The organism is Streptococcus mitis B6, assembly GCF_000027165.1.
Lineage (GTDB): Bacteria > Bacillota > Bacilli > Lactobacillales > Streptococcaceae > Streptococcus > Streptococcus mitis_AR.
In genome coordinates this window covers 230,687-457,388 of record NC_013853.1, presented here as the reverse complement: position 1 = coordinate 457,388, position 226,702 = coordinate 230,687, and the positions used below count along the sequence as shown (strand labels likewise).

Annotated in this window: 242 protein-coding genes, 27 tRNA genes, 6 rRNA genes and 5 pseudogenes (1 of these 280 only partly in view); 35 read left to right on the top strand and 245 right to left on the bottom strand. The window is 41.1% G+C overall.

Features of this window, described 5'->3' with window-relative positions; all coding sequences use genetic code 11:
• From SMI_RS02580 to rlmD, 19 genes are all read right to left on the bottom strand, one after another.
• A tRNA-Met gene (locus SMI_RS02580) sits at positions 1 to 74 on the bottom strand.
• A gap of 10 nt (positions 75 to 84) precedes the next feature.
• Positions 85 to 174 (bottom strand) — tRNA-Ser (locus SMI_RS02575).
• Between the two features lie 12 nt (positions 175 to 186).
• Positions 187 to 260, bottom strand: a tRNA-Ile gene (locus SMI_RS02570).
• A gap of 13 nt (positions 261 to 273) precedes the next feature.
• A tRNA-Met gene (locus SMI_RS02565) sits at positions 274 to 347 on the bottom strand.
• A gap of 5 nt (positions 348 to 352) precedes the next feature.
• Positions 353 to 426, bottom strand: a tRNA-Pro gene (locus SMI_RS02560).
• Between the two features lie 15 nt (positions 427 to 441).
• Positions 442 to 515, bottom strand: a tRNA-Arg gene (locus tag SMI_RS02555).
• A gap of 11 nt (positions 516 to 526) precedes the next feature.
• Positions 527 to 612, bottom strand: a tRNA-Leu gene (locus SMI_RS02550).
• Between the two features lie 7 nt (positions 613 to 619).
• Positions 620 to 691 (bottom strand) — tRNA-Gly (locus SMI_RS02545).
• A 22-nt stretch (positions 692 to 713) separates the two neighbouring features.
• A tRNA-Thr gene (locus tag SMI_RS02540) sits at positions 714 to 786 on the bottom strand.
• 18 nt (positions 787 to 804) lie between these two features.
• Positions 805 to 886 (bottom strand) — tRNA-Leu (locus tag SMI_RS02535).
• Between the two features lie 5 nt (positions 887 to 891).
• A tRNA-Lys gene (locus SMI_RS02530) sits at positions 892 to 964 on the bottom strand.
• Between the two features lie 23 nt (positions 965 to 987).
• A tRNA-Asp gene (locus SMI_RS02525) sits at positions 988 to 1,060 on the bottom strand.
• 2 nt (positions 1,061 to 1,062) lie between these two features.
• Positions 1,063 to 1,135 (bottom strand) — tRNA-Val (locus SMI_RS02520).
• A 4-nt stretch (positions 1,136 to 1,139) separates the two neighbouring features.
• Positions 1,140 to 1,255: ribosomal RNA gene (rrf, locus tag SMI_RS02515) — 5S ribosomal RNA — on the bottom strand.
• A gap of 77 nt (positions 1,256 to 1,332) precedes the next feature.
• Positions 1,333 to 4,234: ribosomal RNA gene (locus tag SMI_RS02510) — 23S ribosomal RNA — on the bottom strand.
• Positions 4,235 to 4,359: 125 nt separating this feature from the next.
• Positions 4,360 to 4,432, bottom strand: a tRNA-Ala gene (locus tag SMI_RS02505).
• Positions 4,433 to 4,483: 51 nt separating this feature from the next.
• Positions 4,484 to 6,029: ribosomal RNA gene (locus SMI_RS02500) — 16S ribosomal RNA — on the bottom strand.
• Together the 16S, 23S and 5S rRNA genes with 15 tRNA genes alongside form the textbook arrangement of a ribosomal RNA operon.
• Positions 6,030 to 6,270: 241 nt before the next feature.
• Positions 6,271 to 6,342: transfer RNA gene (locus SMI_RS02495), tRNA-Glu, on the bottom strand.
• A gap of 46 nt (positions 6,343 to 6,388) precedes the next feature.
• Complete coding sequence (gene rlmD / locus SMI_RS02490; protein ID WP_001050279.1) at positions 6,389 to 7,756, bottom strand: 23S rRNA (uracil(1939)-C(5))-methyltransferase RlmD; 1,368 nt, start codon at positions 7,754 to 7,756, stop codon at positions 6,389 to 6,391.
• Between the two features lie 37 nt (positions 7,757 to 7,793).
• Between rlmD and recX the strand changes: the two genes are divergently transcribed.
• Entirely contained in the window at positions 7,794 to 8,570 is a 777-nt protein-coding gene (gene recX / locus SMI_RS02485) for a recombination regulator RecX (protein ID WP_000705110.1), read from the top strand.
• 88 nt (positions 8,571 to 8,658) lie between these two features.
• Positions 8,659 to 9,192: a DUF402 domain-containing protein gene (locus SMI_RS02480; protein WP_000775316.1), complete on the top strand. Its 534-nt coding sequence runs from the start codon at positions 8,659 to 8,661 to the stop codon at positions 9,190 to 9,192.
• Between the two features lie 357 nt (positions 9,193 to 9,549).
• Here SMI_RS02480 and SMI_RS02475 read toward each other — a convergent pair whose 3' ends face one another.
• The 6 genes from SMI_RS02475 to SMI_RS02450 form a co-directional block, all read right to left on the bottom strand.
• Positions 9,550 to 10,407, bottom strand: coding sequence for an Rgg/GadR/MutR family transcriptional regulator (locus SMI_RS02475; protein ID WP_000800707.1), 858 nt, complete (start codon positions 10,405 to 10,407; stop codon positions 9,550 to 9,552).
• A 12-nt stretch (positions 10,408 to 10,419) separates the two neighbouring features.
• Positions 10,420 to 11,193 (bottom strand): class I SAM-dependent methyltransferase, encoded by a 774-nt coding sequence (locus SMI_RS02470; RefSeq protein ID WP_000566050.1) that lies wholly within the window; start codon positions 11,191 to 11,193, stop codon positions 10,420 to 10,422.
• 399 nt (positions 11,194 to 11,592) lie between these two features.
• Positions 11,593 to 12,360 carry an epoxyqueuosine reductase QueH gene (locus SMI_RS02465; protein ID WP_000567572.1) on the bottom strand — a complete coding sequence of 256 codons (768 nt, stop codon included), beginning with the start codon at positions 12,358 to 12,360 and terminating at the stop codon, positions 11,593 to 11,595.
• Between the two features lie 137 nt (positions 12,361 to 12,497).
• Positions 12,498 to 14,120, bottom strand: a complete 1,623-nt coding sequence (gene groL, locus SMI_RS02460) for a chaperonin GroEL (protein ID WP_000031562.1) — start codon at positions 14,118 to 14,120, stop codon at positions 12,498 to 12,500.
• 15 nt (positions 14,121 to 14,135) lie between these two features.
• On the bottom strand, positions 14,136 to 14,420 hold the full coding sequence (gene groES, locus SMI_RS02455; RefSeq protein ID WP_000917323.1) for a co-chaperone GroES: 285 nt from the start codon (positions 14,418 to 14,420) through the stop codon (positions 14,136 to 14,138).
• Between the two features lie 155 nt (positions 14,421 to 14,575).
• A complete protein-coding gene (locus SMI_RS02450) occupies positions 14,576 to 14,953 on the bottom strand; it encodes a single-stranded DNA-binding protein (protein WP_000580360.1) in 378 nt (125 codons plus the stop codon).
• A 421-nt stretch (positions 14,954 to 15,374) separates the two neighbouring features.
• On the opposite strand from SMI_RS02450, the gene SMI_RS02445 reads away from it, so the two are divergent.
• Entirely contained in the window at positions 15,375 to 17,060 is a 1,686-nt protein-coding gene (locus SMI_RS02445; protein ID WP_000276229.1) for an IS1182-like element ISSmi2 family transposase, read from the top strand.
• Between the two features lie 158 nt (positions 17,061 to 17,218).
• On the opposite strand, the gene SMI_RS02440 is transcribed toward SMI_RS02445, so the two are convergent.
• The 28 genes from SMI_RS02440 to SMI_RS02305 all read right to left on the bottom strand — a co-directional run bounded on the left by SMI_RS02440 (position 17,219) and on the right by SMI_RS02305 (position 35,218).
• Positions 17,219 to 18,175 carry an N-acetylmuramoyl-L-alanine amidase family protein gene (locus tag SMI_RS02440; RefSeq protein WP_000350519.1) on the bottom strand — a complete coding sequence of 319 codons (957 nt, stop codon included), beginning with the start codon at positions 18,173 to 18,175 and terminating at the stop codon, positions 17,219 to 17,221.
• On the bottom strand, positions 18,175 to 18,510 hold the full coding sequence (locus SMI_RS02435) for a phage holin (RefSeq protein WP_000191484.1): 336 nt from the start codon (positions 18,508 to 18,510) through the stop codon (positions 18,175 to 18,177). The genes SMI_RS02440 and SMI_RS02435 overlap by 1 nt, the downstream gene beginning before the upstream one ends.
• A gap of 13 nt (positions 18,511 to 18,523) precedes the next feature.
• Positions 18,524 to 19,156, bottom strand: coding sequence for a hypothetical protein (locus SMI_RS02430; RefSeq protein WP_000178822.1), 633 nt, complete (start codon positions 19,154 to 19,156; stop codon positions 18,524 to 18,526).
• Entirely contained in the window at positions 19,156 to 19,419 is a 264-nt protein-coding gene (locus SMI_RS02425; protein WP_231840214.1) for a hypothetical protein, read from the bottom strand. The genes SMI_RS02430 and SMI_RS02425 overlap by 1 nt, the downstream gene beginning before the upstream one ends.
• A 60-nt stretch (positions 19,420 to 19,479) precedes the next feature.
• Positions 19,480 to 19,944 carry a hypothetical protein gene (locus SMI_RS02420; RefSeq protein WP_231840213.1) on the bottom strand — a complete coding sequence of 155 codons (465 nt, stop codon included), beginning with the start codon at positions 19,942 to 19,944 and terminating at the stop codon, positions 19,480 to 19,482.
• A gap of 35 nt (positions 19,945 to 19,979) precedes the next feature.
• Positions 19,980 to 20,258 (bottom strand): DUF7365 family protein, encoded by a 279-nt coding sequence (locus SMI_RS02415; protein ID WP_000807223.1) that lies wholly within the window; start codon positions 20,256 to 20,258, stop codon positions 19,980 to 19,982.
• Positions 20,259 to 20,269: 11 nt separating this feature from the next.
• The gene (locus SMI_RS02410; RefSeq protein WP_000397492.1) at positions 20,270 to 21,001 is read right to left on the bottom strand and encodes a hypothetical protein; all 732 of its coding nucleotides are present in this window, start codon (positions 20,999 to 21,001) and stop codon (positions 20,270 to 20,272) included.
• A gap of 3 nt (positions 21,002 to 21,004) precedes the next feature.
• Positions 21,005 to 21,436: a hypothetical protein gene (locus SMI_RS02405; protein WP_000235460.1), complete on the bottom strand. Its 432-nt coding sequence runs from the start codon at positions 21,434 to 21,436 to the stop codon at positions 21,005 to 21,007.
• An 8-nt stretch (positions 21,437 to 21,444) separates the two neighbouring features.
• The gene (locus SMI_RS02400) at positions 21,445 to 21,843 is read right to left on the bottom strand and encodes a phage upper tail fiber protein (RefSeq protein WP_000268494.1); all 399 of its coding nucleotides are present in this window, start codon (positions 21,841 to 21,843) and stop codon (positions 21,445 to 21,447) included.
• A 1-nt stretch (position 21,844) separates the two neighbouring features.
• Positions 21,845 to 22,993 (bottom strand): tail fiber protein, encoded by a 1,149-nt coding sequence (locus SMI_RS02395; RefSeq protein WP_012972458.1) that lies wholly within the window; start codon positions 22,991 to 22,993, stop codon positions 21,845 to 21,847.
• Positions 22,994 to 23,003: 10 nt separating this feature from the next.
• Positions 23,004 to 23,522, bottom strand: a complete 519-nt coding sequence (locus tag SMI_RS02390; protein WP_000084596.1) for a DUF2313 domain-containing protein — start codon at positions 23,520 to 23,522, stop codon at positions 23,004 to 23,006.
• Entirely contained in the window at positions 23,509 to 24,564 is a 1,056-nt protein-coding gene (locus tag SMI_RS02385; protein WP_000598577.1) for a baseplate J/gp47 family protein, read from the bottom strand. Before SMI_RS02385 ends, SMI_RS02390 begins: the two co-directional genes overlap by 14 nt.
• Positions 24,561 to 24,959, bottom strand: a complete 399-nt coding sequence (locus tag SMI_RS02380; protein WP_000106741.1) for a DUF2634 domain-containing protein — start codon at positions 24,957 to 24,959, stop codon at positions 24,561 to 24,563. The genes SMI_RS02385 and SMI_RS02380 overlap by 4 nt, the downstream gene beginning before the upstream one ends.
• On the bottom strand, positions 24,956 to 25,252 hold the full coding sequence (locus tag SMI_RS02375; RefSeq protein ID WP_000451988.1) for a DUF2577 family protein: 297 nt from the start codon (positions 25,250 to 25,252) through the stop codon (positions 24,956 to 24,958). Before SMI_RS02375 ends, SMI_RS02380 begins: the two co-directional genes overlap by 4 nt.
• Positions 25,253 to 26,218 (bottom strand): XkdQ/YqbQ family protein, encoded by a 966-nt coding sequence (locus tag SMI_RS02370; RefSeq protein ID WP_000983379.1) that lies wholly within the window; start codon positions 26,216 to 26,218, stop codon positions 25,253 to 25,255.
• The gene (locus SMI_RS02365; protein WP_000469518.1) at positions 26,215 to 26,877 is read right to left on the bottom strand and encodes a LysM peptidoglycan-binding domain-containing protein; all 663 of its coding nucleotides are present in this window, start codon (positions 26,875 to 26,877) and stop codon (positions 26,215 to 26,217) included. Before SMI_RS02365 ends, SMI_RS02370 begins: the two co-directional genes overlap by 4 nt.
• A gap of 14 nt (positions 26,878 to 26,891) precedes the next feature.
• On the bottom strand, positions 26,892 to 29,339 hold the full coding sequence (locus SMI_RS02360) for a tape measure protein (RefSeq protein ID WP_164925509.1): 2,448 nt from the start codon (positions 29,337 to 29,339) through the stop codon (positions 26,892 to 26,894).
• 168 nt (positions 29,340 to 29,507) lie between these two features.
• Positions 29,508 to 29,909 (bottom strand): phage tail assembly chaperone, encoded by a 402-nt coding sequence (locus SMI_RS02355; protein WP_061439172.1) that lies wholly within the window; start codon positions 29,907 to 29,909, stop codon positions 29,508 to 29,510.
• An 18-nt stretch (positions 29,910 to 29,927) separates the two neighbouring features.
• Positions 29,928 to 30,392, bottom strand: a complete 465-nt coding sequence (locus SMI_RS02350) for a phage tail tube protein (RefSeq protein WP_000996593.1) — start codon at positions 30,390 to 30,392, stop codon at positions 29,928 to 29,930.
• An 18-nt stretch (positions 30,393 to 30,410) separates the two neighbouring features.
• Positions 30,411 to 31,694 carry a phage tail sheath subtilisin-like domain-containing protein gene (locus SMI_RS02345; protein ID WP_000090007.1) on the bottom strand — a complete coding sequence of 428 codons (1,284 nt, stop codon included), beginning with the start codon at positions 31,692 to 31,694 and terminating at the stop codon, positions 30,411 to 30,413.
• On the bottom strand, positions 31,694 to 31,894 hold the full coding sequence (locus SMI_RS02340) for a hypothetical protein (protein WP_000425197.1): 201 nt from the start codon (positions 31,892 to 31,894) through the stop codon (positions 31,694 to 31,696). The genes SMI_RS02345 and SMI_RS02340 overlap by 1 nt, the downstream gene beginning before the upstream one ends.
• The gene (locus SMI_RS02335) at positions 31,881 to 32,303 is read right to left on the bottom strand and encodes a phage tail terminator family protein (protein WP_000386589.1); all 423 of its coding nucleotides are present in this window, start codon (positions 32,301 to 32,303) and stop codon (positions 31,881 to 31,883) included. Before SMI_RS02335 ends, SMI_RS02340 begins: the two co-directional genes overlap by 14 nt.
• Entirely contained in the window at positions 32,293 to 32,721 is a 429-nt protein-coding gene (locus SMI_RS02330) for an HK97 gp10 family phage protein (protein WP_000017386.1), read from the bottom strand. The genes SMI_RS02335 and SMI_RS02330 overlap by 11 nt, the downstream gene beginning before the upstream one ends.
• Positions 32,708 to 33,064 carry a hypothetical protein gene (locus SMI_RS02325; protein ID WP_001024431.1) on the bottom strand — a complete coding sequence of 119 codons (357 nt, stop codon included), beginning with the start codon at positions 33,062 to 33,064 and terminating at the stop codon, positions 32,708 to 32,710. Before SMI_RS02325 ends, SMI_RS02330 begins: the two co-directional genes overlap by 14 nt.
• A gap of 1 nt (position 33,065) precedes the next feature.
• Entirely contained in the window at positions 33,066 to 33,419 is a 354-nt protein-coding gene (locus tag SMI_RS02320) for a hypothetical protein (RefSeq protein WP_000415586.1), read from the bottom strand.
• Positions 33,420 to 33,436: 17 nt separating this feature from the next.
• Entirely contained in the window at positions 33,437 to 33,697 is a 261-nt protein-coding gene (locus tag SMI_RS02315) for a hypothetical protein (protein WP_000958638.1), read from the bottom strand.
• Positions 33,698 to 33,711: 14 nt separating this feature from the next.
• A complete protein-coding gene (locus SMI_RS02310) occupies positions 33,712 to 34,626 on the bottom strand; it encodes a hypothetical protein (RefSeq protein ID WP_001111858.1) in 915 nt (304 codons plus the stop codon).
• Between the two features lie 25 nt (positions 34,627 to 34,651).
• Positions 34,652 to 35,218 (bottom strand): phage scaffolding protein, encoded by a 567-nt coding sequence (locus SMI_RS02305; protein WP_001080210.1) that lies wholly within the window; start codon positions 35,216 to 35,218, stop codon positions 34,652 to 34,654.
• A gap of 139 nt (positions 35,219 to 35,357) precedes the next feature.
• Here SMI_RS02305 and SMI_RS02300 point away from each other — a divergent pair, with 139 nt between their 5' ends.
• Positions 35,358 to 35,564, top strand: coding sequence for a hypothetical protein (locus SMI_RS02300; RefSeq protein ID WP_000747923.1), 207 nt, complete (start codon positions 35,358 to 35,360; stop codon positions 35,562 to 35,564).
• A gap of 374 nt (positions 35,565 to 35,938) precedes the next feature.
• Here the strand turns inward: SMI_RS02300 and SMI_RS02295 are convergent, their stop codons facing one another.
• The 8 genes from SMI_RS02295 to SMI_RS02260 all read right to left on the bottom strand — a co-directional run bounded on the left by SMI_RS02295 (position 35,939) and on the right by SMI_RS02260 (position 42,305).
• On the bottom strand, positions 35,939 to 36,217 hold the full coding sequence (locus SMI_RS02295; RefSeq protein ID WP_000877351.1) for a hypothetical protein: 279 nt from the start codon (positions 36,215 to 36,217) through the stop codon (positions 35,939 to 35,941).
• Positions 36,218 to 36,259: 42 nt separating this feature from the next.
• Positions 36,260 to 36,592 carry a hypothetical protein gene (locus tag SMI_RS02290; RefSeq protein WP_000853282.1) on the bottom strand — a complete coding sequence of 111 codons (333 nt, stop codon included), beginning with the start codon at positions 36,590 to 36,592 and terminating at the stop codon, positions 36,260 to 36,262.
• Positions 36,589 to 38,349: a minor capsid protein gene (locus SMI_RS02285; RefSeq protein WP_000206122.1), complete on the bottom strand. Its 1,761-nt coding sequence runs from the start codon at positions 38,347 to 38,349 to the stop codon at positions 36,589 to 36,591. The genes SMI_RS02290 and SMI_RS02285 overlap by 4 nt, the downstream gene beginning before the upstream one ends.
• Positions 38,318 to 39,742, bottom strand: coding sequence for a phage portal protein (locus SMI_RS02280; protein ID WP_164925508.1), 1,425 nt, complete (start codon positions 39,740 to 39,742; stop codon positions 38,318 to 38,320). The genes SMI_RS02285 and SMI_RS02280 overlap by 32 nt, the downstream gene beginning before the upstream one ends.
• Positions 39,743 to 39,756: 14 nt before the next feature.
• On the bottom strand, positions 39,757 to 41,013 hold the full coding sequence (locus SMI_RS02275; RefSeq protein ID WP_000830192.1) for a PBSX family phage terminase large subunit: 1,257 nt from the start codon (positions 41,011 to 41,013) through the stop codon (positions 39,757 to 39,759).
• Positions 41,003 to 41,488 (bottom strand): terminase small subunit, encoded by a 486-nt coding sequence (locus SMI_RS02270; RefSeq protein WP_000266181.1) that lies wholly within the window; start codon positions 41,486 to 41,488, stop codon positions 41,003 to 41,005. The genes SMI_RS02275 and SMI_RS02270 overlap by 11 nt, the downstream gene beginning before the upstream one ends.
• A 46-nt stretch (positions 41,489 to 41,534) precedes the next feature.
• A tRNA-OTHER gene (locus tag SMI_RS02265) sits at positions 41,535 to 41,613 on the bottom strand.
• A 245-nt stretch (positions 41,614 to 41,858) separates the two neighbouring features.
• Positions 41,859 to 42,305 carry an ArpU family phage packaging/lysis transcriptional regulator gene (locus tag SMI_RS02260; RefSeq protein WP_001237895.1) on the bottom strand — a complete coding sequence of 149 codons (447 nt, stop codon included), beginning with the start codon at positions 42,303 to 42,305 and terminating at the stop codon, positions 41,859 to 41,861.
• A gap of 130 nt (positions 42,306 to 42,435) precedes the next feature.
• On the opposite strand from SMI_RS02260, the gene mazE reads away from it, so the two are divergent.
• Both mazE and SMI_RS02250 read left to right on the top strand, forming a co-directional pair.
• Positions 42,436 to 42,651: a type II toxin-antitoxin system PemI/MazE family antitoxin gene (mazE, locus tag SMI_RS02255; protein WP_001098944.1), complete on the top strand. Its 216-nt coding sequence runs from the start codon at positions 42,436 to 42,438 to the stop codon at positions 42,649 to 42,651.
• A complete protein-coding gene (locus SMI_RS02250) occupies positions 42,635 to 42,988 on the top strand; it encodes a type II toxin-antitoxin system PemK/MazF family toxin (protein WP_000125656.1) in 354 nt (117 codons plus the stop codon). The genes mazE and SMI_RS02250 overlap by 17 nt, the downstream gene beginning before the upstream one ends.
• 20 nt (positions 42,989 to 43,008) lie before the next feature.
• On the opposite strand, the gene SMI_RS02245 is transcribed toward SMI_RS02250, so the two are convergent.
• The 23 genes from SMI_RS02245 to SMI_RS10540 form a co-directional block, all read right to left on the bottom strand.
• Positions 43,009 to 43,233: a DUF3310 domain-containing protein gene (locus SMI_RS02245; protein ID WP_000131521.1), complete on the bottom strand. Its 225-nt coding sequence runs from the start codon at positions 43,231 to 43,233 to the stop codon at positions 43,009 to 43,011.
• Between the two features lie 12 nt (positions 43,234 to 43,245).
• A complete protein-coding gene (locus tag SMI_RS02240) occupies positions 43,246 to 43,524 on the bottom strand; it encodes a hypothetical protein (protein WP_000733001.1) in 279 nt (92 codons plus the stop codon).
• A 1-nt stretch (position 43,525) separates the two neighbouring features.
• Positions 43,526 to 44,014 (bottom strand): MazG-like family protein, encoded by a 489-nt coding sequence (locus SMI_RS02235; RefSeq protein ID WP_001092015.1) that lies wholly within the window; start codon positions 44,012 to 44,014, stop codon positions 43,526 to 43,528.
• On the bottom strand, positions 44,011 to 45,153 hold the full coding sequence (locus tag SMI_RS02230; protein ID WP_000670048.1) for a DNA cytosine methyltransferase: 1,143 nt from the start codon (positions 45,151 to 45,153) through the stop codon (positions 44,011 to 44,013). Before SMI_RS02230 ends, SMI_RS02235 begins: the two co-directional genes overlap by 4 nt.
• Positions 45,150 to 45,410 (bottom strand): DUF1372 family protein, encoded by a 261-nt coding sequence (locus SMI_RS02225; protein ID WP_000819324.1) that lies wholly within the window; start codon positions 45,408 to 45,410, stop codon positions 45,150 to 45,152. The genes SMI_RS02230 and SMI_RS02225 overlap by 4 nt, the downstream gene beginning before the upstream one ends.
• On the bottom strand, positions 45,407 to 45,682 hold the full coding sequence (locus SMI_RS02220) for a hypothetical protein (protein WP_000367272.1): 276 nt from the start codon (positions 45,680 to 45,682) through the stop codon (positions 45,407 to 45,409). The genes SMI_RS02225 and SMI_RS02220 overlap by 4 nt, the downstream gene beginning before the upstream one ends.
• Positions 45,683 to 45,694: 12 nt before the next feature.
• Positions 45,695 to 46,030 (bottom strand): hypothetical protein, encoded by a 336-nt coding sequence (locus SMI_RS02215; RefSeq protein ID WP_000429371.1) that lies wholly within the window; start codon positions 46,028 to 46,030, stop codon positions 45,695 to 45,697.
• The gene (locus tag SMI_RS02210) at positions 46,031 to 46,372 is read right to left on the bottom strand and encodes a hypothetical protein (protein ID WP_000183521.1); all 342 of its coding nucleotides are present in this window, start codon (positions 46,370 to 46,372) and stop codon (positions 46,031 to 46,033) included. It lies immediately after the preceding gene.
• A gap of 2 nt (positions 46,373 to 46,374) precedes the next feature.
• Positions 46,375 to 46,887: a DUF1642 domain-containing protein gene (locus SMI_RS02205; protein WP_001064589.1), complete on the bottom strand. Its 513-nt coding sequence runs from the start codon at positions 46,885 to 46,887 to the stop codon at positions 46,375 to 46,377.
• On the bottom strand, positions 46,884 to 47,069 hold the full coding sequence (locus tag SMI_RS02200) for a hypothetical protein (RefSeq protein WP_001105093.1): 186 nt from the start codon (positions 47,067 to 47,069) through the stop codon (positions 46,884 to 46,886). Before SMI_RS02200 ends, SMI_RS02205 begins: the two co-directional genes overlap by 4 nt.
• Entirely contained in the window at positions 47,059 to 47,223 is a 165-nt protein-coding gene (locus SMI_RS10545) for a hypothetical protein (protein WP_000580653.1), read from the bottom strand. The genes SMI_RS02200 and SMI_RS10545 overlap by 11 nt, the downstream gene beginning before the upstream one ends.
• 81 nt (positions 47,224 to 47,304) lie before the next feature.
• A complete protein-coding gene (locus tag SMI_RS02195; RefSeq protein ID WP_000834374.1) occupies positions 47,305 to 47,613 on the bottom strand; it encodes a VRR-NUC domain-containing protein in 309 nt (102 codons plus the stop codon).
• A gap of 252 nt (positions 47,614 to 47,865) precedes the next feature.
• A complete protein-coding gene (locus tag SMI_RS02190) occupies positions 47,866 to 49,470 on the bottom strand; it encodes a DNA primase family protein (RefSeq protein WP_012972454.1) in 1,605 nt (534 codons plus the stop codon).
• Positions 49,406 to 50,203, bottom strand: coding sequence for a bifunctional DNA primase/polymerase (locus SMI_RS02185; protein ID WP_000232980.1), 798 nt, complete (start codon positions 50,201 to 50,203; stop codon positions 49,406 to 49,408). Before SMI_RS02185 ends, SMI_RS02190 begins: the two co-directional genes overlap by 65 nt.
• A gap of 3 nt (positions 50,204 to 50,206) precedes the next feature.
• Positions 50,207 to 50,689 carry a DUF669 domain-containing protein gene (locus SMI_RS02180; RefSeq protein WP_001173389.1) on the bottom strand — a complete coding sequence of 161 codons (483 nt, stop codon included), beginning with the start codon at positions 50,687 to 50,689 and terminating at the stop codon, positions 50,207 to 50,209.
• Between the two features lie 5 nt (positions 50,690 to 50,694).
• On the bottom strand, positions 50,695 to 52,104 hold the full coding sequence (locus SMI_RS02175; RefSeq protein ID WP_012972453.1) for a DEAD/DEAH box helicase: 1,410 nt from the start codon (positions 52,102 to 52,104) through the stop codon (positions 50,695 to 50,697).
• Entirely contained in the window at positions 52,061 to 52,762 is a 702-nt protein-coding gene (locus tag SMI_RS02170; protein WP_000704952.1) for an AAA family ATPase, read from the bottom strand. Before SMI_RS02170 ends, SMI_RS02175 begins: the two co-directional genes overlap by 44 nt.
• The gene (locus tag SMI_RS02165) at positions 52,759 to 53,232 is read right to left on the bottom strand and encodes a siphovirus Gp157 family protein (protein ID WP_000157809.1); all 474 of its coding nucleotides are present in this window, start codon (positions 53,230 to 53,232) and stop codon (positions 52,759 to 52,761) included. The genes SMI_RS02170 and SMI_RS02165 overlap by 4 nt, the downstream gene beginning before the upstream one ends.
• On the bottom strand, positions 53,232 to 53,573 hold the full coding sequence (locus SMI_RS02160; RefSeq protein ID WP_000189403.1) for a hypothetical protein: 342 nt from the start codon (positions 53,571 to 53,573) through the stop codon (positions 53,232 to 53,234). Before SMI_RS02160 ends, SMI_RS02165 begins: the two co-directional genes overlap by 1 nt.
• 306 nt (positions 53,574 to 53,879) lie before the next feature.
• On the bottom strand, positions 53,880 to 54,206 hold the full coding sequence (locus SMI_RS02155) for a hypothetical protein (RefSeq protein ID WP_000462833.1): 327 nt from the start codon (positions 54,204 to 54,206) through the stop codon (positions 53,880 to 53,882).
• A complete protein-coding gene (locus SMI_RS02150) occupies positions 54,199 to 54,381 on the bottom strand; it encodes a hypothetical protein (protein WP_001050935.1) in 183 nt (60 codons plus the stop codon). The genes SMI_RS02155 and SMI_RS02150 overlap by 8 nt, the downstream gene beginning before the upstream one ends.
• Positions 54,378 to 54,503: a hypothetical protein gene (locus tag SMI_RS10915; protein WP_000869367.1), complete on the bottom strand. Its 126-nt coding sequence runs from the start codon at positions 54,501 to 54,503 to the stop codon at positions 54,378 to 54,380. The genes SMI_RS02150 and SMI_RS10915 overlap by 4 nt, the downstream gene beginning before the upstream one ends.
• A gap of 92 nt (positions 54,504 to 54,595) precedes the next feature.
• Positions 54,596 to 54,757, bottom strand: coding sequence for a hypothetical protein (locus SMI_RS10540; RefSeq protein WP_001247369.1), 162 nt, complete (start codon positions 54,755 to 54,757; stop codon positions 54,596 to 54,598).
• Between the two features lie 48 nt (positions 54,758 to 54,805).
• Here SMI_RS10540 and SMI_RS02145 point away from each other — a divergent pair, with 48 nt between their 5' ends.
• Positions 54,806 to 55,282, top strand: a complete 477-nt coding sequence (locus tag SMI_RS02145; RefSeq protein WP_000492049.1) for a hypothetical protein — start codon at positions 54,806 to 54,808, stop codon at positions 55,280 to 55,282.
• A 56-nt stretch (positions 55,283 to 55,338) separates the two neighbouring features.
• Here SMI_RS02145 and SMI_RS02140 read toward each other — a convergent pair whose 3' ends face one another.
• Positions 55,339 to 55,698: a hypothetical protein gene (locus SMI_RS02140; protein ID WP_000656669.1), complete on the bottom strand. Its 360-nt coding sequence runs from the start codon at positions 55,696 to 55,698 to the stop codon at positions 55,339 to 55,341.
• A 59-nt stretch (positions 55,699 to 55,757) separates the two neighbouring features.
• Between SMI_RS02140 and SMI_RS02135 the strand changes: the two genes are divergently transcribed.
• Positions 55,758 to 55,994, top strand: a complete 237-nt coding sequence (locus SMI_RS02135; protein WP_164925507.1) for a hypothetical protein — start codon at positions 55,758 to 55,760, stop codon at positions 55,992 to 55,994.
• A gap of 235 nt (positions 55,995 to 56,229) precedes the next feature.
• Here SMI_RS02135 and SMI_RS02130 read toward each other — a convergent pair whose 3' ends face one another.
• The gene (locus SMI_RS02130; RefSeq protein ID WP_000388578.1) at positions 56,230 to 56,442 is read right to left on the bottom strand and encodes a helix-turn-helix domain-containing protein; all 213 of its coding nucleotides are present in this window, start codon (positions 56,440 to 56,442) and stop codon (positions 56,230 to 56,232) included.
• Between the two features lie 162 nt (positions 56,443 to 56,604).
• Between SMI_RS02130 and SMI_RS02125 the strand changes: the two genes are divergently transcribed.
• The 3 genes from SMI_RS02125 (at position 56,605) to SMI_RS02115 (ending at position 59,164) form a co-directional block, all read left to right on the top strand.
• Complete coding sequence (locus tag SMI_RS02125) at positions 56,605 to 57,345, top strand: helix-turn-helix domain-containing protein (RefSeq protein WP_000580488.1); 741 nt, start codon at positions 56,605 to 56,607, stop codon at positions 57,343 to 57,345.
• A gap of 23 nt (positions 57,346 to 57,368) precedes the next feature.
• Positions 57,369 to 57,626 carry a DUF4177 domain-containing protein gene (locus SMI_RS02120; protein WP_000525227.1) on the top strand — a complete coding sequence of 86 codons (258 nt, stop codon included), beginning with the start codon at positions 57,369 to 57,371 and terminating at the stop codon, positions 57,624 to 57,626.
• Between the two features lie 116 nt (positions 57,627 to 57,742).
• Positions 57,743 to 59,164: a recombinase family protein gene (locus SMI_RS02115; protein WP_001244955.1), complete on the top strand. Its 1,422-nt coding sequence runs from the start codon at positions 57,743 to 57,745 to the stop codon at positions 59,162 to 59,164.
• 134 nt (positions 59,165 to 59,298) lie between these two features.
• On the opposite strand, the gene SMI_RS02110 is transcribed toward SMI_RS02115, so the two are convergent.
• From SMI_RS02110 to rpoE, 7 genes and pseudogenes are all read right to left on the bottom strand, one after another.
• Positions 59,299 to 60,060, bottom strand: a complete 762-nt coding sequence (locus SMI_RS02110) for an SDR family NAD(P)-dependent oxidoreductase (RefSeq protein WP_001107784.1) — start codon at positions 60,058 to 60,060, stop codon at positions 59,299 to 59,301.
• 42 nt (positions 60,061 to 60,102) lie between these two features.
• Positions 60,103 to 60,729: a YtpR family tRNA-binding protein gene (gene ytpR / locus SMI_RS02105; protein WP_000578290.1), complete on the bottom strand. Its 627-nt coding sequence runs from the start codon at positions 60,727 to 60,729 to the stop codon at positions 60,103 to 60,105.
• Between the two features lie 15 nt (positions 60,730 to 60,744).
• The gene (locus SMI_RS02100; RefSeq protein ID WP_000615777.1) at positions 60,745 to 61,062 is read right to left on the bottom strand and encodes a thioredoxin family protein; all 318 of its coding nucleotides are present in this window, start codon (positions 61,060 to 61,062) and stop codon (positions 60,745 to 60,747) included.
• Positions 61,059 to 61,358 carry a DUF4651 domain-containing protein gene (locus SMI_RS02095; RefSeq protein WP_001013971.1) on the bottom strand — a complete coding sequence of 100 codons (300 nt, stop codon included), beginning with the start codon at positions 61,356 to 61,358 and terminating at the stop codon, positions 61,059 to 61,061. The genes SMI_RS02100 and SMI_RS02095 overlap by 4 nt, the downstream gene beginning before the upstream one ends.
• A 90-nt stretch (positions 61,359 to 61,448) precedes the next feature.
• Positions 61,449 to 62,523 (bottom strand): annotated as a pseudogene (locus SMI_RS02090) (N-acetylmuramoyl-L-alanine amidase family protein).
• A 118-nt stretch (positions 62,524 to 62,641) separates the two neighbouring features.
• Positions 62,642 to 64,249 (bottom strand): CTP synthase, encoded by a 1,608-nt coding sequence (locus tag SMI_RS02085; RefSeq protein WP_000105231.1) that lies wholly within the window; start codon positions 64,247 to 64,249, stop codon positions 62,642 to 62,644.
• Between the two features lie 235 nt (positions 64,250 to 64,484).
• A complete protein-coding gene (rpoE, locus tag SMI_RS02080; protein WP_000418423.1) occupies positions 64,485 to 65,072 on the bottom strand; it encodes a DNA-directed RNA polymerase subunit delta in 588 nt (195 codons plus the stop codon).
• Positions 65,073 to 65,298: 226 nt separating this feature from the next.
• On the opposite strand from rpoE, the gene SMI_RS02075 reads away from it, so the two are divergent.
• A complete protein-coding gene (locus SMI_RS02075) occupies positions 65,299 to 66,465 on the top strand; it encodes an IS30-like element ISSmi1 family transposase (RefSeq protein ID WP_000163003.1) in 1,167 nt (388 codons plus the stop codon).
• Positions 66,466 to 67,033: 568 nt separating this feature from the next.
• Here the strand turns inward: SMI_RS02075 and SMI_RS02065 are convergent.
• The 35 genes from SMI_RS02065 to SMI_RS01895 all read right to left on the bottom strand — a co-directional run bounded on the left by SMI_RS02065 (position 67,034) and on the right by SMI_RS01895 (position 98,000).
• Positions 67,034 to 68,179, bottom strand: coding sequence for an FtsX-like permease family protein (locus SMI_RS02065; RefSeq protein ID WP_000493179.1), 1,146 nt, complete (start codon positions 68,177 to 68,179; stop codon positions 67,034 to 67,036).
• 3 nt (positions 68,180 to 68,182) lie between these two features.
• A complete protein-coding gene (locus tag SMI_RS02060; protein WP_000615312.1) occupies positions 68,183 to 68,863 on the bottom strand; it encodes an ABC transporter ATP-binding protein in 681 nt (226 codons plus the stop codon).
• Entirely contained in the window at positions 68,860 to 69,435 is a 576-nt protein-coding gene (locus SMI_RS02055) for a TetR/AcrR family transcriptional regulator (RefSeq protein ID WP_001134795.1), read from the bottom strand. Before SMI_RS02055 ends, SMI_RS02060 begins: the two co-directional genes overlap by 4 nt.
• A gap of 117 nt (positions 69,436 to 69,552) precedes the next feature.
• Entirely contained in the window at positions 69,553 to 69,714 is a 162-nt protein-coding gene (locus tag SMI_RS02050) for a hypothetical protein (protein ID WP_164925495.1), read from the bottom strand.
• 36 nt (positions 69,715 to 69,750) lie between these two features.
• Complete coding sequence (locus SMI_RS02045) at positions 69,751 to 72,429, bottom strand: TOTE conflict system archaeo-eukaryotic primase domain-containing protein (protein ID WP_000260080.1); 2,679 nt, start codon at positions 72,427 to 72,429, stop codon at positions 69,751 to 69,753.
• Between the two features lie 239 nt (positions 72,430 to 72,668).
• Positions 72,669 to 73,463, bottom strand: a complete 795-nt coding sequence (locus tag SMI_RS02040) for a Fic/DOC family protein (protein WP_001183260.1) — start codon at positions 73,461 to 73,463, stop codon at positions 72,669 to 72,671.
• 123 nt (positions 73,464 to 73,586) lie between these two features.
• Complete coding sequence (locus SMI_RS02035; protein ID WP_164925541.1) at positions 73,587 to 73,754, bottom strand: DNA cytosine methyltransferase; 168 nt, start codon at positions 73,752 to 73,754, stop codon at positions 73,587 to 73,589.
• 57 nt (positions 73,755 to 73,811) lie between these two features.
• On the bottom strand, positions 73,812 to 74,621 hold the full coding sequence (locus tag SMI_RS02030; protein ID WP_001243417.1) for a hypothetical protein: 810 nt from the start codon (positions 74,619 to 74,621) through the stop codon (positions 73,812 to 73,814).
• Positions 74,622 to 74,627: 6 nt separating this feature from the next.
• Positions 74,628 to 76,694, bottom strand: coding sequence for an ATP-binding protein (locus SMI_RS02025; protein ID WP_001291423.1), 2,067 nt, complete (start codon positions 76,692 to 76,694; stop codon positions 74,628 to 74,630).
• 12 nt (positions 76,695 to 76,706) lie between these two features.
• A complete protein-coding gene (locus SMI_RS02020; RefSeq protein WP_000573847.1) occupies positions 76,707 to 77,870 on the bottom strand; it encodes a DNA cytosine methyltransferase in 1,164 nt (387 codons plus the stop codon).
• Positions 77,871 to 77,944: 74 nt separating this feature from the next.
• Positions 77,945 to 80,596 carry a valine--tRNA ligase gene (locus SMI_RS02015; RefSeq protein ID WP_000032177.1) on the bottom strand — a complete coding sequence of 884 codons (2,652 nt, stop codon included), beginning with the start codon at positions 80,594 to 80,596 and terminating at the stop codon, positions 77,945 to 77,947.
• Complete coding sequence (locus SMI_RS02010) at positions 80,589 to 81,167, bottom strand: AAA family ATPase (RefSeq protein ID WP_000550037.1); 579 nt, start codon at positions 81,165 to 81,167, stop codon at positions 80,589 to 80,591. The genes SMI_RS02015 and SMI_RS02010 overlap by 8 nt, the downstream gene beginning before the upstream one ends.
• Positions 81,167 to 81,727 (bottom strand): GNAT family N-acetyltransferase, encoded by a 561-nt coding sequence (locus SMI_RS02005; protein ID WP_000196170.1) that lies wholly within the window; start codon positions 81,725 to 81,727, stop codon positions 81,167 to 81,169. The genes SMI_RS02010 and SMI_RS02005 overlap by 1 nt, the downstream gene beginning before the upstream one ends.
• The gene (locus SMI_RS02000; protein ID WP_000813807.1) at positions 81,714 to 82,292 is read right to left on the bottom strand and encodes a flavin reductase family protein; all 579 of its coding nucleotides are present in this window, start codon (positions 82,290 to 82,292) and stop codon (positions 81,714 to 81,716) included. The genes SMI_RS02005 and SMI_RS02000 overlap by 14 nt, the downstream gene beginning before the upstream one ends.
• Before the next feature lie 283 nt (positions 82,293 to 82,575).
• Positions 82,576 to 82,971 carry a helix-hairpin-helix domain-containing protein gene (locus SMI_RS01995; protein ID WP_000038635.1) on the bottom strand — a complete coding sequence of 132 codons (396 nt, stop codon included), beginning with the start codon at positions 82,969 to 82,971 and terminating at the stop codon, positions 82,576 to 82,578.
• 95 nt (positions 82,972 to 83,066) lie between these two features.
• Positions 83,067 to 83,321 (bottom strand): DUF1912 family protein, encoded by a 255-nt coding sequence (locus tag SMI_RS01990; RefSeq protein ID WP_000119707.1) that lies wholly within the window; start codon positions 83,319 to 83,321, stop codon positions 83,067 to 83,069.
• 9 nt (positions 83,322 to 83,330) lie between these two features.
• Positions 83,331 to 84,665 (bottom strand): DUF438 domain-containing protein, encoded by a 1,335-nt coding sequence (locus SMI_RS01985; RefSeq protein WP_000227369.1) that lies wholly within the window; start codon positions 84,663 to 84,665, stop codon positions 83,331 to 83,333.
• The gene (locus tag SMI_RS01980; RefSeq protein ID WP_000368739.1) at positions 84,665 to 84,898 is read right to left on the bottom strand and encodes a DUF1858 domain-containing protein; all 234 of its coding nucleotides are present in this window, start codon (positions 84,896 to 84,898) and stop codon (positions 84,665 to 84,667) included. Before SMI_RS01980 ends, SMI_RS01985 begins: the two co-directional genes overlap by 1 nt.
• A 265-nt stretch (positions 84,899 to 85,163) precedes the next feature.
• Positions 85,164 to 85,346 carry a hypothetical protein gene (locus SMI_RS01975; RefSeq protein WP_000522941.1) on the bottom strand — a complete coding sequence of 61 codons (183 nt, stop codon included), beginning with the start codon at positions 85,344 to 85,346 and terminating at the stop codon, positions 85,164 to 85,166.
• A 215-nt stretch (positions 85,347 to 85,561) separates the two neighbouring features.
• Complete coding sequence (gene rbfA, locus SMI_RS01970; RefSeq protein ID WP_001273595.1) at positions 85,562 to 85,912, bottom strand: 30S ribosome-binding factor RbfA; 351 nt, start codon at positions 85,910 to 85,912, stop codon at positions 85,562 to 85,564.
• A 251-nt stretch (positions 85,913 to 86,163) separates the two neighbouring features.
• A complete protein-coding gene (gene infB / locus SMI_RS01965; protein WP_000039230.1) occupies positions 86,164 to 88,965 on the bottom strand; it encodes a translation initiation factor IF-2 in 2,802 nt (933 codons plus the stop codon).
• A 16-nt stretch (positions 88,966 to 88,981) separates the two neighbouring features.
• Positions 88,982 to 89,281 (bottom strand): YlxQ-related RNA-binding protein, encoded by a 300-nt coding sequence (locus tag SMI_RS01960; RefSeq protein ID WP_001041387.1) that lies wholly within the window; start codon positions 89,279 to 89,281, stop codon positions 88,982 to 88,984.
• Complete coding sequence (gene rnpM / locus SMI_RS01955; RefSeq protein WP_000857562.1) at positions 89,274 to 89,567, bottom strand: RNase P modulator RnpM; 294 nt, start codon at positions 89,565 to 89,567, stop codon at positions 89,274 to 89,276. Before rnpM ends, SMI_RS01960 begins: the two co-directional genes overlap by 8 nt.
• 21 nt (positions 89,568 to 89,588) lie before the next feature.
• On the bottom strand, positions 89,589 to 90,725 hold the full coding sequence (nusA, locus tag SMI_RS01950; protein WP_000032286.1) for a transcription termination factor NusA: 1,137 nt from the start codon (positions 90,723 to 90,725) through the stop codon (positions 89,589 to 89,591).
• 43 nt (positions 90,726 to 90,768) lie between these two features.
• Positions 90,769 to 91,248, bottom strand: coding sequence for a ribosome maturation factor RimP (gene rimP, locus SMI_RS01945; protein ID WP_012972449.1), 480 nt, complete (start codon positions 91,246 to 91,248; stop codon positions 90,769 to 90,771).
• A gap of 125 nt (positions 91,249 to 91,373) precedes the next feature.
• Positions 91,374 to 92,009 carry a tRNA (guanosine(46)-N7)-methyltransferase TrmB gene (trmB, locus tag SMI_RS01940; RefSeq protein WP_001266098.1) on the bottom strand — a complete coding sequence of 212 codons (636 nt, stop codon included), beginning with the start codon at positions 92,007 to 92,009 and terminating at the stop codon, positions 91,374 to 91,376.
• The gene (gene ccrZ, locus SMI_RS01935) at positions 92,006 to 92,800 is read right to left on the bottom strand and encodes a cell cycle regulator CcrZ (RefSeq protein ID WP_000363007.1); all 795 of its coding nucleotides are present in this window, start codon (positions 92,798 to 92,800) and stop codon (positions 92,006 to 92,008) included. The genes trmB and ccrZ overlap by 4 nt, the downstream gene beginning before the upstream one ends.
• A 160-nt stretch (positions 92,801 to 92,960) precedes the next feature.
• Positions 92,961 to 93,572, bottom strand: a complete 612-nt coding sequence (locus SMI_RS01930; RefSeq protein WP_001218006.1) for a CPBP family intramembrane glutamic endopeptidase — start codon at positions 93,570 to 93,572, stop codon at positions 92,961 to 92,963.
• Positions 93,573 to 93,601: 29 nt separating this feature from the next.
• Positions 93,602 to 93,850, bottom strand: coding sequence for an immunity protein BlpZ (gene blpZ / locus SMI_RS01925; protein ID WP_000276503.1), 249 nt, complete (start codon positions 93,848 to 93,850; stop codon positions 93,602 to 93,604).
• 36 nt (positions 93,851 to 93,886) lie between these two features.
• A complete protein-coding gene (locus SMI_RS01920; protein ID WP_000877392.1) occupies positions 93,887 to 94,270 on the bottom strand; it encodes a hypothetical protein in 384 nt (127 codons plus the stop codon).
• A gap of 83 nt (positions 94,271 to 94,353) precedes the next feature.
• Positions 94,354 to 94,758: a hypothetical protein gene (locus SMI_RS01915; protein WP_000846938.1), complete on the bottom strand. Its 405-nt coding sequence runs from the start codon at positions 94,756 to 94,758 to the stop codon at positions 94,354 to 94,356.
• Positions 94,759 to 95,131: 373 nt separating this feature from the next.
• Positions 95,132 to 95,488, bottom strand: coding sequence for a hypothetical protein (locus SMI_RS01910; RefSeq protein ID WP_001036313.1), 357 nt, complete (start codon positions 95,486 to 95,488; stop codon positions 95,132 to 95,134).
• A 68-nt stretch (positions 95,489 to 95,556) separates the two neighbouring features.
• Positions 95,557 to 96,906 carry a sensor histidine kinase gene (locus tag SMI_RS01905; protein WP_001017633.1) on the bottom strand — a complete coding sequence of 450 codons (1,350 nt, stop codon included), beginning with the start codon at positions 96,904 to 96,906 and terminating at the stop codon, positions 95,557 to 95,559.
• Positions 96,907 to 96,919: 13 nt separating this feature from the next.
• A complete protein-coding gene (locus SMI_RS01900) occupies positions 96,920 to 97,657 on the bottom strand; it encodes a response regulator transcription factor (RefSeq protein WP_001219152.1) in 738 nt (245 codons plus the stop codon).
• 4 nt (positions 97,658 to 97,661) lie between these two features.
• Positions 97,662 to 98,000: a LytTR family DNA-binding domain-containing protein gene (locus SMI_RS01895; protein ID WP_000682130.1), complete on the bottom strand. Its 339-nt coding sequence runs from the start codon at positions 97,998 to 98,000 to the stop codon at positions 97,662 to 97,664.
• Between the two features lie 382 nt (positions 98,001 to 98,382).
• Here SMI_RS01895 and SMI_RS01890 point away from each other — a divergent pair, with 382 nt between their 5' ends.
• A complete protein-coding gene (locus tag SMI_RS01890) occupies positions 98,383 to 98,712 on the top strand; it encodes a hypothetical protein (RefSeq protein WP_000132581.1) in 330 nt (109 codons plus the stop codon).
• A 61-nt stretch (positions 98,713 to 98,773) separates the two neighbouring features.
• On the opposite strand, the gene SMI_RS01885 is transcribed toward SMI_RS01890, so the two are convergent.
• Together SMI_RS01885 and SMI_RS01880 are read right to left on the bottom strand one after the other, a co-directional pair.
• Positions 98,774 to 99,823 (bottom strand): ABC transporter permease, encoded by a 1,050-nt coding sequence (locus SMI_RS01885; RefSeq protein WP_000653796.1) that lies wholly within the window; start codon positions 99,821 to 99,823, stop codon positions 98,774 to 98,776.
• The gene (locus SMI_RS01880; protein ID WP_000889954.1) at positions 99,820 to 100,551 is read right to left on the bottom strand and encodes an ABC transporter ATP-binding protein; all 732 of its coding nucleotides are present in this window, start codon (positions 100,549 to 100,551) and stop codon (positions 99,820 to 99,822) included. Before SMI_RS01880 ends, SMI_RS01885 begins: the two co-directional genes overlap by 4 nt.
• A 67-nt stretch (positions 100,552 to 100,618) precedes the next feature.
• Between SMI_RS01880 and SMI_RS01875 the strand changes: the two genes are divergently transcribed.
• Both SMI_RS01875 and SMI_RS01870 read left to right on the top strand, forming a co-directional pair.
• Positions 100,619 to 101,029 carry an HIT family protein gene (locus tag SMI_RS01875; protein ID WP_001278316.1) on the top strand — a complete coding sequence of 137 codons (411 nt, stop codon included), beginning with the start codon at positions 100,619 to 100,621 and terminating at the stop codon, positions 101,027 to 101,029.
• 9 nt (positions 101,030 to 101,038) lie between these two features.
• A complete protein-coding gene (locus SMI_RS01870) occupies positions 101,039 to 101,326 on the top strand; it encodes a hypothetical protein (protein WP_000777756.1) in 288 nt (95 codons plus the stop codon).
• Here SMI_RS01870 and SMI_RS01865 read toward each other — a convergent pair.
• The 15 genes and pseudogenes from SMI_RS01865 to SMI_RS11020 form a co-directional block, all read right to left on the bottom strand.
• Positions 101,320 to 102,999, bottom strand: coding sequence for an IS1182-like element ISSmi2 family transposase (locus tag SMI_RS01865; protein WP_000276231.1), 1,680 nt, complete (start codon positions 102,997 to 102,999; stop codon positions 101,320 to 101,322). The genes SMI_RS01870 and SMI_RS01865 overlap by 7 nt on opposite strands.
• A gap of 131 nt (positions 103,000 to 103,130) precedes the next feature.
• On the bottom strand, positions 103,131 to 104,270 hold the full coding sequence (gene dnaJ, locus SMI_RS01860) for a molecular chaperone DnaJ (protein WP_012972447.1): 1,140 nt from the start codon (positions 104,268 to 104,270) through the stop codon (positions 103,131 to 103,133).
• A gap of 199 nt (positions 104,271 to 104,469) precedes the next feature.
• A pseudogene (locus tag SMI_RS01855) lies at positions 104,470 to 104,965 on the bottom strand (DJ-1/PfpI family protein).
• A 247-nt stretch (positions 104,966 to 105,212) separates the two neighbouring features.
• The gene (gene dnaK, locus SMI_RS01850) at positions 105,213 to 107,036 is read right to left on the bottom strand and encodes a molecular chaperone DnaK (RefSeq protein WP_000034682.1); all 1,824 of its coding nucleotides are present in this window, start codon (positions 107,034 to 107,036) and stop codon (positions 105,213 to 105,215) included.
• 252 nt (positions 107,037 to 107,288) lie between these two features.
• Entirely contained in the window at positions 107,289 to 107,813 is a 525-nt protein-coding gene (grpE, locus tag SMI_RS01845; protein WP_000046026.1) for a nucleotide exchange factor GrpE, read from the bottom strand.
• 26 nt (positions 107,814 to 107,839) lie between these two features.
• Complete coding sequence (hrcA, locus tag SMI_RS01840) at positions 107,840 to 108,874, bottom strand: heat-inducible transcriptional repressor HrcA (protein ID WP_000255759.1); 1,035 nt, start codon at positions 108,872 to 108,874, stop codon at positions 107,840 to 107,842.
• Positions 108,875 to 109,037: 163 nt separating this feature from the next.
• A complete protein-coding gene (locus SMI_RS01835; protein WP_000608738.1) occupies positions 109,038 to 109,547 on the bottom strand; it encodes a DUF2812 domain-containing protein in 510 nt (169 codons plus the stop codon).
• A gap of 34 nt (positions 109,548 to 109,581) precedes the next feature.
• On the bottom strand, positions 109,582 to 110,157 hold the full coding sequence (locus SMI_RS01830) for a DUF2812 domain-containing protein (RefSeq protein WP_000412258.1): 576 nt from the start codon (positions 110,155 to 110,157) through the stop codon (positions 109,582 to 109,584).
• The gene (locus tag SMI_RS01825) at positions 110,157 to 110,477 is read right to left on the bottom strand and encodes a PadR family transcriptional regulator (RefSeq protein ID WP_045612791.1); all 321 of its coding nucleotides are present in this window, start codon (positions 110,475 to 110,477) and stop codon (positions 110,157 to 110,159) included. The genes SMI_RS01830 and SMI_RS01825 overlap by 1 nt, the downstream gene beginning before the upstream one ends.
• A 125-nt stretch (positions 110,478 to 110,602) precedes the next feature.
• Positions 110,603 to 111,949, bottom strand: a complete 1,347-nt coding sequence (gene glnA / locus SMI_RS01820; protein WP_001122880.1) for a type I glutamate--ammonia ligase — start codon at positions 111,947 to 111,949, stop codon at positions 110,603 to 110,605.
• A 36-nt stretch (positions 111,950 to 111,985) separates the two neighbouring features.
• Positions 111,986 to 112,342: a transcriptional repressor GlnR gene (glnR, locus tag SMI_RS01815; protein ID WP_000659548.1), complete on the bottom strand. Its 357-nt coding sequence runs from the start codon at positions 112,340 to 112,342 to the stop codon at positions 111,986 to 111,988.
• A 76-nt stretch (positions 112,343 to 112,418) separates the two neighbouring features.
• Complete coding sequence (locus tag SMI_RS01810; protein WP_000119916.1) at positions 112,419 to 112,946, bottom strand: FUSC family protein; 528 nt, start codon at positions 112,944 to 112,946, stop codon at positions 112,419 to 112,421.
• Between the two features lie 135 nt (positions 112,947 to 113,081).
• Positions 113,082 to 114,278: a phosphoglycerate kinase gene (locus SMI_RS01805; protein WP_001096743.1), complete on the bottom strand. Its 1,197-nt coding sequence runs from the start codon at positions 114,276 to 114,278 to the stop codon at positions 113,082 to 113,084.
• A gap of 89 nt (positions 114,279 to 114,367) precedes the next feature.
• Positions 114,368 to 119,359, bottom strand: coding sequence for an endo-beta-N-acetylglucosaminidase (locus tag SMI_RS01800; protein WP_419991998.1), 4,992 nt, complete (start codon positions 119,357 to 119,359; stop codon positions 114,368 to 114,370).
• Positions 119,360 to 119,578: 219 nt separating this feature from the next.
• Positions 119,579 to 119,641 (bottom strand): annotated as a pseudogene (locus SMI_RS11020) (YSIRK-type signal peptide-containing protein); the annotation flags it as partial.
• Positions 119,642 to 119,944: 303 nt separating this feature from the next.
• On the opposite strand from SMI_RS11020, the gene SMI_RS01795 reads away from it, so the two are divergent.
• A complete protein-coding gene (locus SMI_RS01795) occupies positions 119,945 to 121,576 on the top strand; it encodes a Na/Pi cotransporter family protein (RefSeq protein WP_000026653.1) in 1,632 nt (543 codons plus the stop codon).
• A 208-nt stretch (positions 121,577 to 121,784) separates the two neighbouring features.
• Here the strand turns inward: SMI_RS01795 and SMI_RS01790 are convergent, their stop codons facing one another.
• Together SMI_RS01790 and pepA are read right to left on the bottom strand one after the other, a co-directional pair.
• Positions 121,785 to 122,081 (bottom strand): bacteriocin immunity protein, encoded by a 297-nt coding sequence (locus tag SMI_RS01790; protein ID WP_000230159.1) that lies wholly within the window; start codon positions 122,079 to 122,081, stop codon positions 121,785 to 121,787.
• A 21-nt stretch (positions 122,082 to 122,102) separates the two neighbouring features.
• Positions 122,103 to 123,167 (bottom strand): glutamyl aminopeptidase, encoded by a 1,065-nt coding sequence (gene pepA / locus SMI_RS01785; RefSeq protein ID WP_000209168.1) that lies wholly within the window; start codon positions 123,165 to 123,167, stop codon positions 122,103 to 122,105.
• A 296-nt stretch (positions 123,168 to 123,463) separates the two neighbouring features.
• Here pepA and galE point away from each other — a divergent pair, with 296 nt between their 5' ends.
• Positions 123,464 to 124,462 (top strand): UDP-glucose 4-epimerase GalE, encoded by a 999-nt coding sequence (gene galE, locus SMI_RS01780; RefSeq protein WP_000167827.1) that lies wholly within the window; start codon positions 123,464 to 123,466, stop codon positions 124,460 to 124,462.
• A 127-nt stretch (positions 124,463 to 124,589) separates the two neighbouring features.
• Here galE and SMI_RS10715 read toward each other — a convergent pair whose 3' ends face one another.
• The 20 genes and pseudogenes from SMI_RS10715 to SMI_RS01680 form a co-directional block, all read right to left on the bottom strand.
• Entirely contained in the window at positions 124,590 to 124,748 is a 159-nt protein-coding gene (locus tag SMI_RS10715; RefSeq protein WP_231840211.1) for a chlorohydrolase, read from the bottom strand.
• Positions 124,749 to 124,754: 6 nt separating this feature from the next.
• Positions 124,755 to 124,991, bottom strand: a complete 237-nt coding sequence (gene yidD / locus SMI_RS01770; RefSeq protein ID WP_012972444.1) for a membrane protein insertion efficiency factor YidD — start codon at positions 124,989 to 124,991, stop codon at positions 124,755 to 124,757.
• Positions 124,991 to 125,713 carry a pseudouridine synthase gene (locus SMI_RS01765; protein WP_001222228.1) on the bottom strand — a complete coding sequence of 241 codons (723 nt, stop codon included), beginning with the start codon at positions 125,711 to 125,713 and terminating at the stop codon, positions 124,991 to 124,993. The genes yidD and SMI_RS01765 overlap by 1 nt, the downstream gene beginning before the upstream one ends.
• Positions 125,700 to 126,269 (bottom strand): SMC-Scp complex subunit ScpB, encoded by a 570-nt coding sequence (gene scpB, locus SMI_RS01760; RefSeq protein ID WP_000105299.1) that lies wholly within the window; start codon positions 126,267 to 126,269, stop codon positions 125,700 to 125,702. Before scpB ends, SMI_RS01765 begins: the two co-directional genes overlap by 14 nt.
• Positions 126,270 to 126,287: 18 nt before the next feature.
• Positions 126,288 to 127,016, bottom strand: coding sequence for a segregation/condensation protein A (locus SMI_RS01755; protein ID WP_000351881.1), 729 nt, complete (start codon positions 127,014 to 127,016; stop codon positions 126,288 to 126,290).
• On the bottom strand, positions 127,016 to 127,750 hold the full coding sequence (gene xerD, locus SMI_RS01750) for a site-specific tyrosine recombinase XerD (protein ID WP_343287556.1): 735 nt from the start codon (positions 127,748 to 127,750) through the stop codon (positions 127,016 to 127,018). Before xerD ends, SMI_RS01755 begins: the two co-directional genes overlap by 1 nt.
• A complete protein-coding gene (gene cbpB / locus SMI_RS01745; RefSeq protein WP_000560712.1) occupies positions 127,747 to 128,208 on the bottom strand; it encodes a cyclic-di-AMP-binding protein CbpB in 462 nt (153 codons plus the stop codon). Before cbpB ends, xerD begins: the two co-directional genes overlap by 4 nt.
• Positions 128,205 to 128,726, bottom strand: a complete 522-nt coding sequence (locus SMI_RS01740) for a metallophosphoesterase (RefSeq protein ID WP_001118952.1) — start codon at positions 128,724 to 128,726, stop codon at positions 128,205 to 128,207. Before SMI_RS01740 ends, cbpB begins: the two co-directional genes overlap by 4 nt.
• Positions 128,702 to 129,673: a nucleoside-triphosphate diphosphatase gene (locus tag SMI_RS01735; protein ID WP_000182421.1), complete on the bottom strand. Its 972-nt coding sequence runs from the start codon at positions 129,671 to 129,673 to the stop codon at positions 128,702 to 128,704. The genes SMI_RS01740 and SMI_RS01735 overlap by 25 nt, the downstream gene beginning before the upstream one ends.
• Positions 129,670 to 130,464: a glutamate racemase gene (racE, locus tag SMI_RS01730; RefSeq protein ID WP_000370370.1), complete on the bottom strand. Its 795-nt coding sequence runs from the start codon at positions 130,462 to 130,464 to the stop codon at positions 129,670 to 129,672. Before racE ends, SMI_RS01735 begins: the two co-directional genes overlap by 4 nt.
• 203 nt (positions 130,465 to 130,667) lie before the next feature.
• Positions 130,668 to 130,916 (bottom strand): YneF family protein, encoded by a 249-nt coding sequence (locus tag SMI_RS01725; protein ID WP_000364990.1) that lies wholly within the window; start codon positions 130,914 to 130,916, stop codon positions 130,668 to 130,670.
• A gap of 141 nt (positions 130,917 to 131,057) precedes the next feature.
• Positions 131,058 to 131,207 (bottom strand): annotated as a pseudogene (locus SMI_RS01720) (alpha,alpha-phosphotrehalase); the annotation flags it as partial.
• Between the two features lie 20 nt (positions 131,208 to 131,227).
• Entirely contained in the window at positions 131,228 to 132,031 is an 804-nt protein-coding gene (locus SMI_RS01715) for an ABC transporter ATP-binding protein (RefSeq protein ID WP_000157662.1), read from the bottom strand.
• Between the two features lie 12 nt (positions 132,032 to 132,043).
• Positions 132,044 to 132,937, bottom strand: a complete 894-nt coding sequence (locus SMI_RS01710) for an ABC transporter permease (RefSeq protein ID WP_001012080.1) — start codon at positions 132,935 to 132,937, stop codon at positions 132,044 to 132,046.
• Positions 132,938 to 132,948: 11 nt separating this feature from the next.
• Complete coding sequence (locus SMI_RS01705) at positions 132,949 to 133,926, bottom strand: ABC transporter substrate-binding protein (protein WP_000869841.1); 978 nt, start codon at positions 133,924 to 133,926, stop codon at positions 132,949 to 132,951.
• A gap of 453 nt (positions 133,927 to 134,379) precedes the next feature.
• The gene (locus SMI_RS01700) at positions 134,380 to 135,306 is read right to left on the bottom strand and encodes an ATP-binding cassette domain-containing protein (RefSeq protein WP_001291304.1); all 927 of its coding nucleotides are present in this window, start codon (positions 135,304 to 135,306) and stop codon (positions 134,380 to 134,382) included.
• Positions 135,307 to 135,316: 10 nt separating this feature from the next.
• The gene (locus SMI_RS01695; protein ID WP_000159549.1) at positions 135,317 to 136,384 is read right to left on the bottom strand and encodes an ABC transporter ATP-binding protein; all 1,068 of its coding nucleotides are present in this window, start codon (positions 136,382 to 136,384) and stop codon (positions 135,317 to 135,319) included.
• A gap of 8 nt (positions 136,385 to 136,392) precedes the next feature.
• Positions 136,393 to 137,319, bottom strand: coding sequence for an oligopeptide ABC transporter permease OppC (gene oppC / locus SMI_RS01690; protein WP_000103704.1), 927 nt, complete (start codon positions 137,317 to 137,319; stop codon positions 136,393 to 136,395).
• Entirely contained in the window at positions 137,319 to 138,815 is a 1,497-nt protein-coding gene (locus SMI_RS01685; RefSeq protein WP_000759913.1) for an ABC transporter permease, read from the bottom strand. The genes oppC and SMI_RS01685 overlap by 1 nt, the downstream gene beginning before the upstream one ends.
• A 66-nt stretch (positions 138,816 to 138,881) precedes the next feature.
• Positions 138,882 to 140,861 carry a peptide ABC transporter substrate-binding protein gene (locus SMI_RS01680; protein ID WP_000749702.1) on the bottom strand — a complete coding sequence of 660 codons (1,980 nt, stop codon included), beginning with the start codon at positions 140,859 to 140,861 and terminating at the stop codon, positions 138,882 to 138,884.
• A 167-nt stretch (positions 140,862 to 141,028) separates the two neighbouring features.
• Between SMI_RS01680 and SMI_RS01675 the strand changes: the two genes are divergently transcribed.
• Positions 141,029 to 141,099 (top strand) — tRNA-Cys (locus tag SMI_RS01675).
• Between the two features lie 298 nt (positions 141,100 to 141,397).
• Here the strand turns inward: SMI_RS01675 and SMI_RS01670 are convergent.
• From SMI_RS01670 to SMI_RS01620, 11 genes are all read right to left on the bottom strand, one after another.
• Positions 141,398 to 142,729: a hemolysin family protein gene (locus SMI_RS01670; protein WP_000390035.1), complete on the bottom strand. Its 1,332-nt coding sequence runs from the start codon at positions 142,727 to 142,729 to the stop codon at positions 141,398 to 141,400.
• 261 nt (positions 142,730 to 142,990) lie between these two features.
• Positions 142,991 to 143,821 carry a DNA-entry nuclease EndA gene (gene endA / locus SMI_RS01665; RefSeq protein ID WP_001036774.1) on the bottom strand — a complete coding sequence of 277 codons (831 nt, stop codon included), beginning with the start codon at positions 143,819 to 143,821 and terminating at the stop codon, positions 142,991 to 142,993.
• A gap of 38 nt (positions 143,822 to 143,859) precedes the next feature.
• Positions 143,860 to 144,048, bottom strand: a complete 189-nt coding sequence (locus SMI_RS01660; RefSeq protein WP_164925506.1) for a DNA-directed RNA polymerase subunit beta — start codon at positions 144,046 to 144,048, stop codon at positions 143,860 to 143,862.
• Positions 144,041 to 145,324 carry a UDP-N-acetylglucosamine 1-carboxyvinyltransferase gene (murA, locus tag SMI_RS01655; protein ID WP_000411895.1) on the bottom strand — a complete coding sequence of 428 codons (1,284 nt, stop codon included), beginning with the start codon at positions 145,322 to 145,324 and terminating at the stop codon, positions 144,041 to 144,043. The genes SMI_RS01660 and murA overlap by 8 nt, the downstream gene beginning before the upstream one ends.
• Positions 145,325 to 145,346: 22 nt before the next feature.
• Entirely contained in the window at positions 145,347 to 145,577 is a 231-nt protein-coding gene (locus SMI_RS01650) for a DUF1146 family protein (protein WP_000250385.1), read from the bottom strand.
• Between the two features lie 57 nt (positions 145,578 to 145,634).
• The gene (locus SMI_RS01645; RefSeq protein WP_012972442.1) at positions 145,635 to 146,672 is read right to left on the bottom strand and encodes a SepM family pheromone-processing serine protease; all 1,038 of its coding nucleotides are present in this window, start codon (positions 146,670 to 146,672) and stop codon (positions 145,635 to 145,637) included.
• Positions 146,656 to 147,144, bottom strand: coding sequence for a pantetheine-phosphate adenylyltransferase (gene coaD / locus SMI_RS01640; RefSeq protein ID WP_001280758.1), 489 nt, complete (start codon positions 147,142 to 147,144; stop codon positions 146,656 to 146,658). Before coaD ends, SMI_RS01645 begins: the two co-directional genes overlap by 17 nt.
• Positions 147,134 to 147,673, bottom strand: coding sequence for a 16S rRNA (guanine(966)-N(2))-methyltransferase RsmD (gene rsmD, locus SMI_RS01635; protein WP_000706956.1), 540 nt, complete (start codon positions 147,671 to 147,673; stop codon positions 147,134 to 147,136). Before rsmD ends, coaD begins: the two co-directional genes overlap by 11 nt.
• A 64-nt stretch (positions 147,674 to 147,737) precedes the next feature.
• Positions 147,738 to 148,730, bottom strand: coding sequence for an aspartate--ammonia ligase (gene asnA / locus SMI_RS01630; RefSeq protein WP_000747996.1), 993 nt, complete (start codon positions 148,728 to 148,730; stop codon positions 147,738 to 147,740).
• A 110-nt stretch (positions 148,731 to 148,840) separates the two neighbouring features.
• Positions 148,841 to 149,524: a Bax inhibitor-1/YccA family protein gene (locus SMI_RS01625; protein WP_001109987.1), complete on the bottom strand. Its 684-nt coding sequence runs from the start codon at positions 149,522 to 149,524 to the stop codon at positions 148,841 to 148,843.
• A gap of 54 nt (positions 149,525 to 149,578) precedes the next feature.
• Positions 149,579 to 150,319 (bottom strand): TrmH family RNA methyltransferase, encoded by a 741-nt coding sequence (locus SMI_RS01620; protein ID WP_000152675.1) that lies wholly within the window; start codon positions 150,317 to 150,319, stop codon positions 149,579 to 149,581.
• A gap of 33 nt (positions 150,320 to 150,352) precedes the next feature.
• On the opposite strand from SMI_RS01620, the pseudogene SMI_RS01615 reads away from it, so the two are divergent.
• Positions 150,353 to 150,633, top strand: a pseudogene (locus SMI_RS01615) (acylphosphatase).
• Between the two features lie 77 nt (positions 150,634 to 150,710).
• Positions 150,711 to 151,637: a membrane protein insertase YidC gene (gene yidC, locus SMI_RS01610; RefSeq protein WP_000835951.1), complete on the top strand. Its 927-nt coding sequence runs from the start codon at positions 150,711 to 150,713 to the stop codon at positions 151,635 to 151,637.
• A gap of 310 nt (positions 151,638 to 151,947) precedes the next feature.
• Here the strand turns inward: yidC and SMI_RS01605 are convergent, their stop codons facing one another.
• From SMI_RS01605 to purR, 8 genes are all read right to left on the bottom strand, one after another.
• A complete protein-coding gene (locus SMI_RS01605; protein ID WP_000532637.1) occupies positions 151,948 to 152,892 on the bottom strand; it encodes a sensor histidine kinase in 945 nt (314 codons plus the stop codon).
• A complete protein-coding gene (locus SMI_RS01600) occupies positions 152,862 to 153,548 on the bottom strand; it encodes a response regulator transcription factor (protein ID WP_000323578.1) in 687 nt (228 codons plus the stop codon). The genes SMI_RS01605 and SMI_RS01600 overlap by 31 nt, the downstream gene beginning before the upstream one ends.
• A gap of 61 nt (positions 153,549 to 153,609) precedes the next feature.
• Positions 153,610 to 154,329, bottom strand: coding sequence for an ABC transporter permease (locus SMI_RS01595; protein WP_000663013.1), 720 nt, complete (start codon positions 154,327 to 154,329; stop codon positions 153,610 to 153,612).
• A gap of 1 nt (position 154,330) precedes the next feature.
• Positions 154,331 to 155,116, bottom strand: a complete 786-nt coding sequence (locus SMI_RS01590; protein WP_001185220.1) for an ABC transporter permease — start codon at positions 155,114 to 155,116, stop codon at positions 154,331 to 154,333.
• A gap of 1 nt (position 155,117) precedes the next feature.
• A complete protein-coding gene (locus tag SMI_RS01585; RefSeq protein WP_000438100.1) occupies positions 155,118 to 155,828 on the bottom strand; it encodes an ABC transporter ATP-binding protein in 711 nt (236 codons plus the stop codon).
• A gap of 272 nt (positions 155,829 to 156,100) precedes the next feature.
• The gene (pflA, locus tag SMI_RS01580; protein ID WP_001288273.1) at positions 156,101 to 156,895 is read right to left on the bottom strand and encodes a pyruvate formate-lyase-activating protein; all 795 of its coding nucleotides are present in this window, start codon (positions 156,893 to 156,895) and stop codon (positions 156,101 to 156,103) included.
• Between the two features lie 125 nt (positions 156,896 to 157,020).
• On the bottom strand, positions 157,021 to 158,271 hold the full coding sequence (locus SMI_RS01575; protein ID WP_000856534.1) for a diaminopimelate decarboxylase: 1,251 nt from the start codon (positions 158,269 to 158,271) through the stop codon (positions 157,021 to 157,023).
• A gap of 66 nt (positions 158,272 to 158,337) precedes the next feature.
• Positions 158,338 to 159,165, bottom strand: a complete 828-nt coding sequence (gene purR / locus SMI_RS01570) for a pur operon repressor (RefSeq protein ID WP_012972441.1) — start codon at positions 159,163 to 159,165, stop codon at positions 158,338 to 158,340.
• Between the two features lie 209 nt (positions 159,166 to 159,374).
• On the opposite strand from purR, the gene SMI_RS01565 reads away from it, so the two are divergent.
• Positions 159,375 to 160,541 (top strand): IS30-like element ISSmi1 family transposase, encoded by a 1,167-nt coding sequence (locus SMI_RS01565; RefSeq protein ID WP_000163008.1) that lies wholly within the window; start codon positions 159,375 to 159,377, stop codon positions 160,539 to 160,541.
• Between the two features lie 285 nt (positions 160,542 to 160,826).
• Here SMI_RS01565 and SMI_RS01560 read toward each other — a convergent pair whose 3' ends face one another.
• The 8 genes from SMI_RS01560 to SMI_RS01525 all read right to left on the bottom strand — a co-directional run bounded on the left by SMI_RS01560 (position 160,827) and on the right by SMI_RS01525 (position 167,464).
• Positions 160,827 to 161,768: a 3'-5' exoribonuclease YhaM family protein gene (locus SMI_RS01560; RefSeq protein ID WP_000703195.1), complete on the bottom strand. Its 942-nt coding sequence runs from the start codon at positions 161,766 to 161,768 to the stop codon at positions 160,827 to 160,829.
• Entirely contained in the window at positions 161,758 to 163,014 is a 1,257-nt protein-coding gene (gene rmuC, locus SMI_RS01555; RefSeq protein WP_000444605.1) for a DNA recombination protein RmuC, read from the bottom strand. Before rmuC ends, SMI_RS01560 begins: the two co-directional genes overlap by 11 nt.
• Position 163,015: 1 nt before the next feature.
• Positions 163,016 to 163,678, bottom strand: coding sequence for a thiamine diphosphokinase (locus SMI_RS01550; RefSeq protein WP_000006115.1), 663 nt, complete (start codon positions 163,676 to 163,678; stop codon positions 163,016 to 163,018).
• On the bottom strand, positions 163,641 to 164,297 hold the full coding sequence (gene rpe / locus SMI_RS01545) for a ribulose-phosphate 3-epimerase (RefSeq protein ID WP_000084984.1): 657 nt from the start codon (positions 164,295 to 164,297) through the stop codon (positions 163,641 to 163,643). The genes SMI_RS01550 and rpe overlap by 38 nt, the downstream gene beginning before the upstream one ends.
• A 10-nt stretch (positions 164,298 to 164,307) precedes the next feature.
• Positions 164,308 to 165,186, bottom strand: coding sequence for a ribosome small subunit-dependent GTPase A (gene rsgA / locus SMI_RS01540; protein ID WP_012972439.1), 879 nt, complete (start codon positions 165,184 to 165,186; stop codon positions 164,308 to 164,310).
• A 1-nt stretch (position 165,187) separates the two neighbouring features.
• On the bottom strand, positions 165,188 to 166,060 hold the full coding sequence (gene rsmA, locus SMI_RS01535; RefSeq protein WP_001216839.1) for a 16S rRNA (adenine(1518)-N(6)/adenine(1519)-N(6))-dimethyltransferase RsmA: 873 nt from the start codon (positions 166,058 to 166,060) through the stop codon (positions 165,188 to 165,190).
• Between the two features lie 64 nt (positions 166,061 to 166,124).
• Positions 166,125 to 166,691, bottom strand: a complete 567-nt coding sequence (gene rnmV, locus SMI_RS01530) for a ribonuclease M5 (protein ID WP_000660021.1) — start codon at positions 166,689 to 166,691, stop codon at positions 166,125 to 166,127.
• A gap of 2 nt (positions 166,692 to 166,693) precedes the next feature.
• Positions 166,694 to 167,464, bottom strand: a complete 771-nt coding sequence (locus SMI_RS01525) for a TatD family hydrolase (protein ID WP_000575604.1) — start codon at positions 167,462 to 167,464, stop codon at positions 166,694 to 166,696.
• A 154-nt stretch (positions 167,465 to 167,618) separates the two neighbouring features.
• On the opposite strand from SMI_RS01525, the gene SMI_RS01520 reads away from it, so the two are divergent.
• On the top strand, positions 167,619 to 169,463 hold the full coding sequence (locus tag SMI_RS01520; RefSeq protein WP_000494369.1) for an APC family permease: 1,845 nt from the start codon (positions 167,619 to 167,621) through the stop codon (positions 169,461 to 169,463).
• 91 nt (positions 169,464 to 169,554) lie between these two features.
• Here the strand turns inward: SMI_RS01520 and SMI_RS01515 are convergent, their stop codons facing one another.
• The 4 genes from SMI_RS01515 to SMI_RS01500 all read right to left on the bottom strand — a co-directional run bounded on the left by SMI_RS01515 (position 169,555) and on the right by SMI_RS01500 (position 173,609).
• On the bottom strand, positions 169,555 to 171,519 hold the full coding sequence (locus SMI_RS01515) for a peptide ABC transporter substrate-binding protein (protein WP_000748903.1): 1,965 nt from the start codon (positions 171,517 to 171,519) through the stop codon (positions 169,555 to 169,557).
• A gap of 138 nt (positions 171,520 to 171,657) precedes the next feature.
• A complete protein-coding gene (gene rpmH, locus SMI_RS01510; protein ID WP_000831905.1) occupies positions 171,658 to 171,792 on the bottom strand; it encodes a 50S ribosomal protein L34 in 135 nt (44 codons plus the stop codon).
• A gap of 144 nt (positions 171,793 to 171,936) precedes the next feature.
• Positions 171,937 to 173,151 (bottom strand): pyridoxal phosphate-dependent aminotransferase, encoded by a 1,215-nt coding sequence (locus tag SMI_RS01505; RefSeq protein WP_000666463.1) that lies wholly within the window; start codon positions 173,149 to 173,151, stop codon positions 171,937 to 171,939.
• Between the two features lie 155 nt (positions 173,152 to 173,306).
• Complete coding sequence (locus tag SMI_RS01500) at positions 173,307 to 173,609, bottom strand: hypothetical protein (RefSeq protein WP_164925505.1); 303 nt, start codon at positions 173,607 to 173,609, stop codon at positions 173,307 to 173,309.
• Between the two features lie 160 nt (positions 173,610 to 173,769).
• Between SMI_RS01500 and SMI_RS01495 the strand changes: the two genes are divergently transcribed.
• On the top strand, positions 173,770 to 174,222 hold the full coding sequence (locus SMI_RS01495; protein ID WP_000079151.1) for a universal stress protein: 453 nt from the start codon (positions 173,770 to 173,772) through the stop codon (positions 174,220 to 174,222).
• Between the two features lie 58 nt (positions 174,223 to 174,280).
• On the opposite strand, the gene SMI_RS10910 is transcribed toward SMI_RS01495, so the two are convergent.
• Both SMI_RS10910 and SMI_RS01490 read right to left on the bottom strand, forming a co-directional pair.
• On the bottom strand, positions 174,281 to 174,403 hold the full coding sequence (locus SMI_RS10910) for a hypothetical protein (RefSeq protein WP_000693002.1): 123 nt from the start codon (positions 174,401 to 174,403) through the stop codon (positions 174,281 to 174,283).
• The gene (locus tag SMI_RS01490) at positions 174,400 to 175,791 is read right to left on the bottom strand and encodes a Cof-type HAD-IIB family hydrolase (protein WP_000452107.1); all 1,392 of its coding nucleotides are present in this window, start codon (positions 175,789 to 175,791) and stop codon (positions 174,400 to 174,402) included. Before SMI_RS01490 ends, SMI_RS10910 begins: the two co-directional genes overlap by 4 nt.
• A 65-nt stretch (positions 175,792 to 175,856) precedes the next feature.
• Between SMI_RS01490 and SMI_RS01485 the strand changes: the two genes are divergently transcribed.
• Complete coding sequence (locus SMI_RS01485; RefSeq protein ID WP_001124787.1) at positions 175,857 to 176,819, top strand: asparaginase; 963 nt, start codon at positions 175,857 to 175,859, stop codon at positions 176,817 to 176,819.
• A 53-nt stretch (positions 176,820 to 176,872) separates the two neighbouring features.
• On the opposite strand, the gene ccpA is transcribed toward SMI_RS01485, so the two are convergent.
• A complete protein-coding gene (gene ccpA / locus SMI_RS01480) occupies positions 176,873 to 177,883 on the bottom strand; it encodes a catabolite control protein A (protein WP_001090627.1) in 1,011 nt (336 codons plus the stop codon).
• A 236-nt stretch (positions 177,884 to 178,119) separates the two neighbouring features.
• Here ccpA and SMI_RS01475 point away from each other — a divergent pair, with 236 nt between their 5' ends.
• Positions 178,120 to 178,437, top strand: coding sequence for a DUF960 domain-containing protein (locus tag SMI_RS01475; protein ID WP_000886035.1), 318 nt, complete (start codon positions 178,120 to 178,122; stop codon positions 178,435 to 178,437).
• Positions 178,438 to 178,481: 44 nt separating this feature from the next.
• On the opposite strand, the gene folK is transcribed toward SMI_RS01475, so the two are convergent.
• The 6 genes from folK to SMI_RS01445 all read right to left on the bottom strand — a co-directional run bounded on the left by folK (position 178,482) and on the right by SMI_RS01445 (position 184,670).
• Positions 178,482 to 179,294 (bottom strand): 2-amino-4-hydroxy-6-hydroxymethyldihydropteridine diphosphokinase, encoded by an 813-nt coding sequence (gene folK / locus SMI_RS01470; RefSeq protein WP_000372490.1) that lies wholly within the window; start codon positions 179,292 to 179,294, stop codon positions 178,482 to 178,484.
• Between the two features lie 157 nt (positions 179,295 to 179,451).
• Complete coding sequence (gene folE, locus SMI_RS01465; RefSeq protein WP_000380923.1) at positions 179,452 to 180,006, bottom strand: GTP cyclohydrolase I FolE; 555 nt, start codon at positions 180,004 to 180,006, stop codon at positions 179,452 to 179,454.
• Positions 179,987 to 181,309, bottom strand: a complete 1,323-nt coding sequence (locus tag SMI_RS01460) for a bifunctional folylpolyglutamate synthase/dihydrofolate synthase (protein WP_000657452.1) — start codon at positions 181,307 to 181,309, stop codon at positions 179,987 to 179,989. The genes folE and SMI_RS01460 overlap by 20 nt, the downstream gene beginning before the upstream one ends.
• Position 181,310: 1 nt before the next feature.
• Positions 181,311 to 182,291 carry a dihydropteroate synthase gene (gene folP / locus SMI_RS01455; RefSeq protein WP_000240961.1) on the bottom strand — a complete coding sequence of 327 codons (981 nt, stop codon included), beginning with the start codon at positions 182,289 to 182,291 and terminating at the stop codon, positions 181,311 to 181,313.
• A gap of 200 nt (positions 182,292 to 182,491) precedes the next feature.
• Positions 182,492 to 183,199: a CPBP family intramembrane glutamic endopeptidase gene (locus tag SMI_RS01450; RefSeq protein ID WP_000391627.1), complete on the bottom strand. Its 708-nt coding sequence runs from the start codon at positions 183,197 to 183,199 to the stop codon at positions 182,492 to 182,494.
• A 52-nt stretch (positions 183,200 to 183,251) separates the two neighbouring features.
• A complete protein-coding gene (locus SMI_RS01445; RefSeq protein WP_000359256.1) occupies positions 183,252 to 184,670 on the bottom strand; it encodes an NCS2 family permease in 1,419 nt (472 codons plus the stop codon).
• Between the two features lie 189 nt (positions 184,671 to 184,859).
• Between SMI_RS01445 and SMI_RS01440 the strand changes: the two genes are divergently transcribed.
• The 6 genes from SMI_RS01440 to SMI_RS01415 all read left to right on the top strand — a co-directional run bounded on the left by SMI_RS01440 (position 184,860) and on the right by SMI_RS01415 (position 190,161).
• Positions 184,860 to 185,672, top strand: a complete 813-nt coding sequence (locus SMI_RS01440; protein WP_000162342.1) for a Cof-type HAD-IIB family hydrolase — start codon at positions 184,860 to 184,862, stop codon at positions 185,670 to 185,672.
• A gap of 16 nt (positions 185,673 to 185,688) precedes the next feature.
• Positions 185,689 to 185,880: a hypothetical protein gene (locus tag SMI_RS10710; protein ID WP_231840210.1), complete on the top strand. Its 192-nt coding sequence runs from the start codon at positions 185,689 to 185,691 to the stop codon at positions 185,878 to 185,880.
• Between the two features lie 214 nt (positions 185,881 to 186,094).
• The gene (gene adhP / locus SMI_RS01430; RefSeq protein ID WP_000649180.1) at positions 186,095 to 187,114 is read left to right on the top strand and encodes an alcohol dehydrogenase AdhP; all 1,020 of its coding nucleotides are present in this window, start codon (positions 186,095 to 186,097) and stop codon (positions 187,112 to 187,114) included.
• A gap of 244 nt (positions 187,115 to 187,358) precedes the next feature.
• The gene (locus tag SMI_RS01425) at positions 187,359 to 188,348 is read left to right on the top strand and encodes a PTS sugar transporter subunit IIB (protein ID WP_000021971.1); all 990 of its coding nucleotides are present in this window, start codon (positions 187,359 to 187,361) and stop codon (positions 188,346 to 188,348) included.
• Positions 188,349 to 188,422: 74 nt separating this feature from the next.
• Positions 188,423 to 189,235, top strand: coding sequence for a PTS mannose/fructose/sorbose transporter subunit IIC (locus SMI_RS01420; RefSeq protein ID WP_001280328.1), 813 nt, complete (start codon positions 188,423 to 188,425; stop codon positions 189,233 to 189,235).
• A 14-nt stretch (positions 189,236 to 189,249) separates the two neighbouring features.
• The gene (locus SMI_RS01415; protein WP_000136858.1) at positions 189,250 to 190,161 is read left to right on the top strand and encodes a PTS system mannose/fructose/sorbose family transporter subunit IID; all 912 of its coding nucleotides are present in this window, start codon (positions 189,250 to 189,252) and stop codon (positions 190,159 to 190,161) included.
• A gap of 234 nt (positions 190,162 to 190,395) precedes the next feature.
• Here SMI_RS01415 and SMI_RS10705 read toward each other — a convergent pair whose 3' ends face one another.
• The 14 genes from SMI_RS10705 to rpsL all read right to left on the bottom strand — a co-directional run bounded on the left by SMI_RS10705 (position 190,396) and on the right by rpsL (position 206,746).
• Positions 190,396 to 191,088, bottom strand: coding sequence for a leucine-rich repeat domain-containing protein (locus tag SMI_RS10705; protein ID WP_001035601.1), 693 nt, complete (start codon positions 191,086 to 191,088; stop codon positions 190,396 to 190,398).
• 374 nt (positions 191,089 to 191,462) lie between these two features.
• A complete protein-coding gene (locus SMI_RS01405) occupies positions 191,463 to 191,708 on the bottom strand; it encodes a hypothetical protein (RefSeq protein WP_004238875.1) in 246 nt (81 codons plus the stop codon).
• Positions 191,709 to 191,874: 166 nt separating this feature from the next.
• Positions 191,875 to 192,453, bottom strand: coding sequence for a DUF4230 domain-containing protein (locus tag SMI_RS01400; protein ID WP_000493216.1), 579 nt, complete (start codon positions 192,451 to 192,453; stop codon positions 191,875 to 191,877).
• 261 nt (positions 192,454 to 192,714) lie between these two features.
• The gene (locus tag SMI_RS01395) at positions 192,715 to 194,031 is read right to left on the bottom strand and encodes an ISL3 family transposase (protein WP_001059647.1); all 1,317 of its coding nucleotides are present in this window, start codon (positions 194,029 to 194,031) and stop codon (positions 192,715 to 192,717) included.
• Between the two features lie 141 nt (positions 194,032 to 194,172).
• A complete protein-coding gene (gene pepC / locus SMI_RS01390) occupies positions 194,173 to 195,504 on the bottom strand; it encodes an aminopeptidase C (protein WP_000991650.1) in 1,332 nt (443 codons plus the stop codon).
• A gap of 110 nt (positions 195,505 to 195,614) precedes the next feature.
• Positions 195,615 to 196,337, bottom strand: a complete 723-nt coding sequence (locus tag SMI_RS01385; RefSeq protein WP_001234916.1) for a pseudouridine synthase — start codon at positions 196,335 to 196,337, stop codon at positions 195,615 to 195,617.
• A 223-nt stretch (positions 196,338 to 196,560) separates the two neighbouring features.
• On the bottom strand, positions 196,561 to 196,791 hold the full coding sequence (locus tag SMI_RS01380; RefSeq protein WP_000901572.1) for a GlsB/YeaQ/YmgE family stress response membrane protein: 231 nt from the start codon (positions 196,789 to 196,791) through the stop codon (positions 196,561 to 196,563).
• Between the two features lie 9 nt (positions 196,792 to 196,800).
• Positions 196,801 to 198,042 carry an aminopeptidase gene (locus tag SMI_RS01375; protein ID WP_000243934.1) on the bottom strand — a complete coding sequence of 414 codons (1,242 nt, stop codon included), beginning with the start codon at positions 198,040 to 198,042 and terminating at the stop codon, positions 196,801 to 196,803.
• Between the two features lie 193 nt (positions 198,043 to 198,235).
• Positions 198,236 to 198,514 carry a type II toxin-antitoxin system YafQ family toxin gene (locus SMI_RS01370; RefSeq protein WP_000916506.1) on the bottom strand — a complete coding sequence of 93 codons (279 nt, stop codon included), beginning with the start codon at positions 198,512 to 198,514 and terminating at the stop codon, positions 198,236 to 198,238.
• Positions 198,507 to 198,770 carry a type II toxin-antitoxin system RelB/DinJ family antitoxin gene (locus SMI_RS01365; RefSeq protein ID WP_000047862.1) on the bottom strand — a complete coding sequence of 88 codons (264 nt, stop codon included), beginning with the start codon at positions 198,768 to 198,770 and terminating at the stop codon, positions 198,507 to 198,509. Before SMI_RS01365 ends, SMI_RS01370 begins: the two co-directional genes overlap by 8 nt.
• Before the next feature lie 101 nt (positions 198,771 to 198,871).
• Positions 198,872 to 203,263 (bottom strand): PolC-type DNA polymerase III, encoded by a 4,392-nt coding sequence (locus SMI_RS01360; protein ID WP_000071439.1) that lies wholly within the window; start codon positions 203,261 to 203,263, stop codon positions 198,872 to 198,874.
• Positions 203,264 to 203,366: 103 nt separating this feature from the next.
• On the bottom strand, positions 203,367 to 205,448 hold the full coding sequence (gene fusA, locus SMI_RS01355; protein WP_000090357.1) for an elongation factor G: 2,082 nt from the start codon (positions 205,446 to 205,448) through the stop codon (positions 203,367 to 203,369).
• A 394-nt stretch (positions 205,449 to 205,842) separates the two neighbouring features.
• On the bottom strand, positions 205,843 to 206,313 hold the full coding sequence (gene rpsG / locus SMI_RS01350) for a 30S ribosomal protein S7 (protein ID WP_000087873.1): 471 nt from the start codon (positions 206,311 to 206,313) through the stop codon (positions 205,843 to 205,845).
• A 19-nt stretch (positions 206,314 to 206,332) separates the two neighbouring features.
• The gene (rpsL, locus tag SMI_RS01345) at positions 206,333 to 206,746 is read right to left on the bottom strand and encodes a 30S ribosomal protein S12 (protein WP_001142335.1); all 414 of its coding nucleotides are present in this window, start codon (positions 206,744 to 206,746) and stop codon (positions 206,333 to 206,335) included.
• 308 nt (positions 206,747 to 207,054) lie between these two features.
• Between rpsL and SMI_RS01340 the strand changes: the two genes are divergently transcribed.
• Positions 207,055 to 208,221, top strand: a complete 1,167-nt coding sequence (locus tag SMI_RS01340) for an IS30-like element ISSmi1 family transposase (protein ID WP_000163009.1) — start codon at positions 207,055 to 207,057, stop codon at positions 208,219 to 208,221.
• 547 nt (positions 208,222 to 208,768) lie between these two features.
• Here the strand turns inward: SMI_RS01340 and SMI_RS01335 are convergent.
• The 19 genes from SMI_RS01335 to SMI_RS01245 form a co-directional block, all read right to left on the bottom strand.
• Entirely contained in the window at positions 208,769 to 209,368 is a 600-nt protein-coding gene (locus SMI_RS01335; RefSeq protein WP_000772075.1) for a response regulator transcription factor, read from the bottom strand.
• 1 nt (position 209,369) lies between these two features.
• Entirely contained in the window at positions 209,370 to 210,467 is a 1,098-nt protein-coding gene (locus tag SMI_RS01330) for a sensor histidine kinase (protein ID WP_000893535.1), read from the bottom strand.
• On the bottom strand, positions 210,467 to 211,204 hold the full coding sequence (locus tag SMI_RS01325; protein ID WP_012972436.1) for an ABC transporter permease: 738 nt from the start codon (positions 211,202 to 211,204) through the stop codon (positions 210,467 to 210,469). Before SMI_RS01325 ends, SMI_RS01330 begins: the two co-directional genes overlap by 1 nt.
• Before the next feature lies 1 nt (position 211,205).
• Positions 211,206 to 212,090, bottom strand: a complete 885-nt coding sequence (locus tag SMI_RS01320) for an ABC transporter ATP-binding protein (protein WP_001055974.1) — start codon at positions 212,088 to 212,090, stop codon at positions 211,206 to 211,208.
• Positions 212,077 to 212,271 (bottom strand): hypothetical protein, encoded by a 195-nt coding sequence (locus SMI_RS01315; RefSeq protein WP_000708869.1) that lies wholly within the window; start codon positions 212,269 to 212,271, stop codon positions 212,077 to 212,079. Before SMI_RS01315 ends, SMI_RS01320 begins: the two co-directional genes overlap by 14 nt.
• Positions 212,268 to 212,474: a hypothetical protein gene (locus tag SMI_RS01310; RefSeq protein WP_025170907.1), complete on the bottom strand. Its 207-nt coding sequence runs from the start codon at positions 212,472 to 212,474 to the stop codon at positions 212,268 to 212,270. Before SMI_RS01310 ends, SMI_RS01315 begins: the two co-directional genes overlap by 4 nt.
• A 491-nt stretch (positions 212,475 to 212,965) precedes the next feature.
• Positions 212,966 to 213,039: transfer RNA gene (locus SMI_RS01305), tRNA-Pro, on the bottom strand.
• 15 nt (positions 213,040 to 213,054) lie between these two features.
• Positions 213,055 to 213,128: transfer RNA gene (locus tag SMI_RS01300), tRNA-Arg, on the bottom strand.
• Between the two features lie 11 nt (positions 213,129 to 213,139).
• Positions 213,140 to 213,225: transfer RNA gene (locus SMI_RS01295), tRNA-Leu, on the bottom strand.
• Between the two features lie 7 nt (positions 213,226 to 213,232).
• A tRNA-Gly gene (locus SMI_RS01290) sits at positions 213,233 to 213,304 on the bottom strand.
• A 22-nt stretch (positions 213,305 to 213,326) separates the two neighbouring features.
• Positions 213,327 to 213,399: transfer RNA gene (locus SMI_RS01285), tRNA-Thr, on the bottom strand.
• An 18-nt stretch (positions 213,400 to 213,417) separates the two neighbouring features.
• Positions 213,418 to 213,499: transfer RNA gene (locus SMI_RS01280), tRNA-Leu, on the bottom strand.
• Positions 213,500 to 213,504: 5 nt separating this feature from the next.
• Positions 213,505 to 213,577 (bottom strand) — tRNA-Lys (locus SMI_RS01275).
• 23 nt (positions 213,578 to 213,600) lie between these two features.
• Positions 213,601 to 213,673: transfer RNA gene (locus SMI_RS01270), tRNA-Asp, on the bottom strand.
• Between the two features lie 2 nt (positions 213,674 to 213,675).
• A tRNA-Val gene (locus tag SMI_RS01265) sits at positions 213,676 to 213,748 on the bottom strand.
• Between the two features lie 4 nt (positions 213,749 to 213,752).
• Positions 213,753 to 213,868, bottom strand: a 5S ribosomal RNA gene (rrf, locus tag SMI_RS01260).
• 77 nt (positions 213,869 to 213,945) lie between these two features.
• A 23S ribosomal RNA gene (locus SMI_RS01255) occupies positions 213,946 to 216,847 on the bottom strand.
• A gap of 125 nt (positions 216,848 to 216,972) precedes the next feature.
• Positions 216,973 to 217,045 (bottom strand) — tRNA-Ala (locus tag SMI_RS01250).
• A gap of 51 nt (positions 217,046 to 217,096) precedes the next feature.
• A 16S ribosomal RNA gene (locus tag SMI_RS01245) occupies positions 217,097 to 218,642 on the bottom strand.
• Positions 218,643 to 218,968: 326 nt separating this feature from the next.
• Here SMI_RS01245 and SMI_RS01240 point away from each other — a divergent pair.
• Positions 218,969 to 220,135, top strand: coding sequence for an IS30-like element ISSmi1 family transposase (locus SMI_RS01240; protein ID WP_000163009.1), 1,167 nt, complete (start codon positions 218,969 to 218,971; stop codon positions 220,133 to 220,135).
• A gap of 294 nt (positions 220,136 to 220,429) precedes the next feature.
• Here the strand turns inward: SMI_RS01240 and SMI_RS01235 are convergent, their stop codons facing one another.
• The 4 genes from SMI_RS01235 to rpmG form a co-directional block, all read right to left on the bottom strand.
• Entirely contained in the window at positions 220,430 to 220,909 is a 480-nt protein-coding gene (locus SMI_RS01235; protein ID WP_000471943.1) for a transcriptional regulator, read from the bottom strand.
• 119 nt (positions 220,910 to 221,028) lie between these two features.
• Positions 221,029 to 221,565: a transcription termination/antitermination protein NusG gene (nusG, locus tag SMI_RS01230; RefSeq protein ID WP_000376727.1), complete on the bottom strand. Its 537-nt coding sequence runs from the start codon at positions 221,563 to 221,565 to the stop codon at positions 221,029 to 221,031.
• A gap of 54 nt (positions 221,566 to 221,619) precedes the next feature.
• The gene (gene secE, locus SMI_RS01225) at positions 221,620 to 221,796 is read right to left on the bottom strand and encodes a preprotein translocase subunit SecE (RefSeq protein WP_001210991.1); all 177 of its coding nucleotides are present in this window, start codon (positions 221,794 to 221,796) and stop codon (positions 221,620 to 221,622) included.
• 9 nt (positions 221,797 to 221,805) lie between these two features.
• A complete protein-coding gene (gene rpmG / locus SMI_RS01220) occupies positions 221,806 to 221,958 on the bottom strand; it encodes a 50S ribosomal protein L33 (protein WP_012972434.1) in 153 nt (50 codons plus the stop codon).
• 179 nt (positions 221,959 to 222,137) lie between these two features.
• Here rpmG and SMI_RS01215 point away from each other — a divergent pair, with 179 nt between their 5' ends.
• Positions 222,138 to 223,304: an IS30-like element ISSmi1 family transposase gene (locus SMI_RS01215; protein ID WP_000163009.1), complete on the top strand. Its 1,167-nt coding sequence runs from the start codon at positions 222,138 to 222,140 to the stop codon at positions 223,302 to 223,304.
• Between the two features lie 257 nt (positions 223,305 to 223,561).
• Here the strand turns inward: SMI_RS01215 and pbp2a are convergent, their stop codons facing one another.
• Entirely contained in the window at positions 223,562 to 225,763 is a 2,202-nt protein-coding gene (pbp2a, locus tag SMI_RS01210) for a penicillin-binding protein PBP2A (RefSeq protein ID WP_000762648.1), read from the bottom strand.
• 86 nt (positions 225,764 to 225,849) lie between these two features.
• Between pbp2a and SMI_RS01205 the strand changes: the two genes are divergently transcribed.
• Positions 225,850 to 226,702 carry the 5' portion of an RluA family pseudouridine synthase gene (locus SMI_RS01205; RefSeq protein WP_012972433.1) on the top strand. 23 nt of this gene lie beyond the right edge of the window, so 853 of the gene's 876 nt are visible here — the first part of the coding sequence; the start codon lies at positions 225,850 to 225,852; its stop codon lies off the right edge, out of view.

Sequence of the window (226,702 nt, the reverse complement as noted above, 5' to 3'; positions counted from 1 at the left end):
TTGCGGGAGCAGGATTTGAACCTACGACCTTCGGGTTATGAGCCCGACGAGCTACCGAGCTGCTCCATCCCGCGTTAATACAAAAGGAGGATGTGGGATTCGAACCCACGCACGCTTTTACACGCCTGACGGTTTTCAAGACCGTTCCCTTCAGCCGGACTTGGGTAATCCTCCATACTATTCAAATGGACCTTGTAGGACTTGAACCTACGACCACTCGGTTATGAGCCGAGAGCTCTAACCAGCTGAGCTAAAGGTCCAACAAGATCATTATAGCGGCGAAGGGGATCGAACCCCCGACCTCCCGGGTATGAACCGGACGCTCTAGCCAGCTGAGCTACACCGCCATATATCGGGAAGACAGGATTCGAACCTGCGACACCTTGGTCCCAAACCAAGTACTCTACCAAGCTGAGCTACTTCCCGAGTTAAATAGAAAAATGCACCCTAGAGGAGTCGAACCTCTAACCGCCTGATTCGTAGTCAGGTACTCTATCCAGTTGAGCTAAGGATGCTCTTTATATTATGCCGAGGACCGGAATCGAACCGGTACGATCGTTACCAATCGCAGGATTTTAAGTCCTGTGCGTCTGCCAGTTCCGCCACCCCGGCCTCTCTAAGCGAACGACGGGATTCGAACCCGCGACCCCCACCTTGGCAAGGTGGTGTTCTACCACTGAACTACGTTCGCACTGTTTTCTTCTATCTAAAAATGCCGGCTACATGACTTGAACACGCGACCCTCTGATTACAAATCAGATGCTCTACCAACTGAGCTAAGCCGGCTCATTTATTATATCTTAATGCGGGTTAAGGGACTTGAACCCCCACGCCGTTAAGCGCCAGATCCTAAATCTGGTGCGTCTGCCAATTCCGCCAAACCCGCATATATGACCCGTACTGGGCTCGAACCAGTGACCCATTGATTAAAAGTCAATTGCTCTACCAACTGAGCTAACGAGTCAAAAATAACTTACGTTATTCTTACGGTCCCGACGGGAATCGAACCCGCGATCTTCGCCGTGACAGGGCGACGTGATAACCGCTACACTACGGGACCTATGGGAGTTAACGGGATCGAACCGCTGACCCTCTGCTTGTAAGGCAGATGCTCTCCCAGCTGAGCTAAACTCCCTAGAGCTAAGCGACTTCCATATCTCACAGGGGGCAACCCCCAACTACTTCCGGCGTTCTAGGGCTTAACTTCTGTGTTCGGCATGGGTACAGGTGTATCTCCTAGGCTATCGTCACTTAACTCTGAGTAATACCTACTCAAAATTGAATATCTATTCAAATCAAGAAAAACCGTTCGCTTTCATATTCTCAGTTACTTTGGATAAGTCCTCGAGCTATTAGTATTAGTCCGCTACATGTGTCGCCACACTTCCACTTCTAACCTATCTACCTGATCATCTCTCAGGGCTCTTACTGATATAAAATCATGGGAAATCTCATCTTGAGGTGGGTTTCACACTTAGATGCTTTCAGCGTTTATCCCTTCCCTACATAGCTACCCAGCGATGCCTTTGGCAAGACAACTGGTACACCAGCGGTAAGTCCACTCTGGTCCTCTCGTACTAGGAGCAGATCCTCTCAAATTTCCTACGCCCGCGACGGATAGGGACCGAACTGTCTCACGACGTTCTGAACCCAGCTCGCGTGCCGCTTTAATGGGCGAACAGCCCAACCCTTGGGACCGACTACAGCCCCAGGATGCGACGAGCCGACATCGAGGTGCCAAACCTCCCCGTCGATGTGAACTCTTGGGGGAGATAAGCCTGTTATCCCCAGGGTAGCTTTTATCCGTTGAGCGATGGCCCTTCCATACGGAACCACCGGATCACTAAGCCCGACTTTCGTCCCTGCTCGAGTTGTAGCTCTCGCAGTCAAGCTCCCTTATACCTTTACACTCTGCGAATGATTTCCAACCATTCTGAGGGAACCTTTGGGCGCCTCCGTTACCTTTTAGGAGGCGACCGCCCCAGTCAAACTGCCCGTCAGACACTGTCTCCGATAGGGATCACCTATCCGGGTTAGAGTGGCCATAACACAAGGGTAGTATCCCAACAACGTCTCCTTCGAAACTGGCGTCCCGATCTCTTAGACTCCTACCTATCCTGTACATGTGGTACAGACACTCAATATCAAACTGCAGTAAAGCTCCATGGGGTCTTTCCGTCCTGTCGCGGGTAACCTGCATCTTCACAGGTACTAAAATTTCACCGAGTCTCTCGTTGAGACAGTGCCCAAATCATTACGCCTTTCGTGCGGGTCGGAACTTACCCGACAAGGAATTTCGCTACCTTAGGACCGTTATAGTTACGGCCGCCGTTTACTGGGGCTTCAATTCATACCTTCGCTTACGCTAAGCACTCCTCTTAACCTTCCAGCACCGGGCAGGCGTCACCCCCTATACATCATCTTACGATTTAGCAGAGAGCTGTGTTTTTGATAAACAGTTGCTTGGGCCTATTCACTGCGGCTGACTTAAAGTCAGCACCCCTTCTCCCGAAGTTACGGGGTCATTTTGCCGAGTTCCTTAACGAGAGTTCTCTCGCTCACCTGAGGCTACTCGCCTCGACTACCTGTGTCGGTTTGCGGTACGGGTAGAGTATGTTTAAACGCTAGAAGCTTTTCTTGGCAGTGTGACATCACTAACTTCGCTACTAAACTTCGCTCCCCATCACAGCTCAATGTTATAGAACTAAGCATTTGACTCAGTTCACACCTCACTGCTTAGACAGACACTTCCAATCGTCTGCTTTAGTTAGCCTACTGCGTCCCTCCATCACTACATACTCTAGTACAGGAATATCAACCTGTTGTCCATCGGATACACCTTTCGGTCTCTCCTTAGGTCCCGACTAACCCAGGGCGGACGAGCCTTCCCCTGGAAACCTTAGTCTTACGGTGGACAGGATTCTCACCTGTCTTTCGCTACTCATACCGGCATTCTCACTTCTATGCATTCCAGCACTCCTCACGGTATACCTTCATCACACATAGAACGCTCTCCTACCATACCTATAAAGGTATCCACAGCTTCGGTAAATTGTTTTAGCCCCGGTACATTTTCGGCGCAGGGTCACTCGACTAGTGAGCTATTACGCACTCTTTGAATGAATAGCTGCTTCTAAGCTAACATCCTAGTTGTCTGTGCAACCCCACATCCTTTTCCACTTAACAATTATTTTGGGACCTTAGCTGGTGGTCTGGGCTGTTTCCCTTTCGACTACGGATCTTAGCACTCGCAGTCTGACTGCCGACCATAATTCATTGGCATTCGGAGTTTATCTGAGATTGGTAATCCGGGATGGACCCCTCACCCAAACAGTGCTCTACCTCCAAGAATCTCTAATGTCGACGCTAGCCCTAAAGCTATTTCGGAGAGAACCAGCTATCTCCAAGTTCGTTTGGAATTTCTCCGCTACCCACAAGTCATCCAAGCACTTTTCAACGTGCCCTGGTTCGGTCCTCCAGTGCGTCTTACCGCACCTTCAACCTGCTCATGGGTAGGTCACATGGTTTCGGGTCTACGTCATGATACTAAGGCGCCCTATTCAGACTCGGTTTCCCTACGGCTCCGTCTCTTCAACTTAACCTCGCATCATAACGTAACTCGCCGGTTCATTCTACAAAAGGCACGCTCTCACCCATTAACGGGCTCGAACTTGTTGTAGGCACACGGTTTCAGGTTCTATTTCACTCCCCTCCCGGGGTGCTTTTCACCTTTCCCTCACGGTACTGGTTCACTATCGGTCACTAGGGAGTATTTAGGGTTGGGAGATGGTCCTCCCAGATTCCGACGGGATTTCACGTGTCCCGCCGTACTCAGGATACTGCTAGGTACAAAGACTATTTTAAATACGAGGCTATTACTCTCTTTGGCTGATCTTCCCAAATCATTCTTCTATAATCTTTGAGTCCACATTGCAGTCCTACAACCCCGAAGAGTAAACTCTTCGGTTTGCCCTCCTGCCGTTTCGCTCGCCGCTACTAAGGCAATCGCTTTTGCTTTCTCTTCCTGCAGCTACTTAGATGTTTCAGTTCACTGCGTCTTCCTCCTCACATCCTTAACAGATGCGGGTAACAGGTAGTACCTGTTGGGTTCCCCCATTCGGAAATCCCTGGATCATCGCTTACTTACAGCTACCCAAGGCATATCGTCGTTTGTCACGTCCTTCTTCGGCTCCTAGTGCCAAGGCATCCACCGTGCGCCCTTATTAACTTAACCTTATTTTTCTGACCTTTCAGTCATAAACTCTTATTAATACTACAGCGTTTTCGGTTTATTTTCTTGTTACTATTTGATATAGATATTCAATTTTCAATGTGCATTACTTGGTGATCTCTCACCAATGGAGCCTAGCGGGATCGAACCGCTGACCTCCTGCGTGCAAAGCAGGCGCTCTCCCAGCTGAGCTAAGGCCCCACAAGACCTCTCAAGACTAAACAAGACCAATGCGCAGTTCCTTTTCCTTAGAAAGGAGGTGATCCAGCCGCACCTTCCGATACGGCTACCTTGTTACGACTTCACCCCAATCATCTATCCCACCTTAGGCGGCTGGCTCCTTACGGTTACCTCACCGACTTCGGGTGTTACAAACTCTCGTGGTGTGACGGGCGGTGTGTACAAGGCCCGGGAACGTATTCACCGCGGCGTGCTGATCCGCGATTACTAGCGATTCCGACTTCATGTAGGCGAGTTGCAGCCTACAATCCGAACTGAGACTGGCTTTAAGAGATTAGCTTGCCGTCACCGGCTTGCGACTCGTTGTACCAGCCATTGTAGCACGTGTGTAGCCCAGGTCATAAGGGGCATGATGATTTGACGTCATCCCCACCTTCCTCCGGTTTATTACCGGCAGTCTCGCTAGAGTGCCCAACTAAATGATGGCAACTAACAATAGGGGTTGCGCTCGTTGCGGGACTTAACCCAACATCTCACGACACGAGCTGACGACAACCATGCACCACCTGTCACCTCTGTCCCGAAGGAAAACTCTATCTCTAGAGCGGTCAGAGGGATGTCAAGACCTGGTAAGGTTCTTCGCGTTGCTTCGAATTAAACCACATGCTCCACCGCTTGTGCGGGCCCCCGTCAATTCCTTTGAGTTTCAACCTTGCGGTCGTACTCCCCAGGCGGAGTGCTTAATGCGTTAGCTGCGGCACTAAACCCCGGAAAGGGTCTAACACCTAGCACTCATCGTTTACGGCGTGGACTACCAGGGTATCTAATCCTGTTTGCTCCCCACGCTTTCGAGCCTCAGCGTCAGTTACAAGCCAGAGAGCCGCTTTCGCCACCGGTGTTCCTCCATATATCTACGCATTTCACCGCTACACATGGAATTCCACTCTCCCCTCTTGCACTCAAGTTAAACAGTTTCCAAAGCGTACTATGGTTAAGCCACAGCCTTTAACTTCAGACTTATCTAACCGCCTGCGCTCGCTTTACGCCCAATAAATCCGGACAACGCTCGGGACCTACGTATTACCGCGGCTGCTGGCACGTAGTTAGCCGTCCCTTTCTGGTAAGATACCGTCACAGTGTGAACTTTCCACTCTCACACTCGTTCTTCTCTTACAACAGAGCTTTACGATCCGAAAACCTTCTTCACTCACGCGGCGTTGCTCGGTCAGACTTCCGTCCATTGCCGAAGATTCCCTACTGCTGCCTCCCGTAGGAGTCTGGGCCGTGTCTCAGTCCCAGTGTGGCCGATCACCCTCTCAGGTCGGCTATGTATCGTCGCCTTGGTGAGCCGTTACCCCACCAACTAGCTAATACAACGCAGGTCCATCTGGTAGTGATGCAATTGCACCTTTTAAGCAAATGTCATGCAACATCTACTCTTATGCGGTATTAGCTATCGTTTCCAATAGTTATCCCCCGCTACCAGGCAGGTTACCTACGCGTTACTCACCCGTTCGCAACTCATCCAGAGAAGCAAGCTCCTCCTTCAGCGTTCTACTTGCATGTATTAGGCACGCCGCCAGCGTTCGTCCTGAGCCAGGATCAAACTCTCATTAAAAGTTTGAGTTCTCACTCATTTCTGTCACTGACAGATTTATTGTTTTTTCATTGTTCAGTACTACAACCTTAGTTGTAGTGCCCTGCACATTGGTTCGTCTTGTTCAGTTTTCAAAGGTCTTTGTCACTTACTTCTCTCAAGTGACAACTATATTAGTATATCACAGTCGCTTTCGCTTGTCAACACTTTTTTGAAACTTTTTTGAACTTTTTTCATCAAGTGTTCCATCCGCAACATACCATAGTCCGTACGGGATTCGAACCCGTGTTACCGCCGTGAAAAGGCGGTGTCTTAACCCCTTGACCAACGGACCAGAGTTGTTTTCAACTCTTACTATTATACTGGCTTTTCTAACTTTGTCAACACTTTTTTGAAACTTTTTTAATTAACTTTACAACAGCTTCAGTTCGAGCGGTGTGTGGAAACATATCGACCGACTGAATATAATGGATATCGTAGACTTCTACTAACCTCACCAAATCACGAGCCAAGGTCGAAACATTACAAGAAATATAAACCATTTTTTCTGGTACATAAGTAAGAATAGTGTCTAATAACTTATCATCCAGACCAGTACGTGGTGGGTCTACAATCAGAGCATCTGCTCGGTAGCCTTCTTTATACCAGCGAGGAATAATCTCTTCCGCTGTTCCAACTTCGTAATGTGTGTTGTCAAATCCCATTCTTTTAGCATTTCGCTTGGCATCTTCAATAGCTTCTGGAATAATATCCATACCTCTGAGTGTTTTTACTTTCTTTGCAAAGGCAAATCCAATCGTTCCAACTCCACAATAAGCGTCAATCAAATGGTCTTCTTTATTAACATCCAAGGCTTTTACCGCCTCATTATAAAGAACTTCTGTTTGTTCAGGATTTAGTTGATAGAAAGCTCGAGGAGATAGTGAAAATTCATAATCGAGTACACCTTCTTGAATACTCTCTTCTCCCCAGATAATCTCTGTCTTTTCACCATAAATCTCACTGGTTTTGGCTGTATTTGTATTCACAGCTACTGTCACAACTTCTGGAAAATCTTTAACTAAGTCTTTCACTAGTTGGGTTAAATTAAGCTGACGATTTGTAACAATAATAATCTGAACCTGTCCAGTCTTTCTTGCTCGTCGAACCATTATAGTTCTAACACCTAGAACTTTTCTCTCATCGGTGATTGGAATCTGGTGATAAGTAAGCAATTCTGCTAGGCGATTAGCAATCACTTGGGTTTCCTTATCTTGTACTAGGCAGTCTTTCAACTCTACCAAATAATGAGAGTTTTGTGCATACAGACCTGCCTTGACCTGATTTTTAAATTTTCGAGTCTGAAATTGTAACTTAGCACGGTAATACTTTGGTTCCTGCATTCCAATAGTTGGACGAATTTCATAGTTTTCATACCCTGCAGGGGCAAATTTTTTTAGCGCTTGATGAAGTAAGTCCGTCTTGAACTCTAGCTGCTTATCATAATGCAGGTGCATGATTTGGCAACCTCCACACTCATTGTAAATAGTACAAGCTGGCACAACACGGAATTTAGACTTCTTGTTGACCTTCAGTAATTTTGCCTCAACAAAGTTACGTTTAATAGAAGTAATCTGACAATAGATATCTTCTCCTTTGAGAGCACCGGGTACAAAGACTAAGGTTTTTTGATAAAAGCCGATTCCCTCACCATTAATTCCCATGCGCTTGATTTTTAATGGTATTTTTTGTTTCACTTTCAGATTCATACCCCTATCTTATCACATTTTGAGTTATAATAGAACTATGAAAATCACAAAACTTGAAAAGAAAAAAAGACTCTATCTGATGGAGCTTGATAATGGAGACAAATGCTATATTACTGAAGATACAATTGTTCGTTTTATGTTATCAAGAGATAAGGTTATAAGCCAAGAAGAATTGAAAAAGATTCAGGACTTTGCCCAATTTTCTTATGGTAAAAATCTGGCCCTCTACCACCTATCCTTTAAAGCTCGCACTGAAAAAGAAGTCAGAGAATATCTGAAAAAATACGATATTGATGAAAACATCGTTTCTCAAGTCATTATTAATCTTAAAGAAGATAAGTGGATTAATGATGGCCAGTACGCTTATGCTATCATCAATGCCAATCAACTTTCAGGAGACAAGGGACCTTATGTACTGACTCAGAAACTAACACAAAAGGGGATCTCAAAATCCACTATAGAAGAGATAGTGAAAGAATTTGATTTTTCGGAAGTTGCTCAACGTGTAGCTAATAAACTATTGAAAAAATATGAGGGAAAGCTTCCTGCTCGTGCTTTGCAGGATAAGATTATACAAAATCTGACCAACAAGGGGTTTTCCTATTCTGATGCTAAAAGTGCCTTTGACCAGTTGGATAGTCAAGTTGACCAAGAAACGACTCAGGAACTCATCTTCAAGGAACTTGACAAGCAATATGCTAAGTATGCTCGCAAATATGAAGGATACGAACTTAAACAGCGTTTAACCCAAGTTTTAGCACGAAAGGGCTACGATTTTTCGGATATAGCAAGCGCTCTCAGAGAATATCTTTAATATTTTCATGTAAAATTCACAGATTTTAGGTAATTTTATGGTACAATAGTAAACGATAAACTTATAAATTGTAGAAAGTTGGTTAGTTATGAAGCTTCCAAAAGAAGGCGACTTTATTACAATTCAAAGTTATAAGCATGATGGGAGTCTCCACCGAACCTGGCGGGACACCATGGTACTAAAAACAACAGAAAACGCCATTATTGGTGTCAACGATCATACACTGGTTACCGAAAGTGATGGTCGTCGTTGGGTCACTCGAGAACCGGCTATTGTTTACTTTCACAAGAAATATTGGTTTAATATCATTGCCATGATTCGTGATAACGGAATTTCCTACTATTGCAATATGGCTAGCCCCTACTATCTGGATGAAGAAGCACTGAAGTATATTGATTACGATTTGGATGTTAAAATTTTTACAGATGGGGAAAAACGTCTCTTGGACGTTGAGGAGTATGAGCGTCACAAACGCAAAATGAATTATTCTGATGACTTGGACTATATTTTAAAAGAACATGTCAAAATTCTTGTTGATTGGATTAACAATGGACGTGGTCCTTTCTCAGAAGCCTATGTAAACATTTGGTACAAGCGCTATGTAGAACTAAAGAATCGGTAAAGTTGTCAAAGGTCAGGAACAAAATCCTGACCTTGTTTTTTTGGTAGTGTAAAATAAATTGTGTAAACACAAAAAGGAATAAATCCATTATAGCAGAGTTACAACACCTTACTAGAAAGAGATTTATGCCGAATTCGTAAAATATATAAAACAAATAGATATACTGTTATTTTTTAATGTCTTTATTCCTTGTAAGTTTACAACAAACTTATATCGCTTAATACAAAAATACGGAGATGATTAGTATAAAAACACAGGTCAACTTCGTATAAAATAATTTATTTTTTGTATTTCCACCTAGCATCAATCATTTAGTACAACATTTTAAAAACAATATCTCGACCGAGAAAATGCTATTTAATCTACCAGCTCATTTAATCGTTTTTGAAAATATAAAGCAATACTTTTAGATTCAATAAACTCAAAATATTTTATGACATTGTTCATTTGTTTAATTCCAGATTCTTTAGATTCAGTCAGATATATTTTATATCCTTCTACAAATTTGAATGTAGATTTTTCAAAAACTTTTGTGTCATCTTTTAATAATTTTTTTAATTTCATTTCAAAGTAGTCTGCATATATTAGATGTGAATTTTCAAGGCAACAGAACCAAAAATTTAAACAAGCTGACACAACTAAATTTCTATTCTTGCCGATTTTTTCGTAATAATGTGTACGCTCTAGTATTTCTTTTCCGACCATGTAAATATAATCTATTTCAAAAAGATGATATAAATTACCAATCAGCGTTATCTCATAGGACTCCCATCGTTCCTTCTGGAATAAATAGTCATACACTAAATTTAGATCATCTCTACTAACTACATGATTACAATCTATCTGATTTAATAATCCCTGAACCATAATTGTATTTATTTTATGAGTTTTTTCCCCACTCTTCTCAAAAAGTTTTTGTTGCTCATTTTTTATTTCCTCCAATCCTTTAGTATTCAAACTATAAAAATTTGGAGATAAATTAACCAAAAAATCATCAAACTCCGATCTTTTATAATTTTCTAGGTAATTACAAAAATTCTCTATCGAAACATTGATATTTGATAATAATTCAAAAAACGTTGAAAGAGAAATTTCATTTTCTCCCCTTTCAAACCTAGAGAGTTGAGATTTTGATATAGAATCAGCTGCAGCATACTCTAAAGAATATCCGTTTAATTTTCTAAAATATCGAAAAGCTTCTCCGTAATTTTTCACACTTTCATTCCCTTAACTTTCTTTTCGAGCGATAAACATACCATATTCTTTAGGAATAATCAACATACCATTATTAAACTCACTTTCCAATCTTTTACGTATTATTTCCTCTTCCAGTGAACCTATTCCTGAAATTCCTTTAAACGATTGGATGTATTTAACCAGGTCATCTATACTAGTCACCTGTAACTCATCATCATAGAGTAATGTATCGACAGTGTTAAAATACCTACTCAGGTACCTTTTACCATTTTGTAAAGTAAACGTTTTATTTTCTAAATCTTGATTAACCTCATCTTTAAATAAATTTGCCAAATAATTTACAACTCCATTTTCGCCAAATGTAGCACAGTAAAAAATGCCTTCGGTTTTTAATACCCTATTCACCTCAGAGAGAGCTTTAGGAATATCATTCACATGATGTAGAAGCATATTAGCAATAACAATATCAAACGTTACATTCTCAAAAGAAATCTTTTGAATATCCATTATCTCATAGTTAACATTGTCTCTATTTCCAATTACTGACTTCGTTGTTTTTACCATATCTTTAGAAAAATCTGTAACAACCAACTGCTTCATTTTATCTATAGAATCACTATTACTTTTCCAAAGTTCTCCTGTACCACATCCCAATTCTAGAACCTTTACTTCATCAGTGATTTGGTAGTTAGAAAATATCCAATTATTGAATCCCAATTTATTTTTTGAATACTTCTTATGCAATTCTACTCGAATATCAAGATTATCATGACTTTTATATTGTTCAATTACTTTATCAATCATTTTAAATGACCTCCACTCTATAATTTGACATTATATCACAAGAATAAAGATAGTGTTAAATAAGTTGTATAAATGCAAAAAAGGAATATTCCGTTATAGCAGAGTTGTAACACATTTCTATAAAGAAATTTATTCCTACGACTCAGTTTGGCATGCTTAACTTCCTAACTCAAAAACAAAGCATCGATTAATTTATCCGTTCTTCTTTTGAAACAGATTTGAACTGATAATTGCTCGTTTTAATTTAAAAAGCTCGTTTGAGCAAAACTTCATTTTTTTAAGAGTCCAAGGCTTGTTGAAGACTCACAATCCTTGGACTAGAAATTCAAAGATTGGTCCAACAATTTCTGTCTATCGCTTTTCTACTAGCAAAAAACCTACCTTGAGGCAAGTTTTCATTTATATATCTAATTTTGTAACTGTAAATTTGATATGGGAATAGTCTTTTTCAACATCCTTATCCAGTAGAAACGCAGTAGCGTCCTTCTTAACTTGAACCAGGTCAATATTCTGGGCTTGGGCTGCATAGACACATCCACAATAACATTGACGGTAGATGTCATACTCTTCACACATCTCTACTGAACGTTTGTAGCCTTGATTTTTCTTGAAATCGCTGGGAAGATAGTGGGTTGTGTAAATTTTTTGCACATCGATTCCGATGCTGTTAATGGTTTGAGAATTCTTATGAGGACTGATGGTCAAGGCTGAGCCAAAGTAGTCAAAACCTAAATCCATAGCCACTTGCGCTGTCTTATCTAGTCGGTAGTCAAAGCAAACCTTACAACGGTCGCCACCTTCTGGCTCTTCTTCCATTCCTCTGACTAATTTACGGTATTCATTTGGTTCGTAGGGAGCTTCTAGGTACTGAACCGTATTTCCAGTTCGCTCATTGAAATCACTGACAAACTTTTTAGTCACATAGGCACGCTTATGGTATTCTGCCTTGGGATGGATATTAGAATTGGCAAAATAGATGGTCACATCTGCATACTTAGTCAAATATTCTAGTGTATAAGTACTGCAAGGGGCACAGCAAACATGCATGAGAATGGTTGGCCGTTGCTCATTTTTCTCCCATACTTGTACCATCTTCTGCATGACACGGTCATAATTAATCTTCTGATTGGGGTTCATCTTGCTCAGAATTTCTTCTACATCGATCATGTTCTTCTCCTTTTTCTAGTCTTATTTTATCATATAAGTTAGGAGAGCTCAAATCTATTTAGAAGTGAATAGCATAAAAAGGAGGGATAGGCATTCCCTCCTTTTATGTTTTTTATAAGTTGTTTTCTATAGAAAGCTTACATCATCCCACCCATCATGCTTGGATCCATTGCTGGAGCTGGGGCTACTGGTTCTGGTTTATTGGCTACAACTGCTTCCGTAGTCAAAATCAAGCTAGCTACAGAGGCTGCATTTTGTAGGGCTGAACGACTTACTTTAACTGGATCGATGATTCCTTGATCAATCATGTTAACCCATTCGCCAGTTGCTGCATTGAAGCCTGTACCAACTTCAGCATTTTTCAAACGATCGATAACAATAGAACCTTCGAATCCTGCATTGTGGGCAATTTGACGGACTGGTTCTTCCAAGGCACGGAGAACAATATTGCGACCTGTTGCTTCATCTCCTGTCAATTCCAAATTAGCCACGGTTGGAATGACATTGACAAGAGCTGTTCCACCACCTGCAACGATACCTTCTTCAACAGCTGCACGAGTAGCGTTGAGGGCATCTTCAATGCGGAGTTTCATTTCTTTCAACTCAGTTTCAGTTGCCGCTCCGACCTTGATGACTGCAACACCACCTGACAATTTTGCTAAGCGTTCTTGCAATTTTTCACGGTCAAATTCAGATGTTGTAGTTTCGATTTGTGACTTGATAACAGCAACACGATGAGAAATCGCTTCAGGATTTCCAGCACCTTCTACGATAACCGTGCTATCTTTGTCCACAGTTACTCTCGCTGCTTGACCAAGAGCTTCAATTGTCGCATCTTTCAACTCAAGACCTAGGTCTTCTGTGATAACTGTTCCGCCTGTCAAGATGGCAATGTCTTCGAGCATAGCTTTGCGACGATCGCCAAATCCAGGTGCCTTAACTGCTACTACGTTGAAGGTTCCACGAATCTTATTCAAAACAAGAGTTGGAAGAGCTTCGCCATCCACATCATCCGCAATAATCAAGAGTGGACGATTGCTTTGGAGAATGCTTTCTAGAAGTGGCAAGATTTCTTGGATATTTGAAATCTTCTTATCAGTAATTAAAATATATGGATTTTCAAGGTCAGCCACCATTTTTTCGCTATCTGTCACCATGTACTGTGAAAGGTAACCACGGTCAAACTGCATACCTTCTACAACTTCAAGCTCTGTTTCCATACCACGTGATTCTTCAATGGTGATGACTCCGTCTTTACCAACTTTTTCCATGGCTTCAGAGATGTACTCACCGACTTTTTCAGAACGAGAAGATACGGCAGCAACCTGAGCGATAGCTTCTTTGTTGGCAACAGGGATGGCATTATTTTTCAAGGCTTCTACTGCTGCGGCAACTGCTGCTTCAATCCCACGACGAATTCCGATTGGATTTGCGCCTGCTGTGACGTTCTTGATTCCTTCGCGGACGATTGCTTGGGTCAAAACAGTTGCAGTTGTAGTCCCGTCACCTGCGATATCATTTGTTTTTGAAGCTACTTCTGATACCAATTTGGCACCCATATTTTCAAAATGGTCTTCCAATTCGATTTCTTTAGCAATAGTCACACCGTCATTGGTAATCAATGGAGAACCAAATGATTTTTCAAGAACAACGTTACGACCTTTAGGTCCCAAGGTTACTTTAACGGTATCAGCTAGGATATCAACACCACGAACCATAGCCGAACGAGCATCAGATGAAAATTTAATTTCTTTTGACATACTTACTTTCTCCTTCTATTCTTCAATGATAGCCAAGATGTTAGCTTCGCCTACGATGATGTACTTTTCATCGCCATCTTTGACATCAAGACCTGCGTGAGCTTCAACTAAGACACGGTCTCCAGCTTTAACACTTGGAGCAACCAAGTCACCGTTCAAGGTACGAACACCTTGTCCAGTAGCCACAACTTGAGCTGTTTTGGTTTTTTCTTGGGCTGAACCTGCTAGGACAAAACCTCCAACAGTTTGTTCTTTTTCTTCGATTTTCAAGACCACACGGTCTCCTAATGGTTTCAACATCTGTTTTCCTCCATGATGAACTACATATTATTAGCACTCTTTATAGATGAGTGCTAATTTATAGTTCTATTGTATCACTTGGTCAGAAATAGTCAAGAAAAAAGTCTGACTTTGGCAAGATAAAAAGCCTGAGAGCAACTCAGACTTTTCAATGTTTAAAATGGCAATTCTTCCTCTTCCAAAACCAAATCTGCCAAATCCTGCCCTACATTATTTTCACGCATGGCACGTTGGGCACGACTTTCCAAGAGTTGGAATCCTGTAACAAGTACTTCGTTCACGTAGTTCATTTGACCATTTTTCTCAAAACGACGGGTACGCAATTCCCCATCAACGGAAATGAGACTACCTTTAGTTGCGTAGCTGGCCAATGTTTCTGCTAGTCTGCCCCATAGGACCATATTGACAAAATCTGCTTCGCGTTCCCCGTTTTGGTCTTTGTAACGACGGTTGACTGCAATAGTCGCGCGCGCTACTGACTTGTCATTGTTGGTTTTATGCAATTCTGGTGTAGACGTCAAACGCCCAATCATGATAAGTTAGACTTAAATACATATTATTAACAAAACACTGTTTTTGACAATAATACCCTGCCATTCCTCCTCCCTATTCTTCAAGTAAGCGTTTTTTTGAACAATAGGATTGAGATTTTGGTTTCTAATTGTTCAAAATGCGTGTTTTTGCAAAATAGAAATACAAGCTCTAATTTTGTTGACGTCAACAAAACTGGCAACCAAGCGCTTTATAAAGCTAATTGTTGACTTCAACAATCCAATTTCAGAGCAAACAAAAAAACCGCAAGCCTGAGCCTGCGGTAGAAAGAACAATTGAGGCTGGGCAAAAACTCGCTTCTAACTATTAAAAAAACGAGCATTTCCGTAGTTGGAGATGCTCGTTTTCTTATGTCATGGTTTATAATTAAAATAACAACAAAACAATTAGAAAGCCATGACAATGTATAAAGATTATAACACAAATCAGTTAAGTTTGGAAGTAAATCTTGCCTACGATATTCCATCAAATCACGAAGCAAGAATGATTAGCCTCTTTGTAGACAGTATCCCTAGTCAAGTTCTATTGGAAGAGACCTCTCACACTGGTCGCCCTGCCTTTCATCCAGCCATGCTCATGAAGATGACCCTGTTCGCTTACGCTCGTCAAGTGTTCTCTGGACGTAAAATCGTTCAAATGAACTCAGAAGTCATTCCCATGAAATGGTTGAGCCAAGATACCTATGTTAGCTATAAAACGATTAATAACTTCCGCTCCAGTAAACATGCCAACAACCTAATCAAAACTGCTTTTATTTACTTCACTTTACTCATGCGTGAGAATGGGATGATTGAGGATGATGCCTTGTTCATTGATGGAACAAAACTAGAAGCTGATGCCAACCTCTATTCTTTCACTTGGAAAAGAGCTATTGACAAATATGAAGCAGCCTTGAATGGGAAAATTTCCCAGCTCTATGACCAGCTGATTCAAGAAGGAGTAAATCTCGCCTTATCTAAAGAAGAACGGGAAACCAGTCAGGGTTTGGAGGAGCTACTAGAAAAAACGGAGGCTACCTTAGTTGAAATAGAACAAGCTATTGAAGAAGAGCCTAAAGTGATAAAGGGTGGGTCTGCCAATAGACAAAAACGCCGTCGGATAAAGAAAATCCGTAAGCAATTAAAGGATGATTTCCTTCCTCGTAAACAGCGATATGAAGAAGCTAGAAAAATTTTAGAAGACCGCAACTCTTTCTCAAAAACGGATCATGATGCCACCTTTATGCGAATGAAGGAAGACCATATGCAAAATGGGCAACTGAAACCTGGTTATAATGTCCAAGCGGCTACCAATGGTCAGTATGTCCTTGATTTTGATATCTTTCCAAATCCAACAGACACTCGCACTCTGAAACCTTTCCTCCAATCGATTCAAACCCTAGACTTATTCAACTATATCGTAGCAGATGCTGGTTATGGTAGCGAAGAAAATTATCGTTTTATCATTGATGAATTGGAAAAAATACCGCTTATTCCCTACACCATGTATCAGAAGGAATTGACTAAAAAGTACCAGACGAGCACAGATAATCCAATGAACTGGGAATATCTTGAGGACACGGACCAGTTTATAAAGCCCGACGGCGTAGTTTATTCTTTTAAGAACTACTCTAGTCGAACTGACAAGTATGGCTTTCAACGTGATTTCAAGATTTATGAGGCTGATAAAGTTCAAGACACTCCAGAGTTAGAACAGTTGGCTAAAACAGATAGTGGAAACCAGAAACAAATCCATTATAATCCAACTTGGAATTACTTTAAGGAACTCCTTAAGCAAACATTACATAGTGAAGAAGGCTCTCGAATCTATGCCAAACGGAAAATCGATGTTGAACCCGTTTTTGGTAGATTGAAGAGTGTTTTTGGCGTGCGCAGAGTGCATGTCAGAGGGAAACAAGCTGTCTCAACAGAAATAGGATTCATCTTTATGAGCATGAATCTCACCAAGTTGGCCAAGAATCTAGCCTCTAAAACATCCACTATTCAAAAACCACACAGTATTTCTTTCAGCTTGATTGGATTCAAGACTGGAATCACTGTGTGGTTTTATTTAGAAGCTAGTTTTTGCCCAGCCTCTTTATTTTTTTGAAATTTTAAATAAAAAAGGAGCATTTAAGCTCCCTCCTTTGAAATAACGGACACTTGGCTGGTCGGTGTATCCAGCATCTTAGATACCTTTTTCAAGGTGCGGCAGGAACCTTTCTGCCCTCAAGTGTCTTTTGATATCTCACAACTATTGTATCACATTTATTTAGTAGTAATCAAGCCTTCTGGCTCTACTGTGAACTCTGGCTTGTCTGCCATTGTTCCGTCTGGTTGGATGTAGTACCAGCCTTTCTTATCGGCTGACTGTACGAAAGCATTTGATACCATGTTGCCATTCTGACGGTCAAGATAGTACCAAGTATCTTTGTACTTAACCCAGCCAGTCTTCATGGCACCCTCTACGTCGAAATAGTACCACTTCTCAGCGATTTTCTTCCAGCCTGTGGCCATTTCGCCTGATTGATCAAACCAGTACCAATTGCCGTCTGAGTGCTTCTTCCAGCGGTCTGCAAGCATATAGCCTGAGCCGTCGAAGTAATACCAAGTGCCGTTGACTTTTTCAAACTTATCTTTTGGATAAGATCCGTCTTCTTTAACGTACCAGTAGCCAGTATCGTTTTTCTGCCAGCCTGTTTCAGCTCCTAGCCCGTTCTCAATATCTCGCTTAAATTGTTCACGGCTAACGCCCCATTTCGCAAGATAAGGATACGGGTCAATGTGGTCGCTACGGTTATCCGGCTGGTTATTTGTACAGTATTCATGCGTCTTGATACCTGCCAAGTCGTCTGTATCAAGAGTCTTCGGCAAGCCTGCTTCATCTGCTAGGTTTCGAAGCAATTCGATATAAAGGCGGTAGTCTTCCATGAACTCTTCTTTATTTGAATGACTTTCAATCAATTCAACTGCTGCATAAGTTTCAGCATTCCAACCGCCCCCAACGTCCCACATTCCCTTGTTTACAGGGCCTACTTGCATGACACGACCATTCCCAACAACATGAGAAAAGAACCCAAGTTCAGGGTCCTTTCTGTAGTGGTAGTCCGCCTCGTTCTGAGCGGTTGAGTTTCGGTTACCTGTTGAGTGGGCGTGAACCTGACGGAAAGGCTCAAACCCAACAATCGGCAAGTCCGTACGTAGTCTACTTGTATCAATATCCATTACTCTTGTCCTTTCCAAGCGTCGTTCATCTGCTTCACAGCAGACTCTACAAAAGTGTCTAAATCTTTGTCGGTCATGCTGATGTTGTATTTTGTAAGCTCAGCTCGGACTTTATCACGAGCTTGCTCCAGCTTTTCATCACCTTTAAATCCAGTCTCTTGAGCTACCTGCTCCACGGCATGAACTGCATTTTTAGCTAGGATTTCAGCGATTTTTACAGCTTTCTCTCCACCTTTGCGCAAAAGGTAGTCTTTCACTGCTTTTACGATACTGCCTGTTGCCACTGCTAAAAAGCCTGTCGCAAAAGCGATAATAAATTCATTAAATTGTGTCATATGTTTTTCCTTTCTAGCGCCTTACTGCGCCTAAACTTTCAACGGTTTTAGCGTCCCAGATGCCGAATTGATACATCACACGGATGACGTTTTTTTGATTATTCCATTTCCATGATGCAAGATTTCCTTGTTCTGATAATCTTGCGTTGGTCCAATCATAATCATCTGCTGATTTTATAGGATTCAATACTTTGATTCCATTACCCCAATAATCGAAATTCGCTTTTTTCCAAACTTCAAGATTTATCATAGCAAGCGAAGTTCTTAGGATAGCGTTTGGGAAATCCCAACCAGGAGCATTTGTATCCCACGGTTTGAATTTATCCTTACCTAAAATAACAGGGTTTCCTCCAACATCTAGACCGCATCCGTTATCAAACCAAGCGATTGGAGGGGTGCTATTTAAGTCGATAGTATAAGCCATCGGCGCACGTCTTGGTGCAGGTTTCACAAGAGCCAGTTGCTCTTGCAAGACCTTGTTTTGCTTGACCAATTCTTCAACTTGATGCTTCAAAATTTGGTATTCTGATTTCCCTTCGATGTAATCTTTCGCTTCAAGATCTGCTTTACTTGTGTAATCCGTTTCGAATCGTTTCACATCACGCCCAACTGTTTGGGCGAATTCCTCAAAATTGCTCATAGTCATCATGCTTTCGCTGCGTTATAGGTTGCGACCAGGTCAAGGTTTGCAAACTCGTCAATACGACGGCCGAGATCAGCCAATTTTTGAACGACTGCGCCCTCAGTATCGCCACTCATACCTGCGATCATTGTAGCAATCTCTTTCAGTGTGTCAAGATTTTCAGGAACACCGTCACCTAAAATCTCAGCCTTAACTGCTGTTTTTGCCTGCTCAATAGCTTGCATTAAAGTAGCGTTGTCAATCTTTGTATTGATCAACTGCATCATTGCCTTGTTATCCGCTCCTAATGCAGAAGCGAATGCAATTAATTTACTTGTATCCATGTTTTACACCTTTCCTAAATTATAGTACATGAGCAGATCTGGAATTTCCTGACATGCTCCACCTTCGCTTGCAGTTTTCCCTGCAAGCTGCTTTTTAACTTCTTTTTCGATGTCTAACTCCTTCAAAGTGTAGACTTCTTCCGTAACCAATTCCTTGTCTGAGTCTTCAATTTCAATATAAGTATCTCTATCGCTTGGGAAGATATACCCTCCAACCGAGATTTCCACCCGGTATTTTCCGCTTGGTAGAATACTATCTAAATTAAAATTGACAGAATGGCTAGTGACGGGAGCAGTTGTCTTCCACCTGCGTAGTCCTTTTGTTAGAGTAACAACCGCTTCTTGCCCCTCAAACGAGGTCATGACACGGTAATTTTCATCTAACAATTCAAATCCAAAAGTAGAAGACAAATCCCCTTGCTTAATAAGGTCGCCACCATCAATTCGAGCCAAATTGGTTGTATTCACTCTGTGGTTGTTACAACCCATTCTGAACCTCTTTCTTAGCTTTTGCTTTGAATCAACGTTTTCAACTCTCTCACATCTTCACCTAGCGATTTAACTTGTTCCGCAAGAACTAAGATAGCCTTGTTTTGTTCATCGTGGTTATCTAGTCGTTTGTTTGCAGATCTTTTAAATTCGTTCAGATTCTCGATGTCCTTCTCTAAAACCGTGAGACGGTTCTCTTGTTTGGTAGCTCGGTCTTTCATCGAGAAATAAAGGCCAATAACAGGAATCAAAGAGAGGAAAATCTGTACAATTAAACGTTCAAATTCTGCCATAGTCACCTCCATTATTGGTTAGGTGTAACTGTTGTAGCAGAAGGCTCTGTTGCTGTAGGAGTTACGGTAGCTGTTGTAGAAACTGCAGCTGTTGGTGCGACAGTTGTAGGCTTATTTTGTTCTTTAGGCTCGTACTTCCATGCTGCGCCATATCCATCACGTTCAAGACGTCCATTACGAATAAAGTCGCTTGCAGGCTCTCCATTATAAGTAAATTCACGGTTAAGTTGTACTAGAACCCTCTTACCTTCACCATCCAACTCAACGTGCTCTGGGTCTTCGATGGTAATCAAATCACCTGGCATATAGTGTTTACCTACTTCAGCTGATTGAATTAAATCAACTAAAACTTTATAAGCTGTTCCGTACTGAAGCAATTTTTCTGTTATCAACGTTAAAACTAATGCGTAGCTAACTTTGCCGTAGTGGTCGCTTTCAGTCTTGTTCTGCTTAACTTCTTGATCTGTAGCCGTCTGTTTCGCTTCAGTCTGAGCTAATTTCTGTTCAGCCTGCTCCAATTTAGCTTGTGTTTCTTGCAGTTTAGCTTGCGCTTGCACAATCGCACTTGTTGGGTCTAACTCAGTTCGTAGAATCTCTTTGACTGCTTCAATGAGTGTTTCATCCGTATCACCCAAACGGTCACCCTCTAACTCACGAGTGAAAAAAGTCAACGGCTTGTCACATTGAATAGAGACTTCCGTCTTGCCAACTCTAAAAAATTTATTTACTAATACAAATTCCATGTTTTATACTTCCTTCTTTTTATAAATTGTAATATCTTTCTCTATATTTGTTCCACCACCAAACCAACGAGTCTTAATCCATTCTTGATCTGCAGATGATTGAAATCTCATTTTGAATGTACGACTGTATTTTGTAATATTAACTTGATTAATTTGATATGGTTCAAATATAATTTTCCTGCCGTCCACATTAATTAAAAATTGATTCGTTTCTTGGCTCACAAATCTCCAAAATTCATCATTTTTAAACCCAGAAACCACGTATCCACGATACGCAACTGGAATTCCGACCAATACGGATCCTGAAGCTATCTCTGCCGCTATATGAATGACACCAATTTCTTGAAATAATGCTTTCTGCCACACTAATTTACTTCCAACATATCGCTTTACAATCTCATGCCCTCCGACATAGATTCCTTCTCTTGTAGCCATAGCATCACCTACTCATACACATCATAGATTGTGTTGGGTTCTTTGGTTCGGACTGCTTCATATTGCGCTTTAGACCCATACCAATACTTCATTTGCTGGTTTCCGTTTTGGTTAATCAGCTTGTGGGCTACAGTTTCAGACGGTAAGCTAGGGATGTTCAAGGCCAATCTATTGACTCGTAGAACACCCGAGCTATCGACTGTAAGCGTTGAGTTATCCGGTCTGACAACTCCGTTTGAACCAGCTGTTGCTGTTGTGGGAGTTGGACTCACTCCGTTTTTAAAAGTCTGCACAGACACTTTTTTCAACCCACGTCCATCATGAATCATGATGTTGTCCGAGTTATTGACCTGATTAGCCTGTGGCAAATCAGTTACTTTCCGTGTCTGTGTACTAATTACTGCCATATTATACCTCCATTCTATATTTCCAATCGGCGACAATTACACGACCATTTTCATCCGCAAGTAGGGTATGTTCTGTACCATCTTCTGTACGAATCGGAGCAGTGAAGTCGTTCTGTAAGAACATATACTCGATAGCATTTAGTCTATCTTCGTGCTCCTGGAACTCACGCTTCAAAGCCTCTACAGACTCATAGCTTGCTTGTCTGATGTTATCTACGTCACCAAGCCCAACCTGTTGCTTAGTGACATTATGCGGATTGTTGTGATTAGTAGCGTGAGCATTGAACTCCTGCTTACTAGCCTGTTCCACATTCGTCACATTTTCCAAACCTACCTGCGCCTTTGTGACGCTATGAGGGTTATTATGATTGTCTAAGTGATGTTGAAAATCAGACTTACTGGCTTGCTCAACATTCGTAACATTCCCTAGTCCCACTTGTTGCTTAGTGACACCGTGTGGGTTATTTTTGTTTTGGATGTGAGCAGTAAGGTCTGCTTGATTCGCTTTATTTGTTGTTTGGTTGCCGATAATCGCTTCAAGGCCGTCGATGTCTGCAACCTTGTGCCTGTGGCTTGAATCGGCTTTCCCATTCCAGCGTGTCCGCTCTTGGTCAGAAACGTGACGGGCAGTGTCTCCAATATGATTATCGATATTGGTTTGTAGCTTTCTTTCTGTCTCCTTCAGTTCAGGAACAGTCGCATAGACCAAGTCAGTCGCATTGTATTGAATGGTAATCTGACTATTCTTGCTGATAGTTGTATTGAAATCGTAATCTCGATACACATATGCAGATGTTTTGGGAGGAATCACATCCCCCTGTTCTGCCCAAGTGTACATGTACATGAACTCTTCATGATTCCCACATTTTGCAAACACACCGATTTCATTGACAATCATTTCACGCTCAATCCGTGAATTATCTAACCGAGCTGTAAGACGAATCGTATCCGAAATATCAGTAGATAAAGACTGCGTAACTTGCAAAGAATGAACTATTTGAGCTACATCATTCTTCTTGCCTCCGTCTGTCTGATGTCGGCCACTACCCAAAGCAATACGAGTAAAGACCAATGGTTCTTGATTTTGAATTGCTAGGGCCGTTTCGCTGATTGCTTTATCAGTCACAATAGGCTGGATAAAATATCCCATTTATTTTCTCCTATTCAAATCGAACTGAACGAATGTCTCTGAATGTGTGAGCGCCAACATAAATTGCGTTCATCATTGGCGCTTCAACTGAGAATTGGATTCCTAAGTGAGCAGGAATCAATTCACGCACATACTTTAAAAAACGGTTCAAATATCCAGTCGGCAGTTCTCCTAAAAATCGGATATGTACCGCTGAACCCTTGACCGTTACTAAGTTATTGACATTCGTAAAGCTCTTTGTAATTTTTTGTAAACTCACTGAGTTGATTTTAATTTTGGAAGAAATTAAAGTGATTAGATACCGCCTTCGTTCTTCCAAATCAATTGTTTTCGGTTTTACCTGAAGGGCCTTTTCCCAACGGGTAATCCAGTCTTCCGTCGCTTCTGGCAACAACATCAACCGTCTGGTATCAAAGATTAAGTCTGTAATCAATTCCAGCTCTGGAATCTCAGTTTCAAACAAATCGTTGATGGTTGGATCTAAGACCTCTGGCAAAGCCGATAACATACGATATCTAACTTGTGACATTAATGGTTACCTCCGCTAGCTTCGGAAGCATGTTGGTAGAAAGCTCAATACTTTGTTCCCTGTCATTCAACAAAATACGGTCCACATCTCGAACCCCATTAATTCTGTCAATGATTGTGGCAACTTTATAGTTTCGAACCTCTTTCTCTTCAAATGCTTCTTCACGTAAGTATTTAATGAGTTGAACTTTCGCCTCATTCTTGATTGTTTCAATATCTACATCTTCATCAATCTTAATCGTTGCGGTAATACGCACGTCGTAGCCACTTACAGACTGCACAGTCACATAAGCACCAATCGGAGCTACGCCTAAACCGTGGCCACTTGGTTCAGGGTCTAAGTAATTCTTGAACTTATTTACAAGTTCCGAACTAGCTTCGTTACCGTCAGCATCCGTAATAGATACACGTACTGTATTTTCACCCTTCCAAAGTGGCTCTACCAAGGCCGAACCAACACCAACGAACTCACTGGCCCATTTCTTGTATTGGGCAATGTTCCCGTTTAAGGTCGGTGTTTTCAGATACTCAATGGTCCGTTTACGGAGTTGTTTATCCGTCTCTTCGTCTTCGCCTACGACGATAACGGAGCCGATTTCTGCTCCTTTAAAATCGCTCAATACATCAATGTTGATGAGTTGACCTCTTACATAGTTGGGAGCATTTCCGACTTGTTCAGCTACTACGCTATACTCGAATCCAGAGCGACGTTCCAAGACACGGAAATTGTACTCACTATTAACCACGCTGAAACGGGTTCCGAGTGGGATTTCCTGTTTGAATTGAACCAATCGAACTGATGCCGTAGCTGGCAATCGTTCAACTCCGAATTGCCTACACAAACGAGTTAGGAAGATTCCTGTACTCGTATCTAAAAAGTTGATTTCCTCATACGATTTTAAGACCGTATACTGAATGGCAACTTCTCGAGCTGCAGGCGCAACTAAATTGTACAAGACAGATCCTTGTCTTTTGTCATACTTATCATCAAACAAGGCCAGCATATCCTCTAAAATTTCTGGATATGTTTTTACCTTTATCATCGTTTCACCTCCAAATCCATTTCAAATGTTCCAAAATCACTATCAACCATGAACTGCACATAAAACTCATCTTTCTTTACCTTGGTAGAAAAAGAATGAGCCTCATGAATCCTGTCATCTTCATACAAGGCTTCTTTTATGCGCCGTGCGATATCCATTTGGGCATAGTCCATATCCCCACCAAATAAAGCATCTAACTCTACACCGTACCGATGGTCATAAATCGTATAGATGAACCGTTCAGTTGTCAGCATGCGTCTGATTGATTGCTTCAGAGCATGAATGCCATCTGTTTCTAGCAAGATATTGGTTTCATCTAGTGTTAAGCTAGGTTGTTTCTTAGCTTCTACAACATTTTTAGCGATGTTTAAAAAGTTTGTTTTAGGAGTACTCATTCATCAGACCCCCCTTTCACTTTGCGCTTGTAGTGGAAAATTTTCTTGTACAAGACATAATAAAACCCTCCACCATCTTGCCTGATGAGATGAAGGGTTTGCCCAACGTATTCAGGATCCAATGTTTCATCGGTCCATGTGACAGCAAGCATAGAATCATCTAAAATCAACTCATTGGTCAATTGGATTTTGAGGGGAGAAACCGATAAAACTACACCAGTTGTTATCTTGGCAAACTGACGATTTTCAATGAAATTACTGATTAGTTTCTTTAGATTTTCTATTACTTCCATCTACTCACTTCCTGCCATAAATAATTTAATTTCCATCGTGTGCTTTTCATCGCTAAAAGAATGAGTTGCCTCTTCAATGACATACCACCCTTTCTTCTCAATATCCTTAACATCCACATAGACTGCATGACCTGCTAAAAAGTCAATACTTCCAATATCAGCTTTCAGACTGAACGTTTCTTTGGGACGGTTTTTCATCTTCAAGAGCATTTCGCCCCATTGCTTAATTTGCCCCTCAGTTGCTTTCTCATCCACTTTTTTCATGTACTGGAGTTTTCCCCAAGCGCCGATATTGTAGCTGTCCTGATAGATGTAGACCTCTCTCTTTTTGGTTTCTTTATTCTCTTGTATCAAGCGGACAATATTAGCACTATCCTCAATCGAACCTTCAAACTCAAAGCTAGACATAAAGGATTCATTTCCGATAATATACTGGATTGGTAAGTTTTTCGGAGTTGTTAGTGTCAACTCTCCGAACTTGTCATACAAAACCAGCAATTCTCCACTTTGCACCAAGGTCTCGTCCATGGCTTCTTGGATAATATCCAGAGCCTTCTTATCTTCCTTCAACTGAGGGGATAAGGTCACGGCTGGGGCTTTTAGTTCCCCAATCTTCAAGTCAAAATCTCCTGCGATTGCCGAGACGATTTGATTGACGTTTTTATCCCTGGCAACAAAATTGATATTTCGTAGCAAATACTTTATCTGGTCATGGAAGGTCAAGGTTGTTTTGGTGTCTTTTTCGTACTTGATTTTCGTCAAATAACCAAAGAATACCTCTTTATCATCTAGCTTGAAAGCGAGTGGAGAACCATATTCAAAGGCTATTTTTGTAGAGTTGTACAAGCTAATCTCCACACTCCAAGCCGACCCTTTTCTAGTTGTCTTGAACTCAACTTTTTCAGACACAGTTGCCAAATCCCATGTATCTCCAGTTTTATTGTTCTGATAGAATAATTGCATCATGGTATCACAAACTCCTGTCCAGGATAAATCCAATGAGGGTCTTTGATTTTGTCTTTGTTGGCTTCGTAAATTTCAGTATATCGGCTACCGTCTCCGTAAAAGGTCTGAGCAATCCCCCACAGTGTATCACCGCTCACAACCGTATGGCTTTTTTGAGCAGGCTTCTCTGTTGTGGGACTACGTTCTTCAGTAGCTTTTGCTTGAGGTTTCTTTTTCATAGCCTCAAGCGCTTGCTTATCTTTGATGGTGACCTTCCGTGGTTTGTGAGAACGATATTGTAAGAACTTAATCTTATAAATTAGGTCATTTTCATACCCTGTCTTGGTAGAGACATCGAACTGTTCCACTAGAAATTTACCGTTAATAGCAGAACCAAAAGCACCCCCAATCATTAATTGAATAGGAGTGCCTTCAGTCTTAAATTTACGAATTGAAGAGACAAAGGATTCTGGAGAGACACGGCTATTCCGTTGGTAGTTTCCATCGTATCTTCCACTAGGAATAAAGGATTCAAACTCAATCGATTGAAGCTCTGGATTTCCGACAAGCGGAACGTTACCAGTATCGATGATAGCGACTGTTTCGATTCCTTGTTTGTCCTCCAGTTTGATTTCTTCTGGATTCACTGGCAATTTAATGCCTTCAATAAATATAAACATCTGCTACCTCCTTCCTAGTAAGCCATAAGACCGTCAGCGCCGTTATTCAAAGCGTCTACAATCGTTGCATTCAAATCATCCAATACGTTAGCATACTGGCCAGCGTTGTTAATAGAGTCAATGTTGGTGACAATCTCTGGTTTCAAGGTAATAAAGTTCTGTTGCCACTTCATTGTCGCAACGTCCTTAATTAACTTGATGTATTCATCGTCCAGTTTGATTTCATCTTTAATCTTGCCAACTTCATCTAATTTACCACCAGTAGGGTTGTGCCCACCGCCACCGCCGCCTTGTCCTCCATCGCCTTGTCCAGGGGCTGAGTTTGCTGGGCTGAGTTCATAAGGTGTAGTGCCTTGGTCACCCAAGAAATTGTTTCCTGCGCCATTGCTATCGCCAGCTCCTTTGAAGAAACCACCGACAGCCTTATCGATCCCTTGACCGAATTTATAACCGTTATTAAAGGCCTCACCGACGCTACCAAATTCAAGATAGCCCAGTTGTGGAGTGTCAAGGTGTGGAGTTTCTAAACTAGCTTTGTATTGTTTAAGACCATCTGCCAAATGCAGACCTTCAAAGGTTTTCTTGACAGGTTTTTCCATGCTATCAATGGCGTTCGCAATATCACCGGCAAAGTTCGTCCGACCAAGAGAAACCGTTCCAACAGCGCTTAGATTTAGACCGAACCCATTTAAGAAGCCAATCATTTTATTAAAGCCACCAAGAACAGAGTTAATCATGCCCTCGACTGCACCGATAACACTATTGACCATGCTATCTACAAATCCTGCAATAGCGACAGCCATATCACGGCCACCTTGAGCTATATCATACCAAGCGCTTTGAACTTGGAAAGACATCTCGTTCCATAAGTTAACAGCACCGGTAACAAACCAGTCTATAAAGTCTAAAATACCTATCAAAATAGTTAAGATAGCCTGATAGAGAAACATCCAGAATGCTATTGAAGTATTGACAAGGAAGAATACTCCTTGCAATATCATATTAATTACCCCAATAGCTACATTGACGATGCCAATAAGTATATTCCAAATTATCATGCCAAGGGCAAATATCGCTCCCATGATGATTCCTGTAGCTGATACGGCTGCACCAGTAAGATTGTTAAACCATGCGACCAAGGCATAGAAGAGACCGATAAGGATAATGACTGCCATGACAATCAACATGATTGGGTTCATTGCCATCACTGCATTAAACCCAGCCATTGCTGTTTTAGCCACGTTGGTAGCGATACTAAATAGTTTAGTGGCGATTTCCGCTGCGTTCATTGCGACTATATAAGTTCCTATAGCAATTGCTACAGCAATAATAATCGGTTGAATGACAGACCAGTTATCGATGACAAATTGAGCAATAGGGGCTAACATATTCAAAACAGCCCCAATCATATCCATAGCAAAGATAACCGCTTGAACGACATATTGAAGCACCGTGGCTACAATCTGGGCAAATTGTTGGAAGGCGGACGAATTCACTATCTGATTAATCTTAATCGATATTGGCTCAAGCGCCTTGGTCACAAAGTTCAGGAAGTTCTGCCATGCCCTGCCCCATGTCATTGGCATGTTGCGGAATTGTTGATCAATCGCATCACTTGCTTCCAGCATGGCAGTTTTGACAATATCAGCCGTAATCTTCCCTTCTGCCCCAAGTTTTTTAACCTCACCACGGCTAACGCCTAGCTTATTGGCGATAGCTTGGATTAAGGCTGGTGAAGTCTCGGCTAGAGAACGCAACTCATCACCCTGCAACTTACCACTAGCCATAGCCTGAGTAAGCTGAAGCATGGCGCTTTTTTGTTCTTCAATACTTGCGCCACCGACTACAAAGGATTTGTTCATGGTTTCCAAAAAAGCAATTGTTTCGCCGTTGTTTTGGAAAACATCGCCAGCTTGCATCCGCATCTTAGCGACACCGTTTGCCATGGTTGTATAGGCCGAGCCTGTACGTTGTGCGGATGTATAGATAGACTTTTGTAGTTCCTCTGTCGTCTGCATTCCATCTCGAATCATATCTAAACGAGCGTGCATATTGGCATACTCGTCTGACATGCCTATAGCTTGTTTGGTAATTACACCGACTGCAATACCAGCTAAAGCGGTCTTCAACAAGCCTTTCAAAGATACTAACCTACTTAGTTTGTTAGAAGCATTATTAGAGGCATTCCCTAAATCTCTTAGAGCCAGTTCTTCTTTTTTGAGCCCTGCAGCTGCTAGAGTTGCACTGCTGACAAACCTACCGTTGACATCAACGACTCGCCCAGCTTTATTGACAAAATATTGACCAGAATCACCAGCTTTTTTCATAGCGGACTCTTGAGCCTTCATAGCTTTATCTATGCCAGAGCCTGCATTTTTGACACGCTCCATAGTCGCATAGATTTTATTTAAAGTGCCTGTGACTCTATCGGTCAAAGACATGGTTGTTTGTATATTTGCCAATAGAATCACCTCACTTCTTCATTGCTTTTTTACGTTGTTTCGCCTCTTCATGCATGACTGCAGCGAAAAAGGCTTTTTCTTCTACATCCATATTCACAAATTCACTAGGGCGAATGTAATAGTTTACGAGGGCGAAGTAGGCAAGTTGTGCCTCCGCGTCCTCTTTTATTAGTTTTTTGCCTCGTCAACCTTGTCTTGGAATGTTTGGTTGATACCGCTGAGTTCGGTCACAGCTTCCAAAATCAAGGCGCTTTCGCCCCAATTGAACATGGTACCGAATAACTCAGAAGCTCCCATTGTTCCATAAGAATCTTGCAATTCTTTATCGTTAAGGTCAGGAACCACGATAGACGCAATACAGATTTCACGGTTATACTTAACACCGTCAAAGACACGCTCTTGGCGTCCATTGCGACCAGGTTTATTGACAAAGCAACGGTCATTGATTAAGTCCGCTTCACGAGCGCTCAACACTCGAATTTTAACTGGTTCCTCAAAAGAAGGAAGCAAGACATCCTTAGTCTCTTCCCCTTTTTTATTTTGTTTCAAAAACGCTTTTAATCCACTCACCACTATTTCCTCCTTGTGTTAGTATGTAATTTCTTGGAATTCTGATAAGATATCAAAATCTTGGAATGTGAAGTCCGTTTCTTCGTCAATGACCTCATCTGCTGACCCATCTAGTTTAAAGATAAGTGATTCTTTGAATAGAACACCTTTCAAGACGATGGTATAGCGACCTGCACGAGATGAACGGTCTTCATTGGTACACTTGATATCAATACGAGGCAAAATACCTTGCTTGACATAATTTAAAGCCATCGCCTTTAGTTCTGGGCGGTGGTAGTACATCTTCAATGAACCTGTACCTTCTGCACCGACAATCTTACCACCCTTCATACGAGAGTTCAGAGGGGTCACGTCAGCTTTTGTGTATTCAATTTTTGCTTCTAGAGAGATAAGCTCTGCTAGTTCGTACTGCTTGTCATTGATTGTAAAGAAGACCGTTCCTTCTTTAGCAGACAAAGCATCTAATTGACTCATAATAGCCATTAGCTAGTTTCTCCTTTCTTAATCACAGATAACCGTCATGTACAAGATTTCCATAGCGTCTGTCAAGACAACTGGCAAGTTTACCACGACGGATTCTTTGGTGATACCTTGTGAAATCTCAATATCTTTCGCCTTGTACTCCAAAGCCTGCTTTTGAGCAAGTGGGTCAAGAACCATTGTGATGATTCGCTGTTTAAACAACTCACGACCATTCACGTTGTTTGGTACTTTACCGATGAAGTAGTTCTCAAAGATATATTTGACATTGGTATTGATATTATCCATAGTGCGGACAAGTTTGTTCTTACCAAAGATACGACTGTGTTCTGCCGTATAGCTAGTAAATGAGTTCACATCTGACAAGATAATAACTTTTTCATTTCGATAAGCAAAGATAAGCTGACCTTTATTGATGAGCTTTTCAGCCTCTGCTTCGTTCTTACGCTCACAGTCGATAGCGCCTGGATAAGACTTGAATGTATTGGATTGCAAGCCAGCCCCTGCATACTTACCAGCTACGAAGTAAACACAATCCTTAGCGCTTAGTTTCGTACCATCGCTTAATGTAACCCCGTTACCGACTGATACAACACCTTCATCGTCAGCATCCGTGTAATCATTCAAGACTGCAATGACTGAACGACCAGCGTCACGCCATTTCTTGATATGAGCCGTAACAAGTGCTTTCGTTGCACTTTCATCTGTACCCAGAGCCAAGACACGGAAGTCTTGAGTATCGAGTGCATTTAGGAAATCTTCAACCTCTGAATTGGTTGTAGCTCCATCAGTACCACCTTCAAGCAAGATTGTTTTATCTTCTGTTGTTAAAGTGCCCGTTACATTCACATAGTCATTCTTAAATGGCAAGGCTGTGATGATTTGTTTATCAACTTCTTTTCCAAAGAAAACAGTAGTCACTTCAAAGCCAGTCTCAACTTGTTTCTTGAAGATAACATGAATATGGTTACCAGCTAATCCTTTGTATTTAGCTGTAACGACCATATCGCTTTCTGTTTTCGTTGCCTGTACCCCAGTGTTGTTCACACCATTGTAGACAAGGACTTTACCAGTCCCTTTCAAGGCTTCACGAATCGGAAGAAGTTCATCAATCGGTTTACCAAATAGGCGACGGAAGTTGCTTGTACCGTCAACAAGGGTAAAAGCACCAGGCTCTCCCCAAGATCCAGCAATCATAACTGCTGCAATCGTATTATCTTCCAAAGGAATAATCACATCATCTCTTGATACGAAATTGATGTAGGCCTTTGGAACTCGTTTATTCTGTACTGTCCATTGTGCCATTAGTTAGCCACACCCTTTCTCCAGTCTTCTAAAATGCCTCTTACTTCTGCTAGTGAGTATGACTGGTCATCTCCCAGCAAAATGTTTAACAAAGTTGCATCATCTTCAAAATGCTTTAGTAGTGCCTCTTTACCAAATTTATCTTCAGTGGTTGGGTCCACTGGTTCGGTTACATAACCTACTTCTTCAATCATTTCCATGAGAAGTTTCACCTATCCTTTCTAATATTTGCATTCTTGGTTCCTCTTCAACCCATCGAACGTATCGAGTGATTGTAAATGTGCATATCAAGTCATTGGCATTGTATTCCACCTTCAAATCATTGATAGGGTACTTGTCCCCTAAATAACGAAAGGAAGGCGAATGAAACACCATCTCAATCTTTTCAAACTTTTGGTATAAGTCTGTTGTTTTTTCGGTGTAGTAATGCAGCAAGACAATAAAAACCTGCTTATCGTTTTGGTTTGCCAACCGCTTCCGAGTCACAGGTTTCACATCTACAATAAAACAAGGTGTTTTCAATCCTTGCTGGATTTGTTCGTCATACACCTTGCACCCAAACACATCTTTGAGTTGCTTGATGACGAGTGGTCTAATACTATAATCCACCTAATTCCTCCTTTAGCCTCTCTTCAATTTGTTGCGTAATTTGTGGGATTTTCTGTTTAATCTGTTCTTCTGTCAGTCTCATCATGAAGCGCCCTTCTACCCAAGGATTGACCAAGCGCTTGCCGATTGCAGGGACATAACGCCCCACTTGTTGACGGTGTCCACTTTCGACGAAAGAAGCATACTCCATAGGGTTAAATGCGATAACCTCGTACACGTTTCCGTTTTTGGTCACTTCTATCTTCCAGGATTGATTGAGCTTACCTGTTAGGCCCTTTGGTGTTCGCTCCTTAACCTCTTTCAAAAAGGCTAGGCCGATATCTTTAGAGGCCTGCATAAACTCAGAATCAATGATTGCCTGAGCTCGTTCAAGTCGTTTCAAGAACTCTTGAACATCACTATCATCATAACCACTCATGTCGTCTTACCACAATTTCTTGATGCGTGACATAGACCATCGGGTCTTCACTAGTCAGGTACTGAACACCATCCACGACCAATTTACTACCAGCTTTGATAGCAAATTTAGGCGAACAGAAAATCTTGTGCTCTGTCTTTAGTTGGTGCGCTTCGTTCTGCTCAGTATTCACTAAGTTACGAACAGAGACACGACAGGGGACCTTCTTATAGATTTCTTTGAACTCTACAAAATCAGCTCCGTTTGGTTTCGTACCCTCGACAGTAGCAAATACATCCATCTTTTTATCATAGGTCCATTCAATACTTGGTGTTGCCTGAGATAAGACATCATTGATATTCATCCTACCACCTCAACTTTCTGAACCGCTGTAGCTGACTGGTAAAGTCCAGCAAGACACTTTCGGCCCGTCTAGCAAGATCTGACTTAGCCAATTCGACACGAGTATCTCCAACGGAGATATTCTTGCCTTGGACAGCTTGGTCAGGATTACAAACAACGTAAACCATCTGAATAGCCACAAATCTCAATTCTAAAGGAAAATCCTCACGATTACAGTAGTTAAGAATGTTCTGCATGACTTCATCGACCACTAACTCTTCTGGATAGCCTGAATAACGTTGTTCGTACAAGTCAATCAAGGCTTGCCTAGCATCTTCGTTATGCTTTTGAATTTCTTCCGATGTTCTCTTCTCCATCAGCAGAACCTCTCTTTCTACTTATCGTCCTTAGCGGATTTTTTAGCTAATTTATCAAGCTCTGCTAGAGCATTATCGCGTTCAGCTAGAGCTTGGTCACGTTCAGCAACTACTGCTCTGTACTCTTGAATAGTGTAAGTGCGTCCACCAGTAGCTGGTTCTACCACTACATACTCACCGTCACGAACTTCGACCACATCATAACCATCTTCCAAGAAGGTTACTTTTTCTAGTTCGTCGATATTCAATACACGATTATCTTTTTTTACTGTTAACATTTTCTATCCTCCTTTTAAGGTGCGACGACAAATGCTAGACCTTCGTGCTTAGTTTTGAATAGCAATACATCATCGTAAGATTGTTCATAGTACAAGTAGTTACCGCTTGAAGAAGCACTTGGTGCGTCAAGTCCTACAAATTCATATTTTTGTGGTGCTGCCATACATGGAATATGGATCAAGAAGAAATGGATTTGTTTAGCAGTTGGGTCAACCTTAGCTCCATTTGTGAAGTTGTACAAGGTCTTCATACGGTCAGATGGAATAGATGGCTCAATCGTCACATCGTCCAAACGACCAATAGAACGGTCAATCACTGTACCTTGACCGTGAATATTAACAGTGCGACCAAACTGTTTGATGTTCTTGATCATACGTTTAACAGCTGGCGTACAGAAAATAACACGACCTTCTGCTGGTACTCCAGCTTCATCCATTTGTTCCATCAGCTCATCGAATGTTGCGAGGAAGTTTTCCTCAGTCAAATTCAATGACTTAATTTGTTTGCTTTCTGTATCAAGTTCTTTCTTACGAGAGAACAATTTAGATACCATGAATTTATCCATTTCTGGGACTTTTTCAGTATCGTTGAATGTTTTAGTGATGTTAGCAATGGAAGTAACATAATTAGTTTCATCAACATCTGACGGGTCTACTAGTGTTGACCAGTAACGCTCATTAGTCAATGTGTATGTTTCCCATTGATTTTCATAGTTAGCGTCAATGCTAGTAATTGTGCGACGTGTACGGTCTTTACGTCCTTCCTTAATCAAAAGACGTGGTACTTTCACTTCTTTAGCGCCTGTGAACTTCAAAAGTGTATTGGATGGAGAGTTCCAAAGTTTTTGAGTGAATAACAGTCCGTTTTCACTATAGCGGGTTTGCAAGCCTTGTTGGTAAGCCTGTGCATAGTTTAATGTTGCTGGCATATCTGTTCCTCTTTTCTATTTTTGATTATAAATCCGACGTGAACGCATTAACCATCTGCGTTGTCAGGTCGTTAGCAACTGTTCCTTCTTGTGTTGCCCCTTGTGGCTTAGCACCAGCGATATGTGGTTCTACAGCTTTTTCTGGAGCAAATAAAAAGCCTTTAGATTCCTTCAAAGCCGTCAACTGTTCATCTAATCCAGTCACCGCTCCGTTGTCACCTAATCCCAATTTAGACTTATCTAGTAGACTAGACACGATTCCAGCGTCATGAACCTTACCGCTCAAGTGCATTTCAATAGCATGATCTAGTTGCATTGTCTTGAGTTGTTGTTCATGTTCCTTCTGTTGTGTCTTGTACTTGCTGTCCAAGTCTGAGTATTTTTGTTGTAGGTCAGCATTGCCCTCAGCGTCTTGTTTGAGCTGTTTCATGTCCTTATCACGCTCTCTCAACTGGTCTTGCAAGCCCTTAGCATTATCTTCTGCAGCAGACACCTTCGCTTGTAAGTCCTGTGTTGATTTCCCGTGTTCGGTCATAACTGCTTCAACTTGTTCTTCAGTCAATCCTAACTGTTCCAAAAATTTACGATTCATTTCTTTTCCTCCTGTACGTTTGTTTAACGTGGCAACGACCACGACATTTTGGTAAAGTAAAAAAGCCTTTTAACGCCATGCCTAGGGCGATTGTTTATAATCTTTCCTAGTTGTATAATAGACAAAAGGAGGTGAGATTATGAAAAAATCTGAATTGGAAACTTTAATTTCTAACAAAAGCCAAGAAATCTTCAATCAAATGGCTAAAGAAATAAAAGAAAATTATATTGATAATCCTGATAAGTCAAAATCCGATGAATTTACTTATCTCCAGCTAGGTTATCCAATTGAAGTTTCCAAACGTCTAATATATAGCGTATTGTCAGAAGTTCTTACTATCGATTAGTTCATTAATTGAATTATGTAAGTCTCTGATTTTTCGCTGTTCTTCTATGTGTAGCACTAGCTTTGTTGTAATGACGGTTACAGCAATTGTTAGTGCTATTTTTGTATACATCCTCAAGGTAATACCTCCAACATATAAATTTAACCGTACGGGATTCCATACGGTTAGAGCATAAGAAAACCGCCTCGATTTCGATGCGGTTAGGTTATTTATTTTTCAATTGTTTCAGTTTCTTTCTGTATTCAATTCCGACCTTTAGAGTTGAAATGACTGTTGAAATCACTTCAAATAATTTAATTATTGCGAACAAAATTAACGCAAAAAATATAATCCAACCTAATAAAATTGATACCCAATCCCAAATAAACATGTCTTTACTCCTCTACTTTTTCGTATGTTTCTTTAAAGATGTCAGGTTTGCATGGATAAAATTCACCTTGCACGCCTTTGATGATATAATCGCCTGTTTTTGCGACCATGACACCCTCAAGTGTTTTAATCTCACACCATGCTGGATTTTTATTCCACTTGCCACTATCGTGAATGATAATCTCGTTTCTTGTCACTGCGTCCCAGAACCAATCTTCTTCAATCAAACAACGTTCATTAAGTTGAACTGCCTCAATGATCACTGGTTTTTTACGGTATTTCATTTCTCGCTCCTTTCTAAGCATAAGAAAAGCACTTAGATTTCTCTAGGTGCTTGTTGATAGATATTCTTCATATTCTTTACGTGCATAGTCAGGCATCTTTCTCTTTGCTCTGACGATAAATTCATCAAGTGGAGTATCGTTGTTTGACCTACTAGAATTATAGAAATCACTCCTAAAACGATGAATCCATCTTTTAGAGCGCTCACTTGTAAAAACTGGTGGATAATCTTTAGAAAATTCCTCCAATATTTGCGGATGGTTTTTTTCTAAGAATGCTTGACTAAAGAAAATTGCGTTCCCTAAAAAAGCAACCTGTTCATCTGTCGCTTTTTTCAATGGCTCAAACAAGATATGTTCTAAATATTTTGTTTTCAATCCACTACCTCCACTTCAATAATTCTTCGTTTAGTGTCAAAAGCCATCTCTTGCACCGTTTCAGAGAGAATCTTAAACCTTGTATTTGGTTTAATTATGAACTCTTTTTCGTTGGCGTAATTACTCAATTCACCGATATACGCACCAACAGATTGACCTTTCTTTATGAGTATATTTAATTGAATTTCAACATCTCCGCCTCCAAACTCCTCTATAACTGCCTTATCAAGACTAGTACTCATAAATCCTTTATCAATCACTAGTGTTTTACCGACAGCATTTACTAAAAAATCGTCTTCTAATTGATTGAATAATCGATAAGTTTTAAAAGTTTTTTCTGCTTTATATGTTGAAATAGCTGAAATAATATGCTCAGATTTCTTCTCAATATCATTATACCACTTTTTAGTCTCATCGCTTAATTTTTGTGAGCTTCCACCTGTGATTTTATCTAGAAATCCTTGTTTTCCTTCTCTCAATACATGATTGTAATCCTCGTACATCGCTGTTGTATATTCATGGATAGAGTCCACTTCATAACTAGATAGATTTTTCAACCACTTTTGATAAGATTTTTGCTTTCTGAAGAAGTCGTCTATTTCATTCGGTTCTAGGTCGGACACAACCTCAGAAGCCTTAACACCTCTAAGGACAGCTTCCCCTTCACGCTCCCATCCTGCAAAGATTTCGTCCAGAGAACGTTTCTCTTTTGCCATTTTCACAGGGGCGTTATTTAGTAATATATCGAGATATGGACTAATCTGTTCTGCTTCTTCGGTCCTCTCAGTCTTATCAGTCTTATCAGTCTTGCCTTTCTTATCAGACTTAACTGCAGGCCTGATAGTAGAACGGCAACGGACATGGAATGGCGGTGCGGTTCGACCTGGTTCATATTCCTTAACAGAATAAACCTCGTGATTTTCTCGCCTGCAAATCTCACTTGTACGACTGTCTAATACCGCTACGATTTCGTAGTGGTCGCCACCTAATTCCTTGATAGTATCTAGCGTAGCGAGGTTATTATAAAAGGTCGTCTCAGTCCTGACAAGCGTATCAGCTCGATGATAGGCGACCCCTGTACGTTCAGAAAGAGCTCTAGCCATTCTATCAATAGACCAGCCACCTGTTAGTCCTTTGTTCAAGACATCACTGATAGATTTATAAACAGCTGCATCATGTCCCCACACATTTGTTGAGAATGTTTTACCACTCCAATTACTAGCCATCTTATGCTTAACTGCATCGACATTTAATATTGGTTTCTCTATGATTCCAAAATGAGCCAAGTTCTTAGCTTGATGGATTTTACCCTTGATGTAGACGTCACTCAGAGCCTCTGTGACCCTGTCATGTATGCCCTCTGGCTTTCCGTATAGCTCAGCCGTCAGACGCTCAATTTCGGCAAGCAAAGCCTCCTTGCGACTGATACGATGGCGGTAGCTCAATGCGTCCAACAAAGGTGTCGGTGTGTCAGGATTCAAGGCCATCTCACGGAACCTTTCAAGGGTTACATGCTTAAACTCTCTACGCTCTTTATCCGTCAGATATTGCTTAGCCTCTGCATGGGTCATTTTGTTGTCAACAGCATATCTAGCATAGAACTTCTCAATCTCAGAAACTAGCTGGTGTTTATAGTCTGCTAAAGATTGGCCAATCTGGGCCATATACCTATCAGCAACTATCTGAGCGTTTTGTTCCTGTTGTAAAGCACGCTCAGTCCAATACTCATCTATCTTTTTCTTGTTCTCGGTCGTCATGATCTTCATCTACCTTTTTGAAATTGGTCTGAGAGTATGGTTCTTGTCCTTGTTCCTGTTGTTCTTTCAATCGTTTCTCAACCTCTGGTTGATACCATGGATGTTGTTCACGAATGCTTAGGTCGTCTAAGATACCGATTGAGTTCACACAATCTTGAATGGCTTCAGACTCATTTGAAATGATGTCACGGTTAAATACATAAGTAAATTTAGATGGATCAAACGCTACTCCTTTATTAGCTGCATACTGTTCTACGAACCAAAGAAATTGCTTGATACCTTTTTGAAACTCGTTTTCTAGCTCATTACAGTCCAAATCAAGGTCTGTATAGCGCCATTTAAGAGCTTGGCCACTTGCATTGCCTAGATTATCATCTTGGGTATCAATGGCTCGAGCAGCCTCATACAAGAACTTACGAGAGCGTTCGATATCTGCTTCAACTCCACTGGTATCATTGTCTGCTTGCAGGGTATCTACACCACCATCACTAGAAACTTTGATAGAGCGGAACTTATTCAGATTATTCATGAACTCGCCCAAGTCTGCGCCTTGATAGTTTTTCAAAACATAAATCAGCTTCGGCATATCTGCCAACATATCTGCGTTAGTAGACATTTGAAGTTGAATATTATCAATCAAAGACTTGGTTTGGACTAAAAGACCGTCCTCATACTCGTTGTAGCGGAATGGAATCAGAGGGACTTTCTCCCAAGTATAAGGGATTCGTGTACCGTCTGCGTTAACATAATAAAAATTCCCCTTTGTCTCCTTAGACAGTGGATTAAGTTCAAGGCGTGAACCTGTCCAGATATAATCTGTAATTCCTTGTTCATCGTAGTATTCTACAAAGGTTTTAGTCTTCTTCATTCCGCTTTCATAAACTGCCTGTTTGTAGACACGTACAAAGGCAGATAATTCCAAATGACGCTCGTCTTTCCAAAAAGGGATAATCTGTTCACTTGGGATTTTAAACAAGCGTAGACGGCCATTCTCGTCGTAATAAGGCAAGCCATAAGCTATCCCTTTCATCACTGCTTCCTTACCGAGTGACTTAATCGTAGATAAAAGGTCCTCGTCAAACACGCTGTCTAAAAAGTCTTGTGATTTTTCTCCTTCAAGCGAGATTGTCGGTTGTTTAGAAAATAAATACCCGACCTTCTGGTCTACCAACTTCTTAAACAAACCTAATTCAATCCTTGAGTTCGTCCGCCAATCCACATCTACCTTCTTATTTCGAATATCCGTGCGATTTCGATAATAGTTGTAAGCTTCTTTCATTGTGCTTACTTTCTCAGAATTCTGGTGTTCTTTTATCTCAATCTCTAGTATTTCATTTTGGGTTGTATTCTTAATCAACAACCGCTTAATTAACCATTTAAACCAATTACTCAACATTTCTCCTTCTTCTACCAGAATGATATTCCTGGCTGTCTCATATCGTCTTCAAACGCATATCTAGTAGCGTCGATTGTGTGGTCATTTACTTCTTCTAGCTTGGGTTTGGGATTTCCATCACGGTCAACTGCATAGTCGGCACTTTCGAACTCTCTTGCGATATTCGGCGTGCGTTCTGGATCTATCACAATCGCATCCAAATCATCCAACCAGCGCTCTCCATACTCACGACTATCAGGACCTTTCTTAGCACCTTGAACAAGCGGAATATTCAGCTGCAGTTTTAATTCATCAATCGACTTAGGTTCTGCGCTATCACAGGTTATCATCTGAGATTGATAGCCTTTCTCACGGATTCTTTCAGCCAATTCACGGTTGCTAATCTTCACGCCATAAATCTCATCGATAGCGTAGATAACTCGTTTCTTCTTGTCGTAATGCCATCTTACAAAGGCCAGAGGGTCGTTGGCGTAACCAAAGTCGTTACCTTGTCGAATGTTATCAAACCTTGCTATCTCCTCGTCTGTAATCTTGCGGAATACCAGATTTTCAAACGGTGCTACACCCGAACCGATAGCCTCACCCAAATACTCCCAACGGTAACGCTTCTCTGAACGCTCTCTCGTAGCCTCTGCTTCTTCTATGAATGCTTGGGATATATATGGGTTATCTAAGTAAGTCGAATGGTGTACGTGGGTGTTAGGAGGCTGTATGACACTCTCATACTTCTTATTCACCCAAGACTGTTTTCTTTTTGGAGGATTGTAAGAGTAAAAGAATTTATAAAAAAGACCATCATCCAATTCTCCACGAAGAAGGGAGTTGGTGATTGTCTTTACTTCATCTTCAGTTTTGAACTCAGCAAGCTCTTCAATCCAGCCGATTGCGAATGGAAAACGGCTGTCTTTCAAGGACTTAATACGCTCTGGATCTTGTGCACCACGGAAGATAATATAATTTCCTCTTGGGATATAGGTTATCTTCAAAGGGGACTTATTAATCTTAAATAAATGACTAACCCCTTGCTCACTAATCGCCCATTTCAATTGCTCATAGACCGATTGTTCTAAGGTATTATCCGTCTTACGAATACACACGGCATTGACTGGATAGCGCATAATCAGTTGAATGATAGTGTGTCCGAGGTCGCTTGACTTACCAGAACCACGCCCACCCTTTTCAACCACATGTAAGATTTTAGGGTCTAACGCTGCACGCCACATAGAGTAAAAAGCCTTTGGGATAAACTCACTCATTCTACGCTTCATTGCTAACTCCTATATCATCAACGAATTGAACAGCCGAAGACATCTCGATTTCTTTTCTCTCTAAATATGCTCCATTCACTTTGAATATATGATCTAGAGAGCGTTGCCTTTCTTCAATTGTCGGAGTAAATTCATAAGTCGTTTCTGATACCTCTACACCTTCAACGGTCTTTACAGTTTTTTTAGAATACCTTTGTTGAGTTTCCCCTCTAGCAATACTAGCAGAGATTGCCAAGGCTTCTGCGATTGACATCGAACGTTCGTCAAAAAGTTCTTCAGTACGTTTTTTAATGTATTCAGAAATCTCAACATTTTTCAACAATCTTTGCCCTATGCTATATGCCGTTTTCTCTGAGTAACCCACCTTAATAGCGGATTGTGTTGCGTTTCTGCTGATGATGTACTCATCTGCGAATCGTCTTTGTCTTTCATTCAATTTTTCATCACCACCTTTCGACAAAATAAAAAGCCACACGATGTGTGACCTTTTTAAGACCTCTCTCTGCGAATTGAAATCGCAATTGGAACGACAGGACTCGAACCTGCCTACGTTTCAGACCCTTTATAGTCATATCGCTCCACCAACTGAGCTACGTTCCAACTGCAAGGCGACTACAACCTTGCGTGTTAATTAGAAATAAAATTTCTGATTTATTTTTTTGTAGTCTTTAACGGCGATGCCCGGAATCGAACCAAGGGAAACATAGGAGAGAAACCACTTGCCTGTCACCGCCAAAACGAGACCGAAGCCTCGTAAAAATATAATAAAGTATAAAGGAGACGTCAATTGACCTATCACTTGACAATACTATTTTACCATGTAAAATAAGCCATTTCCTAGCAATTTACTTGCAAATATCTCCCAAAAATTTACGAAAGACAATCAGCTTACCTTTTCGATAGGCTTCCGCAAATTCCAAAGCACCTCTGCTAAGCATGCGGTAGAACTCACTTTCAGAATAGCCTAAGTCCATATAGATAGCCTTGTCTGATAATTGGATTTTCATATCCATGTACTTCTTTGCGATAACCTGCCGAACGTATGGATCTATAATGCAGTTGACTGCTCTCTCAATCTCCAAAACCTCTGCCTCTGCATCCACATGGTCGATAACCATATTCTCAGTAGCTGTGTTCTTACCAGTAAATGTCTTTGGTTCAAATGAGTAGGTCGTTGTGATCTTAGGCAAATACTCAGCGCCTGCCATTCGGACATACGAGCGATAACTCTCTAGAACATCATAGACATTTCTCTTGGTGAATTGCACGTCAACCTTTTTTAATAACCTCACAACATAGCTCCTTTATGATATAATATTTTTATCGGATATATCACAAAGGAGTCAGCCTGTGCTGGCTTTTTTCTTGCCTTACTCCCTTTTTAGGTGTATACTGTATGTATACAAAATAAAGGAGAAACAAATGAATACTGTTAAAACTCGTAAGGTGGGGAACTCTGTCACTGTGACCATCCCAAAAACACTCAACGTTCCAGAGGGGCAGGAGATGTTTGTCTACAAGGGTGTAGATAATGTCATTGTCTTAGCTCCAAAAATTCCAGACCCATTTAGTGGTGACGCGGACCTACACATGGAAGATGACTTCGAGGGGGTAAAATTCCTTGACAGCGAAATATGATTACATCCCAGAAAAACAGGACATCATCTGGATTGACTTTGACCCATCTGTTGGACGTGAGATTCAGAAACGCCGTCCTGCTATTGTCGTCTCGCGTAGAGAATATGCGGAGCGGACGGGATTTGTTGCTGTATGCCCTATTACACACGGTCAAAGCAGACTCGAAGAGCAAGGCCTGCTCGTTCCTGTGCGTTCCAATAAGGTAGATGGCTCTGTCAATCCACTCCAACTCTATACTTTTGACTTTAGAGAGCGCAAGGCTCAAAAAATCACAACCATGGATACAACCAGTTTTCAGAAGGTTGTCCAACTCTACAATTTCATCTTCGAAGCCTAGTCCTTATGGATTGGGCTTTTTTAGTCATGCTCCATCTCCTCAATCAACCAGTCAAGGTTCTTACGTGCTTTCTTCAGGTCTTCGATACCATTCTTTTCTTTGTATCGAAGTAAATACTCGACCGCACTGCACCAGCGATGCGCTTCCATTTCTGACTTGCCTTTGATGAAATTTCTCGTAACATCCTTCACTTCTAGACCATAAGTCCCGATGTAGTGGTTTGGTTTATTTATGTTGTCTGTCATGCCAAATCCTCCTTAGATGAACAAACTAGCTAACCAAATCAAAAATGCACATGTAATGATTTTTGAAATACTGCTTTTTACAGCGTATGAATAATCTTCATAAGATTCTTTTTTGCTAGATAATACAGGCCAGATGAAAGATAGTAGTGCATCCATCCCTAATGCTTGCCAAACTGTAATTTTACTGACTGGAACAATCGTTGTGATAATTTCATTCCACCCATACTGAACTACAAATGGCGAAACAACGATTACAAATACCGCCCCAATAATAATTCCTAGTTTTTTCATTTTATAAATCCTCCTCTTTGACGAAAGTACCATCAATCCAACGACCCTTGCGGTCTTTGATTTCTTGGTATGCCAGTTCAAAACATTCTTCAAAATCATAACCGAGAATATTGCTGATTGATTTTAGATATTCAACCGCGAATACTAAATTATAACGAAATATTCCATTGTATCTTCTATCGCTATACGATAGAATTGCACAAATGTTTAAATTTAAGCCTTTAAAACATTTCATTACATCTACTTCTTCAGCGGGATTTAATCCCTCAAAAATCTTATGCACATCCTCTTTAATCAGCAAGGCCAGGCCAACAATCACGACTGCACAATCTCCAATGCTATCCTTGGTCAGTTTCTCATTCTTCTTGAGATAACCTGCGCATAGTTCTCCAAATTCCTCAATGAGTTTCAAAGATTGTTTGTCTAACCGTCCACCGTTTTCAAGATCACGGTCTATAAACCATTGTTTGACTTTTTCTATTGTGTTCATGATAACTCCTTTGCTATCGCTGCTATGACATTGACTGTCACGCTATTTCCTGCTTGTTTATATAATTGACTGTTAGAGTTGACCTCTTGCGCTTTGTCAAAAGCCCAGTCTGGAAATCCTTGCAATCTCCAGCACTCACGAGGTGTTAGTTTCCTAATTCTAAAATCAGGCTCAATCACACCTTGACTTTCCCCAGTTAAGAGAGTATTGGCTACTTGCTTCCCAACTCGTCCTCGTCTTGTTTTAGAGTTTGGGTGTGATAAGTTCACACTATCCCCAACCTCTGCCTCTGCATAACCTTTAGATGTTGCTTCTTTGACTCTGATTTTAGGTTCAAGGCCTCCACCTTGATAGGCTCGGATTGTTGGTGCGATGCCGTCTGTTTCGTAAACCACTCCACATTGATTAAAATTGGGTTGCAGTACTCCAAATTGTTTTATAGCATTGCTTTTTATAGCTATCTTTTGTCCCTCTCCCTTGTTTGTTGTAAGCGTGGGAGCTAGACCGTCAGCTTGATAGACTTCCCCATTCATTCCATTCCCAGATGGATTTACATTCCCGATTTTCATGACTGATTGGCTACTAATTGACTGATTTTCTCCGCTGAGAGGAAATACTTTTCGTCCACTTGTTCCTCTAAGATGTCCGATAATGAACACACGCTCCCGATTTTGGGGGACTCCAAAATTCTTGCTATTAAGCACTTGCCATTCCACATCATACCCCAATTCGTCCAAGGTTCGGATGATGGTTTCAAATGTAGCCCCTCCGTCATGGTTGAGCAGTCCTCTGACGTTCTCAAGGAATAGATATTTAGGTCTGAGAATAGATGCGAACCTAGCAATTTCAAAGAACAAAGTTCCTCGTGTATCTTCAAAACCTCGTCTGTTTCCTGCAATTGAGAAAGCTTGGCACGGAAATCCGCCACAGATAATGTCCACACTTCCGATTCCTCGAATAGATTCATCTGATACTGCTGTGATGTCATGTAATTCAATTTCTCCCTTCGTATTGTGTATCGCTTTATAGCTTTCTCTAGCAAACTTGTCAATCTCACAAAAGCCAATACATTTATGGCCGGCAGACTCCATTCCTAAACGAAATCCGCCAATTCCTGCGAATAAATCCAAGAATTTCACAACAATACCTCATCCCCGACCGTCACCTTGTCATACACGTCCTTCGTAACCACAAACACACCGTAGTCACGAATCGTAAGCGTGTATAACTTTCCATGTCGTCCTTTCTCGACGACTTTACCGAATATCTCAGCGCCTGCGTTATCAGCCTTATAGATAACCATCGGCTTCTTCTCTTCCAAATCTCGAATCCTGTCCATCTGCCAGATGTTTAGTCCAGCAGATAGCAGAATCCAGATTGCTATGAATCGTTTCAATCTACTTCAACTCCTAACTCTATCAACTGCTCTTTTAAATCCTCGATTGTTCGCGTCAAAGCAACCTTAATCGCATCTGATAAAACTTCAGATGTAATAAACAACGTTGTATTAGAATAAAATGTACAATTTTTAATTGATAACCTAAATTTCGGATCTTGTCTCAATATTAAAGCTTCTTCAAGGGGCGTTTTTTTGTGATTGATAAACTTTTCAAGTTCTTTAATCTGTTGCCTGATTTCTCCTGCTTTTTCTAGTTCTTTCATATCCATCACTCCACCTCCTTACTTTTCAAGTTTTTTGATTTCACGTTCAACTAATTCTTTACGTTTTTGTAATTCTTCTAGTTTTTGAACATCTAATGCTTTCTTAATAATTTCAAGTCGTTCAAGATTGTCTTTGAATTTGATAAGTGCTTCAACTTTGCGAGCGTATTCGCTGAAATTATTGCCCCAATCATAATTTTCCCATCCAAATTCACGACTGAGTTCCTGTTGTAAATCATTATATTTTCTTCTTAGGTCGTTATTGACCATTCTTTGTAGGTTTAAAATGTAAAATGTCATAGCCGAAATCAACAAACAAGCTATAAACATTCCCCAAAACATTAAATTTTCCATTTACTCAACCTCCTCATTTATTTCCATAAGGCTGTCCCACATACCCCCATCAAGTCTTGTAATATTCTTGATTTCATCTTTCTTTAGTGGTATTGTTTTAAAATCCCACCATTCCGAACCATCATACTCACCGCGTTCTATCCACCAGTCTTTACCAACTAGTACAAGGTCTTTTGCTACTCTTTGTGCACCAAAACCACTACCATAGTCTGTATGCTTTGCTACTGTTTCAAAGTTATCTTTTGTGATTTCAAAATTATTACCTTGGATAAATAAAACATCATCAAATGTTTTACCATATTCACTTAAAATCTCTATAGTTTCTTCCCATAAATTTGTCATAATCACTCCACCTCCTCAATCTCAATCCCCGGGCAATCGAATACCCAGCCGAAGCCTGCGTCTTCTAGTTGTTTGCGGGTGTGAAATGCACGAATATCTTTCATATCACAACTGCTATCCATGAACCATTCATTTCTTGGTGCATAGTAATTCAAGAATGCGTTATCTTCTTCAACTCCTTTAATCCTTACCAAATACCGCTTCTCTTTCTCGACCTCGTAGCCGTCAAGCCATGCACGGGCGAGTATATTCATATTGTTTTTTTGATAAAACCATTTTGATATTTCAGAATCTTTTGGACCATTTCTTATATCTTCGAAAATGTCTTCTAAATCCCAAAAGTTTAACTTTGCAAATTCAAGTAAATCCACCACAAACTGCGGTACTTTGACTTTTTCGGGTTTGTCTAGTTTAGAAACAATTTCTATTATCGCGTCTATCTCAATATATTTTTCTTCGTTGCCAAAAATTGTTTTTAAACCTTCTATCCGCTCTATCAATTCCTGATTATTCATCTTCCAACTCCTTTATTTTCTTCTTCCAGTTTTTCACTTTCTTTTTTAAGCAAGTCGCGTTCCTCAGACCTGCTAAAAGCAAGCGATTTGACACACGGCTCAGATAGTTCAACTATCCTTGCCTCTGTCTGCTCGATTGTGCGTTTTATTCCATCAATTACTACCTGTTTATCATAATTCATCTTCTAAAAATCTTTCAATATCGTCTCTGTGGAAGGCTTTCGCCAAGCCGTCTAAGTCGTTCAGTGCTTCAATATAGTCTGGACGACCTTCCCCATACTGCTCTTTCAAAAATTCAACAAAGAGATGAATTTCCTGATAGGTTACTCCAATCATATTTCTTACCTCACTATCCTCTGCAATATCTTATGCTACACTCTCCACAAAACGGACACTGTACATCTGTTCTTAGTTTATTCATTTGACCAACTCCAACGCTTCCTGGGCGCTTCTAGCAACACCAGCTATTGCACCTCGTTTCCTAACCGTCTCAATAAAATTTTCCTGTTCAGGTCTCACACGACCATTTTCTTTTTTTACTTCAACATAAAATATCTGTCCGTCCGGTCTAAAACCATAAAGATCAGCATGACCTTTTGGCAATCCAGTATCAAACCATCTTCCGTCAGCCGTTCTTACTTTTCCAACATTCGTTCGAAAAACGGTATATCCTGCTTGAGTCAATGCGACTCTAATTTCATTTTGCACTTCTTGTTCTGACTTCATTCCTTCCTCCCAAAGTTACCGTTATTGATTTTAGAACGGTAAACAACAAAAATTCAGTTATATCAAGGGTTTACGCCATTTTTTTATCCAAAGGTTACCGTTACAATTACCTTTTCTCTTTATATATATTTTTATATTTTATTTTTTTATTATTTCAATAGAAAAGAAAGGCAACACGGTAAACAACACAAGGTAAACCCTTGATACATGAGGCTTAAATCAGGTTACCGTAGTATAAAAACATACGGTAACCTAACGGTAAACGGTAACTAATTCATACCCTGTTGTAGTCATTTGACTTTCATCATTCATCCAAGAGAATCCGATATAATGTTTCGGTACATCTACTGAAGGGATGAATTTCCCTGAAGGTCTCATTTTTTTCTTCACCCAATTCTCAGGGATATTTTTTGCTAATTGTGTTTCAAATTTACGTTTTGTTAATTTTGTGACCCCTTCATCTCTGCACCATTCCTGATACAACCACCACAAAAACCTTGAAGGGAGACGGGTGGATTCAAATTTATCAAACCATTCATTGACGAACGCCTTAACCGTATCGTTGGATTCCTTGAAATCCTCCAAGGCCTCAATTGAGGCTTGCGGTTCAATGAAGCGATCGAATGAAATCTCAAGGGCTTTCTTCAGAACGTACTCAAGAACTTCCTCGCGATAGATGTAATCGTCCTTAATCGCCCAGTTATCTTCCTTGCTTGAAAATGATTTCTTAAACGGTACAATCGCAAACCGTCTATATGTACCATTGGTTTTATTTTTAAAACGTGGTAATTCATTCGTGGATTGAATGACAGTTTTTTTAAATACGGTTGTATAAGGTTGTTTGTTTTTTTCCTCGACTAAGACCGGCTCACCAGTCACGACAGAGTTGAAATTTGAAGATTCATCTACGTAGATACCAGCCTGCACATCGTCTCCGATGATAACAGTCTTACCTTCAATCATCGATAGAGCAAATCGCTCTGAAAATTGATTAAGTTTTAAGCTAGCCACATTTCGCATACCTACCAGATTGGTTATGAGTTGCTGAACAGTACCCTTACCGTCATTCCCCTCACCGACAAACCAAATAGATTTCCTGTAAGAGTAATTCCCATTCAGACTGGCTGAAATAACCTGCCAGATTAGTTCGACCAGTTCTTCATCTCCACTCATAAGGTCAAGTAACCAACTATCAATATCCCACCCGTCAATTACAGGCGATTTAGCAAAATGATCGTATTCTGTCCCGATGGTCGAGAATGCGACGAACTCATGTGTGAATGGTCGTAGTAATTTCTCTTTTTTATCGTATATCCCGTTCTTCACTAGGATAAACCTACGAGGGTCTTTGTATTCCCCTATCGGAAAATCACATGAGAACCCCTCATGTTGGTTTAACCGTGGAGTAGAAGCAAGCATGAAGAGAACATTCTTGGATTTTGCTTCACTAAAATTTGGCTCTAACAAACGAATAACCTTGTAAGCAAAACTAGGGTCTTTGTGATAATAACCTTTATCTGGATCATAGATTGCGACCCGTTCATTTGGTAGATTCACAATATATAAAATCTGTTCCATACCTTGTGCCACTGCTAATTCTGTTAAACGAGTAGGCGCTTTTTTATTTTCTTCTTTCGTACCATACTGGGTCTCTTCCCATTTGACGTTTTCGAGCCAGTTTTTACGATATTCTCGACAAGCTAGACGAATCTCACGCCAGTCATTTGCTTTCTCAATATAAGCTGGATGTTGGATAATGTTGCTTCGATATTCTTTTTTTAATTTCTCTAAATCAAGAACCACCTCTTCTATCCATTTCCTTTCTAACCATACTTTCAAACGTCCTATCCAATTCATCCGTTGGCAGACTGTCTGGAGTATAGTGATTTGCTATCTTTGCTAGTAAATAAGTTGCATCCACATCCACACCACGCATTAGCAATCCACCTATGAAACTTGCCAAGGCGTTATTTCTACCACCTTTATCTCCCAAACCGAAAACGACTTGTTCAAATAGCTTAGCAGTTTTGCTTGAGAATTCCCCTCGACTATAATCAGTCGTAAAACTCATAGGTTCCTTGGGTTGTTTAGATGTTTGTAAGATTGAGATTATCTCAGCTGGTGCTTCAGCCATCTGTTCTGTGGACTTATCCCACTTATAACTTCCTTTGGCATTATTGCTAGGTGCAACCAAGACATAATTGTTTTTATTTGCCTTAATATCAATCCCTGGTTTTACTCGTATATCTTGACTTAACTCTATACCTTTTGGTTTTTTAAGGAAAATGTGCTTCCCACCGCTTGGTGTAGTAGCGGTTAAAGTCTTAGGGATATACTGAGACAATTCCCATTCTTTCAAAGACTCATAACCGTTCTCAGTCACCGATACGTCAATATCAATGACAAAGAAATCGGTTGTCCTCCATGCGATATTCGCATCGGGTTGTTCGTGCCAAAATCTTCGGATTTCATTCTCACTAAATGTTTTATCTTTAAATTTTGTGATTGCACGTTTGCTCTTTTTGTCTATTGGGATGACCGAGTAACCTAGTTTCTGATAATGAAGGGCATAATCTACCATCCCAACCATAGATTAGAATGGTAAATCTAAATCATCTGCTTTGGCTGGTGTTGGTTCAGACGATACTGCACCAGAATAAGGTGGCAATTCCGATTGCTCCATTTTCTTGATATTCAAGTTATCGTAGGTCTTACCGTTATATTCTGACTGTTCATTTTTTACAGTCACTTTCAACGTTTTACCAATGATAAGGCCTAAGAATTGTTCAATTGTATTTACTTCAACACCTTCAGGGATTTTAACCGCTTTAGAATATCGTTGCAATGCCCACTCTGGATATTGAAGAGTCTGTTTATTGATCCATACCTTATCAAAGATTAGGTTGTTACGGAATTTCTGTTGGAAATCATCCCGAATTTTAAGACGGATATCTAAGAAATCTGTTCCACTTTGACTTGCTGACTGTTCTGCTTGAGCTACAACTACTTCATATGTTCCGTCTTCGATAGATGAAAATTGTTCTGCTGCTTCATAATTTACTGAAAAAAGTGCCATGTTTATTATCTCCATAAATTTAATTCTTTTTGTTTGTGCCACAACCAACCTGGTTGATAGCCGTTGAGCAATCGGAATGCTTTCAATTCTGACAAGTTCTGACATTTTGTGTATCGTTTACCATAGGTCTTGACGCGTCGATACACTTTCGCTTCTTCTGTCTTGACCTCTATTTCTTTGCCTTGAATGGTAATAAATTCCATTCCTTGATTGATTTTTGTTAATTGAACATCTGATTTGTCCTGTTCAATGTCTTGAATGTTTTTCTTCTCAACAATCTCTGCCTTGCAGTATGGACAACAACCGTCCACTAGCTGGTCTCTCCAAAATGTCGCAAAACATTTCTCACATGTCACCGTTGAACGTTCCGAAGGTTTCTTTTTCTTCTTTGTACCGTCTAGCGTCCACTCCCTATCATCGTTTGGCAAACCGTGTCGAATGTGATTCCCAACGTGGTCTATCAAGATTGCTTTCTTGCCTTCTCTTGGATTTAAGGCCCTCATAGCGAACTGCAAATACAGGGAGAGCGAATCGGTCGGTCGTAACATAATACAGACATCTACGTTTGGCAAATCAATTCCTTCTGTAAACAGATTGACATTGACCATGATTGTGAGTTCGCCTTCTCTGAATGCCTGCATATGACTCTCTCGTTCGCTCTGTGGCGTTTTTCCGGATACGACGGCTGATTGATAACCTTGCTCTATAAATCGCTTAGCGACCCTCTCAGCGTATTCTACGCTATGTGTATAAACGATAGCTTGTTTCCCTTTGGCTAACCTCTCGTAATGATCAATATAATCGCCATACGTTCCATTGAAACTAAACGCTGCGTCGATTGAATGGTTGGTAAATTCTCCTGACCTTTTTTTAAGTTTGGCCATATCCAATAGATTGATGGAATAATAATCAAATTCGGCTATATTTCCATGATTTTGAAGCCATCGGATGGATTTACCGACTACTAAATCATCTGCTAAATCGTGGAATCCCGAACCGTCCAATCGGATAGGTGTACCTGTGAAAAATAATTGAGTAGCATTACTGAAATAATTTAAGATTGTCTGATATTGTTTTGCTTTGATATGATGCGCTTCATCTACTAAGATTACATCGAATTGAGGCAATCGTTCTAACTTTCGTACAATACTCCCAACCGTTCCGATGATAACCTTATCGAGATTAACTCCTCCACGTTTAAAGGTCTCATAAACCTGCTCATTGATTTCTTTCCTGTGGCTGAAAAACAATACCGTCTTATCTTTATCTGTCGCATTTTTAGCGATATAAGACATCACGACTGTTTTCCCTGAACGGGGTGGGGATTGCACCATTATCTTTCGATTGCCTGCTTTCATGGATTTGATAACGTCAATTATCAGTTCCTTCTGGTAATCTCTGAGCGAAAAGCTCATCTACTTTACACCCCTTTCTATCGTCCAAACGATTCTTGGCATAGACGCTGGCGCTCGGTTGTAAAATGAATCCTCTCACTTCCTCACCGTCGTCTGTCGTTTTCTTGACTAAACGAGCGACTACATCTGTTAAACCAAGAAAGTTGTTTAAGATTTTGGAACGAATATCTGGCATGGCCCTGTTGTAAATCATGCCATTCTCATCTGACCACTGATCAGACGTTTCCCAAGCCGTGAATACAATCCGTTTATTTAATTGCAACAAGGCTCGTAGACTATCCAAAATCGTAAAATCGACCCTCTGGTAATCCGCCTGCGTTGGTACCCGATGGTTTTTTCCATCTCGGCCAAGATTGGCAAGACACGCTCTAAATAATTCAGATACGTTATCCACAACGATAGTATCGTATGGCTTACCTGCCCCTTGAAGTAATTCTTTCACGACAGTCAACCATTCATCCCAAATCTTATGTGTATCAACGTCTGCAATATCGATGTTAGGATTACCAGCTAACACTTTGGCTGATTTATCGATATTAATTACCAGTGTCTTCCCTGGAATGAATGAGATGGTAGTCGTTTTTCCAAAACCTGGATTTCCATAGATCAGGTAACAGGCATCATCGTTCGTAATTTCTGTTGCTTTTGTTATTTTCATCTTATACTCAAATTCTTTCTTTCAACTAAGCTGGCACCAATGATTTCAAGTCCGTTCTTCAAATCCTCTTTCAAACGTTTCTTGTCAGGTTTCCACGTTGCTACCTTGTAGGCTTCTGGCAAGACTGTTTCGTCTACTTCAACTGCTTGAGATTTGCGGAATGATACCTTGAAAAGTGGTGTATCCACACGTTCATGACCTGTCATGTTCATGCTTGCCGATAGTGTATCTTTCAAATGGTCTTTCTTCTTCTCATCTGCCTTGTTTAGTTCCGTCAAGCGTTTAATTTCCGCTTTACGAGCTTCAACATCCGCATCGATATTCTTCATAACCTTGATATAATTCTCAACCTTGGTTTCGTACTCAGTTTCCCAATCAATAGAATCCAAGGTATCTAGTTTGGTTTCTTCGTCTAGTTCCATGTTATAGATTTCAAGGTATTGTCCTGTTAGTTCATATAAACTGGCCATTATTTCGTTACCTCTTTCATTAGTTTATTTGCTTCTTTAATCAGCAAACGCATAACGTTGCTATCTGTTTCTTTCTCTGCTGCTCTTGTCAGCATATCTACCCACTCACGTCTAGTGTCATTCTTCCAATCAAACAACTCTGTGAGTGATTTCTTGTGGTTAAAGTAAGGCGAGTAGTCAATTGACTCATCTTCTAAGCGGACACATCTGCCTGCCTTGAGGTCTTTAAAAAGATTAACCCTCACATTACTATTTGAAGTTCCGACAACCTCAGCTACTTCATCATATGAGGCAGTAGGGTGGTCTTTGTAATATTCCCTAATTCGTTCCGCTTGAGTCATTTAATCATACGCCCTTCCTTTAAATTCATTTTTTATTTCCACGCTCTCACATTTCACACATTCAAGAGGTGGATAGTTATCATACCAATCAAACTCACGTCCACAATCTGCGCACGTACATTTCCATAAGTACATCATTTCCTCCTTAGTTTCAGTTGGAAATTCTCTGCTTCTAATCTCTTTCTTAAGGATTGTTCCTTTTGCAATTGCTTCTTGAGATCATCTATTTCATGTTGCATATGCGCCATCATCTCAAGGTCACGCATCTTCTCTCTACGCTTGCAAGTGGATAAATCCCACGCTTGTCTATCCCATACGATTTGTATATCGTACACTCCGTGGTTCTGGCAAAGCTAACGGCTCAGGTCGCAAACCTACAGGCGGTTCATTGTCGTATGTGAAACCAGGAAACTCTCTGCGAATGTTCTTGCGAATTTCTTGGCGCTCAATCTCACGCCCCATTTCAAGCAATTCATTACAAGCTCTAACCACTTGCGTGTCATATTCTTCTTGAAGTCGTCTTTCTTCCTCTTTTTGCTTTTCTAACTGATGAGCTAGAAACCCTGCGCTGATAAATCCTAAAATCACTGCGCCAGTTCCTAAAAACTGGTTTAAAATCGGTGGTTCAAACATTTTCTTTCTCCTTATACATTTGTAAAATTCTTCTCAAATCCACATTTTCTTGAATCAACACTTTCATTTGATTTCTTAATTCATTATTGTCTCGATTTAAATCCATAGCAACAACTTTCCAGTCTGTGTTAAATTCTCTATACAGTCTGTTCTTGATTTTGGTTAGTAGATTCATGCTACATTCTCCATATTTTCAAGAATTCCATCTACAACGTTATAGAACTGATGTCCCGCTGGAACTACGATTTCTTCATCTGGTTCTAATTTTCTACCGTAAGCATATACTGTGACTTTCATTTCTTCCCCTTTCGTGTTATAATCATGTTGAATATTTAAGTGTGCGCCTGATTGCCGTCAGGTGCTTTTTTGTTTTATCTTAGACAGAAAGTCTAATTATTGACAGGCTTGGCTTTTAATTCAACTTCAATAATGCTAAGTCGATCGATTGCTTCTTGCAATTCTTCGGCTTTTTTTGATACTTCTTTACAGGCTTCCTTAAGTTCTTCAATACCCGAAACTTCAACATTAAGCCGATATCCTATTGGTCTCATTTCTTTCTCCTTTTTGATATAATATTTAATAAAAACGAGGTAATTCTGATGTTTAGTTTGATTGATATTTTGAATATTTCTGCTGCATGGATTGGTGCTATAACGGGTGTCACAGGTCTGTTTTACTCAATTTTTATAAATAGAGCTCGATTATTGATAACAGATGCCTGTGCAATGGAAGTGGCAGATGAAGCTCCTTACAAATATTCTTTTGATATTGTTAACCCAAGTAACAGCACATATACAATCAAAAGTATCCAATTATTCGATGATGACGGAAAGGAAATAAAAGATAATAACTTTGATCCATACGAAACACTCCCTCTTCACAAGTATGTTTTGAGAAAAGATGATTTACATTCCTATCCCTTCGAAGTTGATGAAATTATTTTCCCTCATAGTAGTATTACCTACTCTTATTACTTGGATAGTTTACCGTGTAAAATCAAGGTTAAGACTAGTAAGAGAATTCGTTTCATTTTCAAACATAAATCATTCCATCCTGTCTTTTATAAAGCAAAATAGATTTATTACAGCACAAACTACATTTACGATTGTTACTATGAATAGTCCTAGTTCGTTCATTGTATTTTCCCTTCTAGTCTTATAGAAATGATTTCTAAGTCTATGTTGTCCAGTTTCAACTGGTCAGCTTTTTGATTTAAACGAGCTTCCACGGCTTGGTTAATTTCGTGCCATTCTAGTTTTGTAAATTGGCTTCTGAATTTTAGAAATTCCTTTATTGTTTCTTTCATTCGTCCTCCTTCTTCTGCGAACCGTTCGTAAAGTTCATCTATTTCCCTCCGTTGCTCTTTTGTAAACGGAGCGGTATTATTTGTCCAAGTTATCTGCTTGCCTTCTTCACGCTTTATCCTTCCTGCTCTAACAAGCAGGTTTTTAAATACCTCGTAAGGCATGTGAACTCTGATGTCTTCTTTCATTCTCCTACTCCACCTTTTTTTGATATAATTTAGCTATCTCATACGAAAGGAGGATAACTATGATTACTTGTCACATCATGATCAATGGTCGTGTTGAACCTCTATCAATGACATTGCCTGCTGTTCCTACTATCGGTTCTGTCATTGCTAAGTCAGCAGACCATAAATCGGAGCATTACTTGGTGAAATGCGTTGAGTATGTCAACGGACATGATACTGTCAATCTACATGTTCAACCATTTCCTAACCAAATCAGTGCTGTCAACGCTGTTGATGGTTTCAGGAATAGCAGATAACTCTACTATCTTGACCCAGTAGCTATATAGCACTTTCTTATCAACGTAGACCGCTTGTTCGCATAAACCGATGTGTCCATCAATGACCATCGCTCTACGGACAAGTAGGTCTTTTTCTGTTTCCAGTTCAATACGTCCAGCAATATTGCCAGAGATTTCAAGGTACTTGTATGGTTCTTTCATCCTTCCTCCTTTCTATGTTGTTGTTTTCGCAACATTCTTTTTAAAAAAATTACTAGAAATCTTCCATCTTGACATCTAGTATTTTTGAAAGTTCACTAGCTTCCGAAAATGTGAAATCACGTCCACGGTAACGATTGACTTTCATGTTGAACGTTGACTTATCCATACCTAATTTTTCAGCAATCTCTTTTTGTTTCATTCCTTTTGAAACAATTATGCTTTTCAAATTTAGATATGCTTTATCTATCGTCATAACAGCTTCCATAGCCCCTCCTTCCCAAGTTGCTGTTTTCGCAACTTTGTTTTATGGTTCTAGTATAAACTAACTTTGTTTCGTTGTCAACAACTTTTTTTATTTTTTTAAAAAATATTTGCGAAATCGAAACTTTTGTGCTATTATATCATTAAGAAAAGAGAGGGAAAATAAATGATTGGCACAAAAATAAGAGAACTTAGAAAAAATAATAAATTAACTCTTGAAGAGTTAGCTGATGCTTTAAACCAAAAATACCCTAATACCATTAATTTTAACAAAGGAAAAATTTCTAAATGGGAAAATAATAAAGAAGAGCCTAGATTATCTTCTGTAAAAATTATTGCTGATTTTTTTGATGTACCTTTAGATTACTTCAATGATACTCCCGACTCACACCCTGAAATCCTAACCATCTACAACCAGCTTGAAGAACCTAAACAAGAAAAAGTCCTTGATTATGCCAAGGAACAATTAGAAGGACAAAACAACTCCAAGATTGTCTCTATCTTTGATAAGCCTCAAGATGACGACTATATCACCGACTACGTAGAAGGCTTGGTTGCAGCAGGACACGGAACTTTCCAAGAAGACAATCTCCACATGGAAGTAAAATTGCGTGCAGATGATGTCCCTGAAGAATACGACACTATCGCTAAGGTGGCTGGTGACTCCATGGAACCAATGATTGAAGATAACGACCTGCTCTTTATCAGGGTCACTAGTCAAGTAGATATCAACGACATCGGTATTTTCCAAATCAACGGTAAAAACTTCGTTAAAAAGCTGAAACGTGACTATAACGGCGGTTGGTACTTGCAAAGTCTCAACAATAGCTACGAAGAAATCCATCTGACAGAGAATGACGACATCCGAACTATTGGGGAAGTTGTCAGTGTATATAGAGATAAATAAAAAAAAGAAAGTAGGTAATTACAATGGGAATGTTTAAAGGTCCTAGCACTCTTTCAGTCGCTTCAGAAGCTGAAGATTTACAATATGTTGTCTTGCAGGTAACTTTAAAAGAGAAATTTTTTGGTACAGGGTCGCGTAACCTTACAGCCTTAGAAGAGGTTATCAACGAACAAGCAGCCAAAGGCTATAGACTTCACACCATAAGCACTGCTAGCGGTGGTAGTTCTGGTTTTGGTGGTGGTGACCGTATCCAAGCGACTATGGTATTTGAGAAAATTTAAAAAAGCCCCACGCTCAGAAGTTTGCAGACAGAGAGCGTGAGGCTAGTGGTAAGAAAAAAAGCATTAAAAAGCTCTTTTTCTTATACCCATTTTATCAAGAAATGAGGTAAAAATCAATGCGAAATAAAGTAGCAATCTACGTCAGGGTTTCAACCGCTTCACAAGCTGATGAAGGTTACTCGATAGATGAACAGAAATCAAAGCTGGAAGCATACTGCGAAATAAAAGACTGGAAAATCTACGATACTTATATTGACGGTGGCTTCTCTGGAGCGAACACCCAAAGACCAGAGTTAGAGCGCTTGATTTCAGATGCTAAACGAAAGAAAATTGATATCGTACTTGTCTATAAACTTGATCGCTTGAGCCGTAGCCAGAAAGATACTCTGTTTCTGATTGAGGATGTGTTTGCCAAAAACGATGTGGCATTTATTAGTTTGCAAGAAAACTTTGACACTTCTACACCATTCGGCAAGGCTTCGATTGGTATGCTATCAGTATTCGCCCAGCTTGAGCGTGAGCAGATAAAAGAAAGAATGATGTTGGGGAAAGAAGGTCGGGCAAAGAACGGGAAATCCATGTCTTGGACTACGATACCGTTCGGCTATGATTACTCAAAAGAAACTGGTATCTTGTCAGTCAATCCAACTCAAGCGCTTATTGTGAAACGTATTTTCACGGAATATCTAAACGGTAAGTCAGTGGTTAAGATAATCAGAGATTTAAACGCTGAAGGTCACGTTGGAAGAAAGAGACCTTGGGGCGAAACTATCACTAAATACTTACTCAAAAACGAAACATATCTTGGCAAATCGAAATATAAAGGCAAGGTATTTGAGGGACAGCACGATGCTATAATTAGCCAAGAGTTATTTGACTTAGTGCAATTAGAAGTTGAAAAGAGACAGATTTCAGCGTTTGAGAAATACAACAATCCTAGACCGTTCAGAGCGAAATATATGCTTTCAGGATTAATGAAATGTGGATATTGTGGCGCATCGTTAGGCTTATACGTTGCTCCAAAGAATAAAAATGGAGTATCTAAATACAAGTATCAATGCAGACATCGCTATCACAAAGATAAAGCAATAAGATGTAATTCCGGTTGGTACTCAAAAGACGAGCTTGAAAAGAGAGTAATAAAAGAACTGGAAAGACTGAAATTTGATCCAAAATACAAGAAGGAAACTCTTGCTAAGAAAGACGAAACAATAAAAGTTGAGGATATTAAGAAACAACTAGAACGGATAAATAAGCAAGTATCAAAACTAACAGAATTGTATCTAGATGAAGTTATCACTCGAAAGGATTTAGACGAGAAAAACGCTAAAATAAAAACAGAAAGGCAGTATCTTGAAGAACAACTAGAAAACCAAAAATCAAATGTGATGAGCATCAGAAAGAGGAAGTTATCTCGCTTGTTAAAAGATTTTGATATTGAAAAATTGAGTTACGAAGAGGCTTCAAAAATAGTGAAATCTGTGATAAAAGAGATAGTTGTCACGAAAGATGATATGACGATAACGCTAGACTTTTAAAGGGTTTAGCGCCTTTTTGTATTTTAGTCAAATTTGTCATGATAACTTTATTATACATATTTTTTCCTCCTACTTATCTATTCGTAGGAAATCAAAAAAAGTTACAGAAATTTGTAACTTTTCGAGGAAATTTTTTACTTTTTATGAACCATGAAACCTGTTGCCTGTTGATTGGCCATGATGGTCATATCTGTAATCTGAACACGACGAGGTTGACTAGTCACATAGACTACTGTGTCTGCAATATCCTGAGCTTGCAAAGCTTCTATTCCTTGGTAAACGGACGCAGCTCGTTCTTTATCACCATGAAAACGCACTGTAGAAAAATCTGTTTCGACAATTCCAGGCTGAATGGTCGTCACCTTGATATCCGTTGCGATAGTATCAATTCGCAGACCATCTGAAAAGGTTTTAACCGCTGCCTTGGTAGCTGAATAAACTGCTGCACCCGCATAAGCATAAATTCCTGCGGTTGACCCCATATTGATGATATGTCCTTGATTGGCTTTTACCATTGCTGGCAAGAAATAGCGAGTGACTGCCATCAAACCTTTGACATTGGTATCCAGCATGGTCAACATATCCAACTCTTCATAGTCCTGATAAGGTGCTAAACCTAGAGCCAGACCGGCGTTATTAACCAAGATGTCAATCTGACCTATCGTTTCTAGAATATCAGAGCAGACAGTCTTCACTATGGTCATATCCGTGACATCTAGCGGAAAAGTCCAAACTGTTTGATTTGGAAAAGTTTCTGCAAACTCCGACTTAAGAGCTTCTAGTCTATCTGTCCGTCGTCCTGTTAGAACGACATTCTCTCCCTGCTCCAGATAAGCACGCGCAATTGCTTCACCAATACCTGATGTCGCTCCTGTAATCACTACATTTTTTGCCATCTTATTTCCTTCTATCTGGTGTATTCAGATACTGACAAGTTCCTAAGCAGTCCAGTGCTTGGCTGGATCAAATGGAGTTCCGACAACTTGGTCTTCTGATAGTTCAATAATACCACGTTTTTGCGGAGCATTTGGCAGATGCAATTCACGGGGACTGCACATCATGCCAAAACTCTTTTCACCACGAAGTTCGCCTGGGAAAATGAGATTACCTTTTGGCATCATTGCTCCTGGAAGAGCTACAATGGTTTTCAACCCAAGACGCGCATTGGGAGCTCCTGCAACAATTTGCACTATCTTGTTACTTGCGACTGCAACTTGGCAGATGTTAAGGTGGTCACTATCTGGATGAGCTACCATCTCGACAATTTCACCAACAACAAACTTAGGCTCTTTGTCATTAACAATTTTTTCTGTAAAACCTTCCGCCTGCAATTCTTGGTTCAAACGAGCTACTTGCTCATCTGTCAAAAAGACTTGACCGCGCTCTGCAATTTCAAATAAACTTGAAACTTCGAAAATATTCCACGCCACTGTTTTCCCATTATCTTTGAGAAAAACACGAGCTACCTTGCCTTTGCGTTCCACATCTAGTTTGGCATCTCCGCTATTTTTCACGATGACCATAAGGACATCACCGACATGTTCTTTGTTATATGTAAAAATCATTGTTTCACTTTTCTCCTATTTCAATCCTGCTAAAAAGTCATTAATTTGTTGCTTGCTTTTACGGTCCCGATTGACAAAACGACCGATTTCCTTGTCCTTTTCTAGAACAACAAGGCTAGGAATTCCGTAAACATCCCAGAGTTTAGCTAGATCCATATACTGGTCCCGGTCCACCCGAATAAAGGTGAACTCTGGATTGGTCTCCTCAATTTCTGGTAAGGCAGGATAGATATAACGACAATCGCCACACCAGTCCGCCACAAAAAGAAAGACCTTTTTGCCATCTTTTTCCACTAAAGATGCTAATTCTTCTAAACTTGCTGGTTGTATCATAAAACTTCCTCCTCATAGACTAGGTCTTCATTTTCATAGACAAAGGTATAATGACGGCCATCCTCAAAAATGACGCCACCAACCAAGCTCTCTAGACTGCTTTCATAGACTTGAACATAGAGGGTCGCAATTTCCCCCATGTCTGAAAAATGGTCTCGCACAATCGCTGTCAACTCTTCCTGAGTCTTCATGAGCTTACGGTCATCTGCAACTTTTTTCGTAGCAAGGGCAAGGCTTCCAATACCAAGCAGAGCCAAGCCTGCCATCCACATTTTTTTAGCTTTCATACCATTCATTTTAACACAAAAAAGACTTTAGGACAAATGAGGAAGCAGCATAAAAGCATGTAAAAAGCCTCTTCCTTTAAGGAAAAGGACTTCTTATTCTTATTGCCAGGCACCTGAGTTGCCAACGTAGTAACCATCAGGTGTGTAGGTATCGCGAAGCATCTTACCTGATGAAGCCAGATAATACCACTTACCATTGTCTCTGACCCAATCATTCGCAATCATGGCACCAGAAGAACTTACATAATACCATTCTCCCTTGTCATAAACCCAAGTGCTTGCTTTCATGGTTCCTGAAGCTGATAAATAGTACCATTTACCTTGATCGTAAATCCAGTCACTCGCAATCATGGCTCCTGATGATTTAAAGGCATACCAGTTGCTACCTTGATAAAGCCAAGTTTGATTGAACATGACTCCTTTATCATTCATAAAGTACCAAGTTCCCTTGTCATAAACCCAAGCATTTTGAACTAGTTGGCCTTGTTTTTGATAGTACCAGTTTTGGTTTGATTTTAACCAGCTTTCTGCTTTTACAATTGGATAAACTTCTTTGAAAGATCCTCCATCATATTTATGACTGATAGACTTTAGTTTTTCAAGTTTCAACTCGTCATTATCATAATTTGCCCAAGCAAAAACTTTTTGACCATTAACAGTCTCTGGTACAGTAGCAGTGTAAGTCTTGGTTTGATAATCCCATTTAGCATCGAGGTAAGTGTATTGATTATTTGATTCTTCAATACGATAGTAACCTCTCTTTCCACTATCATTATGAATATCATCCACAACTTTCGTTGACCAGGTCTTCACTTCGTTTCCGCTCTTGGCCTCTACCTTGATATCTCCTCTATAGCCATAGGGAACATAGAAATTCAGGTAACGCCCTTCTTCCCCGATCATAGACTTGTCCTTTTCTTGACCTAGAAAATTGACAGTCTGATCTTGACCATCAAGACTAACCGTCCACTCGATTTTCTCGGTTTTTGGCAAATCCAAGACTTTGATATCCACTTCATGACCATTGTTAAACCGAAGAATCTTGCCATCTTGATACTGTACTCCACACTTAACAACCCATTCTTCTTTAAGCTCAAATGCCTGCCCTGAATGTGGAAAAGCCCAGTAAAGCTAAACCTGCTAGAGACAAACCAAATAATGTGATTTTTTTCATTGTAGATCCTCCTTAGGATTTTTATGTTAATTATATCACTATGTTTTTATTTTGCAAATCATATCCTAAATATGCAAGTAAAAAACCTCTGAGATTCTTCTCAAAGGTTCTGATTTAGCTAATTACTGTTCTCAACTGCTGCAGTGACAAAGGCAGTGTAGAGTTCTTCTGGGTGGTTTGGACGGCTTGAAAGTTCAGGGTGATACTGACAAGCTACAAAGAATTTATTTTCAGGAATTTCCACGATTTCGACCAAACGATTGTCTGGAGAAACTCCTGAAAAGACAAGGCCTGCTTCCTCAAACTGCTCACGGAAAGCGTTGTTAAACTCATAACGGTGACGGTGACGGCGTTGTACCACTTCTTGATTGTGATAAGCAGCCGCTGCCTTAGAACCACGTTTCAACTTAGACGGATAAAGCCCCAAGCGAAGGGTTCCCCCCATATCCTCAACATCAATCTGATCACGCATGATATCAATGATAGGGTATTTTGTTTCTGGTGCAAGCTCTGCAGAATTGGCACCTTCAAGACCCAAAACGTGACGAGCAAACTCGATACAAGTCAACTGCATGCCCAAGCAGACACCCAACATTGGAACATCATTCTCACGCGCATAGCGGATAGCTTGGATTTTCCCTTCCGTACCACGTTGCCCAAAACCACCTGGTACGATGATTCCGGCCGCATCAGACAAAAGCTCTGCCACATTCTCTGCTGTCACATCATTGGCATTGATCCAATTGATTTTCACTTCTGCGTCATTGGCATAGCCAGAGTGTTTCAAGGCTTCAACCACAGAAATATAGGCATCTTGCAACTCAACATACTTACCGACAAGGGAAATTTTAACTTGTTTCTTGAGGTTCATGACCTTGTCCACCATAGCTGACCACTCAGTCATATCTGCTACTGGTGCGTCTAATTTCAAATGGTCACAGACAATTTTGTCCATACCTTGAGCCTGCAAGTTCAATGGAATTTGGTAAAGATGTTCGACATCCAACGATTCGATAACGGCTTCTGGTGCCACATCACAGAACTGTGCTAGTTTGTTTTTAATTCCTTGACCAGCTGGCTCTTCTGTACGAATAACCAACATATTTGGTTGGATTCCCAATCCACGCAATTCTTTTACAGAGTGTTGAGTTGGTTTGGTCTTCATTTCACCAGCAGCCTTGAGATAAGGAAGCAAGGTTGTATGGATGTACATAACATTATCCGCACCTACATCTGCCTTCATCTGACGAAGGGCCTCTAAAAATGGCAAGGACTCGATATCTCCTACTGTTCCACCAACCTCTGTAATAATGACATCAGAGTCGGTCGTTAGAGCGGCACGCTTGATTTTTTCTTTCAAAGCATCTGTGATATGAGGAATAACCTGAACAGTTGCCCCAAGGTATTCTCCACGGCGTTCTTTACGAAGCACTTCACTGTAAATTTTACCAGTTGTCACGTTGGAATATTTGTTGAGATTGATATCGATGAAACGTTCATAGTGACCCAAGTCCAAATCTGTCTCAGCTCCGTCATCTGTCACAAAAACTTCCCCGTGCTGGTAAGGACTCATAGTTCCCGGATCGATATTGATATAAGGATCAAATTTTTGAATAGTTACTTTGAGACCACGATTTTTCAAGAGACGACCCAGACTTGCTGCCACAATCCCTTTCCCAATAGACGATACCACACCACCAGTTACAAAAATATATTTCGTAGACATAGATTCCTCTTTCTAAAATGCTCAAGGCCTTGTTGACTACGAGGGGACATAGAAAACAAGACCCTACTAATAAGATAATCTGGGACGACTGCGCCAGATTCACAACTAAAATACAAGAAGATAACTTCTTGAAAAAACAAAAATAGCTCCCTAAGAACTAGGGAGCCCCGACCTCTAAAAGAGGTGCCCGAACAATATGATACCTAAAAATAGGATAATTGTCAATAGTTAACTTTTATTCCTCGATGTTTTCAGCATCATCTTCTGAAAACTCGTCATCTTCTTCGTTGAGATCCACGTCTTCACCCAAGTCATCAGGAGCGATTTCGTTGATTTCTGCATCGTAAGCTTCCACTTCATTTTTCTCATCATCTGGATTTTCATCATCGTATGAAAGAGCTGGATCTGCTTCGTATGCATCTTCGTCTTCTGGGTCATCTGCATTGTAGTCAATAGCATCTGAATCACCATCCATGAAGGCATTGACACGTTTTTTCTTAGCTTTTGGTTCTACTTCATCGTCGTCACTTTCTTCAAGAGCGATGATTTCTTCGTCGATTTCGTCCACACCATACCATGAACGAAGCCCCCATTTGTTGTCTCCAAGTGAGATGAAGCTACCGTCAAAGTTCAACTCTGTATAGAACAAAGGCAAAGCTTCGCGGATATCGCTGTTTGATGTTCCAAGGTAGTTTTGAATTTCGTTTACAAGATCGCTAAAATACATCTCATGATTGCGACCACGAAGTTCCAAGATAGCACGCGCTACCTCAATCATAGATAGTTCACTTTTTTCTTGCCCAGCAAATACTTCTAATTCCAAAGCGTTTCTCCTCATTTATACTACTATCGCCAGAGCAAACAGACTCTGACCTCATTTTATCATTTACTCTTTATTTTACGATAATTTTGCAGAATAGTCAAAGGTTAAGAAAAAATAACCGTAACTTCTCAAAGTAACTTCCATCTCTCTCCCAAAACTGGAAGTTAGTCTCAGACGATGAATTATGCTAGAATTAAGTCTGAGACTTTTCGTGAGGAGGTACCTCATGACGAAAAAACAAAAACATCTCACTCTAGAAGACCGTATTGACATCCAAACTGGAATCAGCCAACAGGAGACTTTCCGTTCCATCGCTGAGAAGATGGGGAAAGACCCGTCAACGATTTCAAAGGAAATCAAGCGCAATCGCATCATGCATCCAACATCCGTCAAATCTGATTGCACGGATTGCCCTCTTCTCAAAAAAGCTCCTTATGTCTGTAACAACTGTCCAAAAAAGAGGACGGATTGTGGGTTTAACCGCTATCTTTACTACGCGAAAAAGGCACAGGAGCAGTACGAGACTATGTTGAGGGAATCCAGACAGGGCATTCCCCTAAACAAGGAAAGTTTTTATCAGATGGACAAGATCTTAACCCTAGGCATCCAGAAGAAACAAAGCATCTACCATATCATTCAGACACATAACCTACCTGTGTCGAAAGCTACGGTGTATCGGCATGCCAAGCTGGGCTATCTGACAGCCAAGCCCATTGATTTCCCTCGGATGGTCACGTTCAAGGAACGCAGAAAATCCAGAAAAGTAGCTATTCCCAAAGAGCTGAAAATTGGGCGGACCTATCAAGATTTCCAAGAGTTACGAGAAACTGATGATTTCTTCAAATGGTTGGAAATGGACACGGTCATCGGCAGACCTGGTGGAAAGCTACTGCTCACCTTCAACGTTTCCTTCTGTAATTTCCTCTTCGCCTTGCTTTTGGACAACAAGACTGCTCTGGAAGTCGCCACTAAATTCGCAGCTTTGAAAGAAAGAGTCATGGACGGAGGGTATGCGTTCCATCAGCTGTTCCCTGTCATTCTCACAGACAACGGATCTGAGTTCGCCTATGTGGAGGAGCTTGAGCGAGACATTGATGGGAAGTCTCACCTCTACTTCTGCGACCCTAGCCGTCCTGACCAGAAGGGGCGGATTGAGAAGAACCATACGGTTTTGCGAGCCATTCTTCCCAAGGGCACTTCCTTTGACCAGCTGACTCAGAAAGACGTCAATCTAGTCATTTCCCATGTCAATTCCTTGAAACGAGAAGAGTTTCAAGGAAAATCTGCTTACGACGTCTTCACCTTCACCTTTGGCGAGGACATCGCTGCTCTTCTGGGTTGCCAATTTGTCAAACCAGAAGACACACACTTATCACCTGATTTATTGAAATAAAGGGAATTTTCCCCTCTAACTACACATCTTATCACCATCGAAAAGTCTCACACTAAACGCTAGCAACTGGAATTTACTCTAAGACGACTCTGTTTTAGGGCTATTTGTCGTGCACTTTTTTCTGAGTCTTTTCGCTTTTGAACCCTTATATATCAAGAAAAAGAAAACCAGTGGAAGTTAGTCTAAGACGGATTTCCACTGATTTCACGCATTTTTCTCATACTAAAAGCTAGGTTGTGGGAAACTGGAAGTTAGTTTTAGAAGTTACCTAAGAAAAAATAAAGGTGAAATATTTCAGCTAATTGAAAGACCTGTGTAACATGACCACAGGTATATTGATTTATTTATAACTCAAGGCTGCAACTCCAATACCAACCACAAACTGCAAGAGGATTCCTACAGAGATAAAGGATTATTTGTTGCGTCAAATCAAGTAAAAAGATCATTTCAGGTCCTGCCAGTAACTTCCTTTTCTTTCCTTTATTTCATTTTCCCAAGAATAGTGAAAAATCCTTCTCTTATTAATGAGTTTCATAAGAAAAAGGCTGGAAAATCCAACCTTCTCTATTTATTCAGCTAAGAGTACTTCTTTGATGGTTTGCTTTTGGAGTTTTCTGTTGGATAGATAAAAGAGGCTTTCATAAATCACAGCAAAACCGATCAAAGTCCAGAAGCAAACATTCCCATCAAAGTGATGCTCAATCTTTTCAGGAACCGTATCGTTGATCACACCAATCAAGATTTCCATGATAGCGTACTGATAAGCTGTCCCAAGAACAAATCCTAGATAGGCCCAGAAACGATAGGGAGATAGGATATGACCTTGGCATTCACGATCTGTGTAGCCAAAAGCCTTCATAAGAGCCAGGGTTTCGCGACTTTCTGAGACGACAATCCCCAATGACAAAAAGAGAATAGAGAAAGAAAGGATCAAGCCAATCATGATCATCATGGTTTGGATGATGTCATCTGTGTAGTCCCTTAGACCAAAGGATAATTGAACCATGGCCGCAAAACACATAGAGCCAAAGACTACAAAAAATAGGATAGATTTTCTCCCCCAAATTAGTGACGAAGACAGCTCTGTTAGGAAGTCTTTCTCTTTCTTAGGAGACCTCTTTTTCCTTTTGACCTTGATTGGTGTTGGGGACTTTTTCAATAAGCGAAGAGCTGGCGTTTGTAGTTGTCTTCTAGCATAACCAATCGCGATAAGCATAAAAAATGCCGTTGGAAGGACCACAAAAGCAAGCAAGAGCTGCCAATGAAAATGAATGGTGATTTCTGGCAGGATCCCCTTTTCATTCCGAAAGTCATAAAAATGCCCCATCATAAGAAAAGAAGTGAAATAGCCAAGAAGCGCTCCGGCACCAAAACTGAGCCCAAATGCCCAAAATCGTTTAGCCAACTGGCCATTGCTATAGCCCAAAGCCTTTAAAATTCCTAATTGTTCCTTGTGATCATCGACAAATTGTTTGATATAAAAACACATGAGAAGGATCGACGTCAAGGACAAGACGACTCCACTGACCATAGCCACCATCCAGGAAAGCGAAACCTGAGCGTCATAGTAGGTCTGAATCATGGGATTAGTTTTAGAAATCTCCAACTGCTCGATATCAAGGTAAAAATTCAAGAAGAGATTGGCCACAAAGACCGCACAAGCTCCAATGATACTTACGACAACTAATTTTCGAATATCTTTTACTGAAAACATGGCTTACCATCCAATCTCATAAGCAGTCTGAGGCTGATCATTGGTCACAACTTCGGTAATCTTGCCACTATTGACACGAATAATAGTTCTTGCCATATTCGCAATATTTTGGTTGTGCGTCACCATGATGAGGGTCAAACCAAGCTTTTCCTTTAACTCCCAGATATAGTCGAGAATCTTGCGCCCCGTTTCTTCATCCAGGGCTCCCGTCGGCTCATCTAAGAAGAGAATCTCTGGTTTTTTGGCCAAGGCCCGAGCAATGGAGACTCTCTGCTGTTCCCCACCTGACAATTCACTCGGATACTTGTCCAGCTTATCACCAAGTCCCAAATCCTCGATAATCTGCAAAAAATCATGATTGTTTGCCAGATCTGCCCCCATCTTTACATTCTGTCTGACTGTTAGATTAGGCAATAAATAATACTGCTGAAAAATAAAGGCAATCTTCTCACGTCTAAAGGCTGTCAATTGAGTATCTGTGAGTTGAGCTAAATCCTGTCCTTGAATGAGGATATGTCCCTCGTCTACCTTTTCTAAACCTGACAGAACGTTTAAGAGAGTTGACTTGCCTGATCCAGAAGGACCAAGGATAACCACATCATCCTGGTCTTGAATCTGCAAATCAATCCCTTTTAAAACCTTGGTTTGACCGTAACTTTTGTGCACATTTTCTAGTTGAATCATTTCTTTCCTACCATTTCTTTGATGAGAGATTGACAAACCTCTGTCAGTAATCCAATCACTTCTTCCATGCTGAATTGATAAATGCCAGAAGCAACCATTGAGGCCATCCCATGCGAGTAGATAAATAGATGCTGGTACAAGCGACTAGCCTCCTCTACATTCAAAGGATAGTCTACGACGATCGAATCCAGAACCAATTGGTAACTATGATCCTTCATGGGAAGAAAATCTTGAAAGCGACGAATCGGATCTTTGCTGGGATTTTGGAAAAGCAATTGAAAGAGTTGGGGGTCTTTTGAGGCGAAAAGGATATAAGCAACCCCGACGGATCGAAAAGGCTTCTCATCTTCTAAGGCCTTACGAATATACTCCACCACGACCATTTCCGCAGCACTAATAACCTCTGCTTGTAACTCGGCCATATTGGCAAATTGCCCAAAAATGACTCTTGGTGTGGCTCCCAGTTGCTCCGCTAATGCTCGAGCCGTCAAACTAGCCATGCCCTCTTCTCTCACCAATTGTAAAGCTGTTCCAATGATAGCCTCTTTACTAAATTTAACCTTTGGTGGCATAAGACTCCTTTCGCGCAACATTCGTTGCGCAACACTTGTTGTATAAAAGAATACCATAAAAAAGAAAGACTTGTCAAGAAAAAATTGTAAAACACAAAACAAAAAACAGCGAACCTTTTATTTCTTTGCTACCCAGCCGATAGCATAGCTAGGTGGATTTTCGGTATCAATCCAGATAAATTCAATCCCGATTTCCTCATTTTTAAACTTAGTCAAACGAATACCATTGATTTCCAGTTCATTTAAACGTTGACCTGTCAAGACTTCTCGTTCTTTCAACTGGAAAGCATACATAGAAATTTTTAAAAATTTTCTCTATCGTAAACCTGCCACTATTTCAGAAACTATACTAGCTGATTCCAAACGTAATATGGTCATTTCATCTACCTTCCCTAATAATGGCATTGCGCCATACCAAACAATGATCTTGTTTACCAAAAGAATAGGCGTGACTATTTTTGATTGAGTAAAAGATACTTTAATTTTCTTACTCTTCAACTGGTCTAGCCATACTTTATCTGCAACCGTCTCTGGTATACATATCTCAATTTGACTAATCCTAAATTCTTTTAGAAAATTCATCAGTTTTGTCTGGTGCACATAAGGTAAAATAAGCATACACTCCTGTCTTTCCCCTGCTAAGTCCTCTCTCAACACATTCTCATATATACTATCAACATAAACGAATTGTTTCTCCTCACCCTCAATGACACGATAATCCATCTTTCGATAAGCTACTTGTCGTTTCTGAAACATCTTTTCTAAATAAGGAACATGAATATCCACATAATCGAAAATACGTACCAAAGACTTATCCTTGTAGTTTCTATGAATCCGACCTGCATACTGAATCAAATTATTTTTCCAAGAAAAGGGCGCTGCCAAGATAAGCGTGTCTAGCTGAGGCAAGTCAAAACCTTCGCCAATGTATTTTCCAGTAGACAACAAAACAAACCCTTTATCTAACTGTTCTAACGTCTCCAGTAAACTTGTTCTCTCTCGGACTTTGGTTTTTCCGCTAATAATATAAAAATCATCAACCTCTTTCTCTTTCAATAATTTTTCAAAGAAATCTATCTGTTGAATTCGATTGACTAAAACCAAGATATTTCGTCCTTCTGCCACTTGGGCTAGAATATCCTTGAGAATCAGCTGATTCCTCGCTGAGTCTGTAGCAATCCAATCACTAAGCTGTATAAAATTACTTGCTTTGGTCTTTTCAATCTCCAAATGACCAAAAGAAGTGAATCTTAATTGCAATTGCCGTTTAAAATCCGTTTCCCTCTTATCAGCAGTATGGATTATCTCACCAATTCTCTGAAAAACAATAGGCTCATGACCATTCTTACGCTCAGGCGTAGCCGTCAAACCGTAAAGATACTTCCCTCTAAACTGTGCCACAACTTTTTCAAACATCAAGGCAGACACGTGATGACACTCATCCACAATCATCATCTCATACTCATCCAAAAGACTTTGACTATTTTCCAACTTAAATAGAGATTGAATCATAACAACATCAACCAGTTTACTCAGCCATTTCTTAGTCCCACCGTACTGCCCAACATAGCCTATTACCTTTTCACGACCTGATGCCGTATAACGGATAGCTTCTTCCTCTTCGAAAGTCAACAAATGGTTTAAACGATCCAGCCATTGGTCTAAGAGTTGCTTATTATGAACTAGGATAATTGTTTTGGCCTTCCTTTCAGAGATGAGAGCAGCACCTAATACGGTCTTCCCAAAACCTGTCTCCGCATGAAGTAAACCATTTTCTTTAGAAGTCATATCTGACAGGGCTAACTCTTGCTCAAAAGTGAGTGCTCCCTTAAATTCCACTCTAATAGACCTTTGTACTTTTCTCCTATCCTCCACAACTACCTGCTTAAATTTATCTTGCAATGGATATAGCAAGCCTCTTGGCAGCCATAAATAATAATCGGATTCTCCAAATAAATACATTCTCTCAGGAATTTGATAGGTTGGCTGTCGCATAGCCTGCTTTAAATAAAATTCGGGATTAGAAAACGAAGCCATATTTTTCAAGAAAAACAGTGTCTTGGGTGTCACAGACGATTTTTCAAGTTGGATCATATTGGATAAGACGACCTTCAACTCCTTATCCAATTCTTGCTTGCCTAACTCCTCTTGGATTAACAGTGCCACTTTAGCAGTTGAAACCCTCTGAATTTCTTGTAGATACCTCCATTGGTCTTCATAAGGCTGAAAATGTTCATCCACAAAGACCGTTCGCCCTTGATAATAAGCTTCTCCTTGAAAAGGAAGGGCAATCAAATTACCAAATCCACCTTTAGGAAGGACATCCTGATTTGGAAACATGCGATCAAAAGAATCAAAGGACAGTTGCATACTTTCCTGCATTGCCAGTTCTAACAGTTTCTTTCCAAATAAGCGAGCCTCTCGACTCGGAATCGCTTCCTCAAAGAAGAACCAAATATGGAGTCCGTGACCCGAACGAGAAATCTCTAGATGAGCTTCCATCTGGCGTTCCCTGGCTATTCTTCGAATGGCTAAACCGGCTTCTTTCCAATCTCTTTCATCCAAATCCAGTACCAAAAAATAACAGCTATCATCTAAGTGCATAGGAAAGATACCGATAGCTGTCTCCCCACGAAAATGAGATTTCAAAACGGAATCCGTCAATGTCTGGAAACTCCGTTTTTCAGGTGGCAACTGCTTCCAACCATAATCATAGGATGGAAAATACTGAATTTTCCCTTGATCATTGATAAAACTCTTAGCATAAACATCATAACGGCCAGCAAACACGGAGGTAAACAATTGTAATTTTTCTTGCGTCGTCAAGTGACTACTTTGAAGTTGGAACATCTCCTCGAACCGAGAGCGTTCCATAACAAACTGACTCTTATCTTTAAGACGTTTACACAAGAAAAACTCACTATCCCCATTAAAAGAAGAAAAGACATCAAGTACTTCTACCACAATTCCATCCAAAGACACAAAAACAACCATAAAAGTCGCCTCCTTGATTCCTATAGGCTGATTATAACAAGAATAGCTGAAGTTGTACACGAAAATAAAATCCGAATAGCACTGAAAGTACGAGATAAATAGAGTTTAAACGAGCAGTCTATAAAATTCAAAAAACGCATATTATCAAGCGACCTAAAACTTTGATGATATACGTTTTCTTGTGAGAATATTTACTTCATTTTTTCTTAAAATTCAATGTTTACTCAGTATGAGGATTTTTAAAGATCGAGTTCTAGATACATCTTTTCTGATGACAGATCATTTTGACCACCGAGCAAGAGATTTTCAAAAAAAGCTGTTAAAAACTCAGGACGTCGCTGTAAAATCTTTGCATTATCTAATACCAAGGCATCACGAAAATACTTGGCATATTGCTGAAATGGTGTATTATCAATATCAAAACCAAACTCACGAAGATACTGAATCAAAAAGACCGTTACCGTCCGAGTGTTTCCTTCGCGAAATGGATGAATCTGCCAGATTCCTGAAATAAAATGCTGGATTTTTTTAACCATATCCGCCTGGGTTAGTGTCGCATATGCAACTTGTTTTTCCTGATTAAAATCATAATCCAAGGTCATTTGAATCATGGAGTAATCAGAGTACACAACACTTTCACCATTCAAAACAGGTTCATTCTTTGTGATATTAGTCTGACGAAATTGCCCCACCGGAATAGAGGTTTCAAATATATCTTGAAACAACTCCTTATGAATAGCAAGTAAGGTCGCAGGACTGAAGCTAAAGCCTCTTCGAGACAATAGTTCTACAATACGTAGAGAAACCAAGTCTGCCTCCTCCGTACTTGCATCAATGGTATGATGATAAGCCGTTGCATCCTCATAAACCTGCTCATAAGTCAGTTCTCCCCGGGACTGTTTCTCAGCCAAAGATTCCATATACTCTGATGGCACTAGATTGTCAACTTTCTGCAGACCAAAACCTATCCGCCATAAATCACATTTAGCTTCATAAGACAAGTTTGGATTATCAATGTTGTAAGTTGGTTGCATAGAAATATCCTTTCAATTGTTTTTCTGTGTCATCGGTAAATAGTGAAATGGGTATGGAATTGGCGAAAATTATAAAAGTCCTCACAATAGGTTCTATGAAGAGAAATAATGAAAGAGTTATATTCAAGATTCCATGCACTCATCAGAAATGTCCGTTGGACGAATGGTTTGATTAAACGAATAAATCTTGCGCACATACTTATCAAATTCATTGGCATACACCACTCTGAACTCATTGGTCTGTTCAAAAACCAACTCAATTCCCCTAACACTTGAGAAGAAAGCTACAATCTTGTACTTCTCAGAGCGGTTCGAACCTAGAGGGGTTGTTGTGTAGTAAGCTACTTTCTAAAGATTCAATTTGTCTCTCAAATCTCTTAAATCACGTCTATGCCTATCTAAATCATTTTCATATATTTGTATCCTAGGATCTTCATTGGATACGATATAGAAACAATTTCTTGTATGATCAAAAGCCTCTCTTACATGGGCTAGAGCATTTCGAATTTTTCTTTGCCTATCCCATTCTACCTCTATCTCTTTAGCTATAGAAAACTTAACACAATAGCTTTTTATATTCCCACTATAATCGTCATAGAATTGTTTACTTTTTAGCTTATCCTCTAACTCAGCGTGCTCACACATATACATTCCTCGAATAGCATTTAATTCGTCCCATCTTGCTAATCCAATATCTATAGAATCCTTAAATTTCTGCTTAACATGTTCAATCGTATACTTATCATCTGTCGCAACAGATATAAATGAAAAATTAGTAAATAGATTAATATTCTTCTCATCTTGTAATTTTTCAACAACTTTTTGAGAGATTGTAGAATACTCATTTCGAGAATATAATACAAAAAAACGCTTATAATTTTTTGATTTTCTCACCTCAACTAAATAGTCTAATCCCTTTTCAGCATCTGTTCCTCCCCCTAAATCAAAGTCAGAAATAAAAAAGTCATATCGTTCTTCTCCACCTCTTATCGTCAATAAGCGTTTTGCTTCTTTAATATCAGTAACAACTGTGATATTAGGTTGATATCCTTTAGATTCTATATGTTCTTTTACTGCTTCAAATCTTGTTTGATGAGGCCTCTTATTTATACCACTTATAGAATCTTCCAACCAAATCACTCTCACTTCATTTCTCAATTTCGCTTACTCCATTTTTATTTCAAAATTTACATTTGTTGTGTCTTGCGATACATCTATTTTCCAATTATACTCGTCACAAATTTCTTTAACCAAGTATAATCCGACACCTGTCCCAAAATTTTTTGAACTGACTCCTAGGTCAAATATTTTTTCAATAGGTGCTATCTTGATTGGTGCTGTGTCTGAGCTAATAACTAATTTATTTTCATTATCTAAAAAAGAACACTTTATAAAAGTTGCACCGTTATCAATAGCATTTGAAATTAAATTGTCTACTAAAATTGCAAACTCAAAAACATCTATTTCTTTTCCAAATTCTCCAACACCTATATCATCAATAATCCTTTTTTTATGCGGACTAACCTTAAGATAGCCCTTTAAATATGACTTAATATCAATTAGTTGCTTACCTATTAAATCGTATGTACCTAATTTCAAAAACTGTCTTTTTATAGTGCTAAGACGATCCGCACTTCTTTTAAAATCAATAATATATTCACTGACCCTATCATATTCCTTAGTTTTTTGAAAATCTTCAGCTAGATCACTAATGGTATAAACTAAGTTATCGCTAATTGTATTTAATTCATGAACAAATAATTCCTGTTTCTCCGGATCTTTTTCTTGCAGCATCACTTTTTGAAGAGTATTTTGCGTTTCTAATTGAGCATTTGTTTCTATCAAATGTTCATTTTTTTGTTCCAATATCTCAGCCTTTTGTTCAGCTATTCTTTTTTCTCTTTCTTCCTGTCGTCGAGCCTCTCTTTCCTTTCTTCTTTCTTCCCTCTCTATTTCAAGCCTTCTTTCATCCTCCATATGATCTTCAGCGCTAATTTGCGTAGCAATTTTATTTCTTTCACTAATCAATTTACTAATAATTGGTTTCAAAATATTAATTAGTAGCTTAACTCGCTCATCTTCTCTTGAAAATCCTTCACGAGAGGATGTTGAGATATCTTCAAGTTCATCATTATCCAAGATATCGAAGGATATTTCTCCTTCTAAATAGACTCTCATTGCTTGACTATTATCTAAATACTCAAGAAAGTTTTCCACCGCTAACTTATCACGAACATATAATTTCAACCTATTAGGTTTATGAACATCATTTTTAACAAAATTTGGATCATTTTGTCTAGCTTCATTTATATTTATTGTTGAATGAATACCGATCCAACCTTTTAGTTCATAGGAAAAAAGCTTAGATTCTCCAGAAGTAGTTATGAACCTTTCTCTACCTTCTATATTTTTAAAATCTTCTTTTGAAAATTTGACAACATCCCTTCGTTTGCTCCTGAACTCTTGATATTTGCTATTTGGAATTAATACACTTTTCGATAACCTACTGGATAAATTATTTTCTAAATCATTTTCAAAAAAGGCAAAAAAGTTTTTGAACGCTATTTTTTTCTCTACTTTTTCAAATGTTGCTCTTTGCCGAGAATCTGTAATATAGGCCACTTCTATCCCTGCATTAATATTATCTAAAAGATAGTAATCGGCCAAGCGAAGTTTTAAAGATTCGAATTTTGTCTCAGCAAACCCTGACATATTTACATCCACTAATTTAACAAGAGTTCCTGTATCATATTGTTCCCATAATTCTCTATTTTCAATTCCAACTTCTGAAGCATCTACTCTTATTAATTCTGGAACATCATTATCATTTTTATCAGTTGAATCTAACATCCATGCAGTTGTGACACCAGCTTTTTTTGAAACAATATAGTACTTTTTAGATAGAAATAACGTAGCTAGTTTACCTATCCCCTTGCGTCCTTTAATTTTATCTGACAATTCATTTTCAGACAAGCGCTTATTCCTACCTATTAATGCATATTTTGTAACCAAGTCATTATAAGACATGCCACTTCCATTATCTATTATCTCCAAAATAGATTTTTTCTTATTAATAGAATTAATATATAATTTTACATTTGTTGCGCCGGCATCTAACCCATTTGCTACAAGTTCAGAAATAGCACTCCATCTATTAGTGTACATTTGTTTACCAAGTAAATTTAAAGCATAGTATGAAAAATTGAATTGGATTGTATTTTTTTCTGACATATTAATTCCTTTTTACAAATTATTTTCTTCAAAGAAATCTTTTATTCTATTAGCTAAATGAATACTTAAAATTGGAGGAACAGCATTACCAATCTGGGTATTAATTGCTTGTAGACCTCCGACAAACTTATAATTATCTGGAAAAGACTGTATTCTTGCACCTTCCCTTGCAGTCAAAGCTCTATTTTGACTAGGATGAATGCACCGTAAGGAGGATGGAGTTGATAAATTATTTGTTATGGTCGTTGAAGGTCTATCCCACCACAATCTACCGTAAGTATTACTATATCCTGAGGTTAAATAAAGTACTCTATCTAACAATCCATCTTCTACCATTCTATTTATATCATTCTTACCTTGTCCTTCCTTAAGTGCAGCCATAATTTTCTGCAATCTTTGTCCATGATTACGACTTACATGATTAAATAATTGATCTTGATTACCTCTCATTAAAATTTGATAATCTGTTTGCGGATCTTCCACATATTGGTCCGCTCTGTCATTATTTCCTAAACTAGGTAAATCTCCAATAGCATCTCTTAAATTGAAGGGATTTTCAGAAGTACACTTTTCTGGAAAACTCCATTCAAACTCAATATTTAAATCATTTCTTACACCAATTAAAAAGACGCGTTCTCTATTTTGTGGAACACCGTAATCCTTAGCATTAAGTAATTCTGTATAAACGTTATATCCATGAACATTTCCAAAGCTAGATAAATCTTTAAAACTTTCTTTTACATTTCGAATAATTGGTCCATTTTGCTCGTTTTTCATGGTTAGCAAACCATAAACATTTTCAAATACAAACATTTTAGGTTGGATAAATGAAAGTATCCTTCTATATTCACGATACATTTTTGCTCTCTTATCATACTGTCTCTTGCCAACCGTACTAAAGGACTGACAAGGTGGGCCACCAATAACTAAATCAACTCTTTTTGAACTGATTCCTTTGGATTTTAAAAAATGTTCATCTATATTAGCAATATCTTCCTCAATCATAGTAACTCCAGGATAATTTTGTCTGAAAGCTTCTGCTGCGTCATGATTGAATTCATTTGCAAATCTAATGTTAAAGTCATTTCGGGAAACAAATTTATTATTTTTAATTGTATTCTGAAAGCCAAAAGTCAATCCTCCAGCACCAGAAAATAAATCTACAACTTCTATCATTTCTTACCCTTTTCAAAAAATATTCTCAGTTTCCATTATACCAAAAAACACGGCTCATCACCGTGTTTCTGTGTTTATTTCACCAACTTCTTCATCTCATCAATACGTGCTACTGTCGCGTCGTATTTGGCTTGGTAGTCGGCTTGTTTGTCGCGTTCTTTTTGGACGACTTCTGGTTTGGCATTGGCTACGAAGCGTTCGTTAGAGAGCTTCTTACCGACCATGTCCAGTTCTTTTTGCCATTTAGCGAGTTCCTTGTCGAGACGAGCCAGTTCTTCTTCGACGTTGAGGAGGTCTGCCAGTGGCAAGTAGATTTCTGCTCCTGTGATAACGCTTGACATAGCCAGTTCAGGCGCAGGGATGGTTGATGCGATTTCCAAGTGTTCTGGATTTGTAAAGCGTTTGATGTAGTTGACATTGCTGTTAAAGAAGGCTTCCAAGTCGCTATCGCTTGTCTTGACAAGGATGGTGATTGGCTTGCTTGGTGCTACGTTTACTTCTGCACGCGCGTTACGAACAGCGCGGATCAAGTCTTTGAGACTTTCGACACCAGTGTGAGCCGCAAGGTCTTCAAATGCTGGGTTGACAGTTGGGTATTCTGCTGTAACAATAGAGCCTTCTGAGATTTGTCCAAAGATTTCCTCTGTCACGAATGGCATGATTGGGTGAAGCAGACGAAGGATCTTGTCCAAAGTATAAAGGAGAACAGAACGTGTGATGACTTTCTCTTCTTCATTATCGCTATAAAGGACTTCCTTGGTCAACTCAACGTACCAGTCCGCAAACTCATCCCAGATGAAGTTGTAGAGGATGTGTCCAGCGACACCAAACTCAAACTTGTCAAAGTTGGCAGTTGCTTTTCCGATTGTTTCATTGAGGTTGTGGAGAATCCAGCGGTCTGTAACATTTCCAGCTTCCTTGTTAACAACTCTTTCGACATTAGCCGTTGCTTGCTCAAGAGTCAAGCCTTCATTGTTCATGAGGATGTAGCGAGAGATGTTCCAAATCTTGTTAATGAAGTTCCATGAAGCATCCATTTTCTCGTAAGAGAAGCGCACGTCTTGACCTGGTGCAGAACCGTTTGAAAGGAACCAGCGAAGGGCATCGGCACCATATTTCTCGATAACATCCATTGGGTCAATCCCGTTACCAAGAGATTTAGACATCTTGCGTCCTTGCTCGTCACGAATGAGACCGTGAATAAGCACGTTTTGGAATGGCTGACGACCAGTGAATTCCAAAGATTGGAAGATCATACGAGACACCCAGAAGAAGATGATGTCATAACCTGTTACCAGAGTTGATGTTGGGAAGTAACGTTTGAAGTCTGCTGAGTCGACATCAGGCCAGCCCATGGTTGAGAATGGCCAGAGGGCAGAACTGAACCACGTATCCAAGACGTCTTCGTCCTGAGTCCATCCGTCACCTTCTGGAGCTTCTTCACCGACGTACATTTCACCTTCTGCATTGTACCAAGCAGGGATTTGGTGCCCCCACCAGAGCTGACGAGAGATTACCCAGTCGTGAACATTTTCCATCCATTGAAGGAAGGTATCGTTGAAACGAGGTGGGTAGAATTCTACCTTGTCCTCTGTGTCTTGGTTGGCAATAGCATTCTTGGCTAATTGGTCCATCTTCACGAACCATTGTGTAGACAAGCGTGGCTCAACCACAACACCTGTACGCTCTGAGTGACCAACACTGTGGACACGTTTCTCGATTTTAACGAGGGCGCCGATTTCTTCCAACTTAGCAACGACTGCCTTACGAGCTTCAAAACGGTCCATACCTGCAAATTCAAAGGCCAAATCGTTCATGGTTCCGTCGTCGTTCATGACGTTTACTTGTGGTAAGTTGTGACGTTGTCCAACCAAGAAGTCGTTTGGATCGTGGGCAGGTGTGATTTTCACGACACCTGTACCAAACTCAGGATCAGCATGCTCATCCCCAACGATTGGGATGAGTTTATTAGCGATTGGAAGGATGACGTTTTTACCGATCAAGTCCTTGTAGCGTGGATCTTCTGGATTGACCGCAACGGCAACGTCCCCAAACATGGTCTCAGGACGAGTTGTCGCCACTTCAAGGGCGCGTGAGCCGTCTTCCAGCATGTAGTTCATGTGGTAGAAGGCACCTTCGACGTCTTTGTGAATCACTTCGATATCAGAAAGGGCTGTACGGGCTGCTGGGTCCCAGTTGATGATAAATTCACCACGGTAGATCCAGCCTTTCTTGTAAAGGTCCACAAAGACCTTGCGAACCGCTTTTGACAAACCTTCGTCAAGAGTGAAACGCTCACGAGAATAGTCTACAGAGAGCCCCATCTTGCCCCATTGTTCCTTGATGGTCGTCGCATACTCGTCTTTCCATTCCCAGACCTTATCGAGGAATTTTTCACGACCGAGGTCATAACGGCTAATGCCCTCACCACGCAAGCGCTCCTCAACCTTAGCCTGAGTCGCAATCCCCGCATGGTCCATACCAGGAAGCCAGAGCGTATCAAAACCTTGCATGCGTTTTTGACGGATAATGATATCCTGCAAAGTCGTATCCCAAGCGTGACCAAGGTGAAGCTTACCAGTTACATTTGGTGGTGGAATCACGATTGAATAAGGATTGGCTTTTTGATCGCCTGAAGGTTTGAAAACATCAGCATCAAGCCATTTTTGGTAACGACCAGCCTCAACCTCGGCTGGATTGTATTTAGGTGAAAGTTCTTTAGACATATGTTTGTCCTTTCTCTATTGTATTCATTTCATCTTGAATCTGCTTAGCAACTTCTTCTGCAGACAGATTCGTATTATTTATTTTAAGGTAGTGGTGCAACTCATTCGGTTGATGATGGGAATTTAATTGAAGTGTTTCAGCGGTATCTAAAATTTCTCTTTCAGATACCTCAATATGTCTTTTTAAGGGTTTGTGCTTTAATCGATTCTCCGTTCGATTTCGACGTAAACGCTCTTCAAGACTTGTTTCCAATTCCACAAAAAGAATCTCTTGATGATAGTCATTCAACAAATCCTGAATTTGCTTCAAATATATCAGCTGGTACTGATTTGAAAAATCAATCACGTCTGTTAAAATCACTGATCGCTGATTTCTTGCACTTGCTCCAAGGAAAGAAAAGGTCATTCCACGAACAAACTCCCACATCTCCTCTGTATAATCCTGATAGATTTCTAGTGCAAAATCGATGGCTTGATGGTTATAAAAGAGGGTAGAATCCGTCAGTCGAGATAGTTCTTGACCAATCGTCATTTTTCCTGAGGCTGGAGCACCAATGATGAAAAGATGCATCAAATCACCTCCCACTCACTCTTCAGCAAGCCATATATCAGACTGTCACAGCGGTTTCCCTTAACATCCTTTCTGTCCCTTATGCGGGCTTCGAGGGTGAATCCAAGCTTCTCTGCGACTCGTTGACTTTGGACATTGTAGCCAAAGCAGACCAATTCAATCTTGTGAAGGCCTAAATCTTTAAAACCTAGGTCAATCAAAGTTCGCGCTGCTTCTGGTACATATCCTAGCCCCCAATAGTCTGGGTGCAAGGTGTAGCCGAGTTCCAACACATCGTCTTCGTGACGATGGTTGAAATCAACAGAGCCGATGACGGTTTCGGTTCCTTTGACGACAATTCCATAACCCGCTGGGAGATTTTCCTTTTGATTGCGTTCAGGAAGGATATGCTCCAAATAATAAATCTCATCTTCCAAGGTCTTGACGGGTGGAAATGCTGCTGGATAGGCAACCTCCGGCAAACTAGCGTAGGCATAGACATCCTCAGCATCCGCCACTGTACGGACTCGTAAAACGAGACGCTCCGTCTCGATTCGTTCGGGTAGTTCAGCTCTTGTCATCTTTTTTTCTCGCTTTCTTGATAAAGCTTCCCATGGGGTCAACTCGGTCATCTAGATAACGGTAAACACGCTGATGGCCGTCGCCCATAAAGTAAGTTGGGGCAAAGCAGTCATTTTCAAAATGGCCTTTATCGTCCAAGAGTTCTGGATCAACCAGTCGCTCAAGAATCTTAGCAAAGATATGGCAGATTCCATCTTCCTCGATAATCCGATCTACCTGACAATCCAAAACTACTGGACAATCCTCTAAAATTGGTGCCTGAGTTCGTTCAGAAATTTCATAATGCACTCCCAAACGTTCCAATTTCTCCTGATGACTGATAAAACCAGCCTGCTCCATCTCGAGCATGAGATTTTCATCAGGGATATTCACAGTAAATTTTTGATAATGCTTAATCTGCTCTGCGGCATTCTCTTTCGCAACGATTCCAATCACAATCCAATCTCCTAGACTATAAGAGGAACTGCAGGTCGTGATATTGTACCCAAAGTTCTGGTCCTGATAGTCCAAGATGAAGATAGGAAAACCATAGTAGAGCTTACTTGTGTTAAAAGATTGCTTCATAACAACCTCCTTTTACTAAGACGCAAAAGAAAAGCCCTGCCATCTACATGACAGGGACGAATGTATTTATCCGCGGTACCACCCAATTTCGGGCAGTTGCCCGCAACTCTCGTCTTTAAAACAAAAAGACACTTTTATTTCATTTTTTCATCCATTAGCAACCAGTTTTGACACATTTGTGGACTTCTCAGCACTGCCACTTTCTGTAAAATGTGGGATTCAAAACACCTCTAATGGCTCTATTGTAGCAAGATTTTGATGGAAATGCAAGGCACAAGAAAGATTACTTGAACTTGATGCCATTTTCCTTCAATTTCTTGATGGTAGCTGGGCCGATTCCTTTCAAGGCAAGGAGTTCTTTTTCAGTCCAGTTTTTGAAATCTGAAGCAGACTTGATGCCTTCATCATAGAAAGTTTTGGCACGATCAAGTGGAAGTCCACCCAAGTTTGCTGCAAAATCTTCTACAGAATTGGCTACTTTTTGAGCTTGTTCTTTGGTAGCTTCCACTGCTTGTTCAACTTTTTTAGAAACAGCCTTACCAGCTTGGCTCGCTGACTGCTCAGCACGTTTTACGACTTTTTTTGTCTCTTCTACAACCTTAGTCACAGTACTTGAAAAAGCACCTGCACGACGGAGGCTATTTCGTAATTGTTTTTTACGATTGAGTTTCTTTGACATGATAAAATCCTTTCAATAAAAAACCCCTGCTCTGACAAGGATTTAATATAAATATTCTATCAAGATTTTAGTAAAAAATCAAGAATCTATCTCGTTTAATAATTTCGCTCACCAAACAAGCCTTCTGGCAAATCATGGAATCCCTTACCTGCCTTGAAGTTTTCAAACTTACCAAGTAAGAACTGATAGGCATCCAAACGGCTTTCGTAGCGAATCATGGCATCTTTGGCACGCTCGTCTTGGTCTTCTTCGTAGACTTTTTGGCTTTCCTTGTGCGCCATGTCGTTAATCATGATTTGGGTATTGACCCAAGCTTCAAATTCCTTCATAAATTCTTGTTCGTAACTCATTTTTTCTCCTTATTCTAATCCACGGAAATAGTCCCTATCAATCTCACGGTAGGGCTGAATATCCTGAACGTATTCCAGCACACCTTGGAATTCTCCGTTTTCATCGTGCACTGCAGCGTAGGTGATGTGGACAAACTTACCTCGCGACTCAGACTTGAACCACATTTCATACTTGTCTTTGCTTCCCTCACGAAGGCCCTTCATGATGGTCTTGACCTTGTCCAAATACTTAGGCGGATGGCAAAGTTCAACATTGCGCCCGACTTGGGACGGTGTCCGTTTGAAAATCATCTCATCAGCTGGCGTATTATCATTGTAATATTGGAAAATATCGTCTTTATTGACAAAGGTAATCTCCATAGGGAGGTGATTGAGGATCAGATTAGCCTGCTCGACTGAGAGATAGCCATTACCAAAAGCCTGTTGACTATGGCGGTCTAGCACTGCTTCCTTTTCCTTAGGGGTAAAGGTAATGGTAAACTGTCCTTCTGGCGTATCGATAACTTGTTGAACTTGACCCTCTGCCGTATCTAGCTGTACAGGCTCCTCTGCACTCTTTTCCTCAACAAAACTTTGACGTTCTGGCACCCATTTCTCAGAAGGACGGATGATGGCATAGCCATAGGCATCGCTCTCCTCTGCAATCTGAAGCCAATCATCCTGAGTGAAGGACTCAAGGAGAATCATAAGGAGGATGGACTCTTCCTTGAAAATCATACTTTCAAACTCTGTCGCAAAGGCTTCAAAAGCTTCTTTTACAGTACTAATCGGCACTTCTGGTAGTGACTTGGCTGTCATTAGAGCTGTTTGAAAGAGTTCCCTGATCTGATCATCCACTCCCCACATCACTTTTGGGGGTGAATCGTGTCCATAGCGCTCCATGATAGGAAAGAAGAGTTCTTCTTTACGTTGGTAATGGATGTCAAATTGCCCCACAAGTCCCATCTGACGCACCAAACCCTTACGCATCTCCGCAAGCATTTCTTCATCTTCCATAGATTCATAGGTATCCAACAATCTACGAATGCGAATTAAAGCTGCACGGAGAGCTAGATTTTCTTCTTTGAAAATCCGAACTGGGTGACCAGGGTGCTCGGTATCTGCAACTTCGACACCCTTAACAGCATTTTTAAAAAGATTGGCATGGACATCGCAAAGTTCCATGACATCTTCAAAGGTAACACCTGAGTCCGAGTTCATCAACTCGTGCTCCATGAGGGAAATCTCGATGGCTGAAACACCTGTAAAGGTCGCATCAAAGCGCTCCTGAACCGACTCAGGAGAAGCACCATTATGCAATTCTAACAAAATATCCCGTAGGATATGAATTCGTTCATCTACCATTAGTCTAATCCAATCACTTCGTAGCCATTCGCTTCCAGTGTGCGGACAATCTTGTCCATAGGAGTTCCTTCCAGCTTAGAACCCTGTTTGAGTGATACTTTGCGTCCGACGGTATTGCGCATCAAGGGATTTGCTAGAGGTTTAAAACCCAGCTCCACTAGGATTTCCAAGACTTCTGGATGCTTATCCACCACTTCTGCAACAGGAATTGACACATCGATGATATTGTCCATGACGACCTCCATTGTATGTTCTAAAATGATTTTACTGCTTATATTATACCATATGGAAAGAAATTAAAAAACTAGCAGTAGAGTTCCGGCTAGTTCTCTGCGACTTGGATTACCATCTAGATAAGTTTAAAGAGCCAATCCAATATTTTAAATAATAGCTTGTAAAACAACAATTGGACTGCAAAAGAGATGATCATCCAAAAGAATTTCATAATTCCAATAATCGGTTTTATAAAAATAATGGCAAGAAGTCCCCAGAAAAATTTCATTTTTCATCCTCTGGCTTGATGAGCCATCGAGCCGTATCCATTAACTTGTCTGCAATAAAGAGTTTCCCAAAACCGACAACGGCATGTTCATCTTTCTTTATCGTTTTCATTACTTTTACACCTTGCACGGTCAAAAAATAATTTCCATAGATTTTAGCAAGAGTTTTTATAAGGCCCATATTATCTTCCCTCGTTTAACTACACTTTCAAAATATTAACGGTACCAGCCTTGTTGCCTATTGCTGAAAAATCGTTTTATCTTACTCTTTTCATTTCCTATAATATCATACAAGCTAAATTTTATAAAGCTTTTTAATAATTTTTAAGTCTAGAAAGATTCCCCAGTATGTTTTGTAGCCATTTCTCCACCAAAAAAGAGGGTTCCCCCTCCTTCTTAGTTTTTATCCAGATTGCGTAGCATTTCATCAATCTTGTTTCCATACTCGATGGACTCGTCTTTGACGAAGGTCAAATCTGGGATTTTGTACAATTTCAAATTGCGACCAAGTTCACGTTTGATGGTACCAGTCGCTTTTTCAAGCCCGATTTGAGCTTTTTGATTATCTGAAGCAAGGTTACTCAAAATGGTGTAGTAAACCTTGGCAACAGACAAGTCACCTATCATCTGAACATCTGTGATGGTCACGCCTTGGACACGCGGATCACGGACTTTCTTTTGCAAAATCTCATTGACTTCGCGCTTGATTTCCATGCCCACACGATCCGTACGGAAATGATTTGCCATGATATTCCTTTCTCTACTTTGAACCAAAAGCTAGGCCAGCAGACCTAGCTATTTTTAAATTTATTGATTTTCAGTTCAAATTGAAACGAAGTGCAATTTGAACTCATCCGCTTCTTTCGCCGTGGTGAAAGTGATGGAACTGATTTATCAGTCCCATCACAGAGGATTTTTGAGACCCTAGGCTCAAAAATAAGCAATGAAACCATCGGTTTGCTTGCGTCCCTCACCACCTAAGAAAGGAGCAAAAAATCTTATCGTTTGATTTCTTCCATGACATACGCCTCAATCACATCATCAGTCTTGATATCATTGTAGCCATCAATCATCAAACCACCTTCACGGCCGTTTGTAACTTCCTTAACGTCGTCTTTGTAGTGTTTCAAGCTTGCGAGTTCGCCGTCATAGATAACGACACCGTCACGGATAACACGGACTTTAGAGTCACGGGTAACCTTACCGTTGATAACCATGAATCCACCGATGGTTCCCACTTTAGACACCTTGAAGGTTTCACGGATAACTGCTTCACCGATAACTTTTTCTTCGAATTCTGGGTCAAGCATCCCTTTCATGGCTTCTTCCATCTCTTCGATAACCTTGTAGATAATGCTGTGGAGACGGATTTCCACATCGTCAGCTTCTGCTTGTTGACGAGCTTGTGGTGTAGGGCGTACGTTGAAACCAACGATAAAGGCATTTGAAGCTTCCGCAAGGGTCACGTCTGATTCGTTGATAGCACCGACCGCTGAGTGGACGATGGTAACTTTAACACCTTCCACATCAATCTTTTGAAGTGAGGCAGAAAGGGCTTCAACAGAACCTTGTACATCGGCCTTGATGATAACGTTAACTGACTTGAGTTCACCAGCTTTAAGCGTATCAAAGAGGTTTTCAAGGCTGACACGTTGGGTAGCTTGACGTTGTTTCATGAGGGCACGTTTGGCACGCTCTTCACCTGCTGCACGCGCAGATTTTTCATCTTCGTAAACGGCAAAGTGGTCACCCGCCATCGGCGCTTCGTTCAAACCTGTGATTGAGACTGGGGTTGATGGGCCTGCAACCTTAACACGACGACCAAGGTCATTAGTCATAGCACGGACACGACCGAAGGTATTTCCGACAACGATAGGGTCTTGAACATTCAAGGTACCTTGTTGAACAAGAAGGGTTGCGACCGCACCTTTTCCTTTATCCAAGCGCGCTTCGATAACTGTACCAATAGCACGCACTGTTGGGTCTGCCTTGAGTTCTTGAATTTCAGCCACAAGAAGGACTGTTTCTAACAATTCTTCGATATTTTGGTTGAATTTAGCTGAGATTTCAACAAATTCAGAATCTCCACCCCAAGCGGTTGACATAACACCATGCTCTGCCAATTCACCAATAACGCGTTCTGGGTTAGCACCTGGTTTATCAATCTTGTTGATGGCTACGATGATTGGAACGTTGGCCGCTTTTGAGTGGTTAATGGCTTCGATAGTCTGAGGCATAACCCCGTCATCTGCCGCTACGACCAAGATAGTAATATCGGTAACAGAAGCACCACGAGCACGCATAGATGTAAAGGCCGCGTGTCCCGGTGTATCAAGGAAGGTAATCTTCTTGCCATTTTCCACGATTTGGTAGGCACCGATATGCTGAGTAATACCACCTGCTTCACCTGTCGCAACACGAGAGTTACGAAGGGTATCTAGGAGTGTTGTTTTACCATGGTCAACGTGTCCCATGATCGTCACAACTGGTGGACGCTCAACCAATTCATCTTCATTGAGATAACCATCTTCGACAAAGAAACGTTCGATATCGGCATTATCCACTTCAACCTTTTGTTTGGCTTCGATACCGTAATCCACCATTAGGAGTTCAATGGTTTCACCATCCAAGGATTGGTTTTGTGTGGCCATGACACCCATCATAAAGAGTTTCTTAACGATTTCAGCTGGTTCACGTTTGATACGTTTTGCGATTTCCGCAACGGTCATACCATCTGTATATTCAAATTCTGTTGGCAATTCATGGAATTTACGTTCTGTAACAGGTTTTGGAGTCTGATTGCGGTTGTTCTTGTTATTTCCTTTTTTGTTCTTTTTGTTGTTATTCCAGTTACTATTCTTTTGATTTCTCACTTGATTTTGACTACTTCGATTCTTTGGTTGTTTTCTAGGACCATCTTCTTCGTGATCATAATCATCACGTTCTTTGTCTGGTCGAGCTTGTTTTTTACGACGTGTATCCACTGGCGCTTCTTTAGCTACAGGAGCTGGTTCAACCACTGCTTGAACTTGCTGTTCTTGTTGCGCTTGTTCAGCTAACTTAGCCACTTCTTCAAAGATTTCCTCTGGCTCCTTGCGTTTATTAGCTTGGGCTAAGGCTTCTTTGGCAGCCTGAGTCTGCTTGAAACGTTCCTCACTTGAACGGGCATATTCTGCATTTTGCTCTGCTTTTAGGGCTGCTGCACGGGCTTTAAAGTCAATACGTGGAGCCGCTTGATTTGGACGTTTGTCCTCTTGCTGACGGCGCTCATTGCCACGATTTTGCTGACCTTGCTGTTTCTTAGCTTGGTCATTAAAACGGCGATTGTCGCGGTTGCCTTGACCTTGTTTTCCACCATTGCGGCCGTCGTTTTTCTGACGGTTTCCGTTTTGTTGTTGGTCACGGTTATTGCCCTTATTTTGCTTGCGTCGTTCTGCCTGCTCTTTGGCACGGGCTTCACGCTCAGCCTTAAAATTACGGCTTTGCGGTTTAGCTGCTACTTTTTCTGCCTTCGGAGCAACTGGCTCAGCAGGTTTTGCCTCTTCCTTAGCTACAGCTGGTTTAGCTGGTTCAGATTTTTCGGCTTTCTTTTCTGCACTTGCTTTTGGTGCTGCAGGTTTTGCTTCTGCTTTCGGAGCAGCTGCAGTCTTAAAGCTGGCAGCGATTTTTGCAGCGACAGCTTCTTCCACACTTGATGAGTGGCTTTTCACATCCAAACCCAACTCTTTTGCACGCGCTACAACTTCTTTACTTTCTTTTCCAAGTTCTTTTGCGATTTCGTACAATCTTTTCTTAGACAAATCATGTCCTCCTCTTCTATTCCATAAGAGACCTCATTTTCTTTGTAAATCCAGCATCTGTTACAGCCAAAACCTTTCTCGATTTTCCGACTGCTATGCTTAATTCCAGTGTTGAAAACACGGTTACAATTTCTACTTGATAATAATGACTTTTATCTTGAATCTTCTTGCTCAGATTGGGTCCAGCATCATGGGCTAGAAAGACCAACTTGGCCTTGCCGTCTTGAATGGCCTTGACCACCAATTCTTCACCCGATATAATCCGCCCTGCTCGCTGAGCCAGTCCCAAGAGATTGCTTATCTTTTGCTTATTCAAGTCCTAACTCTCTTCTTTTCACTTTGTGATCCACATAAGCGATCAACTCGTCATAAAAGCTTTCTTCCACTTCCATGCTAAAGCTACGGTTAAAGACCTTCTTCTTTTTCGCCTCTAGGGCTTCTGCATTGTCTAGTTTGATATAAGCGCCGCGGCCATTGGCCTTGCCTGTCGGATCGATAAAGACTTGCCCTTCTTTGTTTTTGACAATGCGGAGCAAATCACGCTTATCAATCACTTCGTTAGACACAACAGACTTGCGCAAAGGGATTTTTCTCGTTTTCATCTTTCCCTCCTCTAGCAGCTTTTATTCTTCGATAGTATCGTTTTCTGATCCCAAATCTACCGAACCAGCTTCTTCCATGGCTTCAAATTCGCTAGCAGACTTGATATCGATACGGTAACCAGTCAAGTGAGCCGCTAAGCGAACGTTTTGTCCACGACGACCGATGGCAAGAGAAAGCTTGTTATCTGGAACAACCACCAAGGCACGTTTGCTGTCGTTTTCATCAAAGATAACTTGGTCAACTTCAGCAGGAGCAATGGCATTGTAGATAAATTCAGCTGGATCTGCTACCCACTCGATAACATCGATATTTTCTTCGATTGGCACCATACGGTCGCTCTTAGCATCGTAGCGAGCTGGGTGGAATTTGCTAGTAATCTTCTTGATATTAGCACCACCACGTCCAACGATTGTACCGATAGCATCCACGTTTGGATTGTGGCTACGAACGGCAACCTTAGTACGGTCACCAGCTTCACGAGCCACGCTCATGATTTCAACAGTTCCATCATAAACTTCTGGGATTTCTTGCTCCATCAAACGTTTGATCATTTCTGGATGGCTACGGCTAACAAAGACGTTGACACCGCGAGGGTTGTCTTCAACCTTGTAGACATAAACTTCGATACGGTCATGAGAAGCAAAAACTTCTCCAGGAATTTGGTCTTGTTTTGACAATTGGGCTTCAATGCTACCAAGGTTTACATAAATGAAGCGATTGTCAAAGCGTTCTACTGTACCAGACATGATTTCTTGTTCATGCTCTTTATAAGTATTGTAAGTGATGGCACGTGTTTGCTTGCGCATTTTTTCCATGATGGTTTGTTTGGCAGATTGGGCTGCTACACGACCAAACTCAGCTGGTGCTTCTTCAAACTTGATTTTATCACCAAGCTCATAGGCTGAATTAATGGCAAGAGCATCTTTCAAGCTGATTTCCAAACGGCTATCAAATACTTCATCAACCACTTCACGAACAGTATAAACGGTAAAGTCACCTGTTTTTTCGTTGAAGTCAATAGCTACGCTGTCTGATTGACCATAGCGTCTGCGATAAGCGGAACGAAGCGACTCTACTACTGCGTCGATGATGTCTTCTTTTTTGATTCCCTTGTCTTCTTCCAAAATGCGGAAGGCCTCTAGCATTTCTTTACTCATGTTTTCTTCACTTTTGAATCCTCAAAAGCTATCCTTTCTTTTTCTATAATTTAACTGCTAAACGTGCTTTTGATACTAAACTGTATGGAATTTGGACGGTTTTCTTACGCGTCTTGTCCATATATTCCATGGTCAACTCGTCCTCTTCAAAGGCCAACAAGGTTCCTTCAAAGACCTTTTGCTTATCGATGGCTTGGTAGAGCCCGACATGGATGTATTTCCCAACCGCTCCAGCGACGGCATCCTTGGTTTTCAAAGGACGTTCCAAGCCTGGACTGGTGATTTCTAGGAAATATTGTTCTGGGAAGGGATCTGGCTTGATGGTGTCTAGGACAGGACTGATCACTTCTGTCAAGTCTGCCGTATCGTTCAAGGTAATTCCTTCAGGTTTATCTACAAAAATACTGAGAATCATGTCACTGCCAATCTTTCCATACTCGATATCCACGAGTTCGAAAGGTGATTGAATGACAGGTTCTACAACTTCTCTGACTAATTCTACGATTGTTGCGATTGCGTCCACCTCCTCATAAGCAAGAGGCGAAGATATCTCCCCGCCTCACTTTTCATATTCTTACTCTTAGTATAGCACGTTTGCCAACTTCTGTAAAGCAAAAGCACTTATACAGCCTGATTTTAGGCTATTTCTTAAAATTCTGCCTCAACTCGGTAGATAACTTGACCCTTGTTGGAGAATTTTTGCTCGTATTCTGTCATGACATTGCCTTCAAAATCACTGGCATGCAAATCTAGCCAGACACCATTGAGTGTCATGCCATACTGAGAAAAGCTCACTAGGCTATACTCAAACAAGCCACGGTTATCTGTCTTGAAATGAATTTCTCCATTTTCAGGCAAGATACGTTTGAAGGTATCCAAGAAGGTTTTGTAGGTCAAACGACGCTTTTCATGGCGCTTTTTAGGCCAAGGATCTGAAAAATTCAGATACAAGCGATCAATTTCACCGTCTTCAAAGTAGTCAGTTAAGTCAGAACCATCTACCCACAAGAGCTTAATGTTAGGCACTCCAACTTCAAGCACCTTGTCCAAAGCGTAGCTCAAAACAGACTTTTGAATATCAATCCCGATATAGTTGATGTCAGGGTTTTGCTTGGCCATACCTGAAACAAAGGCACCCTTTCCACTTCCAACTTCCACATGAATAGGATTGTCATTGCCAAACAAGTCCCGCCATTTTCCCTTGGCTTCTAAGGGATTGAGGACCACATACTGGGGATTTGCCTCTAGTAACTCTGTCGCCCCTTTACGATTTCTAACTCTCATCTTCTCTTTCCATACTTGTCTCGGAAGTGACGCAAGCCATGAATCTCCCGATTGACATTTTCTAAATCTTGGTTCATATAATACTTGGAAATCTGGCTCAAGTAAGACAATTGACCATACCAATACAATTTACTTAATACCGTTTGATTATACTTGTAACCGTAGTAGGTCAACCATTCCTTCCACTGATGTTCTGGAATATAATGGCAGAGCATATGGGCCACATCCAACATGCGGTCGGTCAAGCGAACCGAATCCCAATCCACCAAATAAATCAAGCCACTATCTGTCTCAATCCAATTACTATGTCGTACATCTCCATGGACAATGGTCGCATAGTCCTCTCTAAATCCTGGAATAGTCTGACGTAAATCAGCCATCACTTCACTGATAAAATGATTTTTACGCAAAGCATCTGGAGCCGTTTCCTGCCAAGACTGTAGTAAATCAACAGGTGTTTCCATGGCATAGCCCAAACGACTCAACTGTGTCATCAACGGACGTGAGCGATGCAGACGGGTTAAAATATTGACGATTTGCTTACGATTCATATCATAGGGGGTCAATATCTTGCCTGTCAACCATTCTTGAGCACACATATCACGCCCATCTGCCAAACGGCGACTCCATAATAATTGTGGAGCAATTTGTTCTCTAGCTAGACCAGGTAGGATTGGAGAGGTGTTCATTTTTACAAAGATACGCTTCCCATCAGGATAGCTACCCATATAAGCCTTGCCACTTTTCCCAGGTATGGGAGTCAGTGTTAGCTCATTATCACCCAAATCCATTTCTTTCCTCCGTATAAAGTTTCCTTACTATTCTACTAGTTTTTGGCCTATTCGTCAACCGCTCCACACCCGATTCTCAAAGAAAAGCCTCTGGATTGGCTTGGGTATCATTATAGAAAGAAAAAGGCAAGCACCGTCTTCTGCTTACCTTTCATGATTTTTATAAATAATATAAGAGTGGCCAAGCATTGTAAAACATGTGGACTAGAGTAGAAACCCATAGGTTTTGGCTCTTTTTATAAGCAAAGCCCAGCAGCAAGCCCCCGAAAAGATAATAGCAAAACGAAGGAATATCATAAGGTTCATGCATGAAAGAAAAGAGAGAGGAAGTCAGTACAAGCCCCAGCCAAGAATTATCAAAAACTGCACCTTGAAGAAGCCCTCTAAACAGGAATTCCTCCTGGATAGGTGCCAAAACTGTAGCACTAACAATAAAGGAAAGCGAAAGTCCTTTACTAGCTTCCTCAAGGTGTTGAGCCGAAGCACCAGAAACAACTGAGAAAAAAGCATGATAGCTAATACTTACCAGCACAGTGAGAAGAAAGATTCCAATAAACAGCAAGAGTTGTTTCTTGCTTAACATCCCAAAAGAAATCATATCAAACCATTTCGCATAGCCAAAACTAAGGAAAAGCAAGAGAGTCTTTACAGCAATGAATGTGTACTGGTGTTGAAAATAATCTCCTTGATTGACGGAATATCCCGCTGCACCAACGATTGCAAATACTAAGAACCCCAAAAACATGGCATGGCACTTATTAAAAATTCTCATAAAACTAGCCTCCCCACCAAACAGACTCCCTACACGTCATTCTTTAGTTCTAGCCTTTCCAAAACAAACCATTTGAGTAACCAAAATCCAACCACATAGCCAGCCCCTAAGAATATAGCCATTAAAGCTAGCAGGGAATTTAGGGAATTAAAGACCACCGCAGATACAAAGGTTAGCACAAAAACATTAAAGGCAATGGTGTCAGAAGCCAAGACCAGAATATAGGGCGTCAACCGGTCTAAAGTTTTGGAATCTAGGAAAAATAAGTGTTTATACATGATAACCTCCTCTTGTCAAGCTCTACTGCTGTAAGATTAAGAAGACAGTTTGTTCTTTTTAAGGCTAACCCCACTACTAGATAATAGATACATTAAGGCATTAAAGACAATGAAAATATGTCCATAGAATAAAATCAGCTTCGCATCCAAACCAAGATAAAGTTTGATTATCAAAAAGATGAGTAAAAGAATTTGAAACCATAAGGTTTTTCCAAAAATAAATTTAAAGCGGTTTCGAATGTCTACTTCCTTGATTTTTACCGCCACCCCTTTATTAGCAAGAAGGAAAACGCCTGCTTCAAATAATCCACTGTAGAGAACAATCCACCCAATTGATACATTAGAGATTTGTAAAAATGTCCCTAAAAGAAGATTCAACATACTACTCAAGAAAATAACAAGAAATAATCTATATTTCATTTTAAATACCTCCATTCACTTATTTCACGAACTTTTTAATAGAGCCTTTCTACTCAAATATCCTGATAAAAGAGGAGAGAAAGCTACTTTTTATAATACTTCAAGCCCCAAATGAGTAGAAGCATGATAATCAAGCAGAGAATAGCGCCAATATAGGCAATTAGTTGTTGGTAAGATTCTCCTGCTGTGACACCTCTATACAAACAAATAATGGACATAAAACCTGTCAAGCCGATATACATAAGTTGATTGGTTCTAGGACTAACCAAATCATCATCTTCAAACTTTCTTATCCTCATTTCTCTAGTGAGGTAAACAGTGACCAAAATAGAAGCCAAGTTAATAACCACTAAAAGAAATTGGAAAACTAAGGAAAAATTTAAAAACTGACGAGATAGAAATAGATAAGTAGAGACAAGCAAGGGCAACTGACCTAGGAACAATATCGCAAGGAAGATGTTCCGTTTTTTAGCAAGAAAAGTTTTCATTTCTTTGCTCCTTTCTTTTTAGTTAAAGCAAGATAGATTATAACCGCAATCATATAGGCTATGGTATAAAATAGATGATACCAAGCACTCTCCCTAAGCGGATATAGAAAGATGGACATGATCAGATACAAGATAAAAATGACAAGTATTTTTTTCTTCATAAAATTTCCTCCTAAACGTGTGCTTTATCTTAGTTGAGCAAGAACCTTTACACTGCTAGTATAGCACTCATTTTGACCTTGGATCACTCAAATCACAAATGGTCATCGAAACATCTTGAATTGTTAAAAAATTTAAAAATCAAGCATGGAAAACATACTTGCCCTAGGGGAACTTGACAACGTAAAGATCCAAAATAGAAAACTACTCACCCTCACTTCCGTATGTTCTCATATATTCTCATAATCGCAACAAGGATAGCAGCTGTCCCACTTGCCAAAGCGATAAGGGTAATGATAATGTTGAGGATTTCAGGCGTACTCCCTATTCTGTTGATAAGACGGAGTAGGGATATAACTGTTAACTGAATCAGGAGTATTGATTCTACTCTTACCATTGAAGTAAGTCTGTTTTCAACTGCATATAAAAAGGCTGGTAGCAAAACACAGGCTATAGCAATCACAAACAGGTTGCTCCCTGTTTCTTCTCCCTTGTTCACCACGGAAACCATGAGAAGATTCGATGCTATGATCAACGTAGAACAGATGATAAAAAAGGATTTCTTATTCATATAGGATACCTCATATACTATGGCATTTTAATTGATGACTACAGGCGGTACTTCTTTCGACAGATCTTCTAATCATCAACTGACATCAAGTGAACTGTTAAAACCTGACGAAAGACTTGATTTTGACAGGTGGTATTGAGACTGGTATTGGGATGACTTTCCACAATCTTCATGACGGTATAGAGACCAACTCCTCTCTCCTCCCCTTTAGAACTAACTCCAAAGGAGAAGATTTCAGAAATATCGATGCCCTCTTCTTTGATGGAGTTTTCAATGATAAAGGTCTCCTGTTCTCCATTTTTTAAAAAGGCAATTGAAACATGAGGTTGACTAGCCTCTGCACTGGCTTCAATGGCATTATCACAAAGGATAGATACGATGGTTAAAAAATCAAGCAGACTCATCCCCTCGACCTGAATCTCCTCAGGAACTTCGACATTAAAGATAATCTTCTTATCTTTAGCTTTTAGAAATTTCCCTGCTAGAAGACTTTTGAGGGCACGGTCCCGAACATTCACCAATCGTCCAAGGTCATATTTATTGTCCTGCAATTTTTCACTAGAATCCTTTAAGACCGAGTCGTAGACCTCTTTTATCTGCTCCATATCCTCCTCTTCAATGCCCAGACGTAAGCTGGTTAAGAGGTTGGTGTAGTCATGGCGAAAGCTCCGTACTTCCTTGTAAAGTTCCTCTATATGCCGACTATAGCGTTCCATATCTCTGTAGCGCAAGGCCTGCTCTTGGTCCAGTCTCTCATGGAGTTTGTCCTTCAAATAGGTATCCAATTTCTTGATAGCCCCCATAAAAAATAGGAGGTAAAAGACTAGGATGAGATGGCGAACAGTCTTTGATTGGATATCGTATGCATATTCAAAGTAAGACAGACTTTCCATGACTAGAAAGTAAGTCCCCATTATCCAGTTAATCGTAGTCAGAGACTGTTGAAAACCTTTATCTAGAATCTCCTTTCTCAGACTAGTAAAATCATAGTTCAACCATTTCAAAAAGACTAAGACTAGGGAGCAAACGAATATCATAATCAACAAAAAGACAGGATTGCCATCTCCATCTACAATCCCTTGCCCCAAAAATGGAAGCACAAAATAGGAGACCCCTCTATAAAAGAGATTCATCAATATCATTGGAAAGAGACCATAAAAAAAGAGGAGTTTTTTAGGAAGCCCTCTTAACAATAAGAAAGACAAGCCTATACCGTACAAGGGTTCCATAAAATATGATAAGTATTCACTCACAGCTAAAAATTGAAAAGTCGCAAAAATAGCCCCTAGGAGAAATTTAAGAAGAAAGGACTTAAAAATCCTCTCAAAAGTGAGACCAATTCCATCCACCTTAAAGAAAATGACAATTTCTAGTCCATTAATAACAAGTGTATACAACAATATCCAAGCAATGTTCATAAACTCTCCTAGCTCAGTGTAATTTATTGATGGCTTCAGACACTTCCCTGACCTTATAACGCGCGATCAGACAGCTTCCACCATTGGGAAAGTAAAGCAGTTTTTCTTTCTTATCCAAACGAACCACATTGGCAGGATTGATGAGAAAAGAGCGATGGCACTGCAAGAGACGGGGTTCCTGCTTGAAAACCTCCTCTAAACTCGCTGTAAATTCCAGCCTGTCTGTCTTGGTATAGAGAATAACACGATGGGCTCTGGGCGATGTTTCGAGATAGTAGACCTCTTTAAAAGGATACTGGAATTGAGCAAATTTTGATTTAAAGTAAAAGCAATCTTCCGCCAGACTCTTACTATCTTGACTATTGGCATAGAGGAGGGCTGTCTCGATACGAGATTCAAACTCCTCTGCCGACAATGCCTTATCAATGTAGTCCAAAGCAGACACTTGGTAGCGAAAGGACAGGGGCATAAACTCCGAGTGAGTTGTTACAAAGACTATTAGGGCATAAGGATCCCGATCCCGAATCTTTCTAGCCACTTCTAAGCCTTTCATCTCCTCATTTCGAATCTCAATATCCAAAAAGAATAGCTGATGGGCTCCCTTCTCATGCACCTCTGCCAGCAGTTGGTCTGCCTTCCCAAATACCTCAAAAGAGATAGGAATAATCTGATGTTCCTTCAAGAGTTTCTCAATCGTCGTTTCAATCCTAGTCTGTTGGGAAAAATCATCTTCTAAAACAAATATTCTCATCTTCTTACTCTCCTTCTTTCAACCATTTTTGACGAATTTCTCTATAGCGACGTCTGGCATACTTGACAGCATATTGACCTTCTTCTCCGAGAAAAAGGATTCTTTCTTGAAAATCAATCGATTTTACTTTATCAAGATTGACCAAACAATTTCGATGACACCTCATCAAGTTTTCCCCATATTGGTTCTCAAGATCACTTAAATTTTGAAGCATATTAAAACTAGCCTCTTCTGTAACAATCTGTACGGTATGGGCTTTAGTTGGATGTGCTTGGATATAGTAGATATCGTCGACGTTTACTTTATAGACTGTTTTCTGTGTCTGAATAATCATATGTTTCATTGGATTCTCCTCCTAATACTCTTCGAAAATCAAATTCAAACCACGTCAGCTTCACCTTGCCGTACTCAAGTACAGCCTGCGGCTAGCTTCCTAGTTTGCTCTTTGATTTTCATTGAGTATAAGAAAAGAATAACAGAAAAGTTCTAGCACAAGCCCACCAAATCCTAAACAGTCTTTGAAAGCTCCTAAAAGGATTATTTTTCTACAACATTATGATGAGCTTACCACTATTTTATCATAAAATCTTAACAGTACCATTCAGGAAATTTCAATGACAATTAAAGATTTTATGGTGAAAAAGGAGATAAAAGTGATAAACTGACAGTATCAAAACACAGTTGCTAGTATCAAAACTAGCACCCAGATTAAAGGAGGAATTCTCATGACAGATACAGACCCTATCAAAAGAGCTCAGACTTTGATTACGGACTTAAACAAAGCCTATCAAGCATGCAAACAGGCAACCGCTGACGACGTCCACTTTCAGGAGCAATTAGACTCTATTCTTGGTTTTCTAGCCAAGGCTGAGACAGTGGATAATCGAGTCTTGATTGAACTGGAAAAATTCTACCAGACTTCCAGTCTTCTCATGGGACTCAGCGCTCTTGATCCAGACGCTCCTACTCGCGCCGCTTGGCGGGCCTATGACCGTTTCCACTTTGACCAGGTCAAGACTAAGTTGAGTCTCTACGGACCAACCATTATCTTGTAGAAAATAAAAGAAGTTGAGACAAACTGAACTCAACTTCTTTTTTAGTATCGTATAGGCAATGCTAGTCCTGCATCTGACGTTTTACCTGATAAGGTAAGTACAAGACTAGTAAAACCAAACCAGCTCCCAGTAAGGCTAGAAGGGCTAGTTTTTCTTGGAAGGTAATCAACCCAACAACTAATTCCACTACTAAGACAAAACTGGTCAATCCTCTGACCACTGCCTGCAAGCCTTTTTCCTTTTGCCCCTTGTCCAGCGGAAAGAGTTGGGTCAAATACTGGTAGTCAAAGGCATGATAGAGGGCCAGCAACTGGAAGAGCAAGAGGTAGTTAAAGAGAACCACCACTGCTGTCGCAATCCAAGCTTGCTCGATAAAGACCTGTGCCAGTATGGAAAGCAAGAGCAGACGGAGGCTGAGAGCAAAGAGGTCTCCATTTCGCAAATAAGAACGCAGATAGAGATTTTGCCAAATCTTCCCAGGCACCTTCTGAATAGCCTTTAGGATAAAGTCCAGATAGGCACGACGCTTGACGCTGTTTGAAATTCCCTTTACCTGCGTAAAGAGGGCAAAGAAACGAAGCAAGACTTGCTTACGCTTGCTTTCTTGGGAAATAACATAGTCCCAGTTCAGTCCAGTTTCAGTAAAAAACTTGCTGGCCTTTTGACGAAAGAGGAAATATTTACCTACCCCCAATAAAAGCACATAGACCAGAAAAACAGGCAAGCCATAGCGCATTGCCAAAAATAAAGGCGCAAATAAAAGCAAGAAAAGGGTCTGGACAAAGAGCCAAAAGACTAGGGAAATGCCAGTTTGACGTTTAAGATGGAGTTTGATTTCCTCTTCTCCGACCAAGAGAAAGAGCTTGTCTGGAGCCTCCATATAGGTGGCAACTCCACCCCAAAGCAAAAGTAAAACAGAGGTAATTCCCACAAATAAAAGGATGGCCCAATGATTTTCAGGAAAATGTTGTAAGAGTTGACTGTACTGGTAGGCTAGAAAGCCTAGCAGAACAAGCAGGAACAAGACAAAGTGGTCATTGAGAACATAGCGCAGATAACCGACACACTCCTTACGAAAAGCCTGCTTTCTCTTTAAAAACAAGTCTTTCATAGCTCCTCCTCTTTGGTCAGAGCCAAGTAAATATCATTCAAACTAGCCTCAGGCATATCAAAGGCTTCGCGCAGTTGTAGGAGATTGCCTTTGGCACGCACTTCCCCTTTGTGAAGAATAACAAAAGCATCACACATCTTCTCCGCCGAATCCAGCACGTGGGTACTCATGAGAATGGACTTGCCCTTTTGCTTTTCCACTTCCAAAAGCTGAATCAAGTCTGCAATAGCTAGCGGATCCAGACCAAGGAAAGGCTCATCCACGATGAAAAGACTCGGATCCACCACAAAAGCACAGATAATCATGACTTTCTGCTTCATCCCTTTTGAAAAATGAACAGGGAACCAGTCCAATTTCTGGTCCAGACGGAACATTTTTAACAAAGGTTCTACTCGATCAAAAGCCACTTTCTGCTCAATACCATAAGCCATGGCAACCGTTTCGATATGCTCTCTGAGGGTCAATTCCTCATACAAGCTAGGTGTCTCAGGAATGTAACCAATTTGCTTGCGATAGCTAGTCGCATCTTCTTGCAGGGTCAGGCCATTGATATTGATGGAGCCACTATAAGGTGTCAACAGACCGATAATTTCATTGATAGTCGTCGATTTCCCAGCACCATTGAGACCAATCAAACCGACCAGCTGCCCACTTTCAACAGTAAAAGACACATCTTTCAAGACAGGGACATGGACATAGCCACCTGTCAGGTTTTTAATTTCTAACATATTTTCTCCAAATCTGGTATAATGTAGCTATATTATATCAAAATTCAATACAGTAGAGGTAGATTTTATGTCAGATTGCATTTTTTGTAAAATCATCGCAGGGGAAATTCCTGCTTCAAAAGTATATGAAGATGAGCAGGTTCTTGCCTTTCTTGATATCTCTCAAGTGACACCAGGACATACCTTGGTCGTACCAAAAGAGCACTATCGCAATCTTTTGGAAATGGACGCCACTAGCGCCAGCCAACTCTTTGCCAAAGTACCAAAAGTAGCTCAAAAAGTTATGAAAGCTACCAAGGCTGCTGGTATGAATATCATTGCCAACTGTGAAGAAATCGCAGGTCAAACAGTTTTTCATACCCACGTTCACCTCGTACCTCGCTACAGTGCGGACGATGACCTCAAGATTGATTTTATCGCCCACGAACCAGACTTTGACAAACTTGCTCAAGTCGCTGAAACCATCAAAAACGCCTAAGGAGTTGCCATGAAATTATCTAATTTACTGCTATTTGCAGGAGCTGCAGCTGGAAGTTATCTGGTCACAAAAAATCGTCAAACCATCACAGATGAAGTCTTGAATACCACTGACCGCGTTCAAGCAATCAAGGATGATGTGGATATTATCCAAAACAGCCTGCAAATCATCGACCAGCAAAAAGAACTCATCAAGGAATACCAAGAAGACCTGACTTACAAGTTTAAGGTCTTGGAAAAGGATATCCAGACTAGACTAGCTGTGATAAAAGAAACACAGGAACTTGAAGATCAGTAAGAGGCTGGGCAAAAACTAGCTTCTAAATAAAACCACACAGTGATTCCAGTCTTGAATCCAATCAAGCTGAAAGAAATACTGTGTGGTTTTTGAATAGTGGATGTTTTAGAGGCTAGATTCTTGGCCAACTTGGTGAGATTCATGCTCATAAAGATGAATCCTATTTCTGTTGAGACAGCTTGTTTCCCTCTGACATGCACTCTGCGCACGCCAAAAACACTCTTCAATCTACCAAAAACGGGTTCAACATCGATTTTCCGTTTGGCATAGATTCGAGAGCCTTCTTCACTATGTAATGTTTGCTTAAGGAGTTCCTTAAAGTAATTCCAAGTTGGATTATAATGGATTTGTTTCTGGTTTCCACTATCTGTTTTAGCCAACTGTTCTAACTCTGGAGTGTCTTGAACTTTATCAGCCTCATAAATCTTGAAATCACGTTGAAAGCCATACTTGTCAGTTCGACTAGAGTAGTTCTTAAAAGAATAAACTACGCCGTCGGGCTTTATAAACTGGTCCGTGTCCTCAAGATATTCCCAGTTCATTGGATTATCTGTGCTCGTCTGGTACTTTTTAGTCAATTCCTTCTGATACATGGTGTAGGGAATAAGCGGTATTTTTTCCAATTCATCAATGATAAAACGATAATTTTCTTCGCTACCATAACCAGCATCTGCTACGATATAGTTGAATAAGTCTAGGGTTTGAATCGATTGGAGGAAAGGTTTCAGAGTGCGAGTGTCTGTTGGATTTGGAAAGATATCAAAATCAAGGACATACTGACCATTGGTAGCCGCTTGGACATTATAACCAGGTTTCAGTTGCCCATTTTGCATATGGTCTTCCTTCATTCGCATAAAGGTGGCATCATGATCCGTTTTTGAGAAAGAGTTGCGGTCTTCTAAAATTTTTCTAGCTTCTTCATATCGCTGTTTACGAGGAAGGAAATCATCCTTTAATTGCTTACGGATTTTCTTTATCCGACGGCGTTTTTGTCTATTGGCAGACCCACCCTTTATCACTTTAGGCTCTTCTTCAATAGCTTGTTCTATTTCAACTAAGGTAGCCTCCGTTTTTTCTAGTAGCTCCTCCAAACCCTGACTGGTTTCCCGTTCTTCTTTAGATAAGGCGAGATTTACTCCTTCTTGAATCAGCTGGTCATAGAGCTGGGAAATTTTCCCATTCAAGGCTGCTTCATATTTGTCAATAGCTCTTTTCCAAGTGAAAGAATAGAGGTTGGCATCAGCTTCTAGTTTTGTTCCATCAATGAACAAGGCATCATCCTCAATCATCCCATTCTCACGCATGAGTAAAGTGAAGTAAATAAAAGCAGTTTTGATTAGGTTGTTGGCATGTTTACTGGAGCGGAAGTTATTAATCGTTTTATAGCTAACATAGGTATCTTGGCTCAACCATTTCATGGGAATGACTTCTGAGTTCATTTGAACGATTTTACGTCCAGAGAACACTTGACGAGCGTAAGCGAACAGGGTCATCTTCATGAGCATGGCTGGATGAAAGGCAGGGCGACCAGTGTGAGAGGTCTCTTCCAATAGAACTTGACTAGGGATACTGTCTACAAAGAGGCTAATCATTCTTGCTTCGTGATTTGATGGAATATCGTAGGCAAGATTTACTTCCAAACTTAACTGATTTGTGTTATAATCTTTATACATTGTCATGGCTTTCTAATTGTTTTGTTGTTATTTTAATTATAAACCATGACATAAGAAAACGAGCATCTCCAACTACGGAAATGCTCGTTTTTTTAATAGTTAGAAGCGAGTTTTTGCCCAGCCTCTTACTTTTATTCTCCATCAAAGGCATCTTTAATATGATCAAAGAAGCCTTTTTTCTTTGGATTTACTTTCAAGTCACCAGCAGCTGCAAATTCTTTCAAAGCTGCTTTTTGGCGGTCCTTCAAGCCTGTCGGTGTTACGACATTAACGGTAACGTATTGGTCACCAACTGCACCACCACGAAGGCTCGGAGCTCCTTTGCCACGTAGGCGGAATTTCTTACCAGTCTGAGTGCCCTCTGGAATAACCAATTCAACATCACCGTGAACCGTTGGGATATCAACTGTATCACCAAGAGCTGCTTGGACAAAGTTGAGGTTGAGATTGTAGAAGATAGTCGTTCCTTCACGTTCAAACTTGTCGCTGGCTTCCACAGAAACCACTACATACAAGTCACCATAAGGTCCACCGTTAAATCCAGCTTCACCTTGACCAGCTAGGCGAATTTGTTGACCAGTTTCCACACCAGCAGGAATTTTGACATGTACGCTATGCGCTTGTTTTTCATGACCTGTTCCGTGACATGTTGTACATGGATCTTTGATTTCTTTTCCGCGACCGTGACAGACATCACAGGTTACTTGGCGACGCATCATACCAAGCGGAGTCTGTGTATCGACGTTAATGACACCAGCGCCATGACAGCGTCCACAAGTGACTGGACTTGTTCCTGGCTTAGCACCAGAGCCATTACATGTACGACAGCTAGCTTCACGGTTGTACTTAACTTCTTTTTCAGCTCCAAAAATAGCTTCTTCAAAGGTCAAGTTCACACGGTATTGGAGGTCATCCCCCTGACGAGGAGCATTTGGATTGCGTGAAGCACCGCCTCCGCCGAAGAAACTTGAGAAAATATCCTCAAAACCACCGAAGCCTCCTGCCCCGTTGAAACCGCCAGCTCCACCACCGAAGCCTCCAAAGCCACCATTGGCACCAGCCGCACCATATTGGTCATAGGCAGCCCGTTTTTGGTCGTCACTCAAAGTCTCATAGGCTTCTTGAACTTCCTTGTATTTTTCCTCAGCACCAGGCTCCTTGTTGATATCTGGGTGATATTTTTTGGAAAGCTTACGATAAGCCTTTTTGATCTCGTCTGCCGAAGCGTTTTTTGACACCCCCAGACGATCATAAAATTCAGTATTGTTCATAATTCAAGATACAAAGGGCGTCAAACGGACACAGCCAAAATAGGAGTTTTGACGACGGACGCTTGCGTCCTAGAAAAAACTATCTTTTTGGCACAGTCCGTAGCCCGTGTTCAGTTACGAACACCTTTGTTCCTTTCTATAATTTTCATGTAAATTTTTAGAGGCTGTTTTCTATACTCTGCTTTACTTGATTAAACTCTTAATCTGATAGAGTAAATATCAAATCCTCTTCAGCATACTCGTTCTGTTCTTTAAAATAGTTGTCCGTATTCTCTGCCAACCCTAAACCGAAAATCACTTTTCTTGCAAACTCTTGATGTGCAAAGCCAATAGCAGTAATGATATTTTTATCTTGCAGGACAGCTTTTGCTTTGAAATTTCCCAGAGGAAGAAATGGCTGCAATTAGGATATCTTGCTCATTAAGACTTCTCAAAAACGAGATCAATTTCTCATCTTGTAGAGCAGGACCTATATTTACCATTCCTGGCAAAATCACACAAGAATAATCTTCTATACGGATCTGATTCAATGTTTTCGTCGGTTGACAGGACAAACCATCCTCAGAGACCACTATCGAATTCTCAGAAGCTACATAATCAATCGTGATGTCAAAAGACAGAGCTAAAGTACTCGTTAAAGTGGTTATCTCATAAAGAGAAAAATTAGGATAAATGATACAAAGTACTTTTTTCATACGCAACATCCTCTATTTTATCGAAAAACAGAGGCTGGGTTGCAACCTCTGGATTTCTTCCTATCATCATTAACATTTAAGTAAAGCACTGTAGAAGGACAATCAATTTAGTGATTAGTCATCCTTGACGAGTTAGGCTTAACTGAGTTTCGGCTAAAAACTTCGGAAAAAAGATAAGCCATCTTTTGTGCATCGCACAAGGCGATGGCTTCCTATTTTTCTTTCGTTTTCTTAACGCCTCAACATCTTATTTTTCCGTAAACTCTCCGTCTACGACGTCATCGCCTGCGTTTCCTGTTGCTTGTGCGCCTTCTGCTCCTGCTTGAGCTTGTTGGGCTGCTGCGGCTTGTTCGTAGAGTTTAACAGCAAGTCCTTGAGCTTTTTCGTTCAATGCTTCAAGTTTTGCTTTCATGTCGTCCAAGTTGTTATCTTCTTGCGCTTTCTTAAGGTCATCAAGGGCAGCTTGGGCAGCGTCACGTTCTGCGTCGAAACCTTTTCCTTCAGTTTCCTTGATAGTCTTTTCAGTCGCAAAGATAGCTTGGTCTACTTCATTACGAAGGTCAACTTCTTCTTTACGTTTCTTATCCGCTTCAGCGTTAGCTTCTGCATCTTTCATCATGCGGTCGATTTCTTCGTCAGTCAAACCTGAGTTAGATTGGATCACAATAGTTTGTTCTTTTTGAGTTCCAAGGTCTTTGGCTTTAACAGATACGATACCGTTCTTGTCGATGTCAAATGTTACTTCGATTTGTGGAATTCCACGAGGTGCAGCTGGGATATCAGTCAATTGGAAGCGTCCAAGAGTCTTGTTATCTGCTGCCATTGGGCGTTCACCTTGAAGAACGTGGATATCAACAGCTGGTTGGTTGTCTGCTGCAGTTGAGAAGACTTGTGATTTAGATGTTGGAATAGTAGTGTTGCGATCGATAAGTTTTGTGAAGACGCCACCCATTGTTTCGATACCAAGTGACAATGGTGTTACGTCAAGAAGGACAACGTCTTTGACATCACCAGTAATCACACCACCTTGGATGGCAGCACCCATAGCAACAACTTCGTCAGGGTTTACTGATTTGTTTGGTTCTTTACCAGTTTCAGCTTTCACAGCTTCTACAACGGCTGGGATACGAGTTGAACCACCGACAAGAATAACCTCATCGATTTCTGACAAGCTCAAACCTGCATCTGAAAGGGCTTGACGAACTGGAACTTTTGTACGTTCTACAAGGTCACGAGTCAAATCGTCAAATTTCGCACGAGTCAAGGTCATTTCCAAGTGAAGAGGTCCAGCTTCACCAGCAGTGATAAATGGCAAGCTGATTTGTGTTGAAGTTATACCAGAAAGGTCTTTCTTAGCTTTTTCAGCCGCATCTTTCAAACGTTGCATTGCCATCTTGTCAGTAGACAAGTCAATACCGTTTTCTTTCTTGAATTCTGCTACCAAGTGGTCGATGATTTTTTGGTCAAAGTCGTCACCACCGAGTTTGTTGTCCCCTGCAGTTGACAATACATCGAAGACACCGTCACCCAATTCAAGGATAGATACGTCAAATGTACCACCACCAAGGTCGAATACCAAGATTTTTTCTTCTTTGTCAGTCTTGTCCAAACCGTAAGCAAGGGCTGCTGCAGTTGGTTCGTTGACGATACGTTCTACTTCAAGACCAGCGATTTTACCAGCGTCTTTTGTTGCTTGACGTTGAGCATCGTTGAAGTAAGCTGGAACTGTGATAACTGCTTTGGTTACTTTTTCACCAAGGTATTCTTCAGCATAACCTTTCAAGTATTGAAGGATCATAGCTGAGATTTCTTGTGGAGTGTATTCTTTTCCGTTTGCAGAAACTTTTTCAGAAGTTCCCATTTTAGATTTGATAGAGATGACTGTATCAGGGTTTGTCACCGCTTGACGTTTTGCAGCGTCACCAACGATGATTTCTCCGTTTTTGAATGATACTACAGATGGAGTTGTGCGGTTTCCTTCTGGGTTTGCGATGATTTTGCTTTCAGTTCCTTCAAGAACTGCAACTGCTGAGTTTGTTGTTCCTAAGTCAATACCGATAATTTTAGACATGTGTTTTTCTCCTTGTTAGTTAATTTTCTATTTTTTTATATTTCCCTTAAGTGGTGGGGACGTGAGCAATTCCCTACGGGATTTCATCACTTATTTTTGAGCCTATTGTCTCAAAAATCCCCTGTTTCAGTAGCTTTTGCTACTGAAACTTTCACCACGGTGGGAAATATCTTCCTTGCAAGCCTCCGGCTTGCCTCTTATCTTTCTTCATAGTTTATTGTCGTTTCGGACAAGGTTTTTAAGCGCTCTCTCCTAGTTGTAAACAACTACCATGGCTGGGCGTAGGATACGGTCATGGAGTTTGTAGCCTTTTTGGAAGACTTGGGCGATGGTATCTGCTGGGTGTTCATCGTCTGCTGTGAGAGTTTGGATGGCCATATGGTAGTTATGGTCAAATTCACCGTCAGCTGCGATTTCTTCGATTCCTTCTTCTTTCAAAGCGTGAATCAAGCTTTCTTGTACCATCTCCAATCCTTTTTTGACATCGTCTGTCAATCCTTCAACTGCGAGTGCACGCTCAAGATTATCGAGTGATGGCAAGATTGCTTTTGCCAAGTCTTGGCTGCGATAACGTTGCAAGTTTTGACGCTCTTCATTGGCACGGCGTTGGATATTTTGCATTTCTGCATGAGCGCGAAGGTATTTGTTTTCAAATTCATCTGCACGTTCATTTGCCAAGTCCAACTCAGACTTCTCAGGAGTTTTTTCTTCAGCTGTTTCCACAACTTCCTCTTCTTGAACTTCTTCTACTTCTTCATTTTTTATATCTTGGGCCATTTTCGCCTCCTTTAATGATTTCAATCTTAATGTACTTCGTAATGATTACTGCTGAGGTAGCGGTAAAAATCTGTCAACTTCATGGTCAAAACACGGTTGACTACGTTGACTTGGTTGATTAGCTGCTGATAATCCAGATTAACAGGACCGATAATGGCTAGAATCCCAACTCCCCGATAAGGAATGAGGAATTTGCTACTAATCACCGCTAGGTCAGCTAGGCAGGACTCTTGACTGTCTGCAACACGGACGTTTTGCATCTGATCTTCACGCAACCCCTCACGAATCTCCAGAGCCACCTTTTGCGGTTGGTCAAAGAACTGATAGGCTGCTAGATTGGCAAAATTCAAGAGATTAACCTTGCCCGCCACCACAATGTTTTCGTTGAACATTTCCTTAAAGATATGCTCAAAGAGATCGATAACATTGTCCGTTGTTGTAAAGTAACGCTGGATAATCTGCGGAATCTCCGTCCGAATCTTGTAGTGAATATCTAGAACGGTGTGGCCGAGGAAACGTTCCTGAATGATGCTCTTCAGTTTCAGCAAATCCTCCTGCAAGAAGTTCCTTGGAATCAGAAACTGACTGGTAACCGTTCGAGACTCGTCTAGGGTGAATACTGCCAAGGCTGTATGTTGCCCCAAAACAACGATATCAAAGGCTGTCAAACGTTGCCTGCTGGGCTCAACATCCAGTGCCACTACCGTACAGCCACTCAGGTCTGTCAGTAGATTAGCAGCCTCTTGCAGAATATCCTCCAATTTGAAGAATTCCTGATCAAAGGCTTTGACAATCTCATAAACCTCATTTTCAGCTAGTCGATCAAAGTCCAGTGAGTGTTTCACATAGTACTGAAAACCAGCAACACTTGGCATCCGACCACTTGAAGTATGGGCCTTCTCAAGCAACCCTTGCTTTTCTAGAGCCGCCATGTCATTACGAATGGTTGCACTGCTAGAGTTAATAGACTCTTGCAAGGCTTTGGATCCGACAGGTTCGTGCGTTTTGGTAAAGATGTCAATAATCAGATTTAAAATATCCTGCTGACGCTCTGTAACCATCTCATCACTCCTCTCTGTCTGATCAATTAGCACTCGATGCACTCAAGTGCTAACTTATGATTCTATTATACACCCTTAAAAGAGAATGTCAAGACAAAAACTCAAAAAATTAGCACTCTTTCATCAAGAGTGCTAAAAATCGGTCTAAAGACCTAGAAACTTACTATCCACCTACTTGATATTTCCTTTTTAGTCTGAAAAAACCATAGATTAGATAAGAAATCAGTAAAGCATATAAAAGAAAAATAACGAAGAAAGACATCGAAAGTTCTTCTTTAAATAAACTCATACAAACAACCAAACCACCTAAGAAAGTAGCTGCACATGAACGAAGTCTATATTTCATAACTTTCCATCTGAATCTCTTACTCATATAGACTTGATCCTCTAAAAGTATATCAGAAGCCGATTTACGAAGAATCGAACAAAAACCTGTTTCTATCAATTCCCAACCTCTATTTCTAAAATCTTGCAGTTCATGCTTATATTTTTTAATAAATCTAGAATCATAGATACAGTAGATGACATCGTCTGGTTGACATTGGTCAAAATAGAACAAACCAAAACGACTCGTTCTATACCTCCAACCTTTTAAGTGCATCTCATGTAAATATTCTTCTTCCTTGTCCAAATCAAGAATGGTGAAAATCCGAAATTGCTTTTTATTTATCATGACTTCCCCTCCAATTTTGAGCATACCTATCCTATCATAAATCTGACAATTCCTTCTTTTTATTCCATAGCTTCCAGCCAATATAGGCAACTATTAACAAAAGGATTAAAGACAAGAAAACATCTAGCCCGACCGCAAGAAAACTACATAGACCATACGCATTACTTCTATTGAGCAATTTAAGTAAGAATGGTATATGTATGGCTAGCAAAAGTAAAACAGGTACTAATCGCAGGCTTAAAATGCGATTAACCATAGCTAACTTCCCAGTGGCATCATTATAAATTTCAAATTCTGCATCCGATTCAATTTCAGAATGTACTTTTCTAAAATAGGAAAAACTATTAAAGTCTGTAATATGCTCCCAGCCACAGTCTTTAAATAGTTGTAAATAGGAGGCTCTCTCTGATTTTTCCATTGGGTAAAAATCCAACTGATAAGACACTTGCTCAGGGTGACATTTTTCAAAGGTATACTTAACTGCAAACAATAAGATAGAATAGCTTACTTTCCTAAGTTTCCAGCCCTTAGCATGCATTTCTCTAAAGTATAGAGCCTCCCTCTCATAATCCGCAATTGTAAAAATTCGATAAACAATTTTCTTTTCCATCATCCTTCCTCCCGACTGTTTCTATAGAGCCGTTCAATACGCTTCAATTCAATATCTAAGACTTTTCGTCCCAAGTCTGTTATCTGATAGATTTTCCGTTTTTCCTCTTCGCGGACAAAGAAAATCAAACCATCCTTTTCCATTTTTGACAAGGTTCCATACATAGTTCCAGGACTAATCGAAACTTGCGAATCCGTCATCTCCTTGACCTTTTGCGTAATACTATAACCATGACCTTCCTTTTGCAGACAGAACAAGATATAAAAACCCGTTTCCGTCATCGGAAGATAAACTCGACGAATCTTATCCGTTAATTCCATTTGCATCCACCTCCTATCCAGTTCAATATATCGCACTTCGTTATATAAAATATATCACACCTCGATATAAAAAGCAAGAAAAAAAAGACCACCCTCAGGCAATCTTTCTTCTATATTAATTAGTATTAGTAAAGGTCTAAATAATTATCAATTTCCCATTGTGAAACAAAGGTTGCATAACTTGCCCATTCGATTCGCTTGGCTTCAAGGAAACTAGTATAGATATGCTCTCCAAGAGCCGCTCTGACAACTTCATCTTCTGTCAAAGCTTTCAAAGCGTTGTGAAGAGTTGATGGAAGGTCTGTAATACCAGCTTCCTTACGCTCTTCTGCTGTCATGATGTAGATATTTTCTTCGATAGGAGCTGGTGCTTCGATTTTATTTTCAATACCATGCAGACCAACTTCCAAAAGAACAGCCATAGCGATGTAAGGGTTCGCCATTGGATCCACTGAACGCAACTCAAGACGAGTTCCCATACCACGTGAAGCTGGCACGCGAACAAGTGGTGAACGGTTACGTCCTGCCCAAGCGATATAAACCGGCGCTTCATAACCTGGAACCAAACGTTTGTAGGAGTTAACTGTTGGGTTCGTAATAGCTGTAAAGTTGTAGGCATGCTTGATCAAACCGCCGAGGAAATGGTAGGCAGTTTCTGACAACTGCATCCCTTTTGGATCATTTGGATCAAAGAAGGCGTTATTTCCTTCTGCATCAAACAAGGACATATTACAGTGCATACCTGATCCAGCAATACCAAATTTTGGTTTTGCCATAAAGGTTGCGTAAAGACCATGTTTGCGAGCAATGGTTTTAACAACAAGTTTAAAGATTTGAATTTTATCACAAGCACGGAGGACTTCATCGTACTTGAAGTCAATCTCATGCTGTCCAACCGCAACCTCGTGGTGACTCGCTTCTACTTCAAATCCCATTTTGGTCAAGACATTGACAATCTCACGACGTGTGTTGTCCGCAAGGTCAGTAGGCGCCAAATCAAAGTAGCCACCCTTGTCATTTACTTCAAGTGTTGGGTTTCCATTTTCATCCAGTTTAAATAGGAAGAATTCTGGCTCTGGTCCAAGGTTGAAGGATTTGAATCCAACTTCTTCCATGTGACGAAGAGCACGTTTCAAATTGCCACGAGGATCACCTGCAAATGGCTCACCTTCTGTTGTATAGACATCACAGATCAAACCTGCAACACTTCCATTTTCATCTCCCCATGGGAAGACTGTCCATGTATCCAAGTCAGGATGTAAGTACATATCTGACTCATTGATACGTACAAAACCTTCAATAGAAGATCCATCAAACATAGCCTTATTTGACAAGACTTTATCTAACTGTTCATCTGTGGCAGGAATTTCGACGTTTTTCATGGTTCCCAAAATATCTGAGAACATAAGACGAATAAAGGTAACATTTTTTTCCTTGACTTCACGACGAATATCTGCAGCTGTGATTGGCATGAGTTTTCTCCTTAATATATGACTACTTGCGGTTGCCTAACCGCGACCAAAAGGTGACCGTACTGAAGCAAAGCGTCCCTGTTGGAGGAGTTCATTGTGAAGCGCACGACGCACCTCAGTCTGACTCACCGCTTTCTTGGATTTCGCTTCACGTTCAGCATATTTTTTCTTAATGGCAGCGATATTATAACCTTCAGAGATATAATCTTTGATTTCAAGCAGACGATCCATGTCATTCAAGGAATACATGCGACGGTTCCCTTCGTTTCGATCAGGCTTAATCAACTCTTGATCTTCATAATAACGAATCTGGCGCGCCGATAGATCGGTCAACTTCATAACACTGCCGATAGGAAAAACAGCCATATTTCGGCGAAATTCTTTTTCCTTCATTTACAATTTCCTTCTTTCTGTCTATTATAGTCTAAAAAAAGACAAACGTCAATTGATAATGTTATAAAATGTAACATTATTTTTCTTTTTTCTCTAAAAAGCGCCGAATACGGTCAATATCGTAATTTACAAGAATTGCGACAAAAACTCCCATGAAAGTTTCTGATACACGCGCAAATACGTACAAAATTGTTTCGCCACTCGGAATCGATAGGGTAATGATTAACATAGCTGCTACACCACCAATAACCCCTGCTTTGTTATTCATGGCTACATTTGTCATAATGGTTAACATGGTGCAGATTGGAACAACAACTAAGGTCACCCAAAAGGCTTCGTGGAAAAAGGTATTTAATAAGAAGAAGACTAGGGCATAGAGGCCACCGATACTATTTCCTAGAATACGCGAAGTCCCAAAATGAACACTCTTATCAAAACTCTCCCTCAAACTAAAAACAGCTGTCAAAGCACCAATTTGAAGACCTTTCCAGCCAAAAAAGCCAAAAATCAAGAGAACTAGAAAAACAGCAATACCTGTTTTAAAGGTTCGCATACCAAGTTTGAACTGGGATTTATCGAATTTATATTTTTTAAAATAACTCATAATCTCAACTTTCTATTTCCATTTTATCATAATTTGGGTGATTTTATGAGGAATAGTTGAGAGGAAGCGTTTTTATTTTAAGCAAAAGAAAAGAGGAACTTTCATCCCTCTCTTCTTTGATTTATTTATAAAATCTTATTTTTCTGTCAAGGCTGCAAGTCCTGGAAGAACTTTACCTTCGAGAAGTTCCATTGAAGCGCCTCCGCCCGTACTAATCCATGAGAACTTGTCTGCACGGCCAAGGTTAATCGCTGCAGCAGCTGAGTCACCACCACCGATGATTGATTTAACGCCTGGTTGTTTCACGATAGCGTCCATCACACCGATTGTACCAGCTTGGAAGTCTGGGTTTTCAAATACACCCATAGGTCCGTTCCATACAACTGTTTTGGCACCAGTCAAAGCTTCGTCAAATTTAGCGATAGATTTTGGACCGATGTCAAGACCAAGGAAGCCTTCAGAAACTGCTTCACCTTCAGTGTCACGCACTTCAGTGTAGCCAGCAAATGCGTTAGCTTCTTTTGAGTCAACTGGCAAGATCAATTTACCGTTTGCTTTTTCAAGAAGAGCTTTCGCAACATCCAATTTGTCTTCTTCTACAAGTGAGTTACCGATTTCGATACCTTGTGCCTTGTAGAATGTGTAAGTCATACCACCACCGATAAGGACTTTATCAGCTTTTTCAAGCAAGTTTTCGATAACACCGATCTTGTCTGAAACTTTTGAACCACCAAGGATAGCCACAAATGGACGTTCTGGAGTTTCAACTGCTTCTTGGATGTAAGCAATTTCGTTTTCAAGAAGGAAACCAGCAACTGCTTTTTCAACGTTTGCTGAGATACCAACGTTAGATGCGTGTGCACGGTGAGCTGTACCGAATGCATCGTTTACGAAGATACCATCTCCAAGTGATGCCCAGTATTTACCAAGTTCAGGATCGTTTTTAGATTCTTTCTTGCCGTCAACATCTTCGTAACGAGTGTTTTCAACCAAGAGAACTTGTCCATCTTCAAGAGCGTTGATAGCTGCTTCCAATTCAGCACCACGAGTAACACCTGGGAAAACAACGTCTTGCCCCAATTTAGCTGCCAAGTCTGCTGCTACAGGAGCAAGTGATTTACCAGCTTTATCAGCTTCTTCTTTCACACGTCCAAGGTGAGAGAAAAGAATTGCACGTCCACCTTGTTCGATGATGTACTTAATAGTTGGAAGAGCTGCTGTGATACGGTTGTCGTTAGTGATTACGCCATCTTTCAATGGTACGTTGAAGTCAACACGAACGAGGACTTTTTTACCTTTCAAGTCAACGTCTTTAACAGTAAGTTTTGCCATGTTACAAAAACCCCTTTATTTATTTTATTCGAAACTATTATATCACACTTTGGAAATATAAGGAAAGATTTCACAAGATTTTTCGATATTTAATCTTCATCCTCTTTTTTCTGTTTCAATGTCAAGGCTAAACTAGCAAGACCAAGACTTGCCAATCCTGCTATTAGGGCTTCATTGGCATCATTAGTTCCTGTATTTGGCAATTGGCTACTTGCTTCTTCTGATTTAGCTGCTGTATTTTGGGCTGTTTTTTCTTGTGTAGGCGCTACTGCTGGTTCTGTTTTTACTTTTGTTCCAATTTCAACAATTTCTGGAATCGCCTCTTGGATGACTTCTGTTGAACGAAGGCGACGTTGACCGTTTTCATCAACTTCAAAGACATGTCTTAACAGACCATCTCGTCCCTGTATGATGATTCGTTGTTCCCCAACTAGCATATCAGCATTTTCATGTTCTTGACGATCAAAGGCAACCTTTTCCTCTTGAACTTCCAATTTAGGAGCCTTTTGTTGATCATACGCCGGTTGATTAGTAGGTTTTGGAAGGGTTGTGTTTTGTGGTGCTGGATTGGCAGGGATTAGACCAGTACCTACTTCCACGATTTCAGGACTTGCTTCTTTCAAAACTTCTGTAGCGCGAAGGGTACGATTGCCTTGGCTATCTACTTCAATCAAGCGACGAATTTGTCCCTCAACTCCTGTTTGGACAAGTTGACGTTGACCGACTGTGAGATTTGGATTGGGACGTTCTTGGCGTTCGAAGGCGATACTTGTCTCTTCAACTTCTAATTTCGGAGTATCCACAACCAAATTCTTGACACCTTCAGCTGGTTCCTTGCTTGAAATAACTTTTTCTACTGGTTTAGCAGGTTGTGGTTTTTCAACAGACTCATAAACAAAGGCGTAATGAGTAAAGTGTGGTGCTGTAAAGATAACATGACTCTCCGTTTGTTCAAAAGCCAATTCTACCGCTTCTTTGCCTTCAGGTAAGAAGAAGACTTTCTTCACTTTCTTATCTTTTTCAATTGGAATTTTCACAATAGAAGCGTAAGAGAGATCAACGTCTTGACCTTTTTCATCTAGGCCTTCTATTTCAAAGACATGAGCATCTTCTCCAGCAAAGTATTTCTTCTCTTCGGCACTTGCTTGAACACGCTCTACTTTCAAGCCCTTGATAACAGTCTTCTCTTTATTTGAGAAGTGTACTTCAACACCTGTTTTACTATCAGAAAAGACTGCTGGCTTGTCTTCTTTCAATAAAGCAACCAGATCTTTTAGACTCTGTTTCGCTGTTGCAAGCTCTTCTGGACTCAAATCTACTTTTTCAATCAAGACCTTGTTCTTCTCAAGAAGTGGGGCTAGAGCAGAACCTGAAGGATGGTTTGGTTTTGAAGCTAAGAGTTCTTGAGCCTCACTTGTTAAGCGATCGAGTTCTGTCTTTTCTTCCGTAAATTTCTCTTGACCATTCAGAGCTTTATGAGCTTCTGTCAATTTATTGAGACGATCATTCACCTGATCTTGAGTGCTAGTTTCATGGTCTTTCAAGACTTGCTCGGCCGCTTCAATTGCTTTCAGGAAGGCTTCTTTTACTTCTGGTGAAGCAAAGTTATAGACCACCTTGTTCTTAGCTGCTTCAACTTCTGCTAACTTTTGTTTAAGGTACTCATCGTTCAATGCTGCTTTTGGAGATACCAAAACATCAAAGTTGACTTCATGACCTTGGTAACGAAGCTTCAAGGTTTGACGACCAGTCTTTTGAGCATCGTAACCAGAAATTTCAACCCCCTCATCAGTAAAGGAATGTTCTTCCATAGTGTCATTGCTATAAGCCACTGCAAAGCGTCCTTCTGACAAGTCTAAGCTATCCCCAACTAGGAAATCTTTTTTCGGTTCCTGACTCACTTCAATTCCCAAAATAGTTTTCGGACTTGCTTCATCCTGGCTAGTGACAGTTACTGCCAAATTCGCATTTACCGGTTGACCCAAATATTGGAGAGTAAGATTTTGTTCTCCCTTATGATGCGTGTCAAAGCCTGAAACTGATACACCTGCGTGAGTTAGGCGAATGAGTTCGTCCTCAGCTCCTCCTTCATACTGAACTCGAAGAACACCACCTCTAAGGTCCAAATCCTCCCCTTCAGCATAGCTTGTTTTCTTAGGTCCTGTTTCTAGACTAACTGACTTGATTCTTCTGTCATCTTTTGGAACAGAAACTGCTAGGACATTACTAATTTCCTTACCTGGTAATTGAGTACGATAGTAAAGAAGACCAGATTGATTTGTCAAATCCAATGGTGCACTTGCTAGATCTCCTCCAACTTCGCTCTTCAAGGTTGCAAGCGGAGTTTGAGAATTTGGATTATCATAAACGGTAATGGTTGCTCCAGCTGGTACATCCGCAAAACCAACTTGCACCTTGTTGTTACCTAGAGAACGGGCTGCAGCCTTGGCCATCGGAATATTGACACTCTCAGTATCAAGCTTTTCATACATTTTCCAGTTATAGATACGAATAGCCTTCCATGGGGTTCCATTGTCAGAAGTGACAACATTCAAGCGCCAATCTTGAGCTGCGATTGGTTTATCAAGGGTAATATCTGTAACATGAGCTTTATTGCCACGAACTTCCTTAGCCAATTTCCATTGACCATCCGCATCTTTATAATAGAGGTCAAAGTCTTTGGTGTTCATCAAACCATCGTTTACAGATTCTCCACCAGCTCCAGCATGGTCCATCACCCATCTAACAACTGTACGTGGTTGTGTCAAACGAATATCCACACTACCGCTTAACTGTCCAGAAGACCACTTGTCAGACAGACTGGTAATGGTACCGTTCAACATGCCTTCGATACCTTCTCCACCTTCAGTCTTAGGGAAAGTACTGCCAATAACTGTTGCACCAGGAACGATATTTTCAGCTAGTGGTTTTGGTAGGCTGGTGTCTTTTACAGTCATCCCCCAATCAAATGTTGTTGTTGCAGCTTCTGAACGAATCCCATTTTTACCAACTGCTACAACCTTCAGTTCTTGAGTTGTACCCTGAGCACTTGCTGAACGGCTAACTTTTGGTAGATAAATGGTTGTAGAAGATGAGCCAGTTAGTAATTTCCAGCTGTCTCCATCTTTTTCGTAAACTTCATAGAAATCTACATCCTTGTTGCCTTTAAATTGCACAACTGCTTCCGCTTCTTGGGCATTTTTAAGGACTTGTTTAGCTACAGCTACTGTGGTTGGGGCCTGAGGAGCATCTTGATTATTGCTGATGGTCAATTGCCCCAGGTTAAATTGATAACCTTTTAAGTCTTTATCATTTTCAAAATAGAGTTTAATACCGTAAATTGTTTTACCTGCCAAGGCACTCAAATCAAAATCATCGGTAGTCCAGTTATCTGAAACTGTCAATTCTCTACGGGCAGCTTCATCACCGTAGGTATAATCTTTCTTGGTTGCAAATTCTACATAAACCTTGGTACCCTTGCCTCCTTTATGGGCAACATGCAATTTGGTGGTATCTGTCACCTTCAAGCGAGTAGAGTACAAATTAACATCTTGCTTGGTCGCACCTGAAAGATCCCCTGCAAATTTGAGAGAAGTTCCACCATTATAAGCATCTTCAAAATCATAGCTTGCTTTCAACTTATCACCAGTTGATTTTTGCCACCAGCGCCATGTTGGAAGAACACCTGAAACTGAACGGTAATTCCACTCAGAATCCTTAGAAACCTTACCATCTACGAACCATTTTTTACCATGACCTGTATTAAAAGAAGTAGTAAAGGTATGACCTACCGCTGGCGTACGGTCCGCAACTAGGTTAGCAATACCATACCAATCTTTGTCACCTGGTTTTTGGCCAGTAGGATCACCTTGGTAACCCGTAAAGAAGATATCTTCATTTTTATGATAATCTTCACCCGTTTTCCCTAAACTTGTGATGGTATCTGGGGCAAACAAACCAAGAGAAAGGCGCAATTTCCCATTTTCATCTAAAATGTCATTCCACTTAACCTTGGTCTTGTAGGAACCACCCTGTTGTAACTCCAAACCTGCAAACACATCATAAGGATTACGACCAATCCAGTTGGCAATTGTAATAGTGTAATCATTTTTAGCCTTATCCCAGTTAAAGTTAGCAAAGAAGTTATCTGCTGGAAGCTTGTCTCCTTCTGGTTGCATGAATTGGTAGTTGTATTCTCCCAAACCATCTTGGTGGTAGCGTCCATAGTTATAAGTCATGGCATCATACCAAGAATACTTGATTGGGTGATTTACTTTAGTAGCATATTCCTTGGTATAGAGCATAAACTTGCGCATCTTTTCTCCAAGAGGTTTAACCAAATCTCCAGTCGTTTCTTGGTTGATGAAGTAGCCATCATAGCCATAATATTTCGCCATGTCTACCAATTTACGGGCAATTGGGAAGCTACCATCTGGGTCTTGCTTCAAAGCTTCAGCAAATTTTTCTTGATCTGCAATACTATTAGACCAGTTGAAGAAGAGTGTACCATATACAGGAACCCCGTTACGGTGACCTGCATCAATAACGTCAGGAGTTGGAACGAGACCTTCCCAGAAGACCATTGAATCTAGATATTGCCAATAATCAAAAGCATAAGCCTTAAACTCTTCTCCACCAACAGAAGATTGGTCTTTTGCTTTAGAATTGGTGTTGGATAGGGCTTGTACTTTTGCTTCCTTGCTAGCTTTTTCATTGACTAAATGACCTGTCCGACGTGAAGCAAGGGCAACAGAGCCACGGTTAATAGCATCATCTTCACGAGCACCTGGTTCCCATTTTAACAAATCTTCCCAAGAATTAAATTTGATTTCCTTTGGTTTTAATGTTTTTTCTACATTTTTAGGGACATCTGGCTGGACTTCTTTTTCAGTCTTATTAGCTTCTGCTGCTGGCTTAGACTCGTCCCCCTGGCTAGTTACTTCAGGTTTTGTTTCCTTTTCCTTGTTGGACTTTGGTTTTTCTTCTGCAGTTGGTGTTTCTGCAGCCACCTCACTTGGTTTTTCCTCTGGTTTAGCTACGCTAGCTGCTTCTGCGGTTTCAGTAGTTGCAGCTTCATTGATTGCTGGCGAAGCAGTTTCAGATGCTGTCGCTACTCCTTCTGCCTTTTCTGGCTTATTTTCTCTAGCATGTTCTCCTTCATGCTGCTTGTCAGCTTCATTAGTTGGATGCTCACTCTCTCCTGAAACAAGCTCTGTATTGGCTCCCTTATTTTCAGGAACTACAGTTTCTTCTGCCAAGGCTGGACCAGCAAATAAAACAGCCCCAATCATCAGTGAGCAGGCCCCGACTGATAACTTACGAATACTGTAACGACAACGTCTTTCAAAAAATAGATTCTTCATTTTCTCCTCCTAAAAGATTGATTTTGTTATTTTAAAGAAAGCGCTTAACTTTCTTTGTAAAATTTTTATCTCAATCACAGGGATCAAGATAATTTCTCCCTCATTTTAAAATATTTCTTTTAAATGTCAATATATAAAAGGAAATACCTATATCTAGGTTAGAAATTGGTAAAATTAATATAATTAAGGTCTTTTCTCCCGAATTTTCTTTCTAAAATCTTAGCTTAACACTTGTTAGATTTACTTTTATCCTTTAAAATAGAATAGGAGAAATTCCGTTATTATTTTTCGGAGGAAAAAGAAATGTCCATTAATTGGCAGGAAATTTTATTTCACTTTTTAGGTGGTCTGGGACTATTCTTATATAGTATCAAGACCATGGGAGACGGTTTGCAACAAGCTGCTGGAGATCGCCTTCGTTTTTACATTGACAAGTACACTAGCAATCCCTTTTTAGGTGTTCTAGTTGGGATTGTCGTAACTGCCCTGATTCAGTCAAGTACAGGGGTTACAGTTATCACGGTTGGACTAGTCAGCGCTAGTCTTCTAACTCTTAGACAGGCTATCGGAATTATCATGGGAGCCAACATCGGAACCACCGTTACTTCCTTTATCATCGGTTTCAAGCTTGGCGAGTATGCTTTACCCTTGATTTTCCTTGGGACCATGTTCCTCTTCTTTACAAAAAATAGAACAGCAAACAATATCGGGCGCATCCTGTTTGGTGTAGGGGGAATCTTCTACGCCCTCAACCTCATCAGTGCTGGTATGAGTCCTCTTAAAGATTTACCACAATTCAAGGAATATATGGTAACCTTGGGACAAAATCCTATTTTAGGTGTTTTTGCTGGTGCAGTGATTACCGTTCTCATCCAGGCTTCTTCTGCGACAATCGGGATTTTGCAAGGTCTCTATGCAGGTGGATTCCTTGACCTTAATGGTTCTCTACCAGTTCTCTTCGGAGATAATATCGGGACAACTTTAACCGTTATCATCGCGGCAGCTGGAGCCAATGTCTCTGCGAAACGCGTTGCTGCAACCCACGTTACCTTTAACGTTTTAGGAACTATTCTTTGCTTAATCTTCTTAAGCCCCTTCACTGCTATGATTGAGTACTTCCAAGCACTCCTTCACCTCTCACCTGAGATGACTATTGCCTTCTCTCACGGTGCCTTTAACGTAAGTAACACCATTGTGCAATTTCCATTCATCGGAGCTTTAGCCTACTTTGTAACCAAGCTCATCCCCGGTGAAGATGAAGTTGTCAAGTACGAGCCACTTTATCTTGATGAGCATTTGATTAAACAAGCTCCATCAATCGCTCTCGGAAATGCCAAGAAAGAACTCCTTCACTTAGGAAATTATGCTTCTAAAGCCTTTGACCTTTCATACAACTACATCATTGACCTTAATGAAAAGGTTGCTGAAAAAGGCCACAAGACAGAAGAAGCCATCAATACCATTGATGAAAAATTGACTCGTTACCTGATTACTCTTTCAAGTGAAGCCCTTAGCCAGAAAGAAAGTGAAGTGCTGACCAACATCCTGGATTCATCCCGTGATTTGGAACGGATTGGGGACCACGCAGAAGCCCTAATCAATCTGACTGACTATCTTCAACGTAAAAATGTTGAGTTCTCTGAAGCTGCTTTGGATGAATTGGCTGATATCTATCAAAAAACCACTGCCTTTATCAAGGATGCCCTTGACAGCGTGGAAAACAATGATATTGAAAAAGCTCAAAGTCTGATTGAGCGCCATAAAGAAATCAACAATATAGAACGTGTTCTCAGAAAGACCCATATCAAACGCCTTAACAAAGGCGAGTGTTCAACGCAAGCTGGAGTCAACTTTATCGACATCATTTCCCACTACACTCGAGTGTCTGACCACGCTATGAATTTAGCTGAAAAGGTCATTGCTGAACAAATCTAATACTCTTCGAAAATCAAATTCAAACCACGTCAACGTCGCCTTGCCGTACTCAAGTACAGCCTGCGGCTAGTTTCCTAGTTTGCTCTTTGATTTTCATTGAGTATAAGTACCAAAAAGCTATCCTAAATGGGATGGCTTTTTTCTTCTCCTTTGCAATAGTTGCTTTTCCACCATATAGAATAGAAAAATGCTTTGATTCACAATGGAATCAAAGCATTTTAAAGAGCTCCCCATACATAAGCGCAGAAGCCGCAGTTCCTCGATACTTAGCTTCTTCTCTTTTAATAAAACGAGCTAAGTTTATCAATTCAGGTGCTGGGTGTTTGGGGTTTAGGAGTAATTCACGATTGACCAGACCTGAGAGACGAACTGCCAGCAATTGCTCATTTGTAGTAGGCAGTTTTTTAGCAGTCTCTAGGAGAGCAGCAACTAAATCTTCACTCAAATCATGTCGAGCATGATTGTAAAGATCTTTTACAAGGCTTTCTAGGTTTGGTTCTACCATCCCTACCACCTCCCTTATGGTTTAATAATTTTTAATCAAATCAACCGTTGAACGATCCAATTTCTTCACCAAGGCTTGTAAGAAAGCTTGAGCTTCTAGGAAATCATCCATAGCGTAGAGGGTTTGGTGAGAATGGATATAACGAGCGCAGACACCTATAGTTGTAGAAGGAACACCTCCATTTTTCAGATGAGCTGCACCTGCATCCGTTCCGCCTTTACCACAATAGTATTGGTACTTGATACCAGCTTCTTCAGCCGTTGTCAAAAGGAAATCCTTCATTCCTGGGAGAAGCAAGTGTCCTGGATCATAGAAACGAATCAAGGTTCCATCTCCAATCTTGCCTTGACCGCCATAAACATCGCCAGCAGGTGAGCAGTCAACTGCTAGGAAAACTTCTGGATCAAACTTAGTTGTGGAAGTATGAGCACCACGAAGACCAACTTCTTCTTGGACGTTAGAGCCAAGATAGAGTTCATTTTCGAGTTTTTTACCTGACAGAGCTTCTGCTAGCTCACTTACCATAAGAACACCGTAGCGGTTGTCCCAAGCTTTTGAGATGATATTTTTTTCATTGGCTGTCAAGATTGCAGAACTATCTGGCACAATGGTGTCGCCAGGACGGATGCCAAAACTTTCTGCCTCAGCCTTATCCGCAAAACCGCCATCAAAGACGATATCTGCAATAGCAGGCATGGCTGGTCCACCCTTTCCACGAGTCAAATGTGGAGGGACAGAACCCGAAATCACAGGGATTTCACGACCGTCACGAGTCAGGAGTTTGAAACGTTGGCTACTAACCACCATAGGATTCCAACCACCGATTTCAACGACACGGAAGGTACCATCTGGCTTAATCTCGCTAACCATAAAACCAACTTCATCCATATGAGAAGCGACCAAGACGCGCGGTGCATCTGCAGCTTCTGAATGTTTGATACCAAAAATACCACCCAAGCCATCTGTCACCACTTCATCCACGTGCGGCGTCAACTTTTCACGAAGATAAGCACGGACAGGCGCTTCATGACCTGAGATAGCAGCAAGTTCTGTTACTTCTTTGATTTTTGAAAATAATGTTGTCATTTCAGTTCCTTCTTTCTTTCATCCATTTTACCACTTTTTATAGGAGAAGGATAGCGGGAAGGTGGATTTCTAAATTAGTATCTTCGTCTTGCTCTATCTCAGAAATGGATAGTATTCTCTTGCATTTGAAGTGAAATCTAAGAATTATTCCAAGATTAACCCAAACCATTAATTCCCAAACAAAAAAAACAATTCAATGCTATATTCGTTCAGATTTTTATGAAATTTGCAGAAAATAGTTGACTTTGCCTTCTTATTTCTTTAAAATAGTACAAAACTAGAAAAGGAAAAAAATCATGACCAAAACAATTCTTGTTACAGGTGGGGCTGGCTACATTGGCTCCCATACCGTTAAAGCTCTTTTAAATGCTGGCTATCAAGTACATGTTCTAGATAATCTCTCTACAGGAAATCGAGTGGCTGTAGATAGTCGTGCTAGCTTTAAACAACTGGATGTTTATGATGCTAGCGCCTTAAAAACTTATTTGGAAGAAAATCAGATTGATGCTGTTCTCCATTGTGCAGGTGAGATTGTTGTGAGCGAAAGTATTGAAAATCCAAGTAAATACTTCACTGCCAATGTTGCTGGTATGAACCAAGTTCTCAAAGTCTTATCTGAAGTTGGCATTCAAAAAATCATGTTCTCTTCGACTGCTTCCCTCTATGGTAATAACTGTATTGACAAGCCTGCAACTGAAGATACCCTGCTCGACCCTGTCAACCCTTATGCAGAAACAAAACTGATGGGCGAACGAATGATTTACTGGATGGCCAATCGCTACGATTGGAAATATGTTATTTTCCGTTACTTTAATGTTGCTGGGGCTGAAATGGATGCTTCAAACGGTCTGCGAGTGAAAAATCCAACCCACATCATTCCCAACATCAACAAGACCGCATTGGGACAAAATGATAGTCTGAAAATATTTGGAGATGACTACGATACACGTGATGGTTCATGTATTCGAGATTACATTCATGTCTTGGACCTTGCACAGGCTCATGTTAAAGGAATGAACTACCTATTTCAAGAAAACAGTTCTTCTCAAATCTTTAACTTAGGAACTGAAAAAGGCTATACCGTCAAAGAAATCTTTAAAACTGCTGAAGAACTACTGAATCAAAAAATACCACACGAAATTGTTGCTCGCCGTGCTGGTGACCCAGCCAGCGTCCTAGCAGATGCTTCAAAAGCTAAAAAATACCTTGATTGGAAGGCTAGTTACTCTCTTGAAGATATTATTTTATCGGATTATCATTGGCGTGTTAAAGAAGGCAAAAACATTTTGGAATAAATAGCAGAAACATCAATCATAAATAAAAACACAGATAGATGGCACTTGATAAATACCAAGTATCATCTATCTGTGTTTTATACATTAGAATCTAATTTATACTCTTCAAAAATCTCTTCAAACCACATCAACATCGCCTTACCGTATAGATGTTACTGACTTCGTCAGTTCTATCTGCAACCTCAAAATAGTATTTTGAGCTGACTTCGTCAGTTCTATCCACAACCTCAAAACACTGTTTTGAGCAGCCTGCGGCTAGTTTCCTAGTTTGCTCTTTGATTTTCATTGAGTATTATTTTGAATTTCTCTTTAAAGAAAAATGGTCTGGGACGGGGTCCTTACCTGTTTTCGACCAGGGATGGCAACGTAAAATCCGAGCCAAGCCCATCAAAACACCCTTGAAGCCATGTTTTTCAATAGCCTCAATCATGTAGTTGGAACAAGTCGGCTCAAAGCGACAAGAGGGGGGAAAGGCTGGCGAGATAAAACGTTGGTAAAAGCGCACAGGCGCTATTAAAATTCGTTTCATTATTTCTTGGTTACAGCCATGGTGTGTAGTTGACTGATTTCTTTTTTGTTAAGACGACGGGATTCTCCTGGACGGAGTCCTGTCAAGTCTAGATGTCCGAAACGTGTACGTGACAACTTGTCCACTTGAAGGCCGACAGCTTCAAACATCTTTTTAACCTGGTGGTTACGCCCTTCATGGATGGTCAACTGCACCACAGAGCGGTTTTTGACTGGATCCACTTTGAGAATCTCATAGACAGCCGGCTTGGTTTTCTTGCCATCAATCTCAAGTCCACGGGTCAAGGGGCGGAGATTATCCTTATTGGCCACACCTTTAACACGCGCGACATAAACCTTATCAATCTCATTACGAGGGTGAATCATCTCATCTGTAAAATCCCCGTCATTGGTCAAAATCAAGACTCCTGATGTATCCCAATCCAAACGACCTACAGGGTAGATGCGCTCTTTCACATTGGGCAAGAGGTCCACAACAGTCTTGCGACCCTTGTCATCTGTCACACTGGAAATGACACCGCGTGGTTTGTTAAGCAGATAATAGACCTTTTCTTCGTTGTAGATAGGTTGACCTTCAACTTCGACCTTGTCGCCTGACTTGATAGTCGTTGCTAGTTCACGTACCACTTGGCCGTTAACCGTCACCAAGCCTTGCTTGATCAGCTCTTCTGCTTTTCTCCTACTGGCCACACCTGCGTGGGCAATATATTTATTGATTCTCATCTTCTTCTATCCTTTCACCAAATAATTGGCTTTCTTGGGCTTGAATCTCAAGCTCATCAATCACTGGTAATTCTTCTAAATGGTTTATCCCCATGTAATCTAGGAAATAATCCGTAGTCACATAGAGGTTGGGGCGACCCAACACTTCTTTTTTCCCGTCTTCCTTTATCAGGTCAAAAGCCTGCAACTTTGCCAAGGCCCCACTCGAGTTGACCCCACGGATGGCATCAATCTCTATCCGTGTGATGGGCTGTTTGTAGGCAATGATGGACAAAGTCTCAAGGGCAGCCCGAGATAAACTCTGGTTGATAGGTGCCTTAGAGTATTCCTTCAAAATCTCTGAAAACTGAGGCTTGGTCACCAATCTATAAGCACCACCAGTCTCAATCAGAGCCAAACTGAAATCCGGGTCCTTTTCATACTTCTGGGCTAATTTTTCTAAACTCTGTTGGATGCCTGTCGGTGGCAGAGAGAGGAGTTCAGCTAACTGACGGACTCTAATCCCATCTTCACCCGCTACAAACAAGAGCGCTTCTATTTTTGCTAAAGTACTCATCTTTCCTCTCTATCAAGTCTAGCTTTGGGTCACTTGACTTTCTTCCTTCTTTTCCATGAGATAAATATCTCCGAAACTTTCCTCCTGCACAAGAATCAGCTCCTGGGTTTTGATTAGCTCTAGGGTTGCCAAAAAGAGGGTAATGACCTCTTGGACATTCTGGGCTTCCTTAAACAAATCCTGTAAGCGCAATTGATCTCGTCCAGTCAAGGACTCTTTCACGATGACCATCATGTCCTCAATCTTATACTCATCCCGCAAGATAGTCGTGTGATTTTGTGCAAACTCTTCTTTTTTCTTAGCTAGGATATTTGAAAAAGCTAAAAAGAGGTCAATGGTAGTCCTATCATGCACAAGCTCCGCATCTTCGTAAATCAACTCTGTCGGTGCTTTGGAATAATACTGGGCCCGATCTTGGTGCTTGGCTTCCAAATGCTCCCCCAAGAGCTTGAACTTGCGGTATTCTTCGATTTGAAAGAGGAGATCCTGCTCTAGGTCATCTTCCAAATCTGTCACTTCTGCTACCTTTGGCAAGAGCTTGCGACTCTTGATCAGCATGAGCTGACTAGCCATGACCATGTACTCACCCGTCACTTCCAGACGCATGGCCTGCAGGGTTGAGACATAGGCTAGATACTGTTCGATGACTTCTGTGATAGGTACATCGTAGATATCCATCTGGTACTTAGAAACCAGGTGCAAGAGCAAGTCCAGGGGCCCTTCAAAATCTTTTAATTTAATATCCATTATCTATATTTTTCTAAGGTCAGGACTGTTTTTAATCCTAATTTTTTTGCAATTTCGTACAAATCGACCTTGTTTTCAATTTGTCGTAGAATGAACTGTTCCCGCAAGGCTTGGGCTGACAGAGCTGGAAAACCTTTCTCCTTGACAAAAGCTTCTAACTGACGAAAGGCCCACTGACGAGAATAGGCTTTCCCTCCCCTTTCAAAGAGATAACTTTGCCCCATCAAGGGTTCTAATTCTGAAAGCAAGGTTGTGGGAATGGTGACAATCCTCTGTTGGGAAGCCTTCTGGATTCTCAACACTTGAAAATCCAGATTGATATCCGCAACCTTGAGAGCCAGAATCTCACTCGGCAAGAGCCCCATTTCTAGGATTAAGAGCGCCAGCAAGCGTCCCTCTGGATAGTCGCTTTCCTGCCAAAAAGAGTCTAGGTCTAACAGTTCTGGTTTTTCGGTCTTCTTTTCAGCTTGTTTGGCTAATTCCAAACGATAAAAGCTATCCACTTCTCCTTTTTGATAGAGAAAGTAGATAAATTGGTTACAGGCCGAAATTTTTCGTTTCTGGGCGCTGATTTTTAGATTGGCTAGCTTGGCTTGGTAAATCTTGAGACTAGTCTCAGAAATCCGCTCGCCCACAAGGTCTAAAAATTGCTCCAGATCATACTTATAGGACTGCTTGGAATTGGCAGATAAGCCCTGCTTTTCCTCTAAGAAATCTGAAATCCTATCTCTCATTTGCATCGAATCTCATATTCCTTACTAAAGTCATGCAAGAGAGCATTCACTGCCTTGAGGATAGACTTGCGCGTGATAATCCCTTGGAAAATACCAGACGCATCCACAACTGGCAAGAAGGACTCATCTACCAACTTGTGCAAGACCTCCGTAATGGTAAAATCAGGCGAAACAACCGCTACGTCCGTTTTGGTCATATGAACAATATCCGTATCCGCCATAATTTCTTGTCTCAAGTCATGCTCCATCTGATAAGCCAAAATATCTCTGAGGCCAATCGTCCCAACAAACTGTTTTTCATCTGTCACAACAGGAACACGGGTATAGGTCATCTGACTGAGCAAGAGGGTCGCATGATCCGCATTGTGGGTATCAATCAACACGGCTAGATTTTCAGCAGGGGTCAAAAAAGTTTCCTCCTGCCCCAACAAGAAAGTCTCAAACTCCTTGGCAATCATCGGCTAAACTCCTTGGACAAGCCTGGATACACCTCATGGTCTCGTGTCAAAAAGTCCACTTTGAAGTAACTATCATCAATCTCCACACGAGCATAGAGACATTCTCTGATGGTCCCACGTGGTTGACTGATGGAACCTGGATTTAGAAAGAGGGTCTTGCCTTCCATCCAAGCACTTGGCACATGCAAGTGACCATAAAGGCAGATATCAGCCTCTTCTTCTTGAGCCCAGTAGTCCAACTTTTGAAAGTTGAAATTGATGTCAAACAAGTGACCATGGGTTTGTATAATCTTGGTCGAACCAAGCTCGGTCACCAAACGTTCTGGGTAGCCGGCGTAGAAGTCCATGTTCCCTTTAACAACACGGATGCCTTCCCAAAGGGGAGAATCAGGACGCAGTTCAGAATCGCCGTTATGAAAAACGGCGTCAACTTTGCCTACATAGCGATCACGGATTTCTTCCACAATCAAGCTATCGCCATGAGAATCGCTCATTACAATGATGGTTTGCTTTGCCATGATGGAAATACCTCCAAAAGTTTCTTAACAGCTAAGGAACGGTGAGATTGACTATTTTTTTCTTCAAGGGTTAATTCAGCTGAGGACTTGCCTGTCTCTCCTACAAGGAAGAGAGGATCGTAACCAAATCCATTTTCACCCTTAGGTTCAAAGTTAATGTAGCCAGGCCAGTCTGCTTCAACAACCAAGCTTTCCTTGTTTGGGCTGGCTACGACTAGGGTTGTATGGAATTGAGCCGAGCGGTCCTTGAGTTCAAAGACCATGGCCAATTCGTGCAAGAGTTTGGCATTGTTTTCACGGTCAGTAGCTCCCACACCTGCGAAACGAGCTGACCAGACACCTGGCAAGCCACCAAGGACATCAACTTTAAGTCCAGAATCATCTGCCAGAACCATCTTGCCCGTTAATTGAGAAATGGTTTCTGCCTTGAGGCGGGCATTTTCTTCAAAGGTCATGCCTGTTTCTGCTACTTCAGGCAGGTCAGGATAGTCATTAAGATTTTCCACATCGTAGCCTAACTTATCAAAGATAGCTCGGAATTCCTTGGTTTTGCCCTCGTTACGAGTCGCAATTAATAGGGTTTCTCTGACCTTGTTTGTCTCAAAGAAGGCTTCTACATCAACACCTTCTTTGGGCAATTCTACATACAAGAGCTGCCCATTTTCAACCAAGAGCAGGACTCCCTGACGTTGAATAACTTCCAAATTTCGTCTCATTTCTTGGTTAAGGATATCTACTACAAAAGACAATAAACGGTAGGGAGAACCATAGCGTAAAACAGTAACTGAAAGTGGAAAACCTCGTTCCTCGTCTCGAAAGATTTTGGCCAATCCAACTAGAGGAAAATCCAAGTCTTCATCAGTCAACGTCCGGACACCACCAAAAATACTATAGGACCCAACATACCAGTCCTGGTCATCCTTATATTCATAAATTTTATTTGTCATAATTCTACATGCTCCACATAAATCTCTTTTTCCAGCCATTCTTCACCAATTTGTGCAAAACTTTGGCTGCTGGCTGTTGTGTAAAAACGGTGATGGAGTGGTCTAGCATCGCGACCACGATTGATTTCAAAATAATTAAGTAAGACTGAGATATCCCGTACGCACTCTGCCCCACTATCAATGAGCTGAACCTTGGGTCCCATGACATTTTGAATAATAGGTCTGAGCAGTGGATAATGGGTACAACCCAAAATCAGGCTATCCACCTTTCCAACCAAGGGACGCAGGGTTTCATAGACCACTTTCTTAGTGACACTGGTTGACAGGGCACCAGACTCCACCAAGGGAGCAAACTTGGGACAGGCCAAACTCTCCACCTGTAAGTCCGGATCCAAATCATGGATTTTCTGACGGTAGATGTCTGATTCTACCGTCATGGGCGTTCCAATCACTCCGATTTTCCCACCTTGGCTGGACTTGATGGCCGCTGAAGCTCCTGGCAAAATTACACCCAAGACAGGAATGTCTAGTTGAGCCTTGATTTCTTCCCAGACGACCGCAGTCGCAGTATTACAAGCAATGACAATCATTTTGACATCCTTGGTCAAAAGAAAGTTGACCAACTGCCAAGTATATTCACGAATTTGCTCAGCAGGACGGGGACCATAGGGCGCCCGTGCCGAATCTCCAATATAGACGATTTCTTCATGGGGAAGCTGGCGCATGAGCTCGCGCACAACGGTCAAGCCCCCGACACCCGAATCCAAAAAACCAATTGGTCGATTATCCATACAGTCTTCTTTCTAGTCTTTTTTCTGATTGATAGTTCATTATGATTACCGTTCCTTATGAACTGAATAATGACAGCCTAATCAACAACTATCTCTCTTAATCATAATCAAATATCAATAGAATGCAAGGAAAAAGTCTCATCCCTAAACCCTTAGCCAACATAGTGAGAAGTCTGGAACTTTCATCCCAGACTTTTCCTTATTTATTTTTTCTTTTTATTGTTAGCAAGGGCTGCCTTTTGTTGGCGGATGATTTGGTGGTAAACTTGTTGTACCTTTGCTTCGCTTGGTTTTTGACCATTTGCACTCAAAAGAGTACGAACTGCTTCAGCATTCAAACGTGGGTTGTCAGCGAATTCTTTTTCAATTTGCTTACGAACCAAGTACATTCCTCCAAGAGCTCCTCCTAGAAAAGCTAGCACAATCAATACAATTGCTAAAAGTAAATCCATCATTTTTCTCCTGTTTCTTTTTGGGTCTCTTTCATTATACCACAAACTAGCCACCCTGACCAGTTTGTTTTACGCTTTCAGGGAGGGAATAGACAGCAAAAAGAACCCTGCTTTTCTGCAAAAGAGGGCTCCTTACTGAGTTTAATTTACATAGATAGCCAAAGTTTGATAGGGTTTGAGTAGAATTTTTTCAGACACTTCTGCATCTTCATAATTGGAAATCAAAATTTGTCCTTTTTGGTAGGCTAGATGTAAGTCAATCTCCACTTCTGTAGCATAAAAATTATTGAGCCACATCTCAGCCTTTTTCTTTATCCCAAAACCAATTCATCACTGACTAGACTTTGGCCACTATTTTTCTGGAAGAGATGCATGAGGTCTTCAACTGTCAGATGCTTTTTCTCCTCTCCCTTGACATCCACCACTATCTTGCCTTGATAGAGCATAATGAGACGATTACCATACTCAATCGCATGGTTCATATCGTGGGTAATCATCAAAGTCGTCAACTGATGGTGTTCCACAATTTTTTGCGTCAAATTCATCACCATTTGACTCGTTTTCGGGTCAAGTGCCGCAGTATGTTCATCCAAAAGCAAAAGTTTGGGTTTCACCAGAGCTGCCATGACTAGGGTCAAGGCCTGTCTTTGCCCTCCTGAGAGATATTGAGTATCTACTTTTAAGCGGTTTTCAAGACCAATATTCAACTCCTTCAAGGCCTCTTGGAACTGGATTCTGTCCTTCTCCTTCACACCCCAGCCAAGCCCTCTCTTCTGCCCGCGTCTCAAGGCAATAGCCATATTCTCCTCAATCGTCAAACGAGAAGCCGTTCCCATCTTAGGATCTTGAAAAACACGGGCGATATCCTTGGCTCTCTTTCTGACACTCAGATTTTTAATGGATTTGCCTGCCAATAAAAGGTCCCCTTCGTCCACCGATAGATTACCAGCCAAGATATTCATCAAAGTGGATTTCCCTGCTCCATTTCCACCAATCACAGAGATAAAATCTCCCTCTTCAACCTCTAAATCTAATCCTTTGAGGACATGGTTCTCATTGACCGTCCCTGCTTCAAATGTTTTGTGAATATTTTCAAGCGTTAATAAACTTGCCATAACTTTCTCCTCCTATTCATTTCTCAATTTCAGACCACGAATCTTTAATCTCTTTTGCAATTCTGGTGCAAATAAAACTAAGGCGAGCAAGATTGCATTAAAGAGACGAACTAAGTTTTGATCTAGATTTGGAATTTCATAGATATTTAAAATAATCAAACGGTAAACAATAGCACCGATTCCGATGGATAACAAGCGGCCTCCAATGGTCAAATCGTGTATCAAGACTTCCGCAATAATCACTGCACTCAAACCAACAACGATGGTTCCTGTCCCAGAAGTCACATCTGAAAATCCATCATTTTGGGCAAACAAGGAACCACATAAGGCAATCAAGCCGTTTGAAATCATGTAACCAACAATCTTCATGGTGTCTACATTGACCCCATTTGCCTCACTCATCGGAATATTGTCCCCAGTCGAACGCAAGACCAAGCCAATCTCCGTTTTCATCAAAAGAGTCAAGACTAGACAAACAAGTAATAGACAGGCCAAACTAAATGAGAAAACAGCTTCTTCATTTGTCAGTCCCAAGCTAGCCAACTGTTTAAAGACGGTTACAGAATCTCCCAAGGAAAGATTAGGCACGCTTCCCATGATTTTAATATTGATGGAATAAAGCCCTGTCAAGGTCACAATCCCTGTCAAGAGAGCTGGAATTTTCATCTTGGTGTGAAGCATTCCTGATACAAGACCTGCTACCATACCTGCCAGCAAAGCAAGTAAGGTCGCAAGCCAAGGATTTGCCCCTGCCTGTATCTGAGATACGACGACAGCCGCCCCCAGAGGAAAGGCTCCCTCAGCAGTCATATCCGCAATATCCAAAATACGGAAAGTCAAGTAGACTCCAATCGCCATAATCGACCACAACAAACCTTCTGATAAACTAGATAGCACAAAATTCATCTTAAACCTCCTTATTCCTTGCCTTCTAACTTACTGATATCAATTCCTAGTGCATCTGCCATTTCTTGATTGGTATGCAATTCCAATTTTTCAGGCAACTCAACTGCTATATTTTCTGGCTTTTCACCTTTTAAAACACGAATCAGCATTCGTGCTGTCTGTCTTCCCAATTCTTCATAATTGGTTCCGTAGTTATACAAGCCACCAACCGCAACCATTTCTGTTGAACCACCAAATACTGGTACCTTATGTTTAATAGAAACCTGCTTGACTGTTTCCATGGTTGACGAAATGATATTATCAGTTGGTACAAAAACCATATCCACCTCTGTCATCAAGCTCTCTGCAGCAGCCTTGACGTTATTACTGTCCAAGATTGTTTTTTCAACAACGGTAAAGCCTTTTTCTTCCAGAAGGCGCTTAGCTTCATCCTTTTGGACAACTGAGTTTGGCTCGCTCTGGGTATAGAGAATTCCAATCGTTTTAGCTTTTGGCAACACTTTCTTTATCAAATTGATTTGGGTTGAAATGGCATCTGATGACTGATCGCTTGTCCCAGTTACATTACCCCCAGGATGTTCTCTTGACTCAACTAGCTTGGCACTGACAGGATCTGTTACCGCTGAAAAGATAACCGGTGTCGTTTGTGTTGTATTGGCCAAGCTCTGAGCAGAAGGCGTTGCGATAGCTAGAACGACATCACTAGATTCTGCTAGTTGCTGGGAAATGGTTTTTAGATTTCTTTGCTCCCCCTGTGCATTTTGCAAATCAATCTCAATATTTTTCCCCTCAACATAGCCTTGTTTAGCCAGCTCATCCACAAATCCTTCTCTAGTAGCGTCTAAGGACTGATGGGTAATAAATTGCGAAATACCAATGCGAAACACATCTTTTTTCTTATCTGCCTTCAACTGATGCAAACTGATCAGAGAGGTCAAGAGAATCCCCACTACCAAGAGGGGGGCTAGTAATTTTCGAACAACTTTCATAATGAAACTCCTTCTCAGAAAAGATAAAACAAAAAACCGCCTAGATACTATCTAAACGGATGCTTGAAATAATCTAACAAGTTACAACTTAGCTAGTCCATTTAGATATTCATCTATATGGACCACAATCAAAAATCTTAGCCACATAGATACAAACAAATTGCTTGAACTGTTTGCATCCATGGTGACATGTCTACAAACACTATCTAAAGTAGCTAAAGTAAAAGTTTTGATTCATAGTTACAGCTTGTCTCTTATTCATTTCTTTTTCTGCTTTCTTTTTTGATGTTTCCTATCTTACCACCTTTTTCATCACCTGTCAAGAATATTTCAGAATTTTTTAAAATTTTTCGAAAATTCTTTCAGGACGCTTTCAAAGCATTTTCAAATAAGGCCAACAAAAAAAGGTTTATAATTTCCACAAAAGTTGATATGGAAATTATAAAACCATTATTAGTTTAATCCTTTTTGGTAACGCGTCAATTCGGCTTGGTTAGCCCAAACATAGTGACCTGGACGGATTTCTACCATGGATGGCTTATCAGTCTCATAGTCGTGTTGACTTGGGTCGTAAACCTTCAAGACTTTCTTGCGTTCCAAGATTGGGTCTGGAATTGGTACCGCTGAAAGCAAGGCTTGAGTATATGGATGAATTGGATTGTTAAACAATTCTTCTGTTTCTGCAACTTCTACAATAACACCCTTATAAATAACTGCGATACGATCTGAAATAAAGCGAACGACAGACAAATCATGGGCGATAAAGAGATAGGTCAAACCAAGTTCTTTTTGGAATTTTTTGAGTAAGTTCAAGACTTGGGCACGAACAGAAACGTCCAAGGCTGAAATGGGCTCATCCGCAATAACAAAGTCTGGTTGCATGACCAAGGCACGGGCAATACCGATACGTTGACGTTGACCACCTGAGAATTCATGAGGGTAACGAGTCAAGTGCTCAGCAAGAAGACCTACTTCACGGATAATATTTTGAACTTTCTCTTTACGTTCTTCTTCATCCTTGAACAGATGATGATTGTAAAGACCTTCAGAAATAATATAATCAACAGTCGCACGTTCATTCAAACTTGCGGCAGGGTCTTGAAAAATCATCTGGATACGACGAATCAATTCTGCAGCTTGTTCACGCGATTTCTTACCATTAATCTTTTGACCTTCAAAAATGATATCTCCATTACTTGTATCATTGAGACCGATTATCGCACGACCAATAGTTGTTTTCCCACTACCTGACTCACCTACAAGCGAGAACGTTTCTCCCTTGTTGATAAAGAAGTTAGCATTTTTAACTGCGACAAACTTCTTACTTCCTTCACCAAAGGAAATTTCTAAATCTTTGATTTCTACTAATTTTTCAGACATTTCCTTCCTCCTAGTCTGCCAGATGGGCAAATCCCATTTTATCACGGATCTTATCATGGAGATTTGCAATCACAGCTGGTTTTTCTACTTTTGGAGCATCCTCATGAAGAAGCCAAGTTTTAGCCCAATGTGTCTCTGATACTGAGAATTGAGGAGCTTTTTGTTCAAAGTCAATTTGCATTGCATAGTCTGAACGCAAGGCAAAGGCATCCCCTTTCAGGTCAGTATAAAGTGACGGAGGTGTTCCTGGGATTGAGTAAAGATCCCCTTTATCATCAGCAAGCTGAGGCAAGCTAGACAAGAGACTCCATGTATATGGATGGCGAGGGTCATAGAAGACTTCCTCAACAGTTCCATACTCAACGATTTCTCCTGCATACATAACCGCTACCTTATCCGCAATACTTGCCACCACACCAAGGTCGTGAGTGATAAAGATTGTTGTGAAATGGTACTCGTTTTGTAAAGATTTCAGCAAATCAATAATCTGTGCTTGGATAGTCACATCCAAGGCAGTCGTTGGCTCATCACAGATCAAGACATCAGGTCGGCAAGCAAGGGCAATGGCAATAACGATACGTTGACGCATTCCTCCAGAATATTGGAATGGGTATTCATCAAAACGTCTATCTGCGTCTGGAATCCCAACCTTATTCATGTAGTCAATGGCCAATTCTTTTGCTTCTTTAGCTGTTTTTCCTTGGTGTTTTACAATAACTTCTGTAATTTGACTACCAATTGTTTTAATTGGGTCCAAACTAGTCATTGGATCTTGGAAGATAGTCGCAATCTTAGCACCCCGAATTTGTTCCCAATCCTTGTGAGAAGATAGAGCTGTCAAATCCTGACCACGGTAGTCAATGCTACCTTGGGCAATACGACCATTTTCTTCGAGCATACCTGTGAAGGTCTTTGTCAAAACAGATTTACCTGATCCTGACTCACCTACCAAGGCCAATACTTCACCTTCAACTAGTTCAAGGGAAACGCCGCGAATGGCTGTCAATACTTTGTCACGAACGTCAAATTCCACGACAATATCGCGAGCAGTCAAAATTACATTTTTTTCTTTTGTCATTTCTACTCCTATCTATGTGTACGTGGATCACTAGCATCCGCTAAGTTTTGACCAACTACGAAAAGGGATAAGGATACCAAGACAAGAGTTGTCAATGGAATCCAGAACAAGTAAGCATTGGTTGTTACGTTTTGTGAATAATCTGAAATCAAACGACCCAAACTTGGCACTGTGATTGGTAATCCAAGACCGAAGAATGACAAGAAGGCTTCGTATGAGATAAAGCTTGGAAGCATTTGTGTCATGGTTGTCACAATAACAGATACCAATTGAGGCATGATATTTTTGGCAACAATCTTCAAGGTTGGAGTTCCCAAAGTACGTGACGCCAAGTTGTATTCCAAGTCACGATAACGCAAGATTTGCACACGGATCATGAAGGCAATCCCAATCCATGTCGTTACACTCATAGCAAAAATCAGATTCCAGAATCCAGCTCCGATTGAGTAAGTCAAGACAATGACAATCAAGAGAGATGGGATATTTGAGATGACGTTATAAACTTCCATCATGACACGGTCAACTGATTTTGAAATTCCCCAAATACCACCGACAAAAACACCGATAACCAAGTTAATCACTGTCGCAATCACAGAAATGAGGATAGAGTTACGAGCTCCGAACCAGACACCGTCAAAGAGAGATTTACCATTACTGTCTGTACCGAACCAATGCTCAGCATTTGGCTTGATATAACGAGCACTAAAGTCGTTTACCTTGCTGACATCATTGAAATCAAACTTAGAAAACATTGGGTAGATGAAACTCATCAAAATGATGGCTACCAAGATTCCCAACATGACTACAGTTGATTTTTTCTTCATAAATTGTCTAAACACTGACTTCCAGTAAGAATATGCTGGCGCATCAATGACTTCAGAGGCAAAATCGTCACGTTTTACGAACTGAAATTTTTCTTTATCGATTGTAGACATTATTTGCCTCCTTTCTCAGTCAATTTAATACGTGGATCAATAATGGTCATCCAAATATCTCCCAAAAGAAGTGAGAAGATAGAAATACATGTAAAGATGAAGACAAGACCAACGACCATAGAGTTATTAGATGCTTTTACAGAGTCAATCAACATTTTACCCATACCTGGGAAAGCGAAGACTGTTTCAGTAAGGGTTGCACCACCGATAACCCCCATAACAGCACCAGGAATTCCTGAAACCAGCGGAACCATGGCATTTTTAAAGATATGTTTGTTTGAAATTTCTTTTTCAGACAAACCTTTTGCACGAGCAAAACGAACAAAATCCTGTGACTGTAAGTCAATCATGTAACGACGAATCCAAATAGCTGTACCAGGAGCACCCAACAAACCAAGGATAACTGCTGGTAAAACATACGAACGCCAATCTCCAGCACCCAAGATAGGGAATGAATCTGGCAAGCCGATTGAAGAACCAGCCAAACGAACGATATAAACCAAGGCAATTGTTGGAAGAGCCATCAAGAAGGTCAAAGCCCCTGTTGAGAAACTATCAATCCATGTGTTCTTGAAGCGAGCCATAGCTGAACCAAGTGGCACGGCAATCGCATAAGAAATCACCAAACCAATCAATCCAACGACTGCAGAGCTGGTAATCATAGAAGGATATTGGTAGTTACTTTCTGTAGCTGTATAAGGATCATCTTTTCCGTAGTTGGCTACTTCACGAGAATCAGCCTGACTAGGTGATTTATAGGTTCTTGAGTAAATATTTACAGAAGAAGTTTTCTTACCTGTTGGGAACTGAACTTGGGCAGTTTTGGTTTGTCCTTGACCTTGAGTAATAACCTGAAGAACTGGTGTATTAGCATAGGTTGGATAAGAGTCACCTAAATTGATATTCACAAAGTTTTGATGCACAAATGGGAACTGACCGTTGAAGTACAAGAGATATTTATGTTTAGTTCCTGAACCAACCAATGACCATCCGATCGCTGGATCATTTTCAAAACGAAGGTAACGTTTCAAGTCTGGATTTTCAGGGTCTTGAATTTTATTAGTATGGTCAATGTCAATCAAGTTAGCATAGAAGTGAAAAACACGTTCAAAAATTGGGATTTCACGAGTAGCGTAGAATTGGCCACTTTCAGTAAATTCTCCCAGGGTCCAACCATGACCGATTTGTTTGATGTATTTTTCATAGATGGCCTTGTTGGTATCATTGGCTTCAACGGTTACAGAAGCATCCATCTGGCTAGCTTTTTCTTGCAACTCTTTGGTATCGTAGTACTCGATATAGCCCATACGCTCATAGACAGTATTCTCATAGTTATCACGTTTATCAGCAGTTGTCGCAATCTTGTTATAGTTGGTATCCTGTTTGAAAATCAATTTTCGAGGAACCATTGTATAGATAATCGTGTAAGTCAAGGTTGTTACTAAGAAGATAGAAACCAATGACCGCAAGACACGCATAAAAATATATTTCTTCATATCGTTTCCTTTTTAAATCCCAAAAGAACCTTCTCCTCATGGAGAGAAAGTTCCCTTGAGAGTTATTTATTTAACGTGTTTAGTCAATTCTTTTTGAACTTTTTCGTTTGATTCTTTTTTCTCTTTGAGCCATTTCTCACGAGCTTGTTCATAATCAGCCTTTGTTACAACTTTGTCTTGTAACTGAATATATTTGAAGTAGAGATTTGAACCTTTGTCTCCAGATTGGCTATAAGAAGCTGAGAATGGTACAACACGAGAAATGAATGGTGCAGCACCACTAGAAGACATAGCTGGTAAGAAGAGTGAACTGTCTGTCAACCAAGCTTGAGCAGCAGCATATTTTTCATAACGTTTGTTAAGATCACTTGTTTCTTTTCCAGCTTCATCAAGCAATTTATCGTAATCTTTCACACCAACTTTAGCTGCAGCTGCATTTGATGGGTCATCATACCCCATATAAGTTTTCGTTTGCTCACTATTAGTTGATTTAAGGATATCAAGGTAAGTTGATGGATCTTCATAGTCAGGATTCCATCCAACCGCACCTGAAAGATCCCAATCCTCAGCTGCCGCATTAGCAGCATAATAAGTCGCATTAAAGAATTCATCTTTAGAAATTTGTTGAATATCGATGACAACATTTTCTTCGCCTAAAACTTTTTCAACTGATTGTTTGAACGACTGAATCCGTGCGACAAAGTTTTTAGAGGTTTGGTCTACTGGAACATCCAAGTGGATAGGGAATTTCACACCTTCTGCTTCCAGAGCAGTTTTAGCTTTAGCAAATTCTGCTTTAGCTTTGTCAGCGTTAAAGAGACCGTCTTGACCATCAGCAAAGTTTACATCTTTCCACTCATCTCCATAAGTCTTAACTTTTTCAGCAACCAAGTCACCGAAAGTTTTTTCGCCTGCAGTCACAAAGTCTGGTTTCACAAATAAATTACGAACTGCGAGAGGAGCACCTTCTTTACCGTTAACTTGAGCAGAATAACCTGTACGGTCAAAGGCAAAGTTCAAGGCTTGGCGGAAGTCTTTGTTAAGAAGAGCTTTCTTAGTAGATGTTTTCTCTTCATCTGTCGTTTTAGATGTATATTTGTAATTTTGTCGATCGATATTTACACCTAAACCTCCAATACCAGCTCCTGATGGAGTGTAGAAAATATTATCCTTGTATGACTCCTCTACCTTTGAGAAGTTTGAACTTGTTGGGTAAAGACGAGCAAAACTATAAGCTCCACTTGTAAAGTTACGCTCAAGTGATTCTTGGTCCGAACCATCAAAATATGCAAGTGTTGCTGTATCTAAATGAACATTCTCTTTATCCCAGTACTGCTCGTTCTTAGCAAATTCGATAGAAGATTTAGCAGTCAAACCTTTGAGCAAGAAAGGTCCATTATATAGCAATGATGTAGGATCTGTCGCTTTAGCAAAATCAGAGCCTTTTGATTTTTCAAATTCTTCGTTTAATGGCCAGAAAATTGAATAAACCATCTTAGAGTTCCAGTAAGGTTCTGGTTGGTTCAAAGTATACTCAAGAGTATAGTCATCAACCGCTTTAACACCTACTGTAGAGAAATCTTTTGAATTCCCAGCCAAATAATCAGATAAACCTTTAACAGAAGTTTCAGCTAGATATAGAGCTTCTGATTTCTTATCTGCAGCATGTTTCAATCCATTCACGAAGTCTTTAGCAGTCACTTCGGCATATTCTTCACCATCGGATGTCATCCATTTGACACCTTTACGAATTTTGTAGGTATATGTCAATCCGTCCTTTGATACAGACCAGTCTTCTGCAACCGCAGGAGTCAAATTCCCATATTTGTCATTTGTGAAGAGGCCATCGATCCCGTTTGAAGTAGCCACTTTCGTACTCTCTTTTCCAGAGATAAGATAGTCCAATGTTTCTGGATCAGCTGAATAGACATAGCCATAGGTCTTTGGAGCTGTCGAATCCGATGATTTTGAATTCCCACAAGCCACTAACAAACCCGTCGCAAACAAAGCAACTCCTGCTGCAATAAATACTCTACTTTTTTTCATTTCTTTACTCCTCTTAATAAAGTATAAGCTATCATCAATTATATCATAGATTTTGAGAAAAGTAAACGAATTTTCAGAATATTTAGGCTTATTCATACAAAAAAATCTGAAAAGCTGAAAAAACTATTGACTGAAAATGATTTTCAAGGTATAATAATAAACGTTAAGGCGGTATAGCCAAGTGGTAAGGCACGGCTCTGCAAAAGCTTGATCGTCGGTTCAAATCCGTCTACCGCCTTCTATAACTTGATTTGTCAGGTTCCATTTAAACAGAAAGCCCAGTTTAAAGGGCTTTTTTCTTTTTTTCTGATAAATACATATAACTGACAAAAATTTTTGGAGCGAATTTGGGGCAGACTTCTTTTTAGGAGACAATCTTTTGATACTCAATGAAAATCAAAGAGCAAACTAGGAAACTAGCTGCAGGCTGTACTTGCGTACAGCAAGGCGAAGTTGACGCGGTTTGAATTTGATTTTCGAAGAGTATGAAATCAACTGAAAAAGCTTCGTCACGCCTGGTGACAAAAGCCTCTAGTTTACTCTGTTTCTTCTTCTATTTCAACTTCGGTAATTTGGACTTTTACCTTAGTAACACGTCCATTTTTTACCTTATCATTGGTTAGGATAAGCTGCTTGTTTTGGCTGACTAATTCATAACTGAGTTTCTCAGTCGTTGGAATGGTCCCAACTCCTGTCAAATAGTAACCAGCGATGGTATCAACGTCATCACTTTCCAGTTCAACATCAAAGTAGTCATTAAAATCATTGAGATTCATGGTACCTTGAACAATATAAGTATCTTCTCCAATTTTATGAACTTCGATTTCAGTCTTATCTGTTTCGTCATCGATTTCGCCAACGATTTCCTCTAAGAGGTCTTCAAGTGTCACCAAACCAGCCATCCCACCGTATTCATCCAGTAAGATTGCCATTTGTCTTTGGGTATTGCGCAGTTCTTTTAACAAGTCATCCACAAAAATAGTTTCAGGAACAAAAAGTGGATCTTGTAAGATTTTCTTCCAAACAATATTGTCAAAACCGTCCACAAATCCCGCATTAAGGAGACTCTTAGTGTGAATAATCCCAATCACGTTATCCTTGTCCCCATCATAGACAGGGATACGAGAATAATTTTGTTTTAAAATACTTTGAATAATGGTTTGACTATCATCCTGAATATCCACCATAAAGGCATCTGTCCGAGGAACCATGACTTCTCTGGCCATCAGTTCATCTAGAGAAAAAATCCCTTGTAACATCTCAATTTCCTCAGCATCTAGTGTTTCTTCACTATTGGTCAACATGTACTCAATTTCATCACGGGTCATTTTTTCGTCAGCATCGTCAAAGGTCATAGGAGTCAAGTTACTCAAGAGATTGGTAGACGCAGATAAGAGCCAAACAAAGGGACTAACTAGTTTCCCCAGCCCAATGATAACTGGCGCTGTACGAATCGCCAAGGCATCCTTTAGATTAAGAGCGATTCTCTTAGGATACAATTCCCCAAAAACGATGGAAATATAAGTCAAAAATGCTAAAGATAGAAAACTTGCAACGGCATAAGATGTTTCACCATTTCCAAGCCAAGATGCAATTTCTCGTCCCAGAGTTTCTGCCAAACTCGCCCCAGATAAGATCGTAATCAGGGTAATCCCTACTTGAATGGTTGATAAAAAGTGGTTAGGATTTTCTAGTACCTTGAGCAGACGGATATAGCGTCTATCTCCTTCTTCTGCCTTTTGTTCAACCCGCGCACGGTTAAGAGAAACCATGGCCATTTCTGTGGCTGAGAAAAAGGCATTTAACACCGTCAAGATAAACAATAAAACAAATTGTAGCAACAAATTCTGACTACTTGGGTCTTCCATAGTTCTTCTCCTAAAATAGTATCTTGTCACTTATTATATCACAAAAATTAGCTCAGTACATATTATTTTTCTCAGTGTCTATTCTAGTTCTACTTAAATTGTCCCCAAAAAAACTCCTACATCCACAAGTGTCATAGGAGTTTATCTTATCTTTTACTGATACTCTTCGAAAATCTCTTCAAACCACGTCAGCTTCATCTGCAACCTCAAAGCTGTGCTTTGAGCAACCTGCGGCTAGCTTCCTAGTTTGTACTTTGATTTTCATTGAGTATGAGTTACAGTTACTTCTCCAGTTCGGTAATCCAGTTGAAGTCCCTTTTGAACATTGGGAACTAGAACATTAAATTCCAATTCTCCATCTGAAGACTTGGCTTCAATCTGTGAAGCTGAAGGAACTAAATCCTCATTCGAAGCGTAGTAAAGGGTTACACGGTAACGGACACGCTTGTTTTTATCCAAGGCCTTACGTACCATGCTTTCATAGTAGTTTTGACCAGTCGAATCCTCGGCTTGTGCCTGATTTGCCCAGGCTGTTTGAACAGCAATGTTTTTAGGATTGCTTGTCGAGGCATCAAAACCATCCAAGCCACCGATTAAGGCATAGCCTAACAAGTGACCTCTATCGACCGCATGGGTATAAGTACCCTTTAGATTCTTAACCTGATGCCAGCCTGGAGGAGTCCATGAAGTCGAACCATTCCCCGTTTCTTCACGATTCTTGTACTGGCGAGTTGCCTTAGACAAGAGAGCATTTGCTACAGTTGGCACGGTTTCCTTGCCCACTGTCTTTGTTTTATTATCAGCGTAGGGCTTACTTGAAACTTTGGCATCTAGGTTTGTTTTATTACCATTGACAATAAAAGCACCTGAGCCATTCCATTCAAGACTCCCTTTTATTTGGCCTTTGACTGCGTCTGTTAAGACACTTTCTGCCAATTCTTGACTAGGAGCTTCAGAAGCTTGTTTTTTCTGACTAACCTTAGTTTTAGGACTATTAGCTGTCGACTGCATCTGCTTGATATAGTAGCTCCCTGCAGATAAAAGCAATAACACTAGCAGTCCGATTAGTGTCTGTCTTGTTTTTTTGTTCATATTTCTCCTTATCTCTAGAAAAAGGCTGGTCTCCCAGCCTAATTTCCTGTAAATTTATGAATCAATTCCTGCCATTTTGCTGGAGACAGGATAGCCCATGGATCTTGACCCTTGCCCAAGATTCCATAACCGACCATTAAACCGATTCCTAGGGCTAAAGCACCTAAAACCAGTACCAGAATGACTAAAAGCAAACGCTTAGCTACGTAGCCTGATTTCTTATTCATCTTCATCACTTGCCTCAATCCGCTGAATCTTAGCACCCAGCTGCGCTAACTTCTCATGGAAACGGTAGTAGCCTCTATCCAAGTGAACCAATTTACCAACCACAGTTTCTCCTTGTGCTACCAAACCTGTCAAAATCAAGGCTGCACTGGCACGAAGGTCAGTTGAAAGAACTTCTGCTCCCTGCAAAGGCTGTCCACCAACAATACGAGCTGTGTCACGGATAATCTCAGAATGCAAGCCCATGCGACGCATTTCTTCTAGATGTTGAAAACGATTCTCAAAAACTGTCTCCACCATAGTTGATTCGCCTTTTGCGACGGTCATCAAGGCTGTAAATTGAGCCTGCATATCTGTTGGAAATCCTGGGTGAGGCAAGGTTTTCACATGGACAGCTTTTAGATTTTCTAGTTGAGAGCGAACGCGAATTCCTTCCGTCTCCTCCGTCACTTCCACTCCCATTTCAAGCAATTTGGCAATCAAGGGACGGTTGTGCTCCCAAACAGCGTCTTTAATCAAGACATCACCACCAGTCATGGCAGCAGCCACCATAAAGGTTCCAGCTTCGATACGGTCTTGGACCACATTGTGAGTCGTACCATGAAGTTTCTCCACACCAGTAATGGTAATGGTCTCTGTACCAGCCCCTTTGACCTTGGCTCCCATCTCATTTAGGAGAATAGCCAGGTCGACAATCTCAGGCTCACGCGCAGCATTCTCAATCACTGTCACACCATCAGCCAGCGTCGCTGCCATCATCAAGTTCTGAGTAGCACCAACACTTGGGAAATCCATATAGATATGAGCTCCATGTAAGCGATCAGCCTTGGCTTCGATGTAACCAGCTGTCTGGCTAATCTTAACCCCCATAGCTTCTAGACCTTTCAAATGAAGATCAATAGGACGGCTACCAATCGTACAACCACCTGGCATGGATACCTTAGCATGACCTACACGGGCAAGAATTGGCCCCAAGACAACGATAGATGCACGCATCTTGCTGACATACTTGTAAGGAGCTTCCTCAGTGATATCGCCAGTCGCGTCCACCTCAACAAGATGAGCTTCTTCATTAAAATCCACCTTGGCATTTAAACCACGAACCACCTGATTCATAGTGAAAACATCTGACAAGATAGGAACATTCTGCAAGACGGTCTTTCCTTCACTTGCTAGAATAGTCGCTGCCAACAAAGGCAAGACTGCATTCTTTGCTCCTTCAATCGTAACACTTCCTACCAGACAATTATCGCCACCTTGAACCACAATTTTTTCCATACTATTTCCTTTACATTTGATTTTATAATAATCCTCTAAGCGCTTCTTGCCACAACTGATATAGGCTGATAAAGAAAGAACTCATGATGTAGCCCATTACAATACTGAAAAAGGCTACTAGTAAACGAATTTTTCCTGTATTCTCAGCTGTCACTTTTAAAATCTTTTCCCATCTAACAAGATTCTTTAAAAGGGAAAAACTCACATAAATAAAGAGCATGTGACTGCTTAGAGTGAATAATAATTGAACCATTTGACTATTATACCATCTTCTCTGTTTGTACGCTAGTTTGGAAACTTCCCTCAAAAACTAGGGATTGTTTTTCAAGTAATCAATTGCATCTTGTAGGGTTTTAACTGGAACGATTTTCATATCTGTCTTGATTGTTTTAGCTGCTTCTAAGGCTGTCTGGTAGTTGTTTTTCGCATCAGGATGCGCTTTTTGTTCTTCTTCGCTAACAGGGTTATCTGGGGCAAAGAAAATCGCAGCACCTTCTCTAGCCGAAGCTACAACTTTCTTATCAATACCTCCAATGTCCCCCACATTCCCATCGCGGTCAATGGTACCTGTACCGGCAACAATACGGCCATTACGAAGGCCAGGGTCAGCTATTTGAGTATAGATAGCCAGACTAAACATGAGGCCAGCACTTGGTCCGCCGATACCAGCTGTTGAAAAGCGAATTGGGACATCACTGGTCACTTCCGTACGGTCAATCAAGCCGATTCCAATCCCATTTTTGCCATTTTCCAAGGTGATAATCTTACCTTCTGCAGACTTGGTTTGCCCATCCTCTTCATAGGTGACCTTGACGGAGTCCCCTAGTTTTTGAGAATTGACGTAATCAATCAAATCTTTGGAACTATCAAAGGTCTGATCATTGACTGCGGTGACCGTATCAGAGATATTGAGAATCCCTTTAAAGGTCGAATTATCCGTCACAGTCAAAACATAAACCCCAAGGTATTTAAGTTCAATATCCTTACCAGCTGTTTTTAGTCCTTGATATTTGGCCATATTTTGCGATGTTTGCATGTAGAATTGATTGATCCGCATAAATTCAACATCGGAAGTTCCGCCTGTAGTCTCCTGAGCACTGCGAATATCTGTAAAAGGCGTCAACCACGCATAAATCATATGGGCTAAAGTAGCATGCTGGACACCAACCGTAACGAATTGATAGGCCCCAGCTTCCTTATCTTCTGTGTCATTTACTTTAAGGACTTGGCGAATATCTTCCGAACCACCTGGAACTTCTATATAGTAGGGCAAGGGCACTACAAATGCCAAGAAAGTCACAATTAAGGCCGCAATGACATATAAGGGCCATCTAGTCTTTTTTTTCATTTCTTATTTCCTCCAAAATACTCTCGGGAACATAGCAAGCAATATCCTGACCAAACTTCAAAAGTTCTCTGACACCAGATGAACTGATATAGAGATGTTCAGATCGGCTATGTAAGTAAATGGTCTCTATATTAGGAGACAGCTGATGGTTGTAGTAATCAAAACTGGCTTCATATTGCAAATCCGCCGCATTTCTCAAGCCTCGCACTAGGCAAGTAGCCCCCAGTCTTTTTGCGACATCAACTACCAATTCATCATGAGAAGACACGACTTTAACATTTTCCAAATGTTTCACAGCCTTTTCTAGCCCCCGTTTACGATTTTCAAGAGGGAGAAATCCTTGTTTATGGGGATTAAAAAAAATACCTACATAGAGCTTGTCAAAGAGTTTGCTCGCCCGTTCAATCATATCCAGATGCCCATTTGTCATCGGATCAAACGAGCCTGTGAATAAGCCAATCTTATCTGACATAGACTGTCACCTTACTAATTCCATAAATTTTTTCCTTCCAGATGCCCAGACAGGCAATTTCTTCTGGAAGTTCCACGGCTTTATCCGTCTCACACACGACCATGACATCTTCAGAAAAAAGCTCTCTCTCAGCCATTTTTTCAATATCTGCTACGATTTGTTCCTTGGCATAAGGAGGGTCTAAGAAAATGAGGTCAAATTCCCCAGATAGCTGTTCCAACGCCCTTTCTGCATCCATCTTGAGGAGTTGAAATTTTCCAACTTCCTTGGTCATCTGAATATTTTCAGCCACGATGTTCTGAGCCTTACGGTCTCTCTCCACCAAAACAGCACTGGACATGCCACGCGATACTGCCTCGATAGATAAGCCACCACTACCTGCATACAGGTCCAAGACTCGTCCCCCTTCAAAATAGGGACCAATCATGTTAAAAATAGCTCCCCTAACCTTATCCGAAGTTGGTCTTGTCGTCTTACCTTCTAGTGTCTTGAGGGGACGTCCCCCATAGATTCCTGATACGATTTTCATACCGTTTATTATACCAAATTATAGGCAAAAAGAGAAAGAAAACCGAACCTTGCGGTTCGATTCTCTACAAAATATTTTCGTAAGCATCGCGAACTTCTTGAGGCCAAACACTTGTTTGCACTTCTCCGATATGTTTCTTGCGAAGTAAGAACATGGCCATACGAGATTGTCCAATTCCTCCACCGATTGTCAATGGGAATAGGCCATTCAATAGAGCCTTGTGCCATTCCAATTCTAAACGGTCCTCATCACCGGTGATTTCTACCTGACGGCGAAGGGTTTCTTCATCTACGCGAATCCCCATAGACGACAACTCAAAGGCTCCACCTAAAGACTCATTCCAAACAAGAATATCTCCATTCAGACCCTTGTAGCCATTTTCAGACTCACTTGTCCAGTCATCGTAGTCTGGTGCACGTCCATCGTGCGGTTTGCCGTCTGGCAACTCGCCACCGATACCAATTAAGAAGACAGCTCCAAATTCTTTACAGATCGCATTTTCACGCTCTTTTGGTGTCAGATCTGGGTAGCGTTCTACCAACTCTTCTGTGTGGATAAAGGTGATTTGTTTTGGCAAGATAGACTCGATGTCATAGCGGGCTTCTACTGCTAGCTCAGTCAGGCGAATAGCCTTATAAATCTTCTCAACGGTTTCTTTTAGGTAAGCAATGTTTCGTTGACCATTTGGAATGACCTTTTCCCAGTCCCACTGATCCACAAAGACAGAGTGGGTTGCATCCAGCGAGTCTTCGTCTGGACGAAGGGCCTTCATGTGGACGAAAAGACCTTCACCTTCACCGAAACCAAAACGAGCTAGGGTATGGCGTTTCCATTTAGCAAGCGAATGAACCACTTCATAGGTTTCATCAGGAATCTGCAAAACCTTGACAGATACTGGATTTTCCACACCAGATAGGTTGTCCTGCATCCCGTCACCGACCTTGCTCAAGATAGGACCTTGAACTTCGACGACTTCTAGCTTATCTTTCAAATACTGGGTAAAAGTGTTTTTGACAAAGGAAATTTCTTCTTGTTGATGAATAAAACTTTTCTTCATAGGCTACTCCTCAAAAATTTAATAAACGTATTATACACCTATTTTCAAGAAAAGAAAAGAGAAAATTTAAAAAAATCAGTGTTACTCAAAACACTGATTTCATAGACCTTTTAGTCATTGCGACCGAAAATACGGAGAATACTTAGGAAGAGATTGATAAAATCAAGATAGATACTGAGAGCCATTGACACAACCCAACCTGTCGCTACACGACCTTGTGATTGTTCATAAGCGAGACGAATTCTTTGATTGTCCCAAGCAATCAACCCTGAGAAAACCAAAACCATGGCTACGCTAATCATATAATCAAAGAAACCGCTAGCCAAGAAAATATTGACTACCATAGCAATCAGCAAACCGATAAGAGCCGCCATCATAGCCCGACCAAGGCCACTCAAATCTTTCTTGGTGAAGATACCAACTGCCGCCATGACAAAGAAGAGAAGGGCGCTCGACACAAAGGCTGATAAAACTGTACCTGGAGTATAGAAGGCCACCACAAAACTGAGGGTAAATCCGTTTAAAACAGAGTAAAGTAAAAATACTGGAAGAGCAGCTGGACTATTCCTTGAAGCCATGCTACTAGCAACGAAGACTAGTGCTAGCTCTGCAAAGGTTGCAATGGTCAACCAGAGACGCCCCTGCATCAAAAAGTAAACCAACTGAGACTGAAAGACTGTCAACATGAGGCCAGATACCAAAGCGGATAGCCCGATTCCTAGCCCAACAAAGGCATAAACCTTAGCGTAAAATTGATTGAGACCAGTACGGTCTTGTATAATAGTATAATTCATCTTTTCTCCTTTTCTATGAATGTCTTTCCTTGATTATAACAAAGAAAATTAAAATTAGCTTAAATGGAAAATCAAAATACCTGCTGCCACTGCAACATTCAAACTCTCGGCCTGCCCCTTCATGCTAATGTGTACCAATTGATCTGCACTTTCAGCCATGAGGGGACTAATTCCTTGACCCTCATTCCCCATGACTAGTACAAAATTTTCTATAGGAGGCAGTTCTCTGTAATCAACAGAATCTTTAGATAGGGTTGTTGCCAGCACTGGGATAGCTGCTTCTTTGGTTTCCTTAAGAAGCGCTTGACTAGACATCCGGTAAATGGGCAGATGGAAATGACTGCCTTGCATGGAACGTAAGGTCTTGAGACTGTATATATCTGCCGACTTTTCTGAAACAATCACTCCAGTAAAACCTGCTGCATCCGCAGTCCGAATGATAGTTCCCACATTACCAGGATCTTGCACATCTTCCAAAAACAAGAACTTACCCTGACTCAAATCAACTTGTCCTACTTCTTCTTTTTGAACCACCGCAACAATGCCCTGTGGAGTCTGAGAATCCGCCAAATCTAGTAAAATATCCTCTGACACCCAGACAGTTTGCGGAAAAGCAGCTAACTGATCTCGGTAATTTTCTAGGGCAAAGATTTTCTCAATCGTCACTCCAGCTTGCACAGCTTCTTCAAACAAGTGCCAGCCTTCAATCAAATAAGCAGACTTGCGGTATTTTTTTTGGTGTAATTTCTTGGCATTTTTTACCACAGAATTGGCTTTTGAGGTTATAATAGTCATAGAAATATTATAACACAATCAAAGGGGTTTGGTATGCAAAAGGTTAGAATGATTGCCCAAGGTAGGGTGCAGGGAGTCGGATTTCGTTGGGGTGTTTATAGCCTGGCACTTGAAATTGGTGGCATCACAGGTCGGGTATGGAATAACGACGATGGCACAGTGGAAATATTAGCCCAAGCAGACTCACTCTGCTACCATGACAAAATTTATCCAAGAAATACGAAAAGGACCGACACCCTTTTTCAAAAGTCAGCTACTTAGATGTCAAACTAAGCAACTTTCCTCCCTACTCTGACTTTAAAATCGCAAATTAGGTCTCTAGAACTATTGTATATTTTGTAAAAAAACAGTAGAATAGAGAGGTATAATTTTTAAAGAAGGAATAAAAACAGTGAAATCTATTAAACGTTTTGCACTCTCAGCTATGGGAGTGGCTATGTTGCTAGTCTTAACTGGCTGTGTCAATGTCGATAAAGCCACAGGCCAGCCAACAGGATTTATTTGGAATACGATTGGCGCTCCTATGGCTGAAGCTATCAAGTACTTCGCCAATGACAAGGGGCTTGGTTTTGGGGTTGGTATCATCATCGTAACCATTATTGTTCGCTTGATTATCTTGCCACTTGGTATCTACCAATCATGGAAGGCAACGCTTCACTCTGAGAAGATGAACGCCCTCAAGCACGTCCTTGAGCCACACCAAACACGTCTCAAAGAAGCAACGACTCAAGAAGAAAAACTCGAAGCCCAACAAGCTCTCTTTGCCGCTCAAAAAGAGCACGGCATCAGCATGTTTGGTGGTATAGGATGTTTCCCTGTACTCCTTCAAATGCCTTTCTTCTCTGCTATCTACTTTGCTGCCCAACATACTGAAGGTGTTGCTCAAGCAAGCTACCTAGGAATTCCTCTAGGTTCTCCAAGTATGATTTTGGTTGCCTTCGCTGGTATTCTTTACTATCTTCAATCGCTCCTTTCACTTCACGGAGTAGAAGATGAAATGCAAAGAGAACAAATCAAGAAAATGATTTACATGAGCCCACTCATGATCGTCGTCTTCTCCCTTTTCTCACCAGCCAGTGTCACACTTTACTGGGTTGTCGGTGGTTTCATGATGATTCTCCAACAGTTTATCGTCAACTATATCGTTCGTCCAAAACTTCGCAAAAAAGTCCGTGAAGAATTGGCTAAGAATCCACCAAAAGCACGTGCTTTCTCAACACCAAATGGACGAAAAGATGTTACCCCTGAACAACCAACTGCTATTACAAGCAAGAAAAAACACAAAAATCGCAACGCTGGGAAACAACGTTCGAGATAAAGCTGCGTATATTATCCAATAATTAAAAAAACGAATGAATGATAAATAGTTTTCATCAACTAGATATCATCATTCGTTTTTATTATCTACTGTTACATCCTATACTAATCGAAAAAGTTAAATATTCTAAAAACGATTCAATCATAAATTAACAAGTAAATCGCTATGATTTAATACAATTGAGAGTCATTAAAACTTCTGCTCCCTCATCTCTATTTCTAAGCTCAACTCGGCCTTTGTGTAGTTTTGCAACTCTACATACAAAACTAAGTCCAATACCATAATGTTGCTCTTTAACCGCATCACAGCTTTATCCACTACGATAAAAGAGCTTCCCAAAATGATTTAAAACTTCATCTGGAAATTCCAAACCATTATTCCATATACTTATTTTCAATTCTTTCCCCTCTTGCTCTACCCTAATGTTAATTTTAGGATTCTGTTTATCGGCATACTCCAAAGCATTTGTTAAAATATTTTGTATGGCACGAATCAGAAGAGACGGATTTATATAATAGTCTTCAGTTCCTTTCACATTTTGTTCAAAAGAAAACTTCATCTGATTTTTTATCAAAAAAGAGACTTCTTTCTCTAATTCATTGATAAAATCTGAAGAGGAATACTCCGTCCAACCTGTCTCATCATCATAATAGGTTTTAGAATAGTGAATCAATTGATTGAAATAGTCTAGTAACTGTTGACTAGCTCTTTCTATATCTGCTAAACATTCTTGAGATTGGTCGTTTTCAGTTATCGCCTGCAAAAATTCTACATTTCCCCTAATAATGGTTAAGGGAGTTTTTAAATCATGAGAAGCTGCTGAAACCTGAAACATCAAATCTTCTTTCTGCTGTTTCTCATCAACTATTAATTGTCGAATTCTATCTTGCATCACAATAATCCGATTTCCTGTCTCGCGAAATTCTTTAACCGTTAAACTTTCTGTACATTCCTTCTTCAACCACATACTATTTTCATAAATCAAAGTCATTTCATAACTCAGTTTTTTCAACAATTTTCCAATGTGATAACTTATTAGAACAATCAATAAAACACAAATATATATCCACGATGACACATTGAAAAAAATTGATAGAACACCACTATTGTTTAGATGTTTCCCATCTTCATTTATTTGTATAGACACTGAAGCTAAGGGAATAAGATAGGCCATTAGTACACCAAGACTAAACTGCCAAATAATTCTCCAACAGGTTTCTCGAATTAATTGTCTAAAACTTTTGATTCTACCCATTGATATCCTCCACCGTACAAGGTTTTAATTGGATTTAATTGATAAGGTTTCAGCTTTTGACGAATTTGATAAATGTACTCTGAAACCGAACGTAAAAGCGCTTCTGAACTTTGTGGATATAGATAATTATAAATTTCCTCAATAGAATATATTTTACTTGGGTTACTTGCCAAAAGATTCACTATGTCAAATTCCCTCCTTGTCAGAGCAATCTTATCATCATTTACAAATAGTTCCTTACTATCCGTATATAGTATAAGCTTCCCAATCTTTATTTGATGAACATTTCCTTTAATCCGTTCTTCACGACGTAAGTGCATTTTAACACGTGCTAACAATTCTTGCATACTAAAGGGCTTCATAATATAATCATCAGCACCTGCATTGATTCCAGCTACTAAATCTTCATCCATATCCTTGGCAGTTATAAAACAGATAGGAACAGTTATCTGCTCGCGAATCATCTGACAGATTTCTAAACCACTAACAGGCATCATAATATCTAATAAAATCAAGTCAAATCCTATAAAATCACAAAGATCAATCTCTTCTATCTTATTTCGTATGACTACTTCATATTTTTCATATTCTAGTACTTTTTTTATTAGGCGAAGAATAGCAAGATCATCATCTACAACCAAAATTTTATAAGCCATAACTCACCCTCCTGAATATATTATAGCACTAACCGAGAAAAAGACAGGATATCCCCTGTCTTTAGCGTACATTTCTTCCTATAAGTATCAGTGTAGCAAATAGAAAAACAATTAATAACCAAACTATTTGTATCCCTAAGCCTTGCCACACTGGATAATAAAGCGACAATGGATAGGGATAAAAACAATTCATACTAGCTAGTAATGGTAAATTTCTGAAAAAAGAACTGAATTGTAGTAACATTTGTCCCAACCCCAATAAAAGGGATAAACTGATTCCCAGAATTAAGATAAAGGACTGGGAAATAAATACAAAAATACCACTTAAAAGAGCGAAGGTTAGAATAGAAATACAAGCTGGAAATAGAATTGTTAGAACATGTTTAATATTACTCAAAAGATTGATATTGTAGTATCCTTGCGCGATTAGTATACATAATGATATGACAGCAACCAATAATACAATTTCCATACATAATACAACAGCTAGTTTACAGATTATAAATTTTAAACGATTTGGACATGTAAGAAAACTGGTACGAAGGCTAGAACCTGTAAATTCTTGACCTATAAATAGAACCGCTAGACTAATGAAACCTGCCTGTCCTAAATAGAGACTTTGAAGTAGCTGTTCCAAAACAAACTGTAAGGTCAACTGGTCTGGCTTACTATTTAAAAAAATAACCATCGCTGGAACACACAGTAATAGAGCACCTATAATCAACCAGTGCCAAGTATTCATCATAAACTTGAGATACTCACTTTTAAGTTGCTCTTTCAACTTATTCACCTCCTCCAATATCTGACTTAAGTAAGCGGTAAATTGCTAAAGCCAAGAATGAGAAGTTCCAACAAAGTAAAAATAAAATATTTTGTAAACTATTATGTTCTAAAATTTTAGGAGATGTAGCAATCAATCCTTGCCCCAATGCAACTGGAAGAAATTTTGCAACTGATATATAGTTTGCTAAGAATGTTCCTAAATTGTAGACTTGAGGAAGCAAAAATAATAGAGGAACAATGGATGTTTTAAATGTCAAAGCCATAATATAGGCTAGCAGTCCCAACAAAGTCCAAGCTATACTGGCTAAAAATATATAGAACCAAACTCTTCCATTTAGTGAAAAAAGCAATAAGCCATCTTGTCCTAAAACATAATGTGTCATGTTAATCGTCAAGAATATTGATAGAAAGGAAATGAAAAAAGAAAATACAAGCCAAACTAATGTTTTTGAAACTAGGAAAGTACTTCGATTTGTAATAGCGAGGAGACTTGTACGAATAGCAGAGCATTTATACTCCTCGGCTCCGTAAATTGAGCCTAGGATAATCATAATAAAAACACCAAATAAAGTGACATCAAAACCTAAAAATTCAATAGGAGGTATGGCTTCTGCTAAATCTGGATTTGTCTCTGGTGTAGCATGAATACCAACTAAAACAATTTGAGAAGCACCAATATTTGCTAAAAACGTTTGAAATACCAGTATCAAGAATAGTACAACATGAGTAGCTCTCTTATAAAGTAATTTCAATATTTCAGAATGAAGAGAGTAAATAAGTGCCATGTCACTTTCCTCCCTCTGTTAAACTAAAGAAGACTTCTTCTAGTGAAGAAAGATTTTTCATCACTTCTTGTAAAGTCCCTTTTATAAGAACTTTTCCTTTATTTATGATAACTACATCATCTGTTACTGCTTCCACTTCCGATAATATATGAGATGATAGCAAGACTGTCTTCCCTTCTTGAGCTTGTTTTTTTATAAACTCTCTAAACCACCGAATTCCTCTTGGATCCAACCCATTAGTCGGTTCATCCAATATCAGATATTGAGGATTGCCTAATAGAGCTGTTGCAATTTCCAAGCGTTGTCCTTCTCCTAATGATAATTTCCCAATTTTAGATTTTTTCTTATGACTAATATCCACCATATCCAAGACTTGCTCAATTCGCTGACTGGATATCCCATTACTAGCAGCAACAATTTTCAAATGTTGATAAACAGTCCGATCATCAGGAGCACCTACACTGTCAAATGAAGCTCCTACAGTTTTTAGAGGAAATTTTAATTCCTTATAAGTTTGATCTCCAATTTTAGTAAGACCAGATGTTGCTTTGTCTAATCCTAATAAAATACGTAAGGTTGAACTTTTTCCAGCTCCATTTGGACCTAGGAAAGCAGTCACTCTACCTGCTTTTGCTTCAAAAGAAATATCTTTTAAAATTTGAGTTTGGCCATATGACTTACATAAATTTTTAATAGTAATACTTTGTTCCATGATGTTCTCCTATTCTATTTAATATTTCTAAAAGTAACTATATCTTACACATTCTTTTTCGGATTTTTTTCAGAATTTTAAGAGTCAAAAGATTTAATACTCAATGAAAATCAAAGAGCAAACTAGGAAGCTAGCCGCAAGCTATACTTGAGTACAGTAAGGCGACGCTGACGCGGTTTGAAGAGATTTTCGAAGAGTATAAAATTTTGTTTTATTTAATTATATATATTTGTGTAAACTTAAAAGCCCGATGTTTCCATCAGGCTTCTTTTTTATCCATGTACACGTTTCATATAGTCTTGGTAACTTTCGGTATCCATGAGTTTTTTAGCGTTCTTGACACGATCTGCTGTCGGTGGTTTGACTCCTTCAAGTGAATATGGGATTCCCAATTCACGCCACTTGAACTCACCCATGGTGTGATAAGGTAGAATTTCAAACTTATCAACATTTTTGAGGGTCTTGACGAACTTACCAAGTTCAATCAAGTCATCATCTCTATCTGTTAATCCCGGAACTAGCACATGGCGAATCCAGACAGGTTTTCCAATATCTGATAGATACTGGGCACAAGCCAAGATATTTTTATTGGTTTGGCTAGTGACAATCTTGTGCTGTTCTTCGTCGATTTCCTTGATATCCAAGAGAACCAAGTCAGTGACAGCCATGAGCTTGTCAAACTTCTCAAGGTAACGTGGTTTATTACGGAAAGGCAGTGCACAGGTATCCAAGGTACAGTGGATTCCATGTTCTTTGGCCTTGGTAAAGAGGGCAATCAAGAAATCAATCTGCAAGAGGGCTTCTCCTCCACTGACTGTAATCCCACCCTTATTCCCCCAGAAACCGCGGTAGCGCAAGGCCTCTGTCAAGACATCATCTACCGTCCGTTCACGTGATTTATTGGACTCCATAGCCCAAGTATCCGGGTTATGGCAATACTGGCAACGCATGTGACAGCCCTGCAAAAAGACAATAAAGCGAATACCAGGGCCATCTACCGCCCCAAAACTTTCTGTCGAATGCACCATTCCTGTCACTTGTCCATAATCAATTGTTTCTTCAGACATATCGTTACCTTCCTTGAAAACGTTTTATAGTTTTATTATATCACGACTTGAAGGAAAAACAAGATTTTTGCCTATTTTTTAGAAAGCAATCTGTTTTTCAATTTCATTTTCAATTACTTATCATTTTATTCTTCAAAATCAAAACCATACAAGGTTGCAAAATAGTCATCAGGGCGCTCTGCACGGCGGATTTGACGGGCTTTGCCTTCTTCGGTATAGAGGATTTCCGCAGAACGAAGTTTGGCGTTGTACTGGTAGCCCATTGAAAATCCGTGGGCACCTGTATCATGAATTACCAGCAAATCACCGATTTCTGTATGAGGCAGTTCACGATTCACTGCAAATTTATCATTGTTTTCACAGAGTGAACCAACCACATCTACCACTTCAGCTGGTCCATCTGGATGGGTTACGTTAGTAATATGATGGTAGGCTCCATACATAGCTGGACGCATGAGGTTGACTGCTGATGCATCCACACCTAGATAGGTACGGTAGGTTTTCTTCTTATGGGTAACTCTTGTGACCAAAGCACCGTGAGGTGCCAACATAAAACGACCCAATTCGGTGAAAATCTTAACCTGACCAAGGCCTGCTGGCGTAAGAACCTCTTCATACACCTTACGAACTCCCTCACCAATCAAGGCGATATCATTTGGCTCCTGCTCAGGACGATAGTTGACACCAATACCGCCAGAAAGATTGATAAAGTCTAGAGAAATGCCCAACTTTTCCTTGATTTCAACAGCCAATTCAAAAAGCTGACGAGCCAACTCCGGATAATAGAGATGGGTCACGGTATTGGACGCTAGGAAGGAGTGAATCCCAAAAGTCTTGGCTCCTTTTTCCTTCAAGATGGCAAAAGCTTCAAAGAGCTGGTCCTTGGTCATGCCAAACTTGGCTTCTCCAGGATTGTCCATAATATCTGTTCCCAGTTCAAAAACGCCTCCAGGATTATAACGACAAGAGATGATTTCTGGAATTCCTGCTGCACGCTCTAGATGTTCAATATCTTCAAAGGCATCCAAGTTAATGGTCGCACCCAATTCACGTGCATAGGCGTATTCCTTGTCTGGCGTGTTGTTAGAAGAGAACATAATCTCAGAACCAGAGAAATTCAGTTTATGACTCATCAAAAGTTCTACATAACTAGAGCAGTCCACACCACAGCCTTCCTCTTTGAGAATTTTCAAAATAGCTGGTGTTGGAGTAGCCTTAACTGCAAAATATTCCTTAAAGCCCTTGTTCCACGAAAAGGCTTGGTTGACGGCTCTTGCCTTCTCACGAATCCCCTTCTCATCATACAAGTGAAAGGGAGTTGGGAACTCAGCAATAATCTTTTCTAACTCTTCTCTATTGATAAATGGTGTTTTCATAAGCTTCCTTCTATTCTATTTGCAAAGAAAGGCTGGGACAATCGTTCCAACCTTTGGTTCTATCTCTTATTTATCTTCGTCAAAGATATTGCCAACCTCAACATCGATGTCTTGGTTCTTGACATCAATATTGGTTACCTTCAAGAGTGACTTGTAGTCAAACTGCTTTTCACGTTCTTCTTGGGCATTGTCCGCAAAGAAAAATACACCTGCCAACTCTGAATCAAACTCACGCAAGAGGCTGATCATCCCGTTGACAGTTCCTCCGCCTTTCAAGAAGTCATCCACAATCAAGACACGGCTTCCTGCCTTGAGACTACGTTTTGAAAGGAACATTTTCTCAATGCGGTCACCACTTGAACCGGATACATAGTTGACGCTAACAGTTGAACCTTCGGTAATTTTCAAGTCACGGCGCACAATGACAAAGGGAACATTGAGGACATTGGCAACTGCATTTGCAAGTGGAACACCCTTAGTCGCTACTGTCATAACCGCATCAATTTTTTGGTCCATAAAGCTCTTGGCAATAATGCGACCAATATTTTTCAAGATGGCTGATGTGCTAAGCAGATCAGACAGGTAGATGTAACCACCTGGCAAGATACGGTCACTTTCTGACAACTTGGCACGTAAGTCCTCAACCATTTCCTTGGCATCATGGCTTGAGATTGATGGTGTGAAAATGACACCACCACCAGCACCAGTTACTGTCTGGATATGACCGATTTCAATTTCCTCAAAGGCGCGTTTGATAATCACGATATCCTCTGAGATGGATGACTTAGCAGATTCATACTTTTCAGCAAAAGTATTAAGACTAGTTAGTTTATAAGGATTATTAATCAAATAGTTGGAAATGACAACCATCCGATCACTTCTTCTTAATTTCATTTCTATTTCCCATTTCATTTAATTTTGATATTTTATCTATTATACCATATTCACATAAAAAAACGAACATTCTTATCCTAAAAAACGCTCATTTTTCTTAAACGTAACTTCTCAAAGTAACTTCCATCTCTCTCCCAAAACTGGAAGTTAGTCTCAGACGATGAATTATGCTAGAATTAAGTCTGAGACTTTTCGTGAGGAGGTACCTCATGACGAAAAAACAAAAACATCTCACTCTAGAAGACCGTATTGACATCCAAACTGGAATCAGCCAACAGGAGACTTTCCGTTCCATCGCTGAGAAGATGGGGAAAGACCCGTCAACGATTTCAAAGGAAATCAAGCGCAATCGCATCATGCATCCAACATCCGTCAAATCTGATTGCACGGATTGCCCTCTTCTCAAAAAAGCTCCTTATGTCTGTAACAACTGTCCAAAAAAGAGGACGGATTGTGGGTTTAACCGCTATCTTTACTACGCGAAAAAGGCACAGGAGCAGTACGAGACTATGTTGAGGGAATCCAGACAGGGAATTCCCCTAAACAAGGAAAGTTTTTATCAGATGGACAAGGTCTTAACCCAAGGCATCCAGAAGAAACAAAGCATCTACCATATCATTCAGACACATAACCTACCTGTGTCGAAAGCTACGGTGTATCGGCATGCCAAGCTGGGCTATCTGACAGCCAAGCCCATTGATTTCCCTCGGATGGTCACGTTCAAGGAACGCAGAAAATCCAGAAAAGTAGCTATTCCTAAAGAGCTGAAAATTGGGCGGACCTATCAAGATTTCCAAGAGTTACGAGAAACAGATGATTTCTTCAAATGGTTGGAAATGGACACGGTCATCGGCAGACCTGGTGGAAAGCTACTGCTCACCTTCAACGTTTCCTTCTGCAACTTCCTCTTCGCCTTGCTTTTGGACAACAAGACTGCTCTGGAAGTCGCCACTAAATTCGCAGCTTTGAAAGAAAGAGTCATGGACGGAGGGTGTGCGTTCCATCAGCTGTTCCCTGTCATTCTCACAGACAACGGATCTGAGTTCGCCTATGTGGAGGAGCTTGAGCGAGACATTGATGGGAAGTCTCACCTCTACTTCTGCGACCCTAGCCGTCCTGACCAGAAGGGGCGGATTGAGAAGAACCATACGGTTTTGCGAGCCATTCTTCCCAAGGGCACTTCCTTTGACCAGCTGACTCAGAAAGACGTCAATCTAGTCATTTCCCATGTCAATTCCTTGAAACGAGAAGAGTTTCAAGGAAAATCTGCTTACGACATCTTCACCTTCACCTTTGGCGAGGACATCGCTGCTCTTCTGGGTTGCCAATTTGTCAAACCAGAAGACACACACCTATCACCTGATTTATTGAAATAAAGGGAATTTTCCCCTCTAACTACACATCTTATCACCATCGAAAAGTCTCACACTAAACGCTAGCAACTGGAATTTACTCTAAGACGACTCTGTTTTAGGGCTATTTGTCGTGCACTTTTTTCTGAGTCTTTTCGCTTTTGAACCCTTATATATCAAGAAAAAGAAAACCAGTGGAAGTTAGTCTAAGACGGATTTCCACTGATTTCACGCGTTTTTCTCATACTAAAAGCTAGGTTGTGGGAAACTGGAAGTTAGTTTTAGAAGTTACCCATTTTTCTTAAATTATTAATCTAAATCTGGTTTATAGAAGGAACGATTGTCCATAGCGAAGATTTTATTGGTCATCTCTCCTTTATCCACCAAAGCAAGAGCTGTTGACATCATCATCATGCTAGCATCCAGATTGTCAATCATATGGATAATCTCTGCTTCCATAATGCGTGGACGGACTGGACTTCCATACTCAAGCAAGCCATGGTGACTAAGGATGACGTGACGAAGCAGAACGACTTCTTCCTTGGTATCATCGATGCCGAGTTCCATCACTGTCTTGGTAATTTCACTATCAATGAGAGCGATATGCCCAAGAAGATTACCTCGCACTGTGTACTCGGTCTGGTCTGGTCCCGTCAACTCGATAACTTTAGCCAAGTCATGCAACATAATCCCCGCATAGAGCAGGCTCTTATTGAGCTGAGGATAGACTTCGCTAATAGCATCTGCCAAACGTACCATGGTCGCCGTATGATAAGCCAAACCCGTTTCAAAGGCATGGTGATTAGTCTTGGCAGCTGGATAGGAGTAAAATTCCTTATCATACTTGGTGTAGAGCTTTCGGACAATCCGTTGCCAAACAGGATTTTCAATTTTAAAAATCATTTGCGACATGTAGTCACGGATTTCCTTGACATCAACTGGTGACTTGACCTTGAAATCAGCTGGATCATTGGGTTCGCCATGTTGAGGCAGGCGGAGAGTAATTTGATTGACTTGAGGGGTGTTATTATAAACTTCTCGGCGTCCTTTCATGTGGACAACCTTACCTGCGGTAAAGGCCTCAACGTTATGAGGTTGAGCATCCCAGAGTTTTCCTTCAATCTCGCCACTATCATCTTGGAAGGTAAAGGCTAGGTAGTTTTTCCCAGCTCGAGTTTGCCTCAGGTCAGCTGACTTGATTAGGTAAAAGCCTTCAAACAGCTCATCTTTTTTCATGTGACTAATCTTCATATTCTTCCTCATTTTCTTGGAAATGGAGTAGATCAAGCGCAGGCTCACCTTCTGATAACTCAATGTGACGGAGCGTTCGCTCGATAGCTGTAGTGCGACGGTTTAATAATTCCTCAATATTGCCAGAGGCATGTTGGAGGTGTTTTTGTGCCTTAACCAAAATCCCACCAAACTTGCCAAACTCGGTCTTGACGCTAGCAAGAGTCTTGCTGATATGGTCGGCACTCTTTTGGATATTGAGAGTCTTGAAGCCAACCGATAGGGAGTTGAGAAGGGCTGATAGGGTACTTGGACCTGAGACAATAATCTGCTCCTCCCGTCTCAAGTCATCAAAGAAGACCGGATTGCGGACGATTTCTGAGTAGAGACCTTCTGTCGGAACAAACAAAACTCCAAAATTGGTCGTCCGAGGGGGCGCTATGTACTTGCTCTTGATATCCTTAGCAAAGCGCTTAAGGCTTGCTAGGAGTGACTTGCGACAGCGTTCAATCTCATCCTTGTCACCTGCTTCATAGGCTTCTTCCAAGCGGTAATAATCTGCCAGTGGAAACTTGGAGTCAATCGGTAAGTAGACATATTCCTGGTCGCCTTGTCCAGGTAACTTGATGGCATACTCCACGCGTTCACTGGAGTTTTCAACCGTTGCGTATTCTCGTTCATACTGGGCAGGGGTCATGATGTCTTCGATGATTTGCCCCAGTTGCAATTCTCCCAGAATCCCTCTCGTCTTGGTTCCAGAGAGAACCTTATTGAGGGCTCCGACATCACGGGCAACTGTCTGCATTTCTCCCAGGCCTCGATTTACCGACTCCAGTTGTTTGGAAACTGTCTCAAAGGAAGCCTGCAAGCGTGTCTGCAAGGTCTTTTCTAACTTTTCCTCGACCGTCTGGCGCATTTGTTCCAAACGTTGCTCATTTGATTCCTGCAGGGCTTGAAGCCGTTGGTCGGTCTTATCTCTAGTTTGCAAGAGATTATCTGTCATTTCTTGACGGACCTGAGTCAAGCCTTGGTGCAATTCGATTCGCACTTCTTGCAAACGGTCACTGACAGCCACTTCCAAATCTTTTTGATCTAACTGACTGGCTTGTCTGGCTTGTTCAAAGCGATAATCCAACTGGTCTGACAAGTAATCTGCCTGATCCTCCAAGCTCTTGGTCAGATGTTTTTCCTGTTTATCCTGCCTCTGCCAAATCAGAAAGAGTCCAGCTAGGTTGGCAATCAATAATAGAACAAATAAACTTTCCATCCTACCTCCTGTCCTTGCTATGCAGTACAACCACATAGCCATCTGGGCAAGTCACCGAAACTTCCCTATCTATATATTCGTTAGAAGCGTACACTTTTTTAAAGAAAAAATTTTCCTCTGTCAACTCATACTTGGCACCAAGAATAGTCAGCTGGCTATCCCGAACCGGCATAAAGGCAAGATAGTCGTAGTCTGAACGGGGATGTAGCTGACTGGTCCCTTCTGGACAATAGGCAATCAAATTTTGCCCATCCTCAATCGCTATCTGGCGCATATAAGGTACCAACTTGGGATTGCTAGGCAGAAAGACATTGGCCAACATATGGTCAATACGGCCACCCAAAGCACCGAAAATAGTAACCTCAGCCTGAGGATTTTGCTCAAAGATGGTTAAGAGAGCCAATTCCAGATCTGTATCATCCTTTTCTGGTCGGGCTTGAACAAAATGCTGGGCACGTTTTTGAATCACCTTTCTCTCTTCTTGCGTCACAGAATCAAAATCTCCGACTGCTAGAGCAAGAGGCAAACCTTCTTCCAAGACCCAGAGCGAGCCTCGATCCACACCGACAAAAGCATCAAAATCTGTCCGATAATGACCGCGGTCTCCGCCTGCAAAAACGGCAACCTTAGTCCAGTTGTTTTCTGAGAGTTTGTACTCGCTCATTGACTTCTCCCTTAAAGACATAGGAACCTGCTACAAAAACAGTCGCACCAGCTTCTTTGGCTTGGGCAATAGTTTGATCATCAATCCCACCATCCACTTCAATTTCAAAATTCAAGCCTTTTTCATCACGAAGAGCAACCAACTCACGAACCTTATCCATAGTCTCTGGTAGAAAGGCTTGCCCACCAAAGCCTGGGTTAACTGTCATGACTAAAACTTGGTCAACTAGATGAAGGACGTGCTTGATGGCTTCAACTGGTGTGCCAGGATTGATAACGACTGAAGGCTTAACTCCGAGTGAACGAATTTTTTGGAGGGCACCATGAATATGATTCGTTGCTTCCACATGGATGCTGATGATATCCGCACCTGCACGCGCAAAATCCTCTAAATGATGCTCTGGATTAGCTACCATCAAGTGGCAGTCAAAGACCATCTTACTATGAGGACGAAGAGCTTCGACCACACCTGCACCAAAACTGATTTGTGGCACAAAGTGACCGTCCATGATATCGATATGGGCATACTCTGCCCCAGTTGCTTCTAGACGTTTGATTTCACGTTCAAAGTTGGCATAATCTGCTGCCAGAATTGACGGAGCAATCTTGTATTGAGACATAGGTTTCTCCTTATTTTGGAATTTTTTTGCTGACTTTTTTATAGGTTTCTCTGCGATTTTCAATCTCACTGAGGAATTGCAGGTAGTTGTCGAAACGGAAGGTTGCAATGGCACCCTCTTCAACAGCTGGCTTAACTGCGCAAGACGGCTCATGGGTATGGGTACAAGTACGGAACTTACAATCTCGACTGACAGTGGCAATCTCTGGAAAGGCCTGATTAAGGTCTTCAGCCGTTGATACTTCATAATCCAGTGATGAAAAGCCTGGTGTGTCTGCGATTTTACCTCCATTGAGATTATAAAAACTAACTGCTCGAGTAGTGTGGCGCCCGCGACCCAGACTGTCTGAAATTTCTCCTGTTTCAAGATTGAGGTCTGGTGCGATTTTATTGAGAAGAGTTGACTTCCCAACACCTGTCTGCCCCATAAAGACTGTAACCTTGCCTGTTAACAAAGGCAATAGTTCCTCTTTACTAGTCACAAAGTCATAGCCGATGTCACCATAAGTCTGTTTATAAAAATCCAGTTCCCATCTATCTTCCAGTAGGTCCATCTTAGAAATATAGACGATGGGATGGATACCCTTGTGCTCCAAAAGAACCAAGAACCGATCCAGCAAATTACTGTTAAAATCAGGTTCCTTGACAGACATGATCACCACAGCTTGGTCAATATTGACAATAGGCGGACGAACCAGACTGTTTTTTCGTTCATGAATCTTGAGGATATAGCCTTCTGAATTTTCCTCTGCAGAAAAATCTACCCAGTCCCCAACGTAGGGAGTATGGCCTTTTTTACGGAAATTTCCACGCGCTCGTGTTTGATAAACCTTGCCATCACTCTCTACATAGTAGAACCCAGCTAAGGCTTTAATGATTTGTCCCTGCATTTTAAAGTCCTTGTCCTTTAAGCGCATCTGCTAGGCTGGCAAACTCTTCCAAACTGAGAGCTTCCCCACGTACACTTGGTGACAAACCTGCTTGGTCCAAGGCCTTGGTCAGTTTGTCCTTGACTTCCTCAGTCTTGCCAAAGTAACCTGTCAAGTTATTCCACAAGGTCTTGCGGCGATGAGTGAAACTAGCCTTAGAAACCTTAAAGAAGAAGTTCTCATCTTCTACTGCTACGGCTGGCTCTGGACGACGCACCATTTTCAAAATAGCAGAGTCCACGTTTGGCGCTGGCACAAAGACCGTACGAGGCACGATAAAGGCAACCTTGGCTGTCATGTAATATTGCACCGCAATCGACAAACTACCGTAAGCCTTGGTATTCGGTTGAGCGGAGATGCGATCCGCCACTTCTTTTTGCATCATGACCACAAACTCACTAAAAGGAATGCCACTCTCAATCAAGTGCATGAGAATAGGCGTCGTGATGTAGTAAGGCAAATTAGCCACTACCTTGATTGGCAGGTCAGGATTTTTGAAATTCTGGATATGTTGCGCCAAGTCAACCTTGAGAATGTCCTCGTTAACCACTGTCACATTGTCAAAATCACGTAGGGTATCTGCCAAAATCGGTACCAACCGGTGGTCGATCTCAAAGGCCATAACTTCTGCTGCACGCTCAGCCAAAAACTCCGTCAAGGCACCAATCCCTGGCCCAATTTCGATAACATTGACCTGGTCATCAATCTCAGCCGTATCCACAATCTTTTGAAGGATATTGGTATCCGTCAAGAAATTTTGTCCGAAGGACTTTTTAAAGGTAAATCCGTGACGCTCCAGCACTGCCTTGGTCACGCTATAATCTGCAATTCTCATTTATTCTCTTTTCTATTATCTGTTACTACTATTGTAACACATTCCCCTTGTATTTGGTGTCTGCTTAGCTATCCTCATAAAATTTCATAGTTTCTTCCACTTCTGCCAAGGTAACTCCAAACAACTCTAAGCGCTTGAGGAGTTGCTTGCCGTTAGAATAGCCGATTCGGAGAACCTCTCCCAGATATTCTCTGCGCTTACGGCTGTCTGCCCCTGCTAAAAAACCAAGGCGAATCAAGTCGCTACGACTGATGTCAAACTGACTCTCATGTTCAAATTGTTCTGTAACCTGAGCTAGAGCCGTTTTCAAATCTTCATAACTGGCATGCTCAATTCCCAGGGAACGTCCCTTGGTCTTGGACTTGGGAACAGCTTCGTCTCGTTTGAGGAAGGCATGCTGAACTGTTGGAATGGCCGTCATAATCATGCGACGAATCCGTTCCCCATTAAAATCTGGGTCTGTAAAAACGATGACCCCATGACGCTGGTGCAGGCGCTGAATCCGCTCTATATCCCGATCATTGATGGCAGAACCTCGGGTCTCATAGGTCTCTACATCGAAATAACGTTTGAGATTGGACGTATCATCGCGCCCTTCGACCACGACGACTTGGGAAATTTTCTCTTTCATAATTAACTTTCCAATTCAAAAATTCGTTCTGCATTTGCAGTCGTTACCGCCGCTAGCTCTTCTGTCGTCATACCACGCAAGTCTGCGATAAAGTCCACTATATAGCGAGTGTAGGCTGTTTTGTTTTCGCGACCACGCTTGGGTACAGGTGCTAAGTAAGGCGCATCCGTTTCCACCAAAATCTTGTCCAAAGGTAACTCTTTAGCTGCTTCTTGGATGTCAGTTGCTTTCTTAAAAGTCACCACTCCTGAGAAGGAAATGGTCATACCAAGCGCGACAAACTTCTCTGCCCATTCAAGAGTTCCTGAGAAAGAATGCATAATGCCACCTCGAGGGCCAACGCCCTCACTCTTAATAATCTCATAGGTATCTTCCAACGCATCACGGGTATGGACAACAAAAGGTAAATCCAAGTCCTTAGACAACTGAATCTGACGGCGAAAAACCTGCTCCTGCACCTCTTTTGGCGCTGTCATCCAATGATAATCCAAACCAATCTCACCTAAAGCAACAACCTTTGGATGCTTGAGCTTATCAAGCAAGTAGTCTTCAATCTCCTCTGTGTAAGTCCCTGCTTCTGTCGGATGCCAACCAATAGTCGCGTAAAGTTGGTCATACTCATCTACCAGCTCCAAAGCACGCTCAATCGTTGATTCATCAAAACCCACAATATTCATCTGTGTCACACCCATCTCAGCAGCCAAGGCAATTTCTTCTGCCTCACGACCTGCAAATTCTTCTACATTCAAGTGTGTATGTGTATCAAAAATCATCTCTTCTAACCTCGTTTTCTATCTACTATTATAGCAAAAAAACTGACCTCTCTCCTCATCTGAAAAAAATATTCTAAAACCCACCATCTCTTGACGCTCTTTTTCCAAAGTAGTATAATAACACTTATTGAATTTTTCAACAAAGGAAACAACTATGTTTACAAAAATAAAACAGACCTTTATCGGTCGTCCTCTTAAGTCCTTAACCGAAGGCGAAGGGGGGCTACTGGGAAAAATGCAGGCACTGGCCATGTTGTCAAGCGACGCTCTGTCCTCCATCGCCTATGGACCTGAGCAAGTAGTCCTGGTCTTGGCTAGTCTCTCTCCTCTAGCTATATGGTGGAGCCTTCCTATCGGCCTCTTTGTCCTCCTGCTCCTAGCTAGTCTGACCGTTTCCTACCGTCAAATCATCCACGCCTACCCTCAAGGGGGAGGGGCCTATATGGTTACTCGAGAAAATCTATCTCCCCAACTTGGCTTGATCGCTGGAGGTAGTCTTCTGGTTGACTATATGTTGACCGTAGCGGTATCTGTTGCATCTGGAGCTGACGCTATCACAGCAGCTCTCCCTGCTCTTCACCCTTACAACCTCCACATCTCCATTTTTCTGGTTTGCTTGCTCATGCTCCTGAACTTACGGGGCTTAAAAGAATCTGCCAGCTCACTGATGATTCCTGTCTATCTCTTTATCATCAGTACTGTCTTTCTCTTGCTCTATGGAATCTTTCAACTAGTTACAGGTTCTCTCAGCTATCAGGCAACTTCACCTATTGGGCATGCTGTTCCGAGCCTGTCTATCGTTCTCATTCTAAGAGCTTTTACCAGCGGATCTGCCTCTCTGACAGGGGTTGAAGCTATTTCAAATGCGGTTCCCTTTTTCAAGGTTCCAAAAGAAAAGAATGCCGCTCAAACCTTGACCATTATGTCACTGATTTTAGGTTTTCTTTTTGCTGGTATCACCTTCCTAAACTACTGGATGGGGATTATGCCTCAACACGGAGAAACTATTCTTTCACAGATGGCTCAAGGCATCCTTGGCACTTCTTTCTTAGGCCAGCTTGGGTATTATATCTTCCAATTCTCCACAGCCTTGATTTTGGCCGTAGCTGCAAATACTGGCTTTTCGGCTTTCCCTATGCTGGCTTACAATATGGCTAAAAACAAATACATGCCCCATCTCTTTATGGAAAAAGGAGACCGCCTAGGCTATTCCAATGGAATTTTAACTCTGGCTTTTGGGGCTATGATTCTTCTTCTCATTTTTAATGGCAATACCGAACGCTTAATTCCTCTTTATACTATCGGAGTCTTCGTTCCCTTCGCCCTATCTCAGACTGGGATGGTTCGTCATTGGAAAAAGGAAAAAGGGACCAACTTCTTAAAACCTGCTCTTGCCAATATCCTTGGAGCAATCATTTGCTACGCGATTGTGCTAATCCTGCTCTTTTTCCGTCTCAGTGATATCTGGCCTTTCTTCCCTATTATTCTCGTACTCACTCTACTCTTCTTGGCAATTCACAGTCATTACCAAAAAGTAGCCCAACAACTGCGACTCTATGAAGGCATCGAAAAACGTACTTACGACGGCAATCTGGTTCTGGTCCTAGTAGGAAATGTCACCCGAGTCAGCGTCGGGGCCATTAACTACGCTCAAAGTATCGGTGACGAAGTCCTAGCCATGCATATTTCTACCAAGGAAACATCAGAAAAAGACCAAGAAATTCTCCAAGAATTTGCCGATTACTTCCCAACCATTACTCTGAAAAATATCAAGACCAGCTATCGCGACATCATCACCCCTACTGTCAAGTATGTCAAACGGATTTCCGAGGAAGCTCAGAAAAAGAACTATACAGTCACTGTTCTCGTTCCCCAGTTTATCCCTAATAAACCTTGGCAGAATATCCTGCACAATCAGATGAGTCTCAAACTCAAATACGCCCTTCGTTGGCACCAAGATGTCGTTGTCGCTAGCTACTCTTATCACTTAAAAGAATAAAGAAAAGGCCCTACCAGAACCAAAAAGCGTCTGGTAAGGCCTTTTTCTGAATCCTATCACTATGCTTAACTGAAAAGCATGACTAGGAATATCATTGAATATGGTTAGCTAAATCTTCCTGAGCTTTTTTATTTGACTCAGCTTTTTCTTTCAGCCATTTTTCATAGAGTTCTTGGTACTGTTTAGCGGTTACTGGCTCTTTTTGCAATTCAACATATTTGTAGTTGTCAGCATTTCCTTTATTCCCAACGAATGAGAATGGGCCTGTAAACGGTACAGTCTTACGGAAGATTGGATTAGCTCCACCACTTTGAACTGGTAGGAAGAGGGCGCTATCTGTCAACCAAGCTTGGGCTTCAGCATATTTTTCATAGCGAGCTTGAGTATCTGTGATTTCCGCATCAGCCTGATCCAAGAGTTTCTTATAGTCAGCAAGACCAATCTTGTCCTTAACTTCCTTGTCTTTTCCTTCAGACAAGCCCATGTTTTTCAACTGAGAACCTGTCTCTGGATCAAGGATGGCTAGGTAAGTCTTAGGATCTGAGTAGTCTCCACCCCATCCTGAGATGTCAATATCATAGTCTTTTTGTTCTGCTGTATCTGCAAAGTAGGTTGCCTGGTCTTTTTCATCTGGAGAAAGTTGGATAACATCAATAACCACATTCTCCTTACCAAGAGTTTCTTCCACTGTTTGTTTGAAAGATCCAGCCTGTTGCACATCCAACTTAGCAGTCTGGTCAACTGGCATATCCAAATGAATTGGGAAGGTTACTCCTTGAGCTTGCAGACTTTCTTTGGCCTTAGCAAATTTCTCTTTGGCCTTGTCAGGGTTCAAGAAGGCTTGCTTACCATCGTTTAGGTTAATATTTGCCCAATCTTTACCGTAGTTGACAATTTTCTCATTGACAATGTCACCAAAGTTCTTATCGCCAACTTGGACAAAGTTACTTGGTGTAACTGTGTTACGCAAGATACGGTCTGCTCCATCTTCACCATTTGTCTGTGCTGCATAGGCATGACGGTCAAAGGCAAAGTTGATGGCCTGACGGAAATCTTTATTCTGCATAGCTGCGCGTGAATCTGTCTTTTCCTTATCAGACTGTTTCATAGTCTGCTTGTAACTTTGACGATTGACGTTGAAAAGATAGTAGAAAGTAACTGAGTTTTGTGGTGTGTAGGTAATCTTGTCCTCATTGCCCTTCTTAAGTTCAGCAAAGACTGAACTGGTTGGGAAAATACGGCCGTCTGTATAGTTACCATCCAAGAAACCTCTAGCAATGCTGTCTTGGTCAGAACCGTCAAAGAAAGAAAGTTTCACTTTCTCAATTTTAACATTGTCCTTATCCCAGTAATTAGGGTTTTTATCAAACTCAATCAAAGATTTTGATGAGAAAGATTTAAACAAGTAAGGACCATTTGACAAGATACTTGATGGTGTTACGCTTCCAAAGTCATCTCCCTTAGACTTCAAGAAGGCTTCATTTACAGGATTAAGGATACTTGCTGTTGTTTTAGAGTTCCAATAAGTCTCAGGTTGGTTGAGAGTGTATTGTAGAGTGTAATCATCCACTGCCTTAACACCAACAGTTCCAAAATCAGATGATTTCCCTTCAACATAGTCTGCTAGACCCTTGATAGAGTCTTGTACCAAGTACAAGTTTTCAGCCTTTTTATCAGCCGCATACTTGAGACCAGTCACAAAGTCATGAGCCGTTACATCTGCATACTCTTCTCCTTCAGAAGTGTACCATTTAGCTCCCTGACGGATCTTATAAGTATAAGTCAAGCCATCTTTTGACACTGTCCATGACTCAGCCATAGATGGGATGAGATTGCCATACTGGTCATTTTCCAACAATCCATCAATCAAGTTGGCTGTGATACTAGATGTAGAATCTCGTGTAGAGGTAATGTAATCCAAGGTATCAGGGTTGCTGACAAAGATATAAGAGTAAGTCTTGTCTGCATTACTTGATTGGGATGACCCGCATGCCGCTAGAGCTAGACCTGCTGTCAAAGCCATAGCTCCAAAAAGCATAACTTTTGATTTCTTCATGATTATTCTCCATTTTTTACAGTATGTGAAATATTATACACTATTTAAGCAAAAATATAAAGCCTTTTTGAACTTTTTTACAAAAATAAAAATCAGTAGACTCGAGTTCCTACTGATTTTTGTTATGGTTCGTTTGGATTATGCAGCCAAAACTTTGCGTCCTTTACGACGACGAGCTGCCAATACGCGACGACCGTTTTTAGTTGACATACGGTTACGGAATCCGTGTTTGCGCGCACGACGAAGTTTACTTGGTTGATAAGTACGTTTCACGATGAATACCTCCTCATAGATTTTGTATTCGTTTAGCCGGCTATAAAGTGATCAGTTACTAAACATACTTTACTATTCTATCTGATTCTTTCACTTTTGTCAATAGCTCTAGGCAAATGTTTCCAGCTTTTTCGAATGTAAGCCCTATCTACGATACTGTTTCAAGAAACGAGTCATCTTTTCTTGGATTTGGGCTAGTTCATCAACACGAGGAAGGTAAACAATACGGAAGTGGTCTGGTTCCTGCCAGTTGAAGCCTCGACCATGAACCAAGAGAACCTTTTCCTGCTTCAAGAAATCAAGGACAAACTGCTCATCATCATCGATACGATACATATTGCGGTCGATTTTAGGGAAGATATAGAGTCCAGCCTTGGGTTTAACAGCAGAGAGACCTGGAATTTCTTGAATAGCATTGTAGATGAAATTTCTTTGCTCGTAAATTCGTCCACCAGGAAGGAGCATTTCATCAACTGATTGGTGACCCCCCAAGGAAGTTTGTACGACTTGTTGAGCCAAAACATTAGAGCAAAGGCGCATATTGGAAAGCATATTGAGCCCTTCTATATAGCCTTTAACGTGTGTCTTAGGACCAGACAAGACCATCCAACCTACACGGAAACCAGCGATACGGTGGGATTTTGATAGACCATTCATGCTAACACAGAAGACATCTGGTGCCAAGCTCGCCACAGGCGTATGCACATGTCCATCCATTACCATGCGATCGTAAATTTCATCCGCAAAGATGATCAAATCGTTTTGACGGGCAATCTCAATAATCTCCAACAAGAGTTCCTTAGGATAAAGGGCTCCAGTTGGATTATTTGGATTGATAAGGACGATTGCCTTGGTATTGGAAGTGATTTTTGACTTGATATCGTCAATATCTGGGTACCATTCTGCAGCTTCATCACAGATATAGTGAACGGCATTTCCTCCAGCTAGGCTGACAGCCGCTGTCCAGAGAGGATAGTCTGGCATTGGAACTAAGACCTCATCTCCATTGTCTAAAAGTCCCTGCATGGACATAACAATCAACTCGCTGACACCATTTCCAAGGTAAATATCATCAATATCTACGTTTGGAAATTTCTTCAATTGGCAATACTGCATGATAGCCTTACGGGCTGAGAAAATTCCTTTGGAGTCAGAATACCCTTCACTATCACGCGCATTCATAATCAAGTCATGAATGACCTCGTCTGGCGCTGTAAAACCAAATTCTGCTGGATTTCCTGTATTCAGACGTAAAATCTTTTCTCCGTTTGCTCGCATCCGCATGGCTTCTTCCAAAACAGGACCACGGATATCATAAGCAACATGCTCTAACTTACTAGACTTGTTATATTCTTTCATCTTGTTTCCTCAATTCATCAGGATAGTAACATTATACCACTAGAAAGAAAATGCGACAAGTTTACTGAAATGTGTTACTAAAATCCCACAGAAGAAAAACCTCGCTAAAAGCGAGGTCAAACAGGGAAGATAGCAGGTATTTTGCGAAAGACACATCACATACCAAAAGATAAACCTAGAAAAAGCAAGCCTAGAAAGGAGTCATAAAGAAGATTAAACATGAGGAAAAGTCCCCATATCATCAAGTAACCCCGACGCCCACTTCGTTTTGCAACCAGGAATAATAGAAAATGGTAGAGTAGGTGAAAGACTAAAAAGCCAACAAAACCTGGATAGAGAAGCGGAATTAGCTTCTCTAATTGCCAGACCATGATCACTTCTAGCAAGACTGAAACTAGGATGATTCCATAATAAAGGAAATTTGAATTTTTTGTTTCTTGAAAAGAGTGCTTCATCATTCTCCCTCCCTTCACTTCTTTCCTGCTATCCTTTCTTTTATTTTATCATATATTTATATAGATTTTAAGTGCTAATATTCTTTTAAAAAATACCTTTTTGCTTTACTTATATAGTGAAAAGGTTTACAATGATAGTAAGAAAATTTCAGGAGGTTTCATTATGGCACAACGTTACCAAAATATCATGGTCGCAATCGATGGTTCTAAAGAAGCGGACTTGGCTTTTGTCAAGGGAGTTCATTCTGCTCTACGAAACGACGCTAAACTCACCATCGCACATGTCATTGACACACGCGCTCTCCAAAGCGTATCCACCTTTGATGCTGAAGTTTATGAAGAACTCCAAGTCGACGCTGAAAGTCTGATGAAAGAGTACGAAAAACGTGCTAAAGATGCTGGTGTGGCAAATATTCACATCGTCATTGAAATGGGAAATCCAAAGACCCTACTGGCACGTACTATTCCAGATGCAGAAGAAGTGGACCTCATCCTCGTTGGCGCCACTGGTCTCAACGCCTTTGAACGCCTCTTGGTCGGTTCTTCATCTGAATACATCCTCCGCCATGCTAAAGTTGATTTGCTGGTGGTGAGAGAACAAGAAAAAACCTTGTAATCATCAAGAAAAGGAGCTCAGCGCTCCTTTTTGTTTACTATTTATACTTCAAACCACGTCAACTTCCATCTGCAACCTCAAAACAGTGTTTTGAGCTGACTTCGTCAGTTTCATCTACAACCTCAAAGCAGTGCTTTGAGCAGCCTGCGGCTAGTTTCCTAGTTTGCTCTTTGATTTTCATTGAGTATTATTTCTCTCTTTATGACGTTCATAAGCCTTGAGCTGGCGCTGCAGTTCCTGTTTAATGGCAGGTTCTGGAGCATATTTTTCTTCCCAATCATCTGGTTTTAAGATTTTATGGGTCACTGGATCAAAATGAGCCTTGCCATCTGGGAAAATTTTCCCCATATTGGCCTGATGGACAATGTCAAAAATACGTTCTGGGTCGACCCCCATCAAGACAAAACTACCATAGGTGAAGTAAAGCGTATCAATCAAAGCATCCACTTGCCCCACCAAATCTTGCTGAGCAGGCGTCTTCTTGGCTACCTTATCTGCTGCCTTATCAAGAGCTTGATGAAGTTGCGATAGGGCTTGACCAAAATCCTCTTCCGAAGGACTAGCTGCTCGAACAAACTCCACCAATTCTTCTATTTTAAAGCTAGCCCTATGGGTTGCACCTTCTAAATCCCAAGCTCGAGGTTCTTCTTGGGTTCGTTCATCCATCATATGGTGGAAGGTCTTGACCTTATTGAAATGATAGTCACGACTGACAAAGACTTTTTCTGAAGCTAGAACACCAAAATGTTCCAAGGCCTTGTGGATTCCGTCTTGCTGATTGCTGGTTGTGATATGCTTGGCAACTTCCTTGACACTGCTACTACCATTTCCCATAGCGACCGACATACCGACACCCGCCAGCATTTCTAGGTCGTTATCTGAGTCACCAAAGGCCATGACTTGGTTGAGATCAAAACCATATTCTTTCCCGACTCGGCGTATGCCTTCCAATTTAGAATTCCCTTGATTGATGACATCCGCTGCAAATGGATTACTACGTGTCAATTTCAAATCTTCAAAATCAGCTGCCGCCTTCTCAGATTCTTCTGGCGTCATCAGCATCAAAACTTGGTAGATAGGCTGATTCATTAGATCAAGTAGGTCTTCTTCCTTTTGGGGAACAACCTTGCTGACCATACGATTAAAGGAATGACTCACCGTCCGAGTTAAAACAGAGGGAACGAAGCGACTGATTCGTTGGGAAAAAGAACCCAAACTAAAGGACATGATTTTGGAACCCAACATGGCATCCTTGGTCCCTAGGGCAATCTCCTTGCCCTCTTTTTTAGCATACGTAATGAGCTGGCGCAAATGTAACTTGGAAATAGGGCTCGTGAATAAGACTTTGTCTTTATTAAAGATATACTGGCCATTGTAGGTTACCGCAAAATCCAAATCCAAATCGTCCATCAATTCCTTAACGAAAAAAGGTCCTCGACCTGTCGCTACGCCGACAAGTACCCCTTGCTCTTTGACGATTTTAATCGCGTCCTTAGTGGATTTCAAAACACTCTTGCGATCGTTGACCAAGGTTCCATCGATATCAAAAAAAACAGCTTTGACTTCCATCCTATCCCAATCTCCCCTTTTGTGATACAATGATTATACCACATTTCAGAAAGAGTGAGTAAATCATGCCTAAGAAAATCCTTGTTTTACATACGGGTGGGACTATTTCCATGCAGGCCGATGCTTCTGGCGCTGTTGTGACAAGTTCAGATAATCCCATGAACCATGTGTCCAACCCACTTGAAGGAATCCAAGTCCACTCCTTGGACTTTTTTAACCTGCCAAGCCCCCATATCAAGCCCAAACATATGCTGGCCCTCTACCAGAAAATTAAAGAGGAAGCAGATAACTACGATGGAGTGGTGATCACACACGGGACCGATACTTTAGAGGAAACAGCCTATTTCCTTGATACCATGGAAGTTCCCCATATTCCTATCGTTCTAACAGGGGCCATGCGCAGCTCCAACGAACTCGGCAGTGATGGTGTTTATAATTATTTGAGTGCTTTGCGGGTAGCTAGCGATGACAGGGCTGCGGACAAAGGGGTTTTGGTTGTTATGAACGATGAGATCCACGCTGCCAAGTATGTTACCAAAACACATACGACCAATGTCAGTACCTTCCAAACTCCTACTCACGGCCCCCTTGGTCTCATCATGAAACAGGAAATCCTCTACTTCAAAACAGCTGAACCTCGTGTTCGCTTTGACCTTGATCACATACAAGGCTTGGTACCTATCATCTCTGCTTATGCTGGTATGACAGATGAGCTGATTGATATGCTGGATTTGGAACAACTGGACGGTTTGATTATCCAAGCATTCGGAGCTGGTAATATTCCCAAAGAAACGGCTCAAAAATTAGAAAGCCTTCTGCAAAAAGGAATCCCAGTCGCTCTGGTTTCACGATGCTTTAACGGTATTGCCGAGCCTGTTTATGCCTACCAAGGTGGGGGCGTGCAGTTGCAAAAGGCAGGTGTCTTCTTTGTTAAAGAACTCAATGCCCAAAAAGCTCGCTTGAAACTCCTCATTGCCCTCAATGCCGGACTAACAGAACAGGCTTTGAAAGACTATATGGAAGGCTAAGTCTCTTCTCCAGAAAGCAAAATCAGGAAATCTTCACGATTCCCTGATTTTTTCTATTTCCGTTTTCGTGTTGAACGACGTTCTGTCAAACCATGAGGTAAGAGAACTTCACGTTCTTCCAACTCTTCCTTGTGCATAATCTTAGTCAACATACGCATGCTAATGGCACCAAGGTCATAAAGAGGTTGGGCAATAGTTGTCAAGTTTGGACGGGTAAAGCGTGAGATTTGTGAATCATCACTAGTAATGATTTCAAACTCTTCTGGCACAGACACACCCTTATCAGCAAGTCCGTTCAAGACACCTGCTGCCAATTCATCACCTGTTACAACTGCTGCAGTTGCATTTGATGAAATCAAGCGTTCTGCCAAAGCATAGCCATCTTCATAAGTGTATTTAGATTCAAATACCAATCCTTCGCTATAAGAAATCCCTGCTTTTTTCAAGGCTTCCTTGTAACCAACCAAACGAACCTTACCATTGATATCATCCACTAGTGGACCGCTTACGAAAGCAATACGCTCATTTTCTTTAGCAAGGTAGGTTACTGCATCGATCGTTGCTTGTTTGTAGTCAATATTGACACTTGGAAGCTGATGTTCTACATCCACTGTCCCTGCAAGAACAACTGGTGTTCGAGAACGAGAAAACTCTGAACGAATTTTTTCAGTCAAGTGGTAGCCCATAAAGATGATACCATCCACTTGCTTAGAAAACAGTGTATTGACAACTGAAACTTCCTTGTCATCATCCTCATCACTATTTGCAAGAACAATATTGTACTTGTACATTTCAGCGATATCATCAATCCCTTTAGCAAGCGTTGAGAAATAACCATTGGTAATATTTGGGATCACGACACCGACAGTGGTTGTCTTTTTACTTGCAAGACCACGCGCCACTGCATTTGGACGGTAATCCAAACGGTCAATCACCTCAAGCACTTTTTTTCGAGTATTCTCTTTTACATTCTTATTGCCATTGACTACACGGCTAACTGTCGCCATTGAAACTCCTGCTTCACGGGCGACATCATAAATCGTTACTGTATCGTCTGTATTCATTCCATTTCCTTTCTATATCATACCTCACGAAACTCCAAAAAAGAGACGGTATGAAAATTTCGTTTTCATGATTCTACTTATTCCATTTTATCACTATTTGTAAACACTTTCAAGCATTTTTTGAAGATTGTTTGAAAAAATTTCATAGAAAACTATGTTTATGAAGAAAAAATCGCCTTTTCTTGATTTTTAATCCTATTTGCTGTATGATAATGGAAAAGAAAGGAGGCAAAGATATGGCTTTTACCAATACCCACATGCGGTCTGCTAGTTTTGGCATTGTTACCAGCTTGCCTGATGATGTCATTGACTCTTTTTGGTATATCATCGACCACTTCTTAAAAAATGTCTTTGAATTGGAAGAAGAACTCGAGTTTCAATTGCTTAATAACCAAGGAAAAATTACCTTCCATTTTTCAAGTCAACACCTCCCTACAGCTATTGATTTTGACTTTAACCATCCTTTTGACCCTCTTTATCCGCCAAGAGTACTGGTTTTAGACATGGACGGTAGAGAAACTATCCTCCTCCCAGAAGAAAATGACCTATTTTAAAAACTCTAGCCTTCAGTTACAAACGACTGAAGGCTAGAGTTTTTCTATTTTTTCAAAGCATTATACAAGTTACGGATCGATTGCTTTAAGGTAGGATGGATAAAATGAGGCGCAATTTCCTGTAAGGACTCAAGGACAAAAAGGCGTTCCGCTATGTAAGGATGAGGCAAGATAAGGTCATCTGTATAAATAACCTGGTCCTCCACAAAGAGCAAGTCCAAATCAATCAAACGAGGCCCCCAATGTACTTCTCTCACCCGTCCCATCTCTGACTCAATGGCTAACAAGGTCTCTAATAGCACTGGAGCCGGCAACCAGGTTTCAACCTCAACCACTTGATTAGCAAAGCTATCTTGCTCGACACCTCCCCAAGGCTCCGTCGTCAAGACACTGGACTCTTTGAGAATATGGATACCTCGATTTCGCATTTTCTCAATGGCTTGCTTCAAGTTGGCTGACTTATCCCCCATATTGCTTCCTAGGGCGATAAAGGCCCGCTGCTTGCGGCGATGAATGGTTACCGAGCAAGTATCTAGTGGCAAATGCACTGGCGCCCAAGGTTTTTTCAGTTCCAGCTGAATTTCTTGGACAAGAGGATAAGCCTCAAAAGTACGTTCCACCAGTTTATAAGCTACCGTTTCAATCAAATCTTCACTCGTTTCCTGAAACCAAGTCGTCCACTGCTGACACAGTTCTCCATAATGGACAGAAGCTGTCAAATCCAAGTCTGTAGCCGCCTTAGTCATATCATAGGATAGGATTGCGGAAATAACAAACTTCTGCCCCAATTCTTTCTCACTAGGAAAAAGACCATGATAAGCAAAAATTTCCAAATCCTTAATCTGCAGTTGATCCATAAGTAGTCCTTTCTAGAAAAATCCGCCCAAAGCGGATTCTTTTTATACTCAATGAAAATCAAAGTTCAAACTAGAAAGCTAGCTGCAGGCTGCTCAAAACACTGTTTTGAGGTTGCAGATGGAAGCTGACGTGGTTTGAAGAGATTTTCGAAGAGTATTATAGTCCCATTAAACGATAAGCTTGATCTCGAAGGTCCTTATCTGTTTCAAATAGACCACGAGCTACTGTCGTCAAGGTTGCAGTGCCTGGTTTTCTGACACCACGCATGCTCATACACATATGTTCCGCCTCAATGACAACAAAGGCTCCTTTAGCACCTAGATAGTCCATCAAGGCATCGGCCACTTCGATATTCAAACGTTCTTGAATTTGTGGTTTTTTCGAATAAACTTCAACCGTACGGGCTAGCTTAGACAAGCCTGCCACACGGCCATCTGGAATGTAGGCAATGTGCGCTCTACCATAAAATGGCAAGAAGTGGTGCTCACACATGGTGTGGAAAAAGATATCCTTTTCTACCACCATATTATCGTCAATAATCTCAAAGGATTTTGACAAATGTTCCTCTGCTGTTTGACCAAGACCTGAAAAAATCTCTTGGTACATACGGGCTACGCGAGCAGGTGTTCCCTGCAAGCCCTCGCGATTAACGTCCTCTCCTACAGCCTCGATAATCATTTTTACAGCTGCTTCAATCTTTTGTGTATCCATTCTCGTTTTTCCTCTCCATCAGATAGGCTCTCACTTGGCTCAAGAAATACAAGGAACCTGTGACAATCCTAACTGTTTGTTTCTCTTCTTTTTTATCTGTCAATTTCTGCTCTAGAAAATTCTGCCAATCTTGGTAGCTGAGATTTCTAGACTTAGCTGCCTCTTTCAGCACGCTTTCATCAGTCGCCCGACTATCGTCAAAATGTGTCAGGGTAAGCTCGGTATCTGGCATGGCCCCCAGCAAGTCCAACATATCTTCCAAGGCCTTGGTTTTGATGCAGGTAAAGAGGATTTCCTTACGATAATCCGCAAAGCGTTCTTGCAAGGTTGCTATTAAAGCCTTGATAGCATGAGGATTGTGGGCCCCATCCAAAATCATCAGGGGGTCTCTTGACACAACTTCCAAACGCCCTGGCCAACTTGTTTCTTCCAGGGCTTGAGCAAGCAAAGTATTAGCTGGTAACTCTCGACCATCTTCTTGACAAAAAGTATCAAGTAAAGCTATGGCCATCCCAGCATTCTCTATCTGGTACAAACCAAGTAAACCTGTCTGGAAGCGCCCTTGCCTGACAGCACTTGCATAATCAAAGACCTCGCCTGTCACCACACTCTCTTGGTGACTGACCTGATAATCTTTCCCGTAGGCAAGTCTCGGCGCATCTTTCCCTTCCGCAATGCAGTCAATCACAGCCAAGGCTTCTGGAGCGATGTGACCTGTCACCAATGGAATTCCTTGTTTGATAATACCTGCCTTCTGCTCTGCTATGGCTCCCAAGGTGTCACCTAAAAGGGCTACATGGTCCAATCCAATAGTCGTAATTCCTGTCAAAATGGGCTGACAGACATTGGTACTATCTAAAAGACCACCCATGCCGACTTCCATGATAGCCACATCTACTTGCTCTGAAGCAAAGTAGTCATAGGCTATGGCTGTGATAATCTCAAACTCGGTTGTGCCCTGTAAACTAGCGGCTGCTCCCCCCTCCAGCAAAGACTGATAGTCTGCCATGAGAGTTTCGAGTCTAGTCTCGGGAATGGATTTCCCATTGATGCTAATCTGATCTGTGTAATGAATGAGATAGGGCGAGCTAAACACGCCAACTCTCAGCCCTAGCTTTTCTAGCAGATTTTTCAAAAAAGCAATGGTCGAACCCTTGCCGTTAGTCCCTCCGATATGGATGACCTTGAGTTTGAGATGGGGATTGCCACGCAAAGCTAACAGTTCCACCATTCGTTCCAAGCCAAAATGCGGTTGATCCGTCCGATAGTGGGCAATCCACTGATTGTTTTCAAATTCTTTCATCTTATTTATATTGTTTTAAATCTAAATTTTCCGCTTCATCAGCCAGACGAATGGCAGAGGCAATTTCAACTGCCATCCTGTGACTAGCTACGTCATGCACGCGCACCACTTCTACACCCTGTCTCGCAGCGATACTGGTTACATGAGCAGAGGCCGTGTCCCGATTGCGGAAACCAAGTTCTGTCTCAGGATTGACTTCAAAACCATTCTCCTCTAGGATATTGATGACAAATCGCTTGCGCGAAACTCCGAGAAAGATTGGATAGCCTTTCTGATGTAGTTTATCCAGGTCCCGTGAAAGAAGCAGATTTTCTTTCTTGGTCAGACCAAAGCCAATTCCTGGATCCAGCAGGATGTTTTCTTGAGCAATACCAGCTTCCTCTGCTATCGCTAGTGCTCGTATAAAGAAAGCCTCCATCAAGTCTTCGATTGGCAATGTTTCAAAGTCAGCTAACTCTTTTTCTGTAAAAGCTTGACCAAAACCAAAATGAGGAAATATAAGCGAGCTAGGATGCTGAGGTCGAGCCATGACTGGATTAAACATGATGACCACTTGCGCTCTCGCTTCAGCTACCACATGGGCCATTTTTTCATCACCCATAAGACCAGTGATATCATTGACTAGATTGGCACCAGCAGCCAAAGCAGCCTCTGCCACCTGACTTTTCCAAGTATCGATAGAAATGAGGACATCACTTTCCTTGCGAATCGCTTTAATCACTGGAACAACACGCTGGATTTCCTCTTCTATCTCAACATAGCTATAGCTACTTCCCGGCCGAGTCGATTCTCCGCCGATATCTAGCATGCTAGCCCCTTCTTCTATCAATTTACGAGCCTGCTGGAGTGCCTGCTCAAGAGCAAAAAATTGACCACCGTCCGAAAAGGAATCTGGGGTTACATTGATAATTCCGCAAATAGCTGTCTTTGCATGATTGGCTTTACTTGACATATCGGTCACTCCCTCAAGGCTTTTCACCATATTATTTCTCTATTTTACCATAAAAAGAAAAAGATGTACACGATTGCATTCATCTTTTTCCCAGTAGAAAACAAGTAAGCAATTGTCAATAATCTTATACTCTTCGAAAATCAAATTCAAACCGCGTCAACGTCGCCTTGCCGTACTTAAGTACAGCCTGCGGCTAGTTTCCTAGTTTGCTCTTTGATTTTCATTGAGTATTAAACAGAAATCCCTAATGTCCGACTCAAAATTACCACGAGAGTCAACAAACAGAAAACAACCCCATTAACAATCATGTGAAGTAAGATAGACATTTCCAAACGTTGGGTCTTGTAAGCCGTCCAAGACAGAACGATCGACATACCTCCATAAATCAATAAAGAAGGTAAATTACTTGGTTGATGCAATAAAGCAAACACAACCGTACCGACTACAAATCCCAAGTTCTCTTTTCCTCGGAAAATCTTTTTAGGAACAATCCCACGGCACAAGATTTCCTCACAAATTGGAGCAAGCAAGGCCAACAAGAAGAAACTGGAAATCAGAGAACTATTCTGAACCAAATCGTTAATCTGAGACTGGTTAGCTGTTGTCGTCTCATTTGACAGTTGTAACAAGATAGAACCAAGTATATTTGAACAGATAATGACTAAATAACTTAATCCCAATCGTGCTAGGTCCTTAGCTCTAAAAAAAGAAAAATTAAAACTTGCTAATTGCGTTTTACGAGCTCCAATAATAAACAGCACCAGAATCACAATCGAAATTCCTGCAACTATCAGTCCTGACTGCAACAGTGGTACTGCATTTAAAGTTAAAATAGCAGTAACCCCTACAGGAATCTGATATAAAATTGTCGCCAGAAAGAAGATTAACAGCCAACCTGCACGATTCAACAATTCTTTCCACATACTTTTCTCTTCCATCATTCATCTCCTTTGTATTAAAAAAGGGGGAAAATCCCCCTGGGTTATCCTATTATAAGGCCATGCTGATGTAGTTAAGGATAAACAAGGCATCCAAAATCCAAATCATGACATGAACATCTTTAGCTTGACCTTTGACAAGCTTAGTCAAAGTGTAAGTCAAGAAACCAACTGCAATCCCTTGAGTGATAGAGTAGCTGAACCCCATAAAGATAGATGTGAAGAAAGCAGGAACTGCTTCTGACATATCATCCCAATGGATATTTTTCAAGCTAGCCAACATCATAATCCCAACGATAATCAAGATTGGAGCTGTAGCGGCTGTTGGTACAATCGCTAGAAGTGGGCTAAAGAAGCTTGAGATCGCAAAACAGATAGCTACAACCAAGGCTGTCAAACCAGTACGTCCACCTGCACCGATACCAGCAGCAGACTCAACATAAGTCGTTACGTTTGAAGTACCTGCGATGGCACCAATTGAAGTACCGATCAAGTCAGAGTAAAGAGCCTTGTCCAACTTAGCTGATTGGTGATTTTCACCATTTGTCGCTACGATACCAACTTTCTCACCTGTACCGATCAAGGTACCAATCGTATCAAAAATATCTGTCAATGAGAAGGCAAGAATGGCCATCAGAGTTTCAGGCAAGCGAGCTGTATCTGAAATCAAAGCTCCCAAACCTTCTGAACCAAGAGCTGCACCAAAGACTGTCTTCAAGTCTTCAAAGGCTGCACCAACATGGTTATTAGCAAAATCGATACTAGACAAATCTACCAAACCAACTGCGATAGCAAGAACAGTCGTTGTCAAGATAGAGAGAATAATTCCCCCTTTAATCCCTTTGATAACAAAAAAGATAGTAATGGCAAGTCCTGCAAGAGCCACCAAAACAGCTGGATTATTAAAGCTAACCAATCCTGGAACTGCTGAAGCATTTGCTGTAATCGCTGCTTGAGCCTTGTCAGCCCCTTCTCCTGCAACCGTGTAATTTCCTGGATCGATAGAGAATTTCAAAAGCCCAGCATTCTTAATCCCTACGTAGGCAAGAAAGACACCGATACCAGCTGAAATGGCTGAGCGAAGAGCGTTTGGAATCGATTCAATGATCATTTTACGAACATTTGTCAAGGTAATAATCAATGAGATAATTCCACAGATGAAGACCATAGCTAGGGCTTCTTGCCATGAATAACCAAGTCCGAATACGACTGTAAAGGTAAAGAAGGCATTGAGTCCCATACCTGGCGCTTGAGCGTATGGCAGGTTAGCATAGAAGGCCATCATCAAGGTTCCTGCTACTGCACCGATAATCGTTGCAAGGAATACACCCTGAGCAGGCATTCCTGTTTGCGAAAGAATTTGTGGGTTTACAAAGAGAATATAGCTCATTGCAAAGAAAGTTGTTAAACCAGCGAGAACCTCTGTACGAACGTCTGTACCGTTCTCTTTTAGTTTAAATAATTTGTCCATTATCAATCTCCTTTTAATTTTTACGAACAATAATAGAATTATATCATTTATCATTCACTTTTTCAATATCTTTGTTTGATTTATTTAAGAATTTGATGAAATTTCATTTTTTGTTTCGAATCTGCTTTTCTACCTGCTTTCTGTTATAATAGTAGACATCTTATCTGAAAAGACACTAGAAAGGTCCCTATGACGAAAAAAATTATTGCAGTTGACCTAGATGGAACCCTGCTCAACTCAGACAGTCAAATTTCTGACTTTACCAAAGAAACCATTAAAAAAGTTGCTGAAAAAGGCCATCAGATTATTATTACGACCGGTCGCCCTTACCGAATGTCAAAAGATTTCTACCGTGAACTTAGCTTAGACACTCCTATGATTAATTTCAACGGCTCCCTTACTCATTTACCAGATCAAGTTTGGGACTTTGAAAAGTGTTTAACTGTAGACAAAAAATATCTGCTAGACATGGTTCGACGTTCAGAGGACATTCAAGCAGATTTTATCGCTGGAGAATACCGTAAAAAATTCTACATTACAAATCCTAATGAAGAAATTGCCAATCCCAAACTATTTGGCGTAGAAGCTTTCCAGCCTGAAAATCAATTTCAGCCTGAATTGGTGACCAAGAACCCTAACTGTATTCTCTTGCAGACCAGAGCCAGCGACAAGTATGCCTTGGCAAAAGAAATGAACGCCTTCTACCAGCATCAACTGTCTATCAATACCTGGGGAGGTCCGCTCAATATCCTTGAGTGTACACCCAAAGGAGTCAATAAGGCCTTCGCTTTGGACTACTTGCTCAAGGTAATGAACCGTGACAAAAAAGATTTGATTGCCTTTGGAGATGAGCACAACGATACCGAAATGCTCGCTTTTGCTGGAATGGGCTATGCCATGAAAAATGCCAACCCAGAGCTACTCCCTTATGCAGATGAGCAAATTTCCTTGACAAATGACCAAGATGGGGTTGCCAAAACCCTGCAAGATTTATTCTTATAACCTATACTGATACTCAATGAAAATCAAAGAGCAAACTAGGAAGCTAGCCGTAGGTTGCTCAAAGCACTGCTTTGAGGTTGTAGATGAAACTGACGAAGTCAGCTCAAAACACTGTTTTGAGGTTGTAGATGAAACTGACGAAGTCAGTAACAATATATACGGCAAGGCGAAGCTGACGTGGTTTGAATTTGATTTTCGAAGAGTATGACCAGCTTGCAAGCTGGTCTTTGTGTTCTTTTCACAGTCTCATCAACCAGTTAATCGATTGTTCTACTTTTTGCCTCCAAAACCTTGGAAAAGGCTTTCTTTTGTGATATACTTCACATATAAATCCAAGAGAGCTCGTTACACTCGACTCTGTTGACAAAAAATCAATCCAGTCCCGTTGTCCCTGTTCTTGGTCAATATAAAGGAGGATAGCTATGAAAGCTGTTGTTGTAAATCCAGAAAGCACTGGTGTTGCTGTTGAAGAAAAAGTACTCCGCCCACTTGAAACTGGGGAAGCACTTGTAGAAATTGAATACTGTGGCGTTTGCCACACCGACCTCCACGTTGCTCATGGTGACTTTGGTCAAGTACCAGGACGTGTTCTTGGCCACGAAGGTGTTGGTATCGTTAAAGAAATTGCCCCAGATGTGAAAAGCCTTAAAATCGGTGACCGCGTCAGCGTTGCTTGGTTCTTCGAAGGATGTGGTACTTGCGAATACTGTACAACTGGCCGAGAAACCCTTTGCCGTACAGTAAAAAATGCTGGCTACTCAGTAGACGGTGGTATGGCTGAACAATGTATCGTAACTGCAGACTATGCTGTTAAAGTTCCTGACGGACTTGATCCAGCCCAAGCTTCTTCTATTACATGTGCTGGGGTAACAACCTATAAAGCGATTAAAGAAGCCAAAGTCGAACCAGGCCAATGGGTTGTTCTTTACGGTGCAGGTGGACTTGGTAACCTCGCTGTTCAATACGCTAAAAAAGTATTCAATGCTCATGTCATCGCAGTTGATATCAACAACGACAAACTTGCCCTTGCAAAAGAAGTAGGTGCGGACATTGTTATTAACGGCCTCGAAGTTGAAGATGTACCTGGACTCATCAAGGAAAAAACTGATGGTGGAGCTCATTCAGCCGTCGTAACAGCTGTATCTAAAGTTGCCTTCAACCAGGCTGTTGACTCCGTTCGTGCTGGTGGTCGCGTCGTCGCTGTTGGCCTTCCTTCTGAAATGATGGAACTCAGCATCGTGAAAACCGTTCTAGATGGAATCCAAGTCATCGGTTCTCTTGTTGGAACTCGTAAAGACTTGGAAGAAGCCTTCCAATTCGGCGCAGAAGGTTTGGTAGTTCCAGTTGTCCAAAAACGTCCAGTCGAAGATGCCGTAGCCATTTTCGACGAAATGGAAAAAGGTCAAATTCAAGGACGTATGGTACTCGACTTCACCCACTAATCTAATAGAAACCTATTTTAAAAGTTGGAATACGCTTCCAACTTTTTTATATTAAATTTTAATATAAAAAATTACTATGTCTTCTTAAAACCTTATTATATCAATATTATTAAATACACTATTTAAATGTTTTCTTGAATATTTTATATCAAATAGTTGCTTTTTATATGAAAACGGTTTATACTTAAACAGTCTTAAAGTTTTCTTAAACGAAAACTAAAACAAAAAAGGAGGAATGACAATAATGAGTATCGGAATCATTATTGCGAGCCACGGCGAATTTGCTGCGGGTATTCATCAGTCAGGATCTATGATCTTTGGTGAACAAGAAAAGGTTCAAGTTGTAACCTTTATGCCAAATGAAGGTCCTGATGATCTATACGCTAAGTTTAATAACGCTGTTGCTGCATTTGACGCAGAAGATGAGGTTCTAGTTTTGGCTGACCTTTGGAGTGGATCTCCATTTAACCAAGCTAGCCGCGTGATGGGGGAAAATCCTGAGCGTAAGTTTGCCATCATCACAGGACTTAACTTACCGATGTTAATTCAAGCCTATACAGAGCGCCTTATGGACGCTGCTGCAGGTGTAGAAAAAGTCGCTGCGAATATCATTAAAGAAGCCAAAGATGGCATCAAGGCTCTTCCAGAAGAGCTAAACCCAGTTGAGGAAGTAGCAAGCGCTGCAGCTGCTCCAGTTGCCCAAGCTGCTATCCCAGAAGGAACTGTTATCGGAGATGGAAAACTCAAAATCAACCTTGCTCGCCTAGACACTCGTCTACTTCACGGTCAGGTTGCAACTGCTTGGACTCCAGATTCAAAAGCAGACCGTATCATCGTTGCTTCAGATAACGTAGCAAACGACGATCTTCGTAAAGAATTGATTAAACAAGCTGCTCCAAATAATGTCAGAGCTAATGTTGTTCCAATTCAAAAATTGATCGAGGTTGCAAAAGACCCACGATTTGGAGAAACACATGCCCTTATCTTGTTTGAAACACCTCAAGATGCTCTTCGTGCAATCGAAGGTGGCGTGCCAATCAAGACCCTTAACGTAGGATCAATGGCTCACTCAACAGGTAAAACAATGGTCAACAACGTTTTGTCTATGGACAAAGATGACGTTGCTACATTTGAAAAAATGCGTGACCTCGGTGTTGAATTTGACGTACGTAAAGTACCAAACGACACTAAAAAAGATTTGTTTGACTTGATTAGCAAAGCCAACGTTCAATAACAAATATCAAACTATAGAAGAATTCTAAGAAAATTTTTCACTTTATTATCATTAAATAGAAAAGGAATAAAACCATGTCAGATATTTCAATTATTTCTGCTGTCTTGGTTGTAGTTGTTGCCTTCCTTGCAGGTCTTGAAGGTATCCTCGACCAATTCCAATTCCATCAACCAATCGTCGCATGTACCCTTATCGGACTTGCAACTGGTAACCTCGAAGCAGGCGTTATGCTTGGTGGATCACTTCAAATGATCGCCCTTGGTTGGGCAAACATCGGAGCTGCCGTAGCTCCTGACGCTGCTCTTGCATCTGTTGCCGCAGCAATCATCTTGATCAAAGGTGGTAACTTTACTACTGAAGGTATCGCCGTTGCAACAGCAACAGCTATCCCTCTTGCCGTAGCTGGACTTTTCTTGACTATGATTGTTCGTACAATCTCAGTTGGTTTGGTTCACACTGCAGATGCTGCCGCTAAAGAAGGAAATATTGCGGCTGTTGAACGTGCTCACTTTATCGCACTTCTTCTTCAAGGTCTTCGTATTGCTATCCCTGCAGCCTTCCTTATTGCTATCCCTGCTTCTGCCGTTCAAGATGCTCTTAAATTGATGCCAGACTGGTTGAACGGTGGTATGGCTGTCGGTGGTGCTATGGTCGTTGCCGTTGGTTACGCTATGGTTATCAACATGATGGCAACTCGTGAAGTATGGCCATTCTTCGCAATCGGTTTTGCTTTTGCTGCCATTTCTCAATTGACTTTGATTGCCCTTGGTGTAGTCGGTGTTGCCCTTGCCTTCATCTACCTTAACCTTTCAAAACAAGGTGGTAATGGTGGCGGAGGAGCTGCGACTTCTAACGACCCAATCGGTGATATCCTAGAAGACTACTAGAAAGGGGAACAATCATGACTGAAAAACTTCAATTATCAAAATCAGATCGTAAAAAAGTTTGGTGGCGTTCACAATTCCTTCAAGGTTCTTGGAACTACGAGCGTATGCAAAACTTGGGTTGGGCTTATTCATTGATCCCAGCTATCAAAAAATTGTACACTACTAAAGAAGACCAAGCGGCTGCTCTTGAGCGCCACCTTGAGTTCTTCAACACTCACCCATACGTAGCAGCTCCAATCATGGGGGTTACTCTTGCACTTGAAGAAGAACGTGCGAACGGTGTTGAAATCGACGACGCTGCTATCCAAGGGGTTAAAATCGGTATGATGGGACCTCTTGCTGGTATCGGTGACCCAGTATTCTGGTTTACAGTTCGTCCTATCCTTGGAGCTCTTGGTGCATCACTTGCTGCATCTGGTAACTTGGTTGGTCCACTTCTCTTCTTCTTCGGATGGAATGCTATCCGTATGGCCTTCCTATGGTACACACAAGAGTTTGGTTACAAGGCTGGATCTGAAATCACTAAAGATATGTCTGGTGGTATCTTGAAAGACATCACTAAAGGTGCTTCTATCCTTGGTATGTTCATCCTTGCCGTCCTTGTACAACGTTGGGTATCGATCAACTTCACAGTTAACCTTCCTGGTAAACAATTGGCTGAAGGTGCCTACATCAACTTCCCAGAAGGTCCTGTATCAGGTGCTGAATTGAAAGGTATCCTTGGTCAAGCCCTTGGTGGATTGAGCCTAGATAAGATTCAACCACAAACCCTTCAAGGTCAGTTGAACTCATTGATTCCAGGATTGATGGGACTTCTCCTTACTTTCCTTTGCATGTGGTTGCTTAAGAAAAAAGTATCACCAATCTCAATCATCCTTGCACTCTTTGCAGTAGGTATCGCAGCTCGTTTCTTCGGTATCATGTAATCTTGGTGAGAATGTACAAACAAAAAAAGAATCAGGTTTATCACCTGATTCTTTTGGCTCTTTGTCAAATAGTGTTGATGAAGAACCTAATGAAAAAAGAATCCAACAAAAATTGGACTACCTGTCTCCGGTTGAATACCGAAGACGGTAGCCCTAGGGTGTTTTTATTAAATTCTCACTTTTTGGGGTCAGTCCCTAAGCCTGATAGTAATTTCTTGTTCATACTATTCCCCTTTAGTCATTTACTACTTTAAGTTGCATTGCTTTAGCTACTTCTTCTGCCTTTGATCCCTTAGGTGTATGGATTTCTACATCTGGGTTACAGTTATCCACAAAATAGAAGTATTCTGTAATTTCTGTTACACTTGCTGGAATTGTAATAGATTTAATTGATGATGTCCCCCAGAATACTAATATTCCAATACTCTTTGTTCCTTCTGGGAATACAACTGATTCTAATGAACTGTCAGAGTTGAAAACATCATCTTCTACTGTTTCTATTGACTTACCAAAGTGGACATACTTTAACTTATTGTCAATCGCAAACGCACCTTTTCCAATATATCGTACTGTATCTGGTAAAACGATTGCCTCACAATGTTTCAAGTTCGCAAGACCACGTTCTCCAATTGCGATAACAAGTTTACCTTTAATTTCCTTTGGTACACGAACAACCTTATCGTCAGAAGTACAACTATAGATGACATAACCTTCTTGCCATTCATCATATGTGAAGTACTTTTCATCTGTCTCTGGGAAGTCTTTGAAGTTCTTCTCTGTTACTTCAGAGTTATTTGTTGTGTTATTTTTTGTTTCTATTGTAGAAGTACTTGTTGTGGTATTTTGTTTTGACTCCTTAGGTCCGCATCCTACTAAACCTGATAAGAGTACTGCTGCACATAAGCCTGATAATAGTTTCTTGTTCATTATTTCTCCTCCTAATATTTTATGAATATATTAATACTTGTATTGTTATAGGATGTAGATATTCTTGCTAATATCAAATATTTCTATTTAATCTTCCCATAAATATACGCATGTTAATATATTAATATCTTAAAGGATTTATAACTATAGTTCCTTAATTTTCCCACCAGTAAAAAAACGAAAGGCACCACAAGTTATTTATGTGTTTTCTTTAAACGACTCATGTACTTCTGTCGCAACTTCTCACCCGCCTTTAATTGCGGTTGCGATAGATTGAGGACCTAAATATGCATCCCCTGTTATTAGTTCATTTCTATTGTATTCTGATGTTGACCGAAAGTCAAATTTTTACCTTTCATCTAGAACACTAAAGTCTACTTTTGTTCAATTGCTGCAACGACAAGGTCACATGGAATAATATGTTCACTACCTGCCACTTCATGCGTTGATCTTCTTCCACTTTCATCTGATTCACCAAGTTCCATTGTAATAACCTTTACACCAGTTACTTTCCCACTCTCATCACGCAATACTTCTTTAATATTCTCTAAGAAATGGAATGTAACACCTTCATTGTGTGCATCTTTGATTTGTAGTGTAGCTTCTAGTATATTGTTCATATGGTCATCATTCTTTTGTTTTAGGTTTCAGCGCTTTTAATATAATGGATGTTGGCCTTTTTGTATACACTAAAATAGGGTTGGTGGAAAATTTCCATCAACCCTAAAAATTATAGAACCACACAAAACCCTGACCAGAGATGGCCAGGGTTTTGTATTTCAAAAATTATTCTGTAAATTCTATAGTTACTTTTACTTCAGAATCCATTGAAGAAAATATTGTTTTATAATAATTGATTGCAGATTCTTTAATTTCACTCTTAAATTTATCTAAATACTCTGCTTGTTTATCACTAGAAAGTTGGTTAGCGACCAATTTCCCAGTATCAATATCTTCTGTAGTTCCACTTAATAACTCTCCATGACTATCATATAAATCATAAGGATTATCTTTTGAAAGTTCAACACCAATTACTTCCAATTTTGGAACAATAACCTTATATTCTTTTTCGCTTATTTGTTCAACCTTTACACTACTTTTAATTCCAAATTTAGCTTTATAATTTAAAATTACTAATGCTGCTTTTTTAGAGAACGGCACATCAAACCCAAAAACTTGAGTTGTTTTTGTTTCAGAAATAATTTCATTAATTCCCGCATTCAAAAATACAACTTCATTCACTTTTTCAATACTTTCGATATTAATTGACGATTTGACTTCTGATTTATGTTCCTTAGGTAAGAAAAATAGCACTCCAATAGCTATAATAGCTATTAATACCACATTCAATAGTACACTAAACATATTAACTTTCTTCTTTAATATAGACAAGATAAAAAAACCTCATTTTAAATAATCTATCTAAATTTTACACTTTCTAAAGAAAATAGTCAATATTTTTTCGTACTATCTTCTAAAATTAATTGTGCCTATTAAAAATGAAATTAGTTTGTTGCATTTGATTATATTTTTTGAACACCAAATCCATTTAAAATTTAGTGCTATTTTGAGCACTAAAAAAGGGCTCTTTGTCAAATAGTGTTGATGAAGAAATTTAGGAAGGGATTAAACAACTAATTGTTGCTTAATTCCTTTTTGTTTTGGGCCAAACATTTTTGTTATTAAAATAATCCTATTTCTAAAATGGTAATAGTTTCTAAAGCCGTAGGCATTTCTTTTAAGCGCTTTTATTTTATTGTTTATTCCTTCAATAGGGCCATTTGTTCTAGTTGGATACTCACAAGTATTTTGAATATATGGCAAGTAAGTCATAAGAGTCTTTAAAACTCTTTTTAAACCAGGAGATAGGTCTAATTGCGTAGCTGCTTCAATCGTTTCCTTGAATTCTATATAATCTCTATCCTGTATACATTCACGAAGTGAATATACAACCTCATAATCATTTTTAAGAGATGGATTTTTTTCTAAGATATAATCTACGATTCCTTTACTTGTTATGAAGCTTTCAAAAAGCTTATAACGATTATATTTATAGTTCTGAAGTTCATTAGAGTTCTTTAAAATTAACTTCCAATAGTATTTTAACTTTCGATATAATTTAGGATTTTTATAACGATGCTGATTCATGATACGTACCCGAGTTCTATTTAATTCTCTATTCAAGGCTTGTACAATGTGAAAAGGATCAATGATAATTTTTGCGTTAGGAAACATTTCTTTTATTAATTGAATGTATGGCAAGTACATATCGATGGAGATAGTTTTCACCTTTAATCTAGTCTTAGGCTCAAAACGATAAAAATATTGTTTCAAACTGTAAGATTTTCTATCTCGTACAACATCGACCAACTTGTGTGTAGTGCTATCAAAAATAATGAAGCTCATATTGCAATCGGAAGATTTAACAGATTTAAATTCATCAAAACACAAATGCTCAGGTAAATCATGTAATGGTTTAATCGTTAATAATCGTGCTGTATCATCTATGATACGTCTTACAGTATGAACTGATACATTAGTTTCTTTTGCGATATATGTTTCAGATACTGTTTCACTTATTTTTGATTTGATTTCGTTTTTTAATCGTTTAGAGATATGACAGTGTTTTTCTACGATTCGACTAGTGTCTGCGGTGAATGAAGAGCCGCATTCTCTACAGAGAAATCTCTGCTTGCGTAGATTTAAGTAGGCCGGTAGGCCTGAAACAGAACAGAGAGTGATACGAGAAGTTTTCGTGCCGTTTTTTACGATATTATTATTTTGGCTAACACATCCACAGACAGTACAAAATTCTGGTTTATGCGTATATGTAGCTGAATAAAATAGAGATTTTCTCTTTTTAAATATCTTCTCTTGAACGTTATTATCCCAAATCATGTTTTTATCTTTGATTTGTAGCGTAGCTTCTAGTATATTGTTCATATGGTCATCATCCTTTTGTGTTAGGTTTAGGCGCTTTTAATATAATGGATGTTGGCCTTTTTGTATACACTAAAATAGGGTTGGTGGAAAATTTCCATCAACCCTAAAAATTATAGAACCGTTCTTTTTATATCTCATTTATTATGCCAAGGCACCCATTGGATCCCATGGTGCAAGGACGATTGGTTCTGCTTCATAGGCAGCTAGTTCTTCTGCTGTTAGTAATTCCTTACGAACAACAATTTGATAAGTGTATTCGTCCATCCAAGCATCTGAAGCAACAAAGTAACCATCTGTACCAACCTTGTCTCCCCATGAGTTTTCAACCTTCCACTTGGTTGACTTGCCATTTTCATCCAAATCCACACCTGTCAAGACCATGGCGTGGGTCATCAAGCTCTCACTGTAATCCAAACGTCCAGCCTTGTCTTGAGTGAGTTTAATGTCCATGCTTGATTCAAAGTCATAAACATCTGTCGCAAGGATTCCAGCTTTACGGTTGCTGAGCTGACCGACATCTGAACCAAACCAAACAGTCTCACCTGCTTGCATTTGAGCAATTGCCAACTCTTTCAAGCGCTCCATCGGTACGTTGATGTAGCGAACTGCACGGCTACCAACTACATTTCCCAACATCTCAACTGTGTAAGATTGGCCGTAAGGCTTGTCAGCAGTTGGAGCATTGATAACAGAAACATAATCTTCTAGAGGAAGATTGACATATTTCTTGTAAAACTCTTGTGGTGTAATGCCCTTTTCACTTTGGTAGTTGTTATCTTTATCGCGATAAGCAAAGTCAAATTTACGTGGTGGAAGACCCAATGACATAGCAAGGAAATTAAAGATTTCTTGCAAGAGGTCTTCTTTCTTAGCTTGAACAGTCACTTGGTCTGCGCCAGAAGCAAGCAAGTCACGCAAGATTTGAGCATCTTGGCGAAGCAATTTGTTAAGGATTGCATTTAGCTCACGGCTGCTACTAGATGAAACAGACTCAGGATAAACTGACTTGGGCACGACACCGTATTTCTCAAAGAGAGAAACGACCATATCCCACTGACCTCCGTCTTGTTGTGGAGTTTGGAGTAGGAATTTAACCTTACGACTCGTCAAGTCTTGGTCTGCAGTCGCAATGACTTGCTCCAAGAACCAGTTGGATTTCTCATACTTGTCCCAGAAGAAGGTGTGGGCCTGTGACAACTCAAAATTTTCCAATTTGTATTGCGAGATTAGTTTGTGACGGAAGGTGTTGAGAGCCGCAAACATCCAGCAACGACCAGAAGCCTTCTGGTTGGTTACCTTGTCCTTGGTCAAATCCAATGAGAAAACAGGTGTATTGTCTACATGGCTTTGACGGCGTTCTAGAGCTGCAAAAATCCCGTTGTGGCTAGCAGCATTTTCAATCGCTTGGTATTTAACATTTGCTTCATAGTTGGCAAATAGTTTATCAGTAAATGATTCTTGAATCGCGTTCATAGATTCCTCCTTTTATTCTACAGTCTATTATAACTCTTTTCACAAAGGAAGCAACTGAAAAACATAAAAGGCAAGGACATTCTTCCTCACCTTTTCGAATATAAACCAAACTAAGCAATACTTGCACGGAGATCTTCTAATTCTTCCTTGGTCAAGCGACGCCATTCTCCTCTCTGCAAGTTCTCATCCAATACTAGCGTTCCCATAGTCAAACGTTGCAAGTCTACTACTTCCTTGCCACAGTAGCCCACCATACGCTTGACCTGATGAAACTTCCCTTCTGCAATGGTCACACGGATTTGGCTTTGATTCTTTTTTGTATCTACAGACACAAGCTCCAGTCTAGCGGGCTGACAGGTAAAATCCTTAAGAGGAATTCCCTTGGCAAATGTCTCCGCATCTTCTTGGGTCATAATTCCCTTGACCTGAGCCAGATACGTCTTATCCACATGACGCTTGGGTGAAAGAAGAGCATGGGCAAGCTTGCCGTCATTGGTCAAGAGTAAAAGACCATGCGTGTCAATATCCAAGCGTCCTACTGGGAAAACTTCCTTGCTCCGAGCAATATCATCCAGCAAGTCCAGAACGGTTCTGTGCTTGGGATCCTCAGTCGCTGAGATAACTCCTTTGGGCTTGTTCATCATGTAGTAGACAAACTCTTCATACTCCAACACTTGCCCATCAAAGCGAATCTCATCTCTTTCTTCATCAATCTGCAATTTAGCTGACTTTTCTTTTTTACCATTTACCGTCACGCGCCCAGACTTGAGCAAGTTTTTGACCTCAGTCCGACTCCCCACAGCACAGGCAACTAAAAATTTATCTAATCTCATAGAACTATTATATCATACTCAAAAGGAGGCTGGTACAATGACCAACCTCCTTTTCGTTTCATACTCTTCAAAAATCTCTTCAAACCGCGTCAACGTCGCCTTGCCGTATATATGTTACTGACTTCGTCAGTTCTATCTACAACCTCAAAGCAGTGCTTTGAGCAACCTGCGGCTAGTTTCCTAGTTTGCTCTTTGATTTTCATTGAGTATCAGATTTAAGAAATTAACTTCCTCGTCTCCAGAAAATCGCTAAGACAATCATGGAACCTAGTACTGCCGGAATAATGGCAGTTCCTGCTATTATCGGTCCCCAAGTCCCAAAAAGCAAGTGGCCTATAAAGGCACCAATCCAGCCTAGAAACATTTTTCCAAAACATCCCATTCGCTCTCCACGATTGGTTAGAGTACCTGCTAAAAATCCCACTAGGAGACCAACGAACATACTTCCTAACATATTATCTCCTTAATTTGCCCAATCTCCGTTACGGAAGAGTGGTACACGTGTCCCATCCTCACGGATACCATCGATATCCATTTGGTTAGAACCAATCATAAAGTCTACGTGAACATCTGAACGGTTAAGCCCTGCAGCTTCAAGCTCCTCTTCGCTCATCTCCGCTCCACCAACAACGCTAGTTGCATAGGCTGCACCGATAGCCAAGTGATTTGACGCATTTTCATCGAAAAGGGTGTTAAAGAAGGTAATGCCTGACTGAGAAATTGGGCTTGGATCTGGTACCAAGGCACATTCACCCAAGGCACGCGCACCCGCATTTTCAAAGACAAGGTCTTTCATGACCTGATCACCCTTCTCAGCAGTGATATCAACGATTTGTCCATCCTTAAAGGTCACCTTAATACCTTCAATAATGTTTCCGTTATAACTAAGCGGTTTTGTAGAAGTGACATAACCATCTGCACGACGGAAGTCAGGTGCTGTGAAGACTTCTTCTGTCGGCATATTTGGCAAGAATCCTTCACCCTGTGCATTGATAGCACCAGCTGATTCCCAAACATGGTTTTTCGGCAAACCAAGTGTCAAATCTGTTCCTGGCGCTGTGTAGTGAAGGGCTGAAAATTGTTCTTTATTGAGCATATCGGCCTTACTCTTGAGAATAGCTGCATGCTCTTCCCAAGCCTTAACAGGATCTTCTTCATAGACTCGGCAAGTTTTGAAGATTTGGTCCCAAAGGAGATCGACTGCTTCTTCATCGCTCGCAGCATTTGGAAAGACTTTCTTAGCCCACTCGAGTCCAGCAGCGGCTGCTACAGTCCAACTAACCTTGTTAGATTGAGTTGCGATTCGCATTGGCTTCATGGCAAGTCCCATAGCTTTAGCAGAAGCTGAAAGCTTGTCAGCATCCACACCGTTCAAAGCACCTGGATCAGATGAACGAACTCCAAGACGGCTAGCCTTGTTTTCCAAAAGATAGTTCATCTCAGCAATCTTATATTCTGGCACATTGTCCAAACGCTCCATCGGCGCATGGAGGAATTTCTCACGGTTAATGACATCATCTGTCCACTGAACAATAACCTCATGCGCACCCAAGGCATAAGCTTCTTTGACAATTAAGTGAGCCAACTCACGTTGCTCCACATCTATAGAGAGAGCCAAAGTGTGGCCAGGCTGCACGTTAATTCCGTTCGCAACCAATAATTTCGCATATTTTTCTAGATTTTCTTTAAAATTTGGTAAAACCATGTTGTTTTCTCTTTTCTATTTTTATTTTTCTTTCAATGCAGAAAGTAGCCCTGCTAGTGAACAGTACCTGACAAGAGTGCTGTCGATAGAAGAATTGTACGATCAGCAAGTTCTAATTGATATTCAAATACCTTCTCAGCCGGCTTATCTTCCGCGAATATTCTTAGTTTCATGAGAACCCCCTTAAAATTTATTAAAACAAATCACTATGACTACCTGTCCTCAGCAAATTTAAAATCAATTCTTCCTTGTCTACTTTATAAACCAAAAGCCAATCTGGCTGGATATGGCACTCACGAACTCCTTGAAAATGCCTGGATGCCGTCAATTGATGATCACGATATCTAGCAGGAAGTTCTTTTTCTTGAACAAGAAAATTTAAAACTTCTTCTAATAATTCTGTCTTCAAACCACGCTTCATAGCCAACTTAAAATCTTTTTTAAACTGTTTATGATAACGCATCTTAAGCACGCAAATCCTCCATCAAGTCAGAGATTGATTCAAAGGATTGGCTCATATTACGATTTTTGTCTAAATCCGTTAATACCTCAAGCAACTTCCGATTTTCGTCTAGTCTAACATCAAAAGGTAATCCCTGATATTGAATAGCCTGACGAAGGAAAATATTAATAGCCGTTGTCATATCCATTCCCAGATTACTAAACACCTGTTGGGCCTGCTCCTTAACTTCACTATCCAGACGGATGCTCATACTCGTCTTTGACATACTCTCACCCTCTTTCTATAGACTATTTTAACAAAAAAGAAGGCTAATGTAAATCTATTGGATATACATTAGCCTCTTTTGATAGATGATTAAACAATTTTTTAAAACAACTCATCAAACAAACTCAACTGGTTATCCTCTGGCATATTACCCAGAATCCCCATTTCATCCATCTTTTCAACCAAGGTTGATGAGAGTCCACCACGCTTGCGTAGTTCTGTTTTAGAGAGGAATTCTCCCTCTTCACGCGCTCGCACCAATTGCTTGGCAACGTTCTCTCCCAGACCATCCATTGCTACAAATGGCGGGATGAGGGTATCCCCATCGATGAGGAACTCTGTCGCCTGACTGCGGTAGAGATCGAGTTTGCCAAACTTGAAACCACGTTCCCACATCTCATTGACAATCTCAAGAGTTGTATAGAGATCAATTTCCACATTAGAGGCTTCATTGTTCTTCCGTTTTTCAGAGATTTCTTCCATTCTGCGCTTGATAGCATCCAAGCCTGCACCCATAGTCTTGATATCAAAGGCTTTAGCACGGATTGAGAAGTAAGCACAGTAGTAATAAATAGGATGGTGAACCTTGAAGTAGGCCACACGCAAGGCCATCATAACGTAGGCTGCCGCATGGGCTTTAGGGAACATGTACTTAATTTTCCCACAGGACTCGATATACCACTCTGGCACCTTATTGGCCTTCATGGCTTCGATATAGCCATTTCTCTCTTCTTCAGAAATCTTGAGCCACAAGCCCTTACGTACCCGTTCCATGATAGTAAAGGCCATCTTAGGTTCGAGACCAGCATGCATGAGATAAACCATGATGTCGTCCCGACAACCGATAACAGTCGATAGATCCGCTATTCCTTGCTTGATCAAATCTTGGGCATTTCCCAACCACACATCGGTACCGTGGGACAAACCAGACAGCTGAAGCAATTCTGCAAAAGTCGTCGGATGGGTTTCATCGACCATCCCACGTACAAAGTTGGTCCCAAACTCTGGAATTCCCAACATACCCGTAGGCGTTCCGATTTGTTCAGGAGTTACTCCTAGCACATCAGTCCCTGAAAAGAGGGCCATCACGCCTTCGTCATCCATAGGGATTTCATTAGGGTCAATCCCAGACAAGTCCTGAAGTTTTCGAATCATAGTTGGATCATCATGTCCCAGTACATCGAGTTTGAGGACGTTCTCATCGATATCATGGAAGTTAAAGTGAGTGGTCTGCCATTCAGCCGTCACGTCATCTGCTGGATATTGGACAGGCGTAAAATCATAGACGTCCATGTAGTTCGGAATAACAACGATTCCTCCCGGGTGTTGTCCTGTTGTCCGCTTGACACCAGCCGCACCTTGAGCTAGTCGCTCCACCTCTGCATCACGATAGAACTTGCCATAGTCCCTCTCGTATCCTTTGACAAATCCATAAGCAGTTTTAGCAGCCACCGTACCAACCGTTCCTGCGCGGAAGGCATATTCCTCACCAAAGATATCACGCACATCCAAGTGAGCGCTAGGCTGGTCTTCTCCCGAGAAGTTCAAGTCAATATCGGGAACCTTATCCCCATCAAATCCAAGGAAGGTCTCGAACGGAATATCCTGCCCATTTTTGCTGAGTTTATGACCACATTTAGGACAGTCCTTATTGGGCATATCAAATCCTGAACCGTACGAACCATCTGTGATAAACTCACTGTACTGACACTGACCACAGACATAGTGAGGAGAGAGAGGATTAACCTCCGTAATCCCAATCATGGTCGCAACGAAACTAGATCCTACAGACCCACGAGAACCAACCAAGTAACCCCGTTCATTGGAACGTTGAACCAGCATCTGCGATGCCAGATAAATCACAGCAAATCCATTCCCCAGAATGGAAGTCAATTCTTTTTCAATCCGCAAATCAACAATATCTGGTAGCGGATTTCCATAAATCTCAAAAGCTTTCTTGTAGGTCAGTTCAGCAACCGTTTCTTCAGCCTTGTCGATGAAAGGCGTATACAAGTCCCCCTTAACAACCTCAACAGGTTCAAAGGTTTCTGCCAAGGCATTGGGATTTTCAATAACCAGTTTGCGTGCCAGTTCCTCTCCCAAGAAAGCAAATTCATCCAACATCTCATTAGTCGTTCTAAAATGAGCCTTGGGAAGAGGTGCTGGTTGTGCATGTTCCCCATGACCGATGGTTCGGTTAATCATAGCCCCCTGTCCCAAACTACGGACGATAATTTCACGATAAATCTCTTCTTCCGGTTCGATATAGTGAACATTTCCGGTAGCCAGAACAGGCTTACCAAGACGGTCTCCCACCTCTATCAAACTCTTGATAATGGTCTGGAGTTCTTCCATATCCTTGACCTGCTCCTTAGCAATCAAGGGAGCATAGATAGCTGGTGGCATGACCTCAATAAAGTCATAATACTTGGCCACCTCAACCGCCGCATCCACACCTTGGGAAAGGACTGCATCAAAAACTTCACCTTCAGAGCAAGCTGAACCTAAAATCAAACCTTCCCGATGGGCATCTAAAACCGTTCTCGGAATCCGTGGCACCCCTTCAAAGTACTTGGTATTGGATAAAGAAACCAGCTTAAAGATATTTTTTAGACCTACCTGATTCTTGACATAGATGGTCGCATGCTTGATCCGAGCTTTTTTATAAGAATCTGGACTAATCAAATCAACGTTAAGTCTAGCTAGATCGGTCACACCATGTTTTTCTGCTACTTCTTTGATAAAGATGAAAAGCAGACGACCAGTAGCTTCCGCATCGTAGTTGGCCATGTGGTGATGTTCTAAGGCCACACCAAAACGCTTGGTCAAAGGCCCCAAACCATGACGTTTATACTCAGGATAGAGGTTTCGAGCAAACTCCAGCGTATCAATCACTGGCTGACTAATCTTTGGCAGACCATGACGCTCATAATTGGCATTCATAAAGCCAACGTCAAAGGTCGCATTGTGGGCGACTAGGACAGTATCCTTACAAAATTCTTGGAATTCTTGCAAAACTTGTTCCAGTGGTTTGGCATTTTTGACATGATCATCTGTAATTCCAGTCAACTCAGTAGTAAAAGCTGACAAGGGATGTCCGGGATTGATAAATTCATCAAATTCAGCAACGATATTCCCCTTGTACATCTTAGAAGCCGCAACCTGAATCAAGTCATTATAGATGGCTGATAGACCCGTCGTTTCCACGTCAAAGACCACATAGGTTGCTTCTGACAAGTCCTTCTCCACTTCGTTATAAACGATAGGAACACGGTCCTCCACGATATTGGCTTCCATACCATAAATCAGCTGGATTCCCGCTTTCTTGGCCGCCTTATAGCCGTGTGGGAAGGACTGGACATTTCCATGGTCCGTAATGGCAACCGCCTTATGTCCCCACTTAGCAGCTGTCGCAACGATCTCTTCTACCTCGGGTAGCGCATCCATGGTCGACATATTAGTATGAGCATGAAACTCAACTCGTCGTTCTCCTTCTGGCATTAAATCCTTCCGCTCATAGTGAACAACTTCCTGCACGTCTTGCACGTTCATCGTCAAATCGCGTGTGAAGTTATTCATCTCCACATTCCCACGCACTCGGAGCCAAGAATTTTTCTTAATTAGATCAAACTTCTGAGCCTCTTCCTCATTTTTAACCCACTTTTGCATCGAAAAACTGGAAGTATAGTCCGTCATTTTAAAGTTGATCAAAACACGCCCTGTTCTGGTCACTTTTTGCTCCACATCAAACACAACCCCTTCAAAGACCAGACGATTTTCCTCCGTCGTCACTTCGATCATAGGAGTAATTTCTGCCTTGTCCAGCTTGGGTTTAGCTGCAGCTTTTTTAGCTTGAAAATCAAAGGCTGGTTTCTCTTCCGCTGGAGGAGGTGCCATCTGTTCTAGTTGTTCTATAGCACGGAGCGCTTCCTCATTGGCCGCTTGAACAATCTGCTCATTTTCAGCATGAAAGGCCTCTTCCTGCTCTTGGGTCAGCACATCATTTTTCTCTACTTGACAATTAAACGTTGGAAAACCAAACTTTTCAAGTTGTTTGGCTAAATTAGGAAGATGATTCTTCTTAAAATGTTCCTTATCAATCGCCTCAGATCCTTCAATAAATAGCTGATTGTCCTCCGCACGAACACGCAAATTCTGATAAAGAGACTTAAAACCTTGACTAGCACATGGCCCCTCAGAGAAAGCCTCTCTATAATAGGACTGCAAGAGTGGATTTGAAAATTCTTGAGATAGAGTCTTGATTTCGAAAACAGCTTTATTGCCTGTCTTAGAAAATTCTTCGCTCAAGCCCTTCTTTAATTCTAAAAAGATTTCAATCGGTAAAATATTAGAAAATACGAAATGAAACTCCCATACCTTACTAATTTTATGAACCACAACTCGCTCAATATCAGCCTGTGATAAAGCAGGATCCTGTCTCATTTCAGCAGGCATCCCCAGTTGATTCATCAAAATTTCAAAACTATTTGACATTCATTTTCCTCACATTATTCTCCTACTATTTTACCATATTTAGAGGTATTTTCTAAAGACAAAAGGAAGCCACTAAGTGACTTCCTTCTAGAGTGAGGACTGATTAGTCTTCACCTTTATTTTTCTTAATGATTTCTTCTTGTACTGACTTAGGTACGTCTTCGTAGTGGTCAAATACCATCATGAATGTACCACGTCCTTGAGATGCAGAACGAAGAACTGTTGCGTAACCGAACATTTCAGCAAGCGGAACATAAGCACGAACGATTTGGCTGTTACCGTGTGCTTCCATACCATCAACACGTCCACGACGAGCAGTTACGTGACCCATAACATCACCAAGGTTTTCTTCTGGAACAGTGATTGTTACAAGCATCATTGGCTCAAGGATGGCTGGTTGTGCTGATTTAGCAGCTTCTTTAAGGGCAAGTGAAGCCGCGATCTTGAAGGCAGTTTCAGATGAGTCGACATCGTGGTATGAACCATCGTAAAGTTTAGCTTTAACGTCAACCATTGGGTAACCTGCAAGAACACCGTTAGCCATAGATTCTACCAAACCTTTTTCAACCGCTGGGATAAATTCACGAGGAACCACACCACCGACGATTGCGTTTTCGAATTCGAATCCTTTACCTTCTTCGTTTGGAGTAAATTCAATCCATACATCACCGAATTGACCTTTACCACCAGACTGACGTTTGAAGAATCCACGTGCTTGAGTAGAAGCGCGGAATGTTTCACGGTAAGATACTTGAGGAGCACCTACGTTCGCTTCAACTTTGAACTCACGACGCATACGGTCAACAAGGACGTCAAGGTGAAGCTCACCCATACCAGAGATAACTGTTTCACCAGTTTCAACGTTTGTTTCAACGCGGAATGTTGGATCTTCTTCAGCCAATTTTTGAAGGGCAATACCCATCTTATCTTGGTCAGCTTTAGATTTTGGCTCAACCATCAATTGGATAACTGGTTCTGGAACGTTGATTGACTCAAGGATGATTTTAGCTTTTTCATCTGTCAATGAGTCACCAGTTGTAGTATCTTTCAAACCAACGGCAGCAGCGATATCACCTGAGTAAACAGTGTCAATTTCTTGACGACTGTTAGCGTGCATTTGAAGGATACGTCCGATACGCTCACGTTTACCTTTAGAAGTGTTCAATACGTAAGAACCTGATTGAAGCACACCTGAGTAAACACGGAAGAATGTCAAACGACCTACGAATGGGTCTGTCATGATCTTGAAGGCAAGAGCTGCAAATGGCTCTTCATCAGATGCTGGACGAGTTTCTTCTTCATCTGTATCTGGGTTGATACCTTTGATTGCTGGGATGTCAAGTGGGCTTGGAAGGTAGTCGATAACCGCATCAAGCATCAATTGAACACCTTTGTTCTTGAAGGCAGAACCACACAATACTGGGAAGAATTCAACGTTGATAGTCGCTTTACGGATACCAGCTTTCAATTCTTCGTTAGTGATTTCTTCACCTTCGAGGTATTTCATCATCAATTCTTCGTCAGTTTCAGCAACTGCTTCAACCAATTTTTCACGGTATTCTTGAGCTTGGTCAAGGTATTCAGCTGGAATATCTTCTTCAAGGATATCTGTACCAAGGTCGTTCGTATAGATTTCAGCTTTCATCTTGATCAAGTCGATGATACCACGGAAATCATCTTCAGAACCGATTGGCAATTGGATTGGGTGGGCATTTGCTTGAAGGCGATCGTGAAGTGTGCTTACAGAGTAAAGGAAGTCAGCACCGATTTTGTCCATTTTGTTGGCAAATACGATACGTGGAACTCCGTACTCAGTTGCTTGACGCCAAACTGTTTCAGTTTGAGGCTCAACACCTGATTGTGAGTCAAGAACGGTAACCGCACCATCCAATACACGAAGAGAACGTTGTACTTCGATTGTGAAGTCCACGTGTCCCGGTGTGTCGATAATGTTTACGCGGTGATTGTTCCATTGAGCTGTTGTCGCAGCAGATGTGATAGTGATACCACGTTCTTGCTCTTGCTCCATCCAGTCCATTTGTGACGCACCTTCGTGAGTTTCACCGATTTTGTGGATTTTACCAGTGTAGTAAAGAATACGCTCAGTAGTTGTTGTTTTACCAGCATCGACGTGAGCCATGATACCGATATTACGAGTTTTTTCAAGTGAAAATTCGCGTGCCATGAGGTTTGTTTCTCCTATTTATTTTTGATTTCTATTCTATTATAACACGATTTTAATAAAAACGGATAGGCAGGACCTACCCGTTCTCAATGTTTTCATGCTATTGTTGGTTTCAACTTGTAGATTTACAAGTTGAATTGAACTCGGGCTAAAGTTAGTTAGCCGATTTGAGCCAGAACGGGATGCTGTGTGAAAAAGATAAACTTCCTTGTATTCGTCGAATACTGCGTCAGTTTTCTATTTTCACCTTACATCCTTACCGTTTCTAGCATCATGATATAGTTGAGCTCAAGCTAAAAGTCTGGAGAAAAAGATGAATCTCATTGGTTGCAATCGCAACCTGCTTCGATTCCCTATTTTCTCTGGGACTTTCTTAACGCTTTCGCATCCTATCTTACCAACGGAAGTGTGCGAATGCACGGTTAGCTTCAGCCATACGGTGAGTGTCTTCACGTTTCTTAACAGCTGCACCAGTGTTGTTAGCAGCATCCAAGATTTCTTTTGCAAGACGGTCTTGCATTGTGTGTTCACCACGAAGACGAGCGATTGTTACCAACCAACGAAGTCCAAGTGTTGTACGACGTTCTGGACGAACTTCAACTGGGACTTGGTAGTTAGAACCACCAACACGGCGTGCACGTACTTCAAGTACAGGCATGATGTTTTCCATAGCTGTTTCAAATACTTCAAGTGCATCGTTGCCAGTAGCTTCTTTGATTTGCTCAAAAGCACCGTAAACGATTGAAGCAGCTGTACCACGTTTACCGTCAAGCATAACGCGGTTGATAAGACGAGTAACTAGTTGTGAATTGTAAAGCGGATCTGGCAATACGTCACGTTTTGGAGCTCTATTTTTACGACTCATTTCTCTTTATCCCCTTTCCTTATGCTTTTGGACGTTTAGTACCGTATTTAGAACGGCCTTGTTTACGATCGTTAACACCTGCAGTATCAAGTGCACCACGGACGATATGGTAACGTACCCCTGGAATGTCTTTTACACGTCCACCACGAAGAAGAACCACGCTGTGTTCTTGCAAGTTGTGTCCGATACCTGGGATGTAGGCAGTAACTTCGATAAGGTTGCTCAAACGTACACGAGCGAATTTACGAAGGGCTGAGTTAGGTTTTCTAGGTGTCATTGTTCCAACACGAGTTGCAACACCACGTTTTTGTGGTGAAGAAACGTTTGTTTGAACTTTTTTATGACTGTTGTAACCAACGTTCAAAGCTGGTGATTTAGATTTTTCTACTTTTGATTTACGCGGTTTGCGAACCAATTGGTTAATTGTAGGCATCTACATACTCCTGTGTTTTTTTATTTTTGGTGATGATACACTTGGTGACAGCTATCATCTGTGTGTACTTTTGCAACATTTGTCAGCACGTCCCTGTACACTCTTGAGAGACCAAAAGTAAAAAGTACCGTTTATTATTGTAACAAATTTTTCCCTTGCTTGTCAAGATATTTTTCTTTTTTATTGTTAATTTTAGCTCTTCGTAACTTCTCAAAGTAACTTCCATCTCTCTCCCAAAACTGGAAGTTAGTCTCAGACGATGAATTATGCTAGAATTAAGTCTGAGACTTTTCGTGAGGAGGTACCTCATGACGAAAAAACAAAAACATCTCACTCTAGAAGACCGTATTGACATCCAAACTGGAATCAGCCAACAGGAGACTTTCCGTTCCATCGCTGAGAAGATGGGGAAAGACCCGTCAACGATTTCAAAGGAAATCAAGCGCAATCGCATCATGCATCCAACATCCGTCAAATCTGATTGCACGGATTGCCCTCTTCTCAAAAAAGCTCCTTATGTCTGTAACAACTGTCCAAAAAAGAGGACGGATTGTGGGTTTAACCGCTATCTTTACTACGCGAAAAAGGCACAGGAGCAGTACGAGACTATGTTGAGGGAATCCAGACAGGGAATTCCCCTAAACAAGGAAAGTTTTTATCAGATGGACAAGGTCTTAACCCAAGGCATCCAGAAGAAACAAAGCATCTACCATATCATTCAGACACATAACCTACCTGTGTCGAAAGCTACGGTGTATCGGCATGCCAAGCTGGGCTATCTGACAGCCAAGCCCATTGATTTCCCTCGGATGGTCACGTTCAAGGAACGCAGAAAATCCAGAAAAGTAGCTATTCCTAAAGAGCTGAAAATTGGGCGGACCTATCAAGATTTCCAAGAGTTACGAGAAACAGATGATTTCTTCAAATGGTTGGAAATGGACACGGTCATCGGCAGACCTGGTGGAAAGCTACTGCTCACCTTCAACGTTTCCTTCTGCAACTTCCTCTTCGCCCTGCTTTTGAACAACAAGACCGCTCTGGAGGTCGCCACTAAATTCGCAGCTTTGAAAGAAAGAGTCATGGACGGAGGGTGTGCGTTCCATCAGCTGTTCCCTGTCATTCTCACAGACAACGGATCTGAGTTCGCCTATGTGGAGGAGCTTGAGCGAGACATTGATGGGAAGTCTCACCTCTACTTCTGCGACCCTAGCCGTCCTGACCAGAAGGGGCGGATTGAGAAGAACCATACGGTTTTGCGAGCCATTCTTCCCAAGGGCACTTCCTTTGACCAGCTGACTCAGAAAGACGTCAATCTAGTCATTTCCCATGTCAATTCCTTGAAACGAGAAGAGTTTCAAGGAAAATCTGCTTACGACATCTTCACCTTCACCTTTGGCGAGGACATCGCTGCTCTTCTGGGTTGCCAATTTGTCAAACCAGAAGACACACACCTATCACCTGATTTATTGAAATAAAGGGAATTTTCCCCTCTAACTACACATCTTATCACCATCGAAAAGTCTCACACTAAACGCTAGCAACTGGAATTTACTCTAAGACGACTCTGTTTTAGGGCTATTTGTCGTGCACTTTTTTCTGAGTCTTTTCGCTTTTGAACCCTTATATATCAAGAAAAAGAAAACCAGTGGAAGTTAGTCTAAGACGGATTTCCACTGATTTCACGCGTTTTTCTCATACTAAAAGCTAGGTTGTGGGAAACTGGAAGTTAGTTTTAGAAGTTACCAATTTTAGCTCTTTGGTACCACCTTATACTCAATGAAAATCAAAGAGCAAACCAGGAAGCTAGCAGCAGGCTGCTCAAAGCACTGCTTTGAGGTTGTAGATAAGACTGACAAAGTCAGTCACATATATAATCCAAGGTGAAGCTGACGTGATTTGAAGAGATTTTCGAAGAGGATTAGACTAAACAAAAAGGAGGAAACTAAGCCTCCTCAAGTTACAAAATTGTTTGATTGAATAATTTCAATTTTAGCACATAATGGTTTTCGAGATATGATAGTATCACAACCAACCAGATTCTTTCGCGATATTAGCTGCCTCTGTTCGATTGCCTGCATGTAATTTAGAAAGAATATTGGTGACATAGTTTCGGACTGTTCCGTTGGATAGATAAAGTTTGTCTGCAATTTCTTGGTTAGAGAAGCCCTGAGCAATTCCCTTTAAAACTGCGATTTCTTGTTCTGTTAATGGATTGGGATGCGTCATCACCACTTCCATCAATTCAGGCGAATACTCCTTGCGTCCTTCTAGGACGGTGTGCAAGGTTTGCATGAGGTCTGCAATGTTTCTTTCTTTTAATACATAAGCATCTACTCCAGCCTTGACCGCACGTTCAAAATACCCAGGACGCTTGAAGGTCGTCACCACAACCACCTTTGTTTCTAGATTTTCTGCTCGTATCCACTCCAAGACTTCGAGGCCCGTCTTAACAGGCATTTCTACGTCAAGGATGGCGATATTTACAGACTCCTTTTCTAATAGTTGGATTGCTTCTTGCCCATTCTTGGCTTGAAAGACAGACTCTACATCTGGTTGAAGCGTGAGCAACTGGCACATGGCATCTCGCAACATACTTTGATCTTCTGCAACAAGTAGTTTCATCTTAGTTTCTCTCCTTATAAGGTAGATGCACGCGCACCTCTGTGGGATCTTTCAAACTGACCAGCTCTACTTGACCTGAGAAGGTTGCTGCACGGTCACGGACTGTATGAAGTTCATTTCCTTTTACAGTTGCAAAACCTTTCCCGTCATCTCTAACTGTCAGGACCAATTCCTGATCTGTACGTTCCAGTTTTAGATAGGCTTTTTCAGCTCTGGCATGCTTGATGATATTGGTCGCCAATTCTAACAAAACCATAGCAGCCGTCGACTCCACATCCTGGGTCAAGCTAGCCTTGTCCAATTGATTCTCAACTTGAACCTCAATCCCAGCAATTTCCAGCATCTTCTTAACAGTCTCAAGCTCTGAAGCTAGGGTCCGTGATTTCAGATTTTCCACAATGGTTCGCACTTCATTCATGGAATCCTTGCTGATCTGGTGGATTTCTTTTAATTCCTTCTCCACCTGTGGATAAGCCTCCATCTGAAACAACTGCAAGGCTAAATCTGTCTTGACACTGAGCATAGCAAAAGTATGTCCCAGACTATCATGTAAATCCTGGCCGATACGACTGCGTTCATTTTCAGCAAGCAATAGATTTATCTGGGCATTTTGCTTAGCCTGAGCTTCTTTCAAATCCTCCACAATCCGAATCCGAACCATACCAAATGTCATTAAATCGACAAAAGCAAGAATTACAAGTAGATAGAATAGAGACTCAACTTCGATTCTCTGAAAAATCAACAGTTGGCCCACAACAAGGACTTGAGCAAGAAGAAAAGTCCAGACATGTAAAGACTTTAAACTACGTACGCTGAAATGATAACTTAAAAGATTGGATAGGAAAAAGAAAAACCAGATATAATTAACAGCAACAAAGGCAGTATTCCCAACTACATAAGTCAGCATGAGACCCCAATATAGCCAAGATAGGTGCTGGCTCTTAGTTGTTAAAACACCCAAATACGCCACTACAAATAGAATATCAATCAATAAATGCCAGGCAGAAAGCCACCCAGTCACTACAGGTAGGATGGGGAAAAGCATAAAAATCAAACTGGCCCAAAACATATAATGTATGCTTTTCAGTCTTTCAAGCATTAAGCATTCTCCTTATGACCTTGAAGGTAAATGGTCAAACCAAACAAAACTGCTGAAAAAACAAGTAGATAAACTGTGGCTGATAGATTGATGCTACTCTCGTTTAAGAAGGTCTTGAGCAACTCCATCAACTGATAAGTTGGTAGGCACTTCCCGATTGCTTGCATCCAGTCTGGAAATAAAGAGATGGGCATCCAGAGTCCACCTAAAACAGCCAGGCCTAGATAGAGAAGATTGCCCACGACAGACATCAGCTGACTAGAAGGTAAGAGTGTCAAGGTCAATCCAAGCGCTACAAAGGCAACACTTCCTACTATCAGCAAGAACGCCGCTCCAACCCAGCTTGCTAGAGGTATGTCCACACCTCTTACAAAATGCCCAACTGAGAAAACCACCAAGATTGAAACCAAATAATCAACCAGCATACTTGTTATCTTTGATAGATAATATTCTACCATATTTACCGGAGTATGGCCTAATGTTTTCTGCCAGTTGTTGATTTTATCTGTATGTAAAACAGCTGGGAATGAAAACATAGCTGTCGACATCATGGAAAAGGCTGTCATGGAGATGAGGTAATCACGCATAAAATTAGCTGGCCCACCAGGTGTGTCCTGGTACATGCCTGAAAAGAATAAATAGAAGGCTGTCGGCATCCCTACAGATAATAAATAATAGACTAGTTGCCGTTTGGTCAATAGAAATTCTATCTTATTTAATGCGATCCATCGTTTCATCTTAGTCATCTCCCTTCTGTGTTTCTTCAAAGATTGTATCTAGCAAACTACGGTTATTAACTTCGATTTCTTGTATGCTACATCCTGCTTGGACTAACAGTTGCCAGAAAGCATCTGCTTCGCGTGTGACTACTTGCAGAGCATCTTGTTTTTGTGACCAGTTATCAACCAAGTTTGACTGCTCAACGACTTCCTTGTAAGCCAGAGGTAGAATAAAGTGCTTTTCAATCTCCTCACTACGCATGGCTAGAGGTGTTGTATCGCGAATCAACTCTCCCTTATTCAAGACCAAGATTCGGTCCGCTGTATGCTCTACCTCTTCGATGTAATGGGAGGAATAGAGAATGGTAACTCCCTGCGCTTTTAGATCCTGAACAATTTCCCAAAAACGTTGGCGGGTTGAGGTATCCATGGCCGCAGTTGGCTCATCTAAAAAGACAAGTTTTGGTCGGCCAATCAAGGTCAAGACAAAAGAGAAAAGACGCTTTTGCCCACCTGACAATTTTTCTGCAAATTGCTCTTTTTGTTGCTTGTCAAACTGCAATAGTTGATCGATCTCCTGGTTGCTCAAGGGATTTGGATAAATACTTTGAAAGAAAGCAATCAACTCTTTGACCTTTAATTTCTGAACGATGACATTTTCTTGAGGGAGATAGGATCTTGTGTAGTCTAACTGAGAACTCGTCACTGGCAAGCCTTGGATGGATACTTGACCGCTTGTGATCCGTTTATCTCCAAGCAAACAGTCCAAGAGTGTGGTCTTCCCAGCACCATTGGGCCCAATCAAGGCGACGCATTCACCTTCAGCTACCTCAAAGGAAATATCCTTCAAAATAGCCTTGCCCTTGATGTTTTTATTTAGGCTTTCTACCTTAATCATGTTCATGATATTCTCCTTTCAGCCACTCCTTTCCCATAGGGAAGGCGATAAAAATCATAAATCCTAGTCCCCAGGCACCACGGATGAATTGGTGAAGGAAGGCTTGATCAAACCAACCTGTAAACATTTCGACCAACCATACCACTAGTGATAGTCCAATAAAAAGATAGAGAAATGCTTTTTTCATTTTTCAAACTCCTTTTTCACATCTGAGACTAATTTCAAACCTTCTCGGATAAGCCAGGACATCATTCCAAATCCTGCAAATAGCTCCCAAGGAAAATGATAGAAATCTTCATCCAATCCTGAAAACATGAGATAAGTCATAACTCCTGCTGCTACTAAACTCATTGCAACAATTACTTTATGTTTCATTTTTTCTTCCTCCATTTGATACATCTATTATAATTCTTTGAATCTACTGCGACTAGAATCTTCTGTCATGAGGAGATGTGACAAATGTCATAAAAGATTCTATTTGAAAGAATCAAGAAACATTACACAGCAAAACACGGATAGAAAAGAATCTATAATTATTTCCTTCAAGGTGATATTAAATCCAATTCATACTATAACGTAAACTAATACACTTTCAAAATCAAAAGATCAGAAATGTTCATCCCATAAGCACATATATTATAGGCTGAGTAAAAAACTCTTCAATTACTTTCTTAAAAGTTTGTAAGAATTATACAATCTGTGAAATTTTAATTTATGTACCTAAATTACAGTATTCATTGAACAAATCAGGAAATAAAAAAGTATACGCGATCAAAATGAATTACTGAAATTAAAAAAGAGAGAAGCAAACTGATTCTCTCTTAATGTATATAATCTCAAGTTAAAACAAAAAAGATACGCTTACGTATCTCTGTAATGAATCGGGAAGACAGGATTCGAACCTGCGACACCTTGGTCCCAAACCAAGTACTCTACCAAGCTGAGCTACTTCCCGAGTTAAATAGAAAAATGCACCCTAGAGGAGTCGAACCTCTAACCGCCTGATTCGTAGTCAGGTACTCTATCCAGTTGAGCTAAGGATGCTCTTTATATTATGCCGAGGACCGGAATCGAACCGGTACGATCGTTACCAATCGCAGGATTTTAAGTCCTGTGCGTCTGCCAGTTCCGCCACCCCGGCCTCTCTAAGCGAACGACGGGATTCGAACCCGCGACCCCCACCTTGGCAAGGTGGTGTTCTACCACTGAACTACGTTCGCACTGTTTTCTTCTATCTAAAAATGCCGGCTACATGACTTGAACACGCGACCCTCTGATTACAAATCAGATGCTCTACCAACTGAGCTAAGCCGGCTCATTTATTATATCTTAATGCGGGTTAAGGGACTTGAACCCCCACGCCGTTAAGCGCCAGATCCTAAATCTGGTGCGTCTGCCAATTCCGCCAAACCCGCATATATGACCCGTACTGGGCTCGAACCAGTGACCCATTGATTAAAAGTCAATTGCTCTACCAACTGAGCTAACGAGTCAAAAATAACTTACGTTATTCTTACGGTCCCGACGGGAATCGAACCCGCGATCTTCGCCGTGACAGGGCGACGTGATAACCGCTACACTACGGGACCTATGGGAGTTAACGGGATCGAACCGCTGACCCTCTGCTTGTAAGGCAGATGCTCTCCCAGCTGAGCTAAACTCCCTAGAGCTAAGCGACTTCCATATCTCACAGGGGGCAACCCCCAACTACTTCCGGCGTTCTAGGGCTTAACTTCTGTGTTCGGCATGGGTACAGGTGTATCTCCTAGGCTATCGTCACTTAACTCTGAGTAATACCTACTCAAAATTGAATATCTATTCAAATCAAGAAAAACCGTTCGCTTTCATATTCTCAGTTACTTTGGATAAGTCCTCGAGCTATTAGTATTAGTCCGCTACATGTGTCGCCACACTTCCACTTCTAACCTATCTACCTGATCATCTCTCAGGGCTCTTACTGATATAAAATCATGGGAAATCTCATCTTGAGGTGGGTTTCACACTTAGATGCTTTCAGCGTTTATCCCTTCCCTACATAGCTACCCAGCGATGCCTTTGGCAAGACAACTGGTACACCAGCGGTAAGTCCACTCTGGTCCTCTCGTACTAGGAGCAGATCCTCTCAAATTTCCTACGCCCGCGACGGATAGGGACCGAACTGTCTCACGACGTTCTGAACCCAGCTCGCGTGCCGCTTTAATGGGCGAACAGCCCAACCCTTGGGACCGACTACAGCCCCAGGATGCGACGAGCCGACATCGAGGTGCCAAACCTCCCCGTCGATGTGAACTCTTGGGGGAGATAAGCCTGTTATCCCCAGGGTAGCTTTTATCCGTTGAGCGATGGCCCTTCCATACGGAACCACCGGATCACTAAGCCCGACTTTCGTCCCTGCTCGAGTTGTAGCTCTCGCAGTCAAGCTCCCTTATACCTTTACACTCTGCGAATGATTTCCAACCATTCTGAGGGAACCTTTGGGCGCCTCCGTTACCTTTTAGGAGGCGACCGCCCCAGTCAAACTGCCCGTCAGACACTGTCTCCGATAGGGATCACCTATCCGGGTTAGAGTGGCCATAACACAAGGGTAGTATCCCAACAACGTCTCCTTCGAAACTGGCGTCCCGATCTCTTAGACTCCTACCTATCCTGTACATGTGGTACAGACACTCAATATCAAACTGCAGTAAAGCTCCATGGGGTCTTTCCGTCCTGTCGCGGGTAACCTGCATCTTCACAGGTACTAAAATTTCACCGAGTCTCTCGTTGAGACAGTGCCCAAATCATTACGCCTTTCGTGCGGGTCGGAACTTACCCGACAAGGAATTTCGCTACCTTAGGACCGTTATAGTTACGGCCGCCGTTTACTGGGGCTTCAATTCATACCTTCGCTTACGCTAAGCACTCCTCTTAACCTTCCAGCACCGGGCAGGCGTCACCCCCTATACATCATCTTACGATTTAGCAGAGAGCTGTGTTTTTGATAAACAGTTGCTTGGGCCTATTCACTGCGGCTGACTTAAAGTCAGCACCCCTTCTCCCGAAGTTACGGGGTCATTTTGCCGAGTTCCTTAACGAGAGTTCTCTCGCTCACCTGAGGCTACTCGCCTCGACTACCTGTGTCGGTTTGCGGTACGGGTAGAGTATGTTTAAACGCTAGAAGCTTTTCTTGGCAGTGTGACATCACTAACTTCGCTACTAAACTTCGCTCCCCATCACAGCTCAATGTTATAGAACTAAGCATTTGACTCAGTTCACACCTCACTGCTTAGACAGACACTTCCAATCGTCTGCTTTAGTTAGCCTACTGCGTCCCTCCATCACTACATACTCTAGTACAGGAATATCAACCTGTTGTCCATCGGATACACCTTTCGGTCTCTCCTTAGGTCCCGACTAACCCAGGGCGGACGAGCCTTCCCCTGGAAACCTTAGTCTTACGGTGGACAGGATTCTCACCTGTCTTTCGCTACTCATGCCGGCATTCTCACTTCTATGCATTCCAGCACTCCTCACGGTATACCTTCATCACACATAGAACGCTCTCCTACCATACCTATAAAGGTATCCACAGCTTCGGTAAATTGTTTTAGCCCCGGTACATTTTCGGCGCAGGGTCACTCGACTAGTGAGCTATTACGCACTCTTTGAATGAATAGCTGCTTCTAAGCTAACATCCTAGTTGTCTGTGCAACCCCACATCCTTTTCCACTTAACAATTATTTTGGGACCTTAGCTGGTGGTCTGGGCTGTTTCCCTTTCGACTACGGATCTTAGCACTCGCAGTCTGACTGCCGACCATAATTCATTGGCATTCGGAGTTTATCTGAGATTGGTAATCCGGGATGGACCCCTCACCCAAACAGTGCTCTACCTCCAAGAATCTCTAATGTCGACGCTAGCCCTAAAGCTATTTCGGAGAGAACCAGCTATCTCCAAGTTCGTTTGGAATTTCTCCGCTACCCACAAGTCATCCAAGCACTTTTCAACGTGCCCTGGTTCGGTCCTCCAGTGCGTCTTACCGCACCTTCAACCTGCTCATGGGTAGGTCACATGGTTTCGGGTCTACGTCATGATACTAAGGCGCCCTATTCAGACTCGGTTTCCCTACGGCTCCGTCTCTTCAACTTAACCTCGCATCATAACGTAACTCGCCGGTTCATTCTACAAAAGGCACGCTCTCACCCATTAACGGGCTCGAACTTGTTGTAGGCACACGGTTTCAGGTTCTATTTCACTCCCCTCCCGGGGTGCTTTTCACCTTTCCCTCACGGTACTGGTTCACTATCGGTCACTAGGGAGTATTTAGGGTTGGGAGATGGTCCTCCCAGATTCCGACGGGATTTCACGTGTCCCGCCGTACTCAGGATACTGCTAGGTACAAAGACTATTTTAAATACGAGGCTATTACTCTCTTTGGCTGATCTTCCCAAATCATTCTTCTATAATCTTTGAGTCCACATTGCAGTCCTACAACCCCGAAGAGTAAACTCTTCGGTTTGCCCTCCTGCCGTTTCGCTCGCCGCTACTAAGGCAATCGCTTTTGCTTTCTCTTCCTGCAGCTACTTAGATGTTTCAGTTCACTGCGTCTTCCTCCTCACATCCTTAACAGATGCGGGTAACAGGTAGTACCTGTTGGGTTCCCCCATTCGGAAATCCCTGGATCATCGCTTACTTACAGCTACCCAAGGCATATCGTCGTTTGTCACGTCCTTCTTCGGCTCCTAGTGCCAAGGCATCCACCGTGCGCCCTTATTAACTTAACCTTATTTTTCTGACCTTTCAGTCATAAACTCTTATTAATACTACAGCGTTTTCGGTTTATTTTCTTGTTACTATTTGATATAGATATTCAATTTTCAATGTGCATTACTTGGTGATCTCTCACCAATGGAGCCTAGCGGGATCGAACCGCTGACCTCCTGCGTGCAAAGCAGGCGCTCTCCCAGCTGAGCTAAGGCCCCACAAGACCTCTCAAGACTAAACAAGACCAATGCGCAGTTCCTTTTCCTTAGAAAGGAGGTGATCCAGCCGCACCTTCCGATACGGCTACCTTGTTACGACTTCACCCCAATCATCTATCCCACCTTAGGCGGCTGGCTCCTTACGGTTACCTCACCGACTTCGGGTGTTACAAACTCTCGTGGTGTGACGGGCGGTGTGTACAAGGCCCGGGAACGTATTCACCGCGGCGTGCTGATCCGCGATTACTAGCGATTCCGACTTCATGTAGGCGAGTTGCAGCCTACAATCCGAACTGAGACTGGCTTTAAGAGATTAGCTTGCCGTCACCGGCTTGCGACTCGTTGTACCAGCCATTGTAGCACGTGTGTAGCCCAGGTCATAAGGGGCATGATGATTTGACGTCATCCCCACCTTCCTCCGGTTTATTACCGGCAGTCTCGCTAGAGTGCCCAACTAAATGATGGCAACTAACAATAGGGGTTGCGCTCGTTGCGGGACTTAACCCAACATCTCACGACACGAGCTGACGACAACCATGCACCACCTGTCACCTCTGTCCCGAAGGAAAACTCTATCTCTAGAGCGGTCAGAGGGATGTCAAGACCTGGTAAGGTTCTTCGCGTTGCTTCGAATTAAACCACATGCTCCACCGCTTGTGCGGGCCCCCGTCAATTCCTTTGAGTTTCAACCTTGCGGTCGTACTCCCCAGGCGGAGTGCTTAATGCGTTAGCTGCGGCACTAAACCCCGGAAAGGGTCTAACACCTAGCACTCATCGTTTACGGCGTGGACTACCAGGGTATCTAATCCTGTTTGCTCCCCACGCTTTCGAGCCTCAGCGTCAGTTACAAGCCAGAGAGCCGCTTTCGCCACCGGTGTTCCTCCATATATCTACGCATTTCACCGCTACACATGGAATTCCACTCTCCCCTCTTGCACTCAAGTTAAACAGTTTCCAAAGCGTACTATGGTTAAGCCACAGCCTTTAACTTCAGACTTATCTAACCGCCTGCGCTCGCTTTACGCCCAATAAATCCGGACAACGCTCGGGACCTACGTATTACCGCGGCTGCTGGCACGTAGTTAGCCGTCCCTTTCTGGTAAGATACCGTCACAGTGTGAACTTTCCACTCTCACACTCGTTCTTCTCTTACAACAGAGCTTTACGATCCGAAAACCTTCTTCACTCACGCGGCGTTGCTCGGTCAGACTTCCGTCCATTGCCGAAGATTCCCTACTGCTGCCTCCCGTAGGAGTCTGGGCCGTGTCTCAGTCCCAGTGTGGCCGATCACCCTCTCAGGTCGGCTATGTATCGTCGCCTTGGTGAGCCGTTACCCCACCAACTAGCTAATACAACGCAGGTCCATCTGGTAGTGATGCAATTGCACCTTTTAAGCAAATGTCATGCAACATCTACTCTTATGCGGTATTAGCTATCGTTTCCAATAGTTATCCCCCGCTACCAGGCAGGTTACCTACGCGTTACTCACCCGTTCGCAACTCATCCAGAGAAGCAAGCTCCTCCTTCAGCGTTCTACTTGCATGTATTAGGCACGCCGCCAGCGTTCGTCCTGAGCCAGGATCAAACTCTCATTAAAAGTTTGAGTTCTCACTCATTTCTGTCACTGACAGATTGTTTGTTTGTTCATTGTTCAGTACTACAACAGTTGTTGTAGTGCCCTGCACATTGGTTCGTCTTGTTCAGTTTTCAAAGGTCTTTGTCACTTACTTCTCTTAAGCGACAACTATATTAGTATATCACAGCCACTTTCGCTTGTCAACACTTTTTTGAAACTTTTTTAATCTTTTTTTCATCCCGTAACTTCTCAAAGTAACTTCCATCTCTCTCCCAAAACTGGAAGTTAGTCTCAGACGATGAATTATGCTAGAATTAAGTCTGAGACTTTTCGTGAGGAGGCACCTCATGACGAAAAAACAAAAACATCTCACTCTAGAAGACCGTATTGACATCCAAACTGGAATCAGCCAACAGGAGACTTTCCGTTCCATCGCTGAGAAGATGGGGAAAGACCCGTCAACGATTTCAAAGGAAATCAAGCGCAATCGCATCATGCATCCAACATCCGTCAAATCTGATTGCACGGATTGCCCTCTTCTCAAAAAAGCTCCTTATGTCTGTAACAACTGTCCAAAAAAGAGGACGGATTGTGGGTTTAACCGCTATCTTTACTACGCGAAAAAGGCACAGGAGCAGTACGAGACTATGTTGAGGGAATCCAGACAGGGAATTCCCCTAAACAAGGAAAGTTTTTATCAGATGGACAAGGTCTTAACCCAAGGCATCCAGAAGAAACAAAGCATCTACCATATCATTCAGACACATAACCTACCTGTGTCGAAAGCTACGGTGTATCGGCATGCCAAGCTGGGCTATCTGACAGCCAAGCCCATTGATTTCCCTCGGATGGTCACGTTCAAGGAACGCAGAAAATCCAGAAAAGTAGCTATTCCTAAAGAGCTGAAAATTGGGCGGACCTATCAAGATTTCCAAGAGTTACGAGAAACAGATGATTTCTTCAAATGGTTGGAAATGGACACGGTCATCGGCAGACCTGGTGGAAAGCTACTGCTCACCTTCAACGTTTCCTTCTGCAACTTCCTCTTCGCCCTGCTTTTGAACAACAAGACCGCTCTGGAGGTCGCCACTAAATTCGCAGCTTTGAAAGAAAGAGTCATGGACGGAGGGTGTGCGTTCCATCAGCTGTTCCCTGTCATTCTCACAGACAACGGATCTGAGTTCGCCTATGTGGAGGAGCTTGAGCGAGACATTGATGGGAAGTCTCACCTCTACTTCTGCGACCCTAGCCGTCCTGACCAGAAGGGGCGGATTGAGAAGAACCATACGGTTTTGCGAGCCATTCTTCCCAAGGGCACTTCCTTTGACCAGCTGACTCAGAAAGACGTCAATCTAGTCATTTCCCATGTCAATTCCTTGAAACGAGAAGAGTTTCAAGGAAAATCTGCTTACGACATCTTCACCTTCACCTTTGGCGAGGACATCGCTGCTCTTCTGGGTTGCCAATTTGTCAAACCAGAAGACACACACCTATCACCTGATTTATTGAAATAAAGGGAATTTTCCCCTCTAACTACACATCTTATCACCATCGAAAAGTCTCACACTAAACGCTAGCAACTGGAATTTACTCTAAGACGACTCTGTTTTAGGGCTATTTGTCGTGCACTTTTTTCTGAGTCTTTTCGCTTTTGAACCCTTATATATCAAGAAAAAGAAAACCAGTGGAAGTTAGTCTAAGACGGATTTCCACTGATTTCACGCGTTTTTCTCATACTAAAAGCTAGGTTGTGGGAAACTGGAAGTTAGTTTTAGAAGTTACCCTTTTTTTATTTTTTGCATAGCTTCTTACAGAGTACGGATATCAAACTCCTTAAACACAATACGTAAGTCTCTTAATACTCTTTGTCGTCCTCGGAAGCGTTCATGTCTTAAGACGCGTTCTAACTCTTCTTGTTTGTCTTTACTTTGTTTGTTTCTATAATCTCTTAGTGTCTCATGAAAGAGATAATACTCATCTAGCCACAGACCTCCCTCGCTTATACGATGACTAAGCTCACCCACTTCTTCATAGGGTTCTTTTTCATATCTACGCTTCTGGCTTTCTTGTTTACGGATATGGTCTAAAATTCGATTACGGAATTTAGTTTTGAAGTATTTTCGTAAACGAGGAATATCTTCTACTAGCTCTTCTTCTCTACTGATCAATTCATGTAAGCAAATCATTCCCTCTTGGTCCCAATCAGATAACTCCCATAAATGGAGATGATATTCATTTCTACACTTGTACACAATTCCCTGGACTTCTTTATACAATTCTTTAAACATAACGTTCCCCTTTCTAGATACAGTCTAACAAATCAAGAAGATAATTGGGATATTTCACCTATTCTGTCCCCTACACCGTCTCAACTGCACAAAAAAGAGAGGTCTGGCCTCTCTTAGGGTTATAATTCTGCAATTTGGTTTAGGTTTACTTCTGCAACTGTGTCATTACCAAACATAGAGATAATCATTTTCACTTTATTATTATCAATTTCTGTAATCTTACCAGTGTAGTCTGCAAAAGCACCATCAATAATACGTACGGTTTGGCCAACCTCAACATCGAAATCAAATTCTTGAACAGTTTGTCCCATAGATACCAAAATGTCACGAATTTCTTGTTCCAATAATGGAGTTGGTTTTGATCTGTTCCCGTGTGATCCGACAAATCCTGTAACATTTGGTGTGTTTCGAACAACAAACCAAGCTTCATCTGTCATGACCATTTCTACAAGAACATAACCTGGAAAGCGATTTTCTTCTACTTCTTTTCTCTTTCCATTTTTTTCAACTTGCACTGTTTGTGTTGGAATTTCAACACGTAGAATATTATCCAACATATCGTAGGTTTGTGCACGTTGTAATAGATTTTCTTTTACCTTATTTTCATAACCAGAATAAGTTTGTAAAACAAACCACCCTTTATCAAAACTATCCATGATATTTCCTTTCATAAATAGAAGATTTCTAGTGTAATTAACTCCACTAACCTTCTAAAAAATGTTAATAAACCGAATCAAACCTGAAACAATCAACTGGTCAAAAATGTAAATAATTACTACAAAGAAAGCTGTGTATTCCATGATAGAACGAAAATCTCTCCAGCTTTCCTTGCGAGTTGGCCATGTTGTGTCTTTAAGAAGTCTAAAAATATCTCCAATAAAACGCATCGCTCTCTCCTATCTCGTTTCTCTGTGTGTAGTGTACTTGCCACAATGCTTACAAAATTTATTTACTTCTAGTCGTGTAGGCTTGGGGGTTCCACTAATCTTGATTGAATAGTTTCTCGAACCACAAACCACACAAGCTAGGCTTGCTTTTTTTAGTGCCATAACGCCTCCATCTTATCTATTATAACAAGAAAGCTAGGCTTTGACAAGCATCTTAGCGAAATAGATTGACTACGTAACTTCTCAAAGTAACTTCCATCTCTCTCCCAAAACTGGAAGTTAGTCTCAGACGATGAATTATGCTAGAATTAAGTCTGAGACTTTTCGTGAGGAGGCACCTCATGACGAAAAAACAAAAACATCTCACTCTAGAAGACCGTATTGACATCCAAACTGGAATCAGCCAACAGGAGACTTTCCGTTCCATCGCTGAGAAGATGGGGAAAGACCCGTCAACGATTTCAAAGGAAATCAAGCGCAATCGCATCATGCATCCAACATCCGTCAAATCTGATTGCACGGATTGCCCTCTTCTCAAAAAAGCTCCTTATGTCTGTAACAACTGTCCAAAAAAGAGGACGGATTGTGGGTTTAACCGCTATCTTTACTACGCGAAAAAGGCACAGGAGCAGTACGAGACTATGTTGAGGGAATCCAGACAGGGAATTCCCCTAAACAAGGAAAGTTTTTATCAGATGGACAAGGTCTTAACCCAAGGCATCCAGAAGAAACAAAGCATCTACCATATCATTCAGACACATAACCTACCTGTGTCGAAAGCTACGGTGTATCGGCATGCCAAGCTGGGCTATCTGACAGCCAAGCCCATTGATTTCCCTCGGATGGTCACGTTCAAGGAACGCAGAAAATCCAGAAAAGTAGCTATTCCTAAAGAGCTGAAAATTGGGCGGACCTATCAAGATTTCCAAGAGTTACGAGAAACAGATGATTTCTTCAAATGGTTGGAAATGGACACGGTCATCGGCAGACCTGGTGGAAAGCTACTGCTCACCTTCAACGTTTCCTTCTGCAACTTCCTCTTCGCCCTGCTTTTGAACAACAAGACCGCTCTGGAGGTCGCCACTAAATTCGCAGCTTTGAAAGAAAGAGTCATGGACGGAGGGTGTGCGTTCCATCAGCTGTTCCCTGTCATTCTCACAGACAACGGATCTGAGTTCGCCTATGTGGAGGAGCTTGAGCGAGACATTGATGGGAAGTCTCACCTCTACTTCTGCGACCCTAGCCGTCCTGACCAGAAGGGGCGGATTGAGAAGAACCATACGGTTTTGCGAGCCATTCTTCCCAAGGGCACTTCCTTTGACCAGCTGACTCAGAAAGACGTCAATCTAGTCATTTCCCATGTCAATTCCTTGAAACGAGAAGAGTTTCAAGGAAAATCTGCTTACGACATCTTCACCTTCACCTTTGGCGAGGACATCGCTGCTCTTCTGGGTTGCCAATTTGTCAAACCAGAAGACACACACCTATCACCTGATTTATTGAAATAAAGGGAATTTTCCCCTCTAACTACACATCTTATCACCATCGAAAAGTCTCACACTAAACGCTAGCAACTGGAATTTACTCTAAGACGACTCTGTTTTAGGGCTATTTGTCGTGCACTTTTTTCTGAGTCTTTTCGCTTTTGAACCCTTATATATCAAGAAAAAGAAAACCAGTGGAAGTTAGTCTAAGACGGATTTCCACTGATTTCACGCGTTTTTCTCATACTAAAAGCTAGGTTGTGGGAAACTGGAAGTTAGTTTTAGAAGTTACCAAATAGATTGACTACCGAATCCCATATTGTTTGAGCCTTTTCCTTAATCTTCGCATCTGAGATAGCCCGGCTAGCCTCATCTACTAGACTTTGCGCACGTCCTCGAATATCAGACAAATTATCATCTGTCTGGCTATTATCATTGGTTTGTACTTGTCTTTTTGTGTTAGCTGGTGCAATTCCATTTTGCTTATAAGCATTTTCAACTGTAAAGGTACTTCCTGGCGTATAAGGTAAAATGGTATTGGCAATGTTTCTAAAGACATGAGCTGCACCATTTGAAGTAGAGCCAGTTAGATAATGATTTTCATCAGTCGTCGGGAAACCAAGCCAGTGACTAATCACTACATCCGGTGTATAACCAATTACCCACTGGTCACTTGTATAATCTGGATTGAAAACTGCTTCAGTTGTTCCAGTTTTTCCTGCCATGACATAGTCTGCAGGCGATGAACTAATACCTTTTCCGTTTGTAAATGTTCCCAACATCATACTGGTCATCTTGTCAGCTACAGACTTATCAATCACCCGTTTTTGTGAATTTTTATGGCTCGCAATGACCTGACCACTAGCATTTTCAATTCTACTAATAAAATGAGCTTCCGGCATTAAACCTTCATTTGCAAAGGCAGCATATGCTTGAGCCATTTGCAGAGGATTGGTTTCAACACCGCTTCCCAATGCGACACCAAGAACACGATCAACTTTTTCCATGTTGAGTCCGAATTTTTCGCCCGCCTCAAAAGCCTTATCAACGCCCAAATCATTAACAGTGGCAACAGCAGGCAGATTAAGCGACTCTGCCAAGGCTTGATACATAGGAACTTCTCGACTCGTTTTGATTCCTGCATAGTTATCAAGCTTATAGCTGTCGTACTGCATGGTATGGTTATCCAAGAGCTTATTCAAAGCCCAGCCTGCTTCAACTGCTGGCGTATAAACAACTAAAGGCTTAATTGCAGAACCAGGACTACGTTTTGATTGAGTTGCATAGTTGAAATTCCGGAATCCAGTTTTATCATTATCAGCAACTTGACCGACAACTCCACGAACTCCCCCTGTTTTCGGTTCGAGAGCGACACTTCCTGATTGAGCAAATGTTCCATCCTCTGCCCTCGGAAATAGCGCTGTATTTTCATAGACAACCTGCATATTTGCTTGGTAGTTTTGGTCCAGTTCTGTGTAAATGCGGTAGCCATTATTGACAATTTCTTCCTCTGTTAGATTATACTTGGAAACAGCTTCATTAACCACAGCATCAAAGTAAGAAGGATAGCGATAATCTGAGATTTTTCCTTCATACTTATCGTGCAATTGCGAAGTCATATCAACTTCTGCAGCTTCGGTTTCTTGGTTTTTATCAATATATCCTGCTGCAACCATATTTTGCAAGACAGTATCGCGACGATTAGTCGAATCTTGTACGGAATTCAAAGGATTATACAGTTCCGGCCCTTTGAGCATCCCTGCCAGAGTTGCAGCTTGATCCAAACTCACTGCTGATGCAGAAACTCCAAAGTATTTCTTACTCGCATCTTCTACACCCCACACACCATTTCCAAAATAAGCGTTGTTAAGGTACATGGTTAAAATTTGATCCTTACTATATTTTTTTGTTAATTCTAAGGCAAGGAAAAATTCTTTCGCTTTTCTCTCAACAGTTTGATCCTGCGACAAATAGGCGTTTTTAGCCAGCTGTTGGGTAATAGTAGAACCTCCACCTGAACGACCAGCAGTGACAATAGCCAAGAAGAAACGACCATAGTTAATCCCGTCATTTTTATAGAAAGAACGGTCTTCTGTCGCAACAACAGCATTCTGCAAATTTTTACTGATATCAGTCAATTCAACATAAGTTCCTTTTTGACCAGACAAGGCACCAGCCTCTTTTTCTTCACGGTCAAAAATGAGAGTCCGAGTTTTCAAGGCGTTTTGCAAATCATTGACATTGGTTGATTTAGCTACAGCAAACAAATAGGTTCCAACTAGCAAGCTTGCACTCAAACCTAGTATAAGGACAATCTTTGTTAGATGATAGCGACGCCAGACTTTTCGAATCGGACCTACATGACCTAGTTTTTTTCTATCACTCCGAGAACGACGTAAGCTAGTCGAATCAGAATCCTCTGATTCACTTGTTTCTTTTTTAAAAAGAGAAAGAAATTTCTCGAATAATTTATCTAATTTCATGCGTTTATTTTATCATCTTCATCATAGGAACTCAAGAATTTAGCTATTTCCTATCCAAATAGGGCTTTTTTTGTTACAATATCTGTATGAAATTCACATTTACATTACCCGCCTCTTTACCTCAAATGACGGTGAAGCAACTACTAGAAGAGCAACTCCTCATTCCTAGAAAAATCCGTCATTTTTTGAGAATCAAGAAACACATTTTGATTAATCAGCGAGAAATTCACTGGAACGAGACGGTAAATCCTGGAGATGTTTGCCAATTGACTTTTGACGAGGAAGATTATCCTGAAAAAGAAATTCCTTGGGGCAACCCAAACCTCATTCAGGAAGTTTATCAAGACCAACACTTGATTATTGTAAACAAACCTGAGGGGATGAAAACACACGGTAACCAACCAAACGAAATCGCCCTTCTTAACCATGTCAGTGCCTATGTTGGCCAAACCTGCTATGTCGTTCATCGTCTGGACATGGAAACCAGTGGCTTGATTCTCTTTGCCAAAAATCCTTTTATCCTACCTATTCTCAACCGCTTATTGGAGAAAAAAAAGATTTCTAGGGAATATTGGGCACTTGTTGATGGAAATATCAACAGCAAAGAGCTTGTTTTCAGAGATAAAATCGGACGTGATCGTCATGACCGCAGAAAACGAGTAGTTGATACAAAAAATGGACAATCTGCTGAAACGCATATAAGCAGATTAAAGCAATTTCCAAACAAAACTTCCTTGGTTCGTTGCAAACTAAAGACAGGTCGAACCCATCAAATCCGTGTGCACCTTTCGCATCATAACTTCCCGATCCTGGGCGACCCTCTCTATAACAACAATTCAACGACAAGTCGGCTTATGCTTCATGCCTTCCGACTTTCCTTTACCCATCCACTTACATTAGAAAAATTAAACTTCACTGCCCTCTCGAATACTTTTGAAA

What these genes read in the sequence shown, in the direction of transcription:
- rlmD (WP_001050279.1), bottom strand. Translation starts at nt 7,756, where the DNA reads ATGAATCTGAAAGTGAAACAAAAAATACCATTAAAAATCAAGCGCATG.
- recX (WP_000705110.1), top strand. Translation starts at nt 7,794, where the DNA reads ATGAAAATCACAAAACTTGAAAAGAAAAAAAGACTCTATCTGATGGAG.
- SMI_RS02480 (WP_000775316.1), top strand. Translation starts at nt 8,659, where the DNA reads ATGAAGCTTCCAAAAGAAGGCGACTTTATTACAATTCAAAGTTATAAG.
- SMI_RS02470 (WP_000566050.1), bottom strand. Translation starts at nt 11,193, where the DNA reads ATGATTGATAAAGTAATTGAACAATATAAAAGTCATGATAATCTTGAT.
- SMI_RS02465 (WP_000567572.1), bottom strand. Translation starts at nt 12,360, where the DNA reads ATGATCGATGTAGAAGAAATTCTGAGCAAGATGAACCCCAATCAGAAG.
- groL (WP_000031562.1), bottom strand. Translation starts at nt 14,120, where the DNA reads ATGTCAAAAGAAATTAAATTTTCATCTGATGCTCGTTCGGCTATGGTT.
- groES (WP_000917323.1), bottom strand. Translation starts at nt 14,420, where the DNA reads ATGTTGAAACCATTAGGAGACCGTGTGGTCTTGAAAATCGAAGAAAAA.
- SMI_RS02450 (WP_000580360.1), bottom strand. Translation starts at nt 14,953, where the DNA reads ATGATTGGGCGTTTGACGTCTACACCAGAATTGCATAAAACCAACAAT.
- SMI_RS02445 (WP_000276229.1), top strand. Translation starts at nt 15,375, where the DNA reads ATGTATAAAGATTATAACACAAATCAGTTAAGTTTGGAAGTAAATCTT.
- SMI_RS02440 (WP_000350519.1), bottom strand. Translation starts at nt 18,175, where the DNA reads ATGGATATTGATACAAGTAGACTACGTACGGACTTGCCGATTGTTGGG.
- SMI_RS02435 (WP_000191484.1), bottom strand. Translation starts at nt 18,510, where the DNA reads ATGACACAATTTAATGAATTTATTATCGCTTTTGCGACAGGCTTTTTA.
- SMI_RS02430 (WP_000178822.1), bottom strand. Translation starts at nt 19,156, where the DNA reads ATGACTATGAGCAATTTTGAGGAATTCGCCCAAACAGTTGGGCGTGAT.
- SMI_RS02425 (WP_231840214.1), bottom strand. Translation starts at nt 19,419, where the DNA reads ATGATGCAGTTGATCAATACAAAGATTGACAACGCTACTTTAATGCAA.
- SMI_RS02415 (WP_000807223.1), bottom strand. Translation starts at nt 20,258, where the DNA reads ATGGCAGAATTTGAACGTTTAATTGTACAGATTTTCCTCTCTTTGATT.
- SMI_RS02410 (WP_000397492.1), bottom strand. Translation starts at nt 21,001, where the DNA reads ATGGAATTTGTATTAGTAAATAAATTTTTTAGAGTTGGCAAGACGGAA.
- SMI_RS02405 (WP_000235460.1), bottom strand. Translation starts at nt 21,436, where the DNA reads ATGGCTACAAGAGAAGGAATCTATGTCGGAGGGCATGAGATTGTAAAG.
- SMI_RS02400 (WP_000268494.1), bottom strand. Translation starts at nt 21,843, where the DNA reads ATGGCAGTAATTAGTACACAGACACGGAAAGTAACTGATTTGCCACAG.
- SMI_RS02395 (WP_012972458.1), bottom strand. Translation starts at nt 22,993, where the DNA reads ATGGGATATTTTATCCAGCCTATTGTGACTGATAAAGCAATCAGCGAA.
- SMI_RS02390 (WP_000084596.1), bottom strand. Translation starts at nt 23,522, where the DNA reads ATGTCACAAGTTAGATATCGTATGTTATCGGCTTTGCCAGAGGTCTTA.
- SMI_RS02385 (WP_000598577.1), bottom strand. Translation starts at nt 24,564, where the DNA reads ATGATAAAGGTAAAAACATATCCAGAAATTTTAGAGGATATGCTGGCC.
- SMI_RS02380 (WP_000106741.1), bottom strand. Translation starts at nt 24,959, where the DNA reads ATGAGTACTCCTAAAACAAACTTTTTAAACATCGCTAAAAATGTTGTA.
- SMI_RS02375 (WP_000451988.1), bottom strand. Translation starts at nt 25,252, where the DNA reads ATGGAAGTAATAGAAAATCTAAAGAAACTAATCAGTAATTTCATTGAA.
- SMI_RS02370 (WP_000983379.1), bottom strand. Translation starts at nt 26,218, where the DNA reads ATGATGCAATTATTCTATCAGAACAATAAAACTGGAGATACATGGGAT.
- SMI_RS02365 (WP_000469518.1), bottom strand. Translation starts at nt 26,877, where the DNA reads ATGTTTATATTTATTGAAGGCATTAAATTGCCAGTGAATCCAGAAGAA.
- SMI_RS02350 (WP_000996593.1), bottom strand. Translation starts at nt 30,392, where the DNA reads ATGGCTATTATGAGTCAATTAGATGCTTTGTCTGCTAAAGAAGGAACG.
- SMI_RS02345 (WP_000090007.1), bottom strand. Translation starts at nt 31,694, where the DNA reads ATGGCACAATGGACAGTACAGAATAAACGAGTTCCAAAGGCCTACATC.
- SMI_RS02340 (WP_000425197.1), bottom strand. Translation starts at nt 31,894, where the DNA reads ATGGAAATGATTGAAGAAGTAGGTTATGTAACCGAACCAGTGGACCCA.
- SMI_RS02330 (WP_000017386.1), bottom strand. Translation starts at nt 32,721, where the DNA reads ATGAGTGGTTATGATGATAGTGATGTTCAAGAGTTCTTGAAACGACTT.
- SMI_RS02325 (WP_001024431.1), bottom strand. Translation starts at nt 33,064, where the DNA reads ATGAATATCAATGATGTCTTATCTCAGGCAACACCAAGTATTGAATGG.
- SMI_RS02320 (WP_000415586.1), bottom strand. Translation starts at nt 33,419, where the DNA reads ATGGAGAAGAGAACATCGGAAGAAATTCAAAAGCATAACGAAGATGCT.
- SMI_RS02315 (WP_000958638.1), bottom strand. Translation starts at nt 33,697, where the DNA reads ATGTTAACAGTAAAAAAAGATAATCGTGTATTGAATATCGACGAACTA.
- SMI_RS02310 (WP_001111858.1), bottom strand. Translation starts at nt 34,626, where the DNA reads ATGCCAGCAACATTAAACTATGCACAGGCTTACCAACAAGGCTTGCAA.
- SMI_RS02305 (WP_001080210.1), bottom strand. Translation starts at nt 35,218, where the DNA reads ATGAATCGTAAATTTTTGGAACAGTTAGGATTGACTGAAGAACAAGTT.
- SMI_RS02300 (WP_000747923.1), top strand. Translation starts at nt 35,358, where the DNA reads ATGAAAAAATCTGAATTGGAAACTTTAATTTCTAACAAAAGCCAAGAA.
- SMI_RS02295 (WP_000877351.1), bottom strand. Translation starts at nt 36,217, where the DNA reads ATGAAATACCGTAAAAAACCAGTGATCATTGAGGCAGTTCAACTTAAT.
- SMI_RS02285 (WP_000206122.1), bottom strand. Translation starts at nt 38,349, where the DNA reads ATGACGACCGAGAACAAGAAAAAGATAGATGAGTATTGGACTGAGCGT.
- SMI_RS02275 (WP_000830192.1), bottom strand. Translation starts at nt 41,013, where the DNA reads ATGAAGCGTAGAATGAGTGAGTTTATCCCAAAGGCTTTTTACTCTATG.
- mazE (WP_001098944.1), top strand. Translation starts at nt 42,436, where the DNA reads ATGAATACTGTTAAAACTCGTAAGGTGGGGAACTCTGTCACTGTGACC.
- SMI_RS02245 (WP_000131521.1), bottom strand. Translation starts at nt 43,233, where the DNA reads ATGACAGACAACATAAATAAACCAAACCACTACATCGGGACTTATGGT.
- SMI_RS02240 (WP_000733001.1), bottom strand. Translation starts at nt 43,524, where the DNA reads ATGAAAAAACTAGGAATTATTATTGGGGCGGTATTTGTAATCGTTGTT.
- SMI_RS02235 (WP_001092015.1), bottom strand. Translation starts at nt 44,014, where the DNA reads ATGAACACAATAGAAAAAGTCAAACAATGGTTTATAGACCGTGATCTT.
- SMI_RS02220 (WP_000367272.1), bottom strand. Translation starts at nt 45,682, where the DNA reads ATGGATATGAAAGAACTAGAAAAAGCAGGAGAAATCAGGCAACAGATT.
- SMI_RS02215 (WP_000429371.1), bottom strand. Translation starts at nt 46,030, where the DNA reads ATGGAAAATTTAATGTTTTGGGGAATGTTTATAGCTTGTTTGTTGATT.
- SMI_RS02210 (WP_000183521.1), bottom strand. Translation starts at nt 46,372, where the DNA reads ATGACAAATTTATGGGAAGAAACTATAGAGATTTTAAGTGAATATGGT.
- SMI_RS02205 (WP_001064589.1), bottom strand. Translation starts at nt 46,887, where the DNA reads ATGAATAATCAGGAATTGATAGAGCGGATAGAAGGTTTAAAAACAATT.
- SMI_RS02200 (WP_001105093.1), bottom strand. Translation starts at nt 47,069, where the DNA reads ATGAATTATGATAAACAGGTAGTAATTGATGGAATAAAACGCACAATC.
- SMI_RS10545 (WP_000580653.1), bottom strand. Translation starts at nt 47,223, where the DNA reads ATGATTGGAGTAACCTATCAGGAAATTCATCTCTTTGTTGAATTTTTG.
- SMI_RS02195 (WP_000834374.1), bottom strand. Translation starts at nt 47,613, where the DNA reads ATGAAGTCAGAACAAGAAGTGCAAAATGAAATTAGAGTCGCATTGACT.
- SMI_RS02190 (WP_012972454.1), bottom strand. Translation starts at nt 49,470, where the DNA reads ATGAATTGGATAGGACGTTTGAAAGTATGGTTAGAAAGGAAATGGATA.
- SMI_RS02185 (WP_000232980.1), bottom strand. Translation starts at nt 50,203, where the DNA reads ATGGTTGGGATGGTAGATTATGCCCTTCATTATCAGAAACTAGGTTAC.
- SMI_RS02180 (WP_001173389.1), bottom strand. Translation starts at nt 50,689, where the DNA reads ATGGCACTTTTTTCAGTAAATTATGAAGCAGCAGAACAATTTTCATCT.
- SMI_RS02175 (WP_012972453.1), bottom strand. Translation starts at nt 52,104, where the DNA reads ATGAGCTTTTCGCTCAGAGATTACCAGAAGGAACTGATAATTGACGTT.
- SMI_RS02170 (WP_000704952.1), bottom strand. Translation starts at nt 52,762, where the DNA reads ATGAAAATAACAAAAGCAACAGAAATTACGAACGATGATGCCTGTTAC.
- SMI_RS02165 (WP_000157809.1), bottom strand. Translation starts at nt 53,232, where the DNA reads ATGGCCAGTTTATATGAACTAACAGGACAATACCTTGAAATCTATAAC.
- SMI_RS02160 (WP_000189403.1), bottom strand. Translation starts at nt 53,573, where the DNA reads ATGACTCAAGCGGAACGAATTAGGGAATATTACAAAGACCACCCTACT.
- SMI_RS02155 (WP_000462833.1), bottom strand. Translation starts at nt 54,206, where the DNA reads ATGTTTGAACCACCGATTTTAAACCAGTTTTTAGGAACTGGCGCAGTG.
- SMI_RS02150 (WP_001050935.1), bottom strand. Translation starts at nt 54,381, where the DNA reads ATGAATCTACTAACCAAAATCAAGAACAGACTGTATAGAGAATTTAAC.
- SMI_RS10915 (WP_000869367.1), bottom strand. Translation starts at nt 54,503, where the DNA reads ATGAAAGTCACAGTATATGCTTACGGTAGAAAATTAGAACCAGATGAA.
- SMI_RS10540 (WP_001247369.1), bottom strand. Translation starts at nt 54,757, where the DNA reads ATGAGACCAATAGGATATCGGCTTAATGTTGAAGTTTCGGGTATTGAA.
- SMI_RS02145 (WP_000492049.1), top strand. Translation starts at nt 54,806, where the DNA reads ATGTTTAGTTTGATTGATATTTTGAATATTTCTGCTGCATGGATTGGT.
- SMI_RS02140 (WP_000656669.1), bottom strand. Translation starts at nt 55,698, where the DNA reads ATGAAAGAAGACATCAGAGTTCACATGCCTTACGAGGTATTTAAAAAC.
- SMI_RS02135 (WP_164925507.1), top strand. Translation starts at nt 55,758, where the DNA reads ATGATTACTTGTCACATCATGATCAATGGTCGTGTTGAACCTCTATCA.
- SMI_RS02130 (WP_000388578.1), bottom strand. Translation starts at nt 56,442, where the DNA reads ATGGAAGCTGTTATGACGATAGATAAAGCATATCTAAATTTGAAAAGC.
- SMI_RS02125 (WP_000580488.1), top strand. Translation starts at nt 56,605, where the DNA reads ATGATTGGCACAAAAATAAGAGAACTTAGAAAAAATAATAAATTAACT.
- SMI_RS02120 (WP_000525227.1), top strand. Translation starts at nt 57,369, where the DNA reads ATGGGAATGTTTAAAGGTCCTAGCACTCTTTCAGTCGCTTCAGAAGCT.
- SMI_RS02115 (WP_001244955.1), top strand. Translation starts at nt 57,743, where the DNA reads ATGCGAAATAAAGTAGCAATCTACGTCAGGGTTTCAACCGCTTCACAA.
- SMI_RS02110 (WP_001107784.1), bottom strand. Translation starts at nt 60,060, where the DNA reads ATGGCAAAAAATGTAGTGATTACAGGAGCGACATCAGGTATTGGTGAA.
- ytpR (WP_000578290.1), bottom strand. Translation starts at nt 60,729, where the DNA reads ATGATTTTTACATATAACAAAGAACATGTCGGTGATGTCCTTATGGTC.
- SMI_RS02100 (WP_000615777.1), bottom strand. Translation starts at nt 61,062, where the DNA reads ATGATACAACCAGCAAGTTTAGAAGAATTAGCATCTTTAGTGGAAAAA.
- SMI_RS02095 (WP_001013971.1), bottom strand. Translation starts at nt 61,358, where the DNA reads ATGAATGGTATGAAAGCTAAAAAAATGTGGATGGCAGGCTTGGCTCTG.
- SMI_RS02085 (WP_000105231.1), bottom strand. Translation starts at nt 64,249, where the DNA reads ATGTCTACGAAATATATTTTTGTAACTGGTGGTGTGGTATCGTCTATT.
- SMI_RS02075 (WP_000163003.1), top strand. Translation starts at nt 65,299, where the DNA reads ATGACGAAAAAACAAAAACATCTCACTCTAGAAGACCGTATTGACATC.
- SMI_RS02065 (WP_000493179.1), bottom strand. Translation starts at nt 68,179, where the DNA reads ATGTTTTCAGTAAAAGATATTCGAAAATTAGTTGTCGTAAGTATCATT.
- SMI_RS02060 (WP_000615312.1), bottom strand. Translation starts at nt 68,863, where the DNA reads ATGATTCAACTAGAAAATGTGCACAAAAGTTACGGTCAAACCAAGGTT.
- SMI_RS02055 (WP_001134795.1), bottom strand. Translation starts at nt 69,435, where the DNA reads ATGCCACCAAAGGTTAAATTTAGTAAAGAGGCTATCATTGGAACAGCT.
- SMI_RS02045 (WP_000260080.1), bottom strand. Translation starts at nt 72,429, where the DNA reads ATGGTTGTTTTTGTGTCTTTGGATGGAATTGTGGTAGAAGTACTTGAT.
- SMI_RS02040 (WP_001183260.1), bottom strand. Translation starts at nt 73,463, where the DNA reads ATGCAACCAACTTACAACATTGATAATCCAAACTTGTCTTATGAAGCT.
- SMI_RS02025 (WP_001291423.1), bottom strand. Translation starts at nt 76,694, where the DNA reads ATGTCAGAAAAAAATACAATCCAATTCAATTTTTCATACTATGCTTTA.
- SMI_RS02020 (WP_000573847.1), bottom strand. Translation starts at nt 77,870, where the DNA reads ATGATAGAAGTTGTAGATTTATTTTCTGGTGCTGGAGGATTGACTTTT.
- SMI_RS02015 (WP_000032177.1), bottom strand. Translation starts at nt 80,596, where the DNA reads ATGTCTAAAGAACTTTCACCTAAATACAATCCAGCCGAGGTTGAGGCT.
- SMI_RS02010 (WP_000550037.1), bottom strand. Translation starts at nt 81,167, where the DNA reads ATGCATCTTTTCATCATTGGTGCTCCAGCCTCAGGAAAAATGACGATT.
- SMI_RS02005 (WP_000196170.1), bottom strand. Translation starts at nt 81,727, where the DNA reads ATGACAAGAGCTGAACTACCCGAACGAATCGAGACGGAGCGTCTCGTT.
- SMI_RS02000 (WP_000813807.1), bottom strand. Translation starts at nt 82,292, where the DNA reads ATGAAGCAATCTTTTAACACAAGTAAGCTCTACTATGGTTTTCCTATC.
- SMI_RS01995 (WP_000038635.1), bottom strand. Translation starts at nt 82,971, where the DNA reads ATGTCAAAGAAACTCAATCGTAAAAAACAATTACGAAATAGCCTCCGT.
- SMI_RS01990 (WP_000119707.1), bottom strand. Translation starts at nt 83,321, where the DNA reads ATGAGTTACGAACAAGAATTTATGAAGGAATTTGAAGCTTGGGTCAAT.
- SMI_RS01985 (WP_000227369.1), bottom strand. Translation starts at nt 84,665, where the DNA reads ATGGTAGATGAACGAATTCATATCCTACGGGATATTTTGTTAGAATTG.
- SMI_RS01980 (WP_000368739.1), bottom strand. Translation starts at nt 84,898, where the DNA reads ATGGACAATATCATCGATGTGTCAATTCCTGTTGCAGAAGTGGTGGAT.
- SMI_RS01975 (WP_000522941.1), bottom strand. Translation starts at nt 85,346, where the DNA reads ATGGGCCTTATAAAAACTCTTGCTAAAATCTATGGAAATTATTTTTTG.
- rbfA (WP_001273595.1), bottom strand. Translation starts at nt 85,912, where the DNA reads ATGGCAAATCATTTCCGTACGGATCGTGTGGGCATGGAAATCAAGCGC.
- rnpM (WP_000857562.1), bottom strand. Translation starts at nt 89,567, where the DNA reads ATGAAAACGAGAAAAATCCCTTTGCGCAAGTCTGTTGTGTCTAACGAA.
- nusA (WP_000032286.1), bottom strand. Translation starts at nt 90,725, where the DNA reads ATGAGTAAAGAAATGCTAGAGGCCTTCCGCATTTTGGAAGAAGACAAG.
- trmB (WP_001266098.1), bottom strand. Translation starts at nt 92,009, where the DNA reads ATGAGAGTTAGAAATCGTAAAGGGGCGACAGAGTTACTAGAGGCAAAT.
- ccrZ (WP_000363007.1), bottom strand. Translation starts at nt 92,800, where the DNA reads ATGGATTTGGGTGATAATGAGCTAACACTGACTCCCATACCTGGGAAA.
- SMI_RS01930 (WP_001218006.1), bottom strand. Translation starts at nt 93,572, where the DNA reads ATGAGAATTTTTAATAAGTGCCATGCCATGTTTTTGGGGTTCTTAGTA.
- blpZ (WP_000276503.1), bottom strand. Translation starts at nt 93,850, where the DNA reads ATGTATAAACACTTATTTTTCCTAGATTCCAAAACTTTAGACCGGTTG.
- SMI_RS01920 (WP_000877392.1), bottom strand. Translation starts at nt 94,270, where the DNA reads ATGAAATATAGATTATTTCTTGTTATTTTCTTGAGTAGTATGTTGAAT.
- SMI_RS01915 (WP_000846938.1), bottom strand. Translation starts at nt 94,758, where the DNA reads ATGAAAACTTTTCTTGCTAAAAAACGGAACATCTTCCTTGCGATATTG.
- SMI_RS01910 (WP_001036313.1), bottom strand. Translation starts at nt 95,488, where the DNA reads ATGAATAAGAAATCCTTTTTTATCATCTGTTCTACGTTGATCATAGCA.
- SMI_RS01905 (WP_001017633.1), bottom strand. Translation starts at nt 96,906, where the DNA reads ATGAACATTGCTTGGATATTGTTGTATACACTTGTTATTAATGGACTA.
- SMI_RS01900 (WP_001219152.1), bottom strand. Translation starts at nt 97,657, where the DNA reads ATGAGAATATTTGTTTTAGAAGATGATTTTTCCCAACAGACTAGGATT.
- SMI_RS01895 (WP_000682130.1), bottom strand. Translation starts at nt 98,000, where the DNA reads ATGAAACATATGATTATTCAGACACAGAAAACAGTCTATAAAGTAAAC.
- SMI_RS01890 (WP_000132581.1), top strand. Translation starts at nt 98,383, where the DNA reads ATGACAGATACAGACCCTATCAAAAGAGCTCAGACTTTGATTACGGAC.
- SMI_RS01885 (WP_000653796.1), bottom strand. Translation starts at nt 99,823, where the DNA reads ATGAAAGACTTGTTTTTAAAGAGAAAGCAGGCTTTTCGTAAGGAGTGT.
- SMI_RS01880 (WP_000889954.1), bottom strand. Translation starts at nt 100,551, where the DNA reads ATGTTAGAAATTAAAAACCTGACAGGTGGCTATGTCCATGTCCCTGTC.
- SMI_RS01875 (WP_001278316.1), top strand. Translation starts at nt 100,619, where the DNA reads ATGTCAGATTGCATTTTTTGTAAAATCATCGCAGGGGAAATTCCTGCT.
- SMI_RS01870 (WP_000777756.1), top strand. Translation starts at nt 101,039, where the DNA reads ATGAAATTATCTAATTTACTGCTATTTGCAGGAGCTGCAGCTGGAAGT.
- SMI_RS01865 (WP_000276231.1), bottom strand. Translation starts at nt 102,999, where the DNA reads ATGTATAAAGATTATAACACAAATCAGTTAAGTTTGGAAGTAAATCTT.
- dnaJ (WP_012972447.1), bottom strand. Translation starts at nt 104,270, where the DNA reads ATGAACAATACTGAATTTTATGATCGTCTGGGGGTGTCAAAAAACGCT.
- dnaK (WP_000034682.1), bottom strand. Translation starts at nt 107,036, where the DNA reads ATGTCTAAAATTATCGGTATTGACTTAGGAACAACAAACTCAGCAGTT.
- grpE (WP_000046026.1), bottom strand. Translation starts at nt 107,813, where the DNA reads ATGGCCCAAGATATAAAAAATGAAGAAGTAGAAGAAGTTCAAGAAGAG.
- hrcA (WP_000255759.1), bottom strand. Translation starts at nt 108,874, where the DNA reads ATGGTTACAGAGCGTCAGCAGGATATTTTAAATCTGATTATTGACATC.
- SMI_RS01835 (WP_000608738.1), bottom strand. Translation starts at nt 109,547, where the DNA reads ATGATAAATAAAAAGCAATTTCGGATTTTCACCATTCTTGATTTGGAC.
- SMI_RS01830 (WP_000412258.1), bottom strand. Translation starts at nt 110,157, where the DNA reads ATGGAAAAGAAAATTGTTTATCGAATTTTTACAATTGCGGATTATGAG.
- SMI_RS01825 (WP_045612791.1), bottom strand. Translation starts at nt 110,477, where the DNA reads ATGGAATTAACGGATAAGATTCGTCGAGTTTATCTTCCGATGACGGAA.
- glnA (WP_001122880.1), bottom strand. Translation starts at nt 111,949, where the DNA reads ATGCCAATCACAGCTGCAGATATTCGTCGTGAAGTCAAGGAAAAAAAT.
- glnR (WP_000659548.1), bottom strand. Translation starts at nt 112,342, where the DNA reads ATGAAGGAAAAAGAATTTCGCCGAAATATGGCTGTTTTTCCTATCGGC.
- SMI_RS01810 (WP_000119916.1), bottom strand. Translation starts at nt 112,946, where the DNA reads ATGAGTTATTTTAAAAAATATAAATTCGATAAATCCCAGTTCAAACTT.
- SMI_RS01805 (WP_001096743.1), bottom strand. Translation starts at nt 114,278, where the DNA reads ATGGCAAAACTTACTGTTAAAGACGTTGACTTGAAAGGTAAAAAAGTC.
- SMI_RS01795 (WP_000026653.1), top strand. Translation starts at nt 119,945, where the DNA reads ATGTCCATTAATTGGCAGGAAATTTTATTTCACTTTTTAGGTGGTCTG.
- SMI_RS01790 (WP_000230159.1), bottom strand. Translation starts at nt 122,081, where the DNA reads ATGGTAGAACCAAACCTAGAAAGCCTTGTAAAAGATCTTTACAATCAT.
- pepA (WP_000209168.1), bottom strand. Translation starts at nt 123,167, where the DNA reads ATGACAACATTATTTTCAAAAATCAAAGAAGTAACAGAACTTGCTGCT.
- galE (WP_000167827.1), top strand. Translation starts at nt 123,464, where the DNA reads ATGACCAAAACAATTCTTGTTACAGGTGGGGCTGGCTACATTGGCTCC.
- SMI_RS10715 (WP_231840211.1), bottom strand. Translation starts at nt 124,748, where the DNA reads ATGAAAATCAAAGAGCAAACTAGGAAACTAGCCGCAGGCTGCTCAAAA.
- yidD (WP_012972444.1), bottom strand. Translation starts at nt 124,991, where the DNA reads ATGAAACGAATTTTAATAGCGCCTGTGCGCTTTTACCAACGTTTTATC.
- SMI_RS01765 (WP_001222228.1), bottom strand. Translation starts at nt 125,713, where the DNA reads ATGAGAATCAATAAATATATTGCCCACGCAGGTGTGGCCAGTAGGAGA.
- scpB (WP_000105299.1), bottom strand. Translation starts at nt 126,269, where the DNA reads ATGAGTACTTTAGCAAAAATAGAAGCGCTCTTGTTTGTAGCGGGTGAA.
- SMI_RS01755 (WP_000351881.1), bottom strand. Translation starts at nt 127,016, where the DNA reads ATGGATATTAAATTAAAAGATTTTGAAGGGCCCCTGGACTTGCTCTTG.
- xerD (WP_343287556.1), bottom strand. Translation starts at nt 127,750, where the DNA reads ATGAGAGATAGGATTTCAGATTTCTTAGAGGAAAAGCAGGGCTTATCT.
- cbpB (WP_000560712.1), bottom strand. Translation starts at nt 128,208, where the DNA reads ATGATTGCCAAGGAGTTTGAGACTTTCTTGTTGGGGCAGGAGGAAACT.
- SMI_RS01740 (WP_001118952.1), bottom strand. Translation starts at nt 128,726, where the DNA reads ATGGCAAAGCAAACCATCATTGTAATGAGCGATTCTCATGGCGATAGC.
- SMI_RS01735 (WP_000182421.1), bottom strand. Translation starts at nt 129,673, where the DNA reads ATGACAAATAAAATTTATGAATATAAGGATGACCAGGACTGGTATGTT.
- racE (WP_000370370.1), bottom strand. Translation starts at nt 130,464, where the DNA reads ATGGATAATCGACCAATTGGTTTTTTGGATTCGGGTGTCGGGGGCTTG.
- SMI_RS01725 (WP_000364990.1), bottom strand. Translation starts at nt 130,916, where the DNA reads ATGGATTTACTTTTAGCAATTGTATTGATTGTGCTAGCTTTTCTAGGA.
- SMI_RS01715 (WP_000157662.1), bottom strand. Translation starts at nt 132,031, where the DNA reads ATGGCAAGTTTATTAACGCTTGAAAATATTCACAAAACATTTGAAGCA.
- SMI_RS01710 (WP_001012080.1), bottom strand. Translation starts at nt 132,937, where the DNA reads ATGAATTTTGTGCTATCTAGTTTATCAGAAGGTTTGTTGTGGTCGATT.
- SMI_RS01705 (WP_000869841.1), bottom strand. Translation starts at nt 133,926, where the DNA reads ATGAAAGTTGTTCGAAAATTACTAGCCCCCCTCTTGGTAGTGGGGATT.
- SMI_RS01700 (WP_001291304.1), bottom strand. Translation starts at nt 135,306, where the DNA reads ATGTCTGAAAAATTAGTAGAAATCAAAGATTTAGAAATTTCCTTTGGT.
- SMI_RS01695 (WP_000159549.1), bottom strand. Translation starts at nt 136,384, where the DNA reads ATGACAAAAGAAAAAAATGTAATTTTGACTGCTCGCGATATTGTCGTG.
- oppC (WP_000103704.1), bottom strand. Translation starts at nt 137,319, where the DNA reads ATGTCTACAATCGATAAAGAAAAATTTCAGTTCGTAAAACGTGACGAT.
- SMI_RS01685 (WP_000759913.1), bottom strand. Translation starts at nt 138,815, where the DNA reads ATGAAGAAATATATTTTTATGCGTGTCTTGCGGTCATTGGTTTCTATC.
- SMI_RS01680 (WP_000749702.1), bottom strand. Translation starts at nt 140,861, where the DNA reads ATGAAAAAAAGTAGAGTATTTATTGCAGCAGGAGTTGCTTTGTTTGCG.
- SMI_RS01670 (WP_000390035.1), bottom strand. Translation starts at nt 142,729, where the DNA reads ATGGAAGACCCAAGTAGTCAGAATTTGTTGCTACAATTTGTTTTATTG.
- endA (WP_001036774.1), bottom strand. Translation starts at nt 143,821, where the DNA reads ATGAACAAAAAAACAAGACAGACACTAATCGGACTGCTAGTGTTATTG.
- SMI_RS01660 (WP_164925506.1), bottom strand. Translation starts at nt 144,048, where the DNA reads ATGAATAAGAAATCAGGCTACGTAGCTAAGCGTTTGCTTTTAGTCATT.
- murA (WP_000411895.1), bottom strand. Translation starts at nt 145,324, where the DNA reads ATGGAAAAAATTGTGGTTCAAGGTGGCGATAATTGTCTGGTAGGAAGT.
- SMI_RS01650 (WP_000250385.1), bottom strand. Translation starts at nt 145,577, where the DNA reads ATGGTTCAATTATTATTCACTCTAAGCAGTCACATGCTCTTTATTTAT.
- SMI_RS01645 (WP_012972442.1), bottom strand. Translation starts at nt 146,672, where the DNA reads ATGAAAAAAAAGACTAGATGGCCCTTATATGTCATTGCGGCCTTAATT.
- coaD (WP_001280758.1), bottom strand. Translation starts at nt 147,144, where the DNA reads ATGTCAGATAAGATTGGCTTATTCACAGGCTCGTTTGATCCGATGACA.
- rsmD (WP_000706956.1), bottom strand. Translation starts at nt 147,673, where the DNA reads ATGAAAATCGTATCAGGAATCTATGGGGGACGTCCCCTCAAGACACTA.
- asnA (WP_000747996.1), bottom strand. Translation starts at nt 148,730, where the DNA reads ATGAAGAAAAGTTTTATTCATCAACAAGAAGAAATTTCCTTTGTCAAA.
- SMI_RS01625 (WP_001109987.1), bottom strand. Translation starts at nt 149,524, where the DNA reads ATGAATTATACTATTATACAAGACCGTACTGGTCTCAATCAATTTTAC.
- SMI_RS01620 (WP_000152675.1), bottom strand. Translation starts at nt 150,319, where the DNA reads ATGACTATTATAACCTCAAAAGCCAATTCTGTGGTAAAAAATGCCAAG.
- SMI_RS01605 (WP_000532637.1), bottom strand. Translation starts at nt 152,892, where the DNA reads ATGGGTAGAATCAAAAGTTTTAGACAATTAATTCGAGAAACCTGTTGG.
- SMI_RS01600 (WP_000323578.1), bottom strand. Translation starts at nt 153,548, where the DNA reads ATGGCTTATAAAATTTTGGTTGTAGATGATGATCTTGCTATTCTTCGC.
- SMI_RS01590 (WP_001185220.1), bottom strand. Translation starts at nt 155,116, where the DNA reads ATGGCACTTATTTACTCTCTTCATTCTGAAATATTGAAATTACTTTAT.
- SMI_RS01585 (WP_000438100.1), bottom strand. Translation starts at nt 155,828, where the DNA reads ATGGAACAAAGTATTACTATTAAAAATTTATGTAAGTCATATGGCCAA.
- pflA (WP_001288273.1), bottom strand. Translation starts at nt 156,895, where the DNA reads ATGTCTGAAGAAACAATTGATTATGGACAAGTGACAGGAATGGTGCAT.
- SMI_RS01575 (WP_000856534.1), bottom strand. Translation starts at nt 158,271, where the DNA reads ATGAAAACACCATTTATCAATAGAGAAGAGTTAGAAAAGATTATTGCT.
- purR (WP_012972441.1), bottom strand. Translation starts at nt 159,165, where the DNA reads ATGAAATTAAGAAGAAGTGATCGGATGGTTGTCATTTCCAACTATTTG.
- SMI_RS01565 (WP_000163008.1), top strand. Translation starts at nt 159,375, where the DNA reads ATGACGAAAAAACAAAAACATCTCACTCTAGAAGACCGTATTGACATC.
- SMI_RS01560 (WP_000703195.1), bottom strand. Translation starts at nt 161,768, where the DNA reads ATGAAGATTAGTCACATGAAAAAAGATGAGCTGTTTGAAGGCTTTTAC.
- rmuC (WP_000444605.1), bottom strand. Translation starts at nt 163,014, where the DNA reads ATGGAAAGTTTATTTGTTCTATTATTGATTGCCAACCTAGCTGGACTC.
- SMI_RS01550 (WP_000006115.1), bottom strand. Translation starts at nt 163,678, where the DNA reads ATGAGCGAGTACAAACTCTCAGAAAACAACTGGACTAAGGTTGCCGTT.
- rpe (WP_000084984.1), bottom strand. Translation starts at nt 164,297, where the DNA reads ATGTCTCAATACAAGATTGCTCCGTCAATTCTGGCAGCAGATTATGCC.
- rsgA (WP_012972439.1), bottom strand. Translation starts at nt 165,186, where the DNA reads ATGCAGGGACAAATCATTAAAGCCTTAGCTGGGTTCTACTATGTAGAG.
- rsmA (WP_001216839.1), bottom strand. Translation starts at nt 166,060, where the DNA reads ATGAGAATTGCAGATTATAGCGTGACCAAGGCAGTGCTGGAGCGTCAC.
- rnmV (WP_000660021.1), bottom strand. Translation starts at nt 166,691, where the DNA reads ATGAAAGAGAAAATTTCCCAAGTCGTCGTGGTCGAAGGGCGCGATGAT.
- SMI_RS01525 (WP_000575604.1), bottom strand. Translation starts at nt 167,464, where the DNA reads ATGATTTTTGATACACATACACACTTGAATGTAGAAGAATTTGCAGGT.
- SMI_RS01520 (WP_000494369.1), top strand. Translation starts at nt 167,619, where the DNA reads ATGTTTACAAAAATAAAACAGACCTTTATCGGTCGTCCTCTTAAGTCC.
- SMI_RS01515 (WP_000748903.1), bottom strand. Translation starts at nt 171,519, where the DNA reads ATGAAGAAATCAAAAGTTATGCTTTTTGGAGCTATGGCTTTGACAGCA.
- SMI_RS01505 (WP_000666463.1), bottom strand. Translation starts at nt 173,151, where the DNA reads ATGAAAGAATATAACAAGTCTAGTAAGTTAGAGCATGTTGCTTATGAT.
- SMI_RS01500 (WP_164925505.1), bottom strand. Translation starts at nt 173,609, where the DNA reads ATGATGAAGCACTCTTTTCAAGAAACAAAAAATTCAAATTTCCTTTAT.
- SMI_RS01495 (WP_000079151.1), top strand. Translation starts at nt 173,770, where the DNA reads ATGGCACAACGTTACCAAAATATCATGGTCGCAATCGATGGTTCTAAA.
- SMI_RS10910 (WP_000693002.1), bottom strand. Translation starts at nt 174,403, where the DNA reads ATGAAAATCAAAGAGCAAACTAGGAAACTAGCCGCAGGCTGCTCAAAG.
- SMI_RS01490 (WP_000452107.1), bottom strand. Translation starts at nt 175,791, where the DNA reads ATGGAAGTCAAAGCTGTTTTTTTTGATATCGATGGAACCTTGGTCAAC.
- SMI_RS01485 (WP_001124787.1), top strand. Translation starts at nt 175,857, where the DNA reads ATGCCTAAGAAAATCCTTGTTTTACATACGGGTGGGACTATTTCCATG.
- ccpA (WP_001090627.1), bottom strand. Translation starts at nt 177,883, where the DNA reads ATGAATACAGACGATACAGTAACGATTTATGATGTCGCCCGTGAAGCA.
- SMI_RS01475 (WP_000886035.1), top strand. Translation starts at nt 178,120, where the DNA reads ATGGCTTTTACCAATACCCACATGCGGTCTGCTAGTTTTGGCATTGTT.
- folK (WP_000372490.1), bottom strand. Translation starts at nt 179,294, where the DNA reads ATGGATCAACTGCAGATTAAGGATTTGGAAATTTTTGCTTATCATGGT.
- folE (WP_000380923.1), bottom strand. Translation starts at nt 180,006, where the DNA reads ATGGATACACAAAAGATTGAAGCAGCTGTAAAAATGATTATCGAGGCT.
- SMI_RS01460 (WP_000657452.1), bottom strand. Translation starts at nt 181,309, where the DNA reads ATGAAAGAATTTGAAAACAATCAGTGGATTGCCCACTATCGGACGGAT.
- folP (WP_000240961.1), bottom strand. Translation starts at nt 182,291, where the DNA reads ATGGTGAAAAGCCTTGAGGGAGTGACCGATATGTCAAGTAAAGCCAAT.
- SMI_RS01450 (WP_000391627.1), bottom strand. Translation starts at nt 183,199, where the DNA reads ATGGAAGAGAAAAGTATGTGGAAAGAATTGTTGAATCGTGCAGGTTGG.
- SMI_RS01445 (WP_000359256.1), bottom strand. Translation starts at nt 184,670, where the DNA reads ATGGACAAATTATTTAAACTAAAAGAGAACGGTACAGACGTTCGTACA.
- SMI_RS01440 (WP_000162342.1), top strand. Translation starts at nt 184,860, where the DNA reads ATGACGAAAAAAATTATTGCAGTTGACCTAGATGGAACCCTGCTCAAC.
- SMI_RS10710 (WP_231840210.1), top strand. Translation starts at nt 185,689, where the DNA reads ATGAAAATCAAAGAGCAAACTAGGAAGCTAGCCGTAGGTTGCTCAAAG.
- adhP (WP_000649180.1), top strand. Translation starts at nt 186,095, where the DNA reads ATGAAAGCTGTTGTTGTAAATCCAGAAAGCACTGGTGTTGCTGTTGAA.
- SMI_RS01425 (WP_000021971.1), top strand. Translation starts at nt 187,359, where the DNA reads ATGAGTATCGGAATCATTATTGCGAGCCACGGCGAATTTGCTGCGGGT.
- SMI_RS01420 (WP_001280328.1), top strand. Translation starts at nt 188,423, where the DNA reads ATGTCAGATATTTCAATTATTTCTGCTGTCTTGGTTGTAGTTGTTGCC.
- SMI_RS01415 (WP_000136858.1), top strand. Translation starts at nt 189,250, where the DNA reads ATGACTGAAAAACTTCAATTATCAAAATCAGATCGTAAAAAAGTTTGG.
- SMI_RS10705 (WP_001035601.1), bottom strand. Translation starts at nt 191,088, where the DNA reads ATGAACAAGAAACTATTATCAGGCTTATGTGCAGCAGTACTCTTATCA.
- SMI_RS01405 (WP_004238875.1), bottom strand. Translation starts at nt 191,708, where the DNA reads ATGAACAATATACTAGAAGCTACACTACAAATCAAAGATGCACACAAT.
- SMI_RS01400 (WP_000493216.1), bottom strand. Translation starts at nt 192,453, where the DNA reads ATGTTTAGTGTACTATTGAATGTGGTATTAATAGCTATTATAGCTATT.
- SMI_RS01395 (WP_001059647.1), bottom strand. Translation starts at nt 194,031, where the DNA reads ATGAACAATATACTAGAAGCTACGCTACAAATCAAAGATAAAAACATG.
- pepC (WP_000991650.1), bottom strand. Translation starts at nt 195,504, where the DNA reads ATGAACGCGATTCAAGAATCATTTACTGATAAACTATTTGCCAACTAT.
- SMI_RS01385 (WP_001234916.1), bottom strand. Translation starts at nt 196,337, where the DNA reads ATGAGATTAGATAAATTTTTAGTTGCCTGTGCTGTGGGGAGTCGGACT.
- SMI_RS01380 (WP_000901572.1), bottom strand. Translation starts at nt 196,791, where the DNA reads ATGTTAGGAAGTATGTTCGTTGGTCTCCTAGTGGGATTTTTAGCAGGT.
- SMI_RS01375 (WP_000243934.1), bottom strand. Translation starts at nt 198,042, where the DNA reads ATGGTTTTACCAAATTTTAAAGAAAATCTAGAAAAATATGCGAAATTA.
- SMI_RS01365 (WP_000047862.1), bottom strand. Translation starts at nt 198,770, where the DNA reads ATGTCAAAGACGAGTATGAGCATCCGTCTGGATAGTGAAGTTAAGGAG.
- SMI_RS01360 (WP_000071439.1), bottom strand. Translation starts at nt 203,263, where the DNA reads ATGTCAAATAGTTTTGAAATTTTGATGAATCAACTGGGGATGCCTGCT.
- fusA (WP_000090357.1), bottom strand. Translation starts at nt 205,448, where the DNA reads ATGGCACGCGAATTTTCACTTGAAAAAACTCGTAATATCGGTATCATG.
- rpsG (WP_000087873.1), bottom strand. Translation starts at nt 206,313, where the DNA reads ATGAGTCGTAAAAATAGAGCTCCAAAACGTGACGTATTGCCAGATCCG.
- rpsL (WP_001142335.1), bottom strand. Translation starts at nt 206,746, where the DNA reads ATGCCTACAATTAACCAATTGGTTCGCAAACCGCGTAAATCAAAAGTA.
- SMI_RS01340 (WP_000163009.1), top strand. Translation starts at nt 207,055, where the DNA reads ATGACGAAAAAACAAAAACATCTCACTCTAGAAGACCGTATTGACATC.
- SMI_RS01335 (WP_000772075.1), bottom strand. Translation starts at nt 209,368, where the DNA reads ATGAAACTACTTGTTGCAGAAGATCAAAGTATGTTGCGAGATGCCATG.
- SMI_RS01330 (WP_000893535.1), bottom strand. Translation starts at nt 210,467, where the DNA reads ATGCTTGAAAGACTGAAAAGCATACATTATATGTTTTGGGCCAGTTTG.
- SMI_RS01325 (WP_012972436.1), bottom strand. Translation starts at nt 211,204, where the DNA reads ATGAAACGATGGATCGCATTAAATAAGATAGAATTTCTATTGACCAAA.
- SMI_RS01320 (WP_001055974.1), bottom strand. Translation starts at nt 212,090, where the DNA reads ATGAACATGATTAAGGTAGAAAGCCTAAATAAAAACATCAAGGGCAAG.
- SMI_RS01315 (WP_000708869.1), bottom strand. Translation starts at nt 212,271, where the DNA reads ATGAAAAAAGCATTTCTCTATCTTTTTATTGGACTATCACTAGTGGTA.
- SMI_RS01310 (WP_025170907.1), bottom strand. Translation starts at nt 212,474, where the DNA reads ATGGAGGAAGAAAAAATGAAACATAAAGTAATTGTTGCAATGAGTTTA.
- SMI_RS01240 (WP_000163009.1), top strand. Translation starts at nt 218,969, where the DNA reads ATGACGAAAAAACAAAAACATCTCACTCTAGAAGACCGTATTGACATC.
- SMI_RS01235 (WP_000471943.1), bottom strand. Translation starts at nt 220,909, where the DNA reads ATGTTTAAAGAATTGTATAAAGAAGTCCAGGGAATTGTGTACAAGTGT.
- nusG (WP_000376727.1), bottom strand. Translation starts at nt 221,565, where the DNA reads ATGGATAGTTTTGATAAAGGGTGGTTTGTTTTACAAACTTATTCTGGT.
- secE (WP_001210991.1), bottom strand. Translation starts at nt 221,796, where the DNA reads ATGCGTTTTATTGGAGATATTTTTAGACTTCTTAAAGACACAACATGG.
- rpmG (WP_012972434.1), bottom strand. Translation starts at nt 221,958, where the DNA reads ATGGCACTAAAAAAAGCAAGCCTAGCTTGTGTGGTTTGTGGTTCGAGA.
- SMI_RS01215 (WP_000163009.1), top strand. Translation starts at nt 222,138, where the DNA reads ATGACGAAAAAACAAAAACATCTCACTCTAGAAGACCGTATTGACATC.
- pbp2a (WP_000762648.1), bottom strand. Translation starts at nt 225,763, where the DNA reads ATGAAATTAGATAAATTATTCGAGAAATTTCTTTCTCTTTTTAAAAAA.